Source organism: Vibrio sp. SCSIO 43086 (assembly GCF_051132235.1).
Taxonomy (GTDB): domain Bacteria; phylum Pseudomonadota; class Gammaproteobacteria; order Enterobacterales; family Vibrionaceae; genus Vibrio; species Vibrio diabolicus.
Genome location: NZ_CP072678.1, coordinates 1,611,643 through 1,793,538 on the forward strand (window position 1 = coordinate 1,611,643; position 181,896 = coordinate 1,793,538).

At 44.9% G+C, this 181,896-nt stretch carries 157 protein-coding genes, 1 tRNA gene and 3 pseudogenes (1 of these 161 only partly in view); 90 read left to right on the forward strand and 71 right to left on the reverse strand.

From position 1 onward, the window contains the following. The 3 genes from J8Z23_RS23415 to J8Z23_RS23425 all read right to left on the reverse strand — a co-directional run. Positions 1-1,143 carry the 5' portion of a monovalent cation:proton antiporter-2 (CPA2) family protein gene (locus tag J8Z23_RS23415; RefSeq protein ID WP_301659269.1) on the reverse strand. Its footprint begins 816 nt before the window's first position, so the window shows 1,143 of its 1,959 coding nt (coding positions 1-1,143); its start codon is at positions 1,141-1,143; the stop codon falls past the left edge of the window. After that, a complete protein-coding gene (locus J8Z23_RS23420) occupies positions 1,140-1,757 on the reverse strand; it encodes an NAD(P)H-dependent oxidoreductase (RefSeq protein ID WP_005392538.1) in 618 nt (205 codons plus the stop codon). The genes J8Z23_RS23415 and J8Z23_RS23420 overlap by 4 nt, the downstream gene beginning before the upstream one ends. A gap of 167 nt (positions 1,758-1,924) precedes the next feature. Then, positions 1,925-2,350: a universal stress protein gene (locus tag J8Z23_RS23425; RefSeq protein WP_005392539.1), complete on the reverse strand. Its 426-nt coding sequence runs from the start codon at positions 2,348-2,350 to the stop codon at positions 1,925-1,927. 392 nt (positions 2,351-2,742) lie between these two features. On the opposite strand from J8Z23_RS23425, the gene J8Z23_RS23430 reads away from it, so the two are divergent. From J8Z23_RS23430 to J8Z23_RS23460, 7 genes are all read left to right on the forward strand, one after another. Next, complete coding sequence (locus J8Z23_RS23430) at positions 2,743-4,314, forward strand: ATP-binding cassette domain-containing protein (RefSeq protein ID WP_434635481.1); 1,572 nt, start codon at positions 2,743-2,745, stop codon at positions 4,312-4,314. Between the two features lie 206 nt (positions 4,315-4,520). Continuing rightward, positions 4,521-6,680, forward strand: a complete 2,160-nt coding sequence (locus J8Z23_RS23435; protein ID WP_434635482.1) for a prolyl oligopeptidase family serine peptidase — start codon at positions 4,521-4,523, stop codon at positions 6,678-6,680. Between the two features lie 530 nt (positions 6,681-7,210). Next, positions 7,211-8,002, forward strand: coding sequence for a hypothetical protein (locus tag J8Z23_RS23440; RefSeq protein WP_203342785.1), 792 nt, complete (start codon positions 7,211-7,213; stop codon positions 8,000-8,002). A gap of 90 nt (positions 8,003-8,092) precedes the next feature. Beyond that, on the forward strand, positions 8,093-9,235 hold the full coding sequence (gene vmeP, locus J8Z23_RS23445) for an efflux RND transporter periplasmic adaptor subunit VmeP (RefSeq protein ID WP_301614282.1): 1,143 nt from the start codon (positions 8,093-8,095) through the stop codon (positions 9,233-9,235). Between the two features lie 10 nt (positions 9,236-9,245). Continuing rightward, a complete protein-coding gene (vmeQ, locus tag J8Z23_RS23450) occupies positions 9,246-12,386 on the forward strand; it encodes an efflux RND transporter permease subunit VmeQ (RefSeq protein ID WP_434635483.1) in 3,141 nt (1,046 codons plus the stop codon). A 120-nt stretch (positions 12,387-12,506) separates the two neighbouring features. Continuing rightward, a complete protein-coding gene (locus J8Z23_RS23455) occupies positions 12,507-13,607 on the forward strand; it encodes an OmpP1/FadL family transporter (protein ID WP_434635485.1) in 1,101 nt (366 codons plus the stop codon). 175 nt (positions 13,608-13,782) lie between these two features. Continuing rightward, positions 13,783-14,580: a hypothetical protein gene (locus J8Z23_RS23460; RefSeq protein ID WP_237284367.1), complete on the forward strand. Its 798-nt coding sequence runs from the start codon at positions 13,783-13,785 to the stop codon at positions 14,578-14,580. A 48-nt stretch (positions 14,581-14,628) separates the two neighbouring features. Here the strand turns inward: J8Z23_RS23460 and speG are convergent, their stop codons facing one another. Next, entirely contained in the window at positions 14,629-15,168 is a 540-nt protein-coding gene (gene speG / locus J8Z23_RS23465) for a spermidine N1-acetyltransferase (protein ID WP_041853120.1), read from the reverse strand. Positions 15,169-15,413: 245 nt separating this feature from the next. Between speG and J8Z23_RS23470 the strand changes: the two genes are divergently transcribed. After that, a complete protein-coding gene (locus J8Z23_RS23470) occupies positions 15,414-15,566 on the forward strand; it encodes a hypothetical protein (RefSeq protein WP_005375418.1) in 153 nt (50 codons plus the stop codon). A 118-nt stretch (positions 15,567-15,684) separates the two neighbouring features. On the opposite strand, the gene J8Z23_RS23475 is transcribed toward J8Z23_RS23470, so the two are convergent. Together J8Z23_RS23475 and blaCARB are read right to left on the reverse strand one after the other, a co-directional pair. After that, positions 15,685-16,734 (reverse strand): sensor domain-containing diguanylate cyclase, encoded by a 1,050-nt coding sequence (locus tag J8Z23_RS23475; RefSeq protein ID WP_006742172.1) that lies wholly within the window; start codon positions 16,732-16,734, stop codon positions 15,685-15,687. Positions 16,735-17,025: 291 nt separating this feature from the next. Beyond that, on the reverse strand, positions 17,026-17,877 hold the full coding sequence (gene blaCARB, locus J8Z23_RS23480) for a CARB family carbenicillin-hydrolyzing class A beta-lactamase (protein WP_170891967.1): 852 nt from the start codon (positions 17,875-17,877) through the stop codon (positions 17,026-17,028). Between the two features lie 239 nt (positions 17,878-18,116). Between blaCARB and J8Z23_RS23485 the strand changes: the two genes are divergently transcribed. Further along, the gene (locus tag J8Z23_RS23485) at positions 18,117-19,466 is read left to right on the forward strand and encodes a ferredoxin reductase family protein (protein WP_301659265.1); all 1,350 of its coding nucleotides are present in this window, start codon (positions 18,117-18,119) and stop codon (positions 19,464-19,466) included. Positions 19,467-19,563: 97 nt separating this feature from the next. On the opposite strand, the gene copI is transcribed toward J8Z23_RS23485, so the two are convergent. The 5 genes and pseudogenes from copI to J8Z23_RS23510 all read right to left on the reverse strand — a co-directional run bounded on the left by copI (position 19,564) and on the right by J8Z23_RS23510 (position 27,229). Continuing rightward, on the reverse strand, positions 19,564-20,145 hold the full coding sequence (gene copI, locus J8Z23_RS23490) for a copper-resistant cuproprotein CopI (protein WP_434635487.1): 582 nt from the start codon (positions 20,143-20,145) through the stop codon (positions 19,564-19,566). Positions 20,146-20,208: 63 nt separating this feature from the next. Beyond that, positions 20,209-23,348, reverse strand: a pseudogene (locus tag J8Z23_RS23495) (efflux RND transporter permease subunit). Between the two features lie 2 nt (positions 23,349-23,350). After that, a complete protein-coding gene (locus J8Z23_RS23500; protein ID WP_253657944.1) occupies positions 23,351-25,066 on the reverse strand; it encodes an efflux RND transporter periplasmic adaptor subunit in 1,716 nt (571 codons plus the stop codon). A gap of 103 nt (positions 25,067-25,169) precedes the next feature. Next, positions 25,170-26,591, reverse strand: coding sequence for a TolC family protein (locus tag J8Z23_RS23505; protein WP_017447881.1), 1,422 nt, complete (start codon positions 26,589-26,591; stop codon positions 25,170-25,172). A 218-nt stretch (positions 26,592-26,809) separates the two neighbouring features. Next, a complete protein-coding gene (locus J8Z23_RS23510) occupies positions 26,810-27,229 on the reverse strand; it encodes a hypothetical protein (RefSeq protein ID WP_164665794.1) in 420 nt (139 codons plus the stop codon). Between the two features lie 244 nt (positions 27,230-27,473). Here J8Z23_RS23510 and fdhF point away from each other — a divergent pair, with 244 nt between their 5' ends. From fdhF to J8Z23_RS23525, 3 genes are all read left to right on the forward strand, one after another. After that, positions 27,474-31,742, forward strand: a complete 4,269-nt coding sequence (gene fdhF / locus J8Z23_RS23515) for a formate dehydrogenase subunit alpha (protein WP_434635490.1) — start codon at positions 27,474-27,476, stop codon at positions 31,740-31,742. A gap of 72 nt (positions 31,743-31,814) precedes the next feature. Further along, complete coding sequence (locus tag J8Z23_RS23520) at positions 31,815-32,762, forward strand: endonuclease/exonuclease/phosphatase family protein (RefSeq protein ID WP_434635491.1); 948 nt, start codon at positions 31,815-31,817, stop codon at positions 32,760-32,762. 176 nt (positions 32,763-32,938) lie between these two features. After that, positions 32,939-33,310 (forward strand): hypothetical protein, encoded by a 372-nt coding sequence (locus J8Z23_RS23525; protein ID WP_005391248.1) that lies wholly within the window; start codon positions 32,939-32,941, stop codon positions 33,308-33,310. Between the two features lie 108 nt (positions 33,311-33,418). Here the strand turns inward: J8Z23_RS23525 and J8Z23_RS23530 are convergent, their stop codons facing one another. From J8Z23_RS23530 to J8Z23_RS23540, 3 genes are read right to left on the reverse strand one after another with little or no spacing between them, the layout of a single operon-like run. Next, positions 33,419-34,516 (reverse strand): ABC transporter permease, encoded by a 1,098-nt coding sequence (locus tag J8Z23_RS23530; RefSeq protein ID WP_195744147.1) that lies wholly within the window; start codon positions 34,514-34,516, stop codon positions 33,419-33,421. Then, positions 34,516-35,442, reverse strand: a complete 927-nt coding sequence (locus tag J8Z23_RS23535; RefSeq protein ID WP_005482690.1) for an ABC transporter ATP-binding protein — start codon at positions 35,440-35,442, stop codon at positions 34,516-34,518. The genes J8Z23_RS23530 and J8Z23_RS23535 overlap by 1 nt, the downstream gene beginning before the upstream one ends. A 4-nt stretch (positions 35,443-35,446) precedes the next feature. Further along, positions 35,447-36,394: an HlyD family secretion protein gene (locus J8Z23_RS23540; protein WP_005391241.1), complete on the reverse strand. Its 948-nt coding sequence runs from the start codon at positions 36,392-36,394 to the stop codon at positions 35,447-35,449. 406 nt (positions 36,395-36,800) lie between these two features. Here J8Z23_RS23540 and J8Z23_RS23545 point away from each other — a divergent pair, with 406 nt between their 5' ends. After that, positions 36,801-37,829 carry a lactonase family protein gene (locus J8Z23_RS23545; protein WP_434635493.1) on the forward strand — a complete coding sequence of 343 codons (1,029 nt, stop codon included), beginning with the start codon at positions 36,801-36,803 and terminating at the stop codon, positions 37,827-37,829. Between the two features lie 93 nt (positions 37,830-37,922). On the opposite strand, the gene J8Z23_RS23550 is transcribed toward J8Z23_RS23545, so the two are convergent. Then, positions 37,923-38,714 carry a PhzF family phenazine biosynthesis protein gene (locus J8Z23_RS23550; RefSeq protein ID WP_434635494.1) on the reverse strand — a complete coding sequence of 264 codons (792 nt, stop codon included), beginning with the start codon at positions 38,712-38,714 and terminating at the stop codon, positions 37,923-37,925. A 188-nt stretch (positions 38,715-38,902) separates the two neighbouring features. Between J8Z23_RS23550 and J8Z23_RS23555 the strand changes: the two genes are divergently transcribed. Together J8Z23_RS23555 and J8Z23_RS23560 are read left to right on the forward strand one after the other, a co-directional pair. Beyond that, a complete protein-coding gene (locus J8Z23_RS23555; protein ID WP_005391235.1) occupies positions 38,903-39,436 on the forward strand; it encodes a YbhB/YbcL family Raf kinase inhibitor-like protein in 534 nt (177 codons plus the stop codon). Between the two features lie 21 nt (positions 39,437-39,457). After that, positions 39,458-40,237, forward strand: a complete 780-nt coding sequence (locus J8Z23_RS23560; RefSeq protein ID WP_005391234.1) for a helix-turn-helix transcriptional regulator — start codon at positions 39,458-39,460, stop codon at positions 40,235-40,237. A gap of 42 nt (positions 40,238-40,279) precedes the next feature. On the opposite strand, the gene arsB is transcribed toward J8Z23_RS23560, so the two are convergent. Both arsB and J8Z23_RS23570 read right to left on the reverse strand, forming a co-directional pair. Further along, a complete protein-coding gene (arsB, locus tag J8Z23_RS23565; protein ID WP_005391233.1) occupies positions 40,280-41,335 on the reverse strand; it encodes an ACR3 family arsenite efflux transporter in 1,056 nt (351 codons plus the stop codon). A gap of 84 nt (positions 41,336-41,419) precedes the next feature. Beyond that, positions 41,420-41,761, reverse strand: coding sequence for an ArsR/SmtB family transcription factor (locus J8Z23_RS23570; RefSeq protein WP_006742094.1), 342 nt, complete (start codon positions 41,759-41,761; stop codon positions 41,420-41,422). Positions 41,762-42,155: 394 nt separating this feature from the next. Here J8Z23_RS23570 and J8Z23_RS23575 point away from each other — a divergent pair, with 394 nt between their 5' ends. From J8Z23_RS23575 to J8Z23_RS23605, 7 genes are all read left to right on the forward strand, one after another. Next, positions 42,156-43,913 (forward strand): SgrR family transcriptional regulator, encoded by a 1,758-nt coding sequence (locus J8Z23_RS23575; protein WP_434635495.1) that lies wholly within the window; start codon positions 42,156-42,158, stop codon positions 43,911-43,913. A 432-nt stretch (positions 43,914-44,345) separates the two neighbouring features. Beyond that, positions 44,346-44,789, forward strand: a complete 444-nt coding sequence (locus J8Z23_RS23580) for a PTS sugar transporter subunit IIA (protein ID WP_005391226.1) — start codon at positions 44,346-44,348, stop codon at positions 44,787-44,789. 12 nt (positions 44,790-44,801) lie between these two features. Beyond that, positions 44,802-46,226: a PTS mannitol transporter subunit IICB gene (locus J8Z23_RS23585; RefSeq protein WP_081442488.1), complete on the forward strand. Its 1,425-nt coding sequence runs from the start codon at positions 44,802-44,804 to the stop codon at positions 46,224-46,226. Positions 46,227-46,273: 47 nt separating this feature from the next. Continuing rightward, positions 46,274-47,545 carry a zinc-binding dehydrogenase gene (locus J8Z23_RS23590; RefSeq protein ID WP_005391224.1) on the forward strand — a complete coding sequence of 424 codons (1,272 nt, stop codon included), beginning with the start codon at positions 46,274-46,276 and terminating at the stop codon, positions 47,543-47,545. Between the two features lie 59 nt (positions 47,546-47,604). Continuing rightward, the gene (locus J8Z23_RS23595) at positions 47,605-48,123 is read left to right on the forward strand and encodes an MltR family transcriptional regulator (protein ID WP_005435522.1); all 519 of its coding nucleotides are present in this window, start codon (positions 47,605-47,607) and stop codon (positions 48,121-48,123) included. Positions 48,124-48,132: 9 nt separating this feature from the next. Then, a complete protein-coding gene (locus J8Z23_RS23600; protein WP_243327618.1) occupies positions 48,133-48,867 on the forward strand; it encodes a nucleoside/nucleotide kinase family protein in 735 nt (244 codons plus the stop codon). Between the two features lie 25 nt (positions 48,868-48,892). After that, positions 48,893-49,639 (forward strand): phosphatase, encoded by a 747-nt coding sequence (locus J8Z23_RS23605; RefSeq protein WP_243327619.1) that lies wholly within the window; start codon positions 48,893-48,895, stop codon positions 49,637-49,639. 215 nt (positions 49,640-49,854) lie between these two features. On the opposite strand, the gene J8Z23_RS23610 is transcribed toward J8Z23_RS23605, so the two are convergent. Further along, positions 49,855-50,190 carry a helix-turn-helix domain-containing protein gene (locus J8Z23_RS23610; protein ID WP_104972794.1) on the reverse strand — a complete coding sequence of 112 codons (336 nt, stop codon included), beginning with the start codon at positions 50,188-50,190 and terminating at the stop codon, positions 49,855-49,857. Between the two features lie 141 nt (positions 50,191-50,331). Between J8Z23_RS23610 and J8Z23_RS23615 the strand changes: the two genes are divergently transcribed. The 3 genes from J8Z23_RS23615 to J8Z23_RS23625 all read left to right on the forward strand — a co-directional run bounded on the left by J8Z23_RS23615 (position 50,332) and on the right by J8Z23_RS23625 (position 53,080). Continuing rightward, positions 50,332-50,643 carry a hypothetical protein gene (locus J8Z23_RS23615; RefSeq protein ID WP_006742087.1) on the forward strand — a complete coding sequence of 104 codons (312 nt, stop codon included), beginning with the start codon at positions 50,332-50,334 and terminating at the stop codon, positions 50,641-50,643. A 696-nt stretch (positions 50,644-51,339) separates the two neighbouring features. Next, entirely contained in the window at positions 51,340-52,497 is a 1,158-nt protein-coding gene (locus tag J8Z23_RS23620) for an amino acid permease (protein WP_005391218.1), read from the forward strand. Positions 52,498-52,732: 235 nt separating this feature from the next. Continuing rightward, the gene (locus J8Z23_RS23625; protein WP_301575203.1) at positions 52,733-53,080 is read left to right on the forward strand and encodes a hypothetical protein; all 348 of its coding nucleotides are present in this window, start codon (positions 52,733-52,735) and stop codon (positions 53,078-53,080) included. Positions 53,081-53,231: 151 nt separating this feature from the next. On the opposite strand, the gene J8Z23_RS23630 is transcribed toward J8Z23_RS23625, so the two are convergent. The 4 genes from J8Z23_RS23630 to J8Z23_RS23645 form a co-directional block, all read right to left on the reverse strand. Then, positions 53,232-55,103 carry a methyl-accepting chemotaxis protein gene (locus tag J8Z23_RS23630; protein WP_048625268.1) on the reverse strand — a complete coding sequence of 624 codons (1,872 nt, stop codon included), beginning with the start codon at positions 55,101-55,103 and terminating at the stop codon, positions 53,232-53,234. Positions 55,104-55,550: 447 nt separating this feature from the next. Then, positions 55,551-56,915: a YjiH family protein gene (locus J8Z23_RS23635; RefSeq protein WP_041853121.1), complete on the reverse strand. Its 1,365-nt coding sequence runs from the start codon at positions 56,913-56,915 to the stop codon at positions 55,551-55,553. 455 nt (positions 56,916-57,370) lie between these two features. Then, positions 57,371-58,042, reverse strand: coding sequence for a YoaK family protein (locus tag J8Z23_RS23640; protein ID WP_005391213.1), 672 nt, complete (start codon positions 58,040-58,042; stop codon positions 57,371-57,373). A 152-nt stretch (positions 58,043-58,194) separates the two neighbouring features. Continuing rightward, the gene (locus J8Z23_RS23645) at positions 58,195-58,596 is read right to left on the reverse strand and encodes a GFA family protein (protein WP_012842460.1); all 402 of its coding nucleotides are present in this window, start codon (positions 58,594-58,596) and stop codon (positions 58,195-58,197) included. Positions 58,597-58,799: 203 nt separating this feature from the next. On the opposite strand from J8Z23_RS23645, the gene J8Z23_RS23650 reads away from it, so the two are divergent. Continuing rightward, positions 58,800-59,429 (forward strand): hypothetical protein, encoded by a 630-nt coding sequence (locus J8Z23_RS23650; RefSeq protein ID WP_434635499.1) that lies wholly within the window; start codon positions 58,800-58,802, stop codon positions 59,427-59,429. A gap of 124 nt (positions 59,430-59,553) precedes the next feature. Beyond that, positions 59,554-60,837 carry a peptidoglycan DD-metalloendopeptidase family protein gene (locus tag J8Z23_RS23655; RefSeq protein ID WP_145472100.1) on the forward strand — a complete coding sequence of 428 codons (1,284 nt, stop codon included), beginning with the start codon at positions 59,554-59,556 and terminating at the stop codon, positions 60,835-60,837. Between the two features lie 115 nt (positions 60,838-60,952). On the opposite strand, the gene J8Z23_RS23660 is transcribed toward J8Z23_RS23655, so the two are convergent. Beyond that, positions 60,953-62,773 carry a putative bifunctional diguanylate cyclase/phosphodiesterase gene (locus tag J8Z23_RS23660; RefSeq protein WP_074189912.1) on the reverse strand — a complete coding sequence of 607 codons (1,821 nt, stop codon included), beginning with the start codon at positions 62,771-62,773 and terminating at the stop codon, positions 60,953-60,955. 182 nt (positions 62,774-62,955) lie between these two features. Then, a complete protein-coding gene (locus tag J8Z23_RS23665) occupies positions 62,956-63,843 on the reverse strand; it encodes a LysR family transcriptional regulator (protein WP_005391202.1) in 888 nt (295 codons plus the stop codon). Positions 63,844-63,948: 105 nt separating this feature from the next. Here J8Z23_RS23665 and J8Z23_RS23670 point away from each other — a divergent pair, with 105 nt between their 5' ends. The 3 genes from J8Z23_RS23670 (at position 63,949) to J8Z23_RS23680 (ending at position 65,935) form a co-directional block, all read left to right on the forward strand. Next, positions 63,949-65,142 carry a multidrug effflux MFS transporter gene (locus J8Z23_RS23670; RefSeq protein WP_434635500.1) on the forward strand — a complete coding sequence of 398 codons (1,194 nt, stop codon included), beginning with the start codon at positions 63,949-63,951 and terminating at the stop codon, positions 65,140-65,142. A gap of 177 nt (positions 65,143-65,319) precedes the next feature. Beyond that, on the forward strand, positions 65,320-65,667 hold the full coding sequence (locus tag J8Z23_RS23675; protein ID WP_005391198.1) for a hypothetical protein: 348 nt from the start codon (positions 65,320-65,322) through the stop codon (positions 65,665-65,667). A 133-nt stretch (positions 65,668-65,800) separates the two neighbouring features. Further along, complete coding sequence (locus J8Z23_RS23680; protein WP_005391196.1) at positions 65,801-65,935, forward strand: hypothetical protein; 135 nt, start codon at positions 65,801-65,803, stop codon at positions 65,933-65,935. A 126-nt stretch (positions 65,936-66,061) separates the two neighbouring features. Here the strand turns inward: J8Z23_RS23680 and J8Z23_RS23685 are convergent, their stop codons facing one another. From J8Z23_RS23685 to J8Z23_RS23695, 3 genes are all read right to left on the reverse strand, one after another. Continuing rightward, entirely contained in the window at positions 66,062-66,676 is a 615-nt protein-coding gene (locus J8Z23_RS23685; RefSeq protein ID WP_053809571.1) for a glutaredoxin domain-containing protein, read from the reverse strand. Between the two features lie 44 nt (positions 66,677-66,720). Further along, the gene (locus tag J8Z23_RS23690; RefSeq protein WP_053809570.1) at positions 66,721-67,578 is read right to left on the reverse strand and encodes a DMT family transporter; all 858 of its coding nucleotides are present in this window, start codon (positions 67,576-67,578) and stop codon (positions 66,721-66,723) included. Between the two features lie 465 nt (positions 67,579-68,043). Further along, the gene (locus J8Z23_RS23695) at positions 68,044-69,021 is read right to left on the reverse strand and encodes a porin (RefSeq protein WP_226422072.1); all 978 of its coding nucleotides are present in this window, start codon (positions 69,019-69,021) and stop codon (positions 68,044-68,046) included. Between the two features lie 610 nt (positions 69,022-69,631). On the opposite strand from J8Z23_RS23695, the gene J8Z23_RS23700 reads away from it, so the two are divergent. Continuing rightward, positions 69,632-70,690 carry a porin gene (locus tag J8Z23_RS23700; RefSeq protein WP_237284344.1) on the forward strand — a complete coding sequence of 353 codons (1,059 nt, stop codon included), beginning with the start codon at positions 69,632-69,634 and terminating at the stop codon, positions 70,688-70,690. Between the two features lie 221 nt (positions 70,691-70,911). After that, positions 70,912-71,526, forward strand: coding sequence for a fumarylacetoacetate hydrolase family protein (locus tag J8Z23_RS23705; protein WP_434635502.1), 615 nt, complete (start codon positions 70,912-70,914; stop codon positions 71,524-71,526). On the opposite strand, the gene J8Z23_RS23710 is transcribed toward J8Z23_RS23705, so the two are convergent. From J8Z23_RS23710 to J8Z23_RS23720, 3 genes are all read right to left on the reverse strand, one after another. Continuing rightward, the gene (locus J8Z23_RS23710; protein WP_434635503.1) at positions 71,523-71,834 is read right to left on the reverse strand and encodes an AzlD domain-containing protein; all 312 of its coding nucleotides are present in this window, start codon (positions 71,832-71,834) and stop codon (positions 71,523-71,525) included. The two genes, J8Z23_RS23705 and J8Z23_RS23710, sit on opposite strands and share 4 nt — an antisense overlap. Further along, complete coding sequence (locus tag J8Z23_RS23715) at positions 71,834-72,544, reverse strand: AzlC family ABC transporter permease (protein ID WP_046873712.1); 711 nt, start codon at positions 72,542-72,544, stop codon at positions 71,834-71,836. The genes J8Z23_RS23710 and J8Z23_RS23715 overlap by 1 nt, the downstream gene beginning before the upstream one ends. 79 nt (positions 72,545-72,623) lie before the next feature. After that, positions 72,624-73,451 carry an AraC family transcriptional regulator gene (locus J8Z23_RS23720; RefSeq protein ID WP_006742070.1) on the reverse strand — a complete coding sequence of 276 codons (828 nt, stop codon included), beginning with the start codon at positions 73,449-73,451 and terminating at the stop codon, positions 72,624-72,626. A gap of 229 nt (positions 73,452-73,680) precedes the next feature. Between J8Z23_RS23720 and J8Z23_RS23725 the strand changes: the two genes are divergently transcribed. After that, positions 73,681-74,313, forward strand: coding sequence for a LysE family translocator (locus J8Z23_RS23725; protein ID WP_005391182.1), 633 nt, complete (start codon positions 73,681-73,683; stop codon positions 74,311-74,313). 79 nt (positions 74,314-74,392) lie between these two features. Then, positions 74,393-74,815, forward strand: a complete 423-nt coding sequence (locus J8Z23_RS23730; protein ID WP_005375519.1) for a GNAT family N-acetyltransferase — start codon at positions 74,393-74,395, stop codon at positions 74,813-74,815. Between the two features lie 100 nt (positions 74,816-74,915). Here the strand turns inward: J8Z23_RS23730 and J8Z23_RS23735 are convergent, their stop codons facing one another. Continuing rightward, the gene (locus J8Z23_RS23735; RefSeq protein ID WP_047008374.1) at positions 74,916-76,610 is read right to left on the reverse strand and encodes a phospho-sugar mutase; all 1,695 of its coding nucleotides are present in this window, start codon (positions 76,608-76,610) and stop codon (positions 74,916-74,918) included. Positions 76,611-76,939: 329 nt separating this feature from the next. Between J8Z23_RS23735 and coxB the strand changes: the two genes are divergently transcribed. From coxB to J8Z23_RS23755, 4 genes are read left to right on the forward strand one after another with little or no spacing between them, the layout of a single operon-like run. Continuing rightward, complete coding sequence (coxB, locus tag J8Z23_RS23740; protein ID WP_006742066.1) at positions 76,940-78,103, forward strand: cytochrome c oxidase subunit II; 1,164 nt, start codon at positions 76,940-76,942, stop codon at positions 78,101-78,103. Then, a complete protein-coding gene (ctaD, locus tag J8Z23_RS23745) occupies positions 78,100-79,731 on the forward strand; it encodes a cytochrome c oxidase subunit I (protein WP_005391175.1) in 1,632 nt (543 codons plus the stop codon). The genes coxB and ctaD overlap by 4 nt, the downstream gene beginning before the upstream one ends. Before the next feature lie 20 nt (positions 79,732-79,751). After that, positions 79,752-80,291, forward strand: a complete 540-nt coding sequence (locus J8Z23_RS23750) for a cytochrome c oxidase assembly protein (RefSeq protein WP_005391173.1) — start codon at positions 79,752-79,754, stop codon at positions 80,289-80,291. 51 nt (positions 80,292-80,342) lie between these two features. After that, positions 80,343-81,227, forward strand: a complete 885-nt coding sequence (locus J8Z23_RS23755) for a cytochrome c oxidase subunit 3 (RefSeq protein WP_104970155.1) — start codon at positions 80,343-80,345, stop codon at positions 81,225-81,227. A gap of 13 nt (positions 81,228-81,240) precedes the next feature. Here J8Z23_RS23755 and J8Z23_RS23760 read toward each other — a convergent pair whose 3' ends face one another. Further along, positions 81,241-81,477 (reverse strand): DUF2909 family protein, encoded by a 237-nt coding sequence (locus tag J8Z23_RS23760; protein ID WP_005391169.1) that lies wholly within the window; start codon positions 81,475-81,477, stop codon positions 81,241-81,243. Between J8Z23_RS23760 and J8Z23_RS23765 the strand changes: the two genes are divergently transcribed. From J8Z23_RS23765 to cyoE, 4 genes are read left to right on the forward strand one after another with little or no spacing between them, the layout of a single operon-like run. After that, on the forward strand, positions 81,470-82,267 hold the full coding sequence (locus J8Z23_RS23765; protein ID WP_374042341.1) for an SURF1 family protein: 798 nt from the start codon (positions 81,470-81,472) through the stop codon (positions 82,265-82,267). The genes J8Z23_RS23760 and J8Z23_RS23765 overlap by 8 nt on opposite strands. After that, positions 82,257-82,793, forward strand: coding sequence for a cytochrome oxidase biogenesis cluster protein (locus tag J8Z23_RS23770; protein WP_164665774.1), 537 nt, complete (start codon positions 82,257-82,259; stop codon positions 82,791-82,793). The genes J8Z23_RS23765 and J8Z23_RS23770 overlap by 11 nt, the downstream gene beginning before the upstream one ends. A 12-nt stretch (positions 82,794-82,805) precedes the next feature. Further along, entirely contained in the window at positions 82,806-83,825 is a 1,020-nt protein-coding gene (locus J8Z23_RS23775; protein WP_434635505.1) for a COX15/CtaA family protein, read from the forward strand. Next, complete coding sequence (gene cyoE / locus J8Z23_RS23780) at positions 83,818-84,717, forward strand: heme o synthase (RefSeq protein WP_434635506.1); 900 nt, start codon at positions 83,818-83,820, stop codon at positions 84,715-84,717. Before J8Z23_RS23775 ends, cyoE begins: the two co-directional genes overlap by 8 nt. Before the next feature lie 81 nt (positions 84,718-84,798). On the opposite strand, the gene J8Z23_RS23785 is transcribed toward cyoE, so the two are convergent. After that, on the reverse strand, positions 84,799-85,272 hold the full coding sequence (locus J8Z23_RS23785) for an FKBP-type peptidyl-prolyl cis-trans isomerase (protein WP_005391162.1): 474 nt from the start codon (positions 85,270-85,272) through the stop codon (positions 84,799-84,801). Positions 85,273-85,285: 13 nt separating this feature from the next. Next, entirely contained in the window at positions 85,286-85,918 is a 633-nt protein-coding gene (locus J8Z23_RS23790; RefSeq protein ID WP_182032959.1) for a thiol:disulfide interchange protein DsbA/DsbL, read from the reverse strand. 278 nt (positions 85,919-86,196) lie between these two features. Between J8Z23_RS23790 and J8Z23_RS23795 the strand changes: the two genes are divergently transcribed. After that, a complete protein-coding gene (locus J8Z23_RS23795; RefSeq protein WP_258661325.1) occupies positions 86,197-86,823 on the forward strand; it encodes an OmpA family protein in 627 nt (208 codons plus the stop codon). Between the two features lie 192 nt (positions 86,824-87,015). Here J8Z23_RS23795 and J8Z23_RS23800 read toward each other — a convergent pair whose 3' ends face one another. The 4 genes from J8Z23_RS23800 to J8Z23_RS23815 form a co-directional block, all read right to left on the reverse strand. Then, a complete protein-coding gene (locus tag J8Z23_RS23800) occupies positions 87,016-87,375 on the reverse strand; it encodes a glutaredoxin family protein (protein ID WP_053809555.1) in 360 nt (119 codons plus the stop codon). A gap of 111 nt (positions 87,376-87,486) precedes the next feature. After that, positions 87,487-88,029 (reverse strand): hypothetical protein, encoded by a 543-nt coding sequence (locus J8Z23_RS23805; RefSeq protein ID WP_434635507.1) that lies wholly within the window; start codon positions 88,027-88,029, stop codon positions 87,487-87,489. Continuing rightward, positions 88,016-88,561 carry a YaeQ family protein gene (locus tag J8Z23_RS23810; RefSeq protein WP_005391156.1) on the reverse strand — a complete coding sequence of 182 codons (546 nt, stop codon included), beginning with the start codon at positions 88,559-88,561 and terminating at the stop codon, positions 88,016-88,018. The genes J8Z23_RS23805 and J8Z23_RS23810 overlap by 14 nt, the downstream gene beginning before the upstream one ends. Positions 88,562-88,652: 91 nt before the next feature. Beyond that, positions 88,653-88,862: a cold-shock protein gene (locus J8Z23_RS23815; RefSeq protein ID WP_005375625.1), complete on the reverse strand. Its 210-nt coding sequence runs from the start codon at positions 88,860-88,862 to the stop codon at positions 88,653-88,655. 365 nt (positions 88,863-89,227) lie between these two features. On the opposite strand from J8Z23_RS23815, the gene J8Z23_RS23820 reads away from it, so the two are divergent. The 9 genes from J8Z23_RS23820 (at position 89,228) to J8Z23_RS23860 (ending at position 99,362) form a co-directional block, all read left to right on the forward strand. Then, on the forward strand, positions 89,228-89,569 hold the full coding sequence (locus J8Z23_RS23820) for an alternative ribosome-rescue factor A (protein ID WP_031780186.1): 342 nt from the start codon (positions 89,228-89,230) through the stop codon (positions 89,567-89,569). Positions 89,570-89,711: 142 nt separating this feature from the next. Continuing rightward, the gene (locus tag J8Z23_RS23825) at positions 89,712-91,154 is read left to right on the forward strand and encodes a transporter substrate-binding domain-containing diguanylate cyclase (protein ID WP_434635510.1); all 1,443 of its coding nucleotides are present in this window, start codon (positions 89,712-89,714) and stop codon (positions 91,152-91,154) included. A gap of 132 nt (positions 91,155-91,286) precedes the next feature. Further along, positions 91,287-92,033, forward strand: coding sequence for an outer membrane lipoprotein-sorting protein (locus J8Z23_RS23830; RefSeq protein ID WP_434635511.1), 747 nt, complete (start codon positions 91,287-91,289; stop codon positions 92,031-92,033). 35 nt (positions 92,034-92,068) lie between these two features. Beyond that, on the forward strand, positions 92,069-93,298 hold the full coding sequence (locus J8Z23_RS23835; RefSeq protein ID WP_074189927.1) for an ABC transporter permease: 1,230 nt from the start codon (positions 92,069-92,071) through the stop codon (positions 93,296-93,298). Next, entirely contained in the window at positions 93,288-94,523 is a 1,236-nt protein-coding gene (locus J8Z23_RS23840; RefSeq protein ID WP_395187261.1) for an ABC transporter permease, read from the forward strand. Before J8Z23_RS23835 ends, J8Z23_RS23840 begins: the two co-directional genes overlap by 11 nt. Beyond that, entirely contained in the window at positions 94,523-95,239 is a 717-nt protein-coding gene (locus tag J8Z23_RS23845) for an ABC transporter ATP-binding protein (protein WP_005391145.1), read from the forward strand. The genes J8Z23_RS23840 and J8Z23_RS23845 overlap by 1 nt, the downstream gene beginning before the upstream one ends. Beyond that, on the forward strand, positions 95,229-96,437 hold the full coding sequence (locus J8Z23_RS23850) for a hypothetical protein (RefSeq protein WP_434635514.1): 1,209 nt from the start codon (positions 95,229-95,231) through the stop codon (positions 96,435-96,437). Before J8Z23_RS23845 ends, J8Z23_RS23850 begins: the two co-directional genes overlap by 11 nt. Positions 96,438-96,581: 144 nt before the next feature. Continuing rightward, positions 96,582-98,582, forward strand: a complete 2,001-nt coding sequence (locus J8Z23_RS23855) for a HAMP domain-containing methyl-accepting chemotaxis protein (protein WP_434635515.1) — start codon at positions 96,582-96,584, stop codon at positions 98,580-98,582. A gap of 300 nt (positions 98,583-98,882) precedes the next feature. Further along, on the forward strand, positions 98,883-99,362 hold the full coding sequence (locus J8Z23_RS23860) for a Dps family protein (protein WP_006742047.1): 480 nt from the start codon (positions 98,883-98,885) through the stop codon (positions 99,360-99,362). Between the two features lie 99 nt (positions 99,363-99,461). Here the strand turns inward: J8Z23_RS23860 and J8Z23_RS23865 are convergent, their stop codons facing one another. From J8Z23_RS23865 to J8Z23_RS23885, 5 genes are all read right to left on the reverse strand, one after another. Continuing rightward, entirely contained in the window at positions 99,462-100,082 is a 621-nt protein-coding gene (locus J8Z23_RS23865) for an HAD family hydrolase (RefSeq protein WP_256894090.1), read from the reverse strand. Positions 100,083-100,224: 142 nt separating this feature from the next. Next, positions 100,225-101,301: a PQQ-dependent sugar dehydrogenase gene (locus J8Z23_RS23870; protein WP_256894091.1), complete on the reverse strand. Its 1,077-nt coding sequence runs from the start codon at positions 101,299-101,301 to the stop codon at positions 100,225-100,227. Between the two features lie 138 nt (positions 101,302-101,439). Beyond that, positions 101,440-102,588: an L-threonine dehydrogenase gene (yiaY, locus tag J8Z23_RS23875; RefSeq protein ID WP_005391135.1), complete on the reverse strand. Its 1,149-nt coding sequence runs from the start codon at positions 102,586-102,588 to the stop codon at positions 101,440-101,442. Between the two features lie 333 nt (positions 102,589-102,921). Next, complete coding sequence (gene elbB / locus J8Z23_RS23880; protein ID WP_301659243.1) at positions 102,922-103,572, reverse strand: isoprenoid biosynthesis glyoxalase ElbB; 651 nt, start codon at positions 103,570-103,572, stop codon at positions 102,922-102,924. Between the two features lie 12 nt (positions 103,573-103,584). After that, a complete protein-coding gene (locus J8Z23_RS23885) occupies positions 103,585-103,734 on the reverse strand; it encodes a hypothetical protein (RefSeq protein WP_006742043.1) in 150 nt (49 codons plus the stop codon). Positions 103,735-103,854: 120 nt separating this feature from the next. Between J8Z23_RS23885 and yddG the strand changes: the two genes are divergently transcribed. Next, positions 103,855-104,757 carry an aromatic amino acid DMT transporter YddG gene (yddG, locus tag J8Z23_RS23890; RefSeq protein ID WP_048625236.1) on the forward strand — a complete coding sequence of 301 codons (903 nt, stop codon included), beginning with the start codon at positions 103,855-103,857 and terminating at the stop codon, positions 104,755-104,757. An 89-nt stretch (positions 104,758-104,846) separates the two neighbouring features. Here yddG and J8Z23_RS23895 read toward each other — a convergent pair whose 3' ends face one another. Both J8Z23_RS23895 and J8Z23_RS23900 read right to left on the reverse strand, forming a co-directional pair. Then, the gene (locus tag J8Z23_RS23895) at positions 104,847-105,743 is read right to left on the reverse strand and encodes a cation diffusion facilitator family transporter (protein ID WP_005391129.1); all 897 of its coding nucleotides are present in this window, start codon (positions 105,741-105,743) and stop codon (positions 104,847-104,849) included. A gap of 176 nt (positions 105,744-105,919) precedes the next feature. After that, positions 105,920-106,798, reverse strand: coding sequence for a LysR family transcriptional regulator (locus tag J8Z23_RS23900; protein ID WP_006742040.1), 879 nt, complete (start codon positions 106,796-106,798; stop codon positions 105,920-105,922). 171 nt (positions 106,799-106,969) lie between these two features. Here J8Z23_RS23900 and J8Z23_RS23905 point away from each other — a divergent pair, with 171 nt between their 5' ends. Beyond that, entirely contained in the window at positions 106,970-107,545 is a 576-nt protein-coding gene (locus tag J8Z23_RS23905; RefSeq protein ID WP_006742039.1) for a class I SAM-dependent DNA methyltransferase, read from the forward strand. 155 nt (positions 107,546-107,700) lie between these two features. Here the strand turns inward: J8Z23_RS23905 and J8Z23_RS23910 are convergent, their stop codons facing one another. Further along, the gene (locus J8Z23_RS23910) at positions 107,701-109,674 is read right to left on the reverse strand and encodes an acetoacetate--CoA ligase (RefSeq protein ID WP_434635517.1); all 1,974 of its coding nucleotides are present in this window, start codon (positions 109,672-109,674) and stop codon (positions 107,701-107,703) included. Positions 109,675-109,896: 222 nt separating this feature from the next. On the opposite strand from J8Z23_RS23910, the gene phhA reads away from it, so the two are divergent. Beyond that, positions 109,897-110,691, forward strand: coding sequence for a phenylalanine 4-monooxygenase (phhA, locus tag J8Z23_RS23915; RefSeq protein ID WP_005391119.1), 795 nt, complete (start codon positions 109,897-109,899; stop codon positions 110,689-110,691). Next, complete coding sequence (locus J8Z23_RS23920; protein ID WP_104976512.1) at positions 110,681-111,019, forward strand: 4a-hydroxytetrahydrobiopterin dehydratase; 339 nt, start codon at positions 110,681-110,683, stop codon at positions 111,017-111,019. The genes phhA and J8Z23_RS23920 overlap by 11 nt, the downstream gene beginning before the upstream one ends. A gap of 71 nt (positions 111,020-111,090) precedes the next feature. On the opposite strand, the gene J8Z23_RS23925 is transcribed toward J8Z23_RS23920, so the two are convergent. Beyond that, the gene (locus J8Z23_RS23925; RefSeq protein WP_434635518.1) at positions 111,091-112,860 is read right to left on the reverse strand and encodes a choice-of-anchor I family protein; all 1,770 of its coding nucleotides are present in this window, start codon (positions 112,858-112,860) and stop codon (positions 111,091-111,093) included. 199 nt (positions 112,861-113,059) lie between these two features. Between J8Z23_RS23925 and J8Z23_RS23930 the strand changes: the two genes are divergently transcribed. Then, the gene (locus J8Z23_RS23930) at positions 113,060-113,404 is read left to right on the forward strand and encodes a HopJ type III effector protein (RefSeq protein ID WP_005375560.1); all 345 of its coding nucleotides are present in this window, start codon (positions 113,060-113,062) and stop codon (positions 113,402-113,404) included. Positions 113,405-113,442: 38 nt separating this feature from the next. Here J8Z23_RS23930 and J8Z23_RS23935 read toward each other — a convergent pair whose 3' ends face one another. Further along, positions 113,443-113,751, reverse strand: a complete 309-nt coding sequence (locus tag J8Z23_RS23935; RefSeq protein ID WP_161444353.1) for a cysteine-rich CWC family protein — start codon at positions 113,749-113,751, stop codon at positions 113,443-113,445. Positions 113,752-113,894: 143 nt separating this feature from the next. On the opposite strand from J8Z23_RS23935, the gene J8Z23_RS23940 reads away from it, so the two are divergent. Together J8Z23_RS23940 and J8Z23_RS23945 are read left to right on the forward strand one after the other, a co-directional pair. Further along, positions 113,895-114,110: a DUF3820 family protein gene (locus J8Z23_RS23940; RefSeq protein WP_434635519.1), complete on the forward strand. Its 216-nt coding sequence runs from the start codon at positions 113,895-113,897 to the stop codon at positions 114,108-114,110. Between the two features lie 40 nt (positions 114,111-114,150). Next, on the forward strand, positions 114,151-114,396 hold the full coding sequence (locus tag J8Z23_RS23945; protein WP_046873683.1) for a hypothetical protein: 246 nt from the start codon (positions 114,151-114,153) through the stop codon (positions 114,394-114,396). Between the two features lie 140 nt (positions 114,397-114,536). Here the strand turns inward: J8Z23_RS23945 and J8Z23_RS23950 are convergent, their stop codons facing one another. Together J8Z23_RS23950 and J8Z23_RS23955 are read right to left on the reverse strand one after the other, a co-directional pair. Continuing rightward, positions 114,537-114,785, reverse strand: coding sequence for a hypothetical protein (locus tag J8Z23_RS23950; RefSeq protein ID WP_046873682.1), 249 nt, complete (start codon positions 114,783-114,785; stop codon positions 114,537-114,539). Between the two features lie 768 nt (positions 114,786-115,553). Continuing rightward, complete coding sequence (locus J8Z23_RS23955; protein WP_395214323.1) at positions 115,554-117,158, reverse strand: S8 family peptidase; 1,605 nt, start codon at positions 117,156-117,158, stop codon at positions 115,554-115,556. A 403-nt stretch (positions 117,159-117,561) separates the two neighbouring features. Here J8Z23_RS23955 and J8Z23_RS23960 point away from each other — a divergent pair. From J8Z23_RS23960 to J8Z23_RS23980, 5 genes and pseudogenes are all read left to right on the forward strand, one after another. Beyond that, positions 117,562-117,830, forward strand: a pseudogene (locus tag J8Z23_RS23960) (transposase); the annotation flags it as partial. A 273-nt stretch (positions 117,831-118,103) separates the two neighbouring features. Further along, a complete protein-coding gene (locus J8Z23_RS23965) occupies positions 118,104-120,386 on the forward strand; it encodes a TerB N-terminal domain-containing protein (RefSeq protein ID WP_434635520.1) in 2,283 nt (760 codons plus the stop codon). Beyond that, complete coding sequence (locus tag J8Z23_RS23970) at positions 120,387-121,697, forward strand: ATP-binding protein (protein ID WP_240312126.1); 1,311 nt, start codon at positions 120,387-120,389, stop codon at positions 121,695-121,697. Beyond that, entirely contained in the window at positions 121,694-123,883 is a 2,190-nt protein-coding gene (locus J8Z23_RS23975; RefSeq protein WP_046873679.1) for a DEAD/DEAH box helicase, read from the forward strand. Before J8Z23_RS23970 ends, J8Z23_RS23975 begins: the two co-directional genes overlap by 4 nt. Positions 123,884-124,123: 240 nt before the next feature. After that, entirely contained in the window at positions 124,124-125,143 is a 1,020-nt protein-coding gene (locus J8Z23_RS23980) for an alpha/beta hydrolase family protein (protein ID WP_434635521.1), read from the forward strand. A 122-nt stretch (positions 125,144-125,265) separates the two neighbouring features. Here the strand turns inward: J8Z23_RS23980 and J8Z23_RS23985 are convergent, their stop codons facing one another. Further along, positions 125,266-126,072, reverse strand: a complete 807-nt coding sequence (locus J8Z23_RS23985; protein ID WP_176319595.1) for a sulfite exporter TauE/SafE family protein — start codon at positions 126,070-126,072, stop codon at positions 125,266-125,268. 122 nt (positions 126,073-126,194) lie between these two features. Here J8Z23_RS23985 and J8Z23_RS23990 point away from each other — a divergent pair, with 122 nt between their 5' ends. Further along, the gene (locus J8Z23_RS23990; RefSeq protein WP_434635522.1) at positions 126,195-126,989 is read left to right on the forward strand and encodes an AraC family transcriptional regulator; all 795 of its coding nucleotides are present in this window, start codon (positions 126,195-126,197) and stop codon (positions 126,987-126,989) included. Between the two features lie 331 nt (positions 126,990-127,320). Then, positions 127,321-128,571, forward strand: coding sequence for a DEAD/DEAH box helicase (locus tag J8Z23_RS23995; RefSeq protein WP_434635523.1), 1,251 nt, complete (start codon positions 127,321-127,323; stop codon positions 128,569-128,571). A 150-nt stretch (positions 128,572-128,721) separates the two neighbouring features. Here the strand turns inward: J8Z23_RS23995 and J8Z23_RS24000 are convergent, their stop codons facing one another. Beyond that, complete coding sequence (locus J8Z23_RS24000; RefSeq protein WP_005391068.1) at positions 128,722-129,135, reverse strand: VF530 family DNA-binding protein; 414 nt, start codon at positions 129,133-129,135, stop codon at positions 128,722-128,724. Between the two features lie 487 nt (positions 129,136-129,622). Between J8Z23_RS24000 and J8Z23_RS24005 the strand changes: the two genes are divergently transcribed. Then, positions 129,623-131,080 (forward strand): DUF3360 domain-containing protein, encoded by a 1,458-nt coding sequence (locus J8Z23_RS24005; RefSeq protein WP_182035728.1) that lies wholly within the window; start codon positions 129,623-129,625, stop codon positions 131,078-131,080. Between the two features lie 196 nt (positions 131,081-131,276). Here J8Z23_RS24005 and trpB read toward each other — a convergent pair whose 3' ends face one another. The 4 genes from trpB to J8Z23_RS24025 form a co-directional block, all read right to left on the reverse strand. After that, on the reverse strand, positions 131,277-132,500 hold the full coding sequence (trpB, locus tag J8Z23_RS24010; protein WP_258679905.1) for a tryptophan synthase subunit beta: 1,224 nt from the start codon (positions 132,498-132,500) through the stop codon (positions 131,277-131,279). A gap of 401 nt (positions 132,501-132,901) precedes the next feature. Next, positions 132,902-135,148: a ribonuclease R gene (gene rnr / locus J8Z23_RS24015; RefSeq protein WP_434635524.1), complete on the reverse strand. Its 2,247-nt coding sequence runs from the start codon at positions 135,146-135,148 to the stop codon at positions 132,902-132,904. Positions 135,149-135,442: 294 nt separating this feature from the next. Further along, positions 135,443-135,655 (reverse strand): cold-shock protein, encoded by a 213-nt coding sequence (locus J8Z23_RS24020; RefSeq protein ID WP_434635525.1) that lies wholly within the window; start codon positions 135,653-135,655, stop codon positions 135,443-135,445. 307 nt (positions 135,656-135,962) lie between these two features. Continuing rightward, entirely contained in the window at positions 135,963-136,211 is a 249-nt protein-coding gene (locus J8Z23_RS24025) for a hypothetical protein (RefSeq protein ID WP_005375646.1), read from the reverse strand. A 287-nt stretch (positions 136,212-136,498) separates the two neighbouring features. Here J8Z23_RS24025 and pcp point away from each other — a divergent pair, with 287 nt between their 5' ends. The 4 genes from pcp to J8Z23_RS24045 all read left to right on the forward strand — a co-directional run bounded on the left by pcp (position 136,499) and on the right by J8Z23_RS24045 (position 140,111). After that, positions 136,499-137,137 carry a pyroglutamyl-peptidase I gene (pcp, locus tag J8Z23_RS24030; RefSeq protein ID WP_085343607.1) on the forward strand — a complete coding sequence of 213 codons (639 nt, stop codon included), beginning with the start codon at positions 136,499-136,501 and terminating at the stop codon, positions 137,135-137,137. Positions 137,138-137,334: 197 nt separating this feature from the next. Further along, on the forward strand, positions 137,335-137,598 hold the full coding sequence (locus J8Z23_RS24035; protein WP_005391057.1) for a hypothetical protein: 264 nt from the start codon (positions 137,335-137,337) through the stop codon (positions 137,596-137,598). 63 nt (positions 137,599-137,661) lie between these two features. Then, positions 137,662-138,648 carry a CobW family GTP-binding protein gene (locus tag J8Z23_RS24040; RefSeq protein WP_199804426.1) on the forward strand — a complete coding sequence of 329 codons (987 nt, stop codon included), beginning with the start codon at positions 137,662-137,664 and terminating at the stop codon, positions 138,646-138,648. 170 nt (positions 138,649-138,818) lie between these two features. Beyond that, positions 138,819-140,111, forward strand: coding sequence for a DEAD/DEAH box helicase (locus tag J8Z23_RS24045; protein ID WP_005386186.1), 1,293 nt, complete (start codon positions 138,819-138,821; stop codon positions 140,109-140,111). 64 nt (positions 140,112-140,175) lie between these two features. Here J8Z23_RS24045 and J8Z23_RS24050 read toward each other — a convergent pair whose 3' ends face one another. The 3 genes from J8Z23_RS24050 to J8Z23_RS24060 all read right to left on the reverse strand — a co-directional run bounded on the left by J8Z23_RS24050 (position 140,176) and on the right by J8Z23_RS24060 (position 145,090). Further along, positions 140,176-143,202 (reverse strand): DUF6701 domain-containing protein, encoded by a 3,027-nt coding sequence (locus tag J8Z23_RS24050; protein WP_434635526.1) that lies wholly within the window; start codon positions 143,200-143,202, stop codon positions 140,176-140,178. 307 nt (positions 143,203-143,509) lie between these two features. Next, positions 143,510-144,349 carry an arginase family protein gene (locus J8Z23_RS24055; protein WP_005391051.1) on the reverse strand — a complete coding sequence of 280 codons (840 nt, stop codon included), beginning with the start codon at positions 144,347-144,349 and terminating at the stop codon, positions 143,510-143,512. A 6-nt stretch (positions 144,350-144,355) separates the two neighbouring features. After that, entirely contained in the window at positions 144,356-145,090 is a 735-nt protein-coding gene (locus tag J8Z23_RS24060; RefSeq protein ID WP_005391048.1) for an IclR family transcriptional regulator, read from the reverse strand. A gap of 348 nt (positions 145,091-145,438) precedes the next feature. Here J8Z23_RS24060 and J8Z23_RS24065 point away from each other — a divergent pair, with 348 nt between their 5' ends. Further along, a complete protein-coding gene (locus tag J8Z23_RS24065) occupies positions 145,439-146,911 on the forward strand; it encodes an EAL domain-containing protein (protein ID WP_301659228.1) in 1,473 nt (490 codons plus the stop codon). Here J8Z23_RS24065 and modF read toward each other — a convergent pair. After that, a complete protein-coding gene (modF, locus tag J8Z23_RS24070; protein ID WP_434635528.1) occupies positions 146,899-148,353 on the reverse strand; it encodes a molybdate ABC transporter ATP-binding protein ModF in 1,455 nt (484 codons plus the stop codon). The genes J8Z23_RS24065 and modF overlap by 13 nt on opposite strands. Positions 148,354-148,637: 284 nt before the next feature. Here modF and J8Z23_RS24075 point away from each other — a divergent pair, with 284 nt between their 5' ends. Further along, positions 148,638-150,188, forward strand: coding sequence for a methyl-accepting chemotaxis protein (locus tag J8Z23_RS24075; protein WP_301659226.1), 1,551 nt, complete (start codon positions 148,638-148,640; stop codon positions 150,186-150,188). A gap of 162 nt (positions 150,189-150,350) precedes the next feature. Here the strand turns inward: J8Z23_RS24075 and J8Z23_RS24080 are convergent. Further along, positions 150,351-150,441: transfer RNA gene (locus J8Z23_RS24080), tRNA-Ser, on the reverse strand. A gap of 329 nt (positions 150,442-150,770) precedes the next feature. On the opposite strand from J8Z23_RS24080, the gene J8Z23_RS24085 reads away from it, so the two are divergent. After that, entirely contained in the window at positions 150,771-151,451 is a 681-nt protein-coding gene (locus J8Z23_RS24085) for a MaoC family dehydratase (RefSeq protein ID WP_114322926.1), read from the forward strand. A gap of 59 nt (positions 151,452-151,510) precedes the next feature. On the opposite strand, the gene J8Z23_RS24090 is transcribed toward J8Z23_RS24085, so the two are convergent. Then, positions 151,511-152,335 carry a phosphate ABC transporter substrate-binding protein gene (locus J8Z23_RS24090; RefSeq protein WP_005391035.1) on the reverse strand — a complete coding sequence of 275 codons (825 nt, stop codon included), beginning with the start codon at positions 152,333-152,335 and terminating at the stop codon, positions 151,511-151,513. Between the two features lie 266 nt (positions 152,336-152,601). Between J8Z23_RS24090 and J8Z23_RS24095 the strand changes: the two genes are divergently transcribed. Next, positions 152,602-152,955 (forward strand): DUF3024 domain-containing protein, encoded by a 354-nt coding sequence (locus tag J8Z23_RS24095; protein ID WP_164665734.1) that lies wholly within the window; start codon positions 152,602-152,604, stop codon positions 152,953-152,955. Positions 152,956-152,995: 40 nt separating this feature from the next. Here J8Z23_RS24095 and J8Z23_RS24100 read toward each other — a convergent pair whose 3' ends face one another. Further along, positions 152,996-153,805: an AraC family transcriptional regulator gene (locus tag J8Z23_RS24100; RefSeq protein ID WP_301659215.1), complete on the reverse strand. Its 810-nt coding sequence runs from the start codon at positions 153,803-153,805 to the stop codon at positions 152,996-152,998. 72 nt (positions 153,806-153,877) lie between these two features. Continuing rightward, positions 153,878-155,881, reverse strand: a complete 2,004-nt coding sequence (gene rnb, locus J8Z23_RS24105) for an exoribonuclease II (protein ID WP_301659214.1) — start codon at positions 155,879-155,881, stop codon at positions 153,878-153,880. Positions 155,882-156,294: 413 nt separating this feature from the next. On the opposite strand from rnb, the gene J8Z23_RS24110 reads away from it, so the two are divergent. Continuing rightward, positions 156,295-158,229 carry a DEAD/DEAH box helicase gene (locus J8Z23_RS24110; protein WP_047009310.1) on the forward strand — a complete coding sequence of 645 codons (1,935 nt, stop codon included), beginning with the start codon at positions 156,295-156,297 and terminating at the stop codon, positions 158,227-158,229. A 73-nt stretch (positions 158,230-158,302) separates the two neighbouring features. Here J8Z23_RS24110 and J8Z23_RS24115 read toward each other — a convergent pair whose 3' ends face one another. Beyond that, a complete protein-coding gene (locus tag J8Z23_RS24115; protein WP_031780182.1) occupies positions 158,303-159,841 on the reverse strand; it encodes a putative bifunctional diguanylate cyclase/phosphodiesterase in 1,539 nt (512 codons plus the stop codon). 363 nt (positions 159,842-160,204) lie between these two features. Here J8Z23_RS24115 and J8Z23_RS24120 point away from each other — a divergent pair, with 363 nt between their 5' ends. The 9 genes and pseudogenes from J8Z23_RS24120 to J8Z23_RS24160 all read left to right on the forward strand — a co-directional run bounded on the left by J8Z23_RS24120 (position 160,205) and on the right by J8Z23_RS24160 (position 169,006). Continuing rightward, positions 160,205-161,398, forward strand: a complete 1,194-nt coding sequence (locus tag J8Z23_RS24120) for an acetate/propionate family kinase (protein ID WP_104970111.1) — start codon at positions 160,205-160,207, stop codon at positions 161,396-161,398. A gap of 354 nt (positions 161,399-161,752) precedes the next feature. Continuing rightward, a pseudogene (locus tag J8Z23_RS24125) lies at positions 161,753-162,532 on the forward strand (PAS domain-containing protein); the annotation flags it as partial. A gap of 129 nt (positions 162,533-162,661) precedes the next feature. Further along, complete coding sequence (locus J8Z23_RS24130; RefSeq protein ID WP_434635850.1) at positions 162,662-163,066, forward strand: methyl-accepting chemotaxis protein; 405 nt, start codon at positions 162,662-162,664, stop codon at positions 163,064-163,066. A 290-nt stretch (positions 163,067-163,356) separates the two neighbouring features. After that, complete coding sequence (locus tag J8Z23_RS24135) at positions 163,357-163,956, forward strand: ABC transporter permease (RefSeq protein WP_012842483.1); 600 nt, start codon at positions 163,357-163,359, stop codon at positions 163,954-163,956. Positions 163,957-163,983: 27 nt separating this feature from the next. After that, entirely contained in the window at positions 163,984-165,153 is a 1,170-nt protein-coding gene (locus tag J8Z23_RS24140) for an ABC transporter ATP-binding protein (protein ID WP_054868206.1), read from the forward strand. After that, positions 165,150-165,884 (forward strand): ABC transporter permease, encoded by a 735-nt coding sequence (locus J8Z23_RS24145; RefSeq protein WP_006742426.1) that lies wholly within the window; start codon positions 165,150-165,152, stop codon positions 165,882-165,884. Before J8Z23_RS24140 ends, J8Z23_RS24145 begins: the two co-directional genes overlap by 4 nt. 35 nt (positions 165,885-165,919) lie before the next feature. Next, positions 165,920-166,801 carry a glycine betaine ABC transporter substrate-binding protein gene (locus tag J8Z23_RS24150; protein ID WP_046873659.1) on the forward strand — a complete coding sequence of 294 codons (882 nt, stop codon included), beginning with the start codon at positions 165,920-165,922 and terminating at the stop codon, positions 166,799-166,801. A 4-nt stretch (positions 166,802-166,805) separates the two neighbouring features. Then, positions 166,806-167,642, forward strand: coding sequence for a nitrilase-related carbon-nitrogen hydrolase (locus J8Z23_RS24155; protein ID WP_243327733.1), 837 nt, complete (start codon positions 166,806-166,808; stop codon positions 167,640-167,642). Positions 167,643-167,656: 14 nt separating this feature from the next. Then, a complete protein-coding gene (locus J8Z23_RS24160; protein ID WP_434635529.1) occupies positions 167,657-169,006 on the forward strand; it encodes an MmgE/PrpD family protein in 1,350 nt (449 codons plus the stop codon). A gap of 28 nt (positions 169,007-169,034) precedes the next feature. On the opposite strand, the gene J8Z23_RS24165 is transcribed toward J8Z23_RS24160, so the two are convergent. Further along, positions 169,035-169,991, reverse strand: a complete 957-nt coding sequence (locus J8Z23_RS24165; protein ID WP_005375751.1) for a GlxA family transcriptional regulator — start codon at positions 169,989-169,991, stop codon at positions 169,035-169,037. Positions 169,992-170,145: 154 nt separating this feature from the next. Here J8Z23_RS24165 and J8Z23_RS24170 point away from each other — a divergent pair, with 154 nt between their 5' ends. The 5 genes from J8Z23_RS24170 to J8Z23_RS24190 all read left to right on the forward strand — a co-directional run bounded on the left by J8Z23_RS24170 (position 170,146) and on the right by J8Z23_RS24190 (position 176,749). Continuing rightward, entirely contained in the window at positions 170,146-171,039 is an 894-nt protein-coding gene (locus tag J8Z23_RS24170) for an alpha/beta hydrolase (RefSeq protein ID WP_005375755.1), read from the forward strand. Positions 171,040-171,097: 58 nt separating this feature from the next. Beyond that, complete coding sequence (locus J8Z23_RS24175; RefSeq protein WP_420664933.1) at positions 171,098-171,967, forward strand: amidohydrolase family protein; 870 nt, start codon at positions 171,098-171,100, stop codon at positions 171,965-171,967. Between the two features lie 55 nt (positions 171,968-172,022). Continuing rightward, the gene (gene ydiJ / locus J8Z23_RS24180) at positions 172,023-175,070 is read left to right on the forward strand and encodes a D-2-hydroxyglutarate dehydrogenase YdiJ (RefSeq protein ID WP_434635530.1); all 3,048 of its coding nucleotides are present in this window, start codon (positions 172,023-172,025) and stop codon (positions 175,068-175,070) included. Between the two features lie 208 nt (positions 175,071-175,278). Continuing rightward, complete coding sequence (locus J8Z23_RS24185; RefSeq protein WP_048625206.1) at positions 175,279-176,157, forward strand: DMT family transporter; 879 nt, start codon at positions 175,279-175,281, stop codon at positions 176,155-176,157. A 40-nt stretch (positions 176,158-176,197) separates the two neighbouring features. Next, the gene (locus J8Z23_RS24190; protein ID WP_046873652.1) at positions 176,198-176,749 is read left to right on the forward strand and encodes a DUF2301 domain-containing membrane protein; all 552 of its coding nucleotides are present in this window, start codon (positions 176,198-176,200) and stop codon (positions 176,747-176,749) included. 8 nt (positions 176,750-176,757) lie between these two features. Here the strand turns inward: J8Z23_RS24190 and J8Z23_RS24195 are convergent, their stop codons facing one another. From J8Z23_RS24195 to J8Z23_RS24215, 5 genes are all read right to left on the reverse strand, one after another. Beyond that, positions 176,758-177,666 carry a hydroxymethylglutaryl-CoA lyase gene (locus J8Z23_RS24195; protein ID WP_085343631.1) on the reverse strand — a complete coding sequence of 303 codons (909 nt, stop codon included), beginning with the start codon at positions 177,664-177,666 and terminating at the stop codon, positions 176,758-176,760. Then, positions 177,666-178,505 carry an enoyl-CoA hydratase-related protein gene (locus J8Z23_RS24200; RefSeq protein WP_145535327.1) on the reverse strand — a complete coding sequence of 280 codons (840 nt, stop codon included), beginning with the start codon at positions 178,503-178,505 and terminating at the stop codon, positions 177,666-177,668. Before J8Z23_RS24200 ends, J8Z23_RS24195 begins: the two co-directional genes overlap by 1 nt. A gap of 29 nt (positions 178,506-178,534) precedes the next feature. Next, a complete protein-coding gene (locus J8Z23_RS24205) occupies positions 178,535-180,139 on the reverse strand; it encodes a carboxyl transferase domain-containing protein (RefSeq protein WP_367000860.1) in 1,605 nt (534 codons plus the stop codon). Positions 180,140-180,164: 25 nt separating this feature from the next. After that, positions 180,165-181,334 carry an isovaleryl-CoA dehydrogenase gene (locus J8Z23_RS24210; RefSeq protein ID WP_317346619.1) on the reverse strand — a complete coding sequence of 390 codons (1,170 nt, stop codon included), beginning with the start codon at positions 181,332-181,334 and terminating at the stop codon, positions 180,165-180,167. Positions 181,335-181,400: 66 nt separating this feature from the next. Then, positions 181,401-181,775 (reverse strand): MerR family transcriptional regulator, encoded by a 375-nt coding sequence (locus tag J8Z23_RS24215; RefSeq protein WP_012842485.1) that lies wholly within the window; start codon positions 181,773-181,775, stop codon positions 181,401-181,403. Positions 181,776-181,896 lie beyond the last annotated feature (121 nt).

The window sequence follows — 181,896 nt, forward strand, 5'->3', positions numbered from 1 at the left end:
AACCAGCGCAAGCGTTTGCGAGAGTTCAAACGGAATGACGTGGTTTTGCACAGAGAAGCTTAGCAACACAAAACCAAATTCACCCGCTTGAGCCAAGCTTAAGGTAAACAGCCAGCGGTTGCTGCCTTTCACTCTAAATATCAGCGCGAGAATAAATAGCACCAAGGCTTTCAATACCATCACGCCAATGGTCAGTGCCATGATCAACCAGAAGTCACCAAATAGAACTGAGAAATTGATCCCAGCTCCGACGGTGATGAAGAACAGACCCAGCAACAACCCTTTAAATGGTTCGATATTGGACTCTAACTCGTGGCGAAATTCGCTGTTCGCCAATACAACGCCAGCCAAGAAAGTTCCTAACGCAGGAGATAAGCCAACCAAACTCATCAGTGCTGCGATGCCGATCACCAGCATCAATGCGGTGGCGGTAAAAATCTCACGCAGCCCAGAGCTAGCAACATAGCTCAGCAGAGGTCGACTTAAAAAGTGACCACCAACGACAACAATCGCTATCGATGCTGTGATGACTATTCCGTACGCCCAGCCCGGTAAATCGGCCACGAGGTTTAAATCGTCATGATGCTGCGCGGCCGTTTGAACAGCATTTTGTGCTTGTTCGACTAACTCCGGCAGGGCCAGCAATGGAATAAAGGCCAACATCGGGATAACAGCGATATCTTGGAAAAGCAAAACAGAGAACGCGTTTTGTCCGCCTTCTGTCTTCGTTAACCCTTTTTCGCTAAAAGTTTGCAAAACAATCGCGGTAGAAGAAAGGGCGAAAATCAAACCGATGGCTAAGGCAATAGTCCAAGGCTGCTCAAAGTACAGGGCAATACCCATAATCGCCGCGATGGTACCGCCAACTTGAAGACCGCCTAAGCCCATTAAACGATTTCGCATTGACCAGAGCATTTTAGGCTCTAGCTCTAACCCCACTAGGAATAGCATCATCACCACGCCAAATTCGGCAAAGTGCTGAATTGTCGTTGTTTCCTCACCGACTAAACCGATAATTGGACCAATTACCACACCAGCGATGAGGTAACCTAAAACGGAACCGAGCCCTAAACGCTTGGCAAGTGGTACCGCAATCACAGCGGCAATCAAATACACGAAGGCTTGTAAGAATATCCCTGTCATGAAGCCTCCTTGATGAGCTTCGGAAGTGCGCTGTTGAGTTTGATTAATGACGCAGCTGCTTCAACATCCAGTCTATCTTCGACTAATGCTGTTAGCAGGCTTTTGTACCGTTCGACATGACGGGGAATTCGTCCTTCTTCTTCGGCTGTACGTGCGCCGAACAAAGCAAGAGGCGCAATGTAGTGCATACCCGTGAGCGCTGACATTTGCTCGATAGGAGCGAGCAGTTCCCGAATCGTAAAATGGTTGTAGCCTTCGGCTTTATAGGCTTCTTCCTTGCCGCCGGCCGAAAGCACGCACAGCATGGTTTTACCTTGTAGTTCGGTTCCTTCAGTGCCGTAAGCAAAGCCATACTCCAAAACCAGATCTTGCCACTCTTTTAAAATTGCTGGGGTTGAATACCAATATAGTGGGAATTGAAAAACCACTACATCATGCTCACGCAAGCGTTGTTGTTCACGGTCGATATTGATATCGAAACGAGGGTATTCACCATAGAGATCAACACATGTCACGCCTTCAATTTTTTGAGCTTCTTTGAAAAGTGGAGTATTCACTTCTGAACGATGCTGGGAAGGATGAGCAAAGAGAATTAATACTTTTTTATTCGCCATAAGGATCCTTGCTATCTAAATAACCATGCCCGGTAGGAGCGCAGGTTGGTTAGAAAATGTAACTCATAAATGGCCGTCAAGCTAGCTTGGAAAAGTGCTTAAGCTGTTTCAATATCAATAAAAAACCACCAAATAAGTTGGTGGTTTTGGCAAGCGTCAAATTCTAATTAATCATGAATAGGAACGACTAAAATATCGACTGGTGACTTGTTGATAAGATGTCTTGAGTAGGAAATGATTTTGCTCCAGAAATCTTGATGATGGCCACAAATCAGCAAGTCCACTTCTTGCTCTTTGATGGTAATTTCGAGCTTATCGGCTAAATCACCAGTACCCACGAAGAAGTGTTTGAGTGGATAATCCATGTACTCACTGAATGTTCTCAAACATTCCATAGAGTGCTCATTCAGCGGCCTTTGGTCTGGGTTCTCTTTAATGTCTACGAGCTCACGATAAATTTCCCCGTGAGTTCCATCAATATGGATGAATGAAATATCGGAGTCGAGATAGTTAGCCATCGCTACGGCTCTGTCGATCAGAACAGTGCTCTCATCGGACAGTTCGAGTGCAACAAGGATATGTTTGTATTTCATTACCACGCCCTTATGTGGATTAGCTTTACTGTAAGCATAGTATGGCTTGGGCAAAATTTGTGTAGATAAGATCTCGAAATCGTTCAAAGTTTTGATAAATAATGCTGCTTGCTTTTTAGTCAGAAAACCCGCTAAACTTCGCAAATCATTTCTCTAGGAGATTACGCCAACATGAAGAACTAAACCTGTTATCCATATTTTTTACTTATTTTTTGGATCTGCAGGGTTAGTAGGCGTAGCTCACTTTCCGATATTTCTTTGCAACAAGACGACTTTTTGATTTGACGTTTATCGTCGAGCTTTACATAGAGCTTAATGCGTTTGTGCACGCGTTTTGTTGCAATCTCAAATCATAGCTACGGCTGTTGTCCCTGTCATACAGGAGGCAAATTATGCCAGTTTTACAAGCTTTTAATGTTAGCAATCAGTTTGATAATGGCGAGACGCTATTCCAGTCTATTTCTTGTTCCATGACTAAACGACGTGTTGGTTTGGTTGGGCGCAATGGCATCGGTAAGTCGCTTTTGGCTTCCATTTTGGCGGGAGAAACTCAGCCTGCCAGCGGTGTTGTGACTTCTCCCTCTTCTTTCATGATGTATCGCCAGCAGCCGTCTGATCTGCTTTCAGGTCAGCAATCGATCGCCCAGTTTCTGGGAACAGACTCGGTCTTGCATGCTTTAAAGCAGATTGAACAAGGTGATGTTTCTGAGCATTGGTTCGAACTGGTTGGCGAACAGTGGGATATTGAACTGAAACTCAAACAGCAGCTTGCTGCGATGGGCTTGCCGCAAGACCCTGATTTCTCTTGTGCTCGGCTCAGTGGTGGTCAGTTGGCATGTTTGCAGTTATGGCAGTTGTTTGAAAACGAAACGGAGCTTTTGATTCTCGATGAGCCATCCAATCACCTCGATACCGAGGCGAAACAATGGTTGATAGAGTCTATGAGGCATTTCGGTGGCGCGATTTTACTCATCAGTCACGATCGCGAGCTGCTGCGAGAGATGGAGGAAATTTGGGAACTATCGGGCCTAGGCTTACAAGTTTTTGGTGGAAATTACGATGTGTATGCCGAGCAAAAACGCACTGAGCTACAAGCGGTCGAAAGGCAGTTAGCGCAGGTCGATAAACAGAAAAAACGGTTAGCTGAGCAAGCCCAGAAAAATCGCGAAAAAGCAGACCAACGCGCCGCGCAAGGGAACAAACTGCGCAAAGACGGCAGTCAGCCCAAAATTTTGCTTGATGGCAAAAAGGATAGCGCGACCGCCAGCGCCTCAAATCGCAATAAGAATGAGCAACTCAGACAAGTGCATTTACAAGCCAAAGAGCGGGCGTTGCAATCGCGACATGAGCAGCTCAAAGCGCAAAAGCTTTATCTTGCAGATAATCCGAACCGTTCGAGAAAAGTGTTGTCGATACAAGAAGGTATATTGCCTTTTGGGGATTCTACCCCTATCACTTTGCAGATTTTTGCGAACGATAAAGTCCATCTCAAAGGGAAAAATGGATGCGGAAAGTCAACCTTGTTAAAGACGTTGCTTGGCGAGTTGTCGTTGCTGAGTGGTGAGCTGCAAGTGAATACTCCCTTGTATTATCTCGACCAACACTTTGGCGCAGTGAATCCAAATCTTTCGTTACTTGAGAACGTAATCGAGACCTGCCAAGAGATGACGGAAAGTGAAGCGAGAACCTTACTGGCGGGGATCGGTTTTCGTCGAGACGCTGTGTTTCGGTTGGGATGCGTACTAAGCGGTGGCGAGAAGATGAAGCTCGCAATGCTGATCGTCAGCCATCAACACTCCCAGCCTTTGCTGCTGCTTGATGAGCCAGATAACCATCTCGATCTCGATTCAAAAATAATGCTTAGTCAGGCGTTAAATGCATACAAAGGTGGATTTGTTCTGATTAGTCACGACCAAGATTTCGCTTCTGAGTCTGGGGTTTTGCGTCAAATCGAACTGAATTAAACGAAAGAGAGTAAACGCCATCGTAGCTCTTCAGCGTTGTTCCTAAGCTCTACACTTCCACTTACCGATATGTAGAATTCGCAGGAAATGAGGGAGTTAGGATGGCTTTCACAACTCGTTTAATGAAATTAGATTCATTTTGTCGATATATAGTAGAGTTCTGATGTATTGCACAAAAAGACAACAGAAAAATAAAAAGGAATTTCATGAAAAAGAACACCCTAGCATTAGCAACGGCTCTCGCACTCGGAAGTGTGTTGTCTGTGGCGCATGCAAATGAAGCGGCGCAGTCGTCGGTTGAACAGGTAAATCCGAAAGCCGTCACGTACCCAACCACACAAAAAGTGGATGTTGTCGATGACTACTTTGGTACAAAAGTGAGTGATCCTTATCGCTGGTTGGAAGACGATCTCAGCCCAGAAACCGCAGAATGGGTGAAGGCACAAAATGCAGTGACGTTTGATTATCTGTCGAAAATCCCTTACCGCAAGCAGATTGAAGAGCGCATTACTAAGCTCATGGATTACGAAAAACAAAGCCAACCGTTCAAAGAGGGTAAATTCACTTACTTCTACAAAAATGACGGGTTACAAAACCAAGACGTGCTTTATCGGCAGCTAGGTGATGGTGAAGCAGAAATTTTTCTCGATCCAAATACTTTTAGTGAAGATGGCACCACATCGTTAGCGGGAGTGAGCTTTTCACGAGATGGATCTTTAGTTGCATACAGCATTTCGGAAGGCGGTAGCGATTGGCGAAAAGTCATAGTTCTAGAGACAGAAACCAAAAAGCCCGTCGGCGAAACGCTGGTGGATATTAAGTTCAGCGGCATCAGTTGGCTCGGCAATCAAGGCTTCTATTACTCAAGTTATGACAAGCCAAAGGGGAGTGAACTTTCCGCGAAGACGGATCAACACAAGCTCTACTTTCATAAGCTTGGGACGAAACAAAGTGAAGACCAGCTGATTTTCGGCAGCTTTGAGGAAGAGAAATACCGTTATGTTGGCGGCTATACGTCGGAAGATGAACGCTACTTGTTTATCTCAGCCAGCATATCGACATCGGGTAACAAACTGTTCTTTAAAGATCTGAGTAAGCCAAACAGCCCGCTTAAAACCATTTTAGATAACACCAGTTCTGATACTTGGGTAATAGACAACCAAGGCACGAAACTGTACTTGGTTACGAACCTTAATGCGCCGAACAAACGCGTCGTGACGGTGGATGCGAGTCAGCCGCAGCCCAAAAACTGGAAAGATTTGATCCCTGAAACAAAGAACGTGTTACGTGTTTCTACCGCGGGTGGCAATTTGTTTGCGAGCTATATTGTTGATGCGATCTCGATGGTGAAGCAATACGACATGAACGGCAAACTCATCCGTGAAATCAAGCTGCCTGATATTGGTAGTGCGTACGGTTTTTCAGGTAAAAAAGAAGAAACCGAAGTCTACTATTCTTTCACCAACTACAAGATGCCAAGCACTACGTATCGCCTGAACATCAAAGATGGTGATAGCGAGGTGTACTACAAATCTAAAGCGCCATTTGATCCAGCTTTGTATGAATCTCGTCAGGTGTTTTACACCTCAAAAGACGGAACAAAAGTGCCGATGATCATCACCTATAAAAAAGGGACACCGATGGACGGCAGTGCACCAACCATCCTATATGGTTATGGTGGTTTCAACATTAGCCTCACACCATCTTTTAGCCCGACACGTGCAGCTTGGCTTGAGCTTGGTGGTGTTTACGCGGTAGCGAACATTCGTGGCGGTGGGGAGTATGGTAAAGAGTGGCACAACGCTGGCATTCAAATGCAAAAGCAAAATGTGTTTGATGACTTTATTGCGGCGGCTGAATTTCTAATTGATGAAAAGGTAACGTCATCAAACAAGTTAGCCATTAACGGTGGATCGAATGGTGGCTTGTTAGTGGGGGCTGTTATGACGCAACGTCCAGAGTTGTTTAAAGTGGCGCTGCCAGCAGTCGGCGTACTGGATATGCTGCGTTATCATACTTTTACCGCAGGTGCTGGTTGGGCGTATGACTACGGTACGGCAGAGCAAAGTAAAGAGATGTTCCAATATCTGAAAGGTTATTCGCCAGTGCACAATGTAAAAGCGGGGGTGGAATACCCAGCGACATTGATTACAACGGGTGATCATGATGATCGTGTTGTTCCTGCTCACTCTTACAAATTTGCTGCTGAGTTGCAGTCAAAACAGGCGGGTTCAAATCCGACCTTGATTCGCATCGAAACCAATGCAGGACATGGTGCTGGCACACCAACGCGTAAAATAATTGAGACAAATGCAGATATTTATAGCTTTGCACTGTTCAATATGGGGATAGAGAAACTGCAATAGTGCGAATCGTTTGCGTTTTTAGTTAACGAAATGCATTGGTGCTTTTGCACTCGAAAATAAAAGGGAATCACAGAGTGTGATTTCCTTTCAATTTATTGTGGAGTAACTATTCTAAATTGACCGCAAGGCTAATTAAATTAAGGTATTTGCAATTTATTACAACTATCTTCTTTACCTGAAGAGTAATATACGATAAAAATAAAACTTGATCGCGATCACCTAACACCATTGCACTCCTCATTTATATGGTAAAATTAATTAATCATTTGTCCTAATGATAATTTAATTTTTATAAGTTTTAATATTCCCTTCTTCGTAAAGCTTACCAAATTTCAAGTTATATAAGATATAAGTAGCAGTGATTGAACTTTTACGACGCTTTATTTTATTTTAATTAAAACGTCTAATGTTTCGTCATTATTAAATTTGCTTTGATAATTTATATTATCCAAAGCGAGTTGTGTTGCTTGCTATTTATGATGACCTCATGACGTGAATAATTTTATAATCATTAAAATGGATACAGTTTTATGAACTTAGTGAAACCGTCTGTTGTTATCATGGCAGCAGCCCTTCAACTCGCGTCTTCTGCTTATGCTCAGACAAATAATGACGAAGAACTACAAGATATGTCTGACCCACTTGCGGTTTACACCCAAGCGGGCTTTGGTATTACTGACAAAGGCGCGAACATCAAAATCGGTCAAACTTACCAATCTAGCCAGCCTGGCACTATGGCGATGAACATCATCGAAATGAAAGGCATTGGTGGTGAGCTATTTGGCATTCGCGACAATGACGATCCAATGTATGCCAATGTTGATGACAGCATTGACTCTTTCCGACTACGTAATTTCCAAGTAGAAGTCGCAAAAGGTCTAGGCCGTCAATTGGATGTAAACTACGATGTTGATAACGATAAATTAGATGCATCTTATAGCTTTATTCAAGGCCTACCTAAGTTTGGCATGTTGCAGTTATTTCCTTTGGCTGGTGCGGGTGTCACTATTGCTAATGATTTTAGTGGTGATGATAAAGGTTATGAAATTCCAGGTACTTTCACCGTTGTTGGTATGTACTCAAAAATTGAATTAACCGATAAAATCTGGATTAACTACAACCCAATGTATATGCATACATTATCAGGGGCTAGTCAATATAAAGATACTTATTACGCGGGTGAAGATAATATCTTAACTCATGAGTTTGCGTTGTCTTATCAAATTAATCCTCGCGCAAATATTCGTTACTTTGCAAACTGGAATGAGCACGTTAATTTCGGTGATGGTGATCACCGTATCGAATTTAACTACCAATTCTAACTTCCTCGTTTATTTCCAGAATAGAAAGTGTGTTTATCCATATATTTAAATATTTAGGCTAGGGCACTTTCTACATAAAGTAGGTTTATCATGAAAGCCAAATATAAATTTGCGTTGGTATCTATTGCTATATCTTCTGCATTACTATCAGGATGCAAAACTGGCGATATCGCAACGAAAACTGCCCAAGCACCCTCTGTTGAAACCGTTACCCTAACCGAAACAAAAATCACTCCTTATCATACTTTTATCGGTCGAACTGAAGCGGTAAATGACGTTGATATTATGCCTCGAGTCGGTGGCGAATTAACCGCGATTCATTTTAAAGATGGCGATATGGTCGAAAAAGGCCAATTGCTGTTTGAAATCGACGACCGTCCTTACAGGGCGGCACTGGCGTATGCAAAAGCGTCGTTGCAAAAAGCAAAAGCACAACTCGTTCAAACTACGCGTGATGCAGAACGTGTGAAGAAACTCATCAAAGATAAAAGCATCAGTGAGCAGCAATACGATGACGCCATTGCCGCGCACGCCGCAGCGATTGCTTCGGTAGAAGAGGCGAAAGCGACGCTGGTTTCAGCAAGGCTCGATCTTGAATTTAGCTCTGTGCGTGCTCCTTTCTCTGGCCGTGTGGGTTTCAGCAACTTCCGAGTGGGTGACCGTATTTCGAAAATTCAACTCGTTCCTCTTGTTTCGATCACTCAAATCGATCCAATTCGCTTTGGCTTTGATGTGGATGAGAAGCTCTACCGCCGCGTAAGAAGTGCGATTGATGTGGCTCATCGTAACGATGACAAACTGGATGTTGATTTAACACTGACGCTTTCAGACGGTTCATTGTACCCGCTTGATGGCAAGATCTACGCCGTTGGCAACAAGATCGATTTAGAAACAGGCTCAATTCGAGCAGAAGCACAATTCGATAACCCAACTTACGCGCTTATGCCGGGTGAATATGGCAACTTGACCATCAAGCTGCGCAACAAAACTATTGATGGTTTGCTTATCCCATCGGCGGCTGTTCAGCAAGACCAAGCGGGTGACTACGTCATGGTGGTTGGTGATGATCACGTGGTGTCTCGTCGTAACGTTGAACTCGGTCAGACCTACGGTGTGAAACGTGCTGTGCTGACTGGCTTGGCGGCTAACGAAAAAGTCATCGTCAATGGTCTACAAAAAGTGCGTCCGGGTGCAACGGTGAAAGACGTTGAACTACAGAGTGAACAAGGCTGAGTGAGAACTGATGTTAAGTAAATTTTTCATTCACCGGCCGAAGTTTGCTTTGGTGATCTCACTGGCGATGACATTGATGGGTATGATCGCCCTGAAAGTCTTGCCAATTTCTGAGTATCCTCAAATCTCTCCGACGGTAATTACGGTGAGCACCATGTATCCGGGTGCAAACGCGAACGTGGTTAAAAAGACGGTTGCACAGCCGATAGAAGCCAAAGTCAACGGTGTTGAAGACATGATTTACATGTCTTCTGTGATTGGTAACGATGGTTCATACACACTACGTATCTATTTTCGAGTGGGCGCAGATGGCGATATGGCGCAGGTTCGTGTGAACAACTTGGTGGCGCAAGCGACGTCTTCTCTCCCACAAGAAGTAAACCAAATCGGTGTGACGGTTAAGAAGAAATCTTCCGACATGTTGGGCGTTATTACACTGCGTTCCCCGAAACAGTCTCACGACAGTATCTACCTCTCTAACTATGCGGATCTCAATATTGTTGAGCGGCTAAAACGTATCGAAGGTATGAGTGACATTACGCTGCTGGGTAAGAAAGACTATTCAATGCGCATTTGGTTGAACCCAAATAAACTGGCTACCTTGAAGCTTTCTGCTAGCGATGTTATTGGCGCAATTAAAACGCAAAACATCCAAGTGGCGGCGGGTAAGGTTGGTGGTATGCCAGCTCCGGGTGACCAGCAATATCAATATGTTTTGCAAACCAAAGGCCGCCTTACTTCTGCGGAAGAGTTCGAGAACATCATCATCCGTGCGAGCAAGAAAGGTTCTTTGATTCGCTTGAAAGATGTGGCTCGTGTCGAAGTTGGCGCACAAGGTTACGAAGCTGATGGTCGTATGAATAACGAACCAGCCGCCGTTCTGGCCTTGTACCAGTTGCCGACAGCGAACGCGCTAGACGTGATGGAACGCGTGAAAGAGGCCATGAAAGAGTACGAGAAATCGTTCCCAGATGATTTGGTCTACGACATCGCTTATGACTCTACCGAATATGTAGAGACATCGATTGATGAAGTGTACGAGACGCTGGTGATTGCGGTACTTCTTGTCACCTTCGTTGTGTACGTTTTCTTGCAGAACTGGCGAGCGACCATCATTCCAACCTTAGCGATTCCGGTTTCCATCATTGCGACGTTCGCAATCATGGGCGTGATGGGCATGACCATCAACACCATTTCGTTGTTTGGCTTGATCCTCGCCATCGGTATCGTGGTGGACGATGCGATCATCGTGGTGGAGAACGTGGAGCGGGTTATCCATGAAGAGCATTTAGACCCGATTCCGGCCACGATCCAAGCTATGAAAGAAGTGACGGGGCCAGTATTGGCAACAACGCTTATTTTGTTGGCGGTATTCGTACCGGTTGCGCTATTGCCGGGTATTTCTGGTCGAATGTTCAACCAGTTCGCGGTAACCATCTGTGTGTCGGTGCTGATCTCTGCGATCAACGCATTAACGTTAACGCCAGCGCTTTGTGCGTTGATGTTGAAATCTACTCACTCGCAACCTATTGCGCCTTTGCGTGCGTTTAACCGAGGTTTTGAAGCAATAACGCGCAAATACCAAGGTTTAGTTGGCTTCTTGAGCCGCCGCATTGTGCTGAGTATCGGTGTGTATGGCGCGCTTATTGCGGTGCTGGCGTTTGCGTTCATGACCGTACCTTCTTCTTTCGTACCGAACGAAGATAAAGGCGTGTTCATGGTCGAAATGCGTTTGCCAGATGCAGCAGCATTGCAGCGTACTGCGCCATTAATGAAGAAGTACGTTGATGAGCTAAAACAGATGGAAGGTGTGGAGAACGTGGTTTCTGTTGCGGGCTTCTCGGTAATTAACATGGCGTCGATTCCAAACTCGGGCATGTTGATCATCAAACTGGATAACTGGAGCAAACGTAAAGAGCCTGAGCTACACCAACACGCATTGATGAATAAAGTTAACCAAATGCTGAACTCAACGCCAGATGCTGCTTCGTTCGTTTTCGCGACGCCGGCAATCAAAGGCATGGGTGCGGTAGATGGTTTCAACCTTGTGCTGCAAGACAACTTGGGCCGTTCTCCACAAGAGTTGGCAAAAACAACCGCTGATTTTGTTGCCCAAATCAATCAACTGCCAGAAGTGGCGCGTGCTTTCTCGATTTTCCGTGCGAACATTCCGCAACGTTACATCGATATTGACCGCGATAAAGCGATTTCGATGGGCGTACCGTTGAATGAAATCTTCAGCACACTGCAAGCACAGTTGGGCGGCGCCTACATTTCTGACTTCAACTTGTTTGGTCGTTCGTACCAAGTGAAAGTGCAAGCAGAAGAGCAGTACCGTGACAACATCGACGACATCGACCATCTGTTTGTTCGCTCAAGCTCTGGAAAAATGGTGTCACTGGCAACGCTAGTGAAAGTGAAGCCGATCTTCGGCCCTGATACCTTGTCGAACTACAACATGTTCAGTTCTGCAACCGTGAACGGTGCACCAGCGCCAGGTTACAGCTCGGGTGATGTTGTAAAAGCCATTGAAAAACTGGCTGCAGAATCTTTACCAAGTGGTTACTCGTACGAGTGGTCAGGCATGACTTACCAAGAGATGAAAGCAGGCAACATGGCGCCAATCGCGTTCGCATTGTCTTTGCTGTTCACCTACTTGTTCTTGGTGGCTCAGTACGAAAGTTGGACCATTCCTGCTGCGGTAATGATGGCGGTTCCAGTCGCGATTCTCGGCGCAATGGGGACGTTATTACTGGTGGGACAACCGTTCGATTTGTACGTGCAGATTGGTGTGGTCATCTTGATCGGTATGTCCGCCAAAGTGGCGATTCTTATCGTGGAATTTGCCAAAGTTCTGCGAGAAGAAAAGGGCTTATCAATCATTGATGCTGCCAAAGAAGCTGCTCGAATCCGTTTCCGTGCAGTACAGATGACCGCATTCGCCTTCATCTGGGGGGTATTCCCGTTGGTGATTGCATCGGGTGCTGGTGCGGCATCTCGTCATTCACTGGGCTTTGCAGTATTCGGCGGCATGATTCTCTCTACGTTTGTAGGCACGTTACTGACGCCCGTGTTCTTCGTGATGATGCAATCTCTGCGCGAGAAGTTTAAGCGAAAGAAACCCACTGAACTTGAGGTGAGTGAGCAATGACGCTGATTTCAACCGACTGACTCCACAACACCCCCACGCTGTGTGCGATTGGCCAATGCCTTTCATTGATATACAACCACCGTCGCAGTGTGGGTTCCCCTAACAATAATAGGTTTTAATATGAAAAATCTTTCAAAAATCGTCGTAGCGAGCTCTCTAATGACGTGTGCTACTGCGCAAGCGGGTGGGTTATACCTTTACGAAACAACAGCATCGGATATTGGTTTGGCATCCGCTGGTATGGCGGCTCGTGCGCAAGATGCCTCAGTAATGGCAGCAAACCCGGCTGGTCTGGCGAATGTTTCTGGTAAATCTTTCTCTGGTAACCTGATTGGCCTTTACGGTGACGCGCAATTAGACACGATGACTGGCGATGCGGGCAACGTGATTGGTTTTGTTCCTATGGCGTCGGCATTTTACAGCCAACAAGTAAACGACAAATGGACGCTGGGTATTGGTTTATATGGCAACTACGGTCTTGGCCTCGAGTACGAAGGTCTTTTGGATAATCATTTAGATATTCCTACAGCAACGACGCAAGCCTTGACCATTCAACCTTCCGCTTCTTACCGCATCAATGATCACTGGTCTGTGGGTGCGGCGCTTGGTATTCAGTACGGTATGTATGAAGTAGAAGGGACGTTGGCTAGCTCTGGCGTGCATAAAAAATACTTAGACGAAGACCAAAATACTCAGGTTAATGGCCGAGTAGGTGTGCTTTATGAGGCAACATCAGGCACGCGTCTTGGTCTGTCTTACTCTTCTGAAACCGAATTTGAATTCGACAATAGTAACTCCATTGCTCCGCAACAACTGATCTTCAGTGCTTACCATGAAGTGAATGATGACCTAGCGGTGATGTGGAACGTGAACTGGCAAGACTGGAGCGAATACACAACCACGCTGAACGTAGAGACACAAGACACTTACCAAATCGCATTGGGTACTCAGTACAAACTGAATGAAAAAATGATGTGGAATGCCGGTTTTGCATTCGATACCAGCATGTATGAAAGCCAATCAAACGGTGATATTACCGTTCCTACTGGCAAGGCGTACCGCATTGGTACAGGCATTGATTACACATTGGATTCAGAAAACTCAATTGGTTTCGCGTTTGAAGCGATCTTGATGGAATCGTCAGAAACGCCAAGCTTACAAGCTGGCTTTGATGAGCCTGCTCTGTACTTCATGAGCATGAGCTACAACTGGAAAAACTAATCATTCCTAATCGCTAAAACGCCTTCCTTACAGGCCATTCTACCCTAACTACCTGCACTGGATGCTGTCACGCTATCTAAGGTAGTTAGGGCGCTTCTGTCACACCCAGTGAGTGATGATTTAAAAAGTATCTGCGTGGCTAAGTGCGGGTATTCAACATCTCAAAGGACTAAAAATGAAAAATAAACTAGCGTTAGTGTGTACGACTTTGTTGGTCAGTACGCTGGCTCATGGTGCCGAGCACCGAGTAAAAGACAATAAAAACAAGTTGGCGGATGACCCAACAAAAGTCATTACGAAATTTGGCGCGTCGTACGCAAACAACTACGATTTTGATGATCAAAACATCTCATTCTCGGGCTCACTTGCGCTTGACCAAGCGCGCAAAATGAACCTGCGTATCAATGATGATGCGAGCGAGTGGCGTATTGGTGGCTCGTGGTTGTTTCCGGTCGGTATCGTGAACTTCAACTTCGGTAAAAATGAATACGTAAACGGCGCGGATCAAACCAACTACAGTGTTGGTACCTTTATGCCGCTAAGTTATTTCGGGATTGAGCCAGCAGGTTTCCAAATTTTCCCAATGGCAGGCTATACGTACAACACTGGTGATGTTCCTGTTTGTGACGGCGCAGAAAGTAGCCACTGTAGCGAGCCTAACTTTACGGGCACTCCAAGTGCAGAGAATGGCTTCAATATGATGAGCTCTTCAGGCAGCAGCGGTTACGTTGGTGCATTTGCGCTGAAATCGTTTACCAAAGAACTGACGTTAATCAGCTTCGCAGCAGGCACTTACGGCTCAGAAAACAGTGAAGGAGAGAACTACAAAGGCTTCTTTGGTGGTATCGGCCTTGGTTATCTCGTGAATAAACGTCACTCGTTTAACGTAATGACGTTTGTCATGGACAACAACACGTATTTAGATGAGGCAGATAGGCGCGTCGCATTATCTTACCAATATCAATTTGAGTAAATTGAAAACGCAGCAACGATGGCTGCGTTTTTACTTTGATGGAATAAATTAGTGAATCGCGTTCTTTTCTTCGATCTTTTTCTGATATTGGTGTTTTAATATATACATACGCTTAACATCGCTATAGGCTCCGTTAATAAAGTATTCTTCTACTAAATGGCCTTCTTCAATAAAACCACATTTCTTATATAAATGAATAGCGACTTCATTATCCACTGCGACCAATAAGTATATTTTACGTAGATTAAGAATCGAGAAGGAGTAATCCAATGCTCGATTAATCATCTCTGTCGCATAACCTCGTCCTTGATGCTCTGGGGCGATGATTATCTGAAACTCAGCGCTTCGGTGAATGTAGTTGATCTCAATAAGTTCGACCAATCCAATCACTATGCCGTCTTCATCTTCAACCACAAAGCGTCTTTCTGCGTCATCATGTATATGTTTTCGGTAAAGTTCTTCGAGCTCATCATAAGATTCATAAGGCTCTTCGAACCAGTAGGCCATGATATTTCGGTTGTTATTTAGTTCGTGAATAAAGCGCAAATCAGAGCGTTCTAGTGCACGCATTTTTAGGCCTTTCTTCATCATTTATCTCCAATGAGGCGGAGTAAACCTCCGCAATTGATGCTAGAAAATCTTAACGTATTTAACAAGAATAGCGCATCTGTTTTTGGGAAATATTGTGGTTTTTTCAATATGGAAACTTAGAGTTCACGACAAATAAAAATTAATCTTTACGATAAAAAATTCGATTAGGTGGTTTGCCTAATATCATATTAAATACCGCGCAACGACTTAGTGTCTTAATCTAAATAAACAAGGTATTCAATATGTTTTCAATCGGTGACGTAGTAGTAGCGACTAAAGGTATCGATCTTGGCGAAATGGTTGTTACAGGTTTAAGCAGTGGCGGTTTTTACACACACGTAAAAGCAGGCGAGAAAACGCTAACTTACCCAGCTAAAGATCTTAAGAAAGCATAATTAAATTTGCTCACTCTTATTTCTAAACTGGCTTAAAGTTCGTATTACTTATTTTAGGCGGGTTAGAATTTATAAAAGGTAGCGCAACAAGTCGCTACCTTTTTTATCACTCTCTTTTCTAGTTTTCTTCTGTTTTATGAACCTCAACACGGTTTCTACCGGTTTCTTTGGCTTTGTAAAGGGCTAAGTCGGCGCGTTTTACGAGTGGTTCAAACGAGTCATCCAAGCTACAGACTTGAGTTACACCAATACTAGCGGTAAAGCTCATATCACGACCTGAGTGTTGAATCGTCGTAGTTTCTAGCGCATTGCGAATCGTTTCTAATGTGTTTAGGGCTTCTTGCGATGAGCGGCTTCTTAGTACGATGGCAAACTCTTCACCGCCAACTCTGGCAAGTAAGTCACAGTCAAGTAGATGACTTTGAATGGTGTTGACTGCATGGATCAGCGATTTATCGCCAGCATCATGACCAAACCGATCATTAAGGCTCTTAAAGTTGTCTAAATCTAGAATAGCAACATGGAAGTCAATGCCTTGGGTACGGTATTCAGTCAAGCGGCTTTCGATTTGTCGCATGAATTCTCTGCGGTTTGGAATGCCAGTCAGATCATCCGTTGTGGCGAGATGCTCCATTTTCATAATTTGTATATGAAGAGCAATGTTTAAAGCAATCCAGTTAGCAATGCACTGAAGCTGTGCCGCTTGTTCGTTTGTATAAGTGTGCGTTTGATGATGTGCAACATTAAGCGTGCCCAAACAGACTTTACCGTGCATTAAAGGTGCATCCATACACGTCCCCATGCCATTGGATGCCAGCATCACACAATCGACCTCATCAGATTGAGTGACATCGTCACAGATCATCAGTTGTTGCTTTTTGAACACTCGGCCAACAAAAGCTCGGTGAATAGGTACCAAGAATTCAGCCGGAATCGCTTTATTACCAGAGAAAGAGTAGACCTTTAGATGATCATCATTTTCATAAAGCGTGATACTCGCGCGGTCGGAATTGAATATACGATTTATCCATTCTGCGACTGTATCGAGCACCTGCTGCAATGTTTCCGATTGAGCTAAAAAGTGAACAAACCCTATCGGCATACAGATCGGACTTTCCATGTTCTGCATCGATAAGTCATCAGGGTTAAAAGTTCTTTCAAGTCTCAATAGACATCTCCTTGCGATGTTGCAAATACCAACAATAAGTTACACGAAGCTATTTTCAAGAAAAATGCGTTTCTACGTAAGATTATGGTTTATTTATCGCCATCTATGTGTGTTCAATTGCTTAATGTGGGCGTTAACTCACGCCTAAATGAATAAATGTTATACCTATTTATAAGTAAGTCATTACTCAATAAGGGGTGTTTTTGAGGTAGAACCAAAGAATAAGAAGCCCTTCAGGGAAGAGAAGGGCAAAGAGGGTGAACTTAGGAAAGTAAATACGTAAGCAGTGAATTAATTATCTTTGTATTTCTGTAAAATCAACTGACTGATTTGCGCGATGAGCTGGTCTCTGGCTTGAAGTGATAGCTCGGTTTCTGTGACATAGATACTAATGTAAACAGGACGATGGTTTTCCTTCCATATGATTGCGTTAATACCGCGCGAACCGTGACCACCCGCACCAGAGCGGTCGGCGATAGACCAACCTGTTGGTAATACTGAACGCATTAACGAGTCTGAAACCTTGTTGTCCTGCATCCAGATTTTTAATTGCACGCGAGACTCGTAAGACAACGTTTCTCCTTCAATCAAGGTTCGCAGAGTGTTTACCATGGCGTTAGGTGTGGTTGTGTCGCGGTTGTCTCCCGGTGTCGCTTCGTTTAAACGTGGTTCTAATCTATCTAGGCGCGTCGCTTTATCACCAATTGATCGCAGAAACATTGTAACGGCCTTAGGGCCGCCGATTTCATTCAATACTAAGTTGGCAGCAGTATTATCACTCATCAACATCGCAGCTTCACAAGCGTGTTCTACGCGTGTGTTTTGGCCTGCGAGTTTGTCCATCACTGGAGACCACACAACGATGCTGCGCTCATCGACTTTCGCGGTCGCATTTTTACTTAGCTTACCGCTGTCCATATCACTTAGCATTGTGGCGCAAGCCAAGGTTTTGAATGTGCTCATGAGTGGGAAGCGTTCATCGCCACGGTAATCCCAGCGCTCATCGGTTTGCGTATCCCAAACCGAGACCCCAACCCTGCTTGAGGTTTGTTGTTCGATGAGAGAAATGTCTTCATTCAGTTGGGAAGCGTAACTTAGGGTTGAGCAAACCATTAGCCCAGCCAACAAAAATAACTTTTTCATGCGTCGTGTTCTTCATTTTGGTTTTGGTTCGCACTGTGGCGATGTTACGCAAACTATAACGAGCGAATACTCTAACCACTGTTAAATCCATGTCGATTTTTTGTAGGATTCTGCGCAATACCTCCAAGTTTGTTATTGACCTTAATTATATTGTGGGTTTACTCAACTTTACGAATATTGACGTTGCATTACGCTAGAAAAACTAAACTAGAGTTGTCGTCAATTTGAGAGTGATGTTCATGAAAACTGTACGAAATTTTGTATGGATGATAGTTGCCGCCGTGTCTGTGTTGTGGTGGATGAGTGAACCGCAACTGCTGTCCTCGACCCAATTCTTCCAATGGCGCTCCGCGCTTATTCAATATTCTGGTGTTTTGTCGTTAGCTTTGATGTCTATTGCGATGGTGCTGGCGCTGCGCTTACCTGTGATAGAGCAATGGGTTCATGGCATGGACAAGGCATATCGAGTACACAAGTGGTTAGGTATAGCAGGCGTCAGTTTGGGTGTGATCCATTGGCTTATGTATAAAGTGCCGAAGTGGCTCGTTGCTGCTGGTTGGTTGGAAAAACCAGTAAAACACACTGGAGCGGGGCCATCAGGCAATAACTTCGTTGGTTTGGAGTTATGGGTTAAAGAACTGCGTGATGTAGGCTTGGATTTAGGTGAGTGGGGCTTTTATTTGTTATTGGTATTGCTGGCAGTGTCACTCTGGACTGTTGTTAAATACAAACCGTTTAAGTTGTCCCATCGTTTAATGGCGGTGGTGTATCTGATGGTTGCTGTTCACTCCGTTTTGCTGATCAAGCACGCGTACTGGGGCGAACCCATTCATTTTGTCGCTTTAGGTTTTGCATTGATGGGCTCTGCAGCTGCCGTTTATAGCTTGTTTGGCTTCGTCGGGCGAGCGAATCGCCATCCTGCCAAAGTGGTGTCGACTCGCTACTTCCCTCAAGCGCGAGTGATGGAGCTGGTTTTGGCGCCAGGCAATAACGGCCAAGGAAAACCTTGGCAAGGACACAAAGCCGGGCAGTTTGCTTATGTTCGTTTTGGTAATGAAGATCCGCATCCGTTTACGATTGTTTCAGGTGAGCACGATCCAGAGATTCGCTTTTTGATCAAAGAGCTAGGCGATTTCACGACCAATTTGTACCAGCGCGTGAAAGCGAGCGATGAGGTTGTTGTTGAAGGACCGTATGGGCGTTTAGAGTTTGATGTCAACAAGCCGCAAGTTTGGGTTGCTGGTGGTGTCGGGATAGCGTCGTTCTTTGCTATCTTATCTTCATTGAAAGCGTTAAAAAGACATCCGCCAGTGCATTTGTTTTATTGCACACGTGGCTTAGATAGTCATTTAGTGGATGAACTATGGAATGCCGCGCGTCAGGCACAAGTGAAACTTAACGTGATAGATACTTCGGTTTCACCTCGACTTAATGTTGAACGAATTGCGAAGGAATGCGGCGACTTATCGCGTTATGAGTTTTATTTCTGTGGACCGGAGGTACTTTCTCGAACCCTGAAAAAAGAGTTAGAGGCATATCGTTTTGATACAGAACACCACTATCATGAAGAGCTGTTTGTGATGCGATAGTCTAGTATTTGGGGCGAAATAAAAAGGAGCTGATATTAGCTCCTTTTTATTTATATTTAACGTCTATGAACCGTGTTAATGCGTTAATCCGGTCTTACTACAGTTCCACTTTTTTGACCATGCCGGCTTCTGCATGTCCGGGGATATTACACGCGAACTCTACATTTTTATCGCCATGGAAGTGCCACAGGAGTTGTTTCGCTTTGCCTGGTTCAACAGTGACCGCATTGCCGGAGTCATGCATGTGATCGCCAGACATGGTTTTCATCATTTCACGGTGTTTAAGCTGTTCTTCTGCTGAGCCAATGGTAAATTCGTGATTGATTTTGCCAGTATTCATTACCACAAATTGAACCACATCATCCGGTTCAATTGTCACGTCTTTTTTGAATGTAATTTTCATATCATCCGTTAAGAGTACATGAACGACTTTGTCTGGTTTTGCGCCATTTGCAGGCATACCAACCGCTGACATGCCCGGCATGCCGCTCATACCAGAATGATCCATTTTACCGCGGTCCATTTTTCCATGATCCATCGGCATTTTATCCATGTTCATGGAACCGTGATCCATTTGACCATGCTCCATATTTTCGTGGTTCATGTTTGAGTTATCTATTTGAGCAAATACGCCACCCGATACCATGGTTAGAGCAAGAGAGATAAGAGTCTTTTTCATATTGATTTCCTTTACTATCAATGAGCTATCGCGCCATTACTCTCTGAATAATGGCGCTCGTTGTTATTTATCTTGGTGTTGAGTTGATTTCACTTCACGCTGTTTCCACAGCTTGAAGATGGCAGGTAACACAAGCAGCGTTAACAGCAGGGCAGAGGCCATGCCACCAATCATCGGTGCAGCGATGCGTTGCATCACTTCAGAGCCAGTCCCCTGTCCGTACATGATTGGAATAAGACCAATGATTACCGTTAATACGGTCATCATGACAGGCCGCACACGCAAGCCAGCGCCTTCGCGAATTGCGTCTGTAAGATCCCGCGCTTGAAGTGGTCGTTGTTTCTCTTCTGCATCCAGTTTTCGGTGGTGCCATGCTTGGTTGAGATACACCAGCATGATGACGCCTATCTCCACCGCAACGCCGGCGAGGGCGATAAACCCAACCCCCACGGCAATAGAGAAGTTGTAGTTCAGATAATGCATCAGCCATAAGCCACCAACCATTGCTAAAGGCAGCGTCAGCATGATGATCAGCACCTCACCCACACGGCGGAAGCTGAAGTAAAGTAGCATCATGATGATCGCAATAGTGATTGGTACTACGACACTTAAGCGGTCTTTGGCGCGTTCCATGTATTCGTACTGACCTGACCAAGCCAGCGAATAACCCGCAGGTAATTCAAGTTGATCTGCTACTACTTGTTGTGCTTCCACGACGTATGAGCCCAGGTCACGACCTTCGATATCCACGAAAACCCAACCGTTTGGACGCGCGTTTTCGGTTTTGATCATCGGTGGGCCATCCTCATAACGAATATCTGCCACGTCTGCGAGTGCGATGCGTGCGCCGTTGGGGGTTACCAGTGGTAGGTTTTGCAGTTTAACCACAGAGTCACGGTAATCTTGCGGATAGCGGACGTTAATCGGGTAGCGTTCCAAGCCTTCAATGGTTTCTCCAACATTCATACCACCGACAGCGGTTGAGATGACTTGCTGAACGTCTTTGATGCTCAATCCATATCTCGCAGCTGCGCGGCGTTTGATATCAATCGTCACGTAACGGCCACCCGCGACACGCTCCGCATAAACCGATGAAGTGCCGCGAACGTTGTTCAAGATAGGTTCTAACTGCGCGCCAATCTTTTCGATTTCTTTCAGGTCTGGGCCTGCGATTTTGATCCCAATTGGCGTTTTAATGCCCGTCGCAAGCATGTCGATACGCGTTTTGATCGGCATTACCCATGCGTTGGTGAGTCCCGGGAACTGAATCAGTTCATCGAACTCTTTGCGTAACGACTCTGTCGTCACGCCTTCACGCCATTGATCGTGAGGTTTTAGCTGAATTACCGTTTCAATCATAGTGAGTGGCGCAGGGTCGGTAGCCGTTTCTGCACGGCCAATCTTGCCCCAAACCGTTTTGACTTCCGGTACGGTTTTGATCAGTTTGTTAGTTTGCTGAACTAGTTCACGTGCTTTACCAATCGAGATTCCCGGATACGTAGTCGGCATGTACATCAAGTCGCCTTCATCCAATGGTGGGATGAACTCGCTACCCAGTTGACTGGTTGGATAGTAAGCTGACGCCATTAGGCCTAAAGCGATAACGATCATACTCTTAGGATACTTGAGGCTGGTATTCAGCAACGGGCGATACAGCGCAATTAAGCCTCTATTTACTGGATTCTTATGCTCTGGTAATACGTTGCCACGGATGAAATAACCCATGAGCACAGGTACGAGGGTAATTGCCAAACCTGCCGCAGCGGCCATGGCATAAGTCTTAGTAAAGGCGAGAGGGGAGAACATCTTGCCTTCTTGACCTTCCAGTGCAAACACTGGCACAAAGCTTAACGTGATGATAAGCAGTGAGAAGAACAGGGGCGCGCCCACTTCTTCAGCGGCTTTGCCAATCACTTGCCAGCGGTTCTTATCCGTGAGAGGCGTTCGTTCAATATGCTTGTGAACGTTTTCTATCATCACGATGGCACCATCCACCATAGCACCGATGGCGATGGCAATCCCCCGAGCGACATGATGTTGGCATTAATGCCTTGAGAATGCATGACGATAAACGCGGATAAAATACCGACGGGCAAGCTCAGTGCGATAACCAAAGATGAACGGATGTGAAATAGGAAAAGGGCACAAACAACCGCCACGACGATGAATTCTTCCGCCAATTTCTTCCACAAGTTTTCTACGGCAGCGTTAATCAGCGTGGAGCGATCGTAAGTAGGCACGATTTCTACACCATCCGGTAAGCTGCGCTGTAAATCTTCCAGTTTGTCTTTAACTTTGCTGATGACTTCACTCGCGTTTTCGCCGAATCGCATGACAATAACGCCACCAACCGCTTCACCTTCGCCGTTAAGCTCAGAGATGCCGCGACGCATTTGCGGACCTAAGTTGATGTCAGCAATGTCGCCCAATAAGAGCGGTGTACCTTTCTCTGTCACTTTGAGCGGGAGTGATTCAATATCCTCAATACTCGTTAGGTAACCTGTAGTGCGAACCATATGTTCCGCTTCTGCTACTTCAACAACAGAGGCGCCCGTTTCCTGATTGCCGTTTTGGATCGCCATGTTCACTTGTTGCAGTGTCAGGTTGTAAGCACGTAGCTTAGCTGGGTCAATCTGAACTTGATATTGTTTCACCATACCGCCAACGGTTGCGACTTCAGAGACGCCATCGACGGTTTGCAGCTCATATTTCAAGAACCAGTCTTGCATACTGCGTAGATCAGCAAGATCATGGTTGCCTGTTTTATCTTGCAGTACATAGCTGTAGACCCAGCCCACACCCGTTGCATCTGGTCCTAATGTCGGTTTTGCACTCGGTGGTAATTTAGGTGCTACTTGGCTTAGGTACTCTAAAACACGCGAACGTGCCCAATACATGTCGGTATCATCGTTAAAAATGATATAAACATATGAGTCACCAAAGAATGAATAACCACGAACGGTTTCCGCTCCTGGTACGGCGAGCATGGCGGTGGTTAGTGGGTAAGTAACTTGATCTTCAACTACTTGAGGTGCTTGGCCTGGGTAGCTTGTTTTGATGATCACCTGAACATCAGAAAGATCCGGAATGGCGTCTACAGGTGTATTCTTTACACTGTAAAGTCCGGTTAAAACAAGTGCTAAGGTTGCGATCAAAACCATGAAACGGTTTTTGATCGACCAACGGATTATTGCTCCAATCATAGTTAGCCCTCAACCGCTTCAAGTTGCTTCAAGACGTAGTCAGCTCCTTGTTTTTCAACTAGAAATCGGACTTTCTGACCTTCTTTGAATCCGGATAGATCCACTTCATCACCCACAGAGAAGTTCATCTCTCCTGCCTCCCAGTTCCATTCTGCAACTGGGAGGTGGTTGAGAGTTATCATCCCAAAATCCGCCATCAACATGCTGATATCTCCGGTAATCCATACGTCAGTCACGACAACGCTGTCATCGGCTTTGTAATCAACGACTTCATATTGACCGGACTCTGTTTTCTGAATTTCAAACTCGATAGCTTGGCCTTTTTGCAGAGTGCCCACATCAACGTCATCTGCGAGGGTAAAGTTCATGACCATACCCGGCCAATCCCACTCTGCTACGGGCTGATGATTAATGGTCAACATACGGTGATCTTTCATCACATCGGTGATTTCACCCTTAGCCCAAACTGTTTCTACTTTGGCTTCAGTAGGTGATGAAATACGGGATAGATCAGCCGTTTGGCTCGATTCCGAATCCAACATAAAGTGTGCAGAGGTTACGATGCGATCATCTTGAGACAGACCTTGTAGCACCTCGATTTTGTCGTCGGCTTCACGCCCAACTTTGATGCGCGTTGAGCGGTATTTACCATCGCCTTCAGACAACACGACTCGGGTCATACCGCCGGATCGAATAACGGAAGACTTAGGAATCGTCATAACCGCGTTATCAGTGACTGGTTGAAGGGCAATGTTGGCAAACATATTGGGTTTAAGATCGCCATTCGGGTTAGGGAACTTGAGGCGTACACGCAAGGTACGAGTTTTAGGATCCAGAATAGGGTATACGTAGTCGACAACCCCTTTCCATTCATTGCCTGGAATAGCATCAAGCGTCATAGTGGCGCTACTTCCTGCTTTCATCCAGTGAGCTTGGCGCTCAAATACTTCGGCATCCACCCATACGTTTTCAAGTGGGCCCGCGCTGATTACCGCTTGAGCAGGGGATAGGTAACCACCTTCACGAACGTTCAAACTCGCGATGACTCCATCTTCCGGAGCTTTAATTTCAATAGTTTGCGATGCTTTCCCGCGTTGAGTGATGGCTCTGATTTGAGAACGATCAACACCCAGTGTCACTAAACGTTCTGTCGCGCCTTTCACCAGGCCATTACGCCCAGTTCGGTAGGCGTTCAGCAGCTCTTCTTGTGCTTTGACTAGCTCAGGCGAGTACAGCGTGAACAGCACATCGCCTTTTTTGACCTTTTCACCCACGGCATTGATGTAAAGCTTTTCAACCCAGCCGGCCACGCGAACGTTGGTTTGCCACAAATGACTTTCGTCAAACGCGATATAGCCGACAGTTTCAATCCGAGGTGAAAGTTGCTCTAAAGAGACTTGAGCAGTTTTTACACCTAAGTTGTTTTCAACTGATGGGTCAATTTTTACCGTGCCGGGTTTGTCTTGTTCACCCGCGAGATCTTCAGCGTACACTGGGATCAAGTCCATGCCCATTGGCGATTTGCCCGGTTTGTCGCGCTTATAATTTGGATCCATTGGAGCAACCCAATAGAGTGGCTCGTTTGAGCTGCTCGCCGCGCTACCGCCTGTGCCGCTCATGTCGTGGTTTGCACCAGATAGGTACTGATTAACGCCAAACCCTAGTGCCCCGCCAACAAGCAGAGCGATGGTTGCTATCTTGATTGAATTTGAACTCATTCCTAATTCCTTATTTTCCCCATGAGGCATGACAGCGATGTTGATTGCTTATTGGTGTGCATTCGCCATCGTCCCCAAACTTGGGTTCTCTCATGTTTTTGTTTTAGTTCGCGCTTGCTTCAGGCGTGATGTTGGGTGTGGATACTTGATATTCGAAACCACCCAATAAAGCCGCTAAGTTGCTGTTTACGATGTTTAAATCGGTAATAAGACGTTGCTGTTCGAGCTTTAGCGCCAGCTCGTCTGTGCTTGCCATGATCACATCGTTAAACTGTGCGGTGTTGTTTTGATAACCCCTTTCTACCGCGTGAATACGAGCTTGAACTTGGGGAAGTAAGGTGGATTGATAACGCTCTAAACGCTGACTCAAGTTAGCGCGATCAACCAGCAATGTGTTGACCTTCGCGTTCATCTGAGTCAGTAACGTATCTTTTTGTGAGCGAGCAGCACCCACTTGATACTGCGCGGCGGCTAAGTTGCGGTCTTGGCGATTACCAGTGAACAGGGGAATGTCCATTGTTAGATACGCGCTCACCAAATCCGATGCAGGTTCGCCTTTCATATTGTTGGCTTGACGATAAGCGTACATCACTTCCACACCGAATTGAGGCGTGTAAGCTTGCTCTGCAATGTCCACTTGAGTTTCATTGGCAGAAATACTTACGTCTGCCATTTTCACCATCGGGTGATCACTCAACTGTTGGTAGTGCTTGGTCGTTTCGCTATTTGCAGACAACTTTTGGTTTAATGACGCCCAAGTCAGTGTGTTGCTGGCTTGAAGTGTTGAGCGTCCGTTTTGGGTATAGGTATTGAGCCAGTCAGAGCCCAGCCATTCTGAGAGTTGCGAGACCAAACGGCGCTGCATTTGTGCGTTGGCTTGCAGCTTTTCATCCAACTTACTCACTTGAAGCTGTGCATTCAGTAAATCTTGCGCTTCGCTTTTGCCGATTGAGTAATTGGTTTGAATGAAGTTTTCCATCTCCGTCATGAGCCGACGGTTTTCTAGCAAAATTTGCTCTGCTTTCTGCTGATAGCCCAACTCCAACCAAAGCTGAGTCATGCTGTTTGCCACTTCAAGCTCCCGTGCGTGAACTTGCAGAGACAAACCATCGGCTTGTTGATTGGCTTTCTTTTGTTGAAGGTTGAGCGTCGAGCCACGTTCGAATTGTTGCATCAAACCGACGGAGATATTGGTCATCGGATCTTCGTCAAATTTGAAGCTATCGACAGGCAAACCACCAAAACCGACTTTCAGTTTCGGGTCCATCAAGGTTGCGCTGGCTACGCCTGTTTCACGCATCGCTTCCGATTGAGCATAGAATTGCTTGCGGTTGCCATCGTTGCTCAACGCGATGCTAATGAGGTTTGCTAGCTCATTGGTTGATTGGGCTTGGATTGATTGAGCTTGCGCTTCTTGTTGTGCTTTCGTATTGGTTGGCGATTGCGCCACCACATTGAAAGCAGGTAGGGCAACCAGAGCCAGTGAGCATACTGGTGCCACTAAGCGATTTGGGTTGAATTCCATAATTTACATCCAAATTGATACCAAGCTCTTTTGCGTTTCGGGATCGATTGAACCGAGCGGGAGAGCGTTGGTATTTGCCAAACGGATGACGCACTTTTTTATCGCTAAATAGCAGGTAACAAATGGAGTTACGAGCGAATAGCTGAGGTGAGCACGCTATCAGTTGGGCGCAAAGAAACTGCCTGCAAAGCGATGCAGGGTCGAATGCTTTGTATGGATTAAACTATCGGAGGCCGATACAAATCATGGGTGACTTGTACCACTGGTGCGGTAATTTCTGAGGCAATGGATGCGCGACAAGCCAATGGGGAGAGCTGGTTGTCAGTGGCTGGTAATGGGACAAAAACGAATGAGCAAGATGCTGTACAGCAATTGTGGATCATACCGGAGCCATCAACACAGCTCATGGTCATCTCTGCAGAGTCGGAGCTCAACGATGAGGCCATCTCCATGCTCATACTCGGGGAGCCGCAGTGATCGTTCTCGCTTGCCATTTCCGTCATGTGAACAGACATCATGGCATCACTCGACATCATTTTTAGGCTCATTAAAGGCGCGCTGTTAACCACGCTAGATACCAGCAGTATCAGCGTTGTACATAACGTTAGCCAAATTGTATGCAATGATTTCAGACGCATACGGTTTCCAGTCAAAATGAGCTTATATATCGAGTAACCCTTAAATAATAAAGGTTACCCTAGGGGTAAAGTCAAGGATTATACCGAACCCACTTCGAGATAATGAGTTCTACATCTTAAAGTCAATTGGACATATTAATCGCTAAGAAATATCTCGCTAGTGAGTTTTTTGTCACACGAACTTTCCATGGTAGGGTTTATCCTTATAGAATGTAAGGTTTAGTGTGCCTGCTTCGGGGGTTGTATGATAGAAATTGTCATCGATGGAAAATATAGAATTGTAGAAGAGGGGCTAACCCTTCTGGAAGCAGCCAAAGTGTGCGGGGTCGAAATCCCTTCACTGTGCGGAATGAACAAAAGTAACGAGAAAATTCCGTGTGATTTGTGTGTGGTCGAAGTGGAAAGTGGCGGAACTAAGCGCGCCTGTGATCTCAAAGTGTACCGCGGTCTCAATGTCGTCACACAATCAGAACAACTGAGTGAGCACCGCAGAAAAGCGCTCAACCGAATCATGACGGACCACTACGCAGACTGTGAAGCTCCATGCAAAACGGCGTGTCCTGCTGGGGTAGACATCCAATCTTATCTCTACCATATCTCGCAAAACGATCATCAAAAAGCGATTGAAGTTATTAAACGCACACTGCCAATGCCGTTGTCTATTGGGCGCGTGTGTCCGGCATTCTGCGAAAGTGAGTGTCGCCGTTCTTTGGTGGATGAGCCGATTGCCATTCGCCAACTCAAACGCCATGCCGCAGATGCAGATCTAGCGGCGCATGAAGCGTATGTCCCAGAGAAAAAACCAGCGAAGCATCGCAAGATCGCCGTTGTTGGTAGTGGCCCCGGTGGCTTAACGGCAGGTTATTACTTGTCGAATGAAGGTTATGACGTCACCGTATTTGAGTCCATGCCAAAAGCAGGCGGTTGGCTACGCTACGGCATTCCTGAATATCGCCTACCCAAAGACATTCTAGACAAAGAAATCGAACTGATGTGCCGCAACGGCATGCAAGTTGAAACCAACAAAAAGCTTGGGGTTGATTTTACGCTGTCTCAATTGAGTGAAGACTACGATGCTGTCTGTTTGGCAGTGGGGGCGTCTCAAGCGGTAGAAATGAATTATTCTGGTAGCGACTTGGACGGTTGTTATCTCGGTGTTGATTACCTGAAAGATTACGTTACAGAACAAAACTACGTTACGGGCAAAAAAGTTGCCGTGATTGGTGGTGGTAACACTGCGATCGACTGCGCGCGTACGGCGCGTCGTGCGGGTGCCGATACCACTTTGATCTATCGTCGAACTCGCGACGAAATGCCGGCCGAAGACTACGAAATCGTCGAAGCTGAACATGAGGGCGTGAAGTTCCATTTCTTGACGAATCCGGCGGAAAACATCGCGGATGAAAACGGCCGCGTGAAGGCAATTCGATTAGAACGAATGGCGTTAGGTGAGCCAGATTCGTCTGGTCGTCGTAGCCCGAAACCAACGGGTGAGTTCTTTACTGAAGCATTTGATACCGTGATTGCAGCGGTATCGCAAAAGCCGGATCTCAGCTTCTTAGAAAACGATGAGCTGTCCATTCCTCTAACGCGTTGGAACACATCTGAATCCGATGCGCAAACCATGCACACGGGTACGGGCAATATCTTCAGTATCGGTGATTTTCGTCGTGGTCCTGCAACAGCGGTTGAAGCGGTGGGAGATGGGCGAGTTGCGGCAAAAGCGATTGATCTGTTCCTCAATGGCGATATGGCGGATATGCCGAAACCTGCGTTCAACTCTCGTAAAGAGAAAAAACTGGCGCAGGTAGACCCACTTCATTTCGAAAATATCCAAAAAGTTGCTCGTTCAATCATGCCAGAGTTGACCCCAGCGCAGCGTGAGCAGAGTTTTGCTGAAGTGGAACTGGGCTTTGATAACGAAGAGGCCATGAAAGAAGCGGCGCGCTGCTTAGAGTGTGGTTGTCAAGCGAATACCGACTGTGCCTTGCGAGATTACTCAACGGAATATCATGCCGAGCAACATTTCGATGTTTCCGTGGACGTTTCCTCTGCTAGCGTGATTGGTCATCAAGGTTGGCTCGATTTGCGAGCGAAAGATCTTCGTCATAAATACGAAGTAGACCGCAGTTCTGAGTTCATTGAATTTGATGCTAACCGCTGCATCAGTTGTGGTCAGTGTGTTCAAGCATGCCGCGAGCAAGCGGTACATGGTGTGTTGAGTTTTGTGTCGGATAAAAATGGCCGACCAGCTTTACGACCAGATGATCGTCCACGATTCCGCTCCGATGAAAAAGGCGCAAGTTGTAGCGGTTTGACGCTCATGAGCGATTCAAAATGCGTGCAATGTGGGGCGTGTGTTCAGGCGTGTCCAACGGGCGCGATGGTGGACAGCCGTGACCGTTCTCAAGGTAGGACTGAATACCTAAAAGCCGTCGATACCATTTGTACCTATTGTGGTGTGGGTTGTAAGTTGACCATGTTTGTCGATGAGCAACAAAACAAAATCCGCTATGTAAAAGGGGCGGATTCGCCGGTTAACCAAGGTATGCTGTGCGTGAAAGGCCGTTTTGGTTTTGATTTCATTAGCAGCGAAGAGCGTTTAACGACACCACTGATTCGTAAAGATGGTTGGTTGCAGCCAGCAAGTTGGGATGAAGCGATTCAGCTCGTGGCTTCGAAGCTTTCGACCATCAAGCAAGATTTTGGTAGCAACGCACTGGCCGGATTCTCTTCAGCGAAAACCACTAACGAAGATAACTACGCGTTTCAAAAATTCATCCGTCGTGAACTTGGTACGAACAACGTTGATCACTGCGCACGTTTGTGTCACGCATCGAGTGTGACTGGGCTTGAGGCATCGCTGGGTAGTGGTGCGATGACCAACGACATTCCAAGCATTAAGCATTCCGATGTGATCTTTATTATCGGTTCTGACACCACATCTGCGCACCCGATCATCGCTTCGCACATCAAACAGGCGATTCGCCATCACGGGGCACGCTTGATTGTGGCAGACCCGAAACGAGTGGACATGGCCGAACATGCAGAGCTGTACTTAGCGCATCGACCGGGCACGGATGTTATGTTGCTCAACGGCGTGATGCAGCAAATCATCAAAAATGGTTGGTATGATCAAGAATACATCGAAGAGCGCGTCGACGGCTTTGATACCTTGCTTCAAGAGGTTATGTCGCCAGCGTACAACCTCGACAAAGTTGAGTTAGTTACGGGCGTAAAAGCGGACGATATTTTCGCGATGGCGCGAATGATTGGTACGGCAAAACGCACTGCGGTGTATTACTCAATGGGTATTACCCAGCATACAACAGGGCACGACAACGTTCGTTCGATTGCAAACCTGCAATTGTTGTGTGGCAACATCGGTATTGAGGGTGGTGGTATTAACCCACTGCGCGGTCAATCAAACGTACAAGGTGCGTGTGATATGGGCGCATTGCCGAACTGTTATCCGGGATACCAAAAAGTGTATAACCCGATTGTTCGTCAGAAATTCGCGATTGAGTGGGATGCGCCGAACTTACCTTCTGAGCAAGGGCTTACCCTAACGGAAATCATCGATGCGGCGTGCAAACGAGAAGTTCGCGGGATGTACATCATGGGCGAAAACCCAGTACTGAGCGATCCAAACCAAGCACACGTGATTGAAGGGTTGGAAGCACTCGACTTCTTGGTCGTGCAAGACATCTTCCTCACCGAGACGGCGCAGTACGCGGATGTGGTATTGCCTTCTTGTTCATTTGCGGAAAAATCCGGTCACTTCACCAATACTGAGCGACGCGTGCAGCGCGTTAATGCGGCAGTGAAAGCGCCGGGTGAGGGGAAAGAAGATTGGTGGACCATTCAAGCGATCGCAAACGCGATGGGCAGCGATTGGCATTACCAGTGTGTTTCTGAAATCACTAGCGAAATCGCGCGTGTAACGCCGCAATATGCAGGGTTGCGTTGGGACGCGATCACGCCGAACGGTGTTCAATGGCCAAGTAACAAGAACAATCCAAACGGTACTCGTATCATGCACCAAACCCAATTTACCCGAGGGAAAGGGCAAATGGTGGGCGTGCCGTTCCGTTATGCAGCCGAGTTGCCTGATGAAGAGTATCCTTTGGTGCTTACAACAGGGCGTGTGCTAGAACAGTTCCATACCGGTACGATGACACGCAAAACGAAAGGGTTGGATAACCTTGCTGGGCCAAGAGCGATGATCAGTGTTGAAGATGCCGAAGCAATTGGTATCCATAATGGTCAGCGCCTAAAAGTGTCGACTCGTCGTGGCAGCATCGAAATTGATGCGTTTGTGACTAAGCGAATGCAAAAAGGCGTCGTGTTTATCCCGTTCCATTTCGTCGAGTCGCCAGTCAACCGCTTGACGACCACGGCAACGGACCCGCATGCGAAAATTCCTGAATTCAAAGTCGCAGCGGTTAAGATTGAAATCAGTGAAACGGCCGCTCAACAAGAGCCTGTCGAGGAGGCGGTACACCACGTCTAACATCAACGCTTCACGCACTGGCGAGTTGAGAAATTGCATTTAAGCTTATGATATGTAATAGCGAAACGAGCAGTGCGTGTGTCGAGCGTTTTTAAGTGGGTCATATTGCTCCTACCCGCTCTTATTTGGCTGGCGGTCAGGCAAATTGAACATATTTGGTGGGCGGAGAATCTTACCTCGATTCCCGCCTTCATTGTGTTCACTTACGTTATTTTAGCCTCGGCGTTTTTCATCACTCGTCGATGGTTGCAAAGTGCATTTTCTGCCTTTGTCGCTATTTTGTTTGTCTCGTTACTTGTTCCGTCGCAGCGCAGCCATGTGGCGTCTTGCTCGCACTCGTTGAGCGTCATTCAATTCAATCTTTTTTACGAAAACTCAGACATCAATCAGTTCATCAACTATCTGTTGAGGCATCCTGCTGATTTGGTGGTGATGCAAGAGCTGACGCCGCGAGTTGGCAGCCTTTTGCACATGTTGGATGATATCTATCCGCATTATTATGGTGGCCAACGTGACGTGGGGTACCCTTCAAATTTGATGATTCTTAGCCGACACCCCATCACGGAGGTTTCGGTTTATCGTGCGCCAAATGGACAAGAAGTCATCAGAGCGGCTTGGTTGCCTAAAGGTCAAGCACCGATCACTTTGTTTGCAGCTCATCCTCCGTCACCAAGAACCAGCGAGCTTTGGCATCAAAGAAATGCGCTGGTGCGAACCATAGAAATGCTGACCGCGCTTTATCCCGAGCCAGAGGTGTTGGTTGTGGGGGATTTCAATCTCTCCTCGGTTAGCCCTCGTTTTGCTACGCTGTTCCCGAGTTTTCAAACCGCGCCAGTGACGAGCTGGCCAACTAACATCAAAGGCATCAACGTGCCAGAGCCGATGATGATAGGCATTGATCATTTGTGGCTAAAATCTGAGCAAGGACAGCGAATCATCTGCTCTCGTGAATCCTCTGCTTTACCACAAGGCTCAGATCACCGCATGGTGACAACCCAGATCGGTGTGCATATTCCATAGTTAAAGCCCTTAGAATTTGTTGTGTTGCATAAGTTAAACCTGTGCTGAGCTTGTCATAGAATTGACTCTCTCTGACTGTTCTCTGTTATTTGAGCAAGTTCCATGACCTAAACTTTGCTTGCTTCCTATACTGAACTAACGAAGCAGGATTTTTATAACAACAAGAGGCAGCTTGCATGACAAGAACAACCTCATTTGCACTCGTTCTATTACTGATGTGCGCATACTTTGGTTACAACCGTTATTACGTGTATCCGCAGCAGTTGGAAACACAGGCCAAATCCATGTTGATACAAATGGCAAATCGCGAAGAGTGGATGGATGTGTTTGAGATGATGAATCGCGTAGAGGCGCACAAAGGGCATTTAGAACTCGTGGCCGATGTTACGTCTTCTGATGGCAAACGTGCTTACAGTGAAGGCTTTATTACCTATACCGATCGTGAAGGTGTCGTCTGTAAACAGGTGGTGTTTAACTTTAAAATCAACTCTTTGAAAAACTACAGTATTTCAGACTTACGAGACTGCTCGTACGGCGAATATTATTAAGGTGAGTTGCTTAGTTAAGTCCGGTAAAACTAAATTTGAATATCCAAACAAAAATAGCCTCATTGTCGAGGCTATTTTTGTTTCTGCGAAAGAGAAAAATTGGCAAGTTTAATCGAGTGATTTCTTAAACCTCAGTGACGCAACGACCAATCCAAATACGGTAAACCCGAGCAACCAAAGGGTATCTCGCCATAAGTCCATCAGATCCGCTCCTCGCAACACTATGCCTCGAATCATGCGCATAAAGTGAGTGGCGGGCAGGGTTTCTGAAATCCACTGTGCTGCGACTGGCATGCCCTCGTAAGGGAACATAAATCCAGACAGCAGAATTGAAGGCAGAAGAATGAACACCGTCATTTGCATGGCTTGAAGCTGAGTTGTGGCGATGGTGGATATGACCAATCCTAAAGTTAAGCTGGCGGCGATAAACAACAAGGTTCCAAACAGAATTTGGCTGATTGCACCGTTAATCGGCACGCCGAAAATCCAATGTCCCAACCCTAGAATGATGAAAACCTGAATTAAGCCGACAAAGATATACGGCACGATTTTCGCCACCATTAGCTCTATCGAGTGGATGGGCGTGGTGATCAATAGCTCCAAATTTCCCCGTTCACGTTCTCGTACAATGGCGGCACTGGTGAACAAAATCATCGTCATGGTGAGAATCACACCGAGTAAGCCGGGTACGATGTTGACCGCAGAACGCCGACTTGGGTTGTAGTAGAGTGCGACTTCGAATGTTTTGCTTGGCGCTGGGCGAATCTCGAAATCAAAATCGGTCAATGGCATGGTTTGCAACGACAATATTGCCGAGCTGATCATGGTATCTGACCCATCCACAATCCACTGCCCAAGCTCCCGACCTTGCATCATGCGTTGTGTGAGATCGCTTGGCAAAATCAGCACGGCGCGCACAATACCATCTTGAATCGCTTGTTCAGCCTCTTGCGCGGTGGCATAGGTTTCTTTGATATCCACCACTTGAGTGACTTTTACGGATTGGGTAATGATCCGCCCGGCGGTACTGCCACTTTGATCGACAACACCTACCGGAATGTTTCGAATGTCCGTATTGATTGCGAAGCCGAACAGCAAAAGCTGGATAAGCGGGATCATCACCACCATGCCAAACGTGATTCGGTCACGGGAAAGTTGGCGAATCTCTTTGATCATGACGGCTTTCATGCGAGCGATAGGTTTCATCATTGGCGACCTTTCCCTGTCACGCTGACAAAAACATCTTCTAAGCTTGGGCGAGCGTGGTTCATTTCAGCGTTTTGAAGTTCAGGAAACGTCTGCTTTAACCATTCAATCGGCTGCTCGACATGCTGGTGGATAAGGATGCGTAAACGAATCCCCAACTGCGCCGCAGAGCGAACTTCGTCACGTTGAATCAGCTTTTCTTTAAGTTCACGAAGTTTGTCGGCTTTCACCTCAATGATATTAACGCCCATCTGTTCCATTAACTGTTCGGGTTCGCCATCGGCACGAATTTCGCCCGATTCCATGATCGCCAGACGGTGGCAGCGTTCCGCTTCGTCCATGTAATGGGTGGTGACCAAAATCGTCGTACCTTGATCGCACAAGTCGAACAACTGCTCCCAAAAATCGCGTCGATTTTCGGGGTCAACGGCGGATGTCGGCTCATCCAAAAATAGCAGTTCGGGTTTGTGCATGGTCGCCGCGGCGAGTGAAAGGCGCTGCTTTTGTCCGCCACTCATGCCGCTTACGCGCTGTTTGCGCAATTGATCCAACCCGTAAGTGGTGAGCTGCTCTTCTATCCGCTCTTTCAGCGATTTGCTGCTTAAACCAAAAATTTGCCCAATAAATTCGAGGTTTTCTTGAACGGATAGGTCGTCGTACAACGAGAACTTTTGTGTCATGTAGCCAATTTTGAGCCGCAGTTGTTCGGATTGTTTTGGGATGTCTAACCCAAGCACATCCACACTGCCTTCACTTGGGCTGAGAAGGCCGGTGAGCACACGAATGGTGGTCGACTTACCGCAACCATTTGGCCCCAAAAATCCGTAAATGCTGCCTTTGGGCACGTTGAGTGTGATGTTATTGATAGCAGTAAAGTCGCCGAACTTTTTGACCACATTTTGAGCTTGAATTGCATACTCGGTCATTGGCTTACTCCACCAAATCTACTTGGGCAGGCACACCTGACGGCAACGTTTTGGCAGACTCAGGTAAATCAACTTCTGCTAGATACATCAATCGTGAACGTTCTTCTTCGGTTAGTGCGAAGTAGGGCGTGAATGACGGCTCACTAGCCACCCAACGAACGGTGCCTTGTAATGGACTCTCAAGGCCATCGACATTCACTGTCACGGTTTTTCCAGGAATAAACCCGATTCGATAATCGGCAGGAACATACACTCGCGCATACGGCACGCGGTTGGCTTGAATCACGGCAACCACACCGTTCACTGGTACGCGTTCGCCAAGGTTGTAAGGCAAATTATCGAGCGTACCGTCACGCGTGGCCGTGATGGTGAGTTCTGCCAGTTTCTGCTCTTGCAACACCACTTCGGCTTTTGCCGCCATTAAAGCGGCTTTAGCTTGTTCGATGTCTTCTAGGCGAGAACCTGCGGTGAGCTTACTGAACTCTTCTTTTGCTGAGTCTAATTCAGCTCTCGCAGAGTCCCTTGCCGCAAGAGCGGAATCTTTTTCGGATTGGCTGATGAGCTTTTTACGCACCAGTTCTGCTTTGCGTTGATAGTTTTTCTGCGCTTCGGTGAGCTGCGCTTCCGCTCGGGCTACGCGTGCCGATGCGGCAGCAATGTCTTCTGGGCGTTCACCATTGGTCAATTTAAGCAAATACGCTCCCGCTTTGGCTTGCTCGGCAACGGCGTGTGCAAGAACGGCTTGTTGATTCTTAGTATCGAGCTGAACCAACACTTCCCCTTCACTGACCAAGCTGCCTTCTTTGACAGGAAGGGCTCTAATTATCTCATTAGATGTGGCAGTAAACGTTACGCGGTCACGCTCTAGGGTGCCAAGCGCTTGGTGCGTGTTATCTTTTGAACAGGCGCTTAAAAGGGCAATAACCAATGTGCCAAAAATGATTCGCTTCATAGTGCGGTGCTTCCTTTGAAGAAGTAATGCATGAATAGATAACTTGCGAACGGGAGCGTGTTGATTGAGTCCGCTAACCCGTCGCTCATCGCCATCCATAACGATTTCTTTTTAGAGCTTAGCATTTTATCTACAAGCGATTCTTTTTAAATAGAGAGGCTTAGCGTTGGAACAAGCTTGTCGCGAGGTGGAATGAAAAAACCTTGAACGAGGTCAGGTTTTTCCTGATAAGTAAAATTAAATGCCCAGCGATAAACACTAGGCTAGTTGAGGCTGCAAGTTGTCAATTGATTCTGAATTAGAAATCACTTCACATTTTAAGTGTTTGATTCGTAAAATGGATTGCGGTCGGCCATGACAATAGGCAAGGTGTTGAATAATACGAATCACTCATATAAGGCCATCCATGACAACAACTGGTCACGTGCATTTTTATATTGGCACTTACACCAACCCACCGAGTACGAGCACGGGCATTGCGCGTCTATCGCTGAACACTGAAACGGGTGAACTGACTCGGCTTGACGATGTTGCTGTTCAACGTAATCCGTCCTATCTCACGATCACCGAACACGGGCTGTATACGTTTAGCGAAATGGATAGAAATGAAGGTGCAGAGCTCGCGTTTTTTCGCGGTAGTGAATCCGCCTCTTTGCCGATTAATGGCGATTATCCGTGTCATTTGGATATCAAAGAACCGTTGTTGGCGGTTGCTAATTATGGCTCTGGAAATGTTAGCGTATTTCAATTGGATCGCGATGGTAAACCGCTTGGTTTATTGGCGGATTTATACGTTGATGGATGCGGGCCGAATTTAGAGCGCCAAACTTCTCCTCACGCTCATCAAGTCACGTTTTTAAAGCACAGTGATCAATTGGTTGTCGTAGACTTAGGCAGCGATAGCGTCCTTATTTATGATTACGATGCCCAGCCGCCGGATTTTTCACTGTCGCAAGTGATTCATTTGCCCGCAGGTTCGGGACCGCGCCATCTGGTGTTTAACCAACAAGAGTCGACAGCGTATGTGGTTTGCGAACTGTCAGAAACCTTGATTGTGCTGGTTAAGCACCAAGATAAATGGCTTATCTCGAATCAAACAGAATTATTAGAAGGGGAAGATAATCAGCAAGCGGCTGCGGCCATTCGTCTGTCGCAAGATGAAAGGTTTTTGTATGTCTCTTGCCGAGCTCAGAACAAAATCAGTGTGTTTGATGTGTCTGGCGATACGCCAAAAAGGCGAGCAGCCATTCACTGTGAAGGGGCTTTTCCACGAGATTTTGTGTTGTCTCGTGATCAAAAGTGGTTGCTGGTTGCCAATCAACATTCCAACAATGTGGTGAGCTTTCGTCGCAATCCTCAAACGGGTGAAATTACCCCAACGGGTTATGACTGTGAGATAGGCTCTCCTGTGTGTATTGTCGAACAACCTTTGTAACGACTAACGCAGAAGCAGCAGGAAATAGAAAAGCCTAGCGGGCGGCTAGGCTCTCAAGGATAAAAACAGTTAACGCCAATCTTCAACGTACAGTTAGACGTAAATTTTGCCTTTCATATACAACACACCATCACCAGATACTTTGACGCAATTTTCTTTGACTTCGCAGTACAGAACGCCACCACGCGCTGATGCTTGATATGCCACTAAAGATGCTTTGCCGAGCTCTTGCGCCCAATATGGTGCTAAGCCTGCGTGGATTGATCCTGTGACAGGGTCTTCATCTCCGCCGTTAGCTGGCCAAAAGTAGCGAGATACAAAGTCGTATTGACTGCCTTTTGATGTGACGACAACATCGTAAGGGGCGAGTTGTTTCAGTTGGTCGGAGCGATATTGAACATCAAAAACGGTTTGCTCATCTTCCACGATGACGAAGTAAGCTTGTGGGCTAAGCAGTACGTGTGTTATTTCGCAGTTTAATCCCTCAATCAATTGCGTAGGAATGGCGTTGACGGGGTGTGGCGCTCTTGTCGGAAATGTCATTTCAATCTTGCCAAGTGCGTTCTTAATTACGGTTAAGGTGCCCACTTTTAATGTGTGAAACTCAATACTTCCTGTAACGCCGAGTTGATCGAACAACACCATGGAAGCGGCGAGCGTTGCATGTCCACAAAAGTCGATTTCTGTGAGTGGCGAAAACCAGCGTACTTCATATTGATTCGTACCAATCGCTTTAACAAACGCGGTTTCAGAGAGGTTGTTTTCCGCTGCAATGTTTTGCATTCGCTCTGGTTCTAACCATTCTTGCAAGGGTACGACTGCGGCTGAGTTGCCTTTAAATTGCGTGTCTGTAAATGCGTCAACGACGTAGATATCCAGTTCCATTTTGTCTTCCTTGTTCTCTGAGCGGTTGGTTAGCATAAACCAGATGCAACTCAGAGAATAAGAAATTTATGTTTGAATCTTAAAGTATCAAAATAGACGATGGTTTTATATTTTGTGATACTTATTGATGTATCTTGGCTTGGGTTGATGAATAGACTTGAATTGAACTCATTGAAAGGAATAAACACATGAAAGCGATTCACAAGTCTGTTTTGGCCCTTAGCGTTTTGGTTATCGGCTCTGCCCATGCTTTTGAACTAACGAGCAAAGATATTCAAGAAGGTCATCCAATGGCGAAGACATTTGAATATTCAGGTTGGGGATGTGATGGTGCGAACCAGTCTCCACAACTGATGTGGAAAGACGTTCCAAAGGGTACAAAAAGTTTTGCGATTACCGCGTACGATCCTGATGCACCAACAGGCAGTGGTTTTTGGCATTGGATAGCGTTTGATATTCCAGCCTCAGTTAACGAGCTGCCTCGTGGCGTTGATATCAGCAAGCTCGGCGGTAAGGAGTCTCGTATCGATTACGGTACTACTGGTTTTGGCGGCGCATGTCCGCCAGAAAAAGATGGTATGCACCGCTACCAGTTTACCGTTTGGGCGCTGCCGAGTGATAAGTTGAACTTGGATGAGAACACGCCAGCGGCGGTTGTGGGATTTACGTTGAATAGTGTTGCATTGGACAACGCGAAGTTAACCGCGACTTACACACGATAATTGAATACGAAAGGGGAGAAGATGGGGCATCAATATCAAGTGACGCTGTTTCGTGCGGAGCAGCAGCAAAAGCTACGTAATGTCAGGATTCACTCCCCGAGTATTATCCAGATCATTAAAGGGAGTAAGCGTCTGTTTTGGAAAAACGAAGCGTTTGATATTCTTCATCCTAACATCATGCTTTGTGAAGCAAACGCTTCGCTGAATTTTGAAAACCTTCCTCAACAAGGGCGTTTTCTTTCACGAATGTTCAGTTTTCACTGCGTACCTAGCGATGAAATGTTAGAGCTGAGTATGAGTAATGCATTGGGAAATTACGTCCCAGCGGTGGAGACAGACAAAGCACTGCAAGCGACATTAAATGCCTTGTTTTCTTTTGAACGGGAAAGTTTAAGTGAAGCGACGCAACGTTATTGGATGATGGGGTTGTATCAGCAGTTAGCAGAGCGAGGACTATTGCATCGGCTTTTCTCGAGTTCCAATACCTCGTTCAGTCAGAAACTCAGCCGCTATCTGTCACGCTCTCCGGGCGATGACCACCCTTTGGAATTTGTTGCTGAGCGCTTTGCTATGAGCCGAGCAACGTTGATACGCAAACTCAAGCAAGAGGGCACTCAGTATCGCGAAGTGCTGGCAGAAGTGCGCTTAAATCACGCACTCTACCTGATGCAAAATGGTTCATACAACGTTGCGTTACTCGCGCAGTTGTGTGGCTATCAATCGGAAGGCCGTTTTAGCCAACGATTTAAAGGGAAGTTTGGTTTAACGCCCAGTGAGTACATAAAAACTGTCGTCAGTTAGTACTTAATATTGCTGTTTGGCTCGATCTTTATGTTTCCAATTTTAGCTCTGGTATTTGGTTTTCATCCTCAGTGCGACGTTAACCAAAGCAATCAGAACAGGAACCTCGATTAGCGGACCAATCACGCCAGCGAATGCTTGATCGGAGTTCAGGCCAAATACAGCAATGGAAACCGCGATCGCCAGCTCGAAGTTGTTGCCCGTCGCCGTAAAAGCGATGGAGGCATTTTTATCGTAGGGGATGCCCATTCTCTTCCCGATAAAGAAGCTGGTAAAAAACATCAATACGAAGTAGATCGCTAGTGGGACTGCCACGCGGAACACATCCATTGGTAGCTGTAAAATCATCTCTCCTTTGAGGCTGAACATCAGCACGATGGTGGCGAGCAAAGCGATCAAAGTAATGGGTGAAATTCGAGGAATAAACACATCGTTGTACCACTTCTCACCCTTTGCAGCGACTAACCATTTACGACTGAGAAAACCAGCGAGGAACGGAATGCCTAAGTAAATCAATACGCTTTCCGCAATGTCTCCCATGGAAATATCAACCACAAAACCTTCATAGCCAAAGAACGGTGGAAGTACGGTGATGAATAGCCAAGCCATAACGCTGTAAGTCAGAATTTGAAATGCGCTATTTAATGCCACCAAGGCCGCGCCATATTCTTTGTTGCCGCCGCCAATATCATTCCACACTAAAACCATAGCGATGCAGCGTGCAAGGCCAATCAAAATAATACCGACCATGTAACCTGGATGATCACCAAGAAAGGTTAAAGCAAGAACGAACATCAGGATTGGGCCGATGATCCAGTTCATAACCAGAGACAGCGTGATGGCTTTTTTATCTCTCGTTACCGTTCCTAATAGACCGTAGTTCACCTTGGCGAGTGGTGGGTACATCATCAAAATCAAACCAATGGCGAGTGGTACGTTCGTACTACCAACGGACATTGCTTCGTTCCATTCTGCTACTTGTGGGTAGGCTGCGCCTATCCCCACGCCGATGGCCATTGCGACAAAGATCCAAACCGTTAAGTAGCGGTCAAGAAAGCTCATTTTTTCGCTGGCACTATTTAAAACTTCAGTCGTCATAGTGATCTCTATTCGTTTATCGTCGAAAGGCGATATATAAGGTTATAGTTTATCTTTGCGCGCATGGAAAGTGCGCAATGTGTCTTAGCTAAATAAACCGGAAAATTGAGCGTTAAACGCGTTCAGTTTTTCACGTTGAATGCGGTAACAAACCTTTGGCGGGTTAGGTTCTGCACTGATAAACCCGGCCTGTTTTAGAATACGTAAGTGTTCTGATACGGTCGATTGCGCTAAACCTAACTCAGAGACTAAATCGCTATTTAAGCAGCCGCCCATAGTGTCTAAAGTGTGAAGAATATGCAGAATGCGTAAGCGAGCAGGATGAGACAGCGCTTTCGCTTGAGCGGCGAGTGCTTGCTCTTTATCGAGTTGTTTTTGCGTGGCTTCAAAAGCAATTTGGCACGTTTCGCTGCATTTGTTGCTCATGAGCAAACCTTTATAGTTAATCGTCGAATTGCGATTAAGTGTACGTGTGCTTTTTCTAAGGCGCAACTGTTGGCAGTAAAAAAGCAGAACTTAAAGATACGACGAATTGGGGGTGTGGTATCAGGAGCTAAGTTCTGCTTGGGGGTTAGGTCATGAGCAATTCTCTATATTTCCTGCTCGCTAAATCAGTATGGTGAAAAAAGGGGAGGTAAAAAAGAGATTAGATTTCTTCGCTTTATTCCTGATAAGACCAAATAGGTGGGTTTTTCCTACAATATAGGGACGAAATGCTAGTAAAAGGGGAACAAAGTGTTTGGAAGTTTTCTTATTTTATTGCCGCTAAGTTCAGTAAAATACGCCTATTCAATGACCTCCTAGAGTTAAGGTACGTGCGGTGTCTGATCTCAACTTATTTCGTTATTACCAACGCTTGCTCTCTTTTGGTGTTGGTAATGAAGCAAAAACTACGCTGCAAAAAATCGCCGATTTGTTGTTTACTTCGCCTCGTCATGCGCGCAGTTTGCTAGCGCAGATGCAAGAGATAGCGTGGTTAAGTTGGCGACCAAAACCGGGACGGAACCAACGTTCAACATTGTTGTTAAATGTTGAACTCAGCGCGCTAAAAGAAAGCCTTGCACTAGAGCGAATCAAGCTTGGTAAGTACGAGAAAGCGCTGTCGATTCTGGATGAAGATGAAGCTGCATTTGGGCGACTCCTCAAAACAACGTCGGGCGCATCGGTAAAAGAGGGGCGGCTCAATATTCAGCTGACCTACAAACGCATGTTCGAGCGTGTGGTTCCGCATCAACTGCAGCGAAGTAGTGAACGTTTTTTGCTTCGCCAAATTTATTGTTGTTTGGTTTCGAGCGATTACAACGGGCAGGTGCAGCCAGAGCTGGCTCATCATTGGCGTTATGATGACAGCTTGTACGAATGGACATTTTATCTTCGTCCGGGTCTGACTTTTCATAATGGCAACCCAATCGATGCCGACACGGTGGTGAGTTTGTTCGCCAAATTAAGCTCTTTGGAATACTACGAAAAAGAGCTGGCGCATGTTGCCAACATTACGGCACTTAATCCATTGAAGGTTGTTTTTAAGCTTAACCGACCTGACTTGGGTTTTGCTGGACTTATTTCTGGCGTGAAATATGGCATTCAGCCCGTGAGTCAGGTGAACGTTGCTAACAACAAGTTGGTGGTGGGGAGTGGTCCATTTTCCGTCGTTGAGCACAGTGAAAACCGTTTGAAACTGCAAGCGTTTGATGGCTATTACGCGTGTCGAGTATTAACGGATTTTGTGACGATATGGATCGTCAACGATGAACAGATGGAAAATCCATCGCTTGCCGCAAACACATTGCAACCAGAACCTGATTCTGCTGATGACATGTGCAGCCACTATATGTCGACGCCAAACAGTGAAGTATCACCAGCGAGTAAACGCAGTCGAACGGAAGACGGTTGTTTGTTCGCACTGTTTAACCATCATGCAAAGCACGCTTTGTCTCAGGCCCAGCGCCGATACATCAGTGAATTGATTCAACCTGAACAGCTAGCTGAAGTGATGCGTAATGAAAACATTATATTTGGGAGCATACCTGCTTATAACTTATTGCCTAACTGGAAACCGGTGTTGCGCCCCTTTGGAGAAGCGGTCAAGTTGCCAAAGCTGATCACCATCGCAGGGTACAATTACACGGCACTACGCCGGTGTGCACGAGCGATTTCTTCGCGTCTAAAACATGCGGGCAGCCGAGTCGAGATCGTTATGTACTCCTACCGTGAACTGAGCGAGAAAGCCAAAAACGGTACGCTTGATGAGACTCTGGTTGTCACCAATATTAACTTGGACGATAACCGTCATGCGTCTGCGTTTAGCAACTTCTTTAGCAATACTGTGCTTTACCACACCTTAGGGGCGCAAAATGCGGCGTGGTTGGATGCTCAAATGGAAAATGTCCGCGCATTCTCACCGCTTGAAGATTACCTGAGCGCGTTAGAGCCGATTGCGTCCACATTGATTAGCGAATATTGGATTGCACCTATGTTTCACCATACTCAGACGCTACGTTTTCAAGGGGTCTTGGAAGATGTCGCACTCACAAACTGGGGATGGCCAGACATACGATCCGTTTGGTCTGCGGACTGATCAAAACCGCCTGAATGGCGGTTTTTTTGTGTCTGCAATTTGGTGAAAGCCAGTGACGTTTTTATTTTTTCTAGCCAACAAGTGTGATGCTTATCTACGTTTGAGCGCGAGTGATCAAGAAACGGCCCGAAATGAACTTTGAAATTAATCACGAATTATATCGAGTCAATAGGTCTAATGTGATCTAATTTAAATAATGTAACTTTAAGAATATTTTCGAGAAGGTGATTGTATTCAAAATTCGTCTATTGACTTGTTGCTCAAATAAAATTTGTAGATTTTTTACGTGTGGGATTTTTGAGCTCTGTCCATTTAAACAAATTGACAGGCTTTAAAGTGTGACTCGAAGCGCAAAAGTAGCTCGGTTGCGCGGTTGGGACTCTGTTATTGATAATTAACCCATCAGATGACGAACTGTTGATAGGGTTAAATATGTTGTACGAGTTAATCGACCACGAACTAGTAGATGTAATTAATGATCGCGCTTACCAATGGCAAGATGCGGTTAAAAAGACAACGCAATACCTAGAAAATAAAGGTTACGTCTCCCAGCATTATGCTGATGCAATCATCCGTTCAACGGAAGAAAACGGTCCTTACTATGTGTTATGCCCTGGATTGGCAATGCCTCATGCCCGACCTGAAACTGGTGTTTTAAAAACAGGCTTAGGCATTCATATTTTCCCATCACCTGTTGATTTTGGATCGGATCTCGGTCCGGCCAATATTCTTATTACCTTAGCTGCGAAAGACTCTGATACCCACATTGAGGTGATTCAAGCGTTGAGCGAGATGTTTGTGGATGAAGAGAACATTGCAAAACTGGCACAAGCCTCTTCCAAAGAACAAGTGCTAGACATAATAAAAGCATACTAAAAGGAACATAACGTGAAAGCAAACATGCGAGCCAATGTGCAAGCCTTCGGAGGTCATTTGACCGCCATGGTGCTGCCAAATATCGGAGCCTTTATCGCTTGGGGCTTTATTACTGCACTCTTTATTCCTACGGGCTGGATGCCAAACGAAGCCTTTGGCGAACTCGTGGGGCCAATGATCACTTACTTGCTGCCACTTTTAATTGGTTACACTGGTGGTCAGATTGTTGGTGAAAAACGCGGCGCGGTAGCGGGGGCTATCGGTACGATGGGCGTGATTGTCGGGGCTGACATACCGATGTTTGTTGGCGCAATGATCATGGGCCCACTGAGTGCTTGGGTTGTAGTGCAAGTGGATAAACGTATTCAACACCGCATCCCTTCTGGTTTTGAGATGGTGGTCAACAACTTCTCGTTGGGTATCGTCGGTATGTTGTTGTGTTTGTTCGCTTACGAGATTGTTGGCCCTTCAGTCACCGCAGCAAACTTGTTTGTGAAATCAGGCATCGAAGCGTTGGTTGCGACGGGTTTCCTGCCTCTGTTAGCGATCATTAACGAGCCTGCGAAAGTGCTGTTCCTAAACAATGCTATCGACCAAGGTATTTATTACCCACTAGGTCTGCAAGCGGCCGCAGAAACGGGCAAGTCCATCTTCTTTATGGTGGCGTCTAACCCAGGCCCTGGTCTTGGTATGCTGCTGGCCTACGCGAAGTTTGGTCAGGGTTTGTCTAAACGCTCTGCGCCAAGCGCCATCATCATTCACTTCTTTGGTGGCATTCATGAGCTGTACTTCCCATATGTACTCATGAAACCAATCATGATTGTGGCAATGATTGCTGGTGCGGCGACAGGCATCGCAACCTTCAACCTATTTGATGCCGGTTTGGTCGCGGGCCCAAGTCCAGGCTCTATCTTCTCTTACCTTGCTCTTACTCCGAAAGGTAGCTTCATCGCGACCATCGCAGGTGTGACAAGTGCAACGATTGTCTCTTTCTTGGTAGCAAGTGCGATTCTGAAGGTGAGCAAATCAGAAGAAAAAGAAAGCGAGTTTGAGAAGTCAGTTTCTGACATGAAAGAGATGAAAGCGGAAGGCGCAGTTAAGCCAGTTGCAGCTGCTACGACGCAAGAACTAAGCAAACCAATTTCATTCGTCGCATTCGCTTGTGATGCAGGTATGGGCTCTAGTGCAATGGGCGCTTCGACCTTCAAACGCAAGCTAGTACAAGCTGGGATAGAGATTGAAGTGAAGAACTTTGCCATCGAGAAAGTCCCGAGTGAAGCCGACATCGTCGTGACGCACGAGAGCTTAGAAAGCCGCGCAGTCAACGCGACAGGTTTACCAGTCGTAACGATCAAGAACTTCCTCAACGACCCAGCGCTTGACGAGCTGATGGACAAGATTAAGCAACAAGCGGTCGCGACTGAGCAACCAGCCTAACAATGCAGTTTGGGGCGGCAGGTATCGCCCCATTTAGGAGATAAATCATGGTACAAACAACGGCAGCGGTTATCTGTGGTGAGAAAAACGTTCAACTAAGAACTTTTGATTTGCCAAGCATTTCAGCCGATGAACTTCTGGTTAAAAACATTTCAAACAGCATTTGTCTATCCACTTACAAAGCAGCATTGTTAGGTAGCAAACACAAACGCGTTCCTGAAAACATTGACGAAGTGCCAGTGATGACAGGTCATGAATACGCAGGTGTGATTGTTGAAGTCGGTGAGAATCTAAAAGACCGATTCAAAGCTGGCGATTACTTTGTTCTGCAACCTGCCATGGGCTTGCCAACAGGCTACTCGGCGGGCTACAGCTATGAGACATTTGGCGGCAACGCGACGTATTCCATTATTCCTAAAATCGCTATCGACCTAGGCTGCGTGCTGCCTTACCACGGCGATTACTTTGCTGATGCGTCGCTGGCTGAGCCAATGTCTTGCATTATCGGTGCGTACCATGCGAGCTACCACACCACGCAATACGTGTACGAGCACGATATGGGCATCAAAGAGGGCGGAGCATTAGCGCTACTTGCGTGTGCTGGCCCAATGGGCATTGGTGCGATTGACTATGCGATCAACGGCCCTGTAAAGCCAAAACTGATCGTGGTGACGGACATCGACGCCGCGCGTTTAGACCGAGCTGAAAGCCTCATTCCCGTTGCAAAAGCCAAAGAGCAGGGCGTAGAACTGCACTACGTGAACACGGCTCAAATCGACGACCCGGTCACGTATCTCAAAGCACTCAACGGTGGCAATGGTTATGACGATGTAATGGTCTACGCGGCGGTTGCTCAAGTGCTTGAGCAAGCGGATGAGCTACTTGGCAATGATGGTTGCTTGAATTTCTTTGCTGGCCCAACGGATAAGAACTTCAAAGTGCCGTTTAACTTTTACAACGTGCATTACGAATCAACCCATATTGTAGGGACGTCCGGTGGTTCAAAGGGTGACATGGTGGAATCTATAGAGCTTTCCTCACAAGGTAAGATCAATCCATCGTTCATGATCACGCATGTTGGTGGCTTACAAGCTGCACCCCATACGATTTTGAATCAGTTGGATATTCCGGGCGGTAAGAAGTTGATTTACCCGCATATTGACCTGCCATTGACCGCGATTGATGATTTCTTATCGTTGGTAGACCAAGACCCGTTCTTCGCCGAATTAGACGCAATTTTGAACGCTAATAACTATGTGTGGAACGCACATGCAGAAAAAGCGTTACTTGAGTTTTATGACGTGAGCTTAACGGTTTAGTTGCAACGAATTTGTGTGGTAGCCTTTGCGCTGCCACATAATGGAGAGGTCATAATACGTTGTCACGTGAAGACGAATTACTGGAGAAACTGGACGAGTGCGAAAATGCGACTGCGTTTCTTCAGGTTTCTAACAAAATAATTAACCTCAAGTTAAAAGCATTACTTCCGAGCGTGTTCGTCCAAGACGATCTGGTGAAGGAGTATGCTGTGGATCCTTTATTGAAAGAAGATGGTCCGTTGGTGACGACCGATGTGGTATCGAAGCTGATGTTTGCGATGGGCAAAATCTCTTTGGAAACTTACGCCGATATCGGATTGTACGATCAGGTCTTGGAGTACGTGGTTAGCCAACCGGAGAAAGTCGAATTCGCGGATGACGTGATTTATGATTTCATCAAAAACCAAGCGGTACTCTCTTCTCAGCAAGACAGCTTTTATCTTGAATCGATCAATCAGCTTAAGTTCTCTTCGTTTGAGTCCTTTTCGCAAATGAGATACGAATCTCTCATCAAAACAGTGTTGAAGCTGTCATGTGAAATGTTGATAGAAAGAATCGAAGGGGAGATCAATCAATAAGGGTTCACCATGAAAGTGAATTTAAACGTCAGTGGTTTTGAAACCGAAGCTACCTTTCCTGATGCCGACGTAAAGCGAATCCATCAACCTCTTATCGAAAAATTTACCCGCCTATATCATGAGAAGCAGGAGCGCATTGTGGTGTTCTTGTGTGCCCCTCCGGGTAGTGGCAAGTCAACCCTTGCTGCGTTCTGGGAATACCTCTCTGAACAAGATGAAAACCAAGAGCCACTTCAGGTTCTGCCTTTTGATGGTTTCCACTATCCAAATGAGATCCTCGACAACAATACGATTGAACGAGATGGCGAGCTCGTGCCTCTGCGCAGTATTAAGGGATCCTATCAAACATTTAATCTGACGGAGCTTATCGACAAGCTGAAACAGCTTAAAGTGAAAGACAGCAAATGGCCTTACTACGATCGCAACTTACATGATCCTGTGGATGATGCCATTCAGGTTAAACGCAATATTGTCGTCGTCGAGGGCAACTGGCTGCTGTTAGATGAACCAGTATGGAAAGAACTGCATCGCTTGGCCGATTTCACCGTCTTCGTAGATACACAGCCTGAGTTTCTACAAGAGCGTTTAGTCAATCGTAAGATTCGTGGTGGTACAGAGCCAGAAGCTGCATTGGAGTTTTATTTGAACTCAGATGCCGTAAATGTAGATAAGGTTTTAAATCACTCGATTCCAGCGGATCTCACGCTGTTTCTGAATCAAAACGGTTCGTTCGAAATTCGATAATTCGTCCACAACTTAGGAGGTCACCATGGATATCGTCGTTGATAGCCACACCCATACTATTGCCAGTGGACATGCTTACAGCACCATTTTAGAGAACGCATTGTCCGCCAAGAATAAGGGGCTAAAACTTCTTTGTACCACCGATCATGCTCCCGAAATGCCAGGAGCCCCTCACTACTGGCATTTCAATAATCAAAGAATTTTGCCCCGCTTTTTACACGATGTAGGTATTCTCCGTGGTGTCGAAGCCAACACGCTGAATGTGAAAGGGGAGATAGACTTACCATCGTCTTCTGACCAACATCTTGACTGGGTGATTGCGAGTTTCCATGAACCCGTATTCAAGCCCGCAACCGAAGCTGAGCATACTGCCGCTCTAATAAATGCGATTAAAAGCGGCAGAGTGGATGTTCTTGGTCACTTAGGTAACCCAAATTACCCATTCGATATGGAACAGGTGCTGCGCTGCGCGAAAGAGCACAATGTTGCGGTTGAAGTTAACAATACATCTTTGACAGGCAAAAGCCGTAAGGGCAGTGATTCCCGTTGTGATCGCATTGTCGAGCTGGGCAAAGAGATTGGCGTTTACTTCAGTACCGGATCTGATGCGCACTTCTGTGAAGAGATCTCTAAGTTAGATTTGGCGATTGCTTTGCTGGAAAAACACGGTGTGGAAGAAGAGAAGATACTCACTACGTCGACGAGCCGATTCTTGAACTTCTTATTGCTGAGAGGTAAGGCGAGGATTCCAGAGTTTAAGGATTTTTACTAAGTAAAATCCCAAACACATTAAATGAAGTATTTTCTTATACAGCCCTAAAACCCGCCAAGCTGCGGGTTTTATTCGTTTTGGGGAGGCGTAGAACAAACAACGCGACTGTGATTTAAAGCGTGAAAAGAAGAATCAATGAAAAAGGGAACGAAGGCCATAATTCGAGAATATTATAGGACGAGCGGGAATTTTATTGCTCTTAATCAGTCATAAGGTTATGAGCCGCTTTTTGTGTTCCGCTGTTCAATAACGAGCGATAACAGGCGAACAAGTAGGGACTGAGCTTCAGGAGACAGCAAGCGTGCAACGGCAATTAGATCATCCGCTGTTACGTGTTGAACGTCTCTTATATCCAATGCGATGTCGAGATCGGTCAAATGCAGAGAGCGCAGTATGGAGCGATATTGGGAAAGTTTCAGGTCGGATTCTCCACGCTCTATCCGTTGATACGTTTTCACGCTCATCCCTGCGATGTTTGCCATTTGTTCACGGGAGAGGCCACTCGCTTTTCTTCTCGCAATCAGTGCTTCAATAATAGGATCGACCTGCATGTGCTCTCCTGAAAGGACAGTTTTGACCTAAATAAAGCAAGAAGTGGACCAGTTTAACCATCTCATATTTACCTGTTTTGCAATCAGTATAAGAATAGCTATCTAATAAAAATGTACATATTTTAGTCAGTTATAAACTCAATGGAAAAGTATCAATCATACAAATCAATCGAGACAAAATCCTCAATTCGCAAAATGCAACGCATTTTAGATCAATTATTTAGCGAGCTTAATGAGCAGCATCGTGTCACTAAAGAAAATGTTGTCGCTCTGACTCGACAGTCTCAACAGAGGTTGATGAACTACAAAGAGCTTTATCTTCATAAAGAATCGATAGGTGAGGTAGAGTTGCAGATTGCGTATGAAAATATGAGTGTGACTGAGAAGCAGGTCGCGGATATGGGCGTTTCAGCATTAACTTATATCATCGGAGCGTTAGATAAAGCGTATTAATAGAATGGGCAAGCTAGCTTAGATTTAGACAGTTTGGATAACACCAAAAAGAAAGGATGCAAATGCTGGGGAACCACACCCAGCATTCGGACACTCATTTACCTATAGTTTCGAACCGTAAATCAGTGTTTAGAGGTATGTGAACCGAACAGTGTCGGTACGCAGCGAATAATAGCGATATTGTCCGATCTAGGCTACGCCCCTGGAATCTAACACCTTTACTTGAGCTGTAAATTAATTTGTACACCCATCCAAAATTGAGCGGTTGAGCACGTTCTTACTCTCATTAGGCGATAAAAGACTGATTAGTGATGAAAATAACAACACATCTTAGGTGAATGAGGAGAGTTGTTAAAATATATCGCTATAAGATTGACCTTTTGCTTTTCAATCGTCCTGCTTATGCCTTACAATCTTTTCGAACCAAATCCATTCACAACGAATGGGGTTGATGAATTAAGATGAACAATTTTGCTTCGAACCCAAAGTTGTGCGCATTTCATCAACGATGACATCGCCCAAAACGACTCTCAAGTGTTCATGTGCAATTGAATTAACCACCTTTTGCTGCATGTTTTCTTAGCCATATAGGGTTCTTGTAACCAAATTTTGGTTGAGTAGAGCGTTTTGTTGGGTGTGCTTTGGATGTAGCACAACTGGCGAGAAATAAACGGATTGAATTTAGAGGTATTAACCGTGAACCTAAAACTTGTCGGCAGTTCCCTGATCGTTGCAGGTACTGCTCTTGGCGCTGGTATGCTTGCCATACCTATGGTGCTTGCTCAATTTGGCCTCCTTTGGGGCACTCTTCTTATGTTGTTCATCTGGGCTGGGACGACTTACGCTGCGCTGCTCCTTCTTGAGGCCAGTTGCAAAGTAGGCGGCGGAGTGAGCATGAATGCAATTGCTCGCGAAACGCTAGGTAAAGGTGGCCAGTTGGTAACCAACAGCTTGCTTTACGCCCTGTTAGTTTGTCTATTGATGGCTTATATCATTGGTGCGGGTGATCTCGTACAAAAAGTAACAGCCTCAATTGGGCTGCCAACATCTACGATCGCAAGCCAAGTCGGTTTTACTCTTTTAGTCGGTATCATTGTTTCGGCAGGCACAGGGGTTGTAGATAAGCTTAATCGCGGTTTGTTCCTAGGCATGATCGTGGCGTTGATCCTGACACTTTTTGCGCTTGCACCAAGCGTCTCGTTTGAGGGACTTGATGAAGTCGTGAGTGACGATAAGATGGCGCTAATTAAGACAAGCTCGGTGCTTTTCACCAGTTTCGGTTTTATGGTCGTGATCCCATCGCTTGTAACTTACAACAAAGAAGCGAGCAAAACTCAACTGCGTAATATGATTATCGTGGGTTCAACTATTCCGCTTGTTTGTTACTTATTATGGTTATTAGCAGTTGTCGGTAACCTACCACCTCATGAGCTTGTTCAATACTCCAACGTAACGGAGTTGATCTCGGTATTAGGTCAGCAATACGAAGGTTTGGAGTTTATCCTATCCATGTTCACTGGGTTAGCACTGCTAACGTCGTTCTTAGGTGTGGCAATGGCGCTATATGATCAAAATGCAGACCTACTGAAAGCAAGCAAGCCGGTGATTTTTGTTACTACGTTTGTGCTACCACTACTAGGTGCTGTATTTGCGCCAGAACACTTCTTGGCTATTCTTAGCTACGCGGGGATTATTCTTGTGTTTCTCGCGGTCTTTGTCCCATTATCAATGACAATGAAAGTGCGTCGAGTGCCAGTAGAAGATGACAATATTTATGAAGCTGGTGGCGGCGTAATGGGAATGAGCATGATCTTCCTGTTCGGCTGTTTCTTGCTGTTTGCCCAAGCAGTATAAAATCACGCTAGCTGATTTAAAAACTGAGCCGCTCGTTGTATAACGGGCGGCTTTTTTGTGTTTATAACCCGAACACAGAGGACTTAAAAAGTTATCAATATCAGTGATGCTTAACCTTTCTCTGATAATCACGATAAGCTTTGACCTTGTTGTAAAATTCCTTGGCGAAAGGCTGACATGTGCAGTTAGTTATCTACCTATTATGTTGCTATTGATATTAATAAGAGGCTCTGTTGTGTCAAAGCAATTATCTTTTGCCATGGTTGGCGTTATATTGTCTTTAGGTGTGTTCAGTACAGAAGTGATGGCTGACCCGAAACATAGGCATGGTCATCTATATGATCACCATCATGAGCATCACCATCATCATAAACGCAAGCACAAGCATAAACATAAGCATAAGTATAAACATCGTGACGTTATTTATGTGGAGTCTCGACGACCAAGACGCAGTTACTACTACCACGACCGAATTCCTCGTAATAGTACCTACATAAAGATTGGAGATTTCACCTATTTAAAAGTGGATGATCGTTATTATCGTCGCTCCAATGACCGCTATATCCATGTTGAATTCAATTAGAGTGGGAAAGGCAGCATAGCAAGCGTGATAACAGTTTTGAGCCGAGTGGCAACAACACTAAAAACTAGGCGTTCTAAGTCTAGATACCACTGCGATAGAGGTCTAAAAACAAAAACAGCGAGCATTGGCTCGCTGTTTTTTTAGGTGAAGACTAGACTGTAAATCGGTTTAATATTTGATCTTGTTTATGCACATCTTCTTGCTGTGCCTGCATAGCATCGTTAGTTCGATTCGCAGATTCGGCGACTTGAGTCGATAGGTCTTTAATATTCACCGTATTGTTGTTGATCTCTTCCGCAACTAAGCTTTGCTCTTCCGCCGCTGAGGCGATTTGTAAGTTCATATCAGAAATACGCTGAATTGCATCACGAATACGTTGTAACGCGTTGTTTGCCAAGTCTGCTTTTTCTACGGCTTCTACAGCGCTACCCTTGCTTTGATGCATAGCATTTGCCACAGATGATGCGCCAGATTGCAGCTGCTCAATCATAGTACGAATTTCTGTTGTTGATTCTTGGGTTCGTTGCGCCAGTGTACGAACTTCATCAGCAACGACGGCGAAGCCTCGGCCAGATTCTCCCGCACGTGCAGCCTCAATTGCGGCATTCAACGCGAGTAAGTTCGTTTGGTCCGCAATATCGTTGATGACTTTTAGAATCGTTTCGATGTTGGCGGTTGCAGATTCAAGCACTTGCACTTCTTCGACAGCAAGGTCAATGCTATCGGAAAGCATATTGATCGTTTGTGTCGATTCACCGACCACAGAAGAGCCCTCAACCGTTGCTTGATCAGCTTCTTTGGCTGCACTCGCTGCGCCTTGCGCATTATTGGCAACTTCAGTCGCGGTAACAGACATCTCGTGCATCGCGGTGGCTAATTGTTCTAGCTCTTGTAGCTGAGTTTGAATAGCACCTGCCGAATCTTTTGCACCCTCAGCGGTGATTTGAGTGCCATTCAAAATTTGATCAGAAATACTCTTCGACTCGATAATTTGCTGTTGCAAGTTTTCCATGAACGTATTGAAGTTTGTAGCAAGCTCTGAGAATTCTTGGTCAGTATCAGTTTCAAGGCGCTGTGTAAGATCGCCTTTCCCAGACGCAACACCTTTAATCGCGTTGTTTAAAGTGTCCAGCGGACGCATGAGCGTGCGAATGAGTAGAGTCAGTGCAATAACAGAAGCAATCACGGCAATGATTGAATAAATAATAGCGCTGTTGCGAAGCTCTCCTACGGCAGAGTAGGCGATAGCTTCATCAATAACTGAACCCACGTACCAGTTCTCGCCAGGGATGTGAGTCAAGTTAATCATATAACGATCGCCATCGATCTCAATGTGTTGCGTTGATTGTGTAAGATCAACCTGTGGCAGGTAGCTACCAACTTTTTCACCGTTGTACTTACTTTGAGGGTGGGCAATGGTTGTCCCATCAGCGGTGACCAAAAATAAGTAACCAGCGTCAAACAGATTAACTTGGTTGACGAGGTCAGAAAGGGTAGTGAGCTCGAGGTCATAAAACATACCAGCTAAGAACTGGCCGTTTTCTTTTACAGGTGTACCAACAGAGATGATAACGTTTTTTGAAGACGCATCGACGTATGGGTCTGTTACGACCAAATCGCCTTTGTTTTTAGCTGCGATGAACCAAGGACGTTGACGCGGATCGTAGTCTGGTCCTGCTTCCCAGCCGTCGTCATTTTCAATCACGAAGCCATTGCTTTCATAACCAAAGCCAATCGCAAGAAAGCTGGCTTTTGGTGTTGGTCGCTCAAGAATGTTCTGAACGTAGTTGTGTGAACTTGGATTAAGTTCGATAACTTCAGTAATAGAACGAGCGAGATCCTTTTTAGCATTCATTTCTGATTGCACGGTATTGCCAACACTGGTCAATATCTCGTTCACACTCGAGTCAATGTGCTCCTGCGTTTGGGAGCGGATCGTCATAACTTGTTGCGTCGACAGTAGTGACACGGTAATTAGCAGCAAAAATGACGAGGCTGTGACAACCTTATGTCTAAATTTCATGAGCTTTCCTCTGATTCTCCCGGTTGGCTTCACTATGCTTTCACCTCTTTTTGAACGGGCGAATTCGGCATCAAGAGAAACCTATTGTGTTTGGTTATCTTTTTAATCGACATCTTTGTCAAAAACATGAGTCTATTTGTTGTCTTTTTTAACCAAATTTAAACAAAACGGTAAGTTACGACAAAAACCGTGAGTTTGATCAGATTTGTGCGCTCTGTTAATGAAAGCGTCATAATGAAAAGAATTGCGTAAAGCATAGTGTTTCAGGTTGGCGTTATTGGTGAGATGAGAGCGACTTAACTGTCGTAAAAGGGGGCGTGATTGGAGCTGTTCGTTGTACGTTATGAGCGTTTGCTAATTAAGTGATCTGAATAGAGCTGTAGATAGAGTTTTAGACATAAAAAAGGCCCCGACAATGCGGAGCCTTTGTTGATTGATGCTTTGATTTTAGAAAATCAGATGAGCAACACCAGCAATCACAGGTAATGTGATTAGCGTACGCAGAATGAAAATAACGAACAGTTCTACAATGTTTACTGGAATTTTGCTGCCTAGTAGTAGGGCGCCAACTTCTGACATGTAGATAAGCTGAGTTACTGACATTGCTGCAATAACAAAACGTGTCATTTCATTATCAATTGATGCCGCTAAAATTGCCGGGATAAACATATCCGCAAAGCCAACAACAATAGTCTGTGATGCGGCGACAGCTTCTGGAATTTGCAGTAGCTCTAGGTATGGAATGAATGGCTGACCTAGAATTTCAAATACAGGAGTGTACTCTGCAATCACTAATGCTACGGTACCCAGACCCATAACCACAGGTAGTACGCCAAACACCATGTCGATTGCGTTATGTACGCCTTCTTTAAATACAGACTGAACAGATGTTACCTGACCCGCGCGCTTAAGTGCTAGATCCATACCCCATGAGAATGTGGTGTGGCCTTCTGGTACGGCGTCAGCATCTTTATCTGGGTTGCTGCCATCAATGTAGCGATCTTTCTTCAGGCTTAGCGGCGGTAAGCGAGGAATGATAACCGCAGCGACAATACCTGCTAAACAGATTGCGCCGTAGAAAGGTAGGAACAGATGCTCTAACTGTACCTGAGCGATAACCACTAAGCTAAACGTGATCGATACTGCTGAGAACGTTGTCCCGACAACAGCGGCTTCACGCTGAGTATAGAATTTATTTTCGTACTGTTTGCTGGTTAGCAAGATACCAACACTGCCGTCGCCTAACCAAGACGCCATACAGTCAATTGCACTACGGCCAGGCAGGTTGAATACCGGGCGCATTATTTTACTCAGTAATGCGCCAAACAGCTCAAGAAGACCAAAGTTCAGAAGAAGCGGAAGGAGTAGGCCCGCAAAAATGAACACCGCAAACAAAGTTGGTAGAAGACCGGTAAGAACAAGGCCACCTGTGTTTTCTTCCCAAATCGCTTTTGGACCCACTTGGAAGAATGTCATTAATACGGCTGCACCGCCGATTAAGCGAACAACAAGCCATAGTGGCGATGGATTGAAAAGACCGTTTAAAAATCCATTACGTAAAATCGCTGCAGGCTTGAAAATTTTGCAAAGAACAGAAGCGACTGCCATGAAAGCGATGATACTGGTGACGATAGCGATCAAGGTATCGCCTAATACTGCCGGGATGACTTTTGCCATAACCGCAACAGGGATAGTTAGGCCGCCATCGTATGAGATCGGAGCCATAAAGAGTAGAAGACCGATTAGGGAAGGGATGAAAAACATCCAAAAGTTGCCCTTAGGAGCTTCAGTAGCATTAGTGGTGTTATGCATAGTTGTCTCGTGTTACTACTAGTCAATACTTGCCATTTCCATGACATAAATATTCACTAAACATCCGTATTTAATCACAGTTTTGCGGAGGGTACCCGCAAACTGCATCCATTGCAATACTATTCATTAAATACATCTAGTTATTCAGCCGATTTGTCGGGTAATTGGTCAAATAACGTATAAGTGTATATGAATATGTTGCTTGTGTTAGAAAATTGTAGCACGGAGCGAGGGCAGCGCAGAGAATTATGGGGCGCATTGTGACTGGAATAATAAAACGGTAAACAAATGTGACTTTGATCTAACTAACTTTTTGCCGGAAGCCCTGTTAGCCCTAGCTCTTATAAGGTTTTTTAGCTGCGTTACAACACGATAAAACGTTTATTATGATGTGCAGCGGTGAGAAAGTTGAGCTACAACCGATTGAAGCATTCGGCCTCAATCGGTTCGAGATTTTATGCTTTTTGTTGGCGACTAAGCACGTAAAGGTAACTCCAGTAGATCAGAGCCGTAGCGAAAGCCAATATTGCAGGGAAAACGAGCGTATATAATCCATACACCACGAATAGTGCGGCTCCTGCGACCCCGCCAAGCAAGAATCCGAAGAAAATGAATAGGAATAGCTTTGCTTTACGTCGATCAAATTGACGACCTCTTAAGCTTTCTCCAATCATAATCCCCAGATCGGTGATGATCCCAGTCATATGTGTGGTTCTGACTACTGCGCCGCTGAATGTAGTGATCATTGCGTTTTGTAATCCACATGCTGCTGACGCTAGATATTGGCCGTACAAATCCCCTTGCACCAAAAAGCCCAAACTGAGTAGGAGCAAGCTCCCTTCTATGCACAGTGCAACACCATATCTTCGCCCTAGTTTTAACGCACTGCTCTCAATAAAAAAGCCGCTAAAGGCAGCACCGATCAAAAAGCTAAATACGATGAAGAGCAGGTGAATGGAGCTATCCACACCTGTTAGCAAGCTGTTCCCTAGCTGAGTTACGGTTCCCGAAAGATGTGTTATCGCTTGATGTTGAAAGCCGAGAAGACCAACGGCATTGACGCAGCCCGCGAGAAGGGCAAGTAGAAACGCGCCATATTCCACCCAACGAGGAAGTCTGGAAATCACAATAAAACCCCACCAAATGTTAGGAGCCGATTATAACGCTCACACCGCGTTACGAAACCCCTTACAGTAAAACTCGGTTGATCATTCTCAAAAAAATCTCATTTATAGAGCTTTTGCTTTGACCATGATAACGACATAGAGGGGGATTTCCCCTACCTGATGTGTTCCATTGTACATTCGAAACTCACCCATCCATGTTTCCTCTGCTCATAGATGGAAACCGTTGGTTGGTGGAACTCTTTATCAGTAAAAAGACCGACGGGAATGATCATGATTTCAGGAAATGTAGAGACCAATAAGCGCATTGTCGTGCCGCAAGAAGGGCAAAACTCATACTGAACCTCGCTGCCATCATCCCCCATTCGGGTATAGCAGGTGACTTCACCGTTTAAGGTTACGTGCTCTTTATCAAAGCGAGCCTGTACCCCAAACACACTGCCTGTCCGCTTTTGGCATTCAAAACAATGGCAGACAGACGTACGGATGGGTTCTCCCTTACAACGGAGCTCAACTAAACCGCAAGCGCATTCGCATGTATGAATGGTTGTTGTCATCGTGATTACCTATTCTTCCCAATACACCAATGAATTTGGAACACTGAGAGCAGTGTCAGTGGCCAGTTATGAACTCTGGGCTTGAAAATCATTTGGATACAGTCAGTTTAGTTTAATTTTGAAACACTTGAAGGGATGAAATCATTTGGGTATACAATGCTATACTCGCTTTTTCATTTATGCCTTTAAACAAGGAAGTCTTCATGGCTCACAAAAGAATCCTGCCGATACCACTTATTCTTCTTATTCCGATCGTATTATTGGTCGTGGTTGTGATCGCGGGTGTTTATCGCTTTAGTTTGTCTGATGAAGAGATCATGGCTAAGTTCCCTCAAACAGAAGTAGAAACCAATGTTATTGTGCAAGAGACGCTGGGAATTACTTCACGCAACCCATGGACGGTTCAAGTACCAGAGCAGGGAGCGGTCACTTTTCTTGATGAGTGGGATAAAGAAAACGGCTATTTGATAGGTGATTATGACGCAGGTGCGACAAAAGGTCAGGTACTCGTTCCAACTGCGTTTATTAGTCAGCGTGAGATTGAGAGTGTTTCATGGATTGCTGCACCGATGATTGTAACGACACAAGGTAGCGGTTCGTTTAACTATGTTGGCTTGTTTAAGTTTGACCCCGTGCCGAGCCGAGTTGTCCTTTTAGACAGTATTTTTGTCGGTGACCGCGTTAAATTTACCCAAATTACATGGGAAAGTGATGCCATTATCACGCTTTCATATTTAGCGCATGGTGACGATCAAGCAATGGCAGATACGCCAAATCAATTAAATTCATCCACATTAAAGCGCGTAGGGAATAACTTACATATGCAACAGTGATGAATTTTTTTTGAGTTCTGTAAAAATTCAGTGTTTTCTGCGCTAGATCTCGAAATTTCATAGTGATTTCTTATACGGGAATGCATAAGCTATGAGCCTTGTTTGAAAGGAGATAGTAATTCCCGTGTCTACAAATGAAATTACAAGACGGTTGCCGAATCTGACAAGTCGTAGAGCGCTGCTGTTATACTCCTTGCCAGTTTTAGTTGCGATTGGTGTTTCTCACTCTCTCAAAGAGTCATCTTTAACCAAAACCATCGCACTGAACCTGCCTGAATCTCAGGTCGTTGAAAAAATTCTTGATGCGACAACTGCCGAAGTTGTCACTCCCCCGAACTTCGAATATCAAATCCAAGCAGGTGACAACCTAAGCACTATTTTTAGCCAGCTCGGTTTCGGTTACAGCTCGTTAATGAAAGTAATGGAAACGGATTTGAACTACCTTGCACTTGATACACTAAAGCCGGGCAACACGCTCCGCTTTTGGCGTGATGATGCGACAGGTGAGTTAGAGAAAATGGAACTGCAATTTTCTATTGCAGATAAAGTGGTCTACCAACTAAATAGTGATGGTAGCTATGACTTTACCGATATCTCGATTCCTGGCGTGTGGCGCCAAGAACCATTGGTTGGTGTTATTCAAGGCAGTTTCTCTTCTTCTGCAAGTCGATTAGGTCTAACGTCGGCAGAAGTGAGTCAAGTTGTGAGCTTACTCAAAGAGCAGCTCAACTTTGGGCGTGATCTTCGTGCAGGTGATCGATTTGAAGTCGTTCGTCGTTCGCAAAGCATCAATGGTATACCAACGGGCAAGAACGAAATTGAGGCGATTAAGATTTACAATCGCGGACGTGAAATCACAGCTTACCTTCATACTGATGGTCAATTCTACAATGCCAAAGGCGAGAGCTTGCAGCGCGCATTCCAGCGTTATCCTGTAAGTAGCCGTTGGCGTATCAGTTCTGGCTTCAATCCCAATCGTTTACATCCAGTAACGGGGCGTGTCGCGCCGCACAACGGTACTGACTTTGCCGTACCAACCGGTACTCCAGTCGTTTCTACTGGTGACGGTACAGTGATCATGACTCGTAAACACCCTTATGCGGGTAACTACGTGGTTGTTGAGCACGGCAGCAAATACAAAACCCGTTACTTACACCTAAGTAAGATCCTGGTGAAGAAAGGGCAAAAGGTTTCTCGAGGCCAGCGTATCGGTCTTTCCGGTAAAACAGGTCGAGTGACAGGGCCACACCTTCACTATGAATTGATTGAATACGGCCGTCCAGTTAACGCTATGCGAGCAAACATCCCAATGGCGAGCTCTGTTCCTAAGAAAGAGATGGCAACCTTTGTCGCGAACAGAGATGAAATGGATAAGCTATTACGCGATAAAGAGAAAGCAGTGCTGTAACAAAGTACTTCGCTCAAAAAATAAAAAGAGACTAAGCATAGCTTGGTCTCTTTTTATTTTTTACTTTTTGCATTAACTAGATTTACATTCCATGACCGTCTCTTGTTTAGAGCTCTTAGGCGCTCCGCACTTCACGTTCATTTATCAGGTGTACGATTTCATCAACACTGTGTGGGCGAGAGTAGAAATAGCCTTGAATGTAGTGGCAGCCCATTTCAATTAATTTTTGTAATGCTCTATCGTCTTCTACGCCTTCGGCAATCAAATCCACATCAAGCAGTTCTGCTAATTGCGCTATCAAAAACACTACTTGTTCAGAGGTTGTATTTGAGAGCATGTTTTGAACGAAGGTTGCATCGATTTTAATGCTATCAATCGGATAATTGTGTATATAGTTCAAACTTGAGTATCCCGTACCAAAATCATCCAACGCGACTTTAAAACCTAAGTACCGTAATGAGTTAAGTACCATCTGTTCACGACCACTTTGCGAGAGTAAAACGGTCTCGGTGAGCTCTATAACAAAGTCTTTTGCTTCATGCTGATACTTTTCAACCATGTTAGTTAGGTGGTTAATATAGCGGTTAGAGTCGACCAGCTCATAGGCAGAGCAATTGATAGAGAGTTTGACTTTGTATCCTAAGTTGGCTTCTAGCTCTTGTTTCGCGATACATGCGAGTTCAATAATACGTTCACCCAACTCGATAATCAGGCCTGATTGTTCGGCAGCTTCAATGAATTCCGCAGGGGAGATGTTTCCGTAAACATTGCTGTTCCAGCGGGCTAGGATTTCAAAGTAATTCCAGCGATCGCTTGTGATATCTACGATTGGCTGAACAACGACATACAACTCTTCGCTATCATGTATGTTAGCGCTTAGTTGAATGCGCATAGCTTCAATAAGCTGCGTTCTACGGTGATAAAGGGCGCTAAGGTGTGTGTCGTAATGCTGAATTCGTGTATCGCGATGTTTTTTACAGTCTTTGAGAGCGAGACTGGCATTCAAAATTAGCTCATCGCTGTTCAACATATGTACTGGTGCGCGCGCGATACCAATACTAACAGTGAAAGAAATTCGGTTAGATTTGTCGCTGTAGCCGCTTTCAATTTTGTCGAGTACTTCCTGACACACGGCGACAGGATCTTCGTCGTAAGTAATGAAGGCGAATTCATCTCCAGCGACACGAAAAGCGTTGTTTGGCGATGACAAGCTCTGTTGAATGGCGTTTGCCGTAAACTTAATAATTTGGTCGCCGATGTAGTTTCCGTTGATATCATTGATCGATTTAAAGTTATCGATGTCTAGATAAGCCAAACTGAATGGACGAGTGGCCTGTTGCGTCAATGTCTCCAAGGTATCAGCTAAGCAACTACGGTTGAGCAGCCCAGTTAGGTTATCATGCGATACTTCATAGCTAAGCTGATTAAGAAGCTTATCTGAACGTTCACTGACCCACTTTTCACGTAAGCTGTGAATAATGACATTGGCATAAAAGCGGTGGAAGTCGAGGATATCTTGCGCTTCCTTAGCGTGGATGCTTCGGGTAAAGGTGGACAATAAAATTCCCAGAACCTCGCCATTTTGTGTCTTTAATGGCAGACCAATGTAAGCTTGAATACCATCCTCTTGAAACATCTGATCTTCAGGAAAGCGTTTGTAAACTTGGTCCTGATAGAAAATATGTTCGCCAATGTCTTTTGCCACTTTTTCACAGGGGGTGCCTGAAAGGTGGTAGCTTAGATTGTCTGTAATTTTTCCATTGCTGGCGAAGGAGATGGTATGAGCCGAATGCTGAAGATGCGCAACTTCTACAACGCAAGTGCAATGGCTCTGCAATTGTTGATGAATATCTAACGTGACTCGGTTTAGCTGAGCCGTGCCGTTTAGCTTCAATATTTCATCAATTTTGTGGAAACTGATTTGTACCTGACCCATTGAGCATTTCACCTAGCGTTGTGATTACCATATCGTGTGAGACACGAAGAATTATTATTTGATATGCATCAAATAAACTATCGGTTACTAAGGCGAATTTTTCAAATTTTGTGAACGAACAAATCATTATTTTCATGTTTTTATGCTTGAACCTCATCGATATATAGCGCTAGAAATTCAAGCTAAGCACGCTTCTCCTCTTCTAATCGCGATTTGAGATAATCGAGGAATAGCTTAGTCCGGGTATGCTGATAATCCAGCTTTGGATAGTAGGCATATACAGTGGCTTTATCCGCTGTGATATCGGGCAGGATAGGGACTAACGCGCCGGATTTGAGATCATCTTTGATCATGACGTTATTCGTCATCAGAATACCCATGCCTCTTTTGGCACCATGAAACAGCGCTTCTGGGTTGGTCGTGGCAAAGTTACCGGACAAGCTGATACGTTTGCCTCGATTGGTTTTGATTTCTCGTGAGGGCTTTTCACCCCAAATCAGGACATTATGCTCTGTCAGATCCTCAACGCATTGTGGGGTGCCATATTTTTTTAGGTAACTAGGCGCGGCGTAAAACTGGGCTTTATGTTCGAAAAGTGCGGTGGCTTTGAAACTTAGCGAATTAAGTTGCTCTAATTCCCGGCTAATAAACAGGTCTAAGCTGAGCTCTGGCAATTGGCCCGGTAGCGTTGTCGTTAATTGAAGCGTAATGTCTGGATATTTCTCAAGAAAATCATCTAGGTAATGCACCAAAAACTTAGAACCAACCGCCAGTGTCGCGCCAATTTTCAATAACCCCGCTGGTGATTGATTGACTGAGCGAGTTTCATCTAATACTGATTGCCATGAATCCAACTGATTTTTTGCTCGTTGATAAAACAGCGCACCAGCTTCGGTTTGGCTAATAGAGCGGGTCGTGCGTTTAAGTAGCTGAACGCCAATTTTATCTTCTAGCCATTGAACTCGTTTACTGATAGCTGAGCTGGTGGTATTGAGTTTCCGCGCTGCAGCATTAAAGCTACCTTCTTCGACCACACGAATATAACTCTTCACGCTTTGAATCCAGTCCATTGTGTCTCCTTGGGAATTAATTCCTTTCCAACTTAGCTGATTATCATCTTTGAGTATCAAATATACACTGTTTGCCATCAATCTGTCACAAAGTAGGAGGAACGTTTGCGTAAAACACCATTGTTATTAGCGATGATGATCATTGCCACAGGCCAAGTTGGCGTTAGTATTTATCTTCCTTCTTTACCATTGATTGGTCATGACTTGAATTTGCCGCAACATTCGATTCAGAATCTCGTCACACTATTTCTCGTTGGTTTCGGTATCTCTCAGCTTTTTTATGGCCCATTGTCTGATGCGATTGGTCGTCGACCAGTATTTATTCTGGGCCAAAGTGTGTACCTAGTTGGTACGGTTATTTGTATCGCCTTTTCGGACAACATTATTGCTCTTGAAGCGGGGCGGTTACTTCAAGGTTTGGGAGCGGGCAGTGCCTCGGTGCTTGGTCGCTCCGTATTGCGTGACAGTTATGACGGTATGCAATTAACCAAAGCGCTATCTTATATTTCAGTCACGGCATCTGTGATGCCAATTATTGCTCCGCTGTTTGGTGGTTGGATTGCTTTTCACCTGAGCTGGCATGCTGTCTTTGTGTTTGTGCTGATTTACTTAATGGCAATTTTTACGCTTGGTTTATTGGTGCTGCCAGAAACGCTGCCTTACCCGAAGCGAAAATTTAAAGTAGGCCAGGTGAGTGCAAATTATTTGCGCCTGTTAACGAATACTCAAGTGATTGGTAGTGCGAGCTACAACTGGCTTAGTTATTTATCGGCTCTGGTCACGCTCTCCTTGTATCCATTTTTAATGCAACAAGAGTTAGGCTTAACGGCGGCAGATTACGGTTCTTTGATGATCATACCGTCAATTGGTTTGCTGACGGGTAGCTTGGTGCTTAATTTGATCAACGCTCGTTACAAAGCTCAGCAAATCTTGCTGATGAGTTTCGCGATTGTTGCTATTGCTGGCTTCATGTTGTTGGTTACACCCTTCAGTGTATTTTCATTACTAGTGGCATTTACGTGTTTAAGTTTTGCCCAAGGCATGTCGTTTCCGGTATCAATTAGTTTGTTGCTGTCGCCACATAAGCAACAGGCCGGAGCGGTTTCTGCGCTATCTGGATCAATTCAAATGTGTTTAGCCGGGTTGTTTGGCGGATACTTGGTAGATTCTTGGGTCACGAATCAAAACCAGCTTGGGGTGTTTTATTTGTTTATTGCGTTACTTTCTTGCTTTGTTCTCGTACTAAGCCAATTTCGTAAAGTGCCAGAAGGGACGATTCAAGCAGAAACTTCCACCTGAATATACTTGCAACGAAAGAGGCAGCTTTCTAAAATGCGCTGCTAAATTAAGTCAGGATCATTGTGTATATTGAATGACTCAGTTTGAGAGGAAGAGGGCAATGCCTGATGCTCCTCTCAGCTTGGGGATACCTTTCTGCCCAAATGACTATCCGATCTCTAATCGTTAGGTGAAAGAATGCAACAAAACGAATTTGAAACACTGGTAAAAGAAATTACTCAGCAAGAAAGCATGCCAAAGGCACTCGAAGTCTTGAAGGCGTGTGAGGAAGAAGAAGTTGCACAAGCGGCACAATCCCTAACGGGTCAGTTTGGTCTTGCAGAAGTTGATGGCGAGAAACGTATTTACCATATTACCACTCAAGAAGACGAGTCCGGAGAAGAGCAAGAATACGTGGAGCACGTCATGAATGAAGGCGATCACTTGATCAAATTTGCTGCGTGGTTCTTTGAAACGTTCTTTGAAATCAAACAGAAAGATACGTACGTCGCAGCGGGTAAAACATACCAGCAACCTAAGCGATAGGCGCCCGTTTCGAAAAAGTAATCAGAACTAACCTGAAAGTTAATTACAAAATAAATGTGACGCCAGTCTTGTTTTTATCTAATTGTGGTGTAAAATTACAACATAGTTAAGTCAATACATTCAGGAGAAGGTCATGGGTAACGAACTTGGTGGTGCTTATATTGGCCAGATGATTGCAAAAGACGCGATGCACAAAGCGCTTTACGGTAAAGCGAAGAAGAAAAAAGCTTCTGTTTTTGCTCGTGTTATGAAAAAACTGGCGAAATAATTTAAAAAGCCCTGATTGAAGAATCAGGGCTTTTTGCTTTTATCTGTCTTGTTTTTAGTGGCAGCCTACATATTGAACAACATTGGTAAACCACTACTCAAAGACGGATGGCATTTGAATCAAACGCTAAGCGGATTGGCTTGGTATCTCCACGACATTATTAGGCACTTTATCTAGCCCCTTTGCTGCTAACCACTTTTCTAAATCGTCAGCGCCTCCAACATACTTTCCATCCAACCAGATCTGCGGCACTGTTACCGGCGTTTTTTCTCCAATGATGGCTTTTACTTCGGGGATCATGCGATACAAAGCGGCGCTGTCTTTAACCACGTCATGATACTCGTATTGAACACCAGCATCGTCAAGTAGTTGTTTCGCTTTGACACAGTAAGGGCAGGTGGCTTTACCATAAACAATGTTGCCTTTTAGCTCATCGCGTTTGACCCATTCAGCGATAACTGATTGCACAAGCACGCCCCGGTTTAGCGCTTCTCCTTGGCTGACCACTTTTCCTTCGACAATAAGAATCGGTGCATGCCAGGCCCCTGCTTTTAATGGTTCCCACCAATGTGATAACCAATCTTTTACTTCCAGTTCAACGGGGACATCAGCGAGTTCGTTTTTAAAAGTATCCGTCAAAATATCTTTAGTTAACGTACATTCACCACAAGGAATATTGACTTTGAATGGACCCCAACTACCAGCCCAGCGGTACAGTGTAATTTTGATTGGTTGACTCATATGGTGTTCCTCATTTCCTTTCCTGAAAATATAGAACCTTGAAATTAGACTTTTCTTTCAACTAGCTTTGTCTTTTTCGATTCCCAGTGCGTAATAAACGCAATGGAGGCAATAATAATCGCGGCGCCTAGCCATAAACGACCAGGTGGTACCCAGCCAAACACCAACCAGCCAGCAACGACATTCAAAGGCAGTTTTGCGTGATCAAATGGTTGCACAAACGAGGCGTCTGCAACTGCGTACGCTTTAACGATAGCCCATTGAGCGAGTGCTGTAAGCGCGCCTGCGGCTAAAAGTACGCCCCATATCGTCCAGGTATTTGGCATCGTAAATGTCGGTATTGCCAATAAGATATTAAACGGCGTTATCAGCAGTAATAAATAGACAACCATGGTTGAGGGCGGATCGTTGACCGACATTTTCTTTACCATCAGAGAATACGCTGCCCAGAAAAATGCGGCGCCAACAGGAAGCAGGGTCGCCCATGTAAATGAATCTGCCCACGGCTCAAGAATGATCATAGCACCAACAAACCCTGTTAATGTTGCTAACCAGCGTGCAGTACCTACTTTCTCTTTGAGTAACAAGCCAGATCCAACCGTTGCAAATAATGGAGAGGTCATCAGCAGCGCAATGCCTTGCCAAATCGGAACTGGATAAGCGAGTGCCCAAAGCCAAAGCTGAATCCCGATAACAGAGAGAAAAATACGGAAGGCATGCCAACCAAAGTGTTGGGTTCTTAGTGAGCGTCTAATTCCAAGTGTACGCAGATAGGGCAGAATGACAAATAAGGCAATAGCATATTGGAATAATGCGAATGTGGTGGAAGAGACACCAAAGTTGATGCTAGCAATTTGGGCGAAGCTGTTCACTATGGCGAATGCCAAGCCAGCTGTTAGCATCCAGGACGCACCTTGAACAGGATGATGATTCAATTGAAAAATTCCAGTTTGATAGAGGTGGCGGGATCATACGTCCTATTGTTTTTCGCGCCAATAAAAAAATGCCTCCCAGAGGGAGGCGACATTACCAATTCAAAGGACGTGCCTGTTATAACAGGTACAAAGAACGAGAAGCACAAACGCTGCCATGCATTTGCATAAATAATATTGCAGAACGCGTGCCAATTTTTATCTATTTGATTTTAATTGTCTTTTTATTTTAGTTCGGTTGGCTATTAGGAGAAATGCACTAACTTAGTGACAAATCGCATTAAAAGAGGGCAGAGGCAGGAGTCACTACGCTCGTTTTTCATTGCTGAGCGACGTTTGGATAGTGTGAAAATTTATCGAGTTATGTTGGGTTACACAAAAAAATGGCCAGCAAGCATGCTGGCCAATTGGACTCGCTCTTAGGACAAGAGTGAATTAGAAATCGTAACGTACGCCTAGACGTAGTGTGTCTTCACCTTGAACCACTTTCACTTTACCATCTACTACATCCTTCTTTTCATCGAGTTGGTTGATGTAGTAAGACAGGTAAGTACGGAAGTTACTGTTTAGTTTGTAGTAACCAACAAGCTCGATACCTTCAACGGTGTCGTACTTTGAACTGTTGTCTGGATCATTCTCTTGAGCTGTGTATAGCGCAGCAAGTGTCACTTTGCTTGCTACTTTGTAGCTTGCGACTAGCTCGTAAGCCGTAAAGTCTTCAGCGTCAGTCAGGGAACCTTGAGAATAAGTACCTGCTAGGTATAGGTTATCCATCGAGTAGGCGATACCACCTAGAATTTGATCTTCAGAGTTGTCTTTATTTACGTCGCCACCAGAATATGCAAGACCGAGGTCTAGGCCCATTGGCAGTGAGTACATTCCAGAGATGCCGTATTTATCTTCGTTATCGCTAGAGTTTGCTTGGTAGGTTGCTTGCAGTTGTAGCGCATCAAACGCACCACGGTATGCGAAAACGCTGTCTTGCTTATCAGAAGACGAATCGATAACTTGCTGAACACCAGAGAACTCAGTGATATCCGTCATGTCAGAGATGATGACTGCAGCCATGTCTTGACGACCTACAGAGAAAGCACCGATATCAGAGTCGACACCTGCATACATGTAGCGGTTTTTGAATTCACTCTTGCCCGTTTTTTGCTCGGCTTCGTAAACACCGAATGCAGAAAGGCCATTGCCGATGTCCGTTTTACCTTTTAGATTAAGACGAGCGCGGCTTTTATCTTCCATTGAGCCTTCAACTTCAGCACCACCTGAACCGATGAAGTCACCACGGAACTCAACGCGGCCGCCAACTTTTAATTCAGTACCGTCGTTTTTGTATACTGTTGCTGCGAATGATGGTGCTGATACCAATGCTGTAAGAATTGCAGTAGTTAGTGCTGCCTTTTTCATTTTCTTATTACCCTAGTTGTAATCGATGGGCTTTCTTGCCCGATGTGTTGATGACGCTAAGGTAAACCCTGAAAATGAAAGATAGATTTCTGTTAAGTTATGATTTGATTGCACTTTTGTTGCTGGCGAGAATAAGTGCCCCTTCTTATATCTCTTATAAAAAGAAAGGTTTTATCTTTTTTGAGGTTTTTCTGCCTTCTATTGGAGACCGTGCTTTTTTCAAAAAGTTCCTGAACCTATTTTTGTTCCAAAATGTAAGTAAATATTTCATTTTGACGGGAAAGTTATTTTCAAAAGTTGGGGGTTCATCAAGTATTTGTGAGCACTATCTCGTTAAAGCATTTCTTTTTGTAAGGTTTTTACGCCTGGATTTTTTTCGGATAAGTAAACGTTTGCTTTTTAGTTTTTTGCTGAGAATTTTTCACTCGGTTATCAGGAACTAATCAAATAAAGTGTCGGCAGTTGTTACACAAAGGTAAATCCATTCTGGCGGAAAAGATGCCCCAGAGGGCCTTTGTATTCCTTTCTGTGTTCATCATTTCGTTTTACGAAAGTGAATCAGAGCTGGGTCTAAAACTGACTAACCAACTAATAAGTAATGGATTTAGAAATGAATAAAAAATTATTAGCAGCGGCAATCGCAGCAGCAACTTTCGGCACTCAAGCAGTGGCAGTGGAACTTTATAATAACGATGGCACAACATTTTCGATGGGCGGCCACGTTTCTGTTAACTTAAATGGTTCAGAGCAAGGTGACACGGATGTTGGTACTAACTCTCCTCGTATCAATATCTCTGCGACACAAGATTTAGGCAATGGCTTCACCGCAGACGCACGTGGTGAATGGGCTCTAAACTACTTAGATGGCGGTGAAGAGTCGTTTAAAACTCGTCTAGGTTACTTAGGTTTAACACATGAGGTTTACGGTCGTGCAGTAGGTGGTACGCAATGGTCACCTTACTATGATGTAGCAGGCATCGCGGATATGCCAATTGCGTTTGCGAATGACTTCATTTACGACGATCACGGAAACCTAGGCACAGGTCGTGCGGATAAAATGCTGTCTTATCGAAATGGCTTTGATTTAGGCGAAGCAGGTGCGATTAACGTTGGTCTTGGATGGCAAGGCGCAAATGATGAATACACGCGTAACGACGCAGGTACTATCACTGGTGGTCTTAAATACGATGACCGCATGCAAGTTGCGCTTTCTTACGCAATCATGGGCGCGAAAATTGGCTACTCATACAACGGTGGTGACTTCCAACACCCTGCTTACACAGGTAAACACACCGCAGAATCACATGTTGTGTCTGCATCTTACGGCGCTTACGGCCAAGGTCTGTTCCTTGCCGCGGTATATGGTTCAAATGAAAATATGAACTTCAGTGTAAATGGCGACCGTTTGGCGGAAAGTGATACGTACGAAGCGATCATCGCATACGCTCTAGCGAACAGCTTAAACTTGAGCGTTAACTACGAGATGGTTGAAGGTAAAGAGTTCAAAAATTCTAAAACAGAAACCGCTCGTGAGGAAATGGCACTGCAGGCAGAGTACAACTTCACGCCTAAATTTGTTGGTTACGCGGGTTACCAGTTTGACCTAAATGATGACCATGGTCGTGAAACTGATGACAAATGGGCGATAGGTGCTCGTTACTACCTATAATAGGATTTAGCGAGAACAATCATTCACCCTTATTGATTTAAAGCCAGCCTCGTGCTGGCTTTTTTGTCTATTTGTTTTGTAAATACCGTGATGTTTCAATTAGATGATACAAAACTCAAAACGGGGTGAATGTCTTATTTTTCACACTAGAGGATGGGATTTAGTGTCGTTAAGTCAATAGGTTAGATTATGATGAGGTTTTTGTTTTGCAGGGAAGAGCGATGAGCGTTATTCAAGTTGAAGAAAAGAAAGTAGAAGTGGGTAAAGTGCTTTGTGTTGGGCGAAATTACGTTGAACATATTCATGAGCTTGATAATGCGATCCCTGAGCAAATGGTGGTATTTAATAAACCCGCGACTTCCGTATCGACGACTCTGCGTTCATTTCATCAAGAGGCTCTTCATTACGAGGCTGAAATCTGTTTTCTGATCAAAGATGGACGTTATTCAGCGGTCGGTTTGGGATTGGATCTGACCAAGCGCGGTTTGCAGTCTTCACTTAAACAACAAGGGTTGCCCTGGGAGCGTGCTAAAGCGTTTGATGGCTCCGCAGTGTTTAGTCGATTTGTCTCTTTGGATAACATTGATATTAATGATCTTAACCTAGAGCTCTTGATTAACTGCGTTCGTGTACAAAAAGGTCACGTTAACCAGATGCTCTATCCGCCGCTAACCATTTTGGATGAATTAACGAGTTACACAACACTTCAAGATGGCGATGTGGTAATGACCGGCACACCAAAAGGAGTTGGTGAGGTGCATCAAGGTGACATCTTCCTTGGACGATTAAAGTGTGGTGATGTCACCCTGTTGGAGATTGAGTGGGTGGCGAATTAAAGCCAAATTCGCAGAACGAGAAATACCACCATGCTGATCACCGTCGTTAAAAGAACATTTTTAGTAAAGTACGCGATTAACGCAGCCAGCAAGGCAGCCAATAAAAATGGGTTGTGCACATTCACGCTGAGTGCTCCATTGGGAATGAAAACGATAGGCGTCCAGATCGCAGTGAGTACCGCAGGGCTGGCGTAGTTGAGCACTTTTTGTGTACGTGTCCCTAATCGCAGTGGTAGCTTGGGTTCTAAAAACAAGTAGCGGCTGGTGAAAACAAGTCCCGTCATCAGTAAAATAGACAACATGATCATTAGTGTTTCTCCTGTACTTGTTCCACAAAGTAGCCTGTAAGCATGGCTAAAATGCTCGAAATCATCAAACTTCCTTCCACTTGGTAATAGGTTAGGGCGACCGAGCTCACTAATGCCACGACAACACTCGCGAGCACCGCCATATTTTTAATAGTCGGAACTACAATTGCGATAAAAGTCGCGGCCACAGCAAATTCCAATCCCATTTCGTTCAGTTCAGGGATCAGGCTTCCCGCAATAATGCCCGTCAATGTCGCGATATTCCAAAACAGGTAAAAACTCAAACCAGCCCCAAGCGCATACCAGCGATTAAATTGTTTATCGGAATGATGACCTACAATCGCAAACAGCTCATCAGTGAGTAAGAATCCGAGTGATAACCGCCATTTAAGAGGAAGTGGTGCAATTTTACTGCGCATCGATACACTGTAGAGGAAGTGTCGAGAGGTGATAAAAAACGTTGTTAGTAACATGGTTACTAGGCCTGCCCCCGATTTAATCATCCCCATCGCGACGAGCTGCGCGGAACCTGCGAACAGAATGGCGGATAGTGCTTGTCCTTCCAAAGGGTGAAGCCCAGTATCAATCGCGAATGAGCCTGCGAGCAAACCCCAAGGTAACACCGCGATACTCAGTGGCATCATCGCAAGTGTGCCTTGCCAAAATAGCGTGGCTTTTGATTCTTCTTGTAACGGCAAAGTGTGGTCCATAGTTTCTTCTTAGTTATTCCTAAATCAGGCTACCAAGATAGCTCGGTAGTCGCATAACGCCTTGTACAATATTGCTGCTTTAGCTGTGACGGACGTATTGGCCGGGAGTGACGCCCATGGCTTTTTTAAAGTGTCGATGCAGATGGCTTTGATCATGGAAGCCACATTCTTGTGCCACATCTGAAATTTTTTGTCCCATTTTTAGTAGCTTCTTCGCCATACGTAAACGTTGCTGAATTTGATAAGCATGGGGAGGGAAGCCAAACTGTTTTTGAAACTCTCTTAGCAAATGAAAAGGGCTTAACCCAGCCAGTTTTGCTAGCTCTTCTAGCGAGACGTCCGTTTGCGGGAAGTCTTCCAAAAACTCTTTGACCAACTGTATTTGTCGCTGAGCTCTGGTTGATTCTTTGAGCGGTGCCCGGTGGGTGCTGTGTTTGCTGGCTAGTTTGATCAACGTGCCGTAAATCAAAGTTTCTCGTAGTAGTCGGTTGTCTGATTTTTCTAGCGTTTCAAACACCAATCGCAACTGACTAGCCAGCTCAGGATCGTAAACCACAGGTTGAGGAAAATAGGGCAGAGCTACATTTGGTGAACCAAGCTCTTGCCCCAAGGTCTGAAACTGCTGTGGTACGGGGTACATTGCTTTGTATTCCCAACCGCCTTCTGAGGCCGAATGCCCGTTGTGTACTTCATCGGCATTAACAAGGATGATGCTGTCCTGTGGCGCGATATGATTTCCGCCTGTTCGAAAGAACTGCTGTGCTCCCTTCTCGATGACGCCAATAGTGTAACCCTCGTGACTATGGCGTGAGAAATTCTGCTTCTCGTACTTTGCATCGAGCAGTTCTAAACCACCGAGCTCTTGAGCTATCTTGAAGGTAGCGATTTCCTTATTCTTTTCTTTCATCTTTATCCGGTCTGCTCAAGAAAATCATTTTAGAAGTGTAACGGATCCATCGTGCTTATTTTTGTACAAAATTGCTATTCGATTTTGATAAATAGGCGAATTGATTGTTATTTTGCAACCTAGCAAACTATGATTTTTATTTTTTGAATTATCTTGGCTATTTTGGGCTGGATGATGTCATTTTGTTGGTATAACATTCGCCGCCTTGTTGTAGAAAAGCGGTTCCATCATGATTGATTTATCTGTACTTCCTGTTTATCTCACCGCAGTAGTGGCTTTGTTGCTGTTACCAGGGCCCGATATGTTGCTGATAGCGAGCTCTAGTATGAGTTACGGTAAGAAGGTCGGTCTTTTTGCTAGCTTAGGCAATGCGACGTCTGGTGTTATTCTTACTTTGCTTGCTGCGATGGGAGTATCTACCCTGATTGCAATGAGCCCAATCGCCCTTAAAGTCCTTCATCTATTAGGTGGCGCATACTTGCTAAAAATGGGATGGGACTGCTTAAGAGCTGAGGCATCAGCGGCTCCAGAACTTGATAATCAAAACAAAATGGCATCAACTTATTATCAACGTGCCTTAATGAGTAATTTGCTTAATCCTAAAGCGTTGGTATTTTTTGTGATGTTTTTGCCGCAGTTTGTCTCAAGCAATATCACAGCGTCTTCTGGTGAGCAAATGCTGGCACTAGGGTTACTGTTGAACGTTCTTGGCTTATCATTCAACTTATTACTTGTTGGGCTGGCAGGCACATTGGGTAAGGGGCTGCTCGAGAACGAAAAATTCCGCACGTATCAACATAAATTAATGGGTTTAGTGTTCGTTATTCTAGCGTTGTGGATGCTGAGCAGTTTCGCCTTGTAAAGTTATCATATTCCACCAGAAAGCCAGCAATTGCTGGCTTTTTGTTTTAGGATATTGGTGTTTCCTAAGGAGAGGATGTATGAAGCTTGAATTTTGTTTAAATCCAGATCAAACAGACCTTGATTTTGTTCGTGAAGGTATTCGATCTTATAACCGACTGCATTTGCCTGAAGGGGAAGTGCATGCTGTAGGCTGTTTCGCAAAAGATGAGAATGGCAAGATCATGGGTGGCTTGACTGGCGAAATGTTTAAAAATACGGTGTTTGTTGAGTTTTTGTGGGTAGACGCTGAAAGTCGAACCTCTGGTCTCGGTAGCCAGTTAATGTCGATGCTAGAACAAAAAGTAAAGCCTCACGGGGTTACCCATGTTTATTTGGATACCTACAGCTTTCAAGCTCTTGAGTTCTATCTCAAATTAGGTTTTGAGAAAGTAGGGCAGTACTCAGGCTATCCTGCAGAGGGCATCCACAAGTACTTTCTACAAAAGGAAATTGTAGGCTAGGGAAAAGCACGGGTTAGCTTGACTTGTTCTAGTCAAAATCAAAAAAAGAGGCGCGAATTTGCGCCTCTTATCGTATCAGGTGTCTCTGCTTCTCTTTGACTTACAAACTTGTCTGATGCGCGTCGATAAGTTCGTTCATCTTCGCCTCTGCCGCTTGCTGTGCTTGTGCATAGCTCATATCCGCAGGGAAAAGGTTGATGACTTCGTAGTAACATTTTAGTTTTGGCTCAGTACCCGAAGGGCGAACAATCACACGAGACTGATCTTCTAGGTGATAAATCAATACGTCACTTGCTGGTAAGTCAATGGATTCTTCTGATCCGTCATCAAACATGCGAACTGATGTTTTTAGATCTTCAGTTACTGCGACTTTTTTACCAGCAATCTCTGTTGGTGGGTTTGCACGGAGCTTGTCACCGATTGGTGGAGAGTTCGGGTCGAGAGCGATACTGCGCTGCGCGTTAAAGTAGAAACCGTGCTCGCGGTACAGTTCTTCCAGTTTATCCCATAGTGTTTTGCCTTGAGCTTTAAGTTTACCTGTTAGCTGAGCAAATGCGACGATTGCAGATAAACCATCTTTATCCCACACTTTGTTACCCACGGTATAACCGAGCGCTTCTTCATAAGCAAACAAGAATGGATTGGCTTCTGTCTCTTGCTCCATGGCAACGTTAGTGAGCCATTTGAAGCCTGTTAACGTTTGGTAGTATTGGGCGCCATGCGCTTTGGCAATGCTACTCAGCATTCTTGATGATACGATGGTGTTGCCAACCAGAGCGTTAGGTTGCTGTTCTAGCAAGTAATCGCCAAACAGTGAACCCACTTGGTCGCCGGTTAACATTTGGTATTCGCCATCTGGGCGTTTGACCGCCACTGCAAAACGGTCGGCATCTGGATCGTTGGCACAAGCGATATCAGCATCTACGGACTTACCTAACGCCATCACCATATCCATTGCTCCCGCTTCTTCAGGGTTTGGGAAGTTGACGGTTGGGAAGCTACCATCAGGTTCGCGCTGTTCCTTAACACTTGCCACTTTTTTGAAGCCAGCGTCTGCGAGGAGCGTTTCCGCCATATTCGCGCCAACGCCATGCATCGCAGTGTAAGCGATAGAAATATCGGTGTTGTTGTCAGGAGTAAGCAGCGCGTTTTCGTTCATCGTTTTACGGTAAGTTTGGTAGTAATCGTCTTCCAACCAAACTAACAAACCGTGCTGTTTTGCATCATCGAGAGACATTAAAGGTAATGGCTTCGTTGTTGCGTCATCAATTTTCGCTGCGATTCCAGAGTCGTGTGGAGGAATGATTTGTGCGCCATTCTCCCAATATACTTTAAAGCCATTGTACTCTGGTGGATTGTGGCTAGCGGTAACAACAACAGCGGCCGCAGCATTCAATGTTCGGACACCAAACGCAACAATTGGGGTTGCTGCAACATCGTACGTTAGGTAAACCTTGATACCAAGGGCTGTCAGTACGGACGCGGTATCATGCGCGAATTGTTTCGAATCAGGACGACCGTCGTAGCCAATAACGACACCACGACTTGCGGCATCTTTGACTTGCTCTAGCAAATAGTTTCCTAGGCCAGTGGCTGTCTCTTGAATCACCAAGCGGTTCATTCGGTTTGGACCTGCACCCACTTTGCCGCGTAACCCTGCTGTACCAAAGGCAAGGCGCGATCCAAAGCGATCAGTAAGCTCTTGTTCATTATTTGTATCGACGAGGTGTTGTAGCTCTTCGCGAGTCTTAGGATCAGGGTCTCGTTCTAGCCATTGAGTAATTAGTGCTGTCATATCAATCATTCCTTAGTAGGGGGCGCCTACTTTCTTGGACACTTCGTTTTGTAAGTATCTCAATGTTTTCTTTTAAATTAATGTAAATGGTTCTCAATTACATTTCAAAGAGGGCAATCGATAAACCGAATTAATTTTTTTATCCGAACAAAATTTAATCATATTTAATTTCTTGAAGAACCTTGGAACTATAACTAGCCTTTTAACATAAATATAACAAACAGTGTCGAAATCGTAGTTTTTGTGATTTTTCGTAAAGTTGTTCGATATTTGCATCGGGACGCAAGGAAGCTCGCGCAAGCGTAGCGGCTGAGCAGAGGAGAGATCTTTTGAAAAGATTAACGACTACTCTAGCCTTATCACTGAATGTGATTTTAATCACATTCTCCTCTTTCAGTTGGTCAAAGGAAAGTGACTACAACATGACCAAAGGGGTCACAGCGATAAGTGGGCAAGTGTATGAATTACATATGCTGATTTTCTATATCTGCTGCGTAATTGCTTTGATTGTATTTGGTGTCATGTTCTATTCCATCTTTCGTCATCGCAAGTCAAAAGGAGCAGTTGCCGCACATTTCCACGAAAGTACAAAAGTGGAAATTATCTGGACAGTCATACCTATCATCATTCTTGTCGCCATGGCGATTCCCGCAACGAAAACTTTAGTCGCAATGGAAGACACAAGCCAATCAGATATCACGGTCAAGATCACAGGCTCGCAATGGAAATGGCATTACAGCTATTTTGGTGAAGATGTTGAGTTCTTCAGTTTGCTTGCCACCAGCCAAAAGCAAATTGATGGTATCGAGACAAAAGGCGCGCATTATCTATTGGAAGTAGACAACCCCTTGGTGTTGCCTGTGAATCGTAAAGTGCGTTTTTTGATGACTTCTGATGATGTCATTCACTCATGGTGGGTGCCGGATTTTGCTGTCAAGAAAGACACCATCCCTGGTTTTATTAATGAAGCATGGACAAGAATTGATGAGCCAGGCGTATATCGCGGTCAATGTGCGGAGCTATGTGGTCGTGCACACGGGTTCATGCCGGTGGTGGTGCATGCGATGGAAGAAGAAAAGTTTGATGAATGGTTAGCGAGTAAGAAGGAAGAAATCGCACTTCAAAAAGCGGCGGCACAAGAGGCGCTCTCTCAAGACTTATCCATGGATGAGTTGATGTCGCAGGGCGAATCGATATACACGGCGCGTTGTGCTGTGTGCCATCAGGCTAATGGTGAGGGGATTCCGGGTGCATTTCCCGCGATTAAGGGCAGTCCTATCGCAACAGGCCCAATTTCAGAGCACATTGATGTGATTGTGAATGGCCGTCCGGGCACTGCAATGCAGTCTTTTTCGAACCAGTTAAGTGACAAAGAAATTGCTGCGGTCATCACATACCAGCGAAACGCATGGGGCAACGACACTGGTGATAGGGTGCAAGCATCCGATGTGAATGCCTTTAAGGCACAAGGCAGTGCTAAGGAGGAAATATGAGTAAGCCAATAGAAAAGGCAGTGAAGTCTGCTCCAGCGGAAGCCAGTGCAAACAGTACCATTGCGATTGATGATGGCCATGATCATCATGCTCCCCAAGGTATTGCTCGTTGGCTGTATTCCACGAACCATAAAGACATTGGCACCCTGTACCTTTGGTTTAGTTTCGCGATGTTTCTGACTGGTGGTGCGATGGCGATGGTCATTCGTGCCGAACTATTCCAGCCTGGACTTCAGCTGGTTGATCCACAGTTTTTTAATCAAATGACTACGGTACACGGTTTGGTGATGGTGTTTGGTGCTGTGATGCCAGCATTTACGGGCCTTGCTAACTGGATGATTCCAATGATGATCGGGGCTCCAGATATGGCGCTACCTCGCATGAACAACTTGAGCTTTTGGATTCTACCTTTTGCATTTCTTATTTTATTGAGCTCGTTGTTTTTACCTGGCGGCGGCCCCGATTTTGGCTGGACGTTCTATGCTCCGCTGTCCACGACTTATGGCCCAGATAGCACCGCGCTGTTTGTATTCTCTGTGCATATCATGGGTATCAGCTCCATTATGGGCGCGATCAACGTTATCGTGACGATCGTAAATATGCGAGCTCCGGGAATGACTTGGTTCAAGTTACCAATGTTTGTTTGGACTTGGTTAATCACCGCTTTCTTGTTGATCGCGGTTATGCCGGTATTAGCAGGTGCGGTGACGATGGTTCTTACTGACAAATATTTCGGGACTAGCTTCTTTGATGCTGCTGGTGGCGGTGACCCGGTGATGTTCCAACACATCTTTTGGTTCTTTGGTCACCCAGAAGTGTACATCATGATTTTACCGTCGTTTGGCATCATTTCTGCCATCCTTCCTGCTTTCAGTGGCAAGAAGCTGTTTGGTTATCATTCGATGGTTTACGCGACGTGCAGCATTGCGTTGCTGTCTTTTCTTGTGTGGGCGCATCACATGTTTACAACGGGGATGCCAGTTTTTGCAGAGCTTTTCTTTATGTATTGCACCATGCTGATTGCGGTACCAACAGGGGTGAAAGTCTTTAACTGGGTCGCCACCATGTGGCGTGGGGCTCTGACATTTGAAACGCCAATGTTGTTTGCCATTGCCTTTATTGTGCTCTTTACGATTGGCGGTTTCTCAGGGTTGATGCTGGCGATTGTGCCGGCGGATTTCCAATATCATGACACTTACTTCGTGGTTGCGCATTTCCACTATGTGTTGGTATCTGGTGCTGTATTCTCGATTATGGCGGCTGCGTACTATTGGCTACCTAAGTGGACAGGCAATATGTACGACCACAAGCTGAGTTTGTGGCATTTCTGGTGCTCGATTATTTCAGTTAATGTTTTGTTTTTCCCGATGCACTTTCTAGGTTTAGCGGGTATGCCAAGACGTATCCCGGATTACGCTATTCAGTTTGCTGATGTCAATCAAATCGTCTCCATTGGTGGATTTGCGTTTGGGTTGTCACAATTGATCTTTTTATGGGTGGTGATTAAGTGTATTCGTGGCGGTGAAAAGGCCGCTGCAAAACCGTGGGAACGTGCAGAGGGTTTAGAATGGACGGTGCCAAGCCCGGCACCCCATCATACGTTTACTACGCCGCCTAAAGTCGATTAGAAACGAATAGGGTGAGTGAGATGAAACCGAATCCATCAAACAAAAAGCTCACAGTGAAGTTGCTTTTAGCGACCCTTTTGATGTTCGGGTTTGGCTACGCACTTGTCCCATTGTATGACGTAATGTGCGACGCACTTGGTATCAATGGAAAAACAAGTGAAGTGGCCGCCATTCAACCAACTGGTATGCAACCGGACATGAGTCGAACCATTCGCGTGGAGTTTATGGCGCATGTAAGCCCCGATATGCCTTGGGAGTTTAAACCCAAAGTGATTTCGATGGACGTTCATCCCGGTGAAGTCGTACAAACCGAATACCTTGCATTTAATGAAAGCGGGCAGAAGTTGGTAGGGCAAGCCGTTCCCTCTGTTTCTCCCGGGAATGGTGCCGCTTATTTCAATAAGATTGAGTGCTTTTGTTTTAACCAACAGCCTTTGGATGGCAAACAACAAGCTCAAATGCCGTTGATTTTTTATATCGAACCGGACTTACCGGAGTCGATACACACGTTAACGCTGTCATACACACTCTATAAACTTCCCCCTCCTACAGGTTCTTAGCCACTCAAGGAGAGAGATACAGACCAAGGCTGGTCAGTAAGGAGAGAAATTATGAGTAACAAGCCAGGAACATATTATGTTCCCGCTCAAAGTAGCTGGCCGATCATCGGTGCATTTGCTCTATTTTTAGTTGCCGTTGGTGCAGGAATGACCGTTCAGGGGACACAAAGTGAAGGGGCTGTGGGAACCATTGGTAGCATTGTGCTAGCGGTAGGCTTTCTGTTCTTGCTTTATATGTTGGCGGGCTGGTTTAGTAATGTGATTACTGAGTCACTGAGTGGAAAGTACAGCTCGCAAATTACTCGTTCTTTTCGCCAAGGGATGAGCTGGTTCATCTTCTCTGAAGTGATGTTTTTTGGTGCCTTTTTTGGTGCGTTATTTTACGCCAGGATGATTTCTGTGCCTTGGTTAGGTGGGGCAGATAACAACTTCATGACCAACGAGGTTTTGTGGCCAACCTTCGAAGCGATGTGGCCACTCACACTGACTCCGGGTGGAGAAACAACACAAGCTATGCCGTGGCAGGGCATTCCCCTTACTAATACTATTTTGCTGCTATTGTCGTCGATTACGCTACATATGGCGCACATCAATCTTGAAAAAGACAAAAGAACGGCACTGATTGTTTGGTTGGAAATCACCATCGTGCTTGCGGGCTTTTTCCTATATTACCAAGCGGTCGAGTATGCTCATGCTTATCAAGAAATGGGGCTCACGTTGCAATCTGGTATCTACGGAAACACCTTCTTTATGCTGACTGGTTTTCACGGTTTGCACGTCTGTCTTGGGACGATTTTCTTAATCGTATTATTGCTCCGAATCGCTAAAGATCATTTTTCGTCTAACAACCATTTTGCCTTCCAAGCAGGTAGTTGGTATTGGCACTTTGTGGATGTGGTTTGGTTATGTCTATTTGTGTTTGTGTACGTGCTGTAGGTGCATTGGGCGATTAGTAAGGACGGGGATTCGGAGCCAGCCAGCCTGAACTGAGCGCAATAAGTAGAAGGATAACTACTAAAGCGGAGAACATGACTCGACGGCCTAAGTAATGACTCATAGGTTTGTCTCTTTTTTCGGGATTATCTGGGTCTTCACGAACCATTTCGATAAGCGCTTTTGCGAGGTTGAAGATAATGAAAAGCAGCAAAAGGACAAGCGTCAGTTTGAATAGAAATACGGTGGACATAGCACCTCCGGTTTCATCGTTGTTGTCATCGAGACAATTATGGCTATCGAAACGGTTTTGGGTTGCAGTTGGTTTAACTGTGGTTGTGTTTTCTCTTTTGGTCAAACTGGGTTTTTGGCAGCTTGAGAGAGGGCAAGAGAAACAGGCTTTGGAACAAGCCATTCTTGCGCGAGCGGATAGTGCGTACCAAGCATTAGGCGAAGTTCTTGAAGAAAACGATTGGAGAGAAGGCAGCATTCTCGGGAAGAAAGTGGAAGCTAATGTTGTTCCTCAGGCGTTTCCCGTGATTTTACTGGATAACCAAACGCATCAGGGCAATGTGGGCTATTTAGCATTTCAGATTGTCTCTATGAGTGATGAATCAGGAACCTATGCATTATTAGAGCTTGGTTTTGTGGAGGGAATAGCAGATCGTTCAATATTACCAACCGTCACAACACTCGAAGTGTCGACCTTTATCTCGGGACGTCTGTACCGAAAATCTGCTAACCCGTTGAGCTCTGAATTAATGCCAGAAGTTGGCGATGCCATTCGTGTGCAGAACCTTAATATCGTGCATCTGAATCAGCTACTTAATATTGAACTTATGCCCGCAGTCTTGCAGCCAGACAATCTAAAAAATTGGCCTTACGACTTTCCTTGGAACCCATTGCCGCTCAACAGCGCCAAGCATTTCGGTTATTCGATTCAGTGGTTTTCGATGGCGGGCGTTTTCTTATTATTGACCTTAATTGTTTTTGTTCGTTGGCAAAGAAAGTTGCGTCACATGGAGGTGAAGCATGACATCTAAAGTAACCAAAGGGCGGCTAATGTTGATTGCGTTGGTGTGTACGTTTGCGCTTCCTGCCGTCATCGCTAAGGTCATTCTCACCCAAGGGTGGTATCAAAGCGGTGTGACCAATAGAGGTGTGTTAGTTGAACCATACACAACGTTAGAGCTACTTGGTCAAGAGTCCCCACTCAAGGAGCACAGGTGGCAACTCGCTTATGTTTTACCTAATGAGTGCACAGAACAATGCAGGCAGCAGCTTTACCTGCTTCAGCAAAGCCATGTCGCTTTAGGAAAATATCAAGAGCGTGTGGTGCCGGTGCTTTGGCAGACAGAGTTGTCCGATACCGTAGATGTATCGATGACGACAATGCAAATTAATCAATCGGTTACCGCCAAAGTGAAACCCGGACAAATGTTAATCGTTGATCCTCTGGGGCAATTGGTGATGTCTTACTCGCCGCAACCGAATGAAGATTTAGTCTCGTTCAACAAAGGTATGTTGGCGGATTTACGCAAGCTCTTAAAATTGTCACGAGTTGGTTAGAAAGGGGCGTATATGAAGTTAATTCAGTTGGTTAAATTCAGTTTGCTCCTAACTTTCGTGGTGATCATGTTAGGCGCGTATACTCGCCTTTCTGATGCAGGGTTAGGTTGCCCTGATTGGCCCGGCTGCTATGGGCACTTTGGTGTGCCTCATCAAGAAGAAGACGTAATACGTGCCAATCTTAATTTCCCTGAACGGGCAGTCGAGCATGAGAAAGCATGGCTTGAAATGATTCATCGCTATTTTGCAGGAACGTTGAGTTTGGTCATTTTTGCCATGACAGTGATATCAATAAGGTCTGAGCGCGTGAATCCTACTATTCCGATGCTGCTCAGTGTACTGGTGGTCGGGCAAGCACTTTTGGGGATGTGGACCGTGACGCTCAAATTAATGCCAGTCATCGTAATGCTTCATCTGCTTGGTGGATTTACTTTACTGGTTCTGCAGGCGATTTTTTACTGCCAGTTAAAAGCGCAAAATAATCTCTATTTTTCTCCATCTTCCAGCTCGCTACGAGGCTTCTCATTATTGGTTTTTCTGGTTGTTTTTATGCAGGTGCTGCTCGGAGGGTGGACTTCGTCAAACTATGCCGCGCTCATGTGCACCTCACTGCCTATTTGTGAGGGAGATTGGATGAATCATCTCTCATGGAAAGAGGCGTTTTCTTTCTGGCAAACCGGATTCGAGAATTACGAGTTTGGTGTATTAGAGTATCCCGCAAGAATGACCATACATGTTACGCATCGCCTCGGTGCGATTGTCACCGCCACTGTCGTATTGGCTTATAGCATTATGCTCATGAGGCAAGATTCCCATCATTCACAGCGCATTGGAGGATGGTTACTACTCACTTTAGCGTGTCAAATTATGTTGGGCGTGAGCAACGTTGTATTCCAACTTCCTATTTATGTCGCCGTGGCACATAACTTGGGTGCCGCCATTATGTTGAGTCTTGTTTGTGTGAGTCAGTTTTATTTGTGGCAGGGCAAAAAAGCTTGGAGTTACACCGCGAAAGGAGTTCGCTATGAGTAAAGAAATCGCACTGTCGTTAAATGATCGAAAGCGACTAAGTTCCGTTTATTTGAAGTTAACGAAGCCCAAAGTAGTCGCATTAATGCTGGTGACGGCCGTTGTCGGGATGAGTTTAGCGCCTGTTACTGAGTTTCCTTGGTTGCAGGCGGCGGTTGGCCTAACAGGCATTGGTTTGATGGCAGGCTCCGCGGCAGCGTTTAATCACCTGATTGACCGCCGCATTGATGCGAGAATGGCTCGCACACACAAACGTCCGTTGCCATCGGGTGAAGCTAAGCCGTTATCGGTGATAACCTTTGCGACGGCGTTAGGCGTCATAGGATTTGTACTTCTATATGCGATGGTCAACCCACTGACGGCATGGCTGACTTTGATGAGTTTACTCGGCTATGCGATGGTGTACACCATGTACCTCAAACGCGCTACTCCGCAAAATATCGTAATTGCAGGTATTGCGGGTGCGATGCCGCCTCTTCTCGGTTGGACTGCCGTAACAGGGCAGTTGCATGCGAATGCTTGGCTGCTTGTGATGATCATTTTTATCTGGACGCCACCACACTTTTGGGCACTCGCAATTCATCGCGTAGAGGACTATCGCAAGGTGGATATTCCAATGTTGCCAGTGACACATGGTATCGAGTACACCAAAACTTCCATTCTGTTGTATACAGTATTGTTGACGTTGGTTTGTGTGCTGCCGGTGTTGGTTGGAATGGTCGGCGTAGTTTATCTTTTTGCCTCGTTACTACTTAACGCTGGCTTTATGTACCATGCATGGAAGCTAAAATACGCGCCAGAGCCCAATACCGCGATGGAGGCGTTTAAATTTTCTATCTATCACCTTTTTGCGTTGTTCATTGCATTGCTTTCGGATCACTATATTGGTTTGTAGCCTCTCTTTAAACAGAAAACGCCGCGTGGTTCGCGGCGTTTTTTGTTTTGATACTTTGGCTTTAATGCAAAGTTTCTAGAGTTATTGAATCTCTAACAATTCAACATCAAAGATCAAAACACTTGCTGGTGGAATTGGGCCTGAGCCACTTTTGCCATAACCGAGCGTGCTTGGTACGAAAAGGCGGATTTTTTCACCTTCGACCATGTATTGTAGGCCTTCTTGCCAGCCTTTAATGACTTGGTTAAGACCAAACGAAATTGGCTCACCGCGATTAACGGAGCTATCAAACACAGTGCCATCAATCAACGTGCCGTGGTAGTGCACTTTGACTTTGCTTGTCGCGGTTGGGTGAACCTCACCTTCGCCTTTTTCAAGAACAATATATTGAAGACCACTTTCTGTTGTAATGACGCCTTCTTTCTTCGCATTCTCGAGCAAGAATGCTTGGCCTTTCGCAAAGTTTTCATCCGCTACTTTATGGTTTGTCCAAGTACGGTAAATGAAAAAACCCGCCAGAATGAAAATAATGAGAGGAAACAAAAATTTAGACACGTAAGCTCCTTGTCTATTTAGGTTGTTTTAGCAAATAGTTAATGGTTTTTGCCATGGCTTCGACGCTGTCATGACCACCAGTAATGACTTGGTATTTTCCGTTAACGATAAAGGCTGGAACGGAGTTAATTTGGCCGCGAGTCGTGATCGCTTCTGCCTTAGTGATGTACTCAAACAGCGTTTTTTGCTGTGCTTCATCTAAATGGTAAGGGCTGATAAGGTTGCGAGACTCAAAGGCTTTCTCTACGGCGATTTGACGTTCCTCAGCAGTCGCATCAGGACCCATTTGTACGGCAGCAAAAAGATCCGCCATAAATGCTTTGTCAGGTGTCGACTCTAGTTGCATGACTGCAGTGTAGAAGATGATGGCGCTTACTTGTGCACTTTCATTGAAAGTTACATGCATTTTTTCAACGCTTTGCTCGGTCAATGATTCAATTTGAGGGACAAACTCTTCCATTGAGCGACAGTGGCCACACGTTAAAGAGAATGCTTCAGTCAGGGGAGTTAAATCATATTCTTCAAGAGATACAGGCAAAACTTCGTATTGTTTGCCTTGCTGAGGCTGAGTGTTGCCGCTATCGCATGCCGACAAAGCCATCATAGCGGCAATCACAGCAAAGCCTTTCGATATGGTTTTTAACATAATAATGCTCTAAGTAAGAAATTTGCGTTAGTTTATCGGTTAACGATAGTGACTAAAACCATTAAATAACAATAAAGTGAGACGATTGGTAACAGACTTTTCCTGATGTGTAGGCTGCAGGGAGGTATTTTGGCATCGCTTTTTATTTGAGAGAGACTTGATATTGATTCCAGTGGCATGAACGCTGCATATACAAACCAATCGGTGGATAAAAGCGCTAAAGATTCGGCGTGTTTTGTCGACACAATGGACAAGAGTTTTTCTACGTTGGTAATGGTATGAAGCAGTGGTTTTTAATTGTTTGCGGCATTCTGACTGGGTGCAGTAGCCTTGATCAAGACATGGTTCCTGGCGGGAACATTTTAGATACAGCACCTAGAACAAACACCGAGCTGAGACATCCTGAGTGGGGCTATCCGAGCGCCTCCAGTGTGGCTTCTTCACCTCGTACGTATCAGACTGAGAGGGCATCAGTAAAAAAGTCGCAAAATGTGACCTCTCTGGAAATGTTTCTGAACAGGCACAATATTCCTCATGAGACACTCAGTGGCGGTCACTTAATGATACGTTTGAAAGAGCAAGTGCATTTTCAAACTGGCTCTGCTCAGTTATCAGCGCAATCTCAAGACTGGATTCGAAACATTGGTCACTATCTCGCAGGAAGAACGGATGTGGATGTCGTGATCGATGGCCATGCCGATAGCACGGGAGCTGCCAGCTTTAATGACACGTTGTCAGAAAAGCGAGCTCGTGAAGTGGAAAAGCAACTACTGGCGACGAGTATTCCTCGTCAACGCGTGTTTTCTAGAGGTTTTGGCGAGTATGTGCCGCAGTGCAGTAATGCGACAGTCAGTGGCAAAGCTTGTAATCGACGCGTAGAGCTAACGCTGATCGTTGATGAGTAAGGCGATGGTTGGTCGATAAACTACGTCGTGTTGTTTTCACTGAGCCCTTATGTGTTTACTGGCGTTTCCGTCTGGGAATGAGCAAGAAGAGTGAACCCAAAGGCTAGGCATAGCAACGAGCAGCTAGACTGAATAGAAAAGAGGCACCTGTATGGTGCCTCTTTTACATCCGCCAATGTTCATAGGGGGAACTTAGGCAAATTCTTTTTCAACGTAAGCGACGATGTCAGATGACTCGTATAGCCACTGTGTTTCGCCATCTTTTTCGATACGCAGGCAAGGGACTTTAATTCGTCCACCACCTTGCTCTAGTTCAGCTCGATGAGTCGGGTTATTTTTTGCATCACGTAGCTCAATGTTCACTGACTGACGCTTCATTGCACGGCGGACTTTTACGCAAAAAGGGCAAGCTTCAAATTGGTAAAGTGCGTATTGCTTTGCTTTTTCATCAATACGTTGTTGTTCTTCTGCACTGCGTTTAATACCACGAGGTGAGAACACGGCGTTCAGCAATAAGATAACCTTGCCTAAAATCCAACGGATAAACTTCATAATGATCCCTTGATGTTCATTGGGTAATTGTCCTTTAAAAATGCAATCATGATGCTTGTTGCATTGAGCGTGAAGTCTATCAGTTGTTTGAAATGGATAAAACCATGTATTTTATATGGAAAATAAGCGTTTTAACCTGCTCCAAAAACCGCTAGTTGAAGCTGGACTGGCTTCTCTACCTAGATAAAAGCTTTGCATCAGTTCGGTTCTGAATGCATCAACATCCATGCGTTTTACAACAAGCTCGTGTTGCAATGTATTCTGAGTTTGCTCGGCATGATCGTGCGCCAAGCTAAAGTCCATATTCAAATAGCCTTGAGTATAAAGCCAAAGGTGGGTTATCAAGATAAGGTCTTCTGCGGACTGGTTAGTGAACTTATCCGCGTGCTCATCACCCAAGGAGTCAGTCAGCACTTGCTGCATTTGCTGGGCAGAATGCGCATGTTGCTCATAGTTAGCGCTGGCTTCAATATGCGACTTAGTCAAAAGACCAAGCAGGTGAAGAGTAGGCGCCGTGGCGGGTTTGTTCTCACAAACTTTTGTAAACAGTTGTGACTGTTCTTTTAACCAACGTCGCTTTGCCGCTTTATGTTCTTTAACGAAGGGAATTTCTTTGAATCCCATCTCTTGACTCAGTTCACTAAGAGACGTCATGGCTTTTTAGTTCCTTCACCGTTACTTCGACGTGTTGATCGTTGATATCAACAAAAATAGAGCTGCCGGTAATCATAACAGAAAGGCTAGTGCCTCGGTCAAGGTGCTGACAAATCAAGTCGATAGCGTCGTAGTCAAAGCTTTCTACATTGACGGGAAGCATTGAGAACTTTCCTGACATTTTATCCCACCATACCGTCGCTTTAGTGTTATAAGTGTAAACTTTCACATGCTTTGCTAGGCGAGAGGCTTTCTTGATTCTTTCTGGTTCTGGTTCGCCAATTTCAATCCAGTGAGTAATGCTTTGATCATCGCCAACATGCCATAAATCAGGCTCTTCAATTGTAGAAAGCCCTTTCGTAAACTCTAAATTACTTTGAGCGTTTAAGCAGTAAGCTAAAACACGAGCCAGCATTCGTTGAGGTTTTTCTGAAGGGTGAAGGGCGATAGTTAGATTTTTAGAATCGTAATAGTCGTTATTCATATCGGAAATGGCGATACGAAATTTATAAATAGTCGGTTTAAGAGCCATGGATTTATATCGTTTTTGTTGGCAAAAATAAGTTATAGACAAAAAAATAGCCAGCTTTAAAAGCTGGCTATCGTATCAAATTCTTTAAGAATTAAAGTACTTTGATTTGCTCTGCTTGAGGGCCTTTTTGACCTTGAGAGATAACAAATTCTACTTTCTGGCCTTCAACTAGAGTACGGAAGCCGTCACCAGTGATTGCAGAGAAGTGAGCAAATACGTCAGGACCGTTTTCTTGTTGAATGAAACCGAAGCCTTTAGTTTCGTTGAACCACTTAACTGTGCCAGTAGCTGTGTTAGACATGTCTATTTCCTAAATATCTAAATAATGTAATCTTTCGCCTCAACGGCGCTTATAGCGTGGAAAAATAAATTGCTATTGCGTACCACAGGACGACGGGTTACAAGTAATCCAACGAAATGTGAAAACAAAGAACTTTCTTTCTAGCCGTGTTTGAGTCTAGGTTAATTCCACGAAGAGTCAACATATATTAGTGCTTTATGGACAAATATTTGTATTTAGTCACTATTTAACCAGCATGTTTTTGATTAAATTTCAAATAAATGACGGTGATGTGAAGTTTTTCAGCATAAAATTCAACTAAATCTATAAATTTGACTTATTTATATAATTATTGTCCAATCTGGTTCGACCATTAAGGAGGATTTATGGCAAAACCTAAAACCAGTCCTCAGCCGAATGAGTTACAACACGAGACCGATTTCGGCAGAGGTGAAATCAAGGACAATGCGTTAAAAGCGGTTGTCACCAGTCAATTGTTCAGAACACGAGTCGTAAAAGCGAAAAAAGGTAAAGGCAGCTTCAGTCGGAAAATGAAGCATAGAGGCAAAGAGCCCTATTCAAAGTTCTCCCCGATGTGGATTTTGAATAGGGCTTTTTTATTGATGCTGCTTTTTATCAAACTATTCAAATTCAATGGCTTAGTGTTAGTTAAATCACTCTTATCTTACCTTGTACTGGCTAGCTTTCTTCTTAAAACTAGACGCTGAAAAGTACCAAATAAGTACTAAAACCTACTAAGTTAGATTCATATCAATAGGAGCCACTTCCTGTCCGACACCGCTCTGCTATATCTTTAGATCAGACAAAACAGCCGAGATTATGGTTTAAAAAGACTGGTGAGAAGTAGGTATGTCATCGACGAGTTATGGTACTTATGGTTGCAAGTGTACAAAAGCGTGTGCTTCTTTGTTACTACTATGGCTGTCTATTTGCCCGATGACGTATGCGCACAAGTCAGAGTCTCATTCTTTAATAGTTGCTAACTCCAAAGCTTGGAAGCCATTCTCTTACCTTAGCCCAGACGGTGAACCCAAAGGCATTTTGATCGACTTCTGGAAAGCGTATGCGGCGGACAACCAAATTGATGTTCAGTTTCTGCTTCTTGATTGGGAGGCTTCTTTACAGGCCGTAAAAGAGGGGCGTGCTGACTTTCACGCGGGATTGGTTTACTCATCGGAAAGAGCCGATTACTTGGATTTTGGCGCAGTTATCATGCCCATTCAAACTAAATTATATGTCAATCAAGACGTGCTTTCGATTGATGTCAAAAGTGTTTTAGCTGGTGAAATGACGTTGCCAATTGGTGTCGTTAAAGGAAGTTACGAGTCTGAGTTTATTAAGACGAATTATCCTAATGCGCCTATCGCAGAGTACATCAATAACGACACGATGATACAGGCTGCTGTCGATAAGAAGGTGCTGTATTTTGTCGCGGACCTTCAAGTTGCTAGCTTTTATATGGCAACTATGCCGGGAGCAGGCATGTTTGTTCCTGTAATAAATTTATATAGTAAAGACCTTCGGATTGCAGCAGGGTTGCATAGTTCTGCTTCCATTTTGGATGTCTCTCGAGCGTTTGAAAAAGTTATCGATACAGATCGAGAAAGGATCCTCAATCGCTGGAGTGTGGTGAAAACGGTCTATCCTCTTTATCTCCTACCTATTGCGATTTTCGTTATGGCGGTAGCGACGCTGTATCATATCTTCGCACTCAAACGCATGGTTGCGCTGCGCACAAGACAATTGACGATTGCCAACCAGCAATTGCTGGAGATGACGTTAACGGACTCCCTAACAAAACTCTACAACCGTAGACACTTGATTGAACAATTGGCGCTCTTGAATCACTTGCAGCGAAGCTTGACGGTAATGGTATTTGATATTGATGATTTTAAATCAATTAATGACCAATACGGTCATCTTGTCGGAGATAGAGCGATAGTGGCCGTGGCTGAAACAGCAAAATCAATGACTGATGAACGAATGACATTGGCGAGAATTGGCGGAGAAGAGTTCGCACTCGTGACAGCATCGCTCTCTGAACGAGAGGCGCGCGACTTTGCCCAAATGCTCTGCAAAGCCGTGTACGAACAACCTATTATCCTTGGCGGGCAAGCGATTCATTTGAGCATTAGCTTAGGCTGCGCATACTACCCTGAATTTACTCACATCGTGAATTTACAAGACGCTGATCAACTGATGTATCAAGGTAAGTCTGAAGGTAAAAATCGCGCTGTGTTTCAAGTCATAACAGACAGCCAGGTTCAATCTGAGCTTCGTCAAGTCCCTTAGCGTTTTTGAGTCACCAATCGCTATTTCTAAATCCTCACTTGCTATACTCAATTGAATTTAAAATTATTATACCCGTTTCGTTTCGTTTCGTTTCGATTCAAATTCTAGGTCGTGTCGGTACAAAGGGAAGGTATGTATAAAACGTTTTGTGTTCTCGCTTGTGTACTTCTCTCTTCTTTTTCTTACGCTGAGAGCGCTTTCGATATAGTCCAAAAGTCTGATCAAGCGATGCGCGGAAAATCCAGTTATAGCGAAGCCACCATGAAAATTGTTCGCCCTGACTGGTCACGCTCAATGACCATGAAGAGTTGGACGAAAGGTACGGAATTATCTTTGGTCTTGGTGACTGCTCCGGCGAAAGATAAAGGTAGCGCCTCGTTAAAACGTCATAGAGAAATGTGGAATTGGGTGCCGAGTATCGAGCGAGTGATTAAAATTGCGCCATCCATGCTCAGTCAGTCTTGGATGGGATCAGACTTCACGAATGATGATTTAATTAACCAATCTTCTATTGTTGTCGATTATCAACATCAACTGCTTCAAAGTGAAACCTTTGATGGTGACAAAGTTTGGGTAGTTGATGCACTTGCCAAGCCTGACGCCCCAGTGGTTTGGAGCAAAGTCAGACTGTGGATCTCTCAAACGAGCTTTTTACAGCGCAAAGTCGAGTTTTACGATGAATTTGATGAACTAGTAAATGTTTTGACGACTTACGATGTGAAAACGTTGGGTGGGCGAGACGTTGCGACTCGCATGGAGGTGCAACCGATAGATAAACCAGGAAATAAAACGGTTTTGATTACGCACGAAGCGCAATTTGATTTTGATATCGATGATGACTTTTTCTCCCAGCAGCAAATGAAGGCTCTGCGAGATTAGGGTGGATTTTGGTTTAGATAAGAGGTGAGAATCGGATGCTCATCAAGCTCGCATGGCGAAATCTATGGCGGCAAAAACGGCGGACATTGTTAACCGCTTCTGCGTTAGCTCTTGTTCTGTTTCTCTCCTTACTGACTCGAGCGTTCCAAGAAGGAAGTTACTCCTCAAATATTAAAAACGCTGCGAAGTTCTATACGGGATTAATTCAGCTACAACATCCCGATTTTGGGGACTCCTCTAGCATTGATGATGTCCTTCCTCAAACGCCTGCGTTCATTGCATCTGCCAAAAATAATCCTGATATCGACATCGTTCTGCCGAGAATTGAGTCATTTGCGCTTGCCGCCAAAGACGAACGATCCAAAGGCGTGATGGTGCTCGGCGTTGAGCCTGACGCTGAAGATAGCTACTCCAGCATTAGTGACAAAATCGTACAAGGGCGCTTTATTGCATCTGGACAAAACTCGGTGCTTGTTGGTGAGGGCTTGGCAAACTACCTTCATTTGAACGTTGGTGATGAACTGGTGTTGTATGGTTCGGGTTATCGTGGTCAAACGGCGGCTGGACTGTATCAGGTGTCCGGTATTTTGCACTTTCCTTTGCAGCAGTTAGATTCTCAGTTGGTCTACATGCCTCTTGATACCGCACAAGCGCTGTATTCGCTTGATAACCAAGTCACCGCATGGGTCCTTAACACTCAAAGTTTACGCGTGTTGCCTGACATTGTTAAACAACTAAAGCGCCACTACGGGAATGGCGTCGCAGTAAAAAGCTGGCAGGAGCTGTCGCCAGAACTTTCCCAACAGATCGCCTTGGACAAAGCGGGTGGGATCTTTTTGATCTATATCTTGTACGGCATTGTTGGTTTTGGCCTGTTTGCCACGATTTTGATGATGACGTTAGAGCGCCAGCGTGAATTTGCGGTGATGCTCGCGACGGGTATGTTGCGCAGCAAGCTTATGGGGCTCGTCGCCATTGAATCGATGTTTATCTCCGTTATTGGTCTTGTGCTCGGTATCTTGATCAGCGCGCCTGTGCTTGCGTATTTCTATATCAATCCGATTGAGATTACAGGCGATGCTGCACAAGTGATGCTGGAGAGTGGCTTTGAACCAATCGTACCTGTTTCGCTAGAGCCGTATTTGTTAATTGATCAAATTCTTGTCGTTCTCGTTATTTTATCGTTATGTCTGATGTATCCGATGGCTAGACTTCTTCGCTTGCCCATTGCTAGTGGGCTAAAAGGAGGCGCGCATGTTGATTAAATTGGCGTGGCGTAATTTATGGCGGAACAAGCTCAGAACTTCCATTATGCTAGGAGCGATGGTGTTCGGCTTAATGGGCGTTGTTGCCATGATTGGATTCATGAACGGTTTGGTCGACAGCATGATCAAAAACGCGATTGCGTGGCAAACCAGTCATCTACAAGTGCATCAGAAATCCTACCTTAATAATCCTGACCTTAGTGACACAATAACGAATTATCAAACGATAACGGCCGCTTTGGCTGCACATCAAGATGTTAAAGCGGTATCGGCGCGATTTCTTGCTGATGGCATGATTGCTTCTGCGCGTAGTACGAGAGGCGTTCGGATCAATGGCATCAATATTGAACAAGAGCAAAGTATCACACCGCTTAAAAGCCATGTGATAGACGGAGAATGGTTAAACGAAGTGGGAAGAAACCCCATTCTTGTTTCGCAAAAAACCGCAAATCGGTTGAAGCTGCGTGTTGGATCGAAAGTGGTTTTAACATTATCTGACATCAAGGGTGATGTATCTGGCGCAGCTTTTCGCGTTCGAGGTATTTTTAAAACGCCATCCACCACGTTTGATGACGGTAATGTCTACGTCCGTAAAGTCGATCTCGAAACAATCGCAGGCTTGTCGGGTGCGCATGAAATTGGCGTTTTGTTGAACTCCAACGAGACTGAACAGCTAGAAAGTGCAGAGGCATTTACGTTATCAATATTGCCACAAGCCAACCGTGAACAATTGGTCGTGAGAAAATGGCAAGAAATACAGCCTTTACTCGCAACAATGATGAGCTCAATGGATATCTCTAACCAAATTATGTTGGTCGTTTTCGTACTTGCAATGACTCTGGGAATCATCAACATCATGCTGATGTCAGTTTTTGAAAGAACGAGAGAGTTTGGGGTGTTAATGGCGGTTGGCATGCAGCAGCATAAAATTCGCACACTGATTATTTTGGAAACGCTATTCCTTGGTTTAAGTGGTTGCGCGCTAGGGTTATTAGGAAGCGCAGTCATGTTGAAAATACTGAGTATTACTGGCTTATCGCTTGGCGCACTTGCGGATGGATTAGGTGCTTATGGCGTCGATACCTTGCTTTATCCAAGAGTGTCGTTTTATGAATATCAATTGATTATTGTGGCTATTTTTATCGCGAGCTTATTTGCGGCTTTGTATCCAGCAAGGCAAATTCTCAAACATCGACCTGCGGATGCCATGGCGGAGAAAACGTAATGACGATTAAATTGGAAGGCTTATCCAAGACGTACAACCCAAAGAGTGATTTTCCGGTACATGCGGTTCAGAGCGTAGATTTGGAGATCAAGCAAGGTGAGTTTGTCGCTATTATGGGACCTTCTGGTTCAGGGAAAACGACGCTACTAAACATGTTGGGCGGGATCGATTCGCCTACATCAGGACGCGTGGAAATTGATGGATGCTTAATCTCTGATATGTCAGAAAAAGAGTTGATCGCTTATCGGCGCGATAACATTGGCTTTATCTTCCAAGATTATAGCCTGCTCCCCGTACTGACAGCTCTTGAAAACGTCGAGTTTGTTATGCAATTGCAAGGGAAAACAGAAAGGGAATGTCGTGAACGCGCCAGCGCGCTACTGCAACAGGTTGGATTATCACAGCAGATGCATAAACGTCCGAGTAAAATGTCTGGAGGCCAACAACAGAGAGTTGCGGTTGCAAGAGCATTGGCACCAAAACCAAGGTTTGTAATGGCAGATGAGCCTACCGCCAACTTAGATGCAAAAAGTACAGCCGAGCTGCTTGATATAATGGAACAACTCAGCGAAAAAGAAGGCACCACATTTATCTTTTCTACCCATGATCCAAGAGTTATTAAGCGCGCGCATAGAATCATAGTATTTGAGGACGGGCGTTTGGCACGAGATTTTGCCAACATTGATAACACCATAGAGAAGAGTCATGCGTGGTAGAGTAGAAGGCGTGAGCTTACTATCCAAGTTATTGCGGCTTATTTTTGCGTTAAGTCCTGCGGTAATTTGCATTAAAACTAATGCCAGCGTACCGGGTTTGGAGCCTGAAAAAGCATGGGATATCAATGGCTATGTGAAGTACATGGCGACCTATAGTATGCCTGACGAGCAGGGTAATACCCTTGACCATCTACTCCATAACCGGATTAACGTTGAATATCGCTTTTCTCCTGAATGGCGAATAAATCTCGGTATAAGGAATAAAGCATTGTGGGGCGATGCGCTTGAGATCCCTCGATATGCGGAACTCGTGGCGCTTGATAATGGGTATTTTGATCTAAGCAAAAACTGGCGAGAAGATAATGCAATCCTCAATACCCAACTGGATCGACTCTACGTCTCTTGGAGTGACCAAGATTGGAGTGCAAGGTTAGGGCGGTTCCGGGTCAACTGGTCAATGAACACCATTTGGAACCCAAACGACATCTACAACGCCTATTCTATTTACGACTTTGATTACGAAGAGCGGGCGGGCACCGACGCTGTCATGGTGAGTAAAAAACTTGGGTTTGCCGCTGGGTTAGATCTCGTTTTCTCTCCGTCAAAGCAGTCTAAAGAAAACAGCACGTCACTACGATATTTCTCCAACGTTTCTGGTTGGGACTATCAAATCATTGCGGGTCGATCTCGGCAAGACTATGTTCTTGGAGCAGGGTTCGCGACTGATATCTATCAAGCTGGGTTTCGAGGCGAGTTAAGCTGGTTTGATCCTATTGATACAAAGCATCAAGGTCAGCCTACTGAGGATACGACAGTCGCTAGTTTGGAATCAGACTACAGTTTTGGTGGTGTGCGTAACTGGATGGTGAGAGGTGCTTGGTTGTTTATTTCTGAACCAAAGCCAGCGAGCAGCGCATTAACTTACCTAAACCTCCCTCTCTCTGCGAAAACCTTGAGCTTCACGGAGCATACTGTTTATGCCGATGCTAGCTTCGACTTAACGGCGCTCAACCGCGTCACCTTATCGGCTAGTTACTATGATGATGGCTCTTACTTTGCTGGATTATCCAGCAGCTATTCACTCAGTAATAATTGGCAACTGCTAACTGTAGTTCAACATTTTAACGGTACGGACGGCAGCTTATTTGGAGAAACACCTGCAACTTTGGTGTTTGCTAATATCCGGTATAGTTACTAAAGACGCCTTTCATTTAGCTGCTATCCCTAAATAATGCAATCAATCACAAATAATGCCTTGTTCTGAAGTTGTTTTTGATACAAGCGTTTAACATTTTTGTAAACATCGTTATATTTAAGGCTCATCGTTGTCAGGAGTTTATGGATGAACCTTACGATATCAGGGAAGTTGCAGCTCAGTTTTGTGCTGCTAGCCGTACTTTTTATGGCATCAGCGGTATTCACGTATCGCAACGTCACCACTGTAGAGCAATACGCCTCTTCGTTACTTAAATCCGATTTACCGACCGTCGACACCAGTCGCGGTATCCAACAGTCCGTTCAGGCGTCGCTGTCCTCTATTCGAGCCTACATGTTGCTAGGTGGCGATGAAGAGGCGAGCGCACGTTTGAGTGAGGACGTACGCAATATCATGGCGTCAACAGACGAGTCGCTTCCAACGTTGCAGGCTTTGATCTCTGAACAGGATTTTCAAGAGATTCAAAGTCAGTGGGATGCGGTCAAAGTCTCTTTGAACAAGCTGATTGAGCTCAGCCACAGTGATGAGAACTTACCCGCGCACAACCTCTTTATTAACGAAGCGGCACCCATTGCAGAAGTGGCACTTGATCAGCTTCAAAGCTTAATCAATGAAGAGTCAGGAAACCCATTTGGTGGAGACAGAAAACGTCTGTTTAAAGTTTACGCCGACAGCTATACCTCGCTCGCCAATGCTCTGTCCGCCTTGCGAGATTTCCTGTTGTACGGGCAGCAAGATCACCTAGACAAATACCATGACTTGATTAAGTACCACAATCAGTCTGTGGCGGAAATCGATAGCAAACTCGACAGACTGACTGATAACGACCAATCATTGTGGTCACTGTTTAAAGAAATGCAGCAACTGTACTTTCCTCTCGCAGAGGAGGTGATTGCATTACGTCAGTCACCAGAATGGAACGAATCAAACTTGTTGATGGCGAACGAACTGTTGCCAGCAGCGGATGCACTAGACCAAAGTTTAGAAACGATCGTATTGGCTCAACAAAGTCGTGCTGATCAAAGCGGACAGGGCATTAATCAGTCGATCAAGAATGTACTCACCACCATGCTGATTGCGGCAGCGTTGGTTTTGTTTGCCGCAGTAGCGATTTCAAAATACATGGGCAACACCATTGGTCGCCGAGTGAAAAACTTATCGGAGCGTGCAAAGACGATCGCTTCAGGAGATGTTTCTCAGCCTCCGCTCACCGTTGTTGGGAAAGATGAATTGGCAGACCTTACCGATTCGATTAACCGCATGAACCAATCGTTAGCGAGCATTGTGGCAGGGGTGAGTGAAAAAGCGCACCAAGTGGATGCCAGTATGGGGGCTTTGTTGGAATCGGCGCAAGTCACCTCATCGAATGTGGAACAGCAACAGACCAGCATTGTTGAAATGGGAAGCCAATTGGATGAAATCGCTTTAGCCGCGCGTAACACCCTAGATCAAGCCAATCAATCGGTGCAGAAGCTTTCTGATTCAAAAGGCGAGATTGAACAAGGTCGTGATGCTTTAGAGCAAAACAAAGTTACCATGGAAAGCTTGCATGGCAGCATTGAAACCGCGAGTACACAAGTGACGCAGTTAAGCAAAGAGAGCGAAGCCATTGGTCGAGTGACAGAAGTGATTGAAGGCTTGGCAGAGCAAACTAACTTACTGGCATTGAATGCGGCGATAGAAGCAGCGCGTGCGGGTGATCAAGGACGAGGCTTTGCGGTCGTGGCGGACGAAGTGCGTATGTTAGCGACTCGCACTACTCAATCGACGACAGAAATCAACGGCATCATTAATGCGATTCAACGTTCGACCAATTCAGTGGTTGAGGAGATTGAACACAGTCAATCACTTGCGGAGCAGGGCGCTGAGCACATTGAAAAAGCGGTAACTCGTTTGCTCGTCACTACTGAACAAATTGGGTCTTTGAATGAACAAATGGCAGAACTTGCGGCAGCGGCAGAGCAGCAATCTCATGCGACCAATTCGATCACTGGATTGATGTCCGATATAACTCAATCAGTGGATGAGGTTTCGAATAACAGCCAACGTGCATCAGAGACATCATTGCAAGTAAAAGAGCAAGTTACCGAGCTTAATCAACAGATGGCAACTTTCAAAACGGCGTAGATGAGGTTTACATCTGTTCATCGAATTTTGAGCGTTAACCAAATCGTAAAAAAGCCCCAATCCTTTTCACACAAAAAGGGTTGGGGCTTTTTGTTGGATGATACGCCGATATTCGTCTACTTGCTCATTGGATTTAGCTATTTAAATCATAGCTAAAACCAAATTCTCTTCACCGAGCCGGAGTCGTAATATGACTCCATCGGCAGCAAATACTGCAAAAGAATTTTTAAATTTTATACCAATCCCGGTAAGAGAATCGTTCGTTACTACGATTGGTATCATCCTTCTAGGAGCAAGATTATGAACAAACAAGTAAGCCTAATTGGTCTAGACAGCGAACAATCAGCACAACTAGCTCAACAGCTAAATCAACTGCTAGCGCATTACCAAGTGTTGTACATGAACTCTCGCGGTTACCACTGGAACATTAAAGGTGCGCAATTCTTCGAACTGCACGTAAAATTTGAAGAGATCTACACTGATCTGCAAACAAAAATCGATGAGCTTGCAGAGCGTATTCTAACTTTGGGTCATACGCCAGCGCACGCATTCAGCAACTACTTGGAAGCAAGTGAAATTAAAGAACATCAAAACGCGACTTCTGGTGAGGAGTGTATACAAGGTCTGGTTCAAGGCTTTAGCGTTCTACTTCTAAAACAGCGTGAGATTCTACAAAACGCGGGTGAAGCAGGCGATGAAGGTACCGCGGCATTGATGGGTGACTACATCCGTGAGCAAGAAAAATTAATGTGGATGCTTAACGCTTACCTACAAGGCTAAGCGACGCATCACCCAAGCACTCACTTGGGGACGCATAAATAAATCGGGAATAAGTCAAAGGAGCACGCAAGTGCTCCTTTTGTTTATGAAAGTGCCTAGTTAGTCGTGAATGTGCTTAACAGACTGAAAATGTTCGAGTAAATCGGTCAGTTCTGTTACAGCAAGAGAGGCGGAGTCGTGGAATTGTGCAGTCGTATTGTGGTGAACAAGGCAGGATGGCATTTGGGCGTTGTATGCGGCTTGTAGGTCATAAAGGAAATCGCCCACATAAAGTACTTCATCTGGCATTAATCGCCACTCTTTGGCTAGGACTTGGAGTGATAAAGGATCAGGTTTTGCTGGGTAGCATTCACGAGTGAGGACATGTTCAACATCAATTCGGTTATGTTCCAACTTACGCTGCGTAGCGATCAAACAGTTGCGCGTTACTATCGCGGTTTTAACTTTATGCTGATGTAAGTATGCCAAAAGCTCGTGGCAACCCAGCATCGGAGATGACTGCTCTGCATCAGAAATTTCATGATCAAAGATGACATTATGGGCATGCTCTCTCTGATGTGGATGGTCAAGCTTATCAACAAAATCCAATAAATCTTCGTTTTGTGGACAGCCTAGTTGCTGACGAAGGTCTTTGAAGTTCATATCGGAGCTGACGAGTGTATTGTCTAAGTCGAAAATAACGGCTTTGACTCTTTCAAGTTTTAATGGAAAAGGAACCATGATGACCTCGTACGACTTAAACCAAGCTATCTTTCTAAAAACAAAAGGTTATTGTTAATTTTAGATTCAAACGTGTTACTTGTACGAAAATAAATCACTGATACGTCACAAATTAAATAGTCTCAATGATGTTGGTGTTTGATTACTTCTCTTCAAGACGGAAAATTTTGCCTGTATCTGTTGAAAAATAGACATAGCCATCCGGACTGATGGTGATATCTCTGACTCGCTCGCCAAGATTCTCCATCAATCTTTTTGATTCGGTGAGCTTGCCATTCTCAATAGAAACCACGTTGATGTGCGCCAGCTTCAAGGCACCGGCGAGGATTTTTCCATCCAACTCTGGGTACTTATCACCACGATACACCACCATATTGCTTGGTGCGATAGACGGAATATAAACCAACTTGGGATCTTCCATTCCCGGTAACGACTTAGCTTCCCCGACGTCTAACGGTCCCCAATACTCTTTACCCTGAGAGACTTTTGCCCAGCCGTAGTTTGCACCTTTCCTAATCAGGTTGATTTCATCACCACCACGAGGGCCGTGCTCAATCGACCAAAGTAGTTTTGTTGCTTCGTCGTAAAACATGCCTTGTGGGTTACGGTGCCCGTAGCTCCATATTTCAGGGCGAGCCTCAGAAGTCTTGAATGGATTATCTTGTGGTACCGAGCCATCAAGATTGAGGCGAAGAATAGTGCCTGCATGGGTTTGAGTGTCTTGCCCATTATCGCGTTCGCCACGGTCCCCAATTGAGAAGTAAACCTTGTCATCGACAAACGCAATACGGCTGCCGTAATGACGGCTGGTGTCCGTGATGGCGTCGGCGACAAAGACGTCTTTCCAATCCACAAGTTGATTGTTTTTCAATTGTGCGGTCGCTAAGGCCACAGTATTTCCTTTATCGGTACGTTTGCTGTAAGTAAAGAAAAGTTGTGGATTTTGTGGAGCGGTATTCGGCACTAGAGCTACATCTAATAAACCAGCTTGCCCACTGGTGTTCACATTCGGTACTTTGAAGAGGGTTTGCTGTTTTCCCGACGCAATATTAAGTAATGAAACGGTGCCGTTTTTTTCATTCACGATCATTTGTTGCTTATCGAGAAATTCAATTCCCCATGGGATTTGAAACCCATTGGCAACCTCATTGGCACGATAGTCCGCAGCATCGATAGAAAAAGCTAGGCAAGCGAGTAGGGTTGCAGTGATAGTTCTCATGGTTCCTTCCAATATGAATCCAAGATACTTAAAAACTAACACTAAAAGAGGACGTTTGGCAGGGTATGCGAACATAAAAAATCCCCAATACGAGATCGGGGATTGAATTAAGACTAGAGAATTGTTTACTTAGCGAGCCTACATCGCTTCTTCGAAGATCTTAGAGATCTCTTCGTGCGTTGCTTGTTTCGGGTTAGTGAAACCACAAGCGTCTTTTAGCGCGTTGTCCGCTAGGGTTGGGATGTCTTCTAGCTTCGCACCAAGCTCTTTAATGCCTGATGGGATGCCGACATCTTTAGCAAGCTCAACGATAGCATCAATGGCCGCCGCAGCACCTTGCTCTGCTGACATACCTTCAACATCAACACCCATTGCTTTAGCAACGTCACGTAAACGCTCTGGACATACTTGCGCATTGTAACGTTGTACGTGAGGTAGAAGAATCGCGTTACATACACCGTGTGGAAGGTCGTAGAAGCCGCCTAGTTGGTGCGCCATTGCGTGAACGTAACCAAGAGATGCGTTGTTGAATGCCATACCTGCCATGAACTGTGCGTATGCCATTTGCTCGCGAGCTTCAAGGTTTTCACCGTTTTTCACTGCTGTGCGAAGGTGAGCTTGAATCAGTTCAATTGCTTTGATTGCTACCGCGTCGGTAATTGGTGTCGCAGCGATAGATACGTAAGCTTCGATTGCGTGTGTTAGCGCATCCATACCTGTTGCGGCAGTAAGAGACGCAGGTTTAGCAAGCATCAATTCAGGATCATTCACTGACATCAATGGTGTTGTGTGTTTGTCCACAATCGCCATCTTAATGTGGCGCTCTTCATCTGTGATGATGCAGAAACGCGTCATTTCAGAAGCAGTACCAGCCGTTGTGTTGATTGATACGAGAGGCAGCATTGGTTTTGCGGATTGGTCAACGCCTTCGTAATCGCCGATCTTGCCGCCGTTTGACGCCACTAAAGCGATACCTTTTGCACAATCGTGCGGTGAGCCGCCTCCGAGTGAGATAACGAAGTCACATTCGTTTTCTTTTAGTAAAGCTAAGCCATCATTAACGTTGGTGATAGTAGGGTTTGGTTGAGTGCCATCGTACACAACGGTTGCTACGTCGCGTTCAGTGAGAAGGTCTTGAACTTGTTTGACTACACCGATTTGGTTAAGGATCTTATCCGTAACGATCAAACCTTTTTTAAAGCCTTGAGATTGGATGCTGTCTGCTGCGTCTTTTAAACAACCAGCGCCCATTAGGTTTACCGTAGGGATAAAAAATGCACTTGTCATATTGGATAGCTCCGTCGTTATTTTTAATAATCTTTCTTAATTTGCCATTTACTGTCGCACACTCGTTTCCAGATTGAAGTTGATCTGAAGCAAGTTTACCTATTTAGAGGTATTTGCAAGAGAAAAACTGTGACAGTGATCTTGTTGCACAGCGTATAGGTGCAACACAGATATAAAGTAGAATAAATATGAAACCAGTGACGCAATCGATTGGCAAAAATTGATATCTAATACGGATATATCTCTAAATTAGACTAAAGTATAAAAAATCCCCATTAATAACTTAACTATCAATGGGGATGGGAGGTAGGTTTATAAGTTATCTATCAATAATTAGGCAATTTCAATCAGCTTTGATACTAACTTTTCGATACCTGATGCCGCTTGAGATATATTCTCTGCCAACATATAAGCAGGGGTTGATAGAACGAGGTGTGTTTCATCAAAAACGATATCCTCGACAGAGCAAGTGATGTGCTCGCCGCCCATTTGATTAAATGCTATCGAGATCGCTTCATCGTTGCCTACGGTGCCTTTCACGCCTTGAGCATAAATCATCGGAATAATGACAGGTGAAATACACAGATAACCTGCTGGCTTTTTCGCATGAGCGAATGCGCGACATGCTTGAGCTACGTGTGTATTAATCGAGCACTCAGCCCCTGATACTGCGAAGTCAGTGAGGTTTTTAGCGGCACCAAAACCGCCAGGTAAGAGTAGGGCATCAAACTCCTCTGGGTTTAATCTTGCAACATCATCAATATTGCCACGTGCAAGACGTGCAGATTCCACCAACACATTTCGTGTTTCGTCCATCTCTTCGCCAGTTAGATGATTAATCACGTGTAATTGATCGATGTTAGGAGCAAAGCAATGCCATGATGCACCTTCTTTTTCAATGGCATGGAGTGCTAATACGGCTTCATGCAGTTCTGTGCCATCGTAAACACCTGAACCACTGAAGATAACTGCGACTTTTTTCATTTGAGAATTCCTTTAGTCTGAGGTTTCCGTTTGTTGCTCTGTTTCTTTTAGATGCTGAGTGCTCGAATCAGTTTCGGCGATTTCGCTATCGTCGTCTTCTTCATCATAGTAGCGCACAACAAAAGGTGTAAGCATAACACTCGAGGGCAGAAAATGTTTCATATCGACTCCAACTGCGTAATGGAGTGATTTTTATACTGATTTTTATAAAACAGTACGTTGAACCTGATCATTTTTGAGTTAAGCTGATGTTTCCTTTGGCATTCGTGAGTGGTAGGTCACATGAAATCAGTGCAATTTCGTTTCACACTTTATGGTTGTATTGCCATCCTCTCTTGGAGTTGCTTACTTGGCATTGCCAGGTTGGTTACCGAGAGCTTAGGTCCCGTGGGCGGGGCGGCCATGTTGTACTCTCTCAGTTCTATTTTCCTTCTTATCGTAGTTGGCATTCCGAAGTTATCGTACTTTTCTCCAAAGTATCTCGTGCTTGGTGGCGCGATGTTCGTTTGTTATGAAATATTTCTCGCTTTATCTCTGGGATATTCCAACTCGCGTGCGCAGGCTATTGAGGTGTCGATTGTCAATTATCTTTGGCCAGCTCTCACCGTTTTGTTTGCGGTCTTAGGCAGTAACAAAAAAACAAACTGGCTGCTTTATCCAGCGGTTGCGCTGGCGTTTATTGGAGTCGCGTGGACGGTGAGTGGTGAGAATGGCTTATCCGTTACTCAGATTATGTCCAATGTCAGTAGTAACCCTTTGGTGTACTTTATGGCTTTCGCAGGAGCAGTTATATGGGCCTTTTATTGTAATTTAACCCAGAGGCAGCAATCCAAGCATAACGCGATTACGTTGTTTTTCATTGCTACTGCTGTTTCGTTATGGGTGAAATATGCGTTTGCTGATGAGCCAGAGATGACTTTTTCATGGGAAGCAATGGGCTACCTTTTTGCTTCAGCGGCGTTGATGGCTGGTGGTTATGGTTTGTGGAACATCGCGATTGTTGGCGGAAACATGGTCTTTCTCGCGACACTTTCTTACTTTACGCCCATTTTCTCTGCGCTATTTTCTTCCATTATTCTTGGTGTGACGTTGAGTCCGAGTTTTTGGCAGGGGGTTGTGATGGTTACGGTGGGCTCTTTGCTTTGTTGGGTTGTCACCAAGGAGAAGCGTGAAGCTGCAGGTTAAACCAAAATTATCTGGTTTTATCTTTGCGCTGTATGCTCAAATGGCAGAAAGAAAAAGCTCCCTCGGTCGGGAGCTTTTTCTTTCGTGTTCTAACAGTTTGCGACGTTTAAATGGAGTTGCAGTTTAAATCTGTGTTTCGACAGACGTTTCGTTAACTGAGTACGAGTTTGTTCCAACTTATCTAATGCGATGGTGTCGTCATCGACGTGCAAATCGATGTTAATACGAAGCTCTTGGCCCACTTTAGTGATACCCGCTAACTTCAGCTGGTGGTCAGATGTTTTTTCTATCTCTAGTACATCATTGCCAACGACCTGACATAGCTCTTTGCTTGGTGTCATCATTAGTAGCTCACGTAGTGCACCAACCAACATATCAAAAGGAACTTTCAGAAAGTAGAAGCCCATTAGCACCATCATCATAGGATCGGCATAAACCGCATATTCAGCGAATGGCGTTAGTGATACAACCCAAGCAGCAACAAATCCTACCGTCACCGCTACACTTAATAGCGTATCCATCTGCCACTGTTTTTTCTCTGCTTCAATCAAGCCTGATGAGAAGCGACGGCTGCGTTTAGCCATAAACCACCAAGCGTAACCACAACCGATGACGTTTACGATGCCGAATAGAGTGGCAATAGAAGCATCGACTTCACGGCCTCCGGACATCAATGCTGAAATTGCAGAGTAAAGAGAAAAGCTTACAACCACTAAAATAACAGCCGCTTTTATCGCAATAACGATTGGCTCTAAGACCGCTTTTCCAAATGGGAATACAGATTTTGAGGGCTTGTTAATATAGTAGGAAGCGGCCAGTGACAATAAAGTTAACAGTAAGCTGACCAAAGAGTAAACACCGTCAAAAACGATGACAATTGATCCTACAAGCAAGCCAAGTACCATACCACCAGCAGCGAACCCAGATGCTAAAAGGGCTGAAATGGTTAGAATACGGTTTTCGTTTTTGCTTGTCCTGTCACACATAAAAGATGCCTTTAAATTTTAATACCTTACTATTCTTCTCGCATAAGGTAATTTAGGCAACCACTAAGTGAGCAGGTTCTAATCTAAAAAGTTGCGTTTTTGTTTATGTTCTTATAAAACAATAACTTGCCGCATGATCTTGGTGCCAATAAAATTGGCGCTCACTGATAAAATGTTTAGAAGTCAAATAAATACTCGCTCAATTTATCCGCTAACCATGTCATTGCTGGGTGCTCAGTTTGACCGTTAGGTGAAAACATACAGTAGTCTTCTTGTGTCAATCCGTATGTATGCTTGATAACGGCGAGCTTTTGCTGGCGAAGGTAATGGCGGATTAATGGTTCTGGCAGTACACCCCAAGCGTCTTCTTCTAAGATGGTGTTAAGCATGTAGTCAAAACTTGAAAAGCCAATGTATCGAGTCGAGAAAGGCTGCAGTTCAGGGTTGTCTTTCTCATTTAGGTACACCATCAATGCTTGCATCTGACTGCGTAGATCTTCGTCTGAGACTCGGCGCATCTTACTTAGGCGATGTTCCGCACTGCATACTGACATCATACGTATCTTGCCTAGCGGGTTATACACGATACGAGGATCGTCGACGCGCTCATAATCAACACCAAAGGCAAAATCCACTTGGTGGGTACTGACTAAGTTGGCTAAGTCGCCACTGGATGCCAAGATTAAGTTGAAGGTTGTGGAAGGGAAGCGGTTATTCAGTGTATGAGAAAGCTCTTGCCAGAGATCATCAGGTAAGGAGTCGTCACGTGCTACCCAAACTTCCGCGTTAAAACCTTCAGAGATTTGAGCACAGGTTTTTCTTATCCGCTGTGCGATGATAAGTAGGTGTTCGCAATCTTTGTAAATGGCTTTCCCAGCTTCAGAGAGAGTGAGCTGGTTGCCAGTTCGGGTAAACAACTCAACGTTGAGATCTTTCTCCAAAGCCTTAATCGACATACTGAGTTTGGTGCGATTACAATCGAGTTGCCTTGCTGCTTCAGAAACAGAACCACACTCAGCGATGGTGCAGAAGGCTTCTACTTGAGTTAAGTTCATGATTTGACACAACCAATAAATGAATTCAAATAATTTGGGTATTATGCAGATGTGCTCCCAAAGCCGTGAAAGATTATCGAAAAAAACGCGAATCCGCCAGATAAGTCTATGGTCTTTTAACGGTTTTGCGGTAATCTATGTGGGTTACAAAAAGTGAACATGGAGGCCACGATGGCACAAGATTGGGACGGCTTAGCAAAAAACTGGGAATCAAATCCAGCAACAGAGCAATTTGCGCAGTCGGTGTTTGAGCAGTTACAACAGCTAACTCAGCTTGATGGCATTAAAGTACTAGATTTTGGATGCGGAACAGGGCAGTTAAGTCAACGATTGTCACCGATGGTTAAAGACATCGTAGCATTAGACGCATCGGAAGCCATGATTGAAGAACTCGATAAAAAAGAGCTTGCCAATGTAGAACCTGTCGTAGATGCATTGTCTCGCGGCTTGGTCGCTCAGCATCCAGCGTTTCGTGGACAGTTTGACCTAGTAGTTGCATCGTCAGTTTTAGCGTTTGTGGAAGACTTAGACGCGTCATTAAAAATCTCGCATTCTTTACTTAACCACGGCGGTTACTTTGTTCATTTTGATTGGATTGCAGAATCTGAACAAGACGGTTTTACCCTTGCGAAGTCTAAACGTGCTTTGAAAGATGCAGGTTTTACTGAGGTGGAATCGCAACACGTTTTTGACATTACATCTGACGGTAAAACGATGTCGGTATTAATGGGGCTTGGTCGCCGTTAAGACTGAATAAAGAACACCACACGATAAAAGCGAGCTACCTAGCTCGCTTTTTTCTTATCGGTTGAGGGGATGTAACTAAGTTAATCTCACTTGTTCTTCAACCTGTCGCCGCGGGTGTACGCAAAGTGGTTCTCTAACAACCAAGTGTTCTGAGGTTATTTTTGGGCGATTATCCTGCGTATCTCCTCCAACACTTCAGAATTGGCTATTGCGCCTAAATTTTCTACGCTCCGATTGTTAACGACTTGCTTAACGGCTAACTCAACCAGTTTTCCGGAACGGGTCTTAGGAATATCGCTTATTGCGTAAATCGCACTAGGTACATGTCTTGGAGAACATGCAGATTTTAGCTGTGCTTTGATGGAGGCGATCATCTCGTCGTTGAGCTCTATCCCTTTCATTAATTGGACAAACAGCCATATTTGTTCGTTGCGATCGACTTCTTTTCCTACTGCGATGGAATCTAGAATACCGTCTATACTGTTCACTTGCTGATAGATTTCGGCCGTGCCGATTCTTACGCCACCGGGATTCAACGTGGTATCACTTCGACCATAAAACACGTATCCACCAACGCTGGTTTGTTCAACATCGTCGCCGTGGTGCCAAATATTGTCGAACTTATCCCAATAAGCACGATGATATCTCTCCCCGGTGTCGTTCCAAAAGCCAGCGGGGAAGTTGGGCAATGCATTGGCACAAACCAACTCACCGCGCTCTCCGATTACGCTATTACCCTGCGGGTTAAAGACTCTGACATCGACCCCTAATCCCGCTGATTGGCACTCTCCTCGATAAACGGGAGAAATAGGGTTGCCTAACACAAAGCAGCCACAAATGTCTGTCCCGCCTGAGATCGAGGCGAGGTGGACATCTTCTTTAATGTGCTGATAGACATAATCAAACTGTTCTGGATACAGAACCGAGCCCGTTGAACAAATGGTTTTCAGAGCGGGAAATGCATCACTTTTCGGCGGAGAAAAAGAAACTTTTTCCAATGCTTCTAGGTATTTCGCCGAAGTTCCAAACAGCGTTACTTCGGCTTGTTCAGCGAGGTCCCAAAGCACGTTATGAGCGGGATAAACAGGGCTACCATCAAAAATTACTAAACATGCGCCGCTCGCGAGTGAAGAAACGTGCCAGTTCCACATCATCCAGCCGCAGGTCGTGTAATAAAACACTCTGTCGTTAGGTTGGATGTCGCAATGTAGTTGGTGCTCTTTCAAATGGTTAAGCACTGTTCCGCCGACGGAATGAACGATGCATTTCGGTTTGCCTGTCGTGCCTGAAGAATAGAGCACAAATAGCGGATCGTTAAAATTAACACGAGTAAAAGTTAGCGCTTCGGGAGTGTATTGATTCAGGACGTTTTGCCAATCTTGAGTGCAGACGTCGCATTCAAAAATGTGTGGTTTAAGGTAGCTAATTTGGCAAACCTGTTTAAGACCATCAAGATGATCCGCAATATGCTGGTTTTTCTCAGACATATCGAAAGTTTTGCCATTGAATGTATAGCCATCACAAGTAAACAGGATTTTAGGTTTCACTTGACCAAAGCGCTCCAAAACGCTTTCAACGCCAAAATCAGGTGAGGTAGAAGTCCAGGTTGCCCCTAAACTGGTGGTTGCTAACATGGCTATCACCGTTTGAGGTAAGTGAGGCAAATAGCCAGCGACGACATCACCTTGCTTGATTCCACATTCTTTCAACCATTGCTGGACACTCGAAACTTCTTCACACAATTGTTTCCATGTGTAGGTTTGCTTTTCTTCACGTTCATTTTCAAACCAAATCGCGAGATCATCGGGTTGGTGACACGCGTAGGTTAGCAAGTTTTCGGCGTAGTTAATCTGCGCGTTTGGGAACCATTTCATGTCCCTATTTTCGACGGGTTGCTGCCAGCGACTTTCTGCTTGCTCCTTTACGGTCTCTCCTTGAGTACCAATGACGTCGCAGAATAACCAGACTTCTTGCCAAAATTTTTCCACATGATCGAGCGACCATTGATGCAGATCGGCGAAGTTTTCAATGGTATTTCCTTGTCGATTAATGTGTTCAATAAACTGTGTGATGTTGGCTTCTTCGATACGACTTTCGCTCGGTTGCCATACTTTGCTGCTCTCGCGCATAGGTCCCTCTATAACAAAGTGGTAACAGATTTTAGTTTGAGAGGAATACACGATAAAGTCAAACAAGCTAGATATTATATCGTGTCATAAAAATCATGCAGTTACGACGTGTTGTAAACAATATGTTACATCGAATCGATACTGAGAAAATCGTGTAGGGATTGGAAGCTCTCAAGACTGAAGATAGGCTTAATGTAAAGGATTTGTTAATGGAGATGTGCCATGACTCAGTATCGTTCTAAACCCGTAAACCAGGAAGGCAGGGTTGAATGGAGCCGTGAAGAAGACGCCATTTGGCGAGATTTGGTAACACGACAAATGGGTGTGATCCAAAACAGAGCTTGTAAGGCTTATTTACACGGTTTAACGCTGCTTGATTTACCTCAAGACCGCGTTCCTCAATTGCCAGAAATTAATCGTGTCCTGATGGAGACAACAGGTTGGCAAGTGGAGCCCGTTCCCGCGCTTATTGATTTCGACCGTTTTTTTAATCTGCTCGGTAATAAGCGCTTTCCCGTCGCCACATTCTTGCGTACCAGAGAAGAGTTCGATTACTTGCAAGAGCCGGATTTCTTCCACGAAATATTTGGTCATTGCGCGATGTTAACCAACCCAGATTTTGCTGCATTTACCGAGCATTATGGTCAACTAGGGCAAGCCGCTACACCAAAACAAAGAGCCTATCTTGCTCGTCTCTACTGGTTTACCGTAGAGTTTGGCTTGGTGAAAGAAGGGGACAAAACCAAAATTTACGGTGGTGGTATTCTCTCATCTCCTGGCGAAACCCTCTACGCATTAGAGAGTGATGTAGCAATTCGCGACCCATTTGAATTACAAACTGTGTTGAGAACGCCCTATCGTATTGACATCATGCAACCGAAGTACTACGTGATTGATGACTTTTCTCAGCTCTTTAAAATCAGTCAGTTAAATTTATTGAAACAAGCCGATCTAGCGATTGAAGCTGGACTGCTTCCTCCACTTTTTGAACCAAAGGAACCTGCTCATGTTGAATGAACAAAAATGCGAAGCTTGTAGTATCGATGCCATTGCACTAAGCAAAGAAGAACAACAATCTCTGCTGCTGCAATTGTCTGATTGGCAGATCATTGAAAGAGAAGATATACCTCAACTAGAAAAGGTGTATAAATTCAAAAACTTCAAACAAGCATGGGCTTTCAGTAACAAAATCGCGGAACTGGCAGAAGATGAGTTCCACCATCCTTCTATTTTGTTGGAGTGGGGTAAGGTCACCGTAACGTGGTGGAGTCACTCTATCAAAGGTCTGCATAAAAACGATTTTATCTGCGCATCAAAGTGTGACGCACTAGTATCGGCAGAGTAGGACATTACCTCACACAAAAAATGCCCGGTTTTATGCCGGGCGTTGTGTTTCTAAATGACTTTTACATTGCTTTATAGGTTAATTCGGAAGACGGATGTCGTGCCAGATACTTCATTGCTAACAGCGATAAAATGACCACCATTGCGAGTAAAGTAATTAATGGATTCTGGGCCTAAATCGCCTGCTTTTGGATTGTATGTGCTGTTCGCGCATTCACCATCTTCGACTTCTGTACACACTGGCTGATTGTAATCACGACGGTTTACGTAATGTAGGAACTGCACTTGTTTCGGATCGGTAATGTCATAAATCATAATACCGCCTTGGCGCTCCAAGCCGATAAACGCGTAATGGCGGCCGTTAATTTGTGCTACTTCAATCGCCTCTGGCTCAATGCCTTTATCATCACTTCGGTCATCGCCACTGTGATTGTTATCGTTGGTACTGTTGAAGTTTTTACCTTCATTCAGCAGCGCGATAGTCGCAAAATCGTCACCACTATCGAAGACCAACTTGCCGTTTTCATCCCAAATCGAGAATGAACGCGCGCCAAATGCTTGAACATTATCTTGTGCAGAAAGCGTTTGTTCCGGCTTAATCACTTTTAAACGCGCGAGTTGTTTGTTGTCTTTTAGTGCTTCTGCCAATGGGTGTTCTGCTGCTACTTTCAGCTTCTTACCGCGCACTTCATCAACATGGCTTAGACAGGTCCCTTGCTCGGATGTGTATTCATCTGTACCAAGGAAATCGTCCTCATCCCACATAAAGCCTGCTTTGTCGCACAGTTCTTGAGTGGTTTTGAATCCGTACTCACGGCCGTCGCCTTCATTTGCAGATACGATGTAAGTACTCCCATCCACTGAGTAGCTGTCGATGGTGTCAGGCATAAATAATCCAACCAGTTGTGGGTAGCTTTTCAAGTTTCCAATAATTTTGTCTTTGTTAGATGCATCGAGTTTAGCGTCCGACCAAGACTTCTCACCTAAGCCAACAATTTTTTCTACCGATTTGCTCACTGGATTGACGATTGCCATGGCGTTATTTTCTTGTAGCGCGACATAGATTTTACCGTTATCTGCAAAAGTGAGGTATTCCGGCTCTAGATCTTGAGCGATGGTGGCGTTTGGCCCCGAAATACGCACATTCATTGGAAGCTCTGCTTTTCGTGAGCCATCAAATTCGTTAAAGCCAATTTGTGTCACTTCTGTTTGAGTAACGCCAAGGTTCAGATCGATCAGAGTGACGCTACCTTCAGGATCGACGCTGTAATCGCTGTTTGGTTCGCCCTCATTAGCGGTTGCGATGTATCGGCCATCTTTCGAGAAGCCAACCATGTCTGGCAATGCGCCTGTTGGGAAAGTCATGACTAATGACAAATCGTCGGAGCGGTACAAACCAACAATACCATTCGCTTGTTTATTACTGTTTTCAATCGCAACCGCGACCAAACCATTGAATACAGCGACACTGTTTGCAGCGCCAATTTCAACGCCAGCCGCTTCGCCAGCGCTGTTGAGATCAATGAATGCGGTTTGGGTTGGTACGCCGTTGTCATCCATAGAAAGTACATCGACACGTTTTGCTTCAGCATTGACCACATAGAGCTTATCCGTACAAGCGTCATAACTGACGATTTCAGCTGCCGATGTGTCGAATGGGGCATCAGCAACGGATGTCCCGATAAACGTTAACCCTTGAATTGACGTTTCCCCAGCAACGGGCGCAGTGGTAGGTTTGCATTGTGTAGCGAATGAAGCCACGGTATCTTCGGGTTGTGATGAACACGCGATGGCAAGTGATGACAATGCGAGTGCACCGATTGCCTTTAAAGGGGTGATCATGATATCTCCTTATCAATCCGATACGCTGTCAATCAGCATGGGGTTTATGCTTCTGTCCATTTCCGCAATTGGAATGATAGAACGCTGAATGACGTGTGATTTGGTAAGGCTCTGAATATATGTATGATTGATGACTCTTATATTGGCTTTTTATGAAACTAATGTGTCATCAAAATGATGAAGTAGGGATAGAGGAATAATGGAATTAAAATCGTTTTTAGATTTGTTGGCAGCTTCACCAGAGCAGGTCGAATTTGAAGCAACGATGGCGGTGATCGAAGATAACTATACGTTTGAGCCAACCGCTTTTGTTAATGGTGAGACGCAAAACAACGCGGGTGAGAACAACGGTTCGTGTAAGATCTTCGCTTTCGGTTTGCTAAACAACCTAGACAAAGAAGCGACGCTAGCCTGCTTTGGCCGTTTTTATCGTGAAGATGTATTGCAGCATCCAGAGAATAGCGATCACCAGAATATTCGTAATTTTATGGTGACAGGTTGGGAAGGCATTAAGTTTGAAGCGTCTGCTTTAACCGCTAAATAAACTCCAGTCAGAAAATGCAGAACAGTAAGCCAGTCGTATTATGCGACTGGTTTTTTTTCTAGACATTTTCGGCACAAACACAGCTGGTTGGCGCTTGGCTTGGGTAAATCACGGGTTTCAATAGTAAAGCACCAACAGGTTTCTTTGCCTGCGGCGATATCACAATGGGCTTGAGTCCCGCACTCAGGACAATTGTGCGTTGAATCTTCCCCTGCGATTTGTTCGATAATCGTGTTTCGTTGGTGATCTGTTTTGTCTTTCCATTGGATGATTTCATCCATCGTTCGGTGACAACCAGAGCATATTCCGGCGTTATTTTTACATGCTGCTCGACAAGGTGACTTCATTGCTTTCTCGTTCTCATTTTTTATGCCGCGCACTCTAGCACAAAGCAAGTCAAAGCCGCCAAAATAAACGTGAGTGCGATTTGCTGGTGAGGAGAGGGCGGCAGTGATATTCTTGGACGAGTTACCTCAAATCTTTGTCACTTATGTTAGAAAAAGAAAACCTCATTAAACTCGCTAGAATGCAAATGCCATTTGGGAAATATGCAGGGCGAGTGTTAATCGACCTACCTGAAGAATACTTACTGTGGTTCGAGAAAAAGGGCTGGCCAAGTGGCGAGCTAGGGGATTTGCTCAAGCTGTGTTTAGCGCTCAAAATTGAAGGCTTAGATAGTGTCGTGAAGCCTTTGAAGCGTATGTAACCTGCCACAGAAACTCCCACTTTTAATGAAAAGACTTATTATGAATTTTGATATCGATGCACTGAAACACCACCAATTAGTCGAAGATGGTAAATTAGAGGGATGTTACATTCATCAGCCAGCTCAAGGTAGCCAGCAAGATGACAAAGCTGTTTTGGCAGAGCGCCAAGCGTTGGAAAAAATGGGGTATAAGGTAATACAGGTGAAAGCTAAAGGCGGGACAACAACGTTTGCCGAGGCGATGCAAAAGCTTGCGAAGGAAACTGGTCACCTGCCTAAGGAGTAAGTGAGTGTAACCTGTCACAGCCTCCCTAGTGATTCCACGATACCATGTGTTTTCATTCAAAAGAGCCAGACCGTTAGGCTGACTCTTTTTTGCTCCAAACCCGTTGAGAGCTTAAACATTGATCGTATCAATAAAGTCCGTCAGTAGAGAAACCAGTTAGTTGCATAAATAACGAGAAGGACTAGAAGACCTAGAAGGAATGGGAAGGTTAGCATCATTGCGAACTTTTTCTTGAAGCTTGGTTTATCGAATACCACGCCTTCGGCCTCCCTTACTCTTCGCTCTTCATCAAAATGCCATTTAATAGCTAAGTAAGCTCCAATACCTAGTACAATAAGCTTAAAAGCTCCAGCAAAGTACGGAAAGAAGTTAGCCCAACTGTCGTTCATTATCCATCTCTCTCAAATTAAATATGGGCTTTACGGTAGCAGAATCCAAGGTTTATGTTTAGTGCTCTCCCAAAGTCAGGTGCCCTGACTGGCACAAGCCTACTGATACTGCTAACTGTCCACAACTCTCTTTGCAATATCCTTGGTTATTAATGATTTAATAGAAAAGGACTCGAACATTTATATCCAGAGGCGTGTCGGTATGGTTTGTAACGTTTTTGCCCCATTCCAATTTAGCTCGTTTGAGCGTCTCTTTGCCTAATAGTTCCCATTTATAATGATCTTGCGTGGTTCAAGGCCCATTTCATCCAATGTTACCGTTGCCAGCCCATCAACATGTGCAGTATAGGGTCTGAGTTTTGAGTGGATACAATCTTCTCGGATTAGCCACTATATCGTTCACGATTATCAACAGCCAAGGTCAGGTCACGCGTTTGTCTCACAGCCTAAAATTGCAATTGAGAACCGCGGTCACAGTAAAGAATTTGTTTTGTATCATCTTGGGTTTGCCATCATGCCAAGATTTATGATGGAGAAAGAGTTAGCTCGAGGAGATTAAGTTCGCATCCTATTTGATGTACACGACTTGGAGAACCCGACTTATGCGGTGTACTAATAGAAAGCTTCGATGCCGTTTCGAGTTGAGTTCTTTAAGAAAAAGGCCGGTGCGTTTAAATAGCATCGAACGCCACCTATTAAACTCAGTATTCCCAAAGCAAAGCCCACCGACAAGTGGGCTTTGTTCTCTTTCAACAACGAAAATAATAACTAGTAGCTCGCTTGAATGCTGACACCGCTATAGTTTGAGTAACCTTGAATCATGACGTGATAACGTCCACTTTGTGTCGCGCTGACCGTACATGTTTCATTGTTACCGTATTTGAAAGGTCGGCAGTCCCATGCGTTCAGTGCTGGTTTTGCACCAAAACGGAGATACAGGTCTGCATCACCACTGCCACCATACATTTGTACGGTTAAGCGCTGCCCAGCTTCGACATCAACATAGTAATACGCTACTTGACCAGTTGAACCACTTAAACCGCTCACTGGCACGCCCGAGGTTAACTTGCCCTCTGGGTCTGGTGTTGGATCTGGGCCACCACAGTCTTGGCCACAATCAGCATCCGTTAAGCTATAAAGCAGCTTGTTCACGCTGCCTCTTGTATCCGTCACCTTTCCGCTAGTTGCGCGACTAACGATCAAGGCCTCTACTTGGCTTGGCGACAGCGAGCTGTTTTCTTGAAGATATAATGCCGCTACACCCGCCACATGTGGCGTCGCCATCGAAGTACCACTAATGGTTTTGTAACCACCGTCATACCACGCAGATTTGATTTGTGAGCCTGGCGCAAACACATCCACACAACTGCCCCAGTTTGAAAAACTCGAGCGTGCATCCGTGCTGGTGGTCGAGCCGACAGTTACACCAGTAGCAACGCGCGCTGGAGAGTAGTTACACGCATCGGCATTGGAGTTACCTGCTGCAAGCATAAAGCTGACACCTGACTGAACCGCACTTTGCACCGCACTATCGAGAGCGACAGATTGACCGCCACCTAAACTCATGTTGGCGACTGAAGGTCCGGAAGCGTTCGCAGCCACCCAGTCCACACCGGCAATAACACCAGACGTAGAACCCGATCCGGTACAGCTCAATACTCTCACGCCGACAAGGTTGACGTTTTTCGCAACACCATACAAGCTGCCGCCAATGGTGCCCGCAACGTGTGTCCCGTGTCCATTACAGTCACTTGCATCTGCATCATTATCGACAAAGTCATACCCAGAAACCGAGCGCCCACCAAACTCAACGTGTGCATTGTTCACACCAGTATCGATAACATAAGCCGTTACACCAGTTCCATCAAAGTTGGCACTGTAGTTGTTATCGAGTGGCAAGTTACGTTGGTCGATTCGGTCTAGTCCCCAAATGGCATTGGTCTGATTTGCGTCTGCCGAGACTATTGGGTCAAGCGATAGGATTCTGTCTTGCTCAATGTAGTCCACACGAGGATCAGAACGCAGATCTTTCAGTTGCTCAGGACTCAAGTTAGCGACAAATCCACTTATCGAGTGGTCAAAAACCGACTCCACTTGTATCGAATACAAACCAGACATGCGGTCTACAGACTGTTGCGTGAATTGCTCGAATTCTGTTGAGTTGCTCGCCATCATTTGCGGTTGTTGAAATACCACTATGTAGCGATCTGCAATGGCGATGTCGTCCGGTGCAAGCATCAAAGTGGCAGGCAATGTGTCGGGAGCTTGTTGTAACTCTGCACTGTCCGCAATCTCATTGGGTTGCGAAAAAGCGAGAGAAGAATGAAAACAGAGCGCGGAGGTGATACAACAACTTAGTAGTTTCTTTAACATAAAATGTTCCTTGAAATCATAGTCTTGTTGATTTTACCTAGTACCAAACTGTCAACACGAAAACACAGACAATCAGCGTAGTACGCTCAATACGTGCTGCAGTGACGTTACACAAATCAAACTAGACAATGAGTAACCATATGCATAATTGATAATAATTCGCATACTCAGAAACATGATCAATAACTAAGCTTTATTGAAATTGAAATGCAAAGATTCATTTAGATTTAGAGCAAAATCCCTAAAATAGAATAATTCTACACACCTGGCTTATTGCCTGTTATATGCACTATTCTTACCGATAATTTACGCAATAAAAACCTAACTATCCTTTCATTGGTCATGACTCAAATTGGTTGATAGATGTTAATATAGCCACCTGGTTTCTGATGTTTTTTAACTCATGGCTACTATCCAAGTTCAATGTCGTTTCTGTAATAAAACAGAGCCCGTCCGTGAAAATGGAAAAGGGCATTCTGGCTTTCCTCGTTTCAGGTCTATCGAGTGTCGAAAGGGCTTTCAACTCGATTAAGTTTACGAAGCCCGCAAGCCAGATGTAAAAGAAAAAATTGTCGATATGTCAATGAATAGCTCTGGAGTTAGGGGAACAGCACAAGTGTTGAATGTCGCATACAATATGGTATTGAGCACTTTAAAAAAATCTCGCCAAGGTAAGTAACCTCAATACCTTTCGATAGAGCAAATATAAGACGAATTTGTAAACTTGAAAGGCTAGCTGCATTGATTGAGGAATATGAGGAAAAACACTTCCCCATTTAAGAACTGCAACACACCTTTGCCCTTTTGTATTTTATCATTAAAACACCTCACACTTTGCTATGCTTCCATTTGACCTAGTTTATCTAATACATCAATATGCCATTTATTGACTACTGAGTAGGTGGTTGTTAGGACCTATCTACCCCATTGATACAAAGGTAAGAAATGGAATTTTTTGTTGGGGCTATCATCATCTATATTCTGTACAAGCTGATAACTAGGAACTCTAAGTCCAAAACTTCCAACAGCTATAACTCTCCCCAAAATAATACAGTCTCAAAGCCTTCTGTTCAAAAGAGTGATGCTTATGGCACGCAAGCGATATCAGTTTCCTCATACAGTGAAAATGATGAAGAGTTTGCAACGTTTACAATTCACACGAGTTTTGGAAGAGAAGCTGAAAAATCGTCTAACAAACAAAAGGGTCGATGGATTGGTGAAAGTGAACATCTCACTATTGTCGGAAGAAACCTCAACAAAGGTCTTTTTTACTTTGGTGGGATAATGAACTCACTTGATGGATATGGGGTAGAACCATCTCTTATCGATGAGGAACGCCCCGCATCGAAATCTTTAATGAACATCGGGTCGGAATTACATACCGACGAAACACTAGGATACTGGCCAAGTTATTCCTCTTTATCAAAAGAGTGCAGAGGAGCCTATCTAGACTGGTTAGAGTCTGATCGCTCTGATCCAAATACACCAATCGGATACGTATTCATTTATTTCTATGGTTTTGAAAGAAGAATCATTGAAAATCAAGCTAACTCACAGGTATCCGATCAAGAATTTACCACAATATTTGAAGAAGTATTACGTCTTCATAAAGTGTTCAATGCAAACCGCTCTTTTAGAAGATATTCGGCCGATTTTCTTGAGTTGATGGTTTTGCTCAGACCAACTCTACTTGAGCGACGGATTGCAAATATACCAGATACAAACAATGCATTGTCATTCAAGTTTAAACTAGCCAAAACTATAGTTAATGGGCATCCCGTTGGAGCCGAGTTAGCTTTAGACTGGTTAAAAAATACATTTGAGTATTCGCTAAAAACTCCTGCTCGTAGATGTGAAGAGGAGTTTCGCAAACTTTTCGAAATAAGGTTCTCCCAAAAATTTGGTGAAGGTATATTAGTCAAGCCAAACAAAACAAAGCTTCGACTCTCATATCATGCAGCAAGTAACGGCATTAATGGAATTGATTTAAATTTGGAAGAGTTGCCTGATCCGAGTGTTCTCAAAGGTCCAATAAACAAGATTATCCCTATTGCCGAGCAGTGTACGGAAGACTTAAGTAGCTATAGTCGCTACTTAGGTAAGTCTGATACTTCGAAAAGTGATATAGCAGCTCTGATGTTACTACCAAATGAGCTAGCAAATGAATCTAACTCATCAATTATTGAATCTTTTAAGTCATGGGCTGTTCAAGTAATTCAGAACAATAACGGGATAACAACTGTTCAAGAGTTCTGGTCTCACACCGGAATGCCGCTTCCTAAGGCTATGAACAAGAAAGAAAACGAGCTCCTTATCAAACTTGCTGATAAAGCTGATATAGGTATCGCCCCGGATATGCGTTTTCACCAAACCAAGTTCAAAGCTGATGGCAACATTGTATTGTTCTCACCAAGCCATGGTGAATTTTTTAAACCTAGCTCGGCTTTCAACCAAGTAAGTCTGTGGATGAGGCTTGGTGCAATGGTGGCTACTATTGACGGTATCGTTGACCAAGACGAAAAACTGACGCTGCAAAAACTAATTGAATACGATGACCGACTGTCTCCATTCGAGAAAAGTTCATTGAATGCTTATCTGACGTGGCGACTTAACAGCCCAGCGAACATTGCGGGATTAAAAGCAAGAATAGAGCAGCTCAACTCCGCGCAAATTGAATCCTTAAAGAAATTTATGATTTCAATTGCTCTAGCTGACGGTAAGGTCGATTCATCTGAAATAAAGCAAATAGAGAAACTCTATACATGTCTGGGATTAGATAAATCGTATGTTACGAGCGATATTCACAACCTAGCATCTACGAGAACACCTAATTCCGCTTTCCCAACAACTACTGACCAAAGCGGAAATAAGTTCCAGTTGGATGAGAGCATTCTGGCGATGCATGAGAGTGATACCAGCGATGCCAAGAGCATGTTAGAAAACATATTTACGGTTGATATCGAACCGGAAATAGAGTCGATGAGTTCCTCCCCTACAGGCCATGATGGATTGGATAATGCGCATAAAAATCTGTTCGATATGCTCCTTAGCAAAGAAGTATGGTCTCGGCATGAAGTTCATGAACTTTGTAGCAAACTAAACTTGATGGTTGATGGCGCTATAGAAACTATCAATGATTGGGCTTACGAAAAAGTAGATGCTCCTGTCTTGGATGATGATGGTGATATATACGTTGATCTAGAAATTGTAGAGGAATTAAAGGGTTAAATGATGGTTGCAAAAAAAATACGTGCAAAAGAAAGAGATGCAATTATCCAATCTCTGAAGTCTGGTGTAACTCCAAAAGTTGGGATTCAGCATATTCAAGTTGGTCGCGTTAACGAACTAAAAGCACTCCTTCAAGATATTGAACGGATCTCCGATGGAGGCTCAGCTTTTCGACTTATTATTGGTGAATATGGCTCAGGCAAAACATTTTTCTTGAGTGTTGTTCGAGCTATTGCTTTGGAAAGAAAGTTGGTAACTGTTCATGCTGACTTGTCTCCAGATAGACGCATGCATGCATCTGCTGGGCAAGCTAGAAATCTATACTCAGAGCTAATGCGCAATATGTCTACGCGCAATAAACCAGATGGAAATGCGCTAACCAGCGTGGTCGAAAAGTTTATCACCGAAGTGAGAAAGGAAGCCGACACGACTGGAAAAAGCGTCAATACAGTTATTCATGAAAAGCTGTCTTCAATTTCTGATCTTGTCGGTGGATATGACTTCGCCAAAGTCATCGAGGCTTATTGGGTTGGACATGAACAAGACAATGACACACAAAAAGCTAATGCTATAAAATGGCTTCGTGCTGAATATTCAACTAAAACGGACGCTCGAAAAGATTTAGGCGTCAGAACAATAATTTCAGATACATCTTTTTATGATGCACTCAAAATAATGAGTCTATTCGTTCGCCAAGCGGGATATCAGGGGTTGCTCGTTAACCTCGATGAAATGGTAAATCTGTATAAGTTGAATAACACAACAGCTAGGACTTCTAACTATGAACAAATATTACGAATACTCAACGACTGTCTACAAGGCACTACCGAGTATTTAGGTTTTTTACTTGGTGGAACGCCTGAATTCCTGCTTGATCCTAGGAAAGGTCTTTATAGTTATGAAGCCCTTCAATCCAGACTTGCGGGAAATAACTTTGCGAAGCAAGCAGGCCTTATCGATTACTCATCTCCAGCCCTGCACCTCGCCAGTTTGACCCCGGAAGAGCTGTATATACTACTAAAAAATTTGCGTCACGTTTATGCCGAAGGTGATGAAAGCAAATATCTTGTTCCTGACGAATCCCTAATGGCGTTTCTAAAACATTGCAGTCAGACTATTGGAGACGCTTATTTTCGAACTCCACGTAATACGATAAAGGCTTTTTTGGATATGCTTGCGGTAATCGATCAAAATCCAACGATAAGCTGGAACAACCTAGTTTCATCGGTTGGAATTGAAGAAGATAAGCCCTCTGACGTTGAACTTGAATTAGGTGAAAACGAAGATGGCCTCTCTGACTTCAAATTATGATTAATGAACATGAAAAGCTCGATGTCCGAGTTCAGCGTTGGATATTTAAACAAGGTTGGGCAAACCTACGAGAAATCCAATGCCTAGCTATTGAGCCGATTCTTTCAGCGAAAACAGACCTTGTTATCAGTGCCTCGACAGCTGCGGGAAAAACTGAAGCGTTTTTTCTTCCAGCAATCAGTGCTATTGCTAATCAAGATGAAGGGGTTGGTATCCTTTATATCAGCCCGCTAAAAGCTTTAATAAATGATCAAGATAGACGTTTAGAAAGCCTCTCAGATCTAATGGGTTTGCCAGTCACCCCGTGGCACGGAGACAGTGCTAAAAGCCGAAAGAATAAGTTAAAAACTACACCAGCGGGAATTGTACTAATCACTCCCGAATCGCTCGAATCGTTGCTTATCCGAGATTCAGGCTGGATGAAGTCTGCATTTTCTGATTTGAAATATATCGTCATTGATGAGTTTCACGCATTTCTTGGCACTGAGCGCGGACATCACTTACTTTCTTTGCTTCATCGATTGGAGCATCTTCTTGGGAGTTTGAAGAAGCCGATTCCTAGGGTTGCTTTGAGTGCGACTCTCGGTGAGTTAGATAAAGTCCCATTGTCACTTCGTCCTAATCAATCTTTGCCATGTAAAATAATAAGGGACTCGAATTCGACATCGGTACTTAAGGTGCAAGTCAAAGGGTATGTGAACCCAGCTCAGGTAGACAGTGAAACGCCAATTGATGCTGAATACAAAATCTGCCAAGACCTATTTAAATTTTGCCGAGGAGGTAACCATTTAGTCTTTGCAAATAGCCGGAAAAGAACAGAAAGCATTGCTGCAACGCTTAGCGATTTCTGTGATCAGCAATGCGTGCCGAATGAGTTCTTTCCTCACCATGGATCGCTTGCCAAGGAATTGAGAGAAGACCTAGAGAAACGTCTTCTACAAGACCAGTATCCTACTACAGCGGTGTGTACCATGACTCTTGAGTTGGGTATCGATATTGGAAAAGTAAACTCCGTTGTTCAGGTTACGGCCCCCCACTCAATTTCGAGCCTGCGACAGAGAATGGGACGCTCAGGAAGACGTGGTGGTCCTTCTATACTGCGAGTGTTGATTGCAGAGGATGAACTCACAAAAGATTCAAACGTTGTCGATATACTCCGCCTGGAGTTAATACAATCCCTAGCAATGATTAGGCTACTCATCGGCAGTAAATGGTATGAGCCAGCAGATTTGTCCCTTTACCACTTTTCTACACTTCTACATCAAATACTCGCTGTTATAGCTCAGTGGGGAGGCATTCGGGCCGATCAATTATTTAACTTGCTCTGTAAAGAAGGGCCATTTCAGAAAGTTGGCGTAGACGACTTCAAAGGACTTCTAGTCCATATGGGGAATACTAATCTAATTACTCAGCTAGGTAATGGTGAATTAGTTTTAGGCATCTTAGGTGAACGTATTACAAGTCACTATTCATTTTATGCTGTATTCAAAACGCCAGAGGAGTACAGGGTTATTAATGGGACAAAAACGCTGGGAACACTTCCTATCGACTCACTTGTGTTAGTTGGGCAGAACATTGTGTTTGGTGGGAAACGATGGAAAGTAAATGATATCGATAGTGACAAAAAAACCATTTATGTTGAACACGCTAAAGGCGGTAAACCACCAAAATTTGGCGGTAGTGGAATGACAATCCATGACGTCGTTCGCCAAGAAATGTTTCGCATACTCAAAGATGGTGACTACAGAATTTCAGTCGGTAATAAAAAAGTGGATTTTGCAGATGCGATTGCAAGAGAACAATTCAAGGAAAGTGTCACCTTTTTTCAACGATCAGATTTAGCACGAAAACCGCTGCTGAAAGTTGGCAACAGTACTTATTTGTTTACATGGTTGGGAGATAAGGTAGTCAATACTATTGTAGCTCTCCTAATCATGAATGGATACGAAGCTAGCGCATATGCCGGTGTTATTGAAGTGGAAAAAACATCAGTTGAGGGTGTTAAATCGACTTTACGTACTTTAGCTTCAAAAAAACTGCCTAGTGAGACAGAGTTAGCCCAGTCCGTACTGGAAAAGCAAATCGATAAGTTTGACGAGTTTTTGCCTGAGGATATTCTCTCTATTGGATATGGTACAAAGGCGTTTGATATAAACGGGGCTAAAGAGTGGCTTATTATTGTTTAATATTTGTACTAGGTATAGGCTTCCCATACCTGATTTAATCCATATATTGCTAAATTAACTAGAAACTCTAACGAACTTCTGTCCAAGAGAGTGCTGGCGTAGTTCAAAGCAGGCACTTGCTTTGGTTTACTCGACTCCGAGCAACTTTATTGCTATGTTTCGCAAAATATATGGAGAATCTCCTGCGCGTTATTTTTCCAGATGCCGTGCAGAGTAATGTATTGATCGGCTGGGGTAAAAATGAAAACCAAAATAATAATGTCGTTTCTACTCGCTTCATTGTGTGTCAGTGTCAGCGCCAGTACGAATGAGCCGAAATACCATTCTGCGCTAACAATCAAAACGGTATTCAGTGAAGACAGAGATAAGCCAGTAGAAGTCTATTATTGGTATCCCACAACGAACGGAAAAACCAACTTCACGTTTGGTATGGGTAACATTTTTAAATCAGTCGAAACGCAGTTAGATGCCCCGTTAGCAAGTGGAAAATTTCCCGTTGTGCTTTTGTCGCAGGGCGGAACACGGTCAGCATTTTCCCATAGTGGTTGGATAGCTTCGGGCCTAGCGAAACAAGGTTATGTCGTTATTGTACCAAAGCCTCCTGCACCAAACGAAATCAATGCAGAAATGGCTGTTGATGAAATCACATTCAGAACCAGTGATTTGTTGCTTGGGCTGAACGAATTAAGTTCGGTCGGGATACTGTCCGGAGGCGTAGATACTGATGAAGTGCAGGGTGTCGGCTTTTTTCTGGGCGGGACATCTATGCTGATGCTCTCCGGAGCGCAAATAAGCCCGGAAAAATATCGAACATCGTGTCACAACGTAACCAATGTAGACTGTCATTGGTTACGTGAAAATAACGTTGATATTACCAACATCCCGGATCAAAAATTCCCCCGATTTCAGTCTGAAAGCAAACTGAAATCGGTCGTCGTTATCAACCCTGAGCTAACGAAAACTTTTGTCCCTGAAACTCTGGCCTTGATGAACAATGCTATCACCGTGGTGACGCTTTCTGATCGGCTACATCCCGCACTGACACCTGCCGAATCACTCGTTGCTCTTCCTAATGTGACATTTCAAGAGATCCCCAGAGCGAGTCAGTTTAGTGCGTTCGCAGAATGTACTGAGCGTGGCATTAAAATTCTCGCATCAGAAAGGGAGGAAGCACTTTGCCAGGAGCGTGACGAGGTTTCCAGAAAGGATAATCACCAACAAATTTTGGATGTAATTCTGGCTAGGTTAACAAAGTCATAAGAGTGCAACAATGTAGAGCTTTCTTACACATTGTGTGCTTGGACCAGCAAAGCGAGAAGTAAGTTTTTCAGGCTTGTCCCCACAACATATTGCAAGACATACTGATGACTGTATTACTTGCCTTAATTAAGTACTTGTACCAGCATTTTAAAACTCAGAAGAACACACAAAATACCAACGATTTTCTTAAGAACTTTATTTGGGAAATACTCTGCGCAACGCACGCCAAGGCTAGTAGTTAAGTAGCTGCTAATGGAGAAGCTGATCATTGCAGGAAGATATATGTATCCTAATACTAAGTTGTTCCAATCTGTATTTTCCCACCCGTTTAACATGTAACCGAGGCTTCCTGATAGCGCGATAGGGAAACCTATCGCAGCAGAGGTGCCAATAGCACGTTTTACCTCAAAATTTTGCTGGACAAGATAGGGGATGATCAAGCCCGCACCGCTTATAGAGACAAGTGCTGATACAGAGCCAATCACCGAGCCTACAGTGATATTACCGATAGCCCCATGTGGGTTCGGGTTGTACTCATTTTCAGTGTTGCGAAACATCTTATAAGCTACATACAACATGAATACGCTGAAAAAACCTGCCAGATAGATCCCCTGTAGATACGATGCTACGAATGTGGCGCAAAATGTTCCGACTAGAACTCCGCTCAACATTTTTACTACCATTGTCGAGTCTACATTCTCTTTTCTGTAGTGAGCGCGCATGCTGCCCAATGTTGTAATAATCATTGAAGCCATTGATGTCCCTAACGCAAGATGGACCACTTCTGTATCAGCTATTCCCTGTAGTGAAAACAGAAACGCAAAAATAGGGACGGCCATTCCACCACCACCCACACCAACGAGTCCAGCGAGAAAGCCAATGCCTAAGCCTGCTGTAATGTAATAGATAATAAAGATAGGTTCGTTCATGATGGTTCTGCCTTCGATAAAATTGTCGTTGCTAAAATGTTACTCGAACGCTAACTTGCTATGGTAACGTTAAGAGGACAGAAAATAATGAATAATGGCCAAAATGGAATTGAGTAAATAAAGTGACAAACTCTGACTACAGCGAATGGAAAAATGGCGCCGCGTTGATCGCTAAGGAGTGGCAGCATGAAAGGAGCGACTTCAACCATTTGGATCAACGGCCACATAATTGGCACAGTCATCATCGAGGCCAGCTACTGTGTATAGATGAAGGGCTAATTCAGGTCAAAACCGATGAAGGAACGTGGATACTACCCCCTCACCGAGCTGGTTGGATCCCCCCGGGTGCGATGCACAGTGTTTATTTTTGTGGTTCTCTGAAAGGTCGTTCATTACTGTTTACTCCAGAGAGTTGTGAGCGGTTTCCAATGAGACCTTGTGTGATCCAAATGAGCGATGTGTTGAAAGCCCTATCGGTTAGAGCATCGATATGGAGCAAAACAGACGATCTATCCATACAGTCTTTACGTATTCTTGCCGTAATATCCGATGAAATCGTCAATAGCCCTCATGAGTCACTCCACATCCCACTGCCCAGAGATCCGAGACTGCAAAAAGTTACTCAAGCGATTTTAATAGACCCAAACAGCAAACATTCTGTGGAGCATTGGGCAAAGATCGGGGCAGTCTCATCTCGGACATTAAGACGATTGATTCGAAGTGAGTTAAACATGAGTTTTAGTGAATGGCGGCAACAAGCACTGCTAATACATTCGTTAGAAATGATGGCTCGCAGAGAGTCCGTAGGAGCGGTTGCACATGCTTTGGGTTATTCGACGCCCAGTAACTTTATCGCTATGTTTCGTCGGGTCTATGGTGATTCACCCACGCGTTACTTTTCGAGTCGTGGCATATAGTTGCCAAGAGCTTACCTAAATTAGGTTCGTTTTTATGTACTGAGGTTTTACATACATTTACTCACCCAACATAAGCAAGTGCTTCTAGCTTCTTTCTGCCCAAATGAGCTGAAATCAATTTCGAAGTGGATAATTGGTTCGTCGCGAACGCTACCACCGTGAGTCGTAGAGCCTTGGTTATCGAAACCATTAACTCATGTTAGTGAAAGGAAATTCCTGCTCCCTACAGTGCTTCTCTCACCAGTCTTCTGTTTGGCTCATTATCGCTAACATCCAGACGCGAAATAGCATAAGATACACGGCCTTTACTAGCACTGAGCCACTCATCGTAATGACAGATAAAACACAGCAAGCGACATTTGCCGATCTTGGCCTGATTCCAACCTTAGTCGAGCGACTAGAAGCGTTAGAATACAGCCAACCGACGCCCATTCAATCTCATACCATTCCTTATATCCTTGAAGGGAAAGATATTGTTGGCGGTGCCAATACGGGCTCTGGTAAAACCGCTGCTTTTTCGCTGCCAATTCTGCAAAAAATTGTTCAGCAAGACGAAACAAATCATCGCCGTGGTAACTTCGTTTCTCACCTGATTTTAGTTCCAACTCGTGAGCTGGCATCACAGGTGGCATACAACGTCAAATCTTACTCATACCATCTTAGAGATAAGATCAAAACGGTTGCCGTATTTGGTGGTGTATCGGTGAACCCACAAATGCTAGCGCTTCGTGGTGGCTGTGACATTATCGTAGCTACGCCGGGTCGATTACTTGATCTGGTATCCAGTAACGCGATTAAGTTGGACCAAGTAAAAACGCTCGTGCTCGATGAAGCTGACCGTATGTTGAGCCTCGGATTTACCGAAGAACTCAATAAGATTCTTGCGTTACTGCCAGAGAAGAAACAGACGCTGCTATTTTCTGCTACTTTCCCTGATAAAGTCACGACGCTGTCTCAGCACTTGCTCCGCGACCCTGTTGAAGTTCAGTTGCAGAGCGCAGAAGCCAGCACTTTGGTGCAACGCGTGTTTAGTGTAAATAAAGGTGAGAAAACGGCGGTACTCGCGCACTTAATCAAACAGCATCAGTGGCGACAGACTTTGATTTTTGTGAATGCTAAGAATGCCTGTAACCATTTAGCTCAAAAGCTGTCAAAACGCGGTATTACTGCTGAAGTTTTCCATGGTGATAAAGGGCAGGGCGCTCGTACTCGTGTCCTTGACGGTTTTAAGTCTGGCGAGATTCAAGTTCTTATTGCTACCGATATCGCAGCACGTGGCCTTGATATTGAAAAGCTGCCAGTGGTGATTAACTTCGATCTTCCACGTAGTCCTGCTGACTATATGCATCGAATCGGTCGTAGTGGTCGTGCTGGTGAAGTGGGTCTAGGGTTATCTCTTATCGATTACGATGACTATCACCATTTCAAAGTGATAGAAAAGAAAAATAAGTTCCAACTTGAACGTGAGCAGGTAGAGGGCTTTGAAGTGGAAGACGACCAAAGTGAAGCCTACTTTTTACCGATGAAGCCGCGTGCAAAGCCAGCAGGTACAGGGAAAAAGAAGAAAAAGCGTCATCAATAGAAAACGTAAACTACATGTGAGTTTACTTATGGGAGGCGCTGGAGAAGGGGGCGCACTAGCTTGAGTATTCTCTTCTAGCTATTTCTTTAAAGAACAATAGAGCCTTGCTGGAGCCACCAGTAGGGCTCTATTGCTTTTCAAGGTTATGTACTATCGACGCGTCGGACGTCCACGAGGTGAACGTTTTTTAAATGCGGATGCAGCTTTAGCTTGTGACTTGAGGATAGAGTCAACGGTTAGCGGCATTGGCTCTTTAGGTTCAAGACCATGAGGGAAAGTACGAGCTCTCGGTGGTAAATCATATTCTTCTTCACTTGCGCGTGGCATGCGCTTAAAGCGATAAAGGTAAAAGTTTTCTAATTTTTCTCTCGCCCATTCGGTCTTCTTTAAATACTTCACACTACTTGCAATCGAAGGCTTAGTGTTAAAGCAATTAAAGCGCATTGCTGTATCTAGAATGTCCCAGCCATAAAAATCCACCAACTCTTGCAACATAGTTTCTAGCTTTAACCCGTGCAGTGGGTTATTTCGTTGCAGTTCGATTCTTTCTTCGTCAGTCATCATTTTAGGGGCCTTACTCATCAAAGGGTGGAGTTTAGCAAAGTATACATTACAGAGATATCTATAGTTAGGCAGCGATAGTTTGGATTGCAACTCGATTGGATGTTGTTAGTGCGTACTTGCATGAGCCAAATTAACCAATTACCTGTGTGAATACGGATATGTTTTTTCTACCTTGAAAAGCACAGGTGGAGTTGCGACTGTTCCTCTTCTTGAATTGCTGTTCAAAAACTCTCACTAAAGATCAGCGTACTCTAATGTAATGTTAAATCTTTGTGTAATAAGTGAGATTTTTGTTGTTCTTTTACTAATGTCTAATATTCCTACCGATAGCAATACATGCTTAATAGGTTCAAATCAAAAATTAGCCATACCACTTTCTTGGTGTGGCCTCGATGTTTGATGTGGGTGTTGTCTCGTATTGGTCTGTATACCAAGCGAAACTCTAGTTGGCATAGTTCAACGTTGAAATATAACAAAGGATAGCTCAATGTCTGACTCAAGTAAGACCTTTTACAGGGATGTGCGCAAAAAACCGCATGAATTTGAAAGTCGTGAAGACTTTCTAAACCATGATTTAACCATCATGAGCTTTCGTCGCTGGGGTATTCATTTGCCATCACGTGATTACAGTATTGAAATCGAAGACTGGGTGCCTGCATTAGCCGCAACCATTGGTAAAGTGGTGATGGTCACCGCCATGGTTGCTGCATTTGCTGCTCAGTTCGGTTTATCTCCGGAGTTCGTTGCAGAAAATGTGCGTTACGAATTGCTTATCGCGGGTGCTTTGTTCGTTATTTTGTTTTCTGCCATCCTAAACCCGAACGCAAACTTAGCCGGTACCCACGGCCCAATGATACCGCTGATTCCCATGATTGCTGCCGCAGGAGGGCATCCTCTGGCGCTTGGCTTGATGGTATGTGCTTTTGGCTTAATTCTCGCTTTGACTAAAGGCGGTTCTAAACTCATGACCTTGACTGGCATTGGGGTTCGAGGAGGGTTATTGATCTACCTAGGTGCTGTTGGGTTGCTCGGACAGATTAATAAGACTGAGGCGTGGGCTGCAAGTACAGACCAAGGTTACATTTCGTTTGTGGTCATAGGCCTAACCGTTATGGTTTATGCCTACCTAGCTAAGATCAACAAGCGTTGGTTGGCAATTCCACTGTGTTCTGCACTCGCAGGTATTGTTGCTTATGTGATGGGAGCTGAGTTTGCTTTTACCACAGAGCCGGGCCTGCCTAATTTCAGTCCATTCTATTGGTGGGGTGAAGATACAGGCTGGCAGCTAGGCTGGCCAACCCTAGAGCACTTTATTGCCGTGACTCCATTTGCGCTACTGGCAGTCGCTATGTGGTCCCCTGATTATCTCGGCCATCGTGTGTTTCAAGAACTTAACTACCCAAAAGAAGCAAAAGGCGTACTCATGGATGTCGACGACACGATGGTCGGAGCGTCTGTTCGTCAGGGAGTTGGCTCACTATTAGGTGGCGGAAACCTAGCTTCTTCTTGGGGAACGTACATGATTCCAGCCGCAATTGCCAAACGTCCTATTCCAGGTGGCGCACTGTTAACGGGTTTCATGTGTATTGCCGCCGCGGTAATTGGTTACCCTATGGATCTAGCGATGTGGGAACCTGTTTTGCGCGTTGCTTTGATTGTCGGTGTATTCTTACCACTTCTTGAGGCGGGAATGCAGATGATCCACAAGCATAAAGATTCACTCAGTGCCGGTATCTGTATTTTTGCCTGTGCATTCGTTAATCCAGTCTTTGGCTGGGCAATCACGATGCTGCTGGATAACCTTGGACTTATCGGCGACCATGAGCGTGCCAACGAACTCTCGCGGAAAGATAAATACCTGATTCCTGGCACTGCATTTATCGTTTGTGCAGGTTCGCTTGCTGTCGTTGGTCAGCTTCCGGGCATTCCTGCTCTGATCGGTTAATCGAATTACGCTCTAAAGGCATAGTTGGAGTGGTGAGTAAGAGGGCTTTCTCAAGCTATGCCTATTTCTCAAAAGTAAAAGGTTTGGACTGTGTAGTTAAGCCTTCAAAGCGCATGTAGGGAAAGCAAGGCTCAAACAAAAAGCTACCTAGTAATAGGTAGCTTTTTGTATAGACATTTAGCCTACGAAGTCGTGACTAAATAATTGATTCAATGCCATATTTTTCGCCGTAGTGTTCAACGACAAAATCAATGTCTTTGTCACCGCGACCGGATAAGTTGATCAGAATTGAGCCAGTTTCTCCTTGCTTCGCGAGTTTAATCGCGTAAGCGACAGCATGTGCGGATTCAATCGCTGGAATAATCCCCTCTTCGCGAGACAGTTCAAAGAATGCATCAATCGCTTCGTCATCGGTGATTGAGCCGTAATTGACACGGCCAATGTCTTTTAAGTAACTATGCTGAGGCCCAACCGATGGGTAATCCAAGCCACTTGCTACAGAGTACACTTCTTGAGGTTCGCCTTGCGCATCTTTGAGCATGTAAGACTTAAATCCGTGCATAATACCTGGCTCACCGAGTGTGAGTGTTGCAGCATGCTCGCCAATCTTTTGCAAAGAGCGGCCCGCGGGCTCGACGCCGTGAATGGCGACTTGTTCATCGTCTAAGAAAGCAGTAAATAGCCCCATCGCGTTAGAACCACCTCCAACGCATGCGACGAGATTATTGGGTAACTTGCCTGTCATTTCTTTGAATTGAACTCGTGCTTCGTTACCGATAATTGATTGGAAATCTCGTACCATTTTAGGGAATGGGTGAGGGCCAACGACAGAGCCTATCGCATAAAGTTGTGTGTCAGGATCTTTTAGGTAGGCTTCGAAGGCAGAATCAACCGCTTCTTTGAGAGTTTTGCGCCCGTGAGTAGCAGGGATGACATTGGCACCAAGGATTCTCATACGGACGACATTCGGGTGCTCTTTGGCAATATCAACTTCACCCATGTAAATATCGCACTTTAAGCCGACCAGTGCGGCGGCTGTCGCAAGCGCGACCCCATGTTGCCCTGCGCCAGTTTCAGCAATCAGTTTCTTCTTACCCATCTTTTTAGCGAGAATGGCTTCTCCTAAGCAGTGGTTAATTTTATGTGCGCCTGTATGGTTTAAGTCTTCGCGCTTTAGGTAGATGTCTGCTCCGTATTTCTTAGACAAGTTTTCCGCATGGAAGATTGGGCTAGGTCGTCCAACAAAGTGCTTATACAGGCGAGCAAGCTCCGCTTTAAATTCAGGATCTTTGCTGCATTCCTCATAAGCTGCGTTGATATCACGCATGATTTGTTCAAGCTCCGGTGGCACGAAGCTACCACCGTATTCACCAAAGTATCCTTCTTCATTGGGCATGGTGAGATCAAACGAGTTTTTCATTATTTACATCCTAGTTAACGAAAGTATTGATACTTTTATACCCAAAATTTAGAAGTGGTTGTGTGATCAGTTGCTTAAATCAGAATTCGCGATCTAGTGAACTAGTTAAAAAGTACAATTTGTGTGGTTGGTAACGGGTTGGGTACAACATAAGGTGGGGTTTAAGAGGCGCAAAAAAGCCCCGAGAGATCCTAGGCTGTCATAAGAACCTCTCGAGGCAAACAGAGTGTTGGAAATACACTCTGCGATGGTGTCTGGAAACAAAAGTTAGATTCGTTTCCTTTGCCAGATATTAGGGTTTTAGAATGAGCTGATGTCAGCGAAATGTCACAAGTTAATCGCGGTATCTAAAGCTTATTTTTTATTTTTGAACAATGGGTTAGAAAATAGACTACAACAGACTAACCTACCGTGTGTTCTGCATCTTTTAAATTGAACATGATCTTTCTTTGTTTCGAATCGACGTCTTTAACCAACACGTGCACTTTAGTCCCTAAAGTAAACGTGGTGCTCTGGCTAGAAATTTTTTGTTTGACTGCATCAAATTCGAACTCACCATTTTGGAAACTTGATAAAGGAATGAGACCTTCGATCCGGTTTTCCTCTAACTCAACAAATACTCCGAAGTGTGTGACTCCAGACACCGTCCCCATGAAGTGTTGCCCGATAAATGGCTTCATGTAATGACATTTCAGTGCTGACTCAACCTCTCGACTCACTTCATCTGCCTGACGAGATTGATGCGAACAGTGCACGCTCAGTTGCTCGATTACTTTTGTATCGTAAGGGTAGTTGTTCGCAGCACCTGTCAATTGACGAATAGGTTTTAGTTTCATGAGCAGACTGCGTAGCTTGCCTGTTTTTTGCTCTCGAAGTTTAGCGCGAATGGCGCGGTGAACGAGTAAGTCTGGGTAACGACGAATTGGCGAAGTAAAGTGTGCGTATGCGTCATAGGCTAAACCGAAGTGACCCATATTCTTCGGCGAATACTCGGCTTGACTCTGAGAACGTAGCAGTAGGGTACGAATCACATCACACTCATCTAAATCTCGTACTTGTTCCAGTAATGCGTTGTAGTCATGAGAAGTTGGTTTATCACCACCCGCAAGCGTTAGCCCTTTGTCTGCAAGCATCATTCTTAATGAGGACAGTTTTTTCATCTGAGGACCAGAGTGCACGCGGTATAAGCTCGGTATTTTTTGTTGCTGCAAAAATTGAGCGGTGGCAACGTTGGCACACAGCATGAATTCTTCGATCATTCGGTGGGCATCATTTCGAACTACAGGAACAATGGACGCGATTTTCTTTTTATTGTTTAACGTGAATGAGAGCTCTTGCGTGTCAAAATCAATAGCACCACGGACTTGACGTTGACCAGATAGGTTCAAATACAAGCAATGGAGATTCACCAGATGTTGTTTAATGTTTTGCTTTGGGTTCTTACCTTGGTATTTTTTTGCTTCCGTTGATTGGGAAACAATGCGGTAAGCTTCGTTATAAGTTAAACGAGCATGCGAGTGAATGATCCCTTCAGAAAACTCTGAATCTAGCATGTTACCTTCGTCGTCAAAGGTCATCTCACATACCATAACCAATCGGTCTTCATTCGGGTTAAGCGAGCACAAACCGTTAGATAATGTTTCTGGTAGCATTGGTACAACGTATCCGGGAAAGTAAACGGACGTTGCACGAGATTGCGCCTCAAGATCTAAATGGTCGTTTGGCTGAACGTAGTGAGATACGTCTGCAATCGCAACGAATAACTTCCAATGCCCATTGTCCATTTGGTATGCGTAAACGGCATCATCAAAGTCTTTCGCGTCGTCCCCATCGATAGTGACGAACGGTAAATCTCGATAATCCACTCGGGACGTTTTGTCTTTTTCTTCTACGTGATTGCCAAATGCGGAAGCAGCGTGAAGAACTTCATCATCCCAATGGTCATTGATGCCATGTCGACGTAACGCCAATTTAACTTCAATCCCTGCTTCTCCCGGACGCCCTAATACTTCCGCCACTTCAACTGTTGTTGATTGTCTGTGATCTGGATAGGCAGTGACTTTACAATGAACGAGTTTACCGGCACTTTTGGTGATAAGATCATTTGGTGTGACATGAATGGTTTGAGTCAGTTTCGCGCTTTCTGGCACTAGATAGAAGTTCGAACCTTTTCTCTTTAACAAGCCCACGATGTGGGTTGTTTTTCGTTCCACTATTTTGATGAAACGATGATTTGAGCGTCCTTGATGCTGAGCATTGCCTTTCAGAACCAGTACGATATCGCCATCAAACACATGAGTAAGTTGGTGTTTAGGTAAGAAAAGGTCTTTTTCATTACTGTCGTAAGTGACAAAACCAAAGCCGTCTGCGTGAATGCTGACCTTTCCAGAAACCAAAGCGGTTTGATCGACTTTTTTATAACCACGGCGATGCGTGAAAATCAACTGTCCATCGCGCTCCATAGCGCGTAAACGTTTTTTTAAAGCGTCTTTTTGTGGTTTCTCATCTAAGCCAGTAGAGCGAGAAATTTGCTCGTGACTTAAGTGATTTTTGACTTTATCGAATAGGCTAAGGATAACGTCTCGGCTAGGGATAATGTGCTCGTAATTATTAGAATTTATTGATTGTGCGGATATATTTAATTTCATTTTTTTCTCTTATATTCGCCAATCGCTTTTATTTTATAAACTTTATTTATATGAGCAAAGCATGAGGCGAAGTGATTCAGATATGAATCAGATTAATTTAATTCCAAACTGGAATTGCAAGGTAGGTAGTGTGATTACCTAAAGATGTATACCAAAGTGACTTTATTGAAAGTGATTAATGACGGTGTGGGAGAGGTAAGTGATTTGGGTATATAAACTTAGATAGAGAATAGTAAGGGCGGCAATAAGTGGAAGGGGATGGTGGCACCAACAACGTTGATGCCACACAAAGAATTACAGTGCAGTTACTTCAGCAGCTTGTAAACCTTTGTTACCTTGTTCAACAACGAACGATACTTTTTGGCCTTCAGTAAGAGTTTTGAAGCCTTCAGAAACAATAGAACGGAAGTGAACGAATACGTCATCACCACCATTGTCTTGAGAAATAAAACCAAAACCTTTAGTTTCGTTGAGCCATTTTACTGAACCAGTTAATTTATTAGACATAGATACCTCTATATTTGATTGTATTAAATATTGAATTTTTAGCTAATATCAAGTGCTACTATATGATTTTAGAGATAACTATTTTGTCGCAGGAACGTAAACGAGGAATTCGATGTGGAACTGAGAGAAACTTTGATCTTTAATTACATTAATAGCTCTTTCCGTAAGAGCTGATGTGCAGTATACCGACAAAATTAATAAAGGCTAGCCTTTTCTTTTTTTACTTTTTAAGTACACCAAGCGCATTGCTTTCAAAGCATACGCTTAGTGTATAAGACGGTATGGTGTTATAGATGGTGCTGAGCGCTTAGTGTTTTCTGGTTGGGCCGTTACGAACGATGTCTTTACCATTGTCATATACGTGCTGCGAAACCCAGCGGCCAAGGAGCAATTGGTGCTTTTCTCCTAATACGGCAACAAATGGACGGCCATCGGTATTAGAGGTGGCTAGCGCAACGCCAGTGACACCTTCAAGACCCAGAGCGCCGCTTTCTACTAAATGCAGAAATGCCTCTAATTCTTCAATCGTTTCGATTACATGGTTATCAATATTCATTGTATTCAATCTCTTCGAATTGCATTGCGGTCGCGTACTCTACCTAAGTTAAGCGTGGAAACCAAGTTTCTGCGTGAGTCATGTAATGAGAGAGCCTTGTCCTGCCATTAATTATCAATGGTTAGTCTCGATAGTCCGGAACTTGTCTAGATTCAATAAAGTGAAAACCCTCGCTGGTTAGACATGAGTCACATAATGTTGTCTGGCTTATGTCAACAATACTTTTGCTATTGGATGGGGTGAAGGGGAGTGCAATAATTTGTGAAACTCTTTTCCTAAAGGCTGTTATGAAGAAAGTCCTGATTACCGGTTTTGAACCTTTTGGTGGTGACGCCATTAACCCCGCCTTAGAAGCGGTCAAGCGATTAGAGGCTGCGGCAATAGAAGATGCCATGATCGTTACTTGCCCAGTTCCTGTGATTCGGTATGAGTCAGTGAATACCGTTATTGATGCAATAGAAGCGCACCAACCAGATTGTGTGATTACCGTTGGGCAAGCGGCTGGACGTGGCGCGATCACCCCAGAGCGTGTCGCAATTAATGTGGATGATTTTCGTATTCCAGATAACGCTGGTCATCAGCCGATTGATGATCCCGTAGTGGCTGACGGCCCAGATGCTTACTTCTCGACGCTGCCGATAAAGCGTATTGTTCAAACGCTGCAAAAGCAGGGGATACCTAGCCAGATTTCCAACAGTGCCGGAACATTTGTATGTAACCACCTTTTTTATGGCATCCAACATTATCTAAAAGACAAACCTATTCGTCATGGGTTTGTTCATATCCCATTATTGCCAGAACAAGCAGCAGATGGCAGTCAGCCTTCCATGTCTCTGGAGATGATAGTCGAAGGGCTAAGGCTGGTGGCTCAAGTTTGTATTGCCAATGAAAACGACATATTGGTCAGCGGCGGGTCGATTTGCTAGTAAGTGTTTTACAGTCCACTAAGTGTCTGAAAGCTAGTAATAAGTTCATCGTTTGATGTTGTAATAAATGTTAGCTTTGTCAAATTTCACAAGTAGCGAAAGGAGTAGCATTGAATAGTCAGGTTGGATGTTGTTCAAACTGGCACTTCCCTAATACAGGAGGTATTAGGGGCTACCCTTACGAAAGGCGAGTTATCATGAAAAGCAACAAAAGTAAGTCAATCGCACTTATCTCTGTCGTTGTTTTCGCATTGGCTATCGCTGCGCTTAAATTCGAAAACACGCTCGGAGTTCTTCCCATCGTAGTCGCTATTATCGCGTTTTTTACCTGCGTCATTTACACCAGTATGTATCTTTCTGATATGAAGCGTTCAGAGTTGATAAGTCACTCTGATCATTCTCAAAAAATGTGTACCCACGCATCACGCAATGAGCTTGATGAGCGCGATAAAAAGCGTTGAAGCGAGTCACATTCTCCGTATACTTTGCTGGAGCATTAATGCACTAACGTGTCGGAGATAAGCATGTCAAATCGAGTACCAACCAACATACTGACCGGATTTTTGGGTGTCGGTAAAACGACCACGATTTTAAATCTACTGAAGAACAAACCGGAAAACGAAAACTGGGCGGTTTTGGTCAATGAATTTGGTGAGATTGGCATCGACGGTGCATTGATGACCGACCAAGGTGCGCTGATTAAAGAAGTGCCGGGTGGCTGTATGTGTTGTACGGCGGGCGTGCCAATGTCGGTCGGTATTACCGCGTTACTGCGCCAAAAACCGGACCGTTTATTGATTGAGCCGACAGGCCTTGGTCATCCAAAACAGGTTATCGCGACGCTTACCTCAGAACAGTATGAACCTTACGTTGATCTAAAAGCGACGATCGCTCTGGTTGATCCGCGTAACTTAAGTGATGAAAAATATCTTTCTAACCAAAATTTCGTGGACCAGTTAGACAGCGCAGATGTGGTTATAGGCAGTAAGGTTGACCTTTGTACCAGTCACGACATTGATGTGTTTAATGACTGGGTGACGGACCAATCTCCCTCAAAAGTATTCAGTAAGCATATTCATGACGGTGAGTTACCGATAGAAGTCTTGGATATCGAACGGGTTTACGGCAGCGCTTCTTCCCATATCGAGTCACACCATCATGACCATGCTCACCAAGAGCCTCAATTCCAGTTGCCGCCTGGTGAAGCCTTTGTGCGCAAAGAGAACAAAGGGCAAGGGTATTTTAGTTGCGGGTGGTTGTTTGGGGCAGAGTACACGTTTGATTTTGATAAACTTTTCTCAATGCTTTCGGACTTAACGGCGGAACGTGTTAAAGCGGTGGTCAATACGGATCAGGGGTGTTACGCGTTTAATGTTGCAAACCGAGTCGTGTCGGTGAATGAAATCAGCTTAGAAGGGTTTGAATCACGATTAGAAGTGATAGATTCTCAGCTGTTGCCATGGGATGAGCTTGAGCAAATTCTCCTTCAGCTGTCTGGCATCAAGCGTTAAATCGAACAAATGTTAAACGGAAACGGTGAACCAGCAATCTGTCTGCGTTCGCCGTTTTTGCTTTTGTAGCGTTTCAATGAGAAAAGTGAGATAAATCACTCAAATTCGGGTATAGTGCACGGCTAAATTTTTAAAGCTATTTTTAGTGGTTTGTTTAAGGAATACGCTCAATGTCATTTTCATCTCAAGGTTTTGCGCCAGAAGTGGTTAAAGCACTGGCAGAATGCGGTTATGAAAAGTTAACGCCAATTCAACAGAAGGCGATTCCAATGGCTCGCAAAGGCCATGATATTTTCGCTACAGCACAAACAGGTACTGGTAAAACGGCTGCGTTTTCTCTGCCTATGATTCAGCAGTTGTTAGACAGTAACCGTAGCGCTTCTCGTAAGACTGCTCGTGCACTTATCTTGGCTCCCACTCGCGAGCTTGCTGAACAAATTGCTGACAACATCAAAGCTTATACGAAGTACACCAATCTGTCGGTGGCGGCGATTTTCGGTGGCCGTAAAATGTCTTCTCAGGTTGCGGCACTGGAAAATGGTGTTGATATCCTTGTGGCTACACCTGGTCGATTGGAAGAGCACATCGAACAAGGTAATGTCTCGGTGGCACACTTAGAGTTTTTGGTGTTTGATGAAGCAGACCGTATCTTGGATATGGGCTTTATTCATGCAGTTCGTAAGATCATGCTGGATGTGGATACAGACCCACAAATCATGATGTTTTCGGCAACGACTTCAAGCCAGCTAAATCTGTTAGCGAAAGACATTCTGCGTAAACCAAAACGTATCGAAGTAGAGCGTGCAAATACTACGGCACAAACAGTTGCTCACGTGCTATATCCAGTTGATCAAGAGCGAAAAACGGAACTGCTTTCAGAGCTAATTGGTCGCAAAAACTGGAAACAAGTGTTGGTATTTGTGAACTACAAAGAGACCGCAAACGAAGTGGTAAAAGAGCTGAAACTTGATGGTATCAAAGCGGTGGTTTGTCATGGTGACCGTGCTCAAAGTGCTCGTCGTCGTGCGCTAGAAGAGTTCAAGTCCGGTAAAGCACGTGTCATGGTGGCTACCGATGTCGCTGCTCGAGGTCTAGATATTGAAGACTTACCTCACGTTGTGAACTATGACATGCCTTTCCTAGCGGAAGATTACGTTCACCGAATTGGTCGTACGGGCCGTGCAGGTAAACAAGGTCATGCTGTTTCATTTGTAAATCGAGATGAAGAGCTCACGGTGGTTCAGGTTGAAAATCTAATCCAGCAACGCATTCGCCGTATTGAGCTTGCAGGCTATGAACCAAAACAGCGTGAATCTTACATTGAAAAGCTGCACTCAAAACCAGCATTCAAGAATCGTCAAGGTCGTCGTAATAATCCGAACCAGTCGGCAACAGACCAAGGGTCGGCAGAGCGTCGTCTTGCTATGGTGAAGCGCCTGAAAGCGCGTCGTGGCGCAAAGTAAATTACATCAGTTTGTGTAAAAAGAGCCCCTCAATTGAGGGGCTCTTTTCGTTTTCCGTTTCGCGTTAATTTAGGCCAAGCATATTGGGTTCACCACGATAAATAATGCGATCGTTTCCTCGGTGAATACCAAACGTAACAATGACGGGTGGGTTTTCCTCTTCACTTGTAGAGCTATCCCAGTCGTATTTCAGCCAAGGGATGCGATTGCCTGAGCTGTCTAAATCTAGGTGGAATTGTATTTGCTCGCGCGCTGAGTCAATTTGGCTTGCAACGATATCGGTCATTCTGCCAATACTCATCGTTCCAACGCCAGAAAGCAGGGCGTTGTTTGCTGGCGCATGCGACCAAATTGGCGTGCTGAAGTAATATTCACCATTCGCCGTTGTTGAGCTGTCATCGAAGTTAGTCGTAAATCGACCGTTTTGCCAAATTTCCACATCAAGTGGCACTTTGATCACCATGCCTTGGTTGCCACCCACATCTTGAAAGTTCAAACGACCGAATCGAATGTCCGGTTGTTGAGTGAGCACTTCGCTGTTATCAAAGAAATTTACCTCATCAACGGCTTTAGTCGTGACTATACCTATTTTGCTGCTGTCACTGTTAGTCCCATTATTAAATGGACCATCAGGGTATTGTTTATCGGTTGTGTTCTTTTTCCAACATGGGCTATTGTTACAAGTCGCATTGGTCGAGGGCTTCTCGATCACAAACGTTCCAACACTCGCGCTACCCAGTAGTTTCCAGTCTACCTTCTTAGGCTTAGGCGGCAAAAACCGTTCGGAGTATGAGCTTAGCTCGCCTAAGTCGAAATGTTGTTGAAGGTTAGATGAAAAGTGGACGTAGTTCTTCACGTTTTCCTTATTCGCATTGAGTGCGACAACATCGTAAGTGACTTTCTCAAAAGGTTGATTCATGTAAGCAAAAGTTTGGCCATGTGGGTAGTGCCATTCTTGGTCTTGCACTTGAAAATATTTTGGGTAAAAACGACCGACGTAACGATAGCCTTCGTTCACAGTCATACCTAGATATTTACTTGCTAAGTTTGCTTTTACTCTCAAGCTCCCGACTTCTTCCCAATATAATCCATTAAAGACGAATTGATCATTCTTGGCTGAATTATGCGCCTGAGCCAGTGAGTCACTACTTTGTAGCAATTTCGAGGTTTGGTTCGCTGTCTCTGATGGCGTATGTTGCTCACTCGACAAGACAACCGATGCCGCTGGAGAGTCATCAAGCATAAAATTACGAGTGATAGAAGCATCACAATAGCGTGTTGATTCAACAGAGCCACTTACAGAGCCGTCAGGTTGCCAAATGATGGGCTTCACTGTTAGAGAGAAAAGTTCTCCGGCAGCAAGAAACCCTTCTCCTTGTTCAGAGGTGCCAGAAGGCAAAGCACGTTGGTTGTCACAGATAGCCAGTGTCCATGGTCGCGAGTACACATTAAATGTTCCTTTCACTTCCACTTTGCCTTCTTCTGGGCACTCTTCAAATCCCTCACATTCAAAATGATCGGATAATGTCACTTCAAATATGCCGGACTCGTTCGTGATAAGACCATGCTCAGACAAGCCGTCTTTAAATTCCGCTGAATAGCTAAAGTTTCCTTCACTTCCTCCTAATGGTTGAACCAATGGATGAAAAACCTTAGGAGTGCCATTGTAGTTGCTTGCCACTACAGGTTCGCCGGTGGAGGCACAAGCCAGCAATCGCGTATGCACGTTTTCTGGTTTACCTGCAATAACGCGTATTTCATTTAAAGTGGCGCTTTTCGTCTTTGAGTAGGCCTCAAACATAAATGGCGTAAACATAAAGCTAACCGTTTGATGCTTGCTGGTGTCTTCTGCCATAGTGAAAGTCAGCGTGTAGTTAGTACCTAACGCGATGGTATCAATATCGTTCGGGACCACTCGAACAACGAGCTCACCATTGTCGTCAGACATAAATTGGTTTGCTTTTAATGTCTGCTGACCTTTGATCACCTCTAAAGTGAACAAGTCAGGGTGTGATAGGGCAGCACTGACTTCTGCGCTTACAACTTCTCCATTATTGGTTGTTGTTGCTGTAAATTGCGGAAGATCGGCGCCGCACATCAGTGCCATATCGTCCGATGGTGTGACGCTTAGGTCGAAGTCGTTCTCTGATGGAGGTTGCATGCTGCAATTCGGAACATCTTGAGGGGTGATCGGACAGACCTGAGAGGAGTAGTGACAATCGGTGTCGCCCAATCCACAGTATTGCGTGTATTTGTTGTCTTGTGCTTTCGTTTGTGCACTTCCTGGCGTTTGTTGGATTTCACCACAAACTTGACTTGGCTGATTTGGAGCGTTATTGAAGTTCAATGTTTGGAAGTATTTAATTGCTGTAGTAGAGCCATAGAACGAACCGTTCAATGCGGCAGATGCTCCTTTAGTCTGAGTAGTGCCGTAAACCGCCATGTCATCAATAAGCAGAGAACTGTGCGCCACAATGTCACCGACGACGAAATGTCGTTGGAAAGGGTTCTTCGTCTTGAGATGCAATTGATGGCCTTTTGATTCAATGGTGCCACAAACGTTAGCGTTGAATATATCGGTCGTACTGTGAGTCAAAATGTCACCAATAATGGTGTTGTACTCACCATCAATATGAAGGGCCTCTCCTGTTAGCTCTATATCCCCATCGATGAGAACGTTATTCAGCTTTGTTGGGTAAGCCGATAGAAGATCACCATAGATAACCGTGTGCTTGTTTTGGTAATCGTCAATGCTTGAAGCTTTCTCATTGTTAACCGTTAATCCGGTTGCGAGTGCGTGTAGAGAGATACGCTTATTGAGTTCACCAATCGTATTGTTCCCCTCTAACACAATGCCATGAGCTGCTTCTAGCGTTATCTCTTTTTCCGGTAATGAGGAGACAATTTTGTCACCTGCGGGTAGGACTAGTTTCCCTGTACAGTGATAAGTCGTACCATCACTTCCGATACTAAAGCTCTTGTGTGAGCAAAGTTGACCTAACTCAGATAGATCTTTGACGTCATAAGTGGTGGCGTGTGAGGCTAGCGGTAAAACAAGAACCGCAGCGAAAATACTGCAAAGACGCATCATCAAATGTCCTAAAAAAGTGGAACAAGATGGCATCAAGCGAGCGTGAGCAAATGCTCACAGAAGTTGAAATGTCGGCGGTGTTTTGGGTTTTTAATCCGCTTACTTATTGAACTTTGGCTATTTTTATTTCGTATGTCATACCAAAGCTTAGTGGCGTTATTAGAACGTAAGTATGAGATTAGTTCAATAGCTAAGTGTGACATGAGTCGCTTTATTCATGTAACTATTTGTTGATAAAAGATAATAATTAACCATGTTGATTCAGAACCAGTAGCTTGAGCGTCCTGATTCTGAACCGAACTTAATCCTAGGCTGCGTGAACAATGAGTGGGGCCATTTGATATAACTCTTCTAGTATGGCTTTCGTTTGTCTCGAATAGACCAGACGATCGCGATCGCCAACGAGTTGAATGGCTCTGACTTTACCTGCAACCAGGCATTGCCTAATGGTGCGTAGAACCATTTGGATATCAATTTCTGAGGTACCATCAAGGCTGTTTTTGGTTTTTAGGGAGCCAAGGTCGATACTGAGGATTATTTGGTCGCAATGGTCGAGGTAATTGCCGATCAACTGCTTTACATTATTGCGATGACGAAAAGAAAACTCTTTATCGGTTACCCAGTCACAACCTTGATCCTCCGCGTATTCCCACGTTTCTTGCTTTGTATCTTGTTCGCTAACACCAGCAAAAAATAATCGCACGTTTTGATAGCGAGAAAGAGCAAAATGGAATGCGGAGCCTAAACGTGGTTCAAGTGTCGGCTTCAAGTTCATGTCATGTCCAATATTTACCACACCCACTTCGTCTCGATAAGACACGACCACAGGTAACATGGACAAGATTGCCTCGGTACAGTTGGTCACTAAAACGGGAATAGAATGACGAGAAAGCGAAAGACTTAACGCCTCCTGAAACTCGCCATTTTCCAGCTTGTCGTGGTTGAAGTGACCAAAGTTTTCAGCGGTTTCATGATCATGCTGTTGGTATAGCCAATCACTAGCATTTTCCAAACTTTGATCAGCTAATTCAAACGCGCCCTTAGACATGGGTGGCAAATACTCACACACTGTCATAAAAGAAAAAGGGTAATGCTGCGGCTGTTTCACGGTGTGGTGGAGTTTATAGCGTTTGAAAAAGCTTAACATGATGAATTACCTTTCTGGTGGTAGTGCCCTTGCCGCTTGCAACACATGCAAAATAATGCGCTGCTTATCCTTTTCGACTCGGTGGGCCGGAGCCATCACCGAGACCGCGCCGATCAGTTTGCTTCCTTTCATCACTGGTGCACTGATGCCAGAAACACCCGGGTCAATTTCTGAAGTACTGACGGCATATCCGTGTTTACGGATGGTTGTGAGCTCTTGTTCCCATTCGTCTCGTCGGTGATCTTGATTAAAGTATCTCAAGATTTTCTCGCATCGACTTTGAGGCATAAAAGCGAGCATCACTTTAGATGAGGCACCACGTAGCAGAGGTTGACTTTGACCCTGGACGAAGCTGCAACGTAGCGCCTGCATACTTTCTTTTTGTCTGACACAAAGCGCGCGATACCCTGCAGGTACCATATAAGCGGCCATTTCCCCTGTTTGTTGTACCAACCGAGCCAGTATGGTTTCGACCATATCTAACCCATGCTGTGCGGTCTCATAGCTATGCATGAGCAGCAATGCTGCCGGGCCAACGACAAATGTCTTGTCGTGTACGCTTTCTTCAATCAAGTTCCACTCTTTGAGCAGCTTCAAGTGTCGGTAGAGACTGCTCAAAGGAACGTTCAATTGCTCGCTTAGCGTTTTCGCAGAGACTGGGAATGGACTAACTGCAACTTGCATTAACAACTGCAGTGCTTTTTCGTTTACCTGATTCGCATTAGCTTTGTTTGTCGTCATGAGAGTGTTGTAACGTGTTATATGAATTACGACAAATATAATTCTTAATCACTGAGAAAAGAAAAATAATTTTAATGGGTAATTCTCGTAGAGTGAGAATTTGACGACTGAGGGCTTACCTCGGTACCGATAGGCTCAAAAATGATGTCGTATTGACGTCTCAGGTTTGAGTCGTTTGATGCTAAATTGGAACAGGAGGGATTAAGGCATTGTTTAGTTTGCGGTATTACTAAGTGTTTCGCATACTGAGTTAATCTAAATAAATAATATTATAAACGAGAGTTGCTAGTGGGTATCAGAATCCAGATACCATCTCAGTAAATCGGTTTTATAAAAGGTTACTTTTATATGCTGAATAAGGCGCTTTTTAAAAAAGCCATCATTTTTTTGTTGCCCATTCCTTTGATTGTTGGCGAGGTCTTGTATTTAGCTCGTGAAAGCGTGCAAAACAACCTCAATCATCTATTAGAAAAAAACGTTCAAATCGCAGACGAAATTTTATTCCAAATAGAGACCGAAAACCGCACGGCTTTGTTGCATCCTAGACGATGTGAAGAGCTTCAGCAAAACTTGATGTTTGAACGAGATATCGAAGAAATGCTGATTGTAAAAGATGGGATCATTACGTGTTCTTCTAAACTGGGCGTAATTTCTAAGCCGTTAGCCGAGCACATTACATTTCCTGAGGGACAAGCGTTAGCACTGGGAAACGTGGATAGTGTATATGACCAATTTTTGCTCGTCGTGACCGAAGGAGAGCGAGGTTATGAAGCGGTGACGATTATTGATCATGACTACTTTAATGCGAAGATAGGATTTAATAACGATTTACGTTTAAAACGCTCTGCCTTATTTATCCATGACAAAGTTGCACCTGAAGAAGCGTTGAGAACGGGAAGTAATCCTATTGGCATCAAATCGTCGCAAATGTTTGAGTATGAAGCTTTGAGTGAAGCTAGCGATCTGTTCGTCAAACAGAGAACACTTTCCTATTTTTTGTATTCAATTCCAATCATTTTTGTTATCTATCTTTGCTTATATGCGTTAAATAAATTTATCGATCCTCATCGAAGCTTGGTCCTGGATTTAAAGAAAGCCATAAAGAAAGGCGAGTTGACTCTGTATTACCAGCCCCAGATTAACGTCGATACTGGTCAACTATTTGGTTTTGAAGCCCTAGTGCGATGGGAACATCAGAATAAAGGGTTCATTTCTCCTGATGAGTTTGTGCCAGCGGCGGAGCAAAGTGGATTGGTCTTTTTGCTCACGGATTACGTTCTCGATAAAGCGGCAGAAGACTTTAGTAAATTAGACTTTAATCAGTCTGTTCACCTTGGTATTAATGTGCCGCCCGGTTACTTAGTTGGGCCAAACGCGATTAGAAAGATTCAACTCATTGATAGGAAGTTAAGTCGAAATAACGTCTCATTAGGCATAGAGATAACAGAACGTCAACTCATTGATGCTGAAGCCAGAAAGTGTATCGCAGCGCTGCGAGTACATGGCATTGATGTGTTAATCGACGATTTTGGTACCGGTCAAACCTCGCTGGCGTTTCTGCAGCACATGCGTATTGATTACCTAAAAATCGATAAATGTTTTGTCGAAACTATTGGTATACCTAGCCTTAGTGCTTCTGTTTTAAAAGCTATTGTTCACTTTGCGGAAGAGCTGAAAGTACAACTCATCGCTGAAGGTGTAGAAACAACGGCGCAAGCCGACCATTTGAAAAAGATGGGAGTGCGATATCATCAAGGATATTTTTACTCCAAGCCTTTACCTTATGATCAACTTGCTCAGCGAAGTCATTATGATTGGTAAACGTTAGCCCGATAACATTGGTCATTGTCATCAAAAACAAACTCTAACTCATTCTTGATGCTATCCAAGCGGTCTTCTTGGTAATGAGATACATACAATAGCTGGCTTAAATTCTCTCGGGCGATGAGCTCAAGTGTATTCTTAACTAAACGCCTACCAAGAAAATCTAACCCTTGATATGGCTCGTCCAAAATCAGTAATGTTGGTTGTTTAACGATGGCTCTTGCAATCAACAACAGGCGCTGTTGACCATACTCTAATTGCTTGAATGAGGTTTTTCGGTATTGGCTCATATGTAGGATGTCGAGCCATTCGTTTGCGATGTCCACTTCTTTACGAGTGGGTTGGTTATACAACCCTATGGAGTCGTAAAAACCGGACAAAATCACGTCTAGCGCACTGCAGTTAACGCGGTATTGAAGGTGTAACGCTGAAGATACCATACCTATGTGCTGCTTAATTTCCCAGATTGTCTCGCCAGACCCTCGCTTTTTACCAAAGATATCAATGTCATTGCTGTAGCACTGAGGATGATCACCAAAGATTAACCCAAGCAAGGTGCTCTTCCCACAGCCATTTGGGCCTTTGATCTGCCAATGCTGACCTTTGTCTATTCGCCAGTTTAAGTCAGTAAAGATCTTCTTATCAGTGTATTCAACAGTCCCATTTGTTAGTTTAAATATTGGGTTGTCGAAGTGTGTCGAGTGCTTATGCTGACGTATCAAGCTCATCATTTCTTCACTCTGTTGCTCGGACTGAGATTTAAGTTGTTCAATGATTGGATGATTATCCCAACTGGATTTATCCATTGTACTGTCCAGCTTTCCCGCACTGAAAAGCGCAACGCGATCAATCCACTCAGGTATATCAGACTCGCGAGAAAACGTGACCAGCAGCTGTACGGTTTGAGAAAGCGAGTGTAAATAGTGAGCGAGAGCTGCTCGATGGGCGATATCTAAACCAGTAAATGGGTTATCTAGCAGTAACAAATCAGGCTGTGTTGCTAAAGCGCGAGCTAGCATCACTCGTCTTGTTTCCCCTGTAGAGAGAACACGAAAGCCACTGTGTTTAAGGTGAGTTAGGTCGAGGTCGGTAATCAGCTGATCTATTAAATTAGAGTCTTGGCTGCGCTCCTGAATGAGTGAGTAAACGGTACTGCCTTGATCGATACGATCAAGAAAGTCTGTATCGTCCTTTTCTAATTCTCTTTCCAGTAATCGCTGTTGCTCTGATAACGACACTTGAGCAACGGACAGCCCATCAAGCTCAAGTTTTCCGCTTATTGGTGAAAGTTCACCACAAATAAGGTCTCCAAGTAGAGAACCAATATCCCCATCCGCGCTGAATATTCCCCAAGATTGCTGAGTGTCTATTTTCCAATCGTCAATAAATAGGTGAGCCGTGTTCCCTTGAGCGGCAAGTTGACTAAAACGAATAGTCATATGTTTGTCTTCCTTGTTTTCATTGTAATCGTTAATTTATAACAATTTACGAACTCAGTAAGGAAGCGCTTTTGTGTATTAATTTTAATCAATGCAGCATCTTGTGAGCACTCAAGGGTAGTGCTATTTGAGAGTGAAACCGCCACTATGTTTGCAGGTAATAAATTGACCTATCAGTAATTTCATTGAATTTTACAATGAGCTTATCATTATGCGCATAAATGTTATGCTGCTACACTCATACTTGCCGTTTATTTAATTAATCAATGTAAGGACACATGTTTATGAGTGAAACGGAATATGATTACCCTTCGAGTTACAGCCTAGTTTCTATCACCGATACGTCCAGCTATATCAAATATGCCAGTGAAAACTTTAATGAAGTCGCGGGGTTTGATGATGGTGAACTTATCGGTAAGCCTCACAATGTTGTACGCCACCCCGACATGCCGAAACAGGCTTTTAAAGATTTATGGACTCACCTGCAAACTGGAAAGCACTGGATGGGAATGGTGAAAAACCGACGTAAAAACGGAGGGTATTATTGGGTTGATGCGTTTGCTTCTCCTATCAAATCCAATGGTGAAGTTGTTGAGTACCAATCGGTTCGATTTAAACCTGAGCGTATACACGTTCAACGAGCGGAAAAAGCGTATTCAAAACTTCGGAATAACGGTAAACCATTGCAAATGTATCTTCCCCGTACGCGTTTGTGGATGAGAGCAGCCTTCTTTCTTTTCATTTCCAACCTTCTTGGCTTGCTAACTCTACAAATGAACCAATCACCAGCGGTGGCCTTTGGCATTGCTGCATTACTTTCCGTTTTCTCAATTTATGTATTAACAAGGCCAGTTGAGAAGCTTGCTAGACAGGCTAGGCAAGACTTCAACAATCCGCTAATGGAGTATATTTATTGCGGAAAAATTAACGATCTGGCTGAAATTGAGCTGGGTATGAAGATGCGTAAGCAATTTGCAGATGCGCTATTAGGGCGAGTCGGGGTGTCTGTAAAAGACTCTTGCGAAGAAACGCGTGCAAGTGCCAACAGTGCTGCGACTAATAGCCAGCAAGTGACGGAAAACTTGAGTGCACAGAAAGTAGAGATCGACTCGGTCGCTACAGCGGTCAACGAGATGCAAGCCTCATCATCTGAGATATCAAATAATGCTCAAGCGACGGCCGATGCTACGCTAGAAGCGCAGAACACGATGACAGATAGCCGTAGCGTTATCGATAATGTTAACCACTCGGTACTAGAGCTGGTGGATGAGCTCGGCGAAATCTCTAAAGTGGTCATGCGTTTGAACCAACAAACCGAGCAAATAGGAACCGTTGTTGAAGTGATCAATGATATTGCTGAACAAACCAACTTATTAGCGTTGAATGCAGCAATTGAAGCGGCGAGGGCAGGCGAACAAGGGAGAGGGTTTGCAGTCGTTGCGGATGAAGTGAGAACCCTTGCTAAAAGAACACAGGAATCGACAACAGAAATTAAAGCGGCCATTGAAGGGATTCAAAAGGGCAGTAAATCAGCGGTTTCTGCGCTAGAGAAAGGCAATGAAATGTCGACCGGAACGGTAACATTATTAGGCACGGCTTTAGAGAGCATCCAACAGCTGCAATCTCTCGTTCAGGATGTAGTCGAGCGAAATCAACAAATTGCGGTAGCGATAGAAGAACAGGTTTACGTAACGGATGAGATTAACGAAAACATCCAGTCGCTTAACTTAAAGTACAGTGAATCGTATGAACTGATGACTGAAACGAATCATATGAACACCAAAGTGCAAAATTGCACCAATGACCTATCTGAAATGATTAAGAAGTTTGCTTAAACACTAGAAAATAGAAATAAAGAGCCCGCTGATTTTTAGCGGGCTCTTTATTGGAATGTGGTGAAGTTCTGGGGCCGTATACGACTAGGGGGTCGAACCTCCGTCATTTTACAAGCGCTAAAACGACGAAAGCTCGCAATAAATGCGAGCTTTCTAAATAAGTGGCGGAGAGATAGGGATTTGAACCCTAGATACGCTATTAACGTATGCCGGTTTTCAAGACCGGTGCTTTCAACCACTCAGCCATCTCTCCGTTGCGGAACGTATAATAGGGAGCATAGTCCGGCTTGTAAAGTGCTGAATTATAATAGAAGTACTGTTTGCTCGTTTTATAGTCGCTGATGTGATGTTAAACAGTTTGAAAATGGGGTAAAAAAGAGACAAATAGTAGCAATTTATAGAGTTTTTACTTTATCTTGGCGCAAGTCAATAAAATGGTGTTTTATTGTTATCTTCATGATATTTAAGAAATAACTTGCTTTTAGGGTACATGTGTTCGCCCGAAAGTATTTGCAAGACTTTGTGAACTAATTCAAAATTAACTGGTATAGCCAGTTGTGCTTAAATTTTTTAAGGGTGTTTATGAAGGTCACAAATCTATTTAAAGACAAAGTTGATGCGATTTCTGCTCATCAATCCGAGTTTATGAATTGGATGTCTCCAACGTTACGCGATTATTGGAGTGACTTTTTGGGAAAAGCTCAGAATAGCTTTCTTTTCTCAAAAGTTCGTGATCACCAACAGCCAGCTGTTAACGAAGAGGTTGCGCCTCAACCTACACCAATCGTAATGGCACCTGAGGCTCAAAAGCTGTATGACGAGTTAAGTGAAAAAATTGGTGAAGTGATTCACATTGGTGACTGGGTGCATGTATCTCAAGAACGTATCAATCAATTTGGTGCGGTAACGGAAGACATGCAGTGGATTCACACAGATCCAGAACGTGCGTCAGTTGAATCTCCATTTAAGACAACCATCGCTCATGGCTTTTTAACATTAGCATTGTTGCCTAAATTGACTGACTCAGTGGACCCTGATAAGCCAATGTTCCCAACAGCCAAAATGGTCGTTAACTTAGGCTTAAACCAAGTTCGTTTCCCTTACCCTGTTAAAGCAGGAAACAACGTTCGTGCTGTCAGCACGTTAACAAAAGTAACGCCGATCAAAAAAGGTTTGGAGATCGAGCGTGAAATTAAAGTGGAAATCGAAGGTATTCGTCGACCTGGTGCTGTTGTCGTTTCTGTTATTCAACTGCATTTCTAATTCCAGAGCCAGATAGAAAACATATAAAAAGAGAGCATTAATATGCTCTCTTTTTGGTTTTATTGATTAAAGCTTTTTACTGGAGTGTAACCGTAATCAGCAATCGCTTTTTGTCCTTGTTCTGAACGAAGGAAGGTGACGAATCCTTTACCTGGTTCGCTAATCTTATTGACTTTGTAGAGTACTAGGAATGGCCGCGCCAATTTATATTTGTGATTGCTAATGTTTGCCGAAGTTGGGTCAATACCATCTAATTGAATCGCTTTTATTGAGCGATCTACTGATCCCACAGAAATAAACCCAATTGCACGAGTATTATGGTTCACGATGGTTTTTACCATGCTGTTGCTATTTACAACCAAGTTGTTCGGGCTGATATCTGAGACGAGGCGATCATTTACGATTTTGGTTAGTCCTAGCAGACTTTCAAAACTGTAGCGTGAGCCTGAAGACGCCTCTCTAGTGACAACAGCGATAGGTTGATCTGCACCACCAACCTCTTTCCAATTCTTGATTTTACCTTTGTAGATATCAAACAGTTGTTGTTGAGAAAGGTTTTTTACAGAGTTTGTACGGTTTACAACAACAGCTAGGCCATCATAAGCGATAGGATATACGTTGAGATCTTCACCTTTTTCGCTTTCTGTCAGATAGCGAGAGCTCATCCCAATCTCGGCTACGCCTTTATTAACCATTGTAATACCCGCACTAGAACCAATACCTTGAACTGCAATGTAATCGTCCGGGTGTGTTTTGTTGTATTCCTCTGCAAGTACATCCATTACGCGAGCAACCGAGGTTGACCCAGAGATATTAATTTCTTTTGCAATGGCGGGGAGGGAGACTGCTATGGCCAATAACGTCGCCACAGTAAAACGTAACATATTAAACTCCATATACGGTATAAAGCAGCGTTTATGATATTGCGTTCAGGTTACACTTTTGTGAACTGTCAGGTCTAAACAAAGGAATTCTTTCTAACCAAGAGGTGATGTAGGTAGCGTTTCCAAGCAAAGTGAGATGGTAATCTGAGTAAATGAGAATATAGCCACCTTTTGTTTGAGGTAGGCAGATAATCACCATCGATGGTGGTGTAAAGGTTATATACTAGGATTGACAGCTCTAACTATCATCCATCGGGAGAACGTTGATGTCAGTGTCCCAAATGGCGACAAGTCGTTTATACAAATCAGTTCAATCGCTCTGCTCTGCGCGTAATGCTAACCTGCCTGTCGAGCAGGGTAAGTGCCTATATGAGCCAGTGGAGAATGGTGTCGAGCTTCATAGAGCGCATTTTCTTCTTGATTCACAGCACTGCGAATATACCTCTCCCGTCGCGAAGATCGTGTTTGATGAGGGCAATCAGCTTTGGTATTTCTACGTCCCAACGTACCGCAACGAATTATTAAGGTGGATACCTTATAAGCCACTTCCATACAGTCAAACGCTCGAAGACCTACTCACCGAGTTGGAAAGCGATCCTCAAGCGTGTTTTTGGGAATAGGGAACGCTCCAACTCTAACAGCTGTCAATGTCACCATGATTTATGCTTTGGATTTAACGACTTGGTTTCTAAAGTCTTTCGGCGTCATGTTGTAAACCGATTTAAATGCGGTACTGAAATGCGCTGCACTTTTAAACCCGGATTCAAACGCTATTTCTGTTATAGATTTTTCTGACATGCGCAGCTGGGTTGCGGCGAAGTTGATCCGCTTCACTTTTAATATCTGTGAAAATGAAAGATCCTCTGCGGCGAGGCGGCGTTTTAAGGTCGCAATAGACATGCTCATATGAGCCGCTAAGCCTTCCAGAGTGATATCTTTCTCGATATTGTTCTCAATATACTTGATGGCCTTTTGAGAGTCGCTTAGGCTGCTTGCATCATCTATGATTGATAGGATGTTTGGCTCTACCTCCACCATTAACGACAGCAGTGCCATTGCGATATGACCTTGTGTGTAGTCTGGAGCATTGCGACTCGCTAAGTTGACCAATGTGTCTTTTAGTTGTGCTACTTCGCTGCTGGCTTGCGCTGAAAAAGGATAGAAGCGCCTTTCTTCCGTCTTGGAGCGTAGCATTGGGTGCGCTTTTTTAAAGTCACAGAATAGATTTGGGTTGAAGACTAGAGCCAGTGCTTTAAAGCCATTTTCACTAGGGATGGCTTCTGCGCTGCTCAAATCAGCGGAGTTGTAGAGAGTAAAATCTCCTGCTTTAAGTTCAAATTGTTCACCATTTGGTTGATGAACTAATAGGGCACCTTCTTCAACAACATATAAGCCATTATGTGTTGCGGTGTAACGCTCACTTTTGCGCGCAGTGAAGTAATTAAAGCGAATGATCTCAATGTTCGGCATATTCGTTCTTATCATTTTTACATAACAAATAAAAAAGGCGCTCAATAGAGCGCCTTTTAACTTCATTCGGTATTATTCACTTACAGTCTGTTCTGCTTGTGCTGCTGGTTGTTCAGCAAATACCTGGGTTGGCTTTGCAACTAAACTGCGGTTCTCTTGGTTTACGTCCGCAAGGACAATTTCCAATGTATCACCAAGTTTGTATACGACCTCTTTATCGATAGAGATGGTACCGTTGTCGCCATTGCACTCAATTCTTTCTTTATTATCAAGAATTAGTGCACCAGGAATAAAGGCTGCTGCGCCATTTTCGAGAAGTCGGACACGTGCACCAGCACGATTAATATCGAAAATCTCACCTGTGAAACAAGTTTTCTTGTTCGGCTCATCAGCAAGCGTACGTGCATATAACCAATCTGAGACATTTCGCTCAGCAATTTTATGATGTTTACGGTGCAGAGCTAGTTCTTCACCGACTTGATCATCAGGTTTTTGCACTGGCTCTTTGCCTAGGATGACGGCCTTCAACATGCGATGGTTGATCATATCGCCGTACTTACGAATTGGTGATGTCCAAGTCGCATAGATATCCAGCCCCATAGCGTAATGAGGAAGAGGCTGATTACCTACTTCACTGTAGGCTTGGAACTTACGAATACGATTATCAAGATAAGAGGTTTCTTGCGCAGCCAACCAGCGACGCAATGCAGCAAAGCCTTCTAGAGTAGTAATTGACTCCGCTGTGAATTCCAGTGCACCTTCTGGATTGACAAGTTGAACCACTTCTTCAATCTTCTCAGTCTTAATGCCAGCGTGAGTATTGAAAACACCTGTTTCAAATTTATCGCGCAGTGTACGACCAGCACAGATGTTTGCGGTAATCATTGACTCTTCAACCAAGCGATTTGCACTGCGGCGCATATCTGCATGGATAGCAACCACATCGTTGTCTTCACTCAGCTCAAAACGGTAGTCAGGGCGGTCTGGGAAGACCACTGCGTTTTTCTCACGCCATTCTGCGCGAGCAAGAGAAAAGTCGTAAAGGTCACGAACGATCGTCGCGATCTCTTCAGATGGTTGCCATGCTTCTGAGCTGCCGTTTTCTAGCCAATCAGACACGTGATCGTATGCTAAGCGTGCGTGTGATTTGATGTTTGCTGCGAAGAACTTGATATCGTCGCCAATTACGCCGTCTTTATTTACGGTTACGGTACAGCAAATAGCAGGGCGGATTTCGCCTTCAATCAGAGAGCATAGGTTGTCTGCTAGATCGCGAGGCAGCATTGGAATATTGCGGCCCGGAAGATAAATAGTATAGCCACGCTCACGTGCTACTTTATCCATTTCATCTTCTGGTGTGATGTAGGCGGTTGGATCTGCGATAGCGATAGTCAGTTCGAAATCGCCAGATTCGGTTTTCTTCGCGTACAGCGCATCGTCCATATCTTTGGTTGATTCACCATCGATAGTCACGAAAGGAACGTGTGTAATGTCTACGCGTTCTAGATCGGCGTCGTCTTTTAGTTCCCAGTTCTCGATGCCTGCTGGCTCAGAGTTTGGTAGATCGTTTTGAGCAAGCGTTACCCACCAAGGTGCAATTTTGTCGTTCGCGTCTGTGATTTTTTCAGAAATTTCCACGAAGAAAGAGTTATCGCCTTTTAGAGGGTGGCGAATAAGATGTGCGACAACCCAATCTCCCTCTGCGAACTCGTCAGGTTTGAGACCTTTCTTTAGTTTCGCTTTAAGAGAAAGCTTTTTAAGCTGCGGGTGATCAGGTGCTACGTTTAGCTTGCCTTTGAACATTTTGACTCGACCAATAAAGCGAGTCACGGCTTGTTCTAACAGCTCTTGCGGCTCTGCAACTTCGCGTTCATTTTCTGTGCGGATAATGGCGACGACTTTGTCACCGTGCATGCACTTTTTCATGTACGCAGGTGGGATGAAGAAGCTAGTCTTGCTGTCCACTTCCAAAAAGCCAAAGCCTTTATCTGTGGCTTTTATTGAGCCTTCTTTTTTCGGCAGGTTTTCTTGGATTTGCTGCTTAAGCTGAGCGAGTAGTGGGTTATCTTGAAACATCTTTTCTTAAATTACCTATGGAGTTGGGCACACTATAATCATTGCGAGCTATTATTACTACCTGTGGAGCGCAATTTCGCCGTGAATTTTGCTGATCGAATTGCAGGAAATCGGCTTAAATATTGATGAAAAACTCATCTGCGAGCTGCGCAAATCTACGGGGAATGGTGGGGCTGGTGGAAAAATATGCTAAAAATGCCATTATTGAGAATAAATTGTGATGTAATTCAATTTTTTCTGGCTTTTTTTATGCTTTTAAGGAATAATCCGCCTCCCTTAGTCGTCCCTAATGGCTTATCGCGGTTGTGTACTGTGCTGTATTCCTGTCTGAATGGAATCAGTAACTGGATGAATCAGTATCGAATTGGAAGAGCATATGGGACTGTTTTTTTGTTTAATTAAGTAGGATCCCAATGCAAGATTCTGTTATTCAATTCAGCGATTTATCTCTGAATGATTCTATCCTTTCTGCTCTAGACGGAATGGGTTTCGTGTCACCAACTCCAATTCAGGCTGCGGCAATCCCACACCTGTTGGAAGGTGCTGACGCGCTGGGTAAAGCTCAAACAGGTACAGGTAAAACGGCAGCGTTCTCTCTGCCTCTTCTAAATAAGATCGATCTCAACCAACGTAAACCACAAGCTATCGTTCTTGCGCCAACGCGTGAGTTAGCGATCCAGGTTGCTGCTGAAATGAAAAACCTTGGTAAGAACATCAAGGGTCTTAAAGTTTTAGAGATTTACGGTGGTGCTTCTATCGTAGATCAGATGCGTGCTCTTAAGAGCGGTGCACAAGTTATTGTTGGTACTCCAGGTCGTGTACAAGACCTTATCAACCGTGAACGTCTACACCTAGATGAAGTAAACACGTTTGTACTAGACGAAGCTGACGAAATGCTAAACATGGGTTTCGTTGATGACGTTACTGCGATCATGGAACACGCACCAGAGTCTGCTCAACGCGTTCTATTCTCTGCAACAATGCCTCCGATGCTTAAGAAAATCGTTGAGCGTTTCCTACGTGAACCTGTAATGGTTGACGTTGCTGGTAAGAACCACACTGTAGACAAAGTTCAACAGCAGTTCTGGGTAGTGAAGGGTGTAGAGAAAGATGAAGCGATGTCTCGTCTTCTTGAAACGGAAGAAACTGATGCGTCAATCGTCTTCGTACGTACTCGTCAAGACACTGAGCGTCTAGCTGATTGGCTATCTGCACGTGGCTTTAAAGCGGCCGCTCTGCACGGCGACATTCCTCAGTCTCTACGTGAGCGTACTGTTGATCACATCAAACAAGGTGTTATCGACATCCTAGTTGCAACTGATGTTGTTGCACGTGGTCTTGACGTTCCACGTATTACGCATGTATTCAACTACGACATCCCATTCGATGTTGAGTCTTACATCCACCGTATCGGTCGTACTGGCCGTGCTGGACGTAAAGGTAAAGCGATCCTTCTTGTTCGCACTAACCAAATCCGTATGCTTCGCACCATCGAGCGCGTAACTAAGTCATCTATGGAAGAGATTCAACTTCCTCTACGTGACCAAGTTGCTGAAGCTCGTCTAGCTAAGCTAGGTGCTGAGCTTGAAGCAGAGAAAGAGCACAAAGCTCTAGACAAATTTGCTGAGCTAGTAGAGAAACTACAAACTTCTCTAGAAATCGACCCAGCAACGCTTGCTGCTATGCTTCTTAAGCGCCAGCAAGGTAAACGTCCTCTGTTCTACATTGGCGAAGACCCGATGGTTGAAGCGATTGAGCGTGATAAGCAACGCCGTAAAGAGCGCCGTGAAGGTGGTCGTGACGGCGGTCGTAACTTCAACAACCAAGATTGGGATACTTACCAGCTTCAAGTTGGTCGCGAGCAAGGTGTTCAAGTTAAAGACATCGTTGGTGCTCTAGCGAACGAACTAGGTCTAGGTAAAGGCTCTATCGGTGCGATCAAGCTAGCACAAGGCCACACATTCGTTCAGCTACCAAAAGCAATGACTTCTGAAGCTGCGGGCAAGCTAAGCAAACTACGCATCCGTCAACAAGATGTTGGTGCTGTAGTATGTGATTTCGATGACTTCCGAGAGTCTCGTGGTGGTCGCCGTGACGGTGGTCGTCGCGATGGCGGTCGTCGTGATGGCGGCGGTTACCGTGGCAACCGCGAAGGCGGCAACCGTGGTGGTGATCGTCGTGAAGGCGGTCGTCGCGAAGGTGGCTTCCGTGGTAACCGTGACGGCAACCGCGATGGTAACCGTGAAGGTGGCGAACGTCGCTTCGATCGTAACCGTGGTGGTGATCACCGTGGTAACCACCGTGGTGAGCGTGGTCACGGCCGTGGTCGTCGCACTCAAGAAGCATAATCACGAATCAGTGATTAGAGCAATTGATTAAATTGCCGCAAGAATTGAAAGCCGAGCGAAATGCTCGGCTTTTTTATGCGCGTCGAATACGGCTTTGTTTTTCATCGTGCTCATTTACCCAGGTTATTACTTCGTTTAAGGGTAGGGCTGGGCAGAACAAGTAGCCCTGAATGATGTCGCAGCCACGACTGCGTAAAAAATGCAGTGTATCCATGTCTTGAACGCCTTCTGCGACGACTGAATACCCTAGACCATGCGCTAACGCTATTGTGTTCTCAACGATAGAGCGGGTGCCCTCTGTCCGGCTTGCGGTACAAAGAAATGATCGGTCGATTTTAATTTGATCAACTGGGAGATCTCTCAAAAGCGACAGAGATGAATACCCGGTGCCAAAGTCGTCCAAGCTGATCTTAATACCCAATCCTTTGATTTGGTGAATTAGGGGGTTGAGCTCAACAACTCTATCAATCGCCATCGTTTCAGTAATCTCTAAGCTTATAAGGTCAGCAAATTGAGGGTTTACTTTGAGCAGTGTTTCCAAGCGGTTGAACAATAAATTAGACGAGAGATCTTTTGCAGATAAGTTAACGTGGACAGGAAGCTTGATGTCTTTTTCTATAAAGGTCTGGAGATCTTTTTCAACTTGGTTGAGGACCCACATGGTGATGTTGTGCACTTGATTACTTCGCTCCGCGATGGGGATGAAGTCGTTAGGCGAAATCGTTTTACCATTTTCATCATGCCAACGGATCACGGCTTCAAAGCCGACAGCTAAGTTAGTATGTGCATCAATCAACGGTTGGTAGTATAGCTGGAACTCCTCTTTTTCCAGCGCACATTGAATACGAGAAGAGATTTCGAGCTGGTACTTGGCCCCGACGTTCATGTCCTCATTATAAAATGCAAAGAGATTGCCATTTCGTTTGGCGTGATACATGGCAATGTCTGCGTGCTTTATCAATAGATCATTGGACAGAGCGTCATAAGGGTAGGTACTGACACCGAAAACAACGCGGGAAGAGACTTGAAACTCATCTAAATGGAAGCGATTAGACAGTGCTGAATCTAACTCTTCGATGAGACTTTTGCCTGTTTCCTCGCATGCTGACGAGGTGAGGATGACAAATTCATCGCCACCAACGCGGAAAATTTTGTCACTGCCTTTAAGTTTCTCTTGGAGACGTTGCCCAATTTGAATCAGTAGTTGGTCTCCACAAAAGTGTCCCATAGCATCGTTGACTTGTTTAAAGTTAACGACATCGAAAAGGATCACTGAGAAAGGGTCTCCAGACTGTATTCTATCTTCGATTAACTCAAAGCAGTATTTACGGTTAGGGAGTCCAGTAAGTGCGTCGTGAACGGCATTACGCTTCTCTTTTTCAGCAACGGTATGAAGTTCTAGTATGGAGTCGTTGCTCCATTTGATAACCAGCACCACAAAAATGCTGCCACCGAATAAAATGAGAGAAACTCCGGTTTCCAAGAGGGAAGCGATAGGTTTTTGCATTATAGCGTGTAAAAAAGCGGCATACGCAAAAATGAAACAGCTGATTAACAACAATAGGAAAGTCCACCCGGGTACATCAGTTCTCGAGCAGATGTTTTTTGTCATCTGCCATCCCCAGCAGAGCAAAATCAAACCTAAGATCACTAATAGAAATGCAATAGTGGGCACATTATTACCCCGACTTATTGATTGGTTTATTATTTTTGTTCACCCAATAAACAACGTAGCTCATATCTCTGAATTTGTACAAATTGACCTATTCATAAATTATGTTTAACAAGTCATATTTTTTAGTCTTCAAATAAAATCAAAACTTGCTACAGATCAACAAAATTTGTTCAATCAAATCGCTTTTACTAAAAGATTGTTGAAAGATTAAAAAATTATTGAATAATAGAGGGGCAAACAAGAAGTACGCAGCGCACAAGCGCTATTACAACCTCTGCTCTACAACAGGATAACTATTTCATGTCTAATTCGTTTGTACTGGTGATCAACTCTGGTAGCTCTTCATTAAAATTTGCTGTTATTGATTCTGAAACCGGTGAAGCTTTGGTATCAGGTATTGGTGAGTGTTTTGGCCTACCTGAAGCTGAAATCAGTTGGAAATATCAGGGAGAAAAAACCGTTGAAGCAATTCCTGCTGGCGGTAACCATCATCAGTACGCTGTTGAGCGAGTGGTAAAACTACTCGAGACTTTGGGTTTGAGCTCAAAATTTGTAGCTGTAGGTCACCGCATTGTTGCTGGTGGCGAAACCTTTAAAGGCACAGTAAAAGTCGATGAAAAAGTTATTCAAGAAGTTGAGCGTCTTGCTGAGCTAGCGCCACTTCATAACAAAGCGAATGCAGAAGGTATGCGAGCAGCAATGGCAGCATTCCCTTCACTGCCTCAATTCGCGGTGTTTGATACGGCTTTCCACCAAACAATGCCTGCAAAAGCGTTTATGTACGCGCTTCCTTACGAGCTTTACGAAGAGCATAAAGTGCGTCGTTATGGTGCTCACGGCACAAGCCACTACTACGTAAGCCGTGAAGCAGCGAAAATGCTAGATAAGCCGGTTGAAGAAAGCAGCTTTATCACCGTGCACTTAGGTAACGGTGCATCAGTGAGTGCGGTTAAAAATGGCGAATGTGTTGATACAAGTATGGGTTTGACGCCGTTAGCTGGCCTAATGATGGGTACTCGTTGTGGTGACCTCGACCCAAGTGTTATCGAGTTCCTTTTCCGTAAAGGTTGGGAAAAAGACGAAGTGTTCGAGATGATGAACAAGAAGTCAGGCTTCTTAGGTGTATCCGGTGTAACAAGTGACGCACGTGGTGTACTAGAAGCCATGGAAGCGGGTAACACACGTGCGAAGTTGGCATTTGAAATCTTCACTTACCGTGTTGCGAAATACATTACTTCTTACCTAGCTGCTCTGGATTCATTAGACGGCATCATCTTCACTGGTGGTATTGGTGAAAACTCACTACCAATTCGTCGTGAAATCTTGAAAAACCTGAAACTGCTAGGTTTTGTTGAAGATGAGAAAGGTAACGAAGATGCAAGATTTGGCAACGCAGGTGTTATTGCAACATCTGAGTTGCTCGGTGCGAAAGCACTAGTTATTCCTACCAATGAAGAGTGGGTAATCGCTCAACAGTCGGTGGAACTGCTGTAAAACGGCAAAAATTTTGGGAACTAAGTCAAAGCCCTTTCCTTTATGGAAAGGGCTTTTTTTGATCCAAATACATCCTTTCTCCATACAACTATCCGCATTAATACGGATCTCTAATAGCTGCCAATTGTCTTGATATTGATAAATATATAAACAACTTGGGCGGTGAAGAAATTTCAGTATACTGCGCTTAAGTCATACCAAAGAAAAATAGCCTTATGTCATGTAGGTGTCTCAGCTCGGAGACAGGAATTGCGTTTGAAGAACGATCAAACGAAATCGTATCTTTGCAGGCTATTGGGCATATAAATAATAAACCGTTGACTAGTTCGAAGATTAGTCAAATGAGAGAAAGTTATGTTTTTTAATAAGTCGCTTCAGCAAGAAAACCAACGATTAAAGCAGGATCTGCAACGCTTGCAGCAAATCCAACACAGTTTAGATGAAGAAATGCTTCGCTTAACGCTGGATAAGAAAGGTTGCATTACCTCTGTAAATACAAAACTTCAGCAACAACTTTTTTTCACTGATGCGGATATTTTAGCGAAACCGATTACCGAGCTGGTTCCATCAAATTCGCGTAATACAGAGCACTTTCATCGAATGAAGAGAGCCGTTCAAGACAAAGTATTTTGGAATGGCGCGATGCAAGTACTTAAAGGCAACGGCGAAGAAGCGTGGTTACGAACGGTTATCCAGCCTGTTTTAAACGAACATCAAGAAGTCGAAAGCTTTTTTGTGTTTGCTTCTGAGCTTACGCGAACGATCAAAGCATCGCGTGAGCAAGAGGACATGCTGAATGCATTGAGCCGTTCTATGGCGGTTATTGAGTTCACGTTAGATGGTAATGTATTAAAGGCCAATGATAATTTCCTTAGTACGATGGGTTATACACTGGATCAAATTAAAGGGAAGCATCATCGTATGTTCTGCGATCAGGAAGAGGCTGGTTCTGAAGCTTATCGCGAGTTCTGGCAACGTTTGGCAAAAGGACAGTTTGCTTCAGACCGATTTAAGCGAGTTAACCGTTACGGTGAAGAGGTATGGTTAGAAGCCTCCTATAACCCTATCCATAACGATAGAGGAGAGCTCTACAAGGTCGTCAAGTTCGCGACTGACATCACCCAGCAGGTGATGCAAGAGCAGCAAATGGCTCAGGCTGCGCAATTGGCTAATGAAGTTTCTCAAGAGACCGGAACACAAACACTGCAAGGTCAGCAAGTGATAGGTTCGACGCTAGAAAAGGTGCAAACACTGTCTGACCAAATGCAGCAAGCGAATAAGGCCATTGACGAGCTCAAAGCGCACTCATCACGCATTAGTGAACTGGTTAATAGCATCAGTGGTATTGCTGACCAAACTAACTTACTGGCGTTAAATGCGGCGATAGAAGCAGCTCGCGCGGGTGAGCATGGTAGAGGCTTTGCCGTTGTTGCTGACGAGGTCAGACAGCTTGCCACAAGAACCAATGCGACCACTGATGAAATTGTCACAATGGTAACTGAAAACTTAGAGCGAACCGATAATGCTGTCCAACTGATCGCCAAATGTCAAAAAGAAGCACTAGATACGCTAGAGCTTTCAGAAAAAGCGGGGAATGTGATGAACGAAATACAAGATGGCGCTAGCCGTGTCGTAGAGGCTGTGGAGCAATTTAACCGCTCATTGTAGTTGGTTCTTCATGCTATCAATGGCTTTTTTCAGTTCCGATATAATCAACTTGTTTACTACTGCTGCTCATCGCCAATAAAGCGCTTTTTTTGGTGATGAGAAAGCCAATTATTTCCCTCCTTAATATTTCGTATTTCTATCTTAACGTGTCGCTATTTTACAACACTGTTAATAAAAAGTAGCGTAATTTAATCTCCTGTTAACTTGGTTGCGAATCACAGTTGGGGGAGACCTACTTGGACTTACTAAATTTCACCATAGATAACTTAGCGCTGCTAGGTACGCTTACCATGGAGCACATCTCTTTGGTCGCTCTGGCTGTTGGGCTTGCCATCCTAACTGGCGTACCTATCGGCATTCTTATCACACAAAATGAGCGCGTTGCGAAAGTGGTGCTTTACGTAGCGTCCATCATTATCACCATTCCTTCAATCGCACTGTTTGGTTTGATGATTCCTCTCTTATCGACCATTGGTCATGGGATTGGCTACGTGCCCGCCGTGATTACCGTACTGCTTTATTCTCAGCTGCCTATTATTCGCAACACTTATACCGCGATTCACAACGTAGAACCGTCACTCCGAGAGGCAGCTCGCGGCATCGGGATGACGCCTTTTCAGCGTTTGAAAATGGTGGAAATTCCATTGGCGATTCCGGTGATTATGGCGGGTGTGAGAACGGCAGTAGTAATGAATATTGGCGTTATGGCGATCGCCGCGTATATCGGAGCAGGAGGGTTGGGCGTGTTTATCAGCCGTGGCATATCGCAAAGTGATCCTCGACAACTGATCGTTGGTGCCATCGCCGTCAGCCTTCTGGCTATCATCGCGGATTACGGATTGATTCGACTACAAAAAAGATTAACGCCACCGGGCCTAACCGCTGCTTGATAAAGGACAAATAATAGGGACATTCAAATGATCAAAATTGATAAGCTAACCAAAATTTTTGAAACGCCTAATGGCCCGGTGACTGCCGCAGATCACATTGAGATGGAAGTTCCCAGTGGTGAAATTTGTGTGTTACTTGGCCCATCCGGTTGTGGCAAAACTACCACGCTGAAAATGGTCAACCGAATTATTCCCGCGACATCGGGCAAGATCTATCTTGGCGGTGAAGATACTTCTGGGATGGATACGGTCACTCTGCGCCGCAACATTGGCTATGTTATTCAGCAAATTGGCTTATTTCCCAACATGACGATCGGCGAAAACATCGCGGTGGTTCCCAAGTTATTAGGATGGGATAAGGCAAGGTACATGACGCGTGCAAAAGAGCTATTGGAGATGGTGGCTCTTGATCCTAGTGTCTTCCTTAATCGTTATCCAAATGAGTTGTCTGGCGGACAGCAGCAACGAATTGGTGTTGCCCGAGCTCTAGCTGCGGATCCTCCCGTCATGCTGATGGATGAACCTTTTGGTGCGATTGACCCGATCAACCGTGAAGTAATCCAGGATGAGTTCCTTAAAATGCAGCAAGAGCTCAACAAGACCATCATGTTTGTCAGTCATGACATTGATGAAGCGGTCAAAATGGCCGATAGAATTGCGATTTTCCGTGATGGTCACCTGGTTCAGTACGATACGCCTGACGATTTGCTCGCACACCCGAAAGATGATTTCGTGAAAAACTTTGTCGGAGATGATCGCGCACTTAAACGTCTTCGCTTAGTGACGGCTGAATCCGTCATGCAGACCACTTTTGCGTACGTGAAACCTAACGATACGCTTGCCGACGCCCTAACCAAAATTGACGCGTATGGGTATCGCGACGCCGTGATATTAGTGAATGACCAACACCAACCTATCGGTTATGTGCCAAAAGCTACCGCAATCAATATGAAGGGGTACTGCGGCGAACATTATGTCGGCCTGAAAACAATCGCCCGAACCACGGATGATCTGCGTAAAGTCGCATCGAAGATGTTCACGCACGACATTGTTTGGATGCCGTGTGTTGACGAGAATGGCCGCTTAGTGGGCGAAGTCACACAGCGCGGCATTACCCATTATCTCGGTGCAACTTATCAGCGCGATACCTCTCCTAGTCAGCCGCAGCAATTGCATCAGGCTAAGGAGGCATCGTGACCAATCAGCTTAAACAAACCTACTATTTCGTTTTATTGGCGTGTGTCTTTGCGTTGGGTATTTATTTACAAGGCGCGGGTACGATCGATGATTTTCTTTACTACCAAGAAGACATTGTTTATTTGACGGTTCAGCATATTGAACTGGTGCTGCTGTCTGGTGGATTGGCGATCCTAATCGCGATTCCCGTCGGCGTATTGCTCAGCCGTCCTCGTTTTCAGAAAGTCGCAGAATCGGCGATGCAGGTTTTGAATGTGGGGACCACGATTCCTACTTTAGCCATTCTCGCGCTGGCAATGAGCTTTCTTGGCATTGGCACCGTGCCTGCGGTATTTGGGCTGACGATTGCCTCGTTGTTGCCGATTGTCAGAAACACCTACATTGGACTGAAAGAAGTGCCCGCTCATTTAAAAGAAGCGGCGTCAGGCATTGGTATGACCGAGTTACAAATGTTGTTTCAGGTTGAAATTCCTAATGCGCTGTTCGTCATTTTTGCCGGTATCCGCACGGCGTTAGCTGTCAACGTGGGCACCGTTCCACTGGCCTTCTTAATTGGTGGCGGTGGGTTAGGGGAGCTCATTTTTACCGGTATTGATCTGGATGAACCCATCATGATGCTGGCAGGCGCTATTCCTACAGCGATGCTGGCTATCGCTATCGACAGTGTGGTAGGAGCCGTTTCTTATGTCACTGTACCTAAAGGCTGTAACCCTATTAGAGCTAGACAATAACAATCCTAAAAATTGAACACAGACAGGAGTCAAACATGTTGAAGCAAATTACTCGCCGCTTGCTGGCCGTTGGTGTACTGCTTTCAAGTTTTCACGCATCTGCGGAAATCGTCGTAGGTGGTAAAAACTTTACAGAACAACAGCTTTTAACGGAAATCACGTCTCAATATTTAACCAAAAAAGGCTACGACGTTGATAAACGTTCGGGCATGGGCAGTGCGGTTTTGCGTAAAGCGCAAGAAAACGGCCAGATTGATCTTTATTGGGAATACACGGGCACATCACTGATCATTTACAACAAAGTCAAAGACAAGCTCCCAGCAGAGCAAGTGTATCAACGCGTTAAGGAACTCGATGCGAAGAAAGGCCTAGTTTGGCTTAACCCTTCAAAAGCGAACAACACCTACGCGCTCGCTATGCGCAGTGACGATGCGAAACAACGTGGCATTTCAACCTTATCCGACTTCGCCGAGCAAATGCGCCAAGACCCGCCAATGACCATTGCTTTGAATGCGGAATTCTATGCACGAAAAGATGGCTTCCGACCTTTACAGAAAACCTACAAATTCAAAGCGTCACGAGACCAAGTGAAACGCATGGATACGGGGTTAACTTATGATGCGCTAAAAGGGAAAGAAGTCGATGCTGCGCTCGTATTTGCAACAGATGGTCGTATCAAAGCATTTGGTTTTACCGTTTTAACGGATGACAAACAGTTCTTCCCTGATTACGCGATCACACCTGTGGTTCGCCAAGAAACGCTAGATGCGAACCCAGAGCTTGCCGAGCAAATGAACGCGCTTTCTGCGGCGATCGATGGCGATACGATGTCGACTTTGAATCAACAAGTTGATGTGGAGCGACGTTCGATCTCAGAAGTCGCAAGCCAGTTCCTATCTGAGCATAACTTGGGGTAATACCATGACTATCCTGCAAGTCAGTGTGGCCCAAATCAACGCCCAGTTAGGCGATGTGAATGCCAATCTGAATACTCATCAGGATTACATAAAGCAAGCAGCGGCCTTGGGGTCGCAGCTATTGCTGTTTCCTGAACTCTCCTTGACCGGATACCAGCTCCAATCCTCTGTGCGTGAAGTCGCCATGAAGCGTGATGATGCTCGGCTTAAAGAGCTGGCGCAACTTGCACCGCACATGTCCGTGATTGTCGGCTTTGTTGAACAGGCTGCTCCGGGAGAGTACTACAACGCGATGGCTTGGTTGCTCGGTGGTACGGTGGTTGCTGTGCATCGCAAAATCAATTTACCAACCTATGGTGGGCTTGAAGAGGGCAAGTGGTTTCATTCTGGTGACGCAACCACCAGCGTTTCTCTTGATGATAATTGGCGAGGCTCGGTTTTAATTTGTGCCGATTTATGGAATCCACCTTTGGTTCATTGCGCGCTACTCGATAAGCCTGAAATCTTGCTCGCGCCGATCAATTCGGCCAGCAGTATTGTCAGTAAAGATTTTTCCAATGAAGACAACTGGTTAGTTAACGTTAAATTTTATGCGGTGCTCTACGGAACTCCAGTTTTGATGGCCAACCGTTACGGGCCAGAGGGCGAAGCGTGGTTTTGGGGAGGAAGCTGTATTTTGTCTGCAACGGGTGAGCTCTTGGCGCAGGCAGAAGACAGTGAAACCTTGATAACTGCAACCTTGTCATTGGACGATATTGACAAAGCCAGATTCGAGCTGCCTACCATGCGAGACAGCAATACACCATTGATCACAACGCTATTGTCGAAGGCAAAACGCTAAAACTGGAGCAGTAGATGATGCAATCTATTCATCGATTTATTCACGAATTAACCTTTGAACAGCTTCCTGCTGACGTTATTGAACAAGCGAAATATTGCGTCTTGGATTTGTTAGGTGTCGCCGCAGCTGGTAAAGCGACGCAGCTGCAAAACATGGTAGCCAAACTCGCGCAGAAGCAGTTTGCCGGTGATACGCCGATGCTGTTTTCTGATCACACGGCCAGTGGTTGTGGGACAACTCTATATGGCGGAATGTTGATTGACAGTATGGACGCGCACGACGGCCAAGTCCTGACGAAAGGCCATGTTGGCGTCGCTGTTTTGCCGGGGCTGCTCGCCAGTATGCATGGGTCAGCAGTTACGGGAGAAGAGTTATTAACGTCCCTCGTCATTGGCTACGAAATAGCAACTCGCGCCGGAATCGCGCTGCATCAAACCGCTTGTGACTACCATACTTCTGGTGCTTGGAATGCGCAGGGCGTCGCCGCAGTATCTGCAAGAAGAAAAGAATTAACGGAGGCACAAACAGAGCATGCGCTCGGCATTGCCGAGTTCTATGGCCCGCGCAGCCAAATGATGCGTTGTATTGAACACCCAACCATGCTCAAAGACGGCTCTGGCTGGGGAGCGATGGCGGGCTTTGCCAGTGCAGAGCTAGCAGAAGAAGGATTTACTGGCGCGCCAGCCGTGACTCTGCTGGACCAACAAACTCACGCTTTGTGGGCAGATTTAGGGCAGCGCTGGTATATTCTGGAGCAATACTTTAAACCGTATCCGGTTTGTCGTTGGGCTCAACCTGCGGTTGAAGCGGTGAGAGCACTGCAACAAGAAAATAAACTAGAACCTGATGAGATTGAACTTATCGAAGTTCACAGCTTTCATCAGGCGGTGTGCCTGCATATCAAGCGCCCAGAGACAACCGAGCAGGCTCAGTACAGTTTGCCATTTTCAGTCGCGAGTGCGGTTATTGATAATACGGTCACGGTAGAAGCCGTCACCAAAGGACTGAAAGATCCTGCTCGCTTGGCACTTACGGAGCGGATGAAGTTAATTGAAGAGCCCGCTTACAATGATAAGTTTCCAGCCGAACGCTGGGCGTATGTCGTGGTGACGTTGAAAAATGGCGACAAACTGACTTCGCCTCCCTGTATTGCGCGAGGTAATCCTGAAAATCCTCTCAGTCGAGACGAGATGCGAGGTAAGTTTCGCACTTTGGCAGAGAAAGAATTGTCCGCTTCACGCGTGTCAGCGATAGAAGAGGGATGTTTGCAACTTGATAAAGCCAGTAAAGAGCAGGTTCTTGCTTGGCTATCACTGCTTTACCAAGGTACTTTGTCTGACACGTCGCCTGGCACGTCACTATGAGATCGAACTTCTTTTCTCTTACTCAATCTTAAGCTAAACGTCGCTCTTCACGCGGCGTTTTTTCATAGCGTTTTTTGTAGCAGCGCGCAAAATACGATGTAGAACTGAACCCACAAGCGGTGCTGATTTGAGTAATGGACAGCATGGTTTGCAACAACAAATGTTGAGCGCGTTCTAAGCGCAATTGAAGGTAGTAATTACCTGGTTTGTCTTGCAAGTATTGCAAAAATAACCTTTCCATCTGCCTGACCGATAATCCTACTTGCTCGCCAATTTCATAGCACTTTAGCGGCTCTTCCATGTTGGCTTCCATGATCTCTACAGCGTCGAGCAGGCGCGGGTGGCGGATGTTGTGCTTACGGATTAACGACATCCGCTGTTTATCATGCGCTGGTCGAATCGCAGGGTGAATGCATTGCTCTGCCACTTGATTCGCCAAGTCGCTCCCATGTTGGTTTGTAATTAAATGAAGCATCATATCCAAACCGGCTAGGCCGCCCGAACAAGTTGGTGTGCGTGGGTCGAATTCGTACAACTCACTGGTCACGTTAATGTTTGGAAACTCCTCTGCCAGGCTGTTGGCGGACTCCCAATGCACGGTACACGTTTTGTTTTTTAACAGGCCCGCTTTTGCTAACAACACGCTGCCTGTCGAAGTCGAGCCCACGGCGATGCCTTGACGAAGCGCTTGCTTTAACCACTGGTTCACCGAGCCACTCGCAGCAGCAACATGGGCGCCAATACCTGCTACAACCAGCAGCAAGTCTAAATGAGCAATGTTGTTGACTGACTGTGTTGGCGAGAATGAAACGCCATTACTGGCCGATACTTCTTTATCTTCGAATCCATAAATATCCCACTGATACAAATCGCAACCAGCGAGGCGGTTAGCCATTCGAAGAGGTTCGATAACCGCCGAAAAAGAGAGCATCGAAAAATCAGGAATAAGGAAAAAACCAATGCGATACGTGTGTGTCGTTTTCATTCTCTGTGGTCACCAAGTGGGCAGTTCATCTATGTCGTATTTCTGGATAAGAATGTCGCAATTGTTAAATTATTGCTATCAAAATTCGAACATGATGTGACTTAAGACAAGGAGTTCTTTGTCGAGCATACACATTCATTTGGACGAGATAATTATGATTGAACAAAAAGCCCCAGTAATTAGTGATGGTCTACGCCTTGATGGCGCTTTCTTTACTGACGAGAACGTTAACAACCCAGACTTACCGATCGTTATTGTCTGCTCAGGCTTTACTGGGCAAAAAAATATTCACCCAGAGCGTTACGCGAGAGCCTTAACTGCGAAGGGCTTTACAGTATTCGGATTTGACTACCGTGGCTTTGGCGAATCTGAGGGTATTCGTGAGCGAGTTATCCTGGATGAACAAGTACGCGACATCGCTAATGCGGTTGCGGTTGTGAAACAGCGCGCTGACGAGGAAGGCCGCAAAGTCGTACTGGCTGGCTGGGGCATGGCGGGTGGATTAATTCTTGATGCTTACCGAGTTTGCCAAGATGCGATTGATGGACTTATCTCCATGAACGGCTTTTATGATGCGGTACGTGTTCAGGTTGCTCAACGTGGCGAGCACGGCTGGAAAGCGTTCCGTCAATTTATGTTAGAAGAGCGTACACGTCTTGCTCTTGGTGGAGAAAAGCAGGGGATTGATCCATTTGAAATCTACCCGCTTGATCCAGTAAGCCGCGAATATGTATTCACTGAACTGGTCAAAGCGCCGGGCTACGGAGTGACATCTGATCTGGATTTTGCGGATTCTCTCATCAATTTCAAACCGGAAGCTCTACTGGACGAGCGATTTGCAGACGCGCCAATCTTGATTGCGCACGGTGCAGAAAACGACCTTCACCCAGTGACCGAAGCAAAGTCGCTGTACGCGAAATACCCTGGGCCGAAATCTCTATTCTTACTGCCGGAAGGTGGTCACACCGAGTGGATGTTGGACGACGATCCTAAGTTTATTCAGTTCTCTGGCGTGATCGCGAACTGGTTGAGTGAGAACTTCAGTTAAGTCTTCAAGAGGTGCTTTCGTTGATGGCACCTCTATCTTTCTGACAGGATGATTTTTGATGAGCATAATTCCATTTTGTGAAGCGGCTGACCCATTTGTACATAAACCAACAATCGCGATTCCTGAAGGCGCGGTTGATTGTCACGCCCACGTTTTTTCTTCACGTTATCCGTACTGTGAAACGCGAACCTACACGCCACCTGATGCCAGCGTCGGCGCATACCTGCATTTGCACCAGCAATTAGGCATCCGTCATGGCGTGCTGGTTCAGCCGAGTGTGTATGGCAATGACAACCAGTTGCATCTTGATACATTGCGGTATTTGCGCCAGCAAGGTTACGACTACAAAGGCGTCGCGGTCGTGGATGCGGATGTTTCCGAGCAAACGCTGGATGAGCTACAAGAAGCGGGATTTTGTGGGGTGCGGATGAATTTGCTGTTTAAAGGTGGTATTGAGTGGCGTGATGTTGAACGTTTAGCGGCTCGCCTTGCAGAGCGACACTGGCACCTTCAATGCTTAATTGATGTTTCGCAGTTTGATGACTTATATCACCGATTAAGGGCTTTACCTGTGCCCGTAGTGATTGATCATCTTGGACATATGCCAACAAACAAGCTGATTTCTCATCCTGGTTTTCAAACCTTATTGAAGCTTAAGGCCGAAGGGAAAGTGTGGACAAAACTGTCGGCGCCGTATCGTTTGTCGCCTCAATCACCGCCTTATGATGACGTTTCTTCGTTTGCTCAAGCTTTGTTAGAAGCGAATGAAGAGCAATGCGTCTGGGGCTCGGATTGGCCTCATCCATGTTTTGCTGCTGAGATGCCAAATGATGGTCAGCTATTAGATACCTTGTGGCACTGGACGCAAGATACGACACTGTTTAGTAAGATTCTGGTCGATAACCCCAAGCGCCTCTACCGCTTTTAACTCCACATTCATGTTATGAACCTAAAAAGACAACCGTAAGGCACTGATTCAAATTATGCTTCCTGCACTTCCGCTACAGGTTTCCTCTGATCCTGTGGTTATCAAGTTCTTTAACACCCTTAAACAGCTTGGTTTCAAGGGGGATACTGATGCTCGCTATACCACTCGATTGAGTATGGCGACTGACAACAGCGTCTACCAGCAACTTCCGTTGTCGGTCGTCTTTCCTGCCAACCATCATGATGTGGTAATACTTGGCAAGGTCAGTGCTCGTGATGAATTTAAACACCTGACCTTTTCGCCCAGAGGAGGCGGAACGGGCACCAACGGACAATCATTGAACTCGGGGATCGTGGTTGATCTGTCTCGCTATATGAATCGAGTGTTAGAGATCAACGAGCAGGAAGGTTGGGTGAGAGTGGAAACTGGGATAGTTAAAGATCAACTCAACGACATCGTTCGCCCTTATGGTTATTTCTTCTCGCCAGATCTGTCGACCAGCAACCGCGCAACATTAGGTGGGATGATTAATACCGATGCATCAGGCCAAGGCTCTTTGCAGTATGGTAAAACCTCGGATCATGTGTTGGCGCTCAAAGCCGTATTGGCGGATGGTTCGGTGCTCGATACCGAAGCAATTCAACAAAACAAATGGTTAAACAGTGATGTAGTATCGCGAGCGTTAAAAATTACGGAGGAAGTTTGTCGAGACAAGCGTCAACAGATTCTGGATAAGTTTCCTCCTCTGAATCGATTTCTTACTGGTTATGACCTAAAAAATGCCATCAACGACAAGAGTGAAGAGTTTGACGTCACGAGAATATTATGTGGCTCTGAAGGCACGTTAGCTTTTATCACTGAAGCCAAGCTCAATCTTACGCGAATACCTACCACGCGACGGTTAGTGAACGTTAAATACGATAGCTTTGATTCTGCATTGCGAAATGCTCCGTTGATGGTCGAAGCAGAGGCGCTATCGGTAGAGACGGTTGATGCAAAGGTGCTTAATCTTGCAAGAGAAGACATTGTCTGGCACTCGGTAAAACACGCGATCTCAGACGTGCAGGGCAAAGAGATGCAAGGGATTAACTTTGTCGAGTTCGCAGGCAGTCAAAGCGATGATATTGAGGATAAAGTTGAACGCTTACTTTTAATTCTTGATAAAGAAATCGTTCATCGACGCAGTGGTATCATCGGCTATCAAGTCTGTCGCGACCCCAAAGACATCCAAGCTATTTATGTAATGCGCAAGAAAGCGGTTGGGCTGCTTGGCGCGACTAAAGGTCAGGCAAAGCCGATTGCATTCGCGGAAGATACCTGTGTGCCGCCTGAAAATTTGGCGGACTTTATCGCGGAATTTCGTACGTTGCTAGACAGCAATAACCTGCATTATGGCATGTTTGGGCATGTGGATGCAGGCGTTCTTCACGTGCGTCCAGCGCTCGATATGTGTGACCCCGAACAAGAAGCGTTGATGCATCAACTGTCCGATGATGTGGTCGCGCTGGTGGCAAAATACAATGGTTTAATGTGGGGAGAGCACGGTAAAGGATATCGCTCAGAATATGGACCAGCCTTCTTTGGTGATGAGCTCTTTACTGAATTAAGGCGTATTAAAGCGGCGTTTGACCCCGACAATAAAATGAACCCGGGCAAGATTTGCACGCCACTGAATAGCGACGCTGAAATGGTAAAAGTCACAGCGACCAAGCGTGGCTACTATGATCGTCAGATCCCTGTAGCAGTCCGAGAGTCGCTTAAGCCCGTGCTGTCTTGCAATGGCAATGGGCTGTGTTTTAATTACGATGCTGATAGCCCAATGTGTCCATCATTTAAAGTAACAGCCGATCGTCGCCACTCTCCGAAAGGGAGGGCTGGGATAATGCGTGAATGGCTGCGTCGCCTGAATGACAGTGGCTTCGATTTGCTCGCTAACGAACAACAGCTTCTCAATCAAACGTTATCGGTTAAGCTTTTGGCTCAGAAGCTGAGTCAACTGATATCTCGACCCACATCTGATGACCTATCGCATGAAGTTTATGAGGTGATGAATGGCTGTCTAGCGTGCAAAGCGTGTGCGAGTCAGTGTCCTGTTAAAGTTGATGTGCCTGATTTTAGAGCACGTTTTTTACACGTTTATCACTCGCGTTATCGCAGACCTCTGCGCGACTATCTGGTGTCGAATATTGAGCAACTGCTGCCGATTATGGCAAAAGCTCCCAAACTGGTTAATCAAATTGCATCTAGTAGGCCTGTTACGCAAGTATTAGAGACATCCATCGGTTTTATTGATTCGCCAGTACTATCGATCCCTACGTTGCAAAGTCGATGTCAGGCTCTTGGCGTGAGCCCGTTTGACTTTGCGTATCTAGAATCGCTTTCCCCAGAAGTGAAGCAAAATTACGTCTTGATTGTTCAAGATCCATTTACCAGCTTTTATGAAGCCGAGTTGGTTTCGGACTTTATTCAGTTATTGCAGCGGTTAGGGAAACACCCTGTTGTTCTGCCTTTCAAACCTAATGGGAAAGCTCAACATGTAAAAGGTTTCCTTAAGGCATTCGCCAGAAATGCACAAAACACTTCGGATTTTCTCAACCAAGTTGCTGAGCTTGAAATTCCTATGATCGGTATCGATGCAGCCTTAGTGCTTTGTTATCGTGATGAATACCATCAGGTTCTAAAAGAAAAGCGAGGCGAATTTACAGTTTATACGGCTCATGAATGGCTGGTGGATACACTCGATGAATGGCCAGCTGTAAGCACATCAGATGAAGAGCCTTGGTATTTGATGGCGCATTGCACAGAAAAGACAAAAATACCGCTGACTGAGAAATCTTGGCAGTCTATTTTTTATCACTTTGGTTTAAAGCTGCATGTGATACCTACGGGATGTTGCGGTATGGCAGGGACATTCGGCCATGAAGTGGATAAGAAAAGTACGTCTGAAGCTATTTATCAGCTGAGTTGGAAACCGAATATAAAGAACCTGCCCACCGAGCGTGTGTTAGCCACGGGGTATTCCTGTCGCAGTCAAGTTAAGCGTTTTGAAGGGGAGGTAGTTCGACATCCGGTCCAAGTTTTAGCCAGTTTGTTTAATGCATAAGATGCTTAGGCAATTTAGTATACGAAAACGCTTGCCTTAAGACTTTGCCTGCCTTTAATGTATCCGACCGCAGAACTTCAATCTGCTTAACAACATAGGAGAGAGTCGGGCTTTCACTTCCGCTCGACAGAAACTCCTTTCAAATTGATACAACAGCGCAGCAAACTTCCCTTGCTGCGATACTGTGTTCCATATTTTGTGAGTACTTATGTTTAACTCAGAACGCAAAGCGACGGTTATTCTGGTTGCGACAACGATGATCGCGGCACTTGGTTGGATCTTTTCTAAGGAAACAATACAGGGTTTACCACCTTTCGGCTTTATCGGGGCGCGATTTACTATTGCATCACTCTGCCTGCTGCCGTTGTGCTATCGACCTTTGTTGAAAGCGAATTTGAGAGATGTGCTTTCTGCTGGTGGTGTCGGGCTACTGTTAGGTAGTGCCGTTATGACATGGATTTACGCCATCTCCATCAGCGACACGCTTGGGGAAGGCGCATTTATCATGAGTCTCTCCATGCTATTTGTGCCTATTGTTGCGTGGGTTATGTTTCGTCAACGACCACAACGAATTTTCTGGCTTTCTTTGCCTATCGCGGTATTAGGGCTCGCCTGTCTCTCTTTAGTTGGTGGCTGGAAACAATCGGCCAGTCAATTTTGGTTTCTTGGTGCAGCACTGGTTTTGGCGCTTCATTTTAATGTGAACAGCAAATACTCTCAAAAACTACCTGTGTTGCTGCTTACTTGCGTGCAGCTTTTTTCTGCTGGTTGTTTAGGTTTGTTGGTTTCTTTCTTTATGGAGTCTTTTCCGGCAGAGGTTGACTCCTCCATTTGGTGGTGGTTCGCGTTGAGCACCTTGCTAGCGACGAGCTTGCGTTACGTAATGCAAACCATGGGGCAAAAATTTGTTCAGGCAGGTAATGCTGCCTTGATCATGATATTAGAGCCAGTTTGGACCGTCATTCTAAGCGTGCTGTGGTATGGCGAAGTGCTAACGGCAAATAAGCTAGTAGGCTGTGTGCTTATCTTATTCTCTCTTATTATTTATCGTACTGGCGGTCGATTTCGTTTGTCTATCCCTAGGTAGCTTCAAGAGGTTTGGGTAGGGAACAATTTAGGAGTGAAGCATGGCCAATACTGAGTATCAGGAATCACTAGACTTTTTAGATATTTTAAGTGTCTGTTTATACCGTTTAGGAATTAGCGTATTTGCCTTTGGACTTATCGCGATGACGATATCGGGTTTGCACCTTATTGAAGGTTCGGCATTTTATGATCGAAATGTGTTGCTGCTCATCGCCATTGCAGGCGTATTAACTGCAGCAAATATCCATGTCTACAGTAAAACTGTGCGTACTGTCATCAGCTGGTCAACTTGGGTGGGACTGCTCTTCATGGTGAGCGATCCAGACTTATCCCGCGTGTGGCTTTCTCTTGGTTTTGTCTTTGTCACTTTTTCCGGTGTGGCGCTGAAAGAATCCTTTTGTTTTAAAGTTCCAGGCTTGAAAGCGGTGCCAGTGCTACTTGTCATCGCAACCTTTGCGTTTTGTTTCGAAATACTGACGGTAGCGAATATTGCAACAGGGTTGTCTGGCTTAATTATGGGCTTCCTGTCTATATCAAAGTGGCGGATGCCACTTCATTTTGATATTGGTATCAAAGCAAACTACGAGGTTTAATAAACGCCTTAAGTTAGAGATGTCATACGGTTACGCAAAGCTAGCGATACTTTTGACGTGGGTTCTCGATTAAGCTCTTCGCTGATCATCCAGCCAGCTTTTGCTAACAGCTCCAAGTCGATCCCCGTTTCGATCCCTAATCCTTGGCATAAATACAGTACATCCTCCGTCGCGACATTCCCCGAGGCCCCATGAGCGTATGGGCATCCACCCAGCCCAGCGACACTGCTGTCGATGGTATTGATGCCCATACTCAAGGCTTGATGAATGTTGGCGAGCGCTTGTCCCCATGTATCGTGGAAATGGACAGCAAGCTGGGGGAGAGGTGTAACCAACATGACGGCTTCCAGCATGGCTGCAATTCGATTTGGCGTGCCTGTGCCGATGGTGTCACCTAGAGACACCTCATAGCACCCTAAATCGATGAGGGATTTGGTCACGCTCGCCACCTGTCTAGGGTCTGTCGGACCGTCGTATGGGCAATCGGCAACGCAGGATAGATAGCCTCGAACAGGGATGCCGTGTTTGGTGGCTAATCGCATTACAGGCTCGAAGCGAGTTAAACTTTCTGCAATCGAGCAATTGATATTGTGTTGGCAGAATCCTTCTGATGATGAAGTGAAAATTGCGACCTGATTGGCACCAGCCTCCAAGGCTTGTTCGAAGCCTTTTAGGTTTGGTGTCAGGGCAGAATAAGTAACATGATTTCGCCTTGTTATTGCTTTCATGACCTCTGTTGAGTCCGCCATTTGTGGCACCCATTTGGGCGAAACAAAAGAGCCCGCCTCAATATGCGTTAGCCCAGTATCAGAGAGTAAGTTGATCAACCGGATTTTAGTCTGGGTCGCAACAGGAGACTCATTTTGCAACCCATCTCGTGGACCTACTTCGACAATATTTACTTTGGAAGGCAGCATTACTTGTCCTGTGATTTGGTTACCCAACTTGGGCTTCGTTTTTCAAGAAACGCTTGCAAGCCATCTTGGCCTTGTGGCGATACCCTAATGTCTGCAATGAGCTTGCTGGTATAGTGAATCAGTTGTTGATCGATCGGGTTTTGATGACATTGGTGACAGAGCGTTTTTGCTTTACGCATCGCATCTGGGCTATTAAGTAGTAACGTCTTGATCACGCTATCGACCGCACTTTCAAGTTGTTTGGCTTCTTTCACTTCGTGCACAATACCAAACCGTTCGGCATCCTCGGCTGAAATGACTTCACCACTTAAAATATAACGTCTGGCTTGTCGATTCCCCATCGCGCGCATGACGTAGGGTGCAATGGTTGCCGGAACTAAACCAAGCTTAACTTCACTTAAGCAAAAGTTGGCACATTGGCTCGCGATGGCGATATCACTGCAACAAATCAATCCCAGCGCGCCGCCATAAGCGGAGCCTTGTACAACCGCGATGGTGGGTTGAGGGAACGAATCTAGTGTTTCCATGAGTCTTGCCAAGTTTTGGGCATCAACGAAATTATCTTGCCTCGTGCTGTCGGCCATCGACTGCATCCAATTCAGATCGGCTCCGGATGAAAAGTGCTTGCCGTTACTTCTTAATACCAAGCACCGCACATCCGTTCGTAAAGCGAGATAATCTAGACGATGGATCAGCAAGTCGATCGTACAAGCATCAAAAGCATTGTGCTTGGCTGTTCTGTTTAGAGTGATGGTCGCTACGCCATTGTCATCGACATGCCAAAGAACATCATCTTGTCTTTGGGCGTTGGGAATAATGCTTGGTTGCATTTCCTGCATACTTACTTCCTTAATTTATCTCTGGATATTTACATTCTGAAGACGCCAAACTCGCTATCAGGAATGGGGGCATTTAATGCTGCCGTTAGCGCCTGACTCAACACCTGACGCGTTTGTTTGGGGTCAATAATTCCATCATCCCATAGCCGAGCGCTCGCAAAATAGGGATGTCCTTGTGCTTCATACAAGTCTATGATTGATTCTCTAAAAATATGTTCTTCTTGCTCTGACCACGCTTCCCCCTGGCGTTCCTTCGCGTCTTTTCGAACTTGTGTTAAGACGCCTGCCGCTTGTTCTCCGCCCATCACAGAAATACGAGCGTTCGGCCACATCCACATCATGGTTGGATCATAAGCTCGGCCGCACATGCCATAATTGCCAGCGCCGTACGACCCACCGATGATTACGGTAAACTTTGGTACGTCAGCACAAGCGACGGCCATCACCAGCTTGGCGCCATGTTTTGCGATGCCTTCTTCCTCCACCTTTTTCCCGACCATGAATCCGGTAATGTTTTGGAGAAAGAGAAGCGGTGTTTTCCGTTTGGCGCAAAGTTCAATAAAGTGCGCGCCTTTTTGTGCCGATTCAGAAAACAAGATGCCGTTGTTTGCCACAATGCCGATCAAGTGTCCGTGAATGCGAGCAAAGCCACACACTAACGTTCTGCCGTACAAGGCTTTGAATTCGTCAAAATCAGAATCATCGACGATGCGGGCAATGATTTCTCGAACGTCGAATGATAGTCGTAAGTTGGCATTCACGATTCCGTAGATTTCTTCAGCATCGTAGCGGGGAGGTAGCACGGTGTTTTCCGGCTTAATCGGTTTCGCTCTATTGGCATTGGCAATGGCTTCTCGGGCAAGCATTAGGGCATGCTCATCATTTTCAGCGTAATAATCAGCAACACCAGATTTACGACAATGCACGTCTGCACCGCCGAGCTCTTCACCCGTCACGACTTCGCCAGTGGCCGCTTTCACCAGAGGCGGTCCCGCCAAAAATATGGTGCCTTGCTCTTTGACCATAATGGACACATCCGCCATGGCAGGAACATATGCGCCCCCAGCAGTGCAAAGCCCCATCACAACAGCAACCTGAGGGATGCCTTTTGCTGACATCCTCGCTTGGTTAAAGAAAATGCGACCAAAGTGTTCTTTGTCGGGGAAGACGTCGGACTGATGAGGGAGATTTGCACCACCGGAGTCCACCAAGTACACGCAGGGGAGTTGGCAACGTTGGGCTATCTCTTGCGCTCTAAGGTGTTTTTTTACCGTGAGTGGGTAGTAGGTTCCGCCTTTTACCGAAGCATCGTTGGCGATGACCATACATTGAATCCCCGCTATGAAACCAATGCCGGCGATAACGCCAGCGCAGGGGATGGATTCGTCATACACTTGCCAGGCGGCAAACTGGCTGATTTCAAGAAAGTCAGTGTTGTCATCAAGCAAGCGCGCGATGCGTTCTCGTGCGGGGAGTTTTCCTTTTTGCCTCTGGTGCTGAATGGCTTTTTCACCGCCTCCTTGTTTGATGGTCTCGATATGTTGATTCAGTTGAGTGACCAACGTTTCCATCGCAGCTTTATTGGAAAGAAATAACTCGTCAGTTGGCTTAGTTTTACTTTTGATAATGGCCATAATGACTTCCTTGTCGTATGTTCCTTTAGCGAGATTCTTCGAACAGTTCTCGGCCTATTAACATGCGGCGAATCTCTGAGGTACCCGCGCCGATTTCATAAAGCTTTGCATCACGTAGCAAACGACCAGCAGGGTATTCATTGATGTAGCCATTCCCACCGAGCAATTGGATTGCATCGAGTGCCATTTGTGTGGCGAGTTCTGCACTGTATAGAATCGCTCCTGCGGCATCTTTACGCGTTGCGTTACCTCGATCACAAGCCGCTGCGACGGTATATACATACGCTTTTGCTGCACTCATTCGAGAGTACATATCGGCGATCTTGCCCTGAACTAACTGAAACTCGCCAATGGATTTTCCAAACTGCTCTCGTTCATGTACGTACGGGACCACAATGTCCATGCAAGCTTGCATTATCCCGAGTGGTCCGGCAGCGAGGACGACGCGCTCGTAATCTAGTCCACTCATTAACACCTCGACGCCTTGATTCAGATCGCCAAGAATATTCTCTTTCGGCACTACGCAATTGTTAAACACAAGTTCGCAAGTGTTCGAGCCTCTCATGCCTAGTTTGTCCAGCTTTTGAGCATGGCTGAAACCTTCGACGTTGCGTTCAACAATGAATGCGGTAATACCTCGTGAACCTGCATTGACATCCGTTTTAGCGTAAAGCACCACTATGTCAGCGTCGGGACCGTTGGTGATCCACATTTTGTTGCCATTTAGTACAAAATGGTCGCCCTTGTTCTCTGCTTTCAGTTGCATGCTTATCACGTCTGAACCTGCATTGGGCTCACTCATAGCTAGGGCGCCAACGTGTGTACCATCGATGAGTTTGGGAAGGTATTTCTTGCGTTGAGAAGGCGTGCCATTGCGAAAGATCTGATTGACGCACAGATTAGAATGAGCGCCGTAGCTTAAAGCGACGGAGGCAGAGGCTCGGCTGATCTCTTCCATCGCTACAACGTGAGCAAGGTATCCCATGCCTGCACCACCAAGTTCTTCATCGACGGTGACACCGAGCAACCCCATATCTCCAAACAAAGGCCACAAATGCTTCGGAAACTGGTTATCGCGGTCTATATCTGCGGCGATGGGAGCAATATGTTCCGTAGCAAAGGCATTAACATGGTCTCGGAGCATATCGATGGTATCACCAAGTCCGAAATTCAGTGGGGCGTAGGTGCTTTTCATAACGTCTCCCGATATCAGAGGTAAGGTGGAAAAGCCGATTGCAGTGTCGCTATTTGAGTATAGCGGTTATGTCTCTTTGCTTTTGAGTGTTTGAATACAGCGTTCTTTAGCGGCATTCAACTCTGCCATTACGACGCTGATGTCATTGAGTTGCTGTTGTAGGACGGCTTGTTTCTCTTCAATGATATTGAGCATTTTCAATAACTGTCCTTCGGTTTGTTGCATGTCATAGAGCTCGAAAAGTTCACGAATTTCTGCCAGTGAAAAACCGAGCCGTTTCCCTCTTAAAATCAGTTTGAGACGAATTTTATCTCTGCGTTGATAAACGCGCATGTTGCCTTTTCGCTCTGGTTCAATCAGACCTACGTCCTCATAAAACCGGATACTGCGAGTGGTAATATCAAACTCCTTGGCGAGGTCACTGATCTTGTATTTTTCCATAACATACTTACCTCGAATAAAAATCCAGTTTCTGGAAATCGAACCTTCAACGGAAAGGCCGAACGCAAATTTTGAAAGATAAACGCCTACTTGGTGTGTTTTTTCATCTCATTGTAAAGGC

Coding starts and splice junctions, on each gene's coding strand:
- J8Z23_RS23840 (WP_395187261.1), top strand. CDS start 93,288: ATGTTGATTAAATTGGCGTGGCGTAATTTATGGCGGAACAAGCTCAGA.
- J8Z23_RS23965 (WP_434635520.1), top strand. CDS start 118,104: ATGGAATTTTTTGTTGGGGCTATCATCATCTATATTCTGTACAAGCTG.
- J8Z23_RS23755 (WP_104970155.1), top strand. CDS start 80,343: ATGAGTAACAAGCCAGGAACATATTATGTTCCCGCTCAAAGTAGCTGG.
- J8Z23_RS24000 (WP_005391068.1), bottom strand. CDS start 129,135: ATGATGACTGACGAAGAAAGAATCGAACTGCAACGAAATAACCCACTG.
- J8Z23_RS24160 (WP_434635529.1), top strand. CDS start 167,657: ATGATGCAATCTATTCATCGATTTATTCACGAATTAACCTTTGAACAG.
- J8Z23_RS23820 (WP_031780186.1), top strand. CDS start 89,228: ATGGCAAAACCTAAAACCAGTCCTCAGCCGAATGAGTTACAACACGAG.
- J8Z23_RS24005 (WP_182035728.1), top strand. CDS start 129,623: ATGTCTGACTCAAGTAAGACCTTTTACAGGGATGTGCGCAAAAAACCG.
- J8Z23_RS23970 (WP_240312126.1), top strand. CDS start 120,387: ATGATGGTTGCAAAAAAAATACGTGCAAAAGAAAGAGATGCAATTATC.
- J8Z23_RS23505 (WP_017447881.1), bottom strand. CDS start 26,591: ATGGAATTCAACCCAAATCGCTTAGTGGCACCAGTATGCTCACTGGCT.
- J8Z23_RS23680 (WP_005391196.1), top strand. CDS start 65,801: ATGGGTAACGAACTTGGTGGTGCTTATATTGGCCAGATGATTGCAAAA.
- J8Z23_RS23590 (WP_005391224.1), top strand. CDS start 46,274: ATGGTACAAACAACGGCAGCGGTTATCTGTGGTGAGAAAAACGTTCAA.
- J8Z23_RS23630 (WP_048625268.1), bottom strand. CDS start 55,103: ATGAAATTTAGACATAAGGTTGTCACAGCCTCGTCATTTTTGCTGCTA.
- J8Z23_RS23815 (WP_005375625.1), bottom strand. CDS start 88,862: ATGTCTAACACAGCTACTGGCACAGTTAAGTGGTTCAACGAAACTAAA.
- J8Z23_RS23930 (WP_005375560.1), top strand. CDS start 113,060: ATGGAATTAAAATCGTTTTTAGATTTGTTGGCAGCTTCACCAGAGCAG.
- J8Z23_RS24110 (WP_047009310.1), top strand. CDS start 156,295: ATGCAAGATTCTGTTATTCAATTCAGCGATTTATCTCTGAATGATTCT.
- J8Z23_RS23510 (WP_164665794.1), bottom strand. CDS start 27,229: ATGCGTCTGAAATCATTGCATACAATTTGGCTAACGTTATGTACAACG.
- J8Z23_RS23955 (WP_395214323.1), bottom strand. CDS start 117,158: ATGTTAAAGAAACTACTAAGTTGTTGTATCACCTCCGCGCTCTGTTTT.
- J8Z23_RS23660 (WP_074189912.1), bottom strand. CDS start 62,773: ATGGGTCAGGTACAAATCAGTTTCCACAAAATTGATGAAATATTGAAG.
- J8Z23_RS23675 (WP_005391198.1), top strand. CDS start 65,320: ATGCAACAAAACGAATTTGAAACACTGGTAAAAGAAATTACTCAGCAA.
- J8Z23_RS24190 (WP_046873652.1), top strand. CDS start 176,198: ATGGCCAATACTGAGTATCAGGAATCACTAGACTTTTTAGATATTTTA.
- J8Z23_RS23545 (WP_434635493.1), top strand. CDS start 36,801: ATGACAACAACTGGTCACGTGCATTTTTATATTGGCACTTACACCAAC.
- J8Z23_RS23795 (WP_258661325.1), top strand. CDS start 86,197: ATGAAGCAGTGGTTTTTAATTGTTTGCGGCATTCTGACTGGGTGCAGT.
- J8Z23_RS23895 (WP_005391129.1), bottom strand. CDS start 105,743: ATGTGTGACAGGACAAGCAAAAACGAAAACCGTATTCTAACCATTTCA.
- J8Z23_RS24175 (WP_420664933.1), top strand. CDS start 171,098: ATGAGCATAATTCCATTTTGTGAAGCGGCTGACCCATTTGTACATAAA.
- rnb (WP_301659214.1), bottom strand. CDS start 155,881: ATGTTTCAAGATAACCCACTACTCGCTCAGCTTAAGCAGCAAATCCAA.
- J8Z23_RS24100 (WP_301659215.1), bottom strand. CDS start 153,805: ATGCCGAACATTGAGATCATTCGCTTTAATTACTTCACTGCGCGCAAA.
- J8Z23_RS24130 (WP_434635850.1), top strand. CDS start 162,662: ATGCAGCAAGCGAATAAGGCCATTGACGAGCTCAAAGCGCACTCATCA.
- J8Z23_RS23975 (WP_046873679.1), top strand. CDS start 121,694: ATGATTAATGAACATGAAAAGCTCGATGTCCGAGTTCAGCGTTGGATA.
- J8Z23_RS23560 (WP_005391234.1), top strand. CDS start 39,458: ATGGGGCATCAATATCAAGTGACGCTGTTTCGTGCGGAGCAGCAGCAA.
- J8Z23_RS24095 (WP_164665734.1), top strand. CDS start 152,602: ATGTCAGTGTCCCAAATGGCGACAAGTCGTTTATACAAATCAGTTCAA.
- J8Z23_RS24165 (WP_005375751.1), bottom strand. CDS start 169,991: ATGAAAACGACACACACGTATCGCATTGGTTTTTTCCTTATTCCTGAT.
- J8Z23_RS23980 (WP_434635521.1), top strand. CDS start 124,124: ATGAAAACCAAAATAATAATGTCGTTTCTACTCGCTTCATTGTGTGTC.
- J8Z23_RS23835 (WP_074189927.1), top strand. CDS start 92,069: ATGCTCATCAAGCTCGCATGGCGAAATCTATGGCGGCAAAAACGGCGG.
- J8Z23_RS23790 (WP_182032959.1), bottom strand. CDS start 85,918: ATGTTAAAAACCATATCGAAAGGCTTTGCTGTGATTGCCGCTATGATG.
- J8Z23_RS23940 (WP_434635519.1), top strand. CDS start 113,895: ATGTTAGAAAAAGAAAACCTCATTAAACTCGCTAGAATGCAAATGCCA.
- J8Z23_RS23425 (WP_005392539.1), bottom strand. CDS start 2,350: ATGAAATACAAACATATCCTTGTTGCACTCGAACTGTCCGATGAGAGC.
- J8Z23_RS23985 (WP_176319595.1), bottom strand. CDS start 126,072: ATGAACGAACCTATCTTTATTATCTATTACATTACAGCAGGCTTAGGC.
- J8Z23_RS23550 (WP_434635494.1), bottom strand. CDS start 38,714: ATGGAACTGGATATCTACGTCGTTGACGCATTTACAGACACGCAATTT.
- J8Z23_RS24035 (WP_005391057.1), top strand. CDS start 137,335: ATGAAAAGCAACAAAAGTAAGTCAATCGCACTTATCTCTGTCGTTGTT.
- J8Z23_RS23710 (WP_434635503.1), bottom strand. CDS start 71,834: ATGATCATGTTGTCTATTTTACTGATGACGGGACTTGTTTTCACCAGC.
- J8Z23_RS23665 (WP_005391202.1), bottom strand. CDS start 63,843: ATGGACTGGATTCAAAGCGTGAAGAGTTATATTCGTGTGGTCGAAGAA.
- blaCARB (WP_170891967.1), bottom strand. CDS start 17,877: ATGAAAAAGTTATTTTTGTTGGCTGGGCTAATGGTTTGCTCAACCCTA.
- J8Z23_RS23430 (WP_434635481.1), top strand. CDS start 2,743: ATGCCAGTTTTACAAGCTTTTAATGTTAGCAATCAGTTTGATAATGGC.
- J8Z23_RS24045 (WP_005386186.1), top strand. CDS start 138,819: ATGTCATTTTCATCTCAAGGTTTTGCGCCAGAAGTGGTTAAAGCACTG.
- J8Z23_RS24025 (WP_005375646.1), bottom strand. CDS start 136,211: ATGAATATTGATAACCATGTAATCGAAACGATTGAAGAATTAGAGGCA.
- J8Z23_RS23705 (WP_434635502.1), top strand. CDS start 70,912: ATGAGCGTTATTCAAGTTGAAGAAAAGAAAGTAGAAGTGGGTAAAGTG.
- J8Z23_RS24050 (WP_434635526.1), bottom strand. CDS start 143,202: ATGATGCGTCTTTGCAGTATTTTCGCTGCGGTTCTTGTTTTACCGCTA.
- J8Z23_RS23615 (WP_006742087.1), top strand. CDS start 50,332: ATGGAAAAGTATCAATCATACAAATCAATCGAGACAAAATCCTCAATT.
- J8Z23_RS23720 (WP_006742070.1), bottom strand. CDS start 73,451: ATGAAAGAAAAGAATAAGGAAATCGCTACCTTCAAGATAGCTCAAGAG.
- J8Z23_RS23530 (WP_195744147.1), bottom strand. CDS start 34,516: ATGAAACCTATCGCTCGCATGAAAGCCGTCATGATCAAAGAGATTCGC.
- J8Z23_RS23925 (WP_434635518.1), bottom strand. CDS start 112,860: ATGATCACCCCTTTAAAGGCAATCGGTGCACTCGCATTGTCATCACTT.
- J8Z23_RS24185 (WP_048625206.1), top strand. CDS start 175,279: ATGTTTAACTCAGAACGCAAAGCGACGGTTATTCTGGTTGCGACAACG.
- copI (WP_434635487.1), bottom strand. CDS start 20,145: ATGAAAAAGACTCTTATCTCTCTTGCTCTAACCATGGTATCGGGTGGC.
- J8Z23_RS23635 (WP_041853121.1), bottom strand. CDS start 56,915: ATGCATAACACCACTAATGCTACTGAAGCTCCTAAGGGCAACTTTTGG.
- J8Z23_RS23695 (WP_226422072.1), bottom strand. CDS start 69,021: ATGAAAAAGGCAGCACTAACTACTGCAATTCTTACAGCATTGGTATCA.
- J8Z23_RS23500 (WP_253657944.1), bottom strand. CDS start 25,066: ATGAGTTCAAATTCAATCAAGATAGCAACCATCGCTCTGCTTGTTGGC.
- pcp (WP_085343607.1), top strand. CDS start 136,499: ATGAAGAAAGTCCTGATTACCGGTTTTGAACCTTTTGGTGGTGACGCC.
- arsB (WP_005391233.1), bottom strand. CDS start 41,335: ATGACGACTGAAGTTTTAAATAGTGCCAGCGAAAAAATGAGCTTTCTT.
- J8Z23_RS23540 (WP_005391241.1), bottom strand. CDS start 36,394: ATGAAGCGAATCATTTTTGGCACATTGGTTATTGCCCTTTTAAGCGCC.
- J8Z23_RS23570 (WP_006742094.1), bottom strand. CDS start 41,761: ATGAGCAACAAATGCAGCGAAACGTGCCAAATTGCTTTTGAAGCCACG.
- J8Z23_RS23725 (WP_005391182.1), top strand. CDS start 73,681: ATGATTGATTTATCTGTACTTCCTGTTTATCTCACCGCAGTAGTGGCT.
- J8Z23_RS24150 (WP_046873659.1), top strand. CDS start 165,920: ATGTTGAAGCAAATTACTCGCCGCTTGCTGGCCGTTGGTGTACTGCTT.
- vmeQ (WP_434635483.1), top strand. CDS start 9,246: ATGTTAAGTAAATTTTTCATTCACCGGCCGAAGTTTGCTTTGGTGATC.
- ydiJ (WP_434635530.1), top strand. CDS start 172,023: ATGCTTCCTGCACTTCCGCTACAGGTTTCCTCTGATCCTGTGGTTATC.
- J8Z23_RS23650 (WP_434635499.1), top strand. CDS start 58,800: ATGGCTCACAAAAGAATCCTGCCGATACCACTTATTCTTCTTATTCCG.
- cyoE (WP_434635506.1), top strand. CDS start 83,818: ATGAGTAAAGAAATCGCACTGTCGTTAAATGATCGAAAGCGACTAAGT.
- J8Z23_RS23950 (WP_046873682.1), bottom strand. CDS start 114,785: ATGAACGACAGTTGGGCTAACTTCTTTCCGTACTTTGCTGGAGCTTTT.
- J8Z23_RS24085 (WP_114322926.1), top strand. CDS start 150,771: ATGAAGGTCACAAATCTATTTAAAGACAAAGTTGATGCGATTTCTGCT.
- J8Z23_RS23850 (WP_434635514.1), top strand. CDS start 95,229: ATGCGTGGTAGAGTAGAAGGCGTGAGCTTACTATCCAAGTTATTGCGG.
- trpB (WP_258679905.1), bottom strand. CDS start 132,500: ATGAAAAACTCGTTTGATCTCACCATGCCCAATGAAGAAGGATACTTT.
- J8Z23_RS23605 (WP_243327619.1), top strand. CDS start 48,893: ATGGATATCGTCGTTGATAGCCACACCCATACTATTGCCAGTGGACAT.
- rnr (WP_434635524.1), bottom strand. CDS start 135,148: ATGAAATTAAATATATCCGCACAATCAATAAATTCTAATAATTACGAG.
- J8Z23_RS24060 (WP_005391048.1), bottom strand. CDS start 145,090: ATGACGACAAACAAAGCTAATGCGAATCAGGTAAACGAAAAAGCACTG.
- J8Z23_RS23715 (WP_046873712.1), bottom strand. CDS start 72,544: ATGGACCACACTTTGCCGTTACAAGAAGAATCAAAAGCCACGCTATTT.
- J8Z23_RS24155 (WP_243327733.1), top strand. CDS start 166,806: ATGACTATCCTGCAAGTCAGTGTGGCCCAAATCAACGCCCAGTTAGGC.
- J8Z23_RS23700 (WP_237284344.1), top strand. CDS start 69,632: ATGAATAAAAAATTATTAGCAGCGGCAATCGCAGCAGCAACTTTCGGC.
- J8Z23_RS24055 (WP_005391051.1), bottom strand. CDS start 144,349: ATGTTAAGCTTTTTCAAACGCTATAAACTCCACCACACCGTGAAACAG.
- J8Z23_RS24205 (WP_367000860.1), bottom strand. CDS start 180,139: ATGGCCATTATCAAAAGTAAAACTAAGCCAACTGACGAGTTATTTCTT.
- J8Z23_RS23580 (WP_005391226.1), top strand. CDS start 44,346: ATGTTGTACGAGTTAATCGACCACGAACTAGTAGATGTAATTAATGAT.
- J8Z23_RS24195 (WP_085343631.1), bottom strand. CDS start 177,666: ATGCTGCCTTCCAAAGTAAATATTGTCGAAGTAGGTCCACGAGATGGG.
- J8Z23_RS23455 (WP_434635485.1), top strand. CDS start 12,507: ATGAAAAATCTTTCAAAAATCGTCGTAGCGAGCTCTCTAATGACGTGT.
- yiaY (WP_005391135.1), bottom strand. CDS start 102,588: ATGACAAGTGCATTTTTTATCCCTACGGTAAACCTAATGGGCGCTGGT.
- J8Z23_RS23885 (WP_006742043.1), bottom strand. CDS start 103,734: ATGAAACATTTTCTGCCCTCGAGTGTTATGCTTACACCTTTTGTTGTG.
- J8Z23_RS23935 (WP_161444353.1), bottom strand. CDS start 113,751: ATGAAGTCACCTTGTCGAGCAGCATGTAAAAATAACGCCGGAATATGC.
- J8Z23_RS23460 (WP_237284367.1), top strand. CDS start 13,783: ATGAAAAATAAACTAGCGTTAGTGTGTACGACTTTGTTGGTCAGTACG.
- J8Z23_RS24210 (WP_317346619.1), bottom strand. CDS start 181,334: ATGAAAAGCACCTACGCCCCACTGAATTTCGGACTTGGTGATACCATC.
- J8Z23_RS23825 (WP_434635510.1), top strand. CDS start 89,712: ATGTCATCGACGAGTTATGGTACTTATGGTTGCAAGTGTACAAAAGCG.
- J8Z23_RS23775 (WP_434635505.1), top strand. CDS start 82,806: ATGAAGTTAATTCAGTTGGTTAAATTCAGTTTGCTCCTAACTTTCGTG.
- J8Z23_RS23830 (WP_434635511.1), top strand. CDS start 91,287: ATGTATAAAACGTTTTGTGTTCTCGCTTGTGTACTTCTCTCTTCTTTT.
- J8Z23_RS24075 (WP_301659226.1), top strand. CDS start 148,638: ATGAGTGAAACGGAATATGATTACCCTTCGAGTTACAGCCTAGTTTCT.
- J8Z23_RS24020 (WP_434635525.1), bottom strand. CDS start 135,655: ATGTCTAATAAATTAACTGGTTCAGTAAAATGGCTCAACGAAACTAAA.
- J8Z23_RS23910 (WP_434635517.1), bottom strand. CDS start 109,674: ATGCGCGAGAGCAGCAAAGTATGGCAACCGAGCGAAAGTCGTATCGAA.
- J8Z23_RS23900 (WP_006742040.1), bottom strand. CDS start 106,798: ATGAACTTAACTCAAGTAGAAGCCTTCTGCACCATCGCTGAGTGTGGT.
- elbB (WP_301659243.1), bottom strand. CDS start 103,572: ATGAAAAAAGTCGCAGTTATCTTCAGTGGTTCAGGTGTTTACGATGGC.
- J8Z23_RS23420 (WP_005392538.1), bottom strand. CDS start 1,757: ATGGCGAATAAAAAAGTATTAATTCTCTTTGCTCATCCTTCCCAGCAT.
- J8Z23_RS24120 (WP_104970111.1), top strand. CDS start 160,205: ATGTCTAATTCGTTTGTACTGGTGATCAACTCTGGTAGCTCTTCATTA.
- J8Z23_RS23525 (WP_005391248.1), top strand. CDS start 32,939: ATGACAAGAACAACCTCATTTGCACTCGTTCTATTACTGATGTGCGCA.
- J8Z23_RS23485 (WP_301659265.1), top strand. CDS start 18,117: ATGAAAACTGTACGAAATTTTGTATGGATGATAGTTGCCGCCGTGTCT.
- J8Z23_RS23470 (WP_005375418.1), top strand. CDS start 15,414: ATGTTTTCAATCGGTGACGTAGTAGTAGCGACTAAAGGTATCGATCTT.
- J8Z23_RS23610 (WP_104972794.1), bottom strand. CDS start 50,190: ATGCAGGTCGATCCTATTATTGAAGCACTGATTGCGAGAAGAAAAGCG.
- J8Z23_RS23855 (WP_434635515.1), top strand. CDS start 96,582: ATGAACCTTACGATATCAGGGAAGTTGCAGCTCAGTTTTGTGCTGCTA.
- J8Z23_RS23945 (WP_046873683.1), top strand. CDS start 114,151: ATGAATTTTGATATCGATGCACTGAAACACCACCAATTAGTCGAAGAT.
- J8Z23_RS23865 (WP_256894090.1), bottom strand. CDS start 100,082: ATGGTTCCTTTTCCATTAAAACTTGAAAGAGTCAAAGCCGTTATTTTC.
- J8Z23_RS23645 (WP_012842460.1), bottom strand. CDS start 58,596: ATGACAACAACCATTCATACATGCGAATGCGCTTGCGGTTTAGTTGAG.
- J8Z23_RS24040 (WP_199804426.1), top strand. CDS start 137,662: ATGTCAAATCGAGTACCAACCAACATACTGACCGGATTTTTGGGTGTC.
- J8Z23_RS24200 (WP_145535327.1), bottom strand. CDS start 178,505: ATGCAGGAAATGCAACCAAGCATTATTCCCAACGCCCAAAGACAAGAT.
- J8Z23_RS23805 (WP_434635507.1), bottom strand. CDS start 88,029: ATGACGTCTCTTAGTGAACTGAGTCAAGAGATGGGATTCAAAGAAATT.
- J8Z23_RS23870 (WP_256894091.1), bottom strand. CDS start 101,301: ATGAGAACTATCACTGCAACCCTACTCGCTTGCCTAGCTTTTTCTATC.
- J8Z23_RS24215 (WP_012842485.1), bottom strand. CDS start 181,775: ATGGAAAAATACAAGATCAGTGACCTCGCCAAGGAGTTTGATATTACC.
- J8Z23_RS24170 (WP_005375755.1), top strand. CDS start 170,146: ATGATTGAACAAAAAGCCCCAGTAATTAGTGATGGTCTACGCCTTGAT.
- vmeP (WP_301614282.1), top strand. CDS start 8,093: ATGAAAGCCAAATATAAATTTGCGTTGGTATCTATTGCTATATCTTCT.
- fdhF (WP_434635490.1), top strand. CDS start 27,474: ATGATAGAAATTGTCATCGATGGAAAATATAGAATTGTAGAAGAGGGG.
- J8Z23_RS23760 (WP_005391169.1), bottom strand. CDS start 81,477: ATGTCCACCGTATTTCTATTCAAACTGACGCTTGTCCTTTTGCTGCTT.
- J8Z23_RS23770 (WP_164665774.1), top strand. CDS start 82,257: ATGACATCTAAAGTAACCAAAGGGCGGCTAATGTTGATTGCGTTGGTG.
- J8Z23_RS23685 (WP_053809571.1), bottom strand. CDS start 66,676: ATGAGTCAACCAATCAAAATTACACTGTACCGCTGGGCTGGTAGTTGG.
- J8Z23_RS24115 (WP_031780182.1), bottom strand. CDS start 159,841: ATGACAAAAAACATCTGCTCGAGAACTGATGTACCCGGGTGGACTTTC.
- J8Z23_RS23920 (WP_104976512.1), top strand. CDS start 110,681: ATGTTGAATGAACAAAAATGCGAAGCTTGTAGTATCGATGCCATTGCA.
- J8Z23_RS23860 (WP_006742047.1), top strand. CDS start 98,883: ATGAACAAACAAGTAAGCCTAATTGGTCTAGACAGCGAACAATCAGCA.
- J8Z23_RS23600 (WP_243327618.1), top strand. CDS start 48,133: ATGAAAGTGAATTTAAACGTCAGTGGTTTTGAAACCGAAGCTACCTTT.
- J8Z23_RS23440 (WP_203342785.1), top strand. CDS start 7,211: ATGAACTTAGTGAAACCGTCTGTTGTTATCATGGCAGCAGCCCTTCAA.
- J8Z23_RS23905 (WP_006742039.1), top strand. CDS start 106,970: ATGGCACAAGATTGGGACGGCTTAGCAAAAAACTGGGAATCAAATCCA.
- J8Z23_RS24090 (WP_005391035.1), bottom strand. CDS start 152,335: ATGTTACGTTTTACTGTGGCGACGTTATTGGCCATAGCAGTCTCCCTC.
- J8Z23_RS24140 (WP_054868206.1), top strand. CDS start 163,984: ATGATCAAAATTGATAAGCTAACCAAAATTTTTGAAACGCCTAATGGC.
- J8Z23_RS23555 (WP_005391235.1), top strand. CDS start 38,903: ATGAAAGCGATTCACAAGTCTGTTTTGGCCCTTAGCGTTTTGGTTATC.
- ctaD (WP_005391175.1), top strand. CDS start 78,100: ATGAGTAAGCCAATAGAAAAGGCAGTGAAGTCTGCTCCAGCGGAAGCC.
- yddG (WP_048625236.1), top strand. CDS start 103,855: ATGAAATCAGTGCAATTTCGTTTCACACTTTATGGTTGTATTGCCATC.
- phhA (WP_005391119.1), top strand. CDS start 109,897: ATGACTCAGTATCGTTCTAAACCCGTAAACCAGGAAGGCAGGGTTGAA.
- J8Z23_RS24135 (WP_012842483.1), top strand. CDS start 163,357: ATGGAGCACATCTCTTTGGTCGCTCTGGCTGTTGGGCTTGCCATCCTA.
- J8Z23_RS23800 (WP_053809555.1), bottom strand. CDS start 87,375: ATGAAGTTTATCCGTTGGATTTTAGGCAAGGTTATCTTATTGCTGAAC.
- J8Z23_RS23535 (WP_005482690.1), bottom strand. CDS start 35,442: ATGACCGAGTATGCAATTCAAGCTCAAAATGTGGTCAAAAAGTTCGGC.
- J8Z23_RS24065 (WP_301659228.1), top strand. CDS start 145,439: ATGCTGAATAAGGCGCTTTTTAAAAAAGCCATCATTTTTTTGTTGCCC.
- J8Z23_RS23750 (WP_005391173.1), top strand. CDS start 79,752: ATGAAACCGAATCCATCAAACAAAAAGCTCACAGTGAAGTTGCTTTTA.
- J8Z23_RS23730 (WP_005375519.1), top strand. CDS start 74,393: ATGAAGCTTGAATTTTGTTTAAATCCAGATCAAACAGACCTTGATTTT.
- J8Z23_RS23735 (WP_047008374.1), bottom strand. CDS start 76,610: ATGACAGCACTAATTACTCAATGGCTAGAACGAGACCCTGATCCTAAG.
- J8Z23_RS23810 (WP_005391156.1), bottom strand. CDS start 88,561: ATGGCTCTTAAACCGACTATTTATAAATTTCGTATCGCCATTTCCGAT.
- modF (WP_434635528.1), bottom strand. CDS start 148,353: ATGACTATTCGTTTTAGTCAACTTGCCGCTCAAGGGAACACGGCTCAC.
- speG (WP_041853120.1), bottom strand. CDS start 15,168: ATGAAGAAAGGCCTAAAAATGCGTGCACTAGAACGCTCTGATTTGCGC.
- J8Z23_RS23995 (WP_434635523.1), top strand. CDS start 127,321: ATGACAGATAAAACACAGCAAGCGACATTTGCCGATCTTGGCCTGATT.
- J8Z23_RS23690 (WP_053809570.1), bottom strand. CDS start 67,578: ATGCTAACAGCTGGCTTGGCATTCGCCATAGTGAACAGCTTCGCCCAA.
- J8Z23_RS23435 (WP_434635482.1), top strand. CDS start 4,521: ATGAAAAAGAACACCCTAGCATTAGCAACGGCTCTCGCACTCGGAAGT.
- J8Z23_RS23845 (WP_005391145.1), top strand. CDS start 94,523: ATGACGATTAAATTGGAAGGCTTATCCAAGACGTACAACCCAAAGAGT.